This is a genomic window from Burkholderia sp. 22088 (assembly GCF_052045915.1).
Taxonomy (GTDB): domain Bacteria; phylum Pseudomonadota; class Gammaproteobacteria; order Burkholderiales; family Burkholderiaceae; genus Burkholderia; species Burkholderia cepacia.
Map to the genome: position 1 here is coordinate 56270 of NZ_JBQEPY010000002.1, position 226929 is coordinate 283198.

At 66.6% G+C, this 226929-nt stretch carries 216 protein-coding genes, 2 pseudogenes and 2 riboswitches (2 of these 220 only partly in view); of the genes and pseudogenes, 85 read left to right on the forward strand and 133 right to left on the reverse strand.

Going from position 1 to position 226929, the window contains the following annotated elements:
- The 7 genes in view from ACTJLD_RS03310 to ACTJLD_RS03340 are tightly spaced (at most 44 nt apart) and all read right to left on the reverse strand, a layout consistent with a single transcriptional unit that may run on beyond the window.
- Positions 1-88 carry the beginning of an MFS transporter gene (locus ACTJLD_RS03310; RefSeq protein WP_440657975.1) on the reverse strand. It extends 1130 nt beyond the left edge of the window, so only the first 88 of its 1218 coding nucleotides appear in the window; the start codon lies at positions 86-88; its stop codon lies beyond the left edge, outside the window.
- Entirely contained in the window at positions 85-1161 is a 1077-nt protein-coding gene (locus ACTJLD_RS03315) for an ABC transporter substrate-binding protein (protein ID WP_440657976.1), read from the reverse strand. Before ACTJLD_RS03315 ends, ACTJLD_RS03310 begins: the two co-directional genes overlap by 4 nt.
- 34 nt (positions 1162-1195) lie before the next feature.
- A complete protein-coding gene (locus ACTJLD_RS03320; RefSeq protein ID WP_009694203.1) occupies positions 1196-1606 on the reverse strand; it encodes an ExbD/TolR family protein in 411 nt (136 codons plus the stop codon).
- The gene (locus tag ACTJLD_RS03325) at positions 1606-2322 is read right to left on the reverse strand and encodes a MotA/TolQ/ExbB proton channel family protein (RefSeq protein WP_059692912.1); all 717 of its coding nucleotides are present in this window, start codon (positions 2320-2322) and stop codon (positions 1606-1608) included. Before ACTJLD_RS03325 ends, ACTJLD_RS03320 begins: the two co-directional genes overlap by 1 nt.
- A 41-nt stretch (positions 2323-2363) precedes the next feature.
- Entirely contained in the window at positions 2364-3182 is an 819-nt protein-coding gene (locus tag ACTJLD_RS03330) for an energy transducer TonB (RefSeq protein ID WP_440657977.1), read from the reverse strand.
- A gap of 33 nt (positions 3183-3215) precedes the next feature.
- Positions 3216-4262: an ABC transporter substrate-binding protein gene (locus ACTJLD_RS03335; protein ID WP_060197490.1), complete on the reverse strand. Its 1047-nt coding sequence runs from the start codon at positions 4260-4262 to the stop codon at positions 3216-3218.
- A 44-nt stretch (positions 4263-4306) separates the two neighbouring features.
- Complete coding sequence (locus ACTJLD_RS03340) at positions 4307-5479, reverse strand: LLM class flavin-dependent oxidoreductase (protein ID WP_027790747.1); 1173 nt, start codon at positions 5477-5479, stop codon at positions 4307-4309.
- Between the two features lie 465 nt (positions 5480-5944).
- Between ACTJLD_RS03340 and ACTJLD_RS03345 the strand changes: the two genes are divergently transcribed.
- From ACTJLD_RS03345 to ACTJLD_RS03360, 4 genes are read left to right on the forward strand one after another with little or no spacing between them, the layout of a single operon-like run.
- A complete protein-coding gene (locus ACTJLD_RS03345) occupies positions 5945-7021 on the forward strand; it encodes an ABC transporter substrate-binding protein (protein WP_124546776.1) in 1077 nt (358 codons plus the stop codon).
- 40 nt (positions 7022-7061) lie between these two features.
- The gene (locus tag ACTJLD_RS03350) at positions 7062-8159 is read left to right on the forward strand and encodes a PhnD/SsuA/transferrin family substrate-binding protein (RefSeq protein ID WP_230953592.1); all 1098 of its coding nucleotides are present in this window, start codon (positions 7062-7064) and stop codon (positions 8157-8159) included.
- Positions 8159-8974: an ABC transporter permease gene (locus ACTJLD_RS03355; RefSeq protein WP_440657978.1), complete on the forward strand. Its 816-nt coding sequence runs from the start codon at positions 8159-8161 to the stop codon at positions 8972-8974. Before ACTJLD_RS03350 ends, ACTJLD_RS03355 begins: the two co-directional genes overlap by 1 nt.
- A gap of 21 nt (positions 8975-8995) precedes the next feature.
- Positions 8996-9784 carry an ABC transporter permease gene (locus ACTJLD_RS03360; RefSeq protein WP_059653948.1) on the forward strand — a complete coding sequence of 263 codons (789 nt, stop codon included), beginning with the start codon at positions 8996-8998 and terminating at the stop codon, positions 9782-9784.
- On the opposite strand, the gene ACTJLD_RS03365 is transcribed toward ACTJLD_RS03360, so the two are convergent.
- Together ACTJLD_RS03365 and ACTJLD_RS03370 are read right to left on the reverse strand one after the other, a co-directional pair.
- Entirely contained in the window at positions 9775-10902 is a 1128-nt protein-coding gene (locus ACTJLD_RS03365; RefSeq protein ID WP_060208398.1) for a sigma-54 interaction domain-containing protein, read from the reverse strand. The genes ACTJLD_RS03360 and ACTJLD_RS03365 overlap by 10 nt on opposite strands.
- 130 nt (positions 10903-11032) lie before the next feature.
- Positions 11033-11713, reverse strand: coding sequence for a class II aldolase/adducin family protein (locus ACTJLD_RS03370; protein ID WP_060312309.1), 681 nt, complete (start codon positions 11711-11713; stop codon positions 11033-11035).
- Between the two features lie 380 nt (positions 11714-12093).
- Between ACTJLD_RS03370 and ACTJLD_RS03375 the strand changes: the two genes are divergently transcribed.
- The 8 genes from ACTJLD_RS03375 (at position 12094) to ACTJLD_RS03410 (ending at position 19612) form a co-directional block, all read left to right on the forward strand.
- Positions 12094-13377 (forward strand): lipase family protein, encoded by a 1284-nt coding sequence (locus tag ACTJLD_RS03375; RefSeq protein WP_440657980.1) that lies wholly within the window; start codon positions 12094-12096, stop codon positions 13375-13377.
- A gap of 142 nt (positions 13378-13519) precedes the next feature.
- Positions 13520-13810 (forward strand): co-chaperone GroES, encoded by a 291-nt coding sequence (gene groES / locus ACTJLD_RS03380; RefSeq protein WP_027790739.1) that lies wholly within the window; start codon positions 13520-13522, stop codon positions 13808-13810.
- Positions 13811-13822: 12 nt separating this feature from the next.
- Positions 13823-15463, forward strand: coding sequence for a chaperonin GroEL (gene groL, locus ACTJLD_RS03385; RefSeq protein ID WP_021156751.1), 1641 nt, complete (start codon positions 13823-13825; stop codon positions 15461-15463).
- A gap of 184 nt (positions 15464-15647) precedes the next feature.
- Complete coding sequence (locus ACTJLD_RS03390; protein ID WP_440657981.1) at positions 15648-16940, forward strand: hypothetical protein; 1293 nt, start codon at positions 15648-15650, stop codon at positions 16938-16940.
- A gap of 425 nt (positions 16941-17365) precedes the next feature.
- Positions 17366-17737 (forward strand): DUF6697 family protein, encoded by a 372-nt coding sequence (locus tag ACTJLD_RS03395; protein ID WP_440657982.1) that lies wholly within the window; start codon positions 17366-17368, stop codon positions 17735-17737.
- A 47-nt stretch (positions 17738-17784) separates the two neighbouring features.
- Entirely contained in the window at positions 17785-18003 is a 219-nt protein-coding gene (locus tag ACTJLD_RS03400; RefSeq protein ID WP_021156746.1) for a hypothetical protein, read from the forward strand.
- Between the two features lie 137 nt (positions 18004-18140).
- On the forward strand, positions 18141-18662 hold the full coding sequence (locus ACTJLD_RS03405; RefSeq protein ID WP_440657983.1) for a PTS sugar transporter subunit IIA: 522 nt from the start codon (positions 18141-18143) through the stop codon (positions 18660-18662).
- A 59-nt stretch (positions 18663-18721) separates the two neighbouring features.
- Positions 18722-19612: an acetylglutamate kinase gene (locus tag ACTJLD_RS03410; RefSeq protein WP_440657984.1), complete on the forward strand. Its 891-nt coding sequence runs from the start codon at positions 18722-18724 to the stop codon at positions 19610-19612.
- A 41-nt stretch (positions 19613-19653) separates the two neighbouring features.
- Here the strand turns inward: ACTJLD_RS03410 and ACTJLD_RS03415 are convergent, their stop codons facing one another.
- The 8 genes from ACTJLD_RS03415 to ACTJLD_RS03450 form a co-directional block, all read right to left on the reverse strand.
- Positions 19654-20802: a porin gene (locus ACTJLD_RS03415; protein WP_060171452.1), complete on the reverse strand. Its 1149-nt coding sequence runs from the start codon at positions 20800-20802 to the stop codon at positions 19654-19656.
- A gap of 363 nt (positions 20803-21165) precedes the next feature.
- Positions 21166-22725 (reverse strand): methyl-accepting chemotaxis protein, encoded by a 1560-nt coding sequence (locus ACTJLD_RS03420; protein ID WP_440657985.1) that lies wholly within the window; start codon positions 22723-22725, stop codon positions 21166-21168.
- Positions 22726-23010: 285 nt separating this feature from the next.
- Positions 23011-23214: a hypothetical protein gene (locus tag ACTJLD_RS03425; RefSeq protein WP_440657986.1), complete on the reverse strand. Its 204-nt coding sequence runs from the start codon at positions 23212-23214 to the stop codon at positions 23011-23013.
- A 268-nt stretch (positions 23215-23482) separates the two neighbouring features.
- Complete coding sequence (locus ACTJLD_RS03430) at positions 23483-25483, reverse strand: family 2A encapsulin nanocompartment cargo protein cysteine desulfurase (protein WP_060358781.1); 2001 nt, start codon at positions 25481-25483, stop codon at positions 23483-23485.
- Entirely contained in the window at positions 25458-26390 is a 933-nt protein-coding gene (locus ACTJLD_RS03435; RefSeq protein ID WP_027790729.1) for a family 2A encapsulin nanocompartment shell protein, read from the reverse strand. The genes ACTJLD_RS03430 and ACTJLD_RS03435 overlap by 26 nt, the downstream gene beginning before the upstream one ends.
- A 138-nt stretch (positions 26391-26528) precedes the next feature.
- Positions 26529-26750, reverse strand: coding sequence for a helix-turn-helix domain-containing protein (locus ACTJLD_RS03440; RefSeq protein ID WP_021156738.1), 222 nt, complete (start codon positions 26748-26750; stop codon positions 26529-26531).
- A gap of 8 nt (positions 26751-26758) precedes the next feature.
- The gene (gene epsC / locus ACTJLD_RS03445) at positions 26759-27697 is read right to left on the reverse strand and encodes a serine O-acetyltransferase EpsC (protein WP_027790728.1); all 939 of its coding nucleotides are present in this window, start codon (positions 27695-27697) and stop codon (positions 26759-26761) included.
- A 28-nt stretch (positions 27698-27725) separates the two neighbouring features.
- Complete coding sequence (locus ACTJLD_RS03450; protein WP_059692885.1) at positions 27726-28196, reverse strand: rhodanese-like domain-containing protein; 471 nt, start codon at positions 28194-28196, stop codon at positions 27726-27728.
- Positions 28197-28552: 356 nt separating this feature from the next.
- Between ACTJLD_RS03450 and ACTJLD_RS03455 the strand changes: the two genes are divergently transcribed.
- The gene (locus ACTJLD_RS03455) at positions 28553-29704 is read left to right on the forward strand and encodes a hypothetical protein (protein WP_440657988.1); all 1152 of its coding nucleotides are present in this window, start codon (positions 28553-28555) and stop codon (positions 29702-29704) included.
- A gap of 93 nt (positions 29705-29797) precedes the next feature.
- On the opposite strand, the gene ACTJLD_RS03460 is transcribed toward ACTJLD_RS03455, so the two are convergent.
- The 4 genes from ACTJLD_RS03460 to ACTJLD_RS03475 all read right to left on the reverse strand — a co-directional run bounded on the left by ACTJLD_RS03460 (position 29798) and on the right by ACTJLD_RS03475 (position 32889).
- The gene (locus tag ACTJLD_RS03460) at positions 29798-30589 is read right to left on the reverse strand and encodes an alpha/beta fold hydrolase (protein WP_440657989.1); all 792 of its coding nucleotides are present in this window, start codon (positions 30587-30589) and stop codon (positions 29798-29800) included.
- Positions 30590-30672: 83 nt separating this feature from the next.
- Complete coding sequence (locus tag ACTJLD_RS03465; protein ID WP_334034421.1) at positions 30673-30999, reverse strand: DUF4148 domain-containing protein; 327 nt, start codon at positions 30997-30999, stop codon at positions 30673-30675.
- Positions 31000-31300: 301 nt separating this feature from the next.
- Entirely contained in the window at positions 31301-31846 is a 546-nt protein-coding gene (locus ACTJLD_RS03470; protein ID WP_059857417.1) for a cytochrome P460 family protein, read from the reverse strand.
- On the reverse strand, positions 31846-32889 hold the full coding sequence (locus tag ACTJLD_RS03475) for an alpha/beta fold hydrolase (RefSeq protein WP_048021657.1): 1044 nt from the start codon (positions 32887-32889) through the stop codon (positions 31846-31848). Before ACTJLD_RS03475 ends, ACTJLD_RS03470 begins: the two co-directional genes overlap by 1 nt.
- A gap of 340 nt (positions 32890-33229) precedes the next feature.
- Here ACTJLD_RS03475 and ACTJLD_RS03480 point away from each other — a divergent pair, with 340 nt between their 5' ends.
- Positions 33230-33634 carry a hypothetical protein gene (locus ACTJLD_RS03480; protein ID WP_222212231.1) on the forward strand — a complete coding sequence of 135 codons (405 nt, stop codon included), beginning with the start codon at positions 33230-33232 and terminating at the stop codon, positions 33632-33634.
- Positions 33635-33723: 89 nt separating this feature from the next.
- Here ACTJLD_RS03480 and ACTJLD_RS03485 read toward each other — a convergent pair whose 3' ends face one another.
- The 7 genes from ACTJLD_RS03485 to ACTJLD_RS03515 form a co-directional block, all read right to left on the reverse strand.
- Positions 33724-33978, reverse strand: coding sequence for a hypothetical protein (locus tag ACTJLD_RS03485; protein WP_060085645.1), 255 nt, complete (start codon positions 33976-33978; stop codon positions 33724-33726).
- Positions 33979-34002: 24 nt separating this feature from the next.
- Positions 34003-35181: an acetate/propionate family kinase gene (locus ACTJLD_RS03490; RefSeq protein WP_060350290.1), complete on the reverse strand. Its 1179-nt coding sequence runs from the start codon at positions 35179-35181 to the stop codon at positions 34003-34005.
- A 4-nt stretch (positions 35182-35185) separates the two neighbouring features.
- A complete protein-coding gene (locus ACTJLD_RS03495; RefSeq protein WP_027790717.1) occupies positions 35186-36124 on the reverse strand; it encodes a phosphate acetyltransferase in 939 nt (312 codons plus the stop codon).
- Between the two features lie 19 nt (positions 36125-36143).
- Positions 36144-38492, reverse strand: a complete 2349-nt coding sequence (locus tag ACTJLD_RS03500) for a DUF3141 domain-containing protein (protein WP_440657990.1) — start codon at positions 38490-38492, stop codon at positions 36144-36146.
- Positions 38493-38553: 61 nt separating this feature from the next.
- The gene (gene fabI, locus ACTJLD_RS03505) at positions 38554-39363 is read right to left on the reverse strand and encodes an enoyl-ACP reductase FabI (protein ID WP_440657991.1); all 810 of its coding nucleotides are present in this window, start codon (positions 39361-39363) and stop codon (positions 38554-38556) included.
- 411 nt (positions 39364-39774) lie between these two features.
- Complete coding sequence (locus tag ACTJLD_RS03510) at positions 39775-41052, reverse strand: epoxide hydrolase family protein (protein ID WP_021156719.1); 1278 nt, start codon at positions 41050-41052, stop codon at positions 39775-39777.
- 203 nt (positions 41053-41255) lie between these two features.
- On the reverse strand, positions 41256-41960 hold the full coding sequence (locus ACTJLD_RS03515; RefSeq protein WP_027790713.1) for an SDR family oxidoreductase: 705 nt from the start codon (positions 41958-41960) through the stop codon (positions 41256-41258).
- 134 nt (positions 41961-42094) lie between these two features.
- Between ACTJLD_RS03515 and gcvA the strand changes: the two genes are divergently transcribed.
- Positions 42095-43036 (forward strand): transcriptional regulator GcvA, encoded by a 942-nt coding sequence (gcvA, locus tag ACTJLD_RS03520; RefSeq protein WP_440657992.1) that lies wholly within the window; start codon positions 42095-42097, stop codon positions 43034-43036.
- A 71-nt stretch (positions 43037-43107) separates the two neighbouring features.
- Complete coding sequence (locus ACTJLD_RS03525; RefSeq protein ID WP_440657993.1) at positions 43108-43389, forward strand: hypothetical protein; 282 nt, start codon at positions 43108-43110, stop codon at positions 43387-43389.
- A 10-nt stretch (positions 43390-43399) separates the two neighbouring features.
- Here ACTJLD_RS03525 and ACTJLD_RS03530 read toward each other — a convergent pair whose 3' ends face one another.
- From ACTJLD_RS03530 to ACTJLD_RS03555, 6 genes and pseudogenes are all read right to left on the reverse strand, one after another.
- The gene (locus ACTJLD_RS03530; protein WP_060197723.1) at positions 43400-43996 is read right to left on the reverse strand and encodes a pyridoxamine 5'-phosphate oxidase family protein; all 597 of its coding nucleotides are present in this window, start codon (positions 43994-43996) and stop codon (positions 43400-43402) included.
- 95 nt (positions 43997-44091) lie between these two features.
- Positions 44092-44294 (reverse strand): annotated as a pseudogene (locus ACTJLD_RS03535) (hypothetical protein).
- Positions 44295-44306: 12 nt separating this feature from the next.
- Positions 44307-45506 (reverse strand): aminotransferase-like domain-containing protein, encoded by a 1200-nt coding sequence (locus tag ACTJLD_RS03540; protein ID WP_027790708.1) that lies wholly within the window; start codon positions 45504-45506, stop codon positions 44307-44309.
- Positions 45507-45823: 317 nt separating this feature from the next.
- On the reverse strand, positions 45824-46792 hold the full coding sequence (locus ACTJLD_RS03545; protein WP_060197534.1) for a hypothetical protein: 969 nt from the start codon (positions 46790-46792) through the stop codon (positions 45824-45826).
- A 106-nt stretch (positions 46793-46898) separates the two neighbouring features.
- Complete coding sequence (locus ACTJLD_RS03550; RefSeq protein ID WP_060312335.1) at positions 46899-48542, reverse strand: DUF2334 domain-containing protein; 1644 nt, start codon at positions 48540-48542, stop codon at positions 46899-46901.
- Positions 48543-48554: 12 nt separating this feature from the next.
- Entirely contained in the window at positions 48555-48851 is a 297-nt protein-coding gene (locus tag ACTJLD_RS03555; RefSeq protein ID WP_060312435.1) for a hypothetical protein, read from the reverse strand.
- Between the two features lie 973 nt (positions 48852-49824).
- On the opposite strand from ACTJLD_RS03555, the gene ACTJLD_RS03560 reads away from it, so the two are divergent.
- Positions 49825-51783: a glycosyl transferase family protein gene (locus ACTJLD_RS03560; RefSeq protein WP_226113422.1), complete on the forward strand. Its 1959-nt coding sequence runs from the start codon at positions 49825-49827 to the stop codon at positions 51781-51783.
- A complete protein-coding gene (locus tag ACTJLD_RS03565; protein ID WP_440657995.1) occupies positions 51780-53474 on the forward strand; it encodes an NfrA family protein in 1695 nt (564 codons plus the stop codon). Before ACTJLD_RS03560 ends, ACTJLD_RS03565 begins: the two co-directional genes overlap by 4 nt.
- A gap of 40 nt (positions 53475-53514) precedes the next feature.
- Here the strand turns inward: ACTJLD_RS03565 and ACTJLD_RS03570 are convergent, their stop codons facing one another.
- Together ACTJLD_RS03570 and fabF are read right to left on the reverse strand one after the other, a co-directional pair.
- Positions 53515-54417 carry a hypothetical protein gene (locus ACTJLD_RS03570; protein WP_226113421.1) on the reverse strand — a complete coding sequence of 301 codons (903 nt, stop codon included), beginning with the start codon at positions 54415-54417 and terminating at the stop codon, positions 53515-53517.
- 746 nt (positions 54418-55163) lie between these two features.
- Positions 55164-56453 carry a beta-ketoacyl-ACP synthase II gene (gene fabF, locus ACTJLD_RS03575; protein WP_321938222.1) on the reverse strand — a complete coding sequence of 430 codons (1290 nt, stop codon included), beginning with the start codon at positions 56451-56453 and terminating at the stop codon, positions 55164-55166.
- 99 nt (positions 56454-56552) lie between these two features.
- Here fabF and ACTJLD_RS03580 point away from each other — a divergent pair, with 99 nt between their 5' ends.
- Positions 56553-57188: a TetR/AcrR family transcriptional regulator gene (locus ACTJLD_RS03580; protein WP_440658264.1), complete on the forward strand. Its 636-nt coding sequence runs from the start codon at positions 56553-56555 to the stop codon at positions 57186-57188.
- A 74-nt stretch (positions 57189-57262) separates the two neighbouring features.
- Here ACTJLD_RS03580 and ACTJLD_RS03585 read toward each other — a convergent pair whose 3' ends face one another.
- Positions 57263-59563 (reverse strand): NADP-dependent malic enzyme, encoded by a 2301-nt coding sequence (locus ACTJLD_RS03585; protein ID WP_027790699.1) that lies wholly within the window; start codon positions 59561-59563, stop codon positions 57263-57265.
- Between the two features lie 136 nt (positions 59564-59699).
- Between ACTJLD_RS03585 and ACTJLD_RS03590 the strand changes: the two genes are divergently transcribed.
- Positions 59700-60671: a LysR substrate-binding domain-containing protein gene (locus ACTJLD_RS03590; protein ID WP_021156700.1), complete on the forward strand. Its 972-nt coding sequence runs from the start codon at positions 59700-59702 to the stop codon at positions 60669-60671.
- A gap of 86 nt (positions 60672-60757) precedes the next feature.
- Here the strand turns inward: ACTJLD_RS03590 and ACTJLD_RS03595 are convergent, their stop codons facing one another.
- The 8 genes from ACTJLD_RS03595 to ACTJLD_RS03630 form a co-directional block, all read right to left on the reverse strand.
- Complete coding sequence (locus tag ACTJLD_RS03595) at positions 60758-61639, reverse strand: hypothetical protein (protein WP_440657996.1); 882 nt, start codon at positions 61637-61639, stop codon at positions 60758-60760.
- Entirely contained in the window at positions 61540-63432 is a 1893-nt protein-coding gene (locus ACTJLD_RS03600) for an SAM-dependent methyltransferase (RefSeq protein WP_124918324.1), read from the reverse strand. The genes ACTJLD_RS03595 and ACTJLD_RS03600 overlap by 100 nt, the downstream gene beginning before the upstream one ends.
- 44 nt (positions 63433-63476) lie before the next feature.
- Entirely contained in the window at positions 63477-64013 is a 537-nt protein-coding gene (locus ACTJLD_RS03605; RefSeq protein ID WP_440657997.1) for an N-acetyltransferase family protein, read from the reverse strand.
- 108 nt (positions 64014-64121) lie between these two features.
- Entirely contained in the window at positions 64122-64565 is a 444-nt protein-coding gene (locus tag ACTJLD_RS03610; RefSeq protein WP_440657998.1) for a hypothetical protein, read from the reverse strand.
- 151 nt (positions 64566-64716) lie between these two features.
- On the reverse strand, positions 64717-64944 hold the full coding sequence (locus ACTJLD_RS03615) for a hypothetical protein (RefSeq protein ID WP_440657999.1): 228 nt from the start codon (positions 64942-64944) through the stop codon (positions 64717-64719).
- Between the two features lie 127 nt (positions 64945-65071).
- Positions 65072-65446: a VOC family protein gene (locus ACTJLD_RS03620; protein ID WP_027790692.1), complete on the reverse strand. Its 375-nt coding sequence runs from the start codon at positions 65444-65446 to the stop codon at positions 65072-65074.
- Positions 65447-66180: 734 nt separating this feature from the next.
- Positions 66181-67095 (reverse strand): alpha/beta hydrolase, encoded by a 915-nt coding sequence (locus tag ACTJLD_RS03625; protein WP_440658001.1) that lies wholly within the window; start codon positions 67093-67095, stop codon positions 66181-66183.
- Between the two features lie 87 nt (positions 67096-67182).
- Entirely contained in the window at positions 67183-68049 is an 867-nt protein-coding gene (locus ACTJLD_RS03630; protein ID WP_440658002.1) for a helix-turn-helix domain-containing protein, read from the reverse strand.
- A gap of 244 nt (positions 68050-68293) precedes the next feature.
- Here ACTJLD_RS03630 and ACTJLD_RS03635 point away from each other — a divergent pair, with 244 nt between their 5' ends.
- Together ACTJLD_RS03635 and ACTJLD_RS03640 are read left to right on the forward strand one after the other, a co-directional pair.
- The gene (locus ACTJLD_RS03635; protein ID WP_060312344.1) at positions 68294-68752 is read left to right on the forward strand and encodes a GNAT family N-acetyltransferase; all 459 of its coding nucleotides are present in this window, start codon (positions 68294-68296) and stop codon (positions 68750-68752) included.
- Positions 68753-68947: 195 nt separating this feature from the next.
- The gene (locus tag ACTJLD_RS03640; RefSeq protein ID WP_021156690.1) at positions 68948-69859 is read left to right on the forward strand and encodes a LysR family transcriptional regulator; all 912 of its coding nucleotides are present in this window, start codon (positions 68948-68950) and stop codon (positions 69857-69859) included.
- A gap of 129 nt (positions 69860-69988) precedes the next feature.
- On the opposite strand, the gene ACTJLD_RS03645 is transcribed toward ACTJLD_RS03640, so the two are convergent.
- The 11 genes from ACTJLD_RS03645 to ACTJLD_RS03695 form a co-directional block, all read right to left on the reverse strand.
- Positions 69989-71149 (reverse strand): mandelate racemase/muconate lactonizing enzyme family protein, encoded by a 1161-nt coding sequence (locus ACTJLD_RS03645; protein WP_027790687.1) that lies wholly within the window; start codon positions 71147-71149, stop codon positions 69989-69991.
- Positions 71150-71207: 58 nt separating this feature from the next.
- Positions 71208-72398, reverse strand: coding sequence for a benzoate/H(+) symporter BenE family transporter (locus ACTJLD_RS03650; RefSeq protein WP_124672670.1), 1191 nt, complete (start codon positions 72396-72398; stop codon positions 71208-71210).
- 40 nt (positions 72399-72438) lie between these two features.
- Positions 72439-74070, reverse strand: a complete 1632-nt coding sequence (gene gshA, locus ACTJLD_RS03655; RefSeq protein ID WP_440658265.1) for a glutamate--cysteine ligase — start codon at positions 74068-74070, stop codon at positions 72439-72441.
- A gap of 66 nt (positions 74071-74136) precedes the next feature.
- Positions 74137-75453, reverse strand: a complete 1317-nt coding sequence (locus ACTJLD_RS03660; protein WP_021156686.1) for an LLM class flavin-dependent oxidoreductase — start codon at positions 75451-75453, stop codon at positions 74137-74139.
- A 66-nt stretch (positions 75454-75519) separates the two neighbouring features.
- On the reverse strand, positions 75520-76710 hold the full coding sequence (gene metC / locus ACTJLD_RS03665; RefSeq protein ID WP_440658003.1) for a cystathionine beta-lyase: 1191 nt from the start codon (positions 76708-76710) through the stop codon (positions 75520-75522).
- A 2-nt stretch (positions 76711-76712) separates the two neighbouring features.
- Positions 76713-78554: a dihydroxy-acid dehydratase gene (ilvD, locus tag ACTJLD_RS03670; protein WP_060085665.1), complete on the reverse strand. Its 1842-nt coding sequence runs from the start codon at positions 78552-78554 to the stop codon at positions 76713-76715.
- 50 nt (positions 78555-78604) lie between these two features.
- Positions 78605-79675, reverse strand: coding sequence for a DUF6421 family protein (locus tag ACTJLD_RS03675; protein WP_226144601.1), 1071 nt, complete (start codon positions 79673-79675; stop codon positions 78605-78607).
- A 26-nt stretch (positions 79676-79701) separates the two neighbouring features.
- Positions 79702-80226, reverse strand: a complete 525-nt coding sequence (locus ACTJLD_RS03680; RefSeq protein WP_027790681.1) for a flavin reductase — start codon at positions 80224-80226, stop codon at positions 79702-79704.
- A 37-nt stretch (positions 80227-80263) separates the two neighbouring features.
- Positions 80264-81568 (reverse strand): MFS transporter, encoded by a 1305-nt coding sequence (locus ACTJLD_RS03685; RefSeq protein WP_034196018.1) that lies wholly within the window; start codon positions 81566-81568, stop codon positions 80264-80266.
- 466 nt (positions 81569-82034) lie between these two features.
- Entirely contained in the window at positions 82035-82550 is a 516-nt protein-coding gene (locus tag ACTJLD_RS03690; RefSeq protein WP_321966180.1) for a gamma-glutamylcyclotransferase family protein, read from the reverse strand.
- Complete coding sequence (locus tag ACTJLD_RS03695; protein WP_059692833.1) at positions 82547-82855, reverse strand: acyl carrier protein; 309 nt, start codon at positions 82853-82855, stop codon at positions 82547-82549. The genes ACTJLD_RS03690 and ACTJLD_RS03695 overlap by 4 nt, the downstream gene beginning before the upstream one ends.
- 169 nt (positions 82856-83024) lie before the next feature.
- Here ACTJLD_RS03695 and ACTJLD_RS03700 point away from each other — a divergent pair, with 169 nt between their 5' ends.
- Both ACTJLD_RS03700 and ACTJLD_RS03705 read left to right on the forward strand, forming a co-directional pair.
- Positions 83025-83660 (forward strand): glutathione S-transferase family protein, encoded by a 636-nt coding sequence (locus ACTJLD_RS03700; protein ID WP_059692831.1) that lies wholly within the window; start codon positions 83025-83027, stop codon positions 83658-83660.
- A gap of 520 nt (positions 83661-84180) precedes the next feature.
- Entirely contained in the window at positions 84181-84573 is a 393-nt protein-coding gene (locus ACTJLD_RS03705) for a hypothetical protein (protein ID WP_440658006.1), read from the forward strand.
- A 100-nt stretch (positions 84574-84673) separates the two neighbouring features.
- Here ACTJLD_RS03705 and ACTJLD_RS03710 read toward each other — a convergent pair whose 3' ends face one another.
- Together ACTJLD_RS03710 and ACTJLD_RS03715 are read right to left on the reverse strand one after the other, a co-directional pair.
- Entirely contained in the window at positions 84674-85084 is a 411-nt protein-coding gene (locus ACTJLD_RS03710) for a GNAT family N-acetyltransferase (RefSeq protein ID WP_059687532.1), read from the reverse strand.
- A gap of 185 nt (positions 85085-85269) precedes the next feature.
- Positions 85270-86397 (reverse strand): aminotransferase class V-fold PLP-dependent enzyme, encoded by a 1128-nt coding sequence (locus tag ACTJLD_RS03715; protein ID WP_060085672.1) that lies wholly within the window; start codon positions 86395-86397, stop codon positions 85270-85272.
- Positions 86398-86732: 335 nt separating this feature from the next.
- Here ACTJLD_RS03715 and ACTJLD_RS03720 point away from each other — a divergent pair, with 335 nt between their 5' ends.
- Positions 86733-87914: a serine hydrolase domain-containing protein gene (locus ACTJLD_RS03720; protein WP_440658007.1), complete on the forward strand. Its 1182-nt coding sequence runs from the start codon at positions 86733-86735 to the stop codon at positions 87912-87914.
- Positions 87915-88005: 91 nt separating this feature from the next.
- On the opposite strand, the gene ACTJLD_RS03725 is transcribed toward ACTJLD_RS03720, so the two are convergent.
- From ACTJLD_RS03725 to ACTJLD_RS03740, 4 genes are all read right to left on the reverse strand, one after another.
- Positions 88006-89178: an NAD(P)/FAD-dependent oxidoreductase gene (locus ACTJLD_RS03725; protein ID WP_059692821.1), complete on the reverse strand. Its 1173-nt coding sequence runs from the start codon at positions 89176-89178 to the stop codon at positions 88006-88008.
- A gap of 195 nt (positions 89179-89373) precedes the next feature.
- Entirely contained in the window at positions 89374-90525 is a 1152-nt protein-coding gene (locus ACTJLD_RS03730) for a branched-chain amino acid ABC transporter substrate-binding protein (RefSeq protein ID WP_027790672.1), read from the reverse strand.
- A gap of 417 nt (positions 90526-90942) precedes the next feature.
- Complete coding sequence (locus ACTJLD_RS03735) at positions 90943-91134, reverse strand: CsbD family protein (RefSeq protein WP_027790671.1); 192 nt, start codon at positions 91132-91134, stop codon at positions 90943-90945.
- 140 nt (positions 91135-91274) lie between these two features.
- Positions 91275-92807: a helix-turn-helix transcriptional regulator gene (locus tag ACTJLD_RS03740; RefSeq protein ID WP_060350285.1), complete on the reverse strand. Its 1533-nt coding sequence runs from the start codon at positions 92805-92807 to the stop codon at positions 91275-91277.
- Between the two features lie 371 nt (positions 92808-93178).
- Between ACTJLD_RS03740 and ACTJLD_RS03745 the strand changes: the two genes are divergently transcribed.
- From ACTJLD_RS03745 to ACTJLD_RS03755, 3 genes are all read left to right on the forward strand, one after another.
- Complete coding sequence (locus ACTJLD_RS03745; protein ID WP_021162615.1) at positions 93179-93343, forward strand: hypothetical protein; 165 nt, start codon at positions 93179-93181, stop codon at positions 93341-93343.
- A gap of 82 nt (positions 93344-93425) precedes the next feature.
- Positions 93426-93776: a BON domain-containing protein gene (locus ACTJLD_RS03750; protein WP_027789765.1), complete on the forward strand. Its 351-nt coding sequence runs from the start codon at positions 93426-93428 to the stop codon at positions 93774-93776.
- Between the two features lie 56 nt (positions 93777-93832).
- Positions 93833-94030 (forward strand): CsbD family protein, encoded by a 198-nt coding sequence (locus tag ACTJLD_RS03755; RefSeq protein ID WP_021162617.1) that lies wholly within the window; start codon positions 93833-93835, stop codon positions 94028-94030.
- Between the two features lie 360 nt (positions 94031-94390).
- On the opposite strand, the gene ACTJLD_RS03760 is transcribed toward ACTJLD_RS03755, so the two are convergent.
- Positions 94391-95419, reverse strand: a complete 1029-nt coding sequence (locus ACTJLD_RS03760) for a DUF1338 domain-containing protein (protein WP_059687527.1) — start codon at positions 95417-95419, stop codon at positions 94391-94393.
- 226 nt (positions 95420-95645) lie between these two features.
- Between ACTJLD_RS03760 and ACTJLD_RS03765 the strand changes: the two genes are divergently transcribed.
- Positions 95646-96593: a LysR family transcriptional regulator gene (locus tag ACTJLD_RS03765; protein WP_027789767.1), complete on the forward strand. Its 948-nt coding sequence runs from the start codon at positions 95646-95648 to the stop codon at positions 96591-96593.
- 13 nt (positions 96594-96606) lie between these two features.
- On the opposite strand, the gene ACTJLD_RS03770 is transcribed toward ACTJLD_RS03765, so the two are convergent.
- Both ACTJLD_RS03770 and ACTJLD_RS03775 read right to left on the reverse strand, forming a co-directional pair.
- The gene (locus ACTJLD_RS03770) at positions 96607-97101 is read right to left on the reverse strand and encodes a hypothetical protein (RefSeq protein ID WP_440658009.1); all 495 of its coding nucleotides are present in this window, start codon (positions 97099-97101) and stop codon (positions 96607-96609) included.
- A gap of 75 nt (positions 97102-97176) precedes the next feature.
- Positions 97177-99306 carry a TonB-dependent receptor gene (locus tag ACTJLD_RS03775; RefSeq protein ID WP_440658010.1) on the reverse strand — a complete coding sequence of 710 codons (2130 nt, stop codon included), beginning with the start codon at positions 99304-99306 and terminating at the stop codon, positions 97177-97179.
- Between the two features lie 928 nt (positions 99307-100234).
- Here ACTJLD_RS03775 and ACTJLD_RS03780 point away from each other — a divergent pair.
- Positions 100235-101863 (forward strand): NADP-dependent glyceraldehyde-3-phosphate dehydrogenase, encoded by a 1629-nt coding sequence (locus tag ACTJLD_RS03780; RefSeq protein ID WP_059624114.1) that lies wholly within the window; start codon positions 100235-100237, stop codon positions 101861-101863.
- Positions 101864-101942: 79 nt separating this feature from the next.
- Here the strand turns inward: ACTJLD_RS03780 and ACTJLD_RS03785 are convergent, their stop codons facing one another.
- Positions 101943-102575 (reverse strand): LysE family translocator, encoded by a 633-nt coding sequence (locus ACTJLD_RS03785; protein WP_059687693.1) that lies wholly within the window; start codon positions 102573-102575, stop codon positions 101943-101945.
- Between the two features lie 297 nt (positions 102576-102872).
- Positions 102873-103022, reverse strand: a complete 150-nt coding sequence (locus ACTJLD_RS03790; RefSeq protein ID WP_166741951.1) for a hypothetical protein — start codon at positions 103020-103022, stop codon at positions 102873-102875.
- Between the two features lie 148 nt (positions 103023-103170).
- On the opposite strand from ACTJLD_RS03790, the gene ACTJLD_RS03795 reads away from it, so the two are divergent.
- The 8 genes from ACTJLD_RS03795 (at position 103171) to ACTJLD_RS03830 (ending at position 111529) form a co-directional block, all read left to right on the forward strand.
- Positions 103171-103494, forward strand: a complete 324-nt coding sequence (locus ACTJLD_RS03795; RefSeq protein WP_021162626.1) for a hypothetical protein — start codon at positions 103171-103173, stop codon at positions 103492-103494.
- 88 nt (positions 103495-103582) lie between these two features.
- Positions 103583-103816 (forward strand): hypothetical protein, encoded by a 234-nt coding sequence (locus ACTJLD_RS03800; protein WP_059692813.1) that lies wholly within the window; start codon positions 103583-103585, stop codon positions 103814-103816.
- Positions 103813-104358 (forward strand): hypothetical protein, encoded by a 546-nt coding sequence (locus tag ACTJLD_RS03805; RefSeq protein ID WP_059692811.1) that lies wholly within the window; start codon positions 103813-103815, stop codon positions 104356-104358. The genes ACTJLD_RS03800 and ACTJLD_RS03805 overlap by 4 nt, the downstream gene beginning before the upstream one ends.
- A gap of 105 nt (positions 104359-104463) precedes the next feature.
- The gene (locus ACTJLD_RS03810) at positions 104464-104949 is read left to right on the forward strand and encodes a hypothetical protein (RefSeq protein WP_027789774.1); all 486 of its coding nucleotides are present in this window, start codon (positions 104464-104466) and stop codon (positions 104947-104949) included.
- A 242-nt stretch (positions 104950-105191) separates the two neighbouring features.
- Positions 105192-106673, forward strand: coding sequence for a PepSY domain-containing protein (locus tag ACTJLD_RS03815; protein WP_440658011.1), 1482 nt, complete (start codon positions 105192-105194; stop codon positions 106671-106673).
- Positions 106651-107076, forward strand: a complete 426-nt coding sequence (locus tag ACTJLD_RS03820; RefSeq protein WP_440658012.1) for a DUF2946 domain-containing protein — start codon at positions 106651-106653, stop codon at positions 107074-107076. Before ACTJLD_RS03815 ends, ACTJLD_RS03820 begins: the two co-directional genes overlap by 23 nt.
- Positions 107077-107249: 173 nt before the next feature.
- The gene (locus ACTJLD_RS03825) at positions 107250-109361 is read left to right on the forward strand and encodes a TonB-dependent receptor family protein (protein WP_440658013.1); all 2112 of its coding nucleotides are present in this window, start codon (positions 107250-107252) and stop codon (positions 109359-109361) included.
- Between the two features lie 50 nt (positions 109362-109411).
- Positions 109412-111529, forward strand: a complete 2118-nt coding sequence (locus tag ACTJLD_RS03830; RefSeq protein ID WP_440658014.1) for a TonB-dependent receptor — start codon at positions 109412-109414, stop codon at positions 111527-111529.
- Positions 111530-111569: 40 nt separating this feature from the next.
- Here the strand turns inward: ACTJLD_RS03830 and ACTJLD_RS03835 are convergent, their stop codons facing one another.
- Entirely contained in the window at positions 111570-112811 is a 1242-nt protein-coding gene (locus ACTJLD_RS03835) for an NADH:flavin oxidoreductase/NADH oxidase family protein (protein WP_440658015.1), read from the reverse strand.
- A 76-nt stretch (positions 112812-112887) separates the two neighbouring features.
- Between ACTJLD_RS03835 and ACTJLD_RS03840 the strand changes: the two genes are divergently transcribed.
- From ACTJLD_RS03840 to ACTJLD_RS03850, 3 genes are all read left to right on the forward strand, one after another.
- On the forward strand, positions 112888-113352 hold the full coding sequence (locus tag ACTJLD_RS03840) for a MerR family transcriptional regulator (RefSeq protein ID WP_440658016.1): 465 nt from the start codon (positions 112888-112890) through the stop codon (positions 113350-113352).
- A 104-nt stretch (positions 113353-113456) separates the two neighbouring features.
- Positions 113457-114155 (forward strand): hypothetical protein, encoded by a 699-nt coding sequence (locus ACTJLD_RS03845; protein WP_060286016.1) that lies wholly within the window; start codon positions 113457-113459, stop codon positions 114153-114155.
- 212 nt (positions 114156-114367) lie between these two features.
- Positions 114368-114688 (forward strand): DUF1330 domain-containing protein, encoded by a 321-nt coding sequence (locus ACTJLD_RS03850; RefSeq protein ID WP_060286015.1) that lies wholly within the window; start codon positions 114368-114370, stop codon positions 114686-114688.
- A 28-nt stretch (positions 114689-114716) separates the two neighbouring features.
- Here the strand turns inward: ACTJLD_RS03850 and ACTJLD_RS03855 are convergent, their stop codons facing one another.
- Entirely contained in the window at positions 114717-115553 is an 837-nt protein-coding gene (locus ACTJLD_RS03855) for an NAD-dependent epimerase/dehydratase family protein (RefSeq protein ID WP_021160051.1), read from the reverse strand.
- Between the two features lie 82 nt (positions 115554-115635).
- Here ACTJLD_RS03855 and ACTJLD_RS03860 point away from each other — a divergent pair, with 82 nt between their 5' ends.
- Positions 115636-116739 (forward strand): LacI family DNA-binding transcriptional regulator, encoded by a 1104-nt coding sequence (locus ACTJLD_RS03860; protein ID WP_027789782.1) that lies wholly within the window; start codon positions 115636-115638, stop codon positions 116737-116739.
- A gap of 94 nt (positions 116740-116833) precedes the next feature.
- Here the strand turns inward: ACTJLD_RS03860 and ACTJLD_RS03865 are convergent, their stop codons facing one another.
- Positions 116834-118126: an MFS transporter gene (locus tag ACTJLD_RS03865; protein WP_440658017.1), complete on the reverse strand. Its 1293-nt coding sequence runs from the start codon at positions 118124-118126 to the stop codon at positions 116834-116836.
- 578 nt (positions 118127-118704) lie between these two features.
- Here ACTJLD_RS03865 and ACTJLD_RS03870 point away from each other — a divergent pair.
- A complete protein-coding gene (locus ACTJLD_RS03870) occupies positions 118705-119238 on the forward strand; it encodes a methylated-DNA--[protein]-cysteine S-methyltransferase (RefSeq protein ID WP_440658018.1) in 534 nt (177 codons plus the stop codon).
- A 19-nt stretch (positions 119239-119257) separates the two neighbouring features.
- Here the strand turns inward: ACTJLD_RS03870 and ACTJLD_RS03875 are convergent, their stop codons facing one another.
- Complete coding sequence (locus ACTJLD_RS03875) at positions 119258-120076, reverse strand: AraC family transcriptional regulator (RefSeq protein WP_060085686.1); 819 nt, start codon at positions 120074-120076, stop codon at positions 119258-119260.
- Between the two features lie 77 nt (positions 120077-120153).
- On the opposite strand from ACTJLD_RS03875, the gene panB reads away from it, so the two are divergent.
- Complete coding sequence (gene panB / locus ACTJLD_RS03880) at positions 120154-121011, forward strand: 3-methyl-2-oxobutanoate hydroxymethyltransferase (protein WP_060085687.1); 858 nt, start codon at positions 120154-120156, stop codon at positions 121009-121011.
- A 47-nt stretch (positions 121012-121058) separates the two neighbouring features.
- On the opposite strand, the gene ACTJLD_RS03885 is transcribed toward panB, so the two are convergent.
- Positions 121059-121550, reverse strand: a complete 492-nt coding sequence (locus ACTJLD_RS03885) for an Lrp/AsnC family transcriptional regulator (protein ID WP_124816778.1) — start codon at positions 121548-121550, stop codon at positions 121059-121061.
- 156 nt (positions 121551-121706) lie between these two features.
- Between ACTJLD_RS03885 and glmS the strand changes: the two genes are divergently transcribed.
- Entirely contained in the window at positions 121707-123536 is a 1830-nt protein-coding gene (gene glmS / locus ACTJLD_RS03890) for a glutamine--fructose-6-phosphate transaminase (isomerizing) (RefSeq protein ID WP_027789787.1), read from the forward strand.
- Positions 123537-123755: 219 nt separating this feature from the next.
- On the opposite strand, the gene ACTJLD_RS03895 is transcribed toward glmS, so the two are convergent.
- From ACTJLD_RS03895 to ACTJLD_RS03905, 3 genes are read right to left on the reverse strand one after another with little or no spacing between them, the layout of a single operon-like run.
- Positions 123756-124253, reverse strand: a complete 498-nt coding sequence (locus tag ACTJLD_RS03895; protein ID WP_119336261.1) for a TPM domain-containing protein — start codon at positions 124251-124253, stop codon at positions 123756-123758.
- Between the two features lie 2 nt (positions 124254-124255).
- Entirely contained in the window at positions 124256-125110 is an 855-nt protein-coding gene (locus ACTJLD_RS03900) for a TPM domain-containing protein (protein WP_440658022.1), read from the reverse strand.
- Entirely contained in the window at positions 125107-125769 is a 663-nt protein-coding gene (locus ACTJLD_RS03905; protein ID WP_226153794.1) for a LemA family protein, read from the reverse strand. Before ACTJLD_RS03905 ends, ACTJLD_RS03900 begins: the two co-directional genes overlap by 4 nt.
- Positions 125770-126040: 271 nt before the next feature.
- On the opposite strand from ACTJLD_RS03905, the gene ACTJLD_RS03910 reads away from it, so the two are divergent.
- The 5 genes from ACTJLD_RS03910 (at position 126041) to ACTJLD_RS03930 (ending at position 130395) form a co-directional block, all read left to right on the forward strand.
- A complete protein-coding gene (locus tag ACTJLD_RS03910; protein ID WP_230942681.1) occupies positions 126041-126478 on the forward strand; it encodes a hypothetical protein in 438 nt (145 codons plus the stop codon).
- Positions 126479-126500: 22 nt separating this feature from the next.
- Entirely contained in the window at positions 126501-126755 is a 255-nt protein-coding gene (locus ACTJLD_RS03915) for a DUF2933 domain-containing protein (protein ID WP_321909242.1), read from the forward strand.
- A complete protein-coding gene (locus tag ACTJLD_RS03920) occupies positions 126739-127395 on the forward strand; it encodes a methyltransferase family protein (protein ID WP_440658025.1) in 657 nt (218 codons plus the stop codon). The genes ACTJLD_RS03915 and ACTJLD_RS03920 overlap by 17 nt, the downstream gene beginning before the upstream one ends.
- A 71-nt stretch (positions 127396-127466) precedes the next feature.
- Positions 127467-127733 (forward strand): DUF5676 family membrane protein, encoded by a 267-nt coding sequence (locus tag ACTJLD_RS03925; RefSeq protein WP_059692956.1) that lies wholly within the window; start codon positions 127467-127469, stop codon positions 127731-127733.
- A gap of 214 nt (positions 127734-127947) precedes the next feature.
- Positions 127948-130395 carry a heavy metal translocating P-type ATPase gene (locus ACTJLD_RS03930; RefSeq protein WP_440658028.1) on the forward strand — a complete coding sequence of 816 codons (2448 nt, stop codon included), beginning with the start codon at positions 127948-127950 and terminating at the stop codon, positions 130393-130395.
- 350 nt (positions 130396-130745) lie between these two features.
- Here the strand turns inward: ACTJLD_RS03930 and ACTJLD_RS03935 are convergent, their stop codons facing one another.
- From ACTJLD_RS03935 to ACTJLD_RS03960, 6 genes are all read right to left on the reverse strand, one after another.
- Positions 130746-131339, reverse strand: coding sequence for an NTF2 fold immunity protein (locus ACTJLD_RS03935; RefSeq protein ID WP_440658030.1), 594 nt, complete (start codon positions 131337-131339; stop codon positions 130746-130748).
- Between the two features lie 174 nt (positions 131340-131513).
- Positions 131514-131852 carry a hypothetical protein gene (locus ACTJLD_RS03940; RefSeq protein ID WP_148668956.1) on the reverse strand — a complete coding sequence of 113 codons (339 nt, stop codon included), beginning with the start codon at positions 131850-131852 and terminating at the stop codon, positions 131514-131516.
- 42 nt (positions 131853-131894) lie between these two features.
- A riboswitch (SAM-I-IV-variant riboswitch) is annotated at positions 131895-131998 on the reverse strand.
- A 183-nt stretch (positions 131999-132181) separates the two neighbouring features.
- Positions 132182-133672, reverse strand: coding sequence for a phenylacetate--CoA ligase family protein (locus tag ACTJLD_RS03945; protein WP_440658032.1), 1491 nt, complete (start codon positions 133670-133672; stop codon positions 132182-132184).
- Positions 133669-134808 carry a nitroreductase family protein gene (locus tag ACTJLD_RS03950; RefSeq protein ID WP_321917502.1) on the reverse strand — a complete coding sequence of 380 codons (1140 nt, stop codon included), beginning with the start codon at positions 134806-134808 and terminating at the stop codon, positions 133669-133671. The genes ACTJLD_RS03945 and ACTJLD_RS03950 overlap by 4 nt, the downstream gene beginning before the upstream one ends.
- Positions 134809-134967: 159 nt before the next feature.
- Complete coding sequence (locus ACTJLD_RS03955) at positions 134968-135780, reverse strand: hypothetical protein (RefSeq protein ID WP_440658266.1); 813 nt, start codon at positions 135778-135780, stop codon at positions 134968-134970.
- Positions 135781-135985: 205 nt separating this feature from the next.
- Positions 135986-136801 (reverse strand): helix-turn-helix domain-containing protein, encoded by an 816-nt coding sequence (locus ACTJLD_RS03960; RefSeq protein WP_176115088.1) that lies wholly within the window; start codon positions 136799-136801, stop codon positions 135986-135988.
- 123 nt (positions 136802-136924) lie between these two features.
- Here ACTJLD_RS03960 and ACTJLD_RS03965 point away from each other — a divergent pair, with 123 nt between their 5' ends.
- Positions 136925-137584 carry a glutathione S-transferase family protein gene (locus ACTJLD_RS03965; RefSeq protein WP_060208531.1) on the forward strand — a complete coding sequence of 220 codons (660 nt, stop codon included), beginning with the start codon at positions 136925-136927 and terminating at the stop codon, positions 137582-137584.
- Positions 137585-137629: 45 nt separating this feature from the next.
- Here ACTJLD_RS03965 and ACTJLD_RS03970 read toward each other — a convergent pair whose 3' ends face one another.
- From ACTJLD_RS03970 to ACTJLD_RS04015, 10 genes are all read right to left on the reverse strand, one after another.
- Positions 137630-138718, reverse strand: a complete 1089-nt coding sequence (locus ACTJLD_RS03970; protein WP_440658038.1) for a porin — start codon at positions 138716-138718, stop codon at positions 137630-137632.
- Positions 138719-138913: 195 nt separating this feature from the next.
- The gene (locus tag ACTJLD_RS03975) at positions 138914-139249 is read right to left on the reverse strand and encodes a Rieske (2Fe-2S) protein (RefSeq protein WP_321917508.1); all 336 of its coding nucleotides are present in this window, start codon (positions 139247-139249) and stop codon (positions 138914-138916) included.
- A 3-nt stretch (positions 139250-139252) separates the two neighbouring features.
- On the reverse strand, positions 139253-139564 hold the full coding sequence (locus tag ACTJLD_RS03980) for a YciI family protein (RefSeq protein WP_021160030.1): 312 nt from the start codon (positions 139562-139564) through the stop codon (positions 139253-139255).
- A 5-nt stretch (positions 139565-139569) separates the two neighbouring features.
- Positions 139570-139707 carry a hypothetical protein gene (locus ACTJLD_RS03985; protein WP_155637450.1) on the reverse strand — a complete coding sequence of 46 codons (138 nt, stop codon included), beginning with the start codon at positions 139705-139707 and terminating at the stop codon, positions 139570-139572.
- A 27-nt stretch (positions 139708-139734) separates the two neighbouring features.
- On the reverse strand, positions 139735-140802 hold the full coding sequence (locus tag ACTJLD_RS03990) for a maleylacetate reductase (RefSeq protein WP_440658042.1): 1068 nt from the start codon (positions 140800-140802) through the stop codon (positions 139735-139737).
- Positions 140803-140810: 8 nt separating this feature from the next.
- A complete protein-coding gene (locus ACTJLD_RS03995) occupies positions 140811-142277 on the reverse strand; it encodes an aldehyde dehydrogenase family protein (protein WP_440658044.1) in 1467 nt (488 codons plus the stop codon).
- Positions 142278-142321: 44 nt separating this feature from the next.
- Positions 142322-143341: a hypothetical protein gene (locus ACTJLD_RS04000; RefSeq protein ID WP_059692765.1), complete on the reverse strand. Its 1020-nt coding sequence runs from the start codon at positions 143339-143341 to the stop codon at positions 142322-142324.
- A 38-nt stretch (positions 143342-143379) separates the two neighbouring features.
- Positions 143380-143874 (reverse strand): hypothetical protein, encoded by a 495-nt coding sequence (locus tag ACTJLD_RS04005; protein WP_027789806.1) that lies wholly within the window; start codon positions 143872-143874, stop codon positions 143380-143382.
- Between the two features lie 115 nt (positions 143875-143989).
- Positions 143990-144919 (reverse strand): LysR family transcriptional regulator, encoded by a 930-nt coding sequence (locus tag ACTJLD_RS04010; protein ID WP_027789807.1) that lies wholly within the window; start codon positions 144917-144919, stop codon positions 143990-143992.
- 146 nt (positions 144920-145065) lie between these two features.
- Positions 145066-146319, reverse strand: coding sequence for an MFS transporter (locus tag ACTJLD_RS04015; protein ID WP_440658047.1), 1254 nt, complete (start codon positions 146317-146319; stop codon positions 145066-145068).
- Between the two features lie 978 nt (positions 146320-147297).
- Here ACTJLD_RS04015 and ACTJLD_RS04020 point away from each other — a divergent pair.
- The 6 genes from ACTJLD_RS04020 (at position 147298) to ACTJLD_RS04045 (ending at position 156248) form a co-directional block, all read left to right on the forward strand.
- Positions 147298-150066, forward strand: coding sequence for a type VI secretion system Vgr family protein (locus ACTJLD_RS04020; protein WP_440658049.1), 2769 nt, complete (start codon positions 147298-147300; stop codon positions 150064-150066).
- A 142-nt stretch (positions 150067-150208) separates the two neighbouring features.
- Positions 150209-152383 (forward strand): T6SS effector phospholipase Tle3 domain-containing protein, encoded by a 2175-nt coding sequence (locus ACTJLD_RS04025; protein ID WP_440658267.1) that lies wholly within the window; start codon positions 150209-150211, stop codon positions 152381-152383.
- Positions 152380-153861 carry a virulence factor gene (locus ACTJLD_RS04030; protein ID WP_440658051.1) on the forward strand — a complete coding sequence of 494 codons (1482 nt, stop codon included), beginning with the start codon at positions 152380-152382 and terminating at the stop codon, positions 153859-153861. Before ACTJLD_RS04025 ends, ACTJLD_RS04030 begins: the two co-directional genes overlap by 4 nt.
- 70 nt (positions 153862-153931) lie before the next feature.
- On the forward strand, positions 153932-154189 hold the full coding sequence (locus ACTJLD_RS04035) for a PAAR domain-containing protein (protein ID WP_081072723.1): 258 nt from the start codon (positions 153932-153934) through the stop codon (positions 154187-154189).
- Between the two features lie 18 nt (positions 154190-154207).
- Entirely contained in the window at positions 154208-154513 is a 306-nt protein-coding gene (locus tag ACTJLD_RS04040) for a TrfB-related DNA-binding protein (RefSeq protein WP_440658054.1), read from the forward strand.
- A 256-nt stretch (positions 154514-154769) separates the two neighbouring features.
- On the forward strand, positions 154770-156248 hold the full coding sequence (locus ACTJLD_RS04045; RefSeq protein ID WP_440658056.1) for an aminotransferase class V-fold PLP-dependent enzyme: 1479 nt from the start codon (positions 154770-154772) through the stop codon (positions 156246-156248).
- 97 nt (positions 156249-156345) lie between these two features.
- On the opposite strand, the gene ACTJLD_RS04050 is transcribed toward ACTJLD_RS04045, so the two are convergent.
- Positions 156346-157137: a helix-turn-helix transcriptional regulator gene (locus tag ACTJLD_RS04050; RefSeq protein ID WP_440658058.1), complete on the reverse strand. Its 792-nt coding sequence runs from the start codon at positions 157135-157137 to the stop codon at positions 156346-156348.
- Between the two features lie 110 nt (positions 157138-157247).
- On the opposite strand from ACTJLD_RS04050, the gene ACTJLD_RS04055 reads away from it, so the two are divergent.
- The gene (locus ACTJLD_RS04055; protein ID WP_027789815.1) at positions 157248-158327 is read left to right on the forward strand and encodes an alcohol dehydrogenase catalytic domain-containing protein; all 1080 of its coding nucleotides are present in this window, start codon (positions 157248-157250) and stop codon (positions 158325-158327) included.
- 141 nt (positions 158328-158468) lie between these two features.
- Positions 158469-158888 carry a hypothetical protein gene (locus ACTJLD_RS04060; RefSeq protein ID WP_226254418.1) on the forward strand — a complete coding sequence of 140 codons (420 nt, stop codon included), beginning with the start codon at positions 158469-158471 and terminating at the stop codon, positions 158886-158888.
- A gap of 17 nt (positions 158889-158905) precedes the next feature.
- Here the strand turns inward: ACTJLD_RS04060 and ACTJLD_RS04065 are convergent, their stop codons facing one another.
- A complete protein-coding gene (locus ACTJLD_RS04065; protein WP_440658060.1) occupies positions 158906-160006 on the reverse strand; it encodes a DJ-1/PfpI family protein in 1101 nt (366 codons plus the stop codon).
- Between the two features lie 88 nt (positions 160007-160094).
- On the opposite strand from ACTJLD_RS04065, the gene ACTJLD_RS04070 reads away from it, so the two are divergent.
- Together ACTJLD_RS04070 and ACTJLD_RS04075 are read left to right on the forward strand one after the other, a co-directional pair.
- Positions 160095-161105, forward strand: a complete 1011-nt coding sequence (locus tag ACTJLD_RS04070) for a GlxA family transcriptional regulator (protein ID WP_060358737.1) — start codon at positions 160095-160097, stop codon at positions 161103-161105.
- Positions 161102-161341: pseudogene (locus ACTJLD_RS04075) on the forward strand (helix-turn-helix domain-containing protein); the annotation flags it as partial. The gene ACTJLD_RS04070 and the pseudogene ACTJLD_RS04075, both read left to right, overlap by 4 nt.
- A gap of 65 nt (positions 161342-161406) precedes the next feature.
- On the opposite strand, the gene ACTJLD_RS04080 reads toward ACTJLD_RS04075, so the two are convergent.
- From ACTJLD_RS04080 to ACTJLD_RS04125, 10 genes are all read right to left on the reverse strand, one after another.
- Positions 161407-161838 carry a hypothetical protein gene (locus ACTJLD_RS04080; RefSeq protein ID WP_049098427.1) on the reverse strand — a complete coding sequence of 144 codons (432 nt, stop codon included), beginning with the start codon at positions 161836-161838 and terminating at the stop codon, positions 161407-161409.
- Positions 161839-161881: 43 nt separating this feature from the next.
- Positions 161882-163726, reverse strand: a complete 1845-nt coding sequence (locus tag ACTJLD_RS04085) for a S10 family serine carboxypeptidase-like protein (RefSeq protein WP_440658062.1) — start codon at positions 163724-163726, stop codon at positions 161882-161884.
- Between the two features lie 732 nt (positions 163727-164458).
- A complete protein-coding gene (locus ACTJLD_RS04090) occupies positions 164459-166273 on the reverse strand; it encodes an ExeM/NucH family extracellular endonuclease (protein WP_440658064.1) in 1815 nt (604 codons plus the stop codon).
- A gap of 214 nt (positions 166274-166487) precedes the next feature.
- Positions 166488-167429 carry a CopD family protein gene (locus ACTJLD_RS04095; RefSeq protein ID WP_440658066.1) on the reverse strand — a complete coding sequence of 314 codons (942 nt, stop codon included), beginning with the start codon at positions 167427-167429 and terminating at the stop codon, positions 166488-166490.
- Positions 167426-167806, reverse strand: coding sequence for a copper homeostasis periplasmic binding protein CopC (gene copC / locus ACTJLD_RS04100; RefSeq protein ID WP_440658067.1), 381 nt, complete (start codon positions 167804-167806; stop codon positions 167426-167428). The genes ACTJLD_RS04095 and copC overlap by 4 nt, the downstream gene beginning before the upstream one ends.
- A 14-nt stretch (positions 167807-167820) precedes the next feature.
- On the reverse strand, positions 167821-168168 hold the full coding sequence (locus tag ACTJLD_RS04105) for a copper-binding protein (RefSeq protein WP_440658069.1): 348 nt from the start codon (positions 168166-168168) through the stop codon (positions 167821-167823).
- A 68-nt stretch (positions 168169-168236) separates the two neighbouring features.
- Entirely contained in the window at positions 168237-169532 is a 1296-nt protein-coding gene (locus tag ACTJLD_RS04110) for a multicopper oxidase family protein (RefSeq protein WP_440658071.1), read from the reverse strand.
- A 1-nt stretch (position 169533) separates the two neighbouring features.
- Complete coding sequence (locus ACTJLD_RS04115; protein ID WP_440658073.1) at positions 169534-171030, reverse strand: TolC family protein; 1497 nt, start codon at positions 171028-171030, stop codon at positions 169534-169536.
- Positions 171027-171305, reverse strand: coding sequence for a hypothetical protein (locus tag ACTJLD_RS04120; protein WP_124918205.1), 279 nt, complete (start codon positions 171303-171305; stop codon positions 171027-171029). Before ACTJLD_RS04120 ends, ACTJLD_RS04115 begins: the two co-directional genes overlap by 4 nt.
- Before the next feature lie 90 nt (positions 171306-171395).
- Positions 171396-171887: a hypothetical protein gene (locus tag ACTJLD_RS04125; RefSeq protein ID WP_440658075.1), complete on the reverse strand. Its 492-nt coding sequence runs from the start codon at positions 171885-171887 to the stop codon at positions 171396-171398.
- A 131-nt stretch (positions 171888-172018) separates the two neighbouring features.
- Here ACTJLD_RS04125 and ACTJLD_RS04130 point away from each other — a divergent pair, with 131 nt between their 5' ends.
- Together ACTJLD_RS04130 and ACTJLD_RS04135 are read left to right on the forward strand one after the other, a co-directional pair.
- A complete protein-coding gene (locus tag ACTJLD_RS04130; RefSeq protein ID WP_027789830.1) occupies positions 172019-172690 on the forward strand; it encodes a heavy metal response regulator transcription factor in 672 nt (223 codons plus the stop codon).
- Positions 172687-174099 carry a heavy metal sensor histidine kinase gene (locus tag ACTJLD_RS04135; protein WP_060358730.1) on the forward strand — a complete coding sequence of 471 codons (1413 nt, stop codon included), beginning with the start codon at positions 172687-172689 and terminating at the stop codon, positions 174097-174099. The genes ACTJLD_RS04130 and ACTJLD_RS04135 overlap by 4 nt, the downstream gene beginning before the upstream one ends.
- A 70-nt stretch (positions 174100-174169) precedes the next feature.
- Here the strand turns inward: ACTJLD_RS04135 and ACTJLD_RS04140 are convergent, their stop codons facing one another.
- From ACTJLD_RS04140 to ACTJLD_RS04150, 3 genes are read right to left on the reverse strand one after another with little or no spacing between them, the layout of a single operon-like run.
- Positions 174170-174355: a DUF1289 domain-containing protein gene (locus tag ACTJLD_RS04140; RefSeq protein WP_021159996.1), complete on the reverse strand. Its 186-nt coding sequence runs from the start codon at positions 174353-174355 to the stop codon at positions 174170-174172.
- Between the two features lie 2 nt (positions 174356-174357).
- Complete coding sequence (gene dmeF / locus ACTJLD_RS04145) at positions 174358-175359, reverse strand: CDF family Co(II)/Ni(II) efflux transporter DmeF (protein WP_060085724.1); 1002 nt, start codon at positions 175357-175359, stop codon at positions 174358-174360.
- A 12-nt stretch (positions 175360-175371) separates the two neighbouring features.
- Positions 175372-175647, reverse strand: a complete 276-nt coding sequence (locus ACTJLD_RS04150; protein ID WP_021159994.1) for a metal/formaldehyde-sensitive transcriptional repressor — start codon at positions 175645-175647, stop codon at positions 175372-175374.
- 120 nt (positions 175648-175767) lie between these two features.
- Positions 175768-175942: riboswitch (yybP-ykoY riboswitch) on the forward strand.
- A gap of 80 nt (positions 175943-176022) precedes the next feature.
- On the opposite strand from ACTJLD_RS04150, the gene ACTJLD_RS04155 reads away from it, so the two are divergent.
- The gene (locus tag ACTJLD_RS04155; protein WP_027789836.1) at positions 176023-177033 is read left to right on the forward strand and encodes a sodium:calcium antiporter; all 1011 of its coding nucleotides are present in this window, start codon (positions 176023-176025) and stop codon (positions 177031-177033) included.
- A gap of 73 nt (positions 177034-177106) precedes the next feature.
- Here the strand turns inward: ACTJLD_RS04155 and arsH are convergent, their stop codons facing one another.
- The 10 genes from arsH to gstA form a co-directional block, all read right to left on the reverse strand.
- Positions 177107-177844, reverse strand: coding sequence for an arsenical resistance protein ArsH (gene arsH / locus ACTJLD_RS04160; RefSeq protein ID WP_334001819.1), 738 nt, complete (start codon positions 177842-177844; stop codon positions 177107-177109).
- Positions 177822-178244, reverse strand: a complete 423-nt coding sequence (arsC, locus tag ACTJLD_RS04165; protein WP_060318724.1) for an arsenate reductase (glutaredoxin) — start codon at positions 178242-178244, stop codon at positions 177822-177824. The genes arsH and arsC overlap by 23 nt, the downstream gene beginning before the upstream one ends.
- A 20-nt stretch (positions 178245-178264) precedes the next feature.
- On the reverse strand, positions 178265-179335 hold the full coding sequence (gene arsB, locus ACTJLD_RS04170; RefSeq protein WP_321938155.1) for an ACR3 family arsenite efflux transporter: 1071 nt from the start codon (positions 179333-179335) through the stop codon (positions 178265-178267).
- Positions 179332-179664: an ArsR/SmtB family transcription factor gene (locus tag ACTJLD_RS04175; RefSeq protein ID WP_042975389.1), complete on the reverse strand. Its 333-nt coding sequence runs from the start codon at positions 179662-179664 to the stop codon at positions 179332-179334. The genes arsB and ACTJLD_RS04175 overlap by 4 nt, the downstream gene beginning before the upstream one ends.
- A 210-nt stretch (positions 179665-179874) precedes the next feature.
- Positions 179875-180243, reverse strand: a complete 369-nt coding sequence (locus ACTJLD_RS04180; protein ID WP_091920443.1) for a copper-binding protein — start codon at positions 180241-180243, stop codon at positions 179875-179877.
- Positions 180240-183446, reverse strand: a complete 3207-nt coding sequence (locus ACTJLD_RS04185; RefSeq protein ID WP_440658078.1) for an efflux RND transporter permease subunit — start codon at positions 183444-183446, stop codon at positions 180240-180242. The genes ACTJLD_RS04180 and ACTJLD_RS04185 overlap by 4 nt, the downstream gene beginning before the upstream one ends.
- Positions 183443-184981, reverse strand: a complete 1539-nt coding sequence (locus tag ACTJLD_RS04190; RefSeq protein ID WP_440658080.1) for an efflux RND transporter periplasmic adaptor subunit — start codon at positions 184979-184981, stop codon at positions 183443-183445. The genes ACTJLD_RS04185 and ACTJLD_RS04190 overlap by 4 nt, the downstream gene beginning before the upstream one ends.
- A gap of 11 nt (positions 184982-184992) precedes the next feature.
- Positions 184993-186285, reverse strand: a complete 1293-nt coding sequence (locus tag ACTJLD_RS04195) for a TolC family protein (protein WP_440658082.1) — start codon at positions 186283-186285, stop codon at positions 184993-184995.
- A 93-nt stretch (positions 186286-186378) separates the two neighbouring features.
- The gene (locus ACTJLD_RS04200) at positions 186379-186762 is read right to left on the reverse strand and encodes a hypothetical protein (RefSeq protein WP_060171637.1); all 384 of its coding nucleotides are present in this window, start codon (positions 186760-186762) and stop codon (positions 186379-186381) included.
- Between the two features lie 102 nt (positions 186763-186864).
- Positions 186865-187497 (reverse strand): glutathione transferase GstA, encoded by a 633-nt coding sequence (gstA, locus tag ACTJLD_RS04205; RefSeq protein ID WP_440658084.1) that lies wholly within the window; start codon positions 187495-187497, stop codon positions 186865-186867.
- Positions 187498-187633: 136 nt separating this feature from the next.
- Between gstA and ACTJLD_RS04210 the strand changes: the two genes are divergently transcribed.
- The gene (locus ACTJLD_RS04210; protein WP_334001824.1) at positions 187634-188026 is read left to right on the forward strand and encodes a winged helix-turn-helix transcriptional regulator; all 393 of its coding nucleotides are present in this window, start codon (positions 187634-187636) and stop codon (positions 188024-188026) included.
- A 30-nt stretch (positions 188027-188056) separates the two neighbouring features.
- Positions 188057-188425, forward strand: a complete 369-nt coding sequence (locus tag ACTJLD_RS04215; protein WP_059692720.1) for a hypothetical protein — start codon at positions 188057-188059, stop codon at positions 188423-188425.
- On the opposite strand, the gene ACTJLD_RS04220 is transcribed toward ACTJLD_RS04215, so the two are convergent.
- Positions 188422-189168, reverse strand: a complete 747-nt coding sequence (locus ACTJLD_RS04220) for a YbhB/YbcL family Raf kinase inhibitor-like protein (protein WP_260438204.1) — start codon at positions 189166-189168, stop codon at positions 188422-188424. The two genes, ACTJLD_RS04215 and ACTJLD_RS04220, sit on opposite strands and share 4 nt — an antisense overlap.
- Positions 189169-189194: 26 nt before the next feature.
- Between ACTJLD_RS04220 and ACTJLD_RS04225 the strand changes: the two genes are divergently transcribed.
- Together ACTJLD_RS04225 and ACTJLD_RS04230 are read left to right on the forward strand one after the other, a co-directional pair.
- On the forward strand, positions 189195-190055 hold the full coding sequence (locus tag ACTJLD_RS04225; RefSeq protein ID WP_440658087.1) for an XAC2610-related protein: 861 nt from the start codon (positions 189195-189197) through the stop codon (positions 190053-190055).
- Positions 190056-190237: 182 nt separating this feature from the next.
- Complete coding sequence (locus tag ACTJLD_RS04230) at positions 190238-191623, forward strand: MFS transporter (protein WP_440658089.1); 1386 nt, start codon at positions 190238-190240, stop codon at positions 191621-191623.
- Between the two features lie 57 nt (positions 191624-191680).
- On the opposite strand, the gene ACTJLD_RS04235 is transcribed toward ACTJLD_RS04230, so the two are convergent.
- From ACTJLD_RS04235 to ACTJLD_RS04250, 4 genes are all read right to left on the reverse strand, one after another.
- Positions 191681-192757: a C45 family autoproteolytic acyltransferase/hydolase gene (locus ACTJLD_RS04235; RefSeq protein ID WP_440658090.1), complete on the reverse strand. Its 1077-nt coding sequence runs from the start codon at positions 192755-192757 to the stop codon at positions 191681-191683.
- Between the two features lie 116 nt (positions 192758-192873).
- A complete protein-coding gene (locus tag ACTJLD_RS04240) occupies positions 192874-194508 on the reverse strand; it encodes a DUF3138 family protein (RefSeq protein ID WP_440658092.1) in 1635 nt (544 codons plus the stop codon).
- 97 nt (positions 194509-194605) lie between these two features.
- Positions 194606-195721, reverse strand: a complete 1116-nt coding sequence (locus ACTJLD_RS04245) for a polyamine ABC transporter substrate-binding protein (RefSeq protein ID WP_440658094.1) — start codon at positions 195719-195721, stop codon at positions 194606-194608.
- A 213-nt stretch (positions 195722-195934) separates the two neighbouring features.
- The gene (locus ACTJLD_RS04250) at positions 195935-197659 is read right to left on the reverse strand and encodes an amidohydrolase (protein ID WP_119336294.1); all 1725 of its coding nucleotides are present in this window, start codon (positions 197657-197659) and stop codon (positions 195935-195937) included.
- A gap of 238 nt (positions 197660-197897) precedes the next feature.
- On the opposite strand from ACTJLD_RS04250, the gene ACTJLD_RS04255 reads away from it, so the two are divergent.
- Positions 197898-198728, forward strand: a complete 831-nt coding sequence (locus tag ACTJLD_RS04255; protein ID WP_060085742.1) for a helix-turn-helix transcriptional regulator — start codon at positions 197898-197900, stop codon at positions 198726-198728.
- Between the two features lie 15 nt (positions 198729-198743).
- On the opposite strand, the gene ACTJLD_RS04260 is transcribed toward ACTJLD_RS04255, so the two are convergent.
- The 4 genes from ACTJLD_RS04260 to ACTJLD_RS04275 form a co-directional block, all read right to left on the reverse strand.
- Positions 198744-199664 (reverse strand): LysR family transcriptional regulator, encoded by a 921-nt coding sequence (locus tag ACTJLD_RS04260; RefSeq protein ID WP_042975417.1) that lies wholly within the window; start codon positions 199662-199664, stop codon positions 198744-198746.
- Between the two features lie 129 nt (positions 199665-199793).
- Positions 199794-200984: an MFS transporter gene (locus ACTJLD_RS04265; protein ID WP_119336295.1), complete on the reverse strand. Its 1191-nt coding sequence runs from the start codon at positions 200982-200984 to the stop codon at positions 199794-199796.
- An 87-nt stretch (positions 200985-201071) separates the two neighbouring features.
- Entirely contained in the window at positions 201072-202529 is a 1458-nt protein-coding gene (locus ACTJLD_RS04270; RefSeq protein ID WP_081073686.1) for an NAD(P)/FAD-dependent oxidoreductase, read from the reverse strand.
- A gap of 84 nt (positions 202530-202613) precedes the next feature.
- Complete coding sequence (locus tag ACTJLD_RS04275) at positions 202614-202958, reverse strand: cupin domain-containing protein (protein WP_027789860.1); 345 nt, start codon at positions 202956-202958, stop codon at positions 202614-202616.
- Positions 202959-203156: 198 nt separating this feature from the next.
- Between ACTJLD_RS04275 and ACTJLD_RS04280 the strand changes: the two genes are divergently transcribed.
- From ACTJLD_RS04280 to ACTJLD_RS04290, 3 genes are all read left to right on the forward strand, one after another.
- On the forward strand, positions 203157-204056 hold the full coding sequence (locus ACTJLD_RS04280) for a helix-turn-helix transcriptional regulator (RefSeq protein ID WP_321839531.1): 900 nt from the start codon (positions 203157-203159) through the stop codon (positions 204054-204056).
- Positions 204057-204226: 170 nt separating this feature from the next.
- Complete coding sequence (gene speB / locus ACTJLD_RS04285; RefSeq protein WP_048024584.1) at positions 204227-205177, forward strand: agmatinase; 951 nt, start codon at positions 204227-204229, stop codon at positions 205175-205177.
- 28 nt (positions 205178-205205) lie between these two features.
- On the forward strand, positions 205206-206687 hold the full coding sequence (locus ACTJLD_RS04290) for an aldehyde dehydrogenase family protein (RefSeq protein ID WP_440658099.1): 1482 nt from the start codon (positions 205206-205208) through the stop codon (positions 206685-206687).
- 141 nt (positions 206688-206828) lie between these two features.
- On the opposite strand, the gene ACTJLD_RS04295 is transcribed toward ACTJLD_RS04290, so the two are convergent.
- On the reverse strand, positions 206829-207713 hold the full coding sequence (locus tag ACTJLD_RS04295) for a patatin-like phospholipase family protein (RefSeq protein ID WP_060318803.1): 885 nt from the start codon (positions 207711-207713) through the stop codon (positions 206829-206831).
- Between the two features lie 505 nt (positions 207714-208218).
- Here ACTJLD_RS04295 and motA point away from each other — a divergent pair.
- From motA to ACTJLD_RS04315, 4 genes are all read left to right on the forward strand, one after another.
- Positions 208219-209088 carry a flagellar motor stator protein MotA gene (gene motA, locus ACTJLD_RS04300; RefSeq protein ID WP_048024585.1) on the forward strand — a complete coding sequence of 290 codons (870 nt, stop codon included), beginning with the start codon at positions 208219-208221 and terminating at the stop codon, positions 209086-209088.
- A 10-nt stretch (positions 209089-209098) separates the two neighbouring features.
- Complete coding sequence (gene motB / locus ACTJLD_RS04305) at positions 209099-210055, forward strand: flagellar motor protein MotB (RefSeq protein WP_440658102.1); 957 nt, start codon at positions 209099-209101, stop codon at positions 210053-210055.
- A gap of 305 nt (positions 210056-210360) precedes the next feature.
- Positions 210361-210912, forward strand: coding sequence for a hypothetical protein (locus tag ACTJLD_RS04310; RefSeq protein WP_226191182.1), 552 nt, complete (start codon positions 210361-210363; stop codon positions 210910-210912).
- A 121-nt stretch (positions 210913-211033) separates the two neighbouring features.
- Entirely contained in the window at positions 211034-212380 is a 1347-nt protein-coding gene (locus ACTJLD_RS04315; RefSeq protein WP_440658269.1) for a DUF2325 domain-containing protein, read from the forward strand.
- Positions 212381-212461: 81 nt separating this feature from the next.
- Here ACTJLD_RS04315 and ACTJLD_RS04320 read toward each other — a convergent pair whose 3' ends face one another.
- The 4 genes from ACTJLD_RS04320 to ACTJLD_RS04335 all read right to left on the reverse strand — a co-directional run bounded on the left by ACTJLD_RS04320 (position 212462) and on the right by ACTJLD_RS04335 (position 215047).
- On the reverse strand, positions 212462-212785 hold the full coding sequence (locus ACTJLD_RS04320) for a winged helix-turn-helix domain-containing protein (protein ID WP_021159959.1): 324 nt from the start codon (positions 212783-212785) through the stop codon (positions 212462-212464).
- A 120-nt stretch (positions 212786-212905) separates the two neighbouring features.
- Positions 212906-213424, reverse strand: a complete 519-nt coding sequence (locus tag ACTJLD_RS04325; protein ID WP_440658104.1) for a molybdopterin-dependent oxidoreductase — start codon at positions 213422-213424, stop codon at positions 212906-212908.
- A gap of 131 nt (positions 213425-213555) precedes the next feature.
- Positions 213556-214323, reverse strand: a complete 768-nt coding sequence (locus tag ACTJLD_RS04330) for a DeoR/GlpR family DNA-binding transcription regulator (protein ID WP_027789869.1) — start codon at positions 214321-214323, stop codon at positions 213556-213558.
- A gap of 43 nt (positions 214324-214366) precedes the next feature.
- On the reverse strand, positions 214367-215047 hold the full coding sequence (locus ACTJLD_RS04335) for an MgtC/SapB family protein (protein ID WP_027789870.1): 681 nt from the start codon (positions 215045-215047) through the stop codon (positions 214367-214369).
- Positions 215048-215315: 268 nt separating this feature from the next.
- On the opposite strand from ACTJLD_RS04335, the gene ACTJLD_RS04340 reads away from it, so the two are divergent.
- From ACTJLD_RS04340 to ACTJLD_RS04360, 5 genes are read left to right on the forward strand one after another with little or no spacing between them, the layout of a single operon-like run.
- Positions 215316-216260, forward strand: a complete 945-nt coding sequence (locus ACTJLD_RS04340; protein ID WP_440658106.1) for a choline ABC transporter substrate-binding protein — start codon at positions 215316-215318, stop codon at positions 216258-216260.
- Positions 216261-216283: 23 nt separating this feature from the next.
- Positions 216284-216964, forward strand: a complete 681-nt coding sequence (locus ACTJLD_RS04345; RefSeq protein WP_060350272.1) for an HAD family hydrolase — start codon at positions 216284-216286, stop codon at positions 216962-216964.
- A 45-nt stretch (positions 216965-217009) separates the two neighbouring features.
- Positions 217010-217270 carry a hypothetical protein gene (locus tag ACTJLD_RS04350; protein ID WP_440658108.1) on the forward strand — a complete coding sequence of 87 codons (261 nt, stop codon included), beginning with the start codon at positions 217010-217012 and terminating at the stop codon, positions 217268-217270.
- Between the two features lie 44 nt (positions 217271-217314).
- On the forward strand, positions 217315-219765 hold the full coding sequence (locus ACTJLD_RS04355) for a phosphocholine-specific phospholipase C (RefSeq protein WP_440658110.1): 2451 nt from the start codon (positions 217315-217317) through the stop codon (positions 219763-219765).
- Between the two features lie 33 nt (positions 219766-219798).
- On the forward strand, positions 219799-220101 hold the full coding sequence (locus ACTJLD_RS04360) for a hypothetical protein (protein WP_440658112.1): 303 nt from the start codon (positions 219799-219801) through the stop codon (positions 220099-220101).
- On the opposite strand, the gene ACTJLD_RS04365 is transcribed toward ACTJLD_RS04360, so the two are convergent.
- Positions 220089-221252, reverse strand: coding sequence for a porin (locus ACTJLD_RS04365; protein WP_440658113.1), 1164 nt, complete (start codon positions 221250-221252; stop codon positions 220089-220091). The genes ACTJLD_RS04360 and ACTJLD_RS04365 overlap by 13 nt on opposite strands.
- Before the next feature lie 747 nt (positions 221253-221999).
- Here ACTJLD_RS04365 and ACTJLD_RS04370 point away from each other — a divergent pair.
- On the forward strand, positions 222000-222590 hold the full coding sequence (locus tag ACTJLD_RS04370) for a GNAT family N-acetyltransferase (protein WP_060171680.1): 591 nt from the start codon (positions 222000-222002) through the stop codon (positions 222588-222590).
- 51 nt (positions 222591-222641) lie between these two features.
- Here the strand turns inward: ACTJLD_RS04370 and tam are convergent, their stop codons facing one another.
- Positions 222642-223427, reverse strand: coding sequence for a trans-aconitate 2-methyltransferase (gene tam, locus ACTJLD_RS04375; protein WP_119336307.1), 786 nt, complete (start codon positions 223425-223427; stop codon positions 222642-222644).
- 139 nt (positions 223428-223566) lie between these two features.
- Between tam and ACTJLD_RS04380 the strand changes: the two genes are divergently transcribed.
- The 3 genes from ACTJLD_RS04380 (at position 223567) to ACTJLD_RS04390 (ending at position 226593) form a co-directional block, all read left to right on the forward strand.
- Positions 223567-224463, forward strand: a complete 897-nt coding sequence (locus ACTJLD_RS04380) for a LysR family transcriptional regulator (protein ID WP_322072584.1) — start codon at positions 223567-223569, stop codon at positions 224461-224463.
- A gap of 140 nt (positions 224464-224603) precedes the next feature.
- Entirely contained in the window at positions 224604-225887 is a 1284-nt protein-coding gene (locus tag ACTJLD_RS04385; protein WP_440658115.1) for a cystathionine gamma-synthase family protein, read from the forward strand.
- Positions 225888-226017: 130 nt separating this feature from the next.
- Positions 226018-226593, forward strand: a complete 576-nt coding sequence (locus ACTJLD_RS04390) for a hypothetical protein (protein WP_334046349.1) — start codon at positions 226018-226020, stop codon at positions 226591-226593.
- A gap of 28 nt (positions 226594-226621) precedes the next feature.
- On the opposite strand, the gene ACTJLD_RS04395 is transcribed toward ACTJLD_RS04390, so the two are convergent.
- A protein-coding gene (locus tag ACTJLD_RS04395) for a GNAT family N-acetyltransferase (RefSeq protein WP_027789881.1) crosses the window boundary here: on the reverse strand, positions 226622-226929 show its 3' portion. The gene runs 127 nt beyond the window's last position; 308 of the gene's 435 nt are visible here — the last part of the coding sequence; its start codon lies off the right edge, out of view; its stop codon occupies positions 226622-226624.

Here is a 226929-nt window from a genome sequence, read left to right on the forward strand (position 1 = left end):
TCGTGCCGCTCGCGAGCGCCAGCAGCATGAAGCCGCCGGTGAAGCGCTCGCGCCGCCATGCGTCGGCGACGCGTGCCGGCGCGCTCACCGCGCGACGTCGCGAGACAGCGGTGCGATGCCGTCGAGCGCGCGCCGGTCGATCCACGCGCGCACGTCGAAGTCCGCAGGCAGGAACCGCCATTCGACGAGGAAGCGCTTGAAATCGTCGAGCGCGGCGATCGACGCTTCGTCGAGATCCGTGCGCAGCCGCCGGTGCACGTCGGTGCCGTACGCGAGCCGCAGCCAGTCGTGACCCGATCCCGTCTCGCGGCCGAGATAGCCGAGCACTTCCTGCTCGTGCTCGCGCGCCCAGCCTTCGACATCGGTCACGCGCGCGAGGAAGCGGCGAACGATGTCGGGATGGCGTTCGAGCGTCGATGCATTGACGGTCAGCGGCCGAGGCGAGCCGTTGTTGATGCGGATCTGCGGATCGGGATGAAAGCCGATGTCGACGACCGTCTGCGCGCCGATCAGGTGCGCGGTCTCGAGCCCGAGCGAACCCTTCACGTAGATCGCGTCGACCTCGCCGCGCACGAGCGCGGCCGCTTCCGCCGCATAAAGGCGCCGGCTGGACAGGCTCGACGGATGGCTGAATGCCGCGTCGCGCGTCAGCGGCGTCGACACGGGCGCGCGCAGGTTCGACGCGGGCACGTCGACCCATTCGACGTCGGCGGGGCCGAGCCCGTCGAGCGACAGCGCGCTGACGAAGCCGCGCAGCGCCGCCGCGCGGAAGATGTCGATACGTTCGCCGTCGCGGCGCGGCAGCCCGATGCGGCGCCCGCGCAGGTCCCTCGGCCGCTTCAGGCCGGTTTCCGGCAACGCGACGATCGCCTGCGCCTCGTCGACCCAGGTCAGCGCGACCACCCGGGTATCGGCGCCGGAGGCGCGCGCCCACAGCGCGGGAATGCTGCCGCCCTGCCGGAACGTGTTGTCGAGCGAATGATCGACGTGCGCGCGATGCAGCGCCGCATGCTGGTTTTCCTGCAGCGCGCGGACGGTGATGCCGTCGCCGGCGAACTCGCTGTCGAGCCAGCCGAGATGCGCGGCGATGCCGAGCGGTGTCGGCACCGGACAGCGCGTGTACCAGATCGACTGGACGTGATGGGAAGCCGTGATGCTCATGGATGCGTTCGGAAAAGGAGTCGTGAACCGCGCATCAGCCGCGCGGCGCAGTGAGCACCGACAGCCGCGTGATGCCCGCATGCTCGATCGCGGCCATCAGCTTCGCGACGGTGCCGTACGGCACGTGCTCGTCGGCCTGCAGGTCGAGCGCGACGTCGGGCCGCCCGGCCTTCAGCGCGGCGAGCTCGGCCGGCACCGCGGCGAGCGCGACCGCGCGCTTGTCGAGATACACGACGCCCTTGTCGTCGACGCTCACGGTGACGTTCGGCTTGCGGTCGGCCGGCGCCGTGGCGACGGTGTTCGGCAGGTTCACGTGCACCGCGTTGTTGAGCAGCGGCGCCGTGACGATGAACGCGACGAGCAGCACGAGCATTACGTCGACGAGCGGCGTGATGTTGATTTCACTGAGCACGTCGTCGTTGTCGGAAGAGGACGAGAAGGCCATTATGCGAACGCCTCCTGACGGGCGCCGTCGGCACGGCGTGCCGGCGCGGGCGCGGTGGCGGCGGCCGGCACGCGGAAACCAGCCTTCTGTGCGAGCGTGACGAAATCGGTTGCGAACGCATCGAGATCGGCCGACGCGGCCTTCACGCGGCGCACGAAGAAGTTGTACGCGAGCACGGCCGGCACCGCGACCGCGATGCCGATCCCGGTCGCGACCAGCGCCTCGCCGATCGGCCCGGCGACCACATCGATGCTCGCGGACGCACTGTGCGTGATCGCGGTCAGCGCATGGATGATGCCGAACACGGTGCCGAACAGGCCGACGAACGGCGCGGTGCTGCCGATCGACGCGAGCACGGCGAGCCCCGCTTCCGCGCGCCGGCGCGCGTTGTGGATCTGCTGGCGCAGATGGCGTTCGAGCAGGTCGTGGCGGCTCCAGCTGTGTTCGAGATCGTGCGCGCTGCTTTCGTCGGCGCGCCGCAGCGCGTCGAAACCCGTCGCGGCGAGTTCGCCCACGGGGCTGTCGGCGCCGTCGAGCGCGGCCGCCTCGTGGAAACTGTTCGCGGCCCAGAACGCGCGCGTGTAATGCCGGTTGCGTGCGCTCGCACGCAGGCTCTGGATCGCCTTCACGACGATCAGCGTCCACGTGACGACGGAAAAGACGACGAGCAGCCAGAGCGCGCCCTGGACGATGAAGGTGGTCGGGATACCGTTCATGATGTGAGTTCCTTGAAAAATGTGGCGGGCCGCCCGGTCGGTCAGCCCAGCTTGAAATCGATCGGCACGTTGACCCAGCCGTCGACCGCTTCGTCGCCGCGCTTCGCGGGCACGAACGTCCAGCGCTTCACGGCGGCCACCGCCGCGTTGTCGAGCATGCGGCGGCCGCTGCTCGTGCGGACATCGACGGCATCGGGCGTGCCGTTCGCGAGCACGTGCACGCGCAGCACGACGCGCCCTTCCCAGCCCTGGTCCTGCGCAAAGGCCGGGTAGTCGGGCGCCGGGTTGCGCAGGTAGGCCGCGTCGCCGATCGGCGCGGTTTCGCGCACGGGCGCCGCCGGCGCGGCGGGTGCGGGAGACGGTGCGGCCTGTGCGGCCATGGCCGGTGCCGTCGGCGCGGGTGCCGCCTCGCGTGTGACAGGCTGCGCGGCAGCCGGCGCAGGCGCCGGATGCGCGACGGCCGCACGCGGCTTCGGCGGGGTCGGCGCCTGCTTCAGCGGCTGCTGCTTCGGCACCACCGGTGGCGGCGGATGCGCGGCCTGCGGCAACGGTTCGGGCGGCCGCGTCAGTTCGACCGTCATCGGCAGCGGCCGCGGCGGCTGCACGGGCGGCGCGGCGGGGGCGCGCGCGGCCAGCAGCGCGACGCCCGCATGCAGCGCCGCTACGGCAAGTGCAATCGCACCCGTGACGCGCCACCGCCCCGGCTTCGCCGCGCGCGCATCCGGCCGTGCGGCAGGCGAAGCCGACGGCGGCCATGCAGCAGCCACCGCGGCGGCCGCACCCGCGCCCGTGCGCGGTGCCGCACGTGCCGCATGCCGGCGCGCCGGCGGCACGCCGTATTCGATCGTCAGACCTGTCATGCTCGACTCCTTGCAATGACGCGCCGCGGCGCGCTACGCGACCCACGCATGGCGTTGCCGGTCGATGCGCGTGAACGGCGCCGGGTCGATCCATGCGCGCGCATCGAAATCCTGTTCGAGAAAGCCCCACTCGACGAGGAAGTCCTTGAACGCCACCAGCCCGTCGATCGACGTCTGCGCGAGCCCCGTCTCCAGATGGCGGTGCACGTCCGCGCCGTACGCATAGCGCACCCATTCGTCGGACGCGCGCGTTTCGCGGCCGATATAAGCCACCGTCTCCGCCGGATGACGCGCGGCCCAGTCGCCCGCACCCACCACGACCGACAGGAAGCGGCTCACGAGATCGGGGCGCGCGTCGATCAGTGCGCGATCGACGGTCAGCGTACGCGGCGTGCCGTTGCCGATCCGCACCAGCGGATCGGGGTGCGCGCCGAGATCGATGACCACCTGCGCGTCGATCAGGTGCACGGTTTCGAGCCCTTCGACTCCTTTCACGAACACCGCGTCGACCTCGCCGCGCACGAGCGCCGCGATCTCGATCCCGTACTCGTGCGGGCCGCGCGTAAACGATGCCGGCCCGGTGCGGCGTTCGCGTTCGTCGGGCAGGTCGACCCATTCGGCGTCGCCGTGCCCGAGCCCCTCCAGTTCGAGCGCGCTCAGGAAGCCTTTCAGCGCGGCCGCGCGCCAGAAGTCGATGCTGATCGGATGGCGCGGCAACCCGAGCCGCCGGCCGCGCAGATCGCGCACGGTGCGGATGCCGCGATCGGGCAGCGTGACGATCGCCTGGAACTCGTTGGTCCACGACAGACCGATCACGCGCGTATCGGCGCCGCGTGCCCGCGCCCACAGCGCCGGAATGTTGCCGCCCTGCCGGAACGAGGACGGGAGGCTGTGATCGAAGTGCGATTCGCGCTTGCCGGCGTCGGCCGTTTCCTGCAGCGAATGCAGCGCGATGCCGTCCGGCCCGAACTCCTCGTCGAACCAGCCGCGGTGCACGGCGATGCCGAGCGCGGTCGGCACCGGGCAGCGCGTGTACCAGAGTGCGTCGCGGGCCGTGGCCTGCGCAGCGAGTGTCGTCATGGTGAATGTCCTTGTCGTTGGAATGCGGGGGGATGCCGTTGCGCTCATGCGCCGGCCACGCGCAGCGCCGCCTGCGTGCCGCGCGCGTTCAGCGCGCCGTCGACGAGCGGCAGCACTTCCTCGCCCACGCGGTACGCCTCCTCGAGATGCGGGTTGCTCGCGAGGATGAACGTCGACACGCCGATGTCGACGTATTCCGCGAGCCGCTCGGCCACCTGCTCGTGGCTGCCGACGATCACGCAGCCGGGGCCGCCGCGAATCTGCGACATCCCGGCCCACAGGTTCGGGCCGACGATCAGGTCGTCGAAGTGCTGCGTGTTGCCCTGGTGCAGCGCGAACTGGCGTTTGGCACCGACCGATTCCGACGACTCGCCGCGCCCGCCGAAGCCGTTGCGCGTCGCGTCGCCCACCGTCGCGAACATCTGCCGCAACTCGGCCCACGCCTGCTCCTCGGTCTCGCGCGCCAGGATGTCGATGCGCATGCCGAAGCGCAGGTCGCGCTCGGCGTTCTGGCGATCGAGCGCGCGGCGGGCCGCATCGATCACCTCCTTCTGTTTCGCGAGCGGCTCGCCCCAGCTCAGGTGCACGTCCCCATGCTTCGCGGCGACCGCGAGCGCGGCATCGCTCGCGCCGGCCAGGTAGATGCGCGGCGGTTTCTGGCCGCTCAGCGGCGGCAGCAGGCCACCGCCTTCGACGCGGTAGAAGCGTCCGTCGAACGTGAACGGCTCGCCGGCCGCGACGCCCTTCACGACGTCGAGGAATTCGTCCGTACGCGCATAACGGCTGTCGTGGTCGATGAAGTCGCCGTACGCGCGCTGGTCGGGGCCGCCGCCGCCCGTGACGACGTTCCACTCCACGCGGCCACGGCTGATCCGCTGCAGGCTCGCGGCCATCTGCGCCGCGTAGACGGGATGCACGAAATGCGGCTGCAGCGCGATCAGGAGCCGCAGCCGGCGCGTCTCGCGCGCCAGCGCGGCCGCCACGACCCACGGCTCCTCCGTGAAGCGGAAGATCGGGATCAGCGCGCCGTGGAAGCCGGCGATATCGGCCGCGCGCGCGACCTGCGACAGATAGTCGATGTAGCCGAATTCGTCGTCGTCGACTTTCGGCGCGACGCGCGATCCGCGCTGGCGGTTCCATTCGCCGCGTGTATGCAGGTCGTGTGCGCGCCTGCCGTCGCCATGCATCGGCAGGCGCCACAGAAATTCAACAGCCATCGGGGTTCTCCTGGTCGGGCCATTCGGATTGCGTGCGGCATCGGCGTGCCGCCCGTGTGCTGCGCTGTAAAGCACGCGGTGTGCCAACCCGCCCGACGCGACACCTGCGCGGACGCCTGCAAACCTGCGCGGCGCCTTGCACGCCGGGCGTCGACGGCAACCGGATCGCACCCGCCCGGCCGTGGCCGGCGCGGTCGCGACAGGCCCGTGCCGTGCTGCTGCATCGGCCGCACCGCTGCTGCGCGCGCAACAGCGGCCCACGCGACTGTTGCTGGCGCAACAGGCCACGCATCGACACACGCATCGCCCTTTCCGCGCGACGCCCGCACCGCGTGCGGCCGCGCCGTTTCCGTTCACTGGCCCGGAACTTGCAACGCTGACCGGCCCGCGCGTGCGCACCGACACCGGGCGGCACCGCGCGCGACCGCGCTTCGACCATGCTTACGCAGAGAGGGAATCTCACACATGACAGACAGGCCCGATTCGTCATCGGACAAGCAGCAGACGTTCTGGTACGCCCGATCGCCCGTGCCGACCCCGCTCGGTATCGCCGTGCATCTCGGCTGGCTCAACGGCGAGACGTCGGCCGACGGCGTCGCGATCCGCTCGCCGCGCGGCGCCACGCGGCACGACGTGTCGTCGATCAGCGACCACACGCTGACGCAGTCGTTTCGCCAGGGCGGCAGCATCCCCGCGATGTGGGCGCGCTCGAACGGCGCGAACACGCGCGTGATCGGGCTGTCGTGGGTCGACGAATCGCAGTTGATCCTCGCGCGGCCCGAGTCGGGCATCCGCTCCGTGAAGGCGTTGCGCGGGCGCCGCGTCGCGATCCCGAGCCGCCCCGACGACCGCATCGACATCTTTCGCGCGTCGGCGCTGCGCGGCTTCGTGAACGCGCTGAGCCTCGACGGGCTGACCACCGCCGACGTCGAACTCGTCGACGTGCATGCACGCACGCTGCAGGCCGTCGGGCCGGCGCGCGCGGCGGACCTGTTCGCGTCGCCGCACGGCTTCTCGAGCCGTGCGCTGTACGCGGCCGAAGCCGGCGCGCTGCTGCGCGGCGAGGTCGACGCGATCTACGTGAAGGGCTCGACCGGCCTCGAGATCGCGCAGCTGATCGGCGCGCACGTCGTGATCGACATCGGCTTTCATCCGGAGCGCTCGATCCGCAACAACAACGGCACGCCGCGCCCGCTGACCGTCAACGCGGACGTGCTCGCTAACCATCCGGACATCGTCGCCGGCTTCCTGAAGCTCGTGGTCGCGGCCGGCGAATGGGCCGGCACGCATCCCGACGAAACCGCGCACTACGTGGCCGGCGAAACCGCGTCGTCGATCGACTGGGTTCGCGCCGCATACGGCAACCAGCTGCACCGGCACCTCGGCGTCAACCTCGACGACGAATCCGTCGCGGCGCTCGACGAGTTCAAGACGTTCCTGCACGACCGGGGTTTTCTGGAAGCCGACTTCGACGTCGCCGACTGGATCGACCCGCGCCCGCTCGCCGACGTGCTGCGGCCGTCGCGGCAGAAACGCGCGTGAGCCTCTTTTCCGCCCACTGATCCCGACCATCATGAAACACATGCTCTCCCTCGCTTCGCTGCGCCGCCCGCTGCGTGCGCTGTTCGCCGCGCTGCCGCTTGCCGCGGCATCGCTCGCCGCACCGGCCGCGCATGCGGACGATGCGCCCAAGGTGGTGCGAATCGCCGTCGTCGCCTATTCGGGCGGCGGCAAGACGCAGTACGCGGGCGCCTCCGCGCTGATCGACGCCGACAAGTCGCTCGAGAAGGCGCTCGCCGCGCGGCACGTGAAGCTGCAATGGGTACCGGTGTCGACCGCGGCGGTCGGCACACTCGTCAACGAGGCGTTCACGAACGGCAGCATCGACTTCGCGGGCTACGGCGACCTGCCCTCTGTCGTCGTCAACGCATCGGGCACGCATACGCGCCTGATCGTGCCGGGCGGGGTCGGCAGCAATACGTATCTCGTCGTGCCGGCCGGCTCGAGCGCGAAGTCGATCGTCGACCTGAAAGGCAAGCGCATCGCGCTCAATCGCGGCCGGCCGTGGGAAGTCACGTTCAGCAAGCTGCTCGCCGAGAACGGGCTGAAGCTGTCCGACTTCAGGATCTACAACCTCGACCCGCAGGCCGGTGCGGCAGCGGTCGCGGCCGGCCGCGTCGACGGCTTCTTCACGCTGTCCGACGCGTATTCGCTCGTCGACAAGAACGTCGGCAAGATCATCTGGTCGACCAAGACCGCGCCCGACGACTGGAAGATGCGCGCGGAACTGTGGGCATCGGACGATTTCGTGCGGCGCTACCCCGACATCACGCAGCTCGTCGCGACCGCCTACGTGCGTGCCGCGCACTGGATCTCGCAGCCGCAGAACCGCGATGCGTACGTGAAGATCCTGAGCGCGTCCGGCCAGCCGGAAAGCGTCGTGCGCCGCGAATACGCGGACGAATCGACGCCGTGGAAGGAGCAATGGACGCCGCTCTTCACGCCCGCGCTGACCGGTCACTACCGCGATGTCGTCGCGTACAGCCGCCAGGCCGGCCTGACGTCCGCGCCGGTCGACGTGAACGCGCTGCTCGCGCCGACGTTCGTCGCGACCGCGCTCAAGCAGCTCGGGCTCGACGGCTACTGGCGCGCAGACACGGCGCGCGTCGCGAGCCGCTGATGCCGATGCACGCCCTCGCGTCGAACGGCGCACGCGCGATCCGCCTGCCCGGCATCGCGCGGCTCGGCGGGCTCGCGCTGTGGTGGGCCACGCCCGTCGCGTTCGCCACGCTGTGGTGGCTCGCGAGCGCGCAGCGCTGGTTCCCGCCGCAGCTCGTCGTGCCGCCCGGCCGGCTCGCGGCGACGCTGCGCACCCTGTTCGACACCGGCGAACTGCGCGACAACCTGCTGATCACGCTGCATCGCCTCGCGCTCGGGTTCGCGATCGGAGCGACGGGCGGGGCCGCGTTCGGCATCCTGCTGGCGCGCAGCCGGCTGTTCTCCGACTACCTGCGGCCGACGTTCGACCTGCTGCGGCAAGTGCCGACGCTCACGCTGATTCCGCTGCTGATCCTGCTGATCGGCGTCGACGAGCCGCTGAAGCTCGTCGTCGTCGGCAAGGCCGTGTTCTTCCCGGTCGCGCTGGCCGCGTACACGGGCGTGCACGACGCGCCGCGCGACCTCGTCGAGATGGCGCGGCACTACGGGCTCGGCCGCTTCGCGCTGCTGCGCGACGTGCTGCTGCCGGCCGCGCTGCCGCCGCTGCTGACCGGCGTGCGGATCGCGCTTGCACGGGCGTGGCTCGCGCTCGTCGCGGTCGAGCTGCTCAGCGCCGACAGCGGGATCGGCCAGATGATGGAACTCGCGCGGCAGATGCTGCGGCTCGACGTCGTGCTCATCGACGTCGCGGTGATCGGGCTGATCGGCTTCGCGATCGACCGGTCGATCGCGCTCGTGCAACGCTACGCATTGCGCTGGCAAGCGCCCTCGCGCTGACCTGACTGGATACGCTTCGAAATGACGCTCGCCATACGCTCTCTCTCGCTCGCCCCGCTGCGCCGCCGCGCGCGCGGCCTCGTCGTGCCGGCCCTGCTGGTGGCCGCATGGCAGTTCGCGTCGTCCGGCGACGCGGCCCATCAATACGCGTTCGTGCCATTGCAGCAGGTGGGCGCCGCACTCGTTGAACTCGCCCGCAGCGGCGAACTCGCGACCGATCTCGGCGCGAGCCTGCGCCGCACGACGCTCGGGCTGGGGTTCGGCGTCGCGTTCGGGCTTGTATTCGGCGCGGCGATGGCGCGCTCGACGCTCGCGCGCAAGCTCGGCGAGCCGGCGTTCCAGGCACTGCGCTACGTGCCGCTGCTCGGGCTGATTCCGCTGCTGAGCCTGTGGGCCGGCACCGGCGAATTCGCGAAGGTGCTCATCATCGCGCTCGCCGCGTTCTACCCGATGACCACCGCCAGCTTCGACGGGCTGCGCCGCGTCGATCCGCGCTACGTCGAACTCGCGCAGTCGTATCGCCTGACGCGCATCGGCCTGTGGCGCGACGTGCTGATTCCCGGCGCGCTGCCCGACCTGTTCGCGGGCGTGCTGCAAGCCGTGCCGTTCGCGTGGATCACCGCGACCAGCAGCGAGCTGCTGTTCAACGCGGGCGCGGGGGTCGGCAGCCTGATGCAGAACGCGCAGGCCGGCGCGCGCGCCGACGTGCTGCTGGTCTGCGTGCTGGGGGTGACGGCGCTCGCCGTCGGCATGAGTGCGCTATGCGAGCGGATCGCGCAGCGCGCGCTGCGCTGGCGCGATCACGCCTGACGGCGCAACCGCGCGTCGGCGTCGCCTCCGTCACCCGCATCGCGCGGCTTCAGGATGCCGAGCTGCGCGAGCCGCGCACGCACGATGTTGCGCGATTGGTCGAGCAGGCGCGACATGCGCAGCTGGTTGTGCTCGCTGTAGTCGAACACGCTGCGGTAGACGGTGTCCTCGATGTGCTGCCAGAGCGACGGCGTGCCGAGATCCAGCAGCTCGATCACCGCATGGCGCAGCGCATCGGTCGCCTCGGCCACATCGCGCGCACGGCGCGGCGGTGCCGCCGCCGGGGCGCGCGGGTCGTCGGCATCGGGCGCGAGCGACAGCGCGGAGAACTGCAGGTCGCCCACATCGATCGCACCACCCGCGCAGATCAGCACCGCGTGGTGGATCACGTTCTCGAGTTCGCGGATATTGCCCGGCCACGCGTGCGCGTGCAGCCGTGCGCGCGCGGCCTCCGTGAGCGTCGGCGCGGCGACGCGCAGCCGCTTCGCATAGGTGTCGATGAAGTGTTCGATCAGCGGCGCGATGTCGCCGAGGCGCTCGCGCAGCGGCAGCAGGCTCAGCTTCACGACGTTGAGCCGGTAGTAAAGATCCTCGCGGAAATTGCCCGCGCGCACCGCGGCTTCGAGATTCACGTTGGTCGCCGCGACGAGCCGCACGTCGATCTTCACGGTCTTGCGCGAGCCGACCGGCGTCACTTCGCGCTCCTGCAGCACGCGCAGCAGCTTGACCTGCGCGGATAGCGGCAGGTCGCCCACCTCATCCAGAAACAGCGTGCCGCGATTCGCGGATTCGAACCAGCCGGGCTGGCTGTTGATCGCGCCGGTAAACGCGCCGCGTTCGTGGCCGAACAGCTCGCTTTCGATCAGCGTCTCGGAGAAGGCGCCGCAGTTGACCGCCACGAACGGGCCGTCATGGCGCTCGCTCAGCGAGTGCACGAGGCGCGCGATCAGCTCCTTGCCGGTGCCGCTCTCGCCGGTGACGAGCACGGTCGCGTCGCTCGGCGCGACGAGCTGGATGCGCTCGAGCAGCACCCGCGATTTGGGATCGTCGAACGTCAGCGCCTTCGCACGGATCGTGATCGCATGCGAATTCGGGTCCGGCAAACTGAAGATGGCCATGGCACGACCGGCGTGTTGAACGGGGAAGGTTCGACGATAGCAAGGCGCGCGCCGGGGATGAACCAATTCATCGAGCTATCGGTATGACGGCGGCCGGATTGCGCCGGCCGCCGCGCGAGCGCACACGATGTCACGCGAGACCGGTCATCTTCCATTGCTGCTCGAGCGCGCCCGGCCCGAACTCGAGCGAGCCGCCGAGCGGCTCCGCGAGCGCCTGGAAATACGCGGCTTCCTCGAGGATCAGGATGTACTTCGACACGTCGAGGATCGATTTTCCCCAGAAGGTTGCGCCGCCGTTCGCCTCGATGATCGCCGGTACCTCGGGGTCGCGGCGGATCGTGTCGACGATGAAACGCGGCTCCCCGGGACGACGATCGACGTACACCGGAATCTCGCGGGCGCGCGTGTAGCGCGCAGCCGGCGCATAGCGGATCGGCAGCGGGCGATGCGCGCTCGCCCATGCGCCGAGATACGGGCCGTGCACGTGGATCACGACACCGACGTCCGGCGCCTCGCGGAACACGTCCGCATAACGCGGCCCGTTGCCGCCCGCGCGCGCGTCGCCATGCAGCACGTCGCCGTCGAACGTCACGACGACGGGCTGGACTTCCTGCGAGGCGGCCCACGGACTCGGCGCCGACAGCGCGACGACGAGCTCGGTGCCCGGCACGCGCTGGAACGCCTGGAACGTGTTGGTCGCGGACAGCGTGCGCGTGTCCTTCAGCACGCGTGCGGCCTGCGTGAATTCGCGCGCGGCACGCTCGACGAATGCCACGAGTTCGCCGCTGTCGATGGTTGGGGTGACGGACATGAGGATGGTTTCCTTGATCGGGTGGACGGAGGGGATCGCAACGCAACGTCGCGACACACGCCGACCGGATCAGCAGCAATCGTGCCAGCCGGGCGCGCACGCATCGAACGCCCGCGCCGCGGTGCGGGCCGGTCATGCACGACGCCCGCGGCACGATCCGTGCCCCTGCGTTTGTTGCGGGAGCAACAGCCCGCCGGCCCGGACTGCTGCGCGACGCGCAGCCGGCGCATGCGTGCGGCACACGCGGTACGACGCAACGGCCCGTCGCGCCGCGCGCCGCACCCGCAACGGATGCGCTGGTTCGAAACTTGCGTCGTGCTCGGCCCGCGCCATGCACCGTCCGGCGCTTCCGATCCGATCTCATCGACCTCCATCCGACCATGACGCTCCTCCCCCTGCGCGGCTGTGCCGCGCGCGCACTGCTGGCTTCGGCGCTCGCCGTATCGTCCTTCCCCTCGCACGCGGCTTCGCCCGGCCGCGTTCCCGCGCCCGACCCGCTGCAGGGCGACGGCCGCGTGTCGGCGTTCTACACGTGGGACCGCGACATTCCGGCGACGCCCGGCGCGCTGCTGCGCACCGAGCCGCTGCCCGCGACGCTCGGGCTCGCGAGCGCAGCGCGCCAGTTGCGGATCCTCTATGCGTCGACCGACGGTGTCGGCGGTCACACGCCGATCGCCGTGTCGGGTGCGCTGTTCGTGCCGCGCGGCACGCCGCCCGCCGGCGGCTGGCCGATCGTCGCGTGGGCGCACGGCACGTTCGGGATGGCCGACATCTGCGCGCCGTCGTGGTTCGGCCGCTCGTATCGCGACGTGCGCTACCTGAACGCGTGGCTTCAGCAGGGGTTCGCCGTCGTCGCGACCGACTATCAGGGGCTCGGCACGCCGGGCCCGAATCCGCAGCTCAACAACCGCTCGAACAGCTACACGCTGCTCGACAGCGTGCGCGCGGTACTCGGCGGCGTGCCGGGCCTCGCGAACGAAGTCGTGCTCGTCGGCCAGTCGCAAGGCGGATCGGCCGTGTTCGCGGCGGCCGGCTACGCGCCCGCGTATGCGCCCGAACTCGCGATCCGCGCGACCGTCGCCACCGGGACGATCTACAACGCATCGCCCGCCACGCTCGCGTCGCTGCCGAAGTTCGACAGTGCTTACCGACGCGATCTTGAGCGCGTCGATCCGACACTCGCGTACCAGTTCTACTCGGTGCTCTCCGCCCAGCAGATCGACCCGTCTCTGCGCGCCGACGAAGTGCTGACCGACCAGGCGGTGCCGATCCTCGAACAGGCGCGCATCGGTTGCCTCGCGTCGCTCGAGGACGATGCGGCGCTCGCGCACCTCACGCATGCGAACACCGTGAAGCCCGGCGGCGATGCACGGCTGAAAGCGTGGTGGGACGCGTACCTGACGTACCCGACGCTGAAGATCGCGACGCCCGTCTTCATCGGCGCGGGCGCGGACGACGGGCTCGCGCCGCTCGAACTCGCGCTCGCGAAGGACGCGTGCGCGGCGGGCACGACCGTCGAGGCGCACCTGTATGCGGGCCGCGAACACAACGGCACCGTGAACGCGTCGCTCGCCGATTCGATCCCGTTCGTGAAGCGCGTGCTCGCCGGCGAGACGATCCACCCGGTCTGCACGCCCGCCGCGCAGCAGGCCGTGTCGCGATAACGCGCGCCGCGCGCTTTGCACGCCGGCGCGAATGCATTTCCGAATCCGTTATTGGATCGCGCCGCCGCGCATTTTTATACTCGTCAGCACTCTCTTCCAAAGAGTGCCAGCCAATCTCGACAGAACAGCACAGGACGAACCTATGAGCCTACGCCCCTTGCACGACCGCGTGATCGTGAAGCGACTCGACCAGGAAACCACCACCGCGTCGGGCATCGTGATCCCCGACAGCGCCGCGGAAAAACCCGACCAGGGTGAAGTGATCGCCGTTGGCCCCGGCCGCAAGGATGCGGACGGCCAGCGCATCGTGCCCGACCTGCAGGTCGGCGAGCGCGTGCTGTTCGGCAAGTACGCGGGCCAGGCCGTCAAGCTGGACGGCACCGAGTTTCTCGTGCTGCGCGAGGAAGACATCGTCGCAGTCGTCAACCAGTAACGGAGCGCAATCATGGCAGCGAAGGAAATCATTTTCAGCGACGTCGCACGGGCCAGGCTGACCGAAGGCGTGAACATTCTCGCGAACGCGGTGAAGGTCACGCTCGGGCCGAAGGGCCGCAACGTCGTGCTCGAACGCAGCTTCGGCGCGCCGGTCGTCACCAAGGACGGCGTGTCGGTCGCGAAGGAAATCGAACTCGCGGACAAGCTGCAGAACATCGGCGCGCAGCTCGTGAAGGAAGTCGCGTCGCGCACCAGCGATGCGGCCGGCGACGGCACCACGACGGCCACCGTGCTGGCGCAGGCGATCGTCCGCGAAGGCCAGAAGTACGTCGCGGCCGGGCTCAATCCGCTCGACCTGAAGCGCGGCATCGACAAGGCCGTCGCGGCGGCCGTCGACGAGCTGAAGAAGATCAGCCGTCCGACCACCACGAGCAAGGAAATCGCGCAGGTCGCGACGATCTCCGCGAACGGCGAGGAATCGATCGGCCAGCGCATCGCGGAAGCGATCGACCGCGTCGGCAAGGAAGGCGTGATCACCGTCGAGGACGGCAAGTCGCTCGCGGACGAGCTCGACGTTGTCGAGGGGTTGCAGTTCGATCGCGGCTACCTGTCGCCGTATTTCATCAACAATCCCGACAAGCAGATCGCCGAGATCGAAAGCCCGTACATCCTGCTGCACGACAAGAAGATCTCGAACATCCGCGACCTGCTGCCGGTGCTCGAACAGGTCGCGAAATCGGGCCGGCCGCTGCTGATCATCGCGGAAGACGTCGAAGGCGAAGCGCTCGCGACGCTGGTCGTCAACAACATCCGCGGCATCCTGAAGACGGTGGCCGTGAAGGCGCCGGGCTTCGGCGACCGCCGCAAGGCACTGCTCGAAGACATCGCGATCCTGACCGGCGGCCAGGTGATCGCCGAGGAAACGGGCCTGACGCTCGAGAAGGCGACGCTGGCGGAACTCGGCCAGGCGAAACGCATCGAGGTCGGCAAGGAAAACACGACGGTGATCGACGGCGCGGGCGATGCGAAGAACATCGAGGCGCGCGTGAAGCAGATCCGCGTGCAGATCGAGGAAGCGACGTCGGACTACGACCGCGAGAAACTGCAGGAACGCGTCGCGAAGCTCGCGGGCGGCGTTGCAGTGATCAAGGTCGGCGGTGCGACCGAGATCGAGGTGAAGGAGAAGAAGGACCGCGTCGACGATGCGCTGCACGCCACGCGCGCGGCCGTCGAGGAAGGCATCGTGCCGGGCGGCGGCGTCGCGCTGATCCGCGTGCGGCAGGCGATCCGCGAACTGCAGGGCGTGAACGCCGACCAGAACGCGGGCATCAAGATCGTGCTGCGCGCACTCGAGGAACCGCTGCGCCAGATCGTCACGAACGCGGGCGAGGAAGCAAGCGTCGTCGTCGCGAAGGTGGCCGAAGGCTCGGGCAACTTCGGGTACAACGCGCAAACGGGCGAATACGGCGACCTCGTCGAGTCGGGCGTGCTCGATCCGACCAAGGTCACGCGCACGGCGCTGCAGAACGCGGCGTCGGTCGCGGGGCTGCTGCTGACGACCGATGCAACCGTCTTCGAAGCACCGAAGGATGCGGCACCGGCGGCTGCGCCGGGCGGCCCGGGTGCGGGCGGGCCGGGTTTCGATTTCTGATGACCCGACGCGTATGCCGGTTCGCCGGCATGCGCGACCGGCACGCACAGCGAAACGCAGGCAACGCGTGGCGACGAAAGTCGTCACGCGTTTTTTGCATGGGGCTGCGAAAACGGGCGGCGTGCCGGCCCGCTGGCGCGCTCGGGTAAGATGAACGCCCGTCCGCCGCCCCGCCGCCCACGCCATGCCGACCGTACAAACCATTCTCGACGACTACGAACGCCTCGGCTGGACCGGCAACGATCCGATGTCGCAGATGCTGGCGCTGCGACGCGACAATCCGGCGGCACTCGCCGACCTCGTGATCGCTTCGTTCGATCGCGAGCTGTCGCATGCGACCTTCCTCGACGCCGCACTCGACCTGATGGACGACACCGCTTTCGCGAACGTCACCGCCGCAGCGTGGCAACGCGTCCGCGACGGCGCATGGAACACGCGGCTCGCGAGCGTGTTGTCGAGCGCGGCAATACAGGCGCCGCAGGTATTTGCCGGTCACTGGGACGTGTTTCTCGACGTTGTGACCGCGAAGCGGTCGCCGCACCTGTACTACGAGGACAACGCGTGGCGAATGCTCGATCCGGCGACGATCGATGCATGGCGCGGCCGGCTTGCCGAGCCCCCCTCCGGCGACGACGCGATGCGCGAACGCGCCGTCGCGCTGCTTCATTCGCGACACCCCGCGGCCGTTCGCGACGCGGCGGCGCGGCTGTTTTCCGACGATCCGGGCAAGTACGCCAACTGGCTCATGTCTGCCGGCTATGCGCAGGAACATGACACGTTGTGCGCGCTGCATGGCGAGTCGCCGCTACACATCGACTTCGGCCCGACGCTGCGTGCGCCGAGGCTCCGCGAGATGCCGAAGTGGAAACGCGAGATTGACGCGCATCACCCGACCTGGCACGCACGCGATTCGCATCGATCGGGCGCGCGCTTCGGCGGCGTGTCGACGCATCGATGCGGCCTGTGTCACGAGCCGCTGCATCGGTTGCTGACGCTACCGCAACCCGCGGCAGCCGGCATCGACAGCGCGACGCCCGTATCGTTCGACACCTGCCTGTCGTGCGTCGGCTGGGAGAGCGACGGCCCGCTGTTCCACCGGCACGACGACGCAGGCAACGCCTGCGCGCACCCGTCGCAGCAACGCGACATCGCGATCCAGCCCGAGTATCCGGCGGCCGCGTTCGTGGAGGCCGACGTTGCGCTCTTCGCCGCACCGGCACGCTGGACACGGCAGGACTGGGGCGAATCGAACGGCCGGCAGAACCTGAGCCGTGTCGGCGGCGCGCCGTCGTGGGTACAGTCCGCGTGGTATCCCGACTGTCCGGATTGCGGCCGCAAGATGTCGTTCGTCATGCAGCTCGATTCCGGCCTCCCGCAAACGGACGGCGGCGAATGGCTGTGGGGTAGCGGCGGCGCGAACTACACGTTCTGGTGCGCGCCGTGCCGCACCAGCGCGCACCTCTGGCAGTGCACGTAGCACGCACCGGCCACGCAACCTTTACGACCTTTTTACTTGCGGACGCGCGTGCGTTCACTAGAATGTGTTCGCCATCCATCACCGAGTACGCACCATGCGCATCCGAAGTCCTCGCCCTCCGAGTTGCTTTTCTGCCTGACAGGCAGGACGCCTGCGTCTCTCTTTTCCCGAGCCACCGTCCTGCCAGCAGGCGGACGGTGCGCGCCGTAGTCATTCCCGTGCACGCTTGAACACGACGTCGATGCGTTGATCGCGCGTCGTGCGGGCAAGCGTGTTCCCGCGGAACATCCCTTGCAACGTCGCGCCATCGATCCGCCAGCCCGGCAACGATCGCCTGGCATGCCCGCATCCGGCATGTCGATCCGGTCACATTGCTTTGCATCCCTGATTTAACCCACTGAAGTTCCCGATACCGGAGCCCGGTCATGTTCGAGATCGACAAGCAGTACACCCGCGAATTCATCCACACCGCCTGCGGCGGCAGCAAGCAGGCGTTCCTGCCGACGAAGAGCGGCAAGGTCGTGGCCGCCTGCCTGCGCACGGACCTCAACCCGCATGCGCCCGACGTGATCCTCTGCGACGGCAGCGCGTCCGCGCGCGCGGCCGGCAGGACGCTCGCCGCGCAACGCGATGCGATTCCGGTGTTCATCCGCATGGCCACGGACGCGTACCGCTTCGTCGGCCGGTACGTCGTCAGCGAATCGCTCACCACACCGCTCGACTGCGCGCCTTACGTGCGCAACAGCGGCTTCACGCCCGGGCAGATCTCGCGCGTGCTGAAGCTCAAGCGCTGCTGACGCGCGCAGCGCACGCCCTCCCGGTCGCCTTTCATCAAGGAGCAATCATGCTTGGCCTGACGTTCTGGAAACACGTGATCGGCACACGACCCGATGCCGCCCGCGACGATCGCGCAACGGCACTCGGCCGGCACCGCGTGCGCTCGAGGACGCTGGTGCTGACGAGCGCCGCGGTGGCATTTGCGGCGATCGCGTTCGGTGCGCCGGTCGTCGGCATTTCCGTGTTCTTGCTGACGACGTTGCCGTTCGTGCTGTCGGGTACCTGACGATGTCCTTGTCGGGCATGCGGCGGGCGCCATCGCAATCGATACGAAATTTTAATGCGGCGCCCCCGCGTCTCTGACACCGTCTTTACACGCTTTTGTCTAGGATTTCCCTGTCATCCCGACACGGAGAGATCCGCATGCAAACGCAGCAGGCCGCCGCCGGCGGCCAACCCGACCTTCCCTACCGACGCGGCGGCGCAACGTTCGCGAACCGGCTGGCCGACGCCTGCCCGCCGGATAACATCCTGCTCGACGTACCGGTCGAAAGCGCGATCCAGTTGTTCGACCTCGTCGCGCACTATATCGAGCGCAGCAGCGGTGTGTCCGCGGAACGGATCAGGACCGAACTGACGAAGCGCGAGCAACTCGGCTCGACCGGCCTCGGCCAGGGCGTCGCGATTCCGCATGCGCGTGTCGCCGGCCTCCGCTCGGCCATCGCGCTGTTCGTTCGCGCGCAGTATCCGTTCCCCTTCGACGCACCGGATCGCAAGCCCGTGCGCGAATTCATCGTGCTGGTGCTGCCGCAGGAAGACAACCGCGCGCACCTCGAACTGCTCGCCGACGCGGCGCGCTGTTTCAGCGAACGCCCGTTCCGGCAGTCGTCGCGCGACGCGCTGACGCCCGACGAGATTCACCGGCTGATGCAACGCACGTATTGATGCCGTCGTGATGCCGCGTCGTGCGGCAACACGCACTCCCTTCATCCATCCGGATTCCCATGTTCCCAGACCCTGAAAGTCCCACCCCGACGTCGCGCCGCGTAGCCGGCCTGGCGCGCTCGCTGCCGTTCATGCAGGCCCTGCACGGGCAGACCGTCGTCATCGTCGAAGGCGGCGCCGCGAGCGACGCACGCGCCCGCCACGCATTCGCGCAGGATGTCGCGCTGCTCGCACTCACCGGCGTTCGACCGATCGTCGTCCAGGGCTTACCGGCCGCGTCCGGCACGCAATCGGTCGACACCGCGCGCGCCGCGATGACCGAGCGCAACCATGAGCTGGTGCGCCTGATCGGCAGCCACGGCGTGAAGGCGCTCGGCATCGACGGTCACGACGGCGGGCTGCTGATCGCATCCGCCGCATCCGATCGCACGACGAGCGCGGTCGCGCACTTCGACGGCACCGCGTTGGCTGCGTTTCTCGGCAACGGGCTGGTGCCCGTCGTGATGCCGGTCGCCCCGGACGACGCAGGCCATGATCACCTGCTGCGCGCGGAACAGCTCGGCAGCCTCTTCGCGCAGCGCACCGGCGCCGTCACGCTGGTGATGATGGTCGACAGCGCGCTGCTGCGCGAACTCGGCGAGCTCGCCGGGCTCTATGGCATCACGGAACTCGAGCAATGGCTGGCCGAGCATCCGGCCGCAACCGCAGCGCCTTGCGTGCGGGAAGCGCTCGATGCGCTCGCGCACGGCGTGCAGAACGTCCATCTCGCCGATATCGGGCAACCCGAATCGCTGATCGACGAACTGCTGACGGAGGAAGGATCGGGGGTCGTGTTCTGCCGGCGCGGCAACACCGACCTGCTGGCGGAAACCCGCCGCTACTTCGCGGATTCGGCGAGCGTGCTGCGCGACGGCTTCAACGTCGAGCAAAAGCAGGTCGTGCGGTTCTGAATTTTGCAGCAGAACCGCTCGCGGCGCGGTGCGCAGTGCCGTCAGAACATCTGGCGCAGGCCGACGGCAGCCCCGACGTTGTTGGTCCTGCCGATCTGGTCGACCTTGCCGGTGAGCCGGTTGGTGGCACCCGGATAGTCGGCCGCGAACGCACCGTTGCCGCGCGAGAAATCGACCGTGCCGTAGACCTCCGTATGCTTGGACAGCGCATACTCGGCCAGCACGGTCGCCGAGTAGTTGATCCCCGAGCCGAGCGTGCCGTCGAGCCGCTGCGCGTTGCGTGCGTGGCCGTAGTAGCCGGCCACCGTGATCAGCAGCGGCGCGGTGGCCTGCCAGTTGGCGCCGACGTAGAACGTGTCGTCGATGCGGTTCGGGCTCCCGCCGCTCAACGCCGGTGCGCCGGCCTGCTGCATGTTGAAGTCGGTCGTGCCCGTCTTGTCCTGGCCGTGCAGCCAGCCGGCCAGCAGGCGGACGGAGGGCGTAACCTGATACGCGCCGCTCACGTGCAGAAAGTTCACCTTCGCGCCGTTGGTCGCACTGCCGTTCACGGACGATACCGAGGTCTGCTGGAAGCCTGCGTTGATCGACGCGGGCCCTTGCGCGTAGGTGAGCTCGACGCCGTACGTGCTGTCGAGGCCCATCGCACCGGCATGATTGCCGAAGCCGTAGATCGCATCGACGCTGAACCCGTTGTACGTGAATGCGTACTTCACCGAGTTCGGCACCGTCAGGTAGTTGCCAATGCCGTTGTACGCCCAGCTGTCCTGCCAGTAGTCGCCGACGGTCATCGGATCGAATACGTCGCCCATCGTGTCGTACACCGGCGCGTACTGGTTGCCGAACGTCAGCGTGCCATATCGGCTGTTCGACAGGCCCACGTAGGCCTGCCGGCTGAACAGCGTGTTCGCGACGTGCAGCTTGCCGTCGCCCAGCTCGAAACCGTTCTCGAGACGGAAAATCGCCGACAGCCCGCCGCCGAGATCCTCGCTGCCGCGCAAGCCCCAACGGCTGTGCGTTTCCGGGCCGACCGTCATTCCGATCAGGTCCTTGCCGTCAGGGCCGGCATTCGTCTGATAACGGATCGCCGTATCGACGAGGCCATACAACGTAACCGAACTCTGCGCGAACGTGCACGATGCAGACATGGTGAAAGCGGCGCCGATACAACCGGTGACAACGGTGCGTCTCATGAAAGGCCTCCCTGGGCAATTGATTTTGTAAGCAGTCCGATAGCATTCGTGGACGGACGCCATTACTGCGAACGGGAGAATAATCGGCCATATTCGCGGCACCTATTACCGCTTCTGGATTGGACCTTTCCAGCGTCGTCAACAATCGCTGTCGTGCACGATGCAGCGGCCCGGCGCGATCGAGATCCGCCGTCGCGGCCTGCCGGACGGCGGGCAAATCACGTTCCGCCCCAATGATTCACACCGTGTCGAAGCGCGGCACCGATGGTTCGATGCCCGGCTGTCGGAGCATGGCCACGGCGCGCAGAACGGCAACGATCCCGACACGGTGCGTCCTTCGCGACCCGATGCGCCGGCGTCGAATCAGGCTCGGGCGGCATCGATCCGGAATACCGCGATCGTCGCTTCCAGCTGCCCCGCCTGCGCTTTCAGCGCCGCCGCCGCTGCCGATGCCTGCTGCACCAGCGCGGCATTCTGCTGCGTCACCTGATCCATCTGCGCGACGGCCTGATTGACTTGCTCGATGCCCCGCGACTGCTCGTCGGACGCGGCGGTAATCTCGCTCATCAGTACGTCGACCCGTCGCACCGACGCCAGTATTTCCGTCATCGTCCCCGTCGCGCGATCGACCTGCCGTGCGCCGGTGTCGACGCGCCTGAGCGAATCCGTGATCAGTTCCTTGATTTCACGCGATGCCGCGGCACTGCGCTGGGCCAGCGAGCGCACTTCGCCCGCCACGACCGCGAACCCGCGCCCCTGCTCGCCGGCCCGGGCCGCTTCGACCGCGGCGTTCAACGACAGGATGTTGGTCTGGAAGGCGATGCCTTCGATCACCGTGATGATCTCGGCGATCTTGTCTGACGATTCCGACAGCCCCCGCATCGTCCTGACGACCTCTTGCGCGGCCTGATTGCCCTGCTCGGTCAGCAGCGCCGCGTCGCTCACCACCTGGCTGGCCTGCTTCGCGTTCTCGGCGTTCTGGCGAACCGTCGATGTCAGCTGCTCCATGGACGCGGCCGTCTCCTCCAGCGACGCGGCCTGCTCCTCGGTCCGTTGGGACAGATCCATGTTGCCTTCCGCGATCTCCCGAGCGGCGGCGTCGATCGCGTGCGAGCCGTTCTGCACCGCCCGGATCGTCTGGAGCAGTTCGCCCTGCATCGTCTGCAAGCCGGTCAGCAGTTGCCCCATTTCGTCGGTCGAATGAATCTCCACCCGGGTCGTCAGGTCGCCTTCGGCGATGGCGCCGAAATGGCCCAGTGCGTTCGCCAGCGGCGTGCCGATCGCCCGTTGCAGCGACCACCATGTCAGCGTGGCCGCCCCGAGCGCGACCAGGCTCCCGGCGAACGCCATGGCGATGAACCAGTGGAAGCGTGCCTGCGCGGCATCGAACGTCGCCCGCGAAGCCGTGATCTGGAGCTGCCCGAGCGCATCCATGGCGTCGGACGCGTCGATGAACAGCGACGGCGGGATGCGTCGCCAGACTTCCGGAATTTTGGCCGCATCACGGGTGGCTATGACCTCGAACATCGGCTCCAGCCCGTTGTCGACCAGCGCCTTGAACTTGCTGCCGGCGTCGGCCGCGCGGCGGGCCTCTTCGGGGCCGGAGAACGGCAGCGCACGATAGGCCTCCCATGCCTTCCTCGATGCGGCCAGCATGTCGCGGGCCACACCGGTTTCCTGCGGAACTTCGTCGCTGGCCGGATCGAGCGCGATGCGATACAGCCACAGGCGCGTCCTCGACAGCGCGACATTCGCCTGCCCGAGCGCCTCCGACGAAGCGAGCCGTTCGGAATAGAGCGTCTTCACGTCGTTGTTTCCGATTGCCATGCCGACCACGCCGATGATGCCGCCGACGACCAGCAATACTCCGAGAAAACCCATCGCCAGCGCCAGACGGGTGCGAATGCTGAAATTCTTGATCATGGTCAGGAGAGCGTTGAGCACGCCGCCGGTGCATGCGACGCATGCGCGTGAAACCAGTCGGGTACGGCACGTGCAAGGTCGACTTCCCGATAACGACCAAAGTGACGTCGGGATTAACGCAGAATCCGTAACGGACGTTTCCGGAAGCGGCGAGTTGTGATCCGCGCGAGTCCGTGATAGCGAGGTGTGCAACGCTTGCACGCCGAATCGTCCGATGAATATCCAGGTGCCCGGGCGCTGGCGGGCGCACGTGTCGCGTGGTGGCATGCCGATGCGCCCCTGCGCTCACGTCGGGCTGCTTTCGACCGTGCGCGCCGCGTACCGGCTTCCACGCAGATTGATCTGGATAACAAACCATTCAGCCGCGCTGCCCGAAGCGCGCCGATCATGCCTCAGCCGCTCGGCGAGCAATCGACCCGCAGGACCGCTGCTCGCCAGCGTCCTGCTGCGCAGCCCGGCCGGGCCATGCCGGAACTTCGTGATCACCACGTCGACCGCGATCGCGCAGCGCAGCGCAGCGCCGGCGCGATGCCAGGCGCAAGGCACGGCGCAACGGCGCTCCCGTCAATGCGCCGGTTGCCGATCCGGTGCCCGGCCGTGCCCGATACGACGGCCGGGCTGTGGAGGATGGGGCGCGACGGATGGATGCTCACGGAACGTCGAGCGGCGCGCCATGCCCGCATCGCCACGCAAATGAGGCCGCTTGCGACATCCCGTTGCCGGGCGCCACAAGCGGCCTCCTCGCAGACGGCATGCGTCAGCGTCGCGTCGCCAGCCTTCTCACGACGCTCACCAGCGCGTCGACTTCGTCGCACGTGTTGTAGAACGCGAGCGACGGCCGCACCGTTGCCTCGAGCCCGAACCGCCGCAGGATCGGTTGCGCGCAGTGATGCCCCGAGCGCACCGCGATGCCCTCTTCGTTCAGCGCCTGCCCGACTTCCTCGGTCTCGTAGCCCTTCAGCACGAACGACAGCACGCTCGCCTTGTCGCGCGCGGTACCGACGAGGCGCACACCCGGCACCGGTGCGAGCACGCTCGTCGCATACGCGAGCAGGTCGTGCTCGTAGCGCGCGATGTTCTCGATGCCGACGCGGCTCACGTAGTCGAGCGCGGCACCCAGCCCCACCGCATCCGCGATGTTGCCGGTGCCGGCCTCGAACCGGTTCGGCGGCGGCTGGAACACCGTGCGCTCGAACGTCACGTCCGCGATCATGTTGCCGCCGCCCTGCCAGGGCGGCATGTCGTCGAGGATCGCGCGTTTGCCGTACACGACGCCGATCCCGGTCGGCCCGTAGATCTTGTGCCCGGAGAACACGAAGAAATCCGCATCGAGCGCCTGCACGTCCACGCGCATGTGCGAGATCGACTGTGCGCCGTCGACGAGCGCCTTCGCGCCCGCCCGATGCGCAAGCTCGACGATCTCCTTCACCGGCACGACCGTGCCCAGCGCGTTCGACACCTGCGTGACGGACACGATCTTCGTGCGGTCGTTGAGCAGCTTCCGGTATTCGTCGAGCAGCACCTGCCCCGAATCGTCGACCGGAATCACGCGCAGCTTCGCGCCCTTGAGCGCGGCAAGCTGCTGCCACGGCACGATGTTCGCGTGATGCTCGAGGTTCGACACGATGATCTCGTCGCCTTCGCCGACGTTCTGCACGCCCCACGACTTCGCGATCAGGTTGATCGCCTCGGTCGTGCCGCGCACGAACACGATCTCGTCCGGCGACGATGCGCCGATGAAGCGCTGCACCGTTTCCCGCGCATGCTCGTACGCATCCGTCGCGCGGCCGGCCAACGCATGTGCCGCGCGGTGAATGTTGGAGTTCTCGTGTGCGTAGAAGTATGCGAGGCGGTCGATCACGGCCTGCGGCTTGTGCGTCGTCGCCGCATTGTCGAACCACACGAGCTGCTTGCCGTTCACGCGCTCCTGCAGGATCGGGAAATCGCGGCGGATCGCGTTCACGTCGAACGGCGGGTGCGCGCCGCGATACAACTGACCTTGCGGCTCGGCTGCGTGCGTATCGTCGATGAAGTAACGCGGCACCTCGCCGCCCGACGCGCGCGACGCCGGCACGTCGCGATGCACGGCGAGCAGTTCGCGCAGCGCGTCGTCGCCCGGCAGCCCGAACGCTTCCGGCGACGCGAGGCCGTTCGACGGCACGACGATGTCCTGCGGCGTCGCCTGCCAGCCCTGCAGCGAACCGTCGGTGAAGTAGTACGGCGATGCCTTCGCCGCGCCTTCCGGCGCCGGCGCATTCACTTGCGGCACGCCGAGCGCCGCGCCGCCGACGCGCGGTTCGAGCGCGGGCGCGATCGACACGGCGTTGTCGGGCAGCCCGTTCTGCGCGGCCGCATGCGGCGCGAGCGCCGGTGCGCGGTTGCCGAGCGACAGCACGTGGGTCGGTGCGGACGGCGCGAGGTTCGCGCCGGGCACCTTCCCTTGCGGGAGCGCGAGACCGGGCACGCCGGTGCCCGCGCCGCCCGGCCCCGCGAGCGGCGAGCCGCCCGGGACCGGGTTGCTCACCGACGCCAGGATCGGCGCGGCGGCCGGCAACGCCGACGGCACGCCGCCGACCGCACCGCTGCCCGCCGACAACCCGGGCGCGGTGGCCTGCCCGGGCGGCGTCGAGAAGAACTCGGACGCGAGCCGCGCAAGCGTCGCGGGATCGGGCAAGCCGGCCGGCAACGGCGCGTGCGGCAGCGCGTGCGCGTCGCCGCCGGCCAGGCCGGGATTAACGGTAGGTGTCGGGATAGTCATGGAACTTGGCGATTTCGACGTCATCGAGGACAGCCAGCGCATCCGGCGAATGGACCGCGAGCGAGCAATACAGCGAGATCAGGTACGACGCGATCGCCTGGTTGTTGATCCCCATGAAGCGCACCGACAGGCCCGGACCCTGCTCGCCCGCGACACCCGGCTGATAGAGGCCGACCACGCCCTGGCGCTTGTCGCCGACGCGCAGCAGCAGGATCTTGGTCTTGCCGTCCGCGACCGGCACCTTGTCCGACGGGATCAGCGGAATGCCGCGCCACGTCAGGAACTGCGAGCCGAACAGGCTGACCGTCGGCGGCGGCACGCCGCGCCGCGTGCATTCGCGGCCGAACGCGGCGATCGCGAGCGGGTGCGTGAGGAAGAACGCGGGCTCCTTCCACACCTTGGTCAGCAGTTCGTCGAGGTCGTCCGGCGTCGGCGCGCCCGTCAGCGGGAAGATCCGCTGGTCGTCGGTCACGTTCGCGAGCAGCCCGTAGTCGGGGTTGTTGATCAGCTGGCTTTCCTGCAGCTCCTTGATCGTCTCGATCGTCAGGCGCAGCTGTTCCTTGATCTGGTCATGAGGACTGCTGTAAAGATCGGAGATCCGCGTATGCACGTCGAGCACCGTGCTCACCGCGTTGAGGAAATACTCGCGCGGCTGTTCCTCGTACGGCACGAAGGTCTGCGGCAGCACGCTTTCGTCCTCGAGCTGCGTGCATGCGGCACGCACGGCTTCCGGGTTCTTCACCTGGTTCAGGCGATAGATGCCGGCCTCGACCGGTACCCATTGCAGCAGATGGGTCAGCCAGCGCGGCGTGATCGTGGAAAGCTGGGGGACGGTCTTGGTAGCGTTCGCTAGTTGGCGGGCGGCGTGATCGCTCAGCGCAGCCGCGCCGCTTGCAACGGTCGACATGTGTGGCTCCGGGTTCTTAAGATGAAAAACGGGATTGCTTATGACGCTGGGTGATTATCGGAAGCACGCACCTGCCGGCTCAACATGCTATAGCCGTCATGTCGCGTGCGACCGAAAGGGAAAGATGACGAGGCGGCCTCAGGTGACGAACGTGCCCGGCAGCAGCGTCGAGATCGATACGTCGAACGCGCGCGCGATCTTGTCGGCCGTGACGATCGACGCGATCGCCTCGCCGCGCTCGATCTCGCCGACATACGAACGGTTCAGCCCCGCATGCTCGGCCAGCTGTTCCTGCGACCACGTGCGCGCTTCGCGCAGCCTGCGCACGTTGGCGCCGAAGTGATGGATGAGGTCGCTCATCGCGCCTCCTAGGCGACACGCGCCGCCGCGCGCGGCGTGGCGTTCGTTTCGCTGCGCAGCACCGCCTGCGTGATGTTCTCGCCGGCCGGCACGTCCTGCGTGAGCCACACGTTGCCGCCGATCACCGCGCCGCGCCCGATCGTCACGCGGCCGAGGATCGTGGCGCCCGCGTAGATCACCACGTCGTCCTCGACGATCGGATGCCGTGCGAGCCCTTTCTCGAGATGGCCGGCCGCGTCGCGCGGAAAGCGTTTCGCCCCGAGCGTGACGGCCTGGTACACGCGCACGCGCTCGCCGATGATCGCCGTCTCGCCGATCACGACGCCGGTGCCGTGGTCGATGAAGAAGCCCGCGCCGATGCGCGCGCCCGGATGAATGTCGATGCCCGTCTCCGCATGCGCCTGTTCGGCGATGATCCGCGCGAGCAGCGGCAGGCCGAGCCCGTACAGTTCGTGCGCGAGCCGGTGGTGGATCATCGCGAGGATGCCCGGATAGCACAGCAGCACCTCGTCGACGCTGCCGGCCGCCGGATCGCCGTGGAACGCGGCCAGCACGTCGCTGTCGAGCAGCCGGCGGATCTCGGGCAGGCGCGCGGCGAACGCCTGCACGGCCGTCGACGCGACTTCGTCGACATGATCGACCGGCCCGTCGGCATTGCGCTGCCGCGCCGCGTAGCGCAATTCCAGCTTCACCTGCGCGAGCAGCGCGTTCAGCGCCGCGTCGAGCGCATGGGCCACGTGGAAGTTCTCGCTCTCCTGGCGCAGCTCGGGCGGCCCGAGCCGCATCGGGAACAGCACGCCCTTCAGCGCGCCGATGATCTGCGCGAGCGCTTCGCGCGCCGGCAGGTCGCGCCCGCCCGGTTCGAGCGAGCGCCGCTGCTTCTCGCGCCATGCACGGCGTACGGTCTGCAGCGATTGAACGATGTCGTCGATGTCGAATGCGGCCATGCTGCGTTCTCCCTGTCTCGGCCGTGAATCAGTCCTGTGCCCACGGCAGGCCGCGGAAGCGCCAGCCGTTGCTGACGCCGCGATGCTGCCGTTCGTCGAGGTCGCCCTCGAACCCTTCGAGCACGTTGAATACCTGCGTGAAGCCTCCCTTCGTCGCGGCCTCGGCCGCCTGCGCCGAGCGGTTGCCGCTACGGCACAACAGCAGCACGACGGCCGCCTTGCCCGTCTTCGCTTCCAGTTCGCGCACGAAGCGCGGATTGCGCGTCAGGCTCGTGCCGGTCGCCCACGGCACGTGCAGCGACTCCGGCACGTGGCCGACGAATTTCCGTTCCTCGGCGGTGCGCACGTCCACCAGCAGCGCATCGCCGGACGAGAACAGCGCCCACGCGACTTCCGGCGCGACACCGCCCGCATAGGGCGTACCGGCCGCCGCAGCGGCCGCGCGCGCGTCTTCGAGCGCCTGCTGCGCGGCAGTTCGTTCTTCCAGTTCAACCGTCATGACACTTCCTTGTTTTCGCGGATTCGTATGAACAAAAACACCGGGAATTCGGCCGTTGCAGCTTGCGTGCTGTCTATAGCCGTCAGCGCCACTATGCGAGGGCGGCCGGGGAAGCTGAACCAATAAAAATTCATTTCCTAATCAGCGTTGCGGGGAATGCAATTGCGTCGGGAGAGGTCTGGAATGACCGACGCATGACAGTCGGCAAGAATGCGGACCGGCATCGCGGGATGCGTAGCGGGCCGAGCGAACGCCTTGTTCGAACCATGGACAGTCGGAACGCCAATGTGCATGACACCTGGAGGCGCGGGATCACACCGTAGAATTCAGGTTGCAAAACAATACAGAGGGCCAACATGAGCACACCGACATCCGCGATTCCATGGAGCGTTTTCCTGGAACGCTTCAAGACGTTTCTCGATTACGGCAAGGACACCGCCGAGCTGATCGCCAAATTCTCGCTACTGCTGCTCGTCCTTCCGGGACTGACGCTGTGGCTCTACCTCAACCGGATCGGCTGGCACACGTTGTTTCTCGATTCGATCTCGTCGACATCCGGACTGCTCGCACTACTGATCGGCACACTGCTGCTGGTGTCCGCGCTGCTGTTCGCTCTGTGCGCACCATCGATCTTTCTGCTGTTTCTTCTCGTCGTCGACAAAGACGTGCGCGTGCTCTCCCGGAGTACGTCAATCGTCATACTGGCAACGGTGGGGGCCTGGATGGCAATGGTCATCGCGGCATCGATCCTGACCGAGAATTTGCCGATCTGGCTTCTTCTACTGGGAACCTTCGCATTCGGCATCGTAGCGACGCTTGTCGGGTGGCGCCGCGACAAGGTGACGATGGCGAACGGAAAGGGGCGGATCCTGGGTAAAGCCGCGGGACTGGCCCTGTTCATTACCATCGCCGCCATCGCGAGCAGCGGCGGATTCCTGACCATGGAATCGTTCGCCGGCGACATGAGTACGAACGCGAAGGCCTTTTCAGCGCTCGTTGTCCTCCTTCCGCTTACGCTCGCCGGCTTCCTTCCGGGTCTGATGGCGATCGGCATGGCTGCCCGCAACAAGCCGGCGACCATGGCCGTCAAGTATCTCGCCGTCGGCATCTGCTTCGTGTTCTATGTGCTGGTCATGTGGTCCCTGACGTCGTTCTCCACCGGCATCGGCACTCGTGCACTGGAAAAGACCGGCGTTTTCAGCATAGCGCCCCAGGATTTCGAACTGCTCAAGCCGGATGCCCGCTCCAGCCTCGAGCGCGTAGGCATTCCGGTCGCATCGTCTGAACCGAAAATCATCCACGCGTATGTCCGATATGCATTCGGTGATATCCGTCTGCTGTGTGCCGGCGAATTTCGTCCTGGCGTCACCGACGCGCCCGATGACAGGTTCTCAAGCGACCCGAGCGACCTCCAGCGTGCCAGGAACAAGGCCCTCGACGCCGGGCGGAATTGCGTCGTGCTGAAGAAGGACGACGTCCGGCCGGTCCGTCTGAAGCAACCGATCTGACCGAAAATCGCACACGTGGTCGACTCGCTGCGAGTCGACCACGTGCCGTTCGTTGGCCCGCCGAATCAGCGGCTCAATCGTGGCCGATCACGTTCACTGCGCATCCTGCTTCGCGCGTTCCGCCGCCGCGATGATCGCGTCGGCCACGGCCTTCGGCTGGCTCAGCATCGACACATGGCTGCCGTTCACCCGCGCGACCGTCGCGCCGATCCGCTTCGCCATCGCTTCCTGCAGCGTCGGATCGATCATCCTGTCCTGCGTCGCGACGACGAACGTCGACGGCTTCACATGCCACGCAGCCTGCGTGACCTTCTCCGAAATGCACCCGCCGTACCACGGCCCCTGGGTCGCCGCGACGATGCGCTGCTGCGCGGGCGGCAGGTCCGGCGCGAAATCCTGCGCGATCGCCTTGTCCGACAACGTGGCAAAGCCGCCCGCGTCCTTGCGCAGTTCGCCGGCCCATGCGGGTGCCGGCAACCCCTGCGTGACGTCCGCAATCGACTGGCCGTTGTCGGGTGCGAACGCGGCGACGTACACGAGCGACTTCACCTTGTCGTCGTTGCCCGCGTCGCTGATCACGACGCCGGCCCACGAATGGCCGACCAGCACGACCGGCCCCTTCTGTTCGTCGATCGCGCGCTTCGTCGCGGCTGCATCGTCGGCGAGCGAGCTCAGCGGATTCTGCACCGACACCACGTGCAGCCCGCGCGCCTCGAGCAGCGGAATCACGCGGTTCCAGCTCGACCCGTCGGCGAATGCGCCGTGCACGAGCACGACGTTCGTGCCTTTCAGGTCGTCCTTCTGCGCAGCCTGCACCGCGACCGCACCGAACAGTCCGCCGATCACGGCGGCGGACACCAGAACGCGTTTCATCAAACCGGCCATCGTTTTACTCCTTGCTCTGTTGTGTTGTTTGAACGTGCCGCGGTAGCGGCTGCGCCTGCGCACGAGGCAGGCGCGGCACCGGATCACGAATGCGCGTACAGGTCGTCGTATGCGTTGTGCGTGGCGTGCGCTTGCGCCGCGCCGCGATGGCCGGCACGCGTCGATGCGTCGGCCACGTTGTCGCCTTGCGACTTCGACGGGCCGTTCTGGTCGGAACGCGCGACCTGCAGCGCGGCGGCGACGTCTTCCGGGTAATGCGGTTCGCTACGCGCCGGGTTGTAGCCGGCCTGCTCCAGGCGAACGAGTTCGGCGCGCACGTCGGCACGCGTGAGGCCGTGGCCGGTGTCGGCAAACGACAGGGCGGGGATGGCGGCGAGGACGGCAACGGCGAGGATGCGAGCGGCTTTCATGAGGGTTCTCCTTGAAGGAAGTAGGTCGGTCGATCATTCGGCATCCGATCCAGATCGTCTGGCATCGAACGTTTCCTGCATGTCGACAGTAGAACCCGCCCACGTATCCGGCATGTTTCCGGAACCGGGGCTTTCTGCATGCCAGTTTTTCAGGAACGGCCGCAGATACAGTGCGATACAAACCGGGCTACCGCATCGTTCATGGCCCGCTCCGCTGACGTTCTCCACGAAAGCACACCCACCATGAAAAAAGGCGTGCCGCATGGCACGCCTTTCCGTCGAACATATCGAACCGGGTACGTCACGGCGCCAGCCGCGTGAACACGTAGTCGTGATTCTTCACCCGCGCCTGGTGGCACGCAAAGCACGTCTGATGCTGGCCGATATCGGCCGGCACGCCGTTGATGAACCGCCCGAAGCCCCAGCCGCCCGTCGACGCATAGCGGCGCGAGTCCTTCACCATCACCTGCACGGTCGTCGCCTGTCCGGGCACCGTCGCCGGCGCGAACTCGTCGGACTGCTTGCGCTTGTACGCGAGTTTCACCAGGATCGTGCCGTCCGGAAACGGCAGTGTCGCCTGCTCGAGCGCACGGATCGCGACGGGATTGCCGAGCACGACACGCAGTTCATCGAGCGGCGCGGCTTCTTCGGCCGGGGCGACCATTTCCCACTTCCGGTAGCCGGGCGGGATCGTCACGCCGTAAATCGGCGACGCGGCGGCGGCAGCCGGCTTCGGCTGCTCCGCGAACGCGGCCGGGCCGCTCGCCGACCACGCGCCGGCCAGCAGCACGCCCGCGACGAACCCGCGGCGCACGCCGCGGCGCACTCCACCCATGCGCGCCCGCATCACAGGTGCTCCACTTGCAGGATCGCATCCGCGAACGCCTGCGGCGCTTCCTGCGGCAGGTTGTGGCCGATGCCGCCGGTGATCGTGCGGTGCTGGTACTTGCCGGTGAACTTCTTCGCGTACGCGGCCGGTTCCGGATGCGGCGCGCCGTTCGCATCGCCCTCCATCGTGATCGTCGGCACCGTAATCGCAGGGCCGGCCGCAAGGCGCCGCTCGAGGTCGTCGTATTGCGCCTCGCCCTTCGCGAGCCCGAGACGCCAGCGATAGTTGTGGATCACCACCGCCACGTGATCGGGGTTCTGGAACGACGCGGCCGTGCGCGCGTAGGTTTCGTCGGAGAACTGCCATTTCGGCGATGCGAGCTGCCAGATCAGCTTGTTGAACGCGTCGCGGTTCGCCGCGTAGCCCAGCGCGCCGCGCTCGGTCGTGAAGTAGAACTGATACCACCACTGGAATTCGGCCTGCGGCGGCAGCGGCTTGCGGTTCGCCTCCTGGCTGCCGATCAGGTAGCCGCTCACCGACACCAGCGCTTTCACGCGCTGCGGCCACAGCGCCGCGATGATGTCGGCCGTGCGCGCGCCCCAGTCGTAGCCGCCGAACACCGCGCGGTCGATCTTCAGCGCATCCATCAGCGCAACGATGTCGACGGCCGTCACGGCCTGCTGGCCGTTGCGCACCGTGTCGGCCGAGCGGAACGTCGTCGACCCGTAGCCGCGCAGGTAAGGCACGATCACGCGATAGCCGGCTGCGACGAGCAGCGGCGCGACTTCCGCATAGCTGTAGATGTCGTACGGCCAGCCGTGCAGCAGGAACACGACCGGGCCGTTCTTCGGCCCGAGGTCCGCATACCCGACGTTGAGCACGCCCGCGTCGATCTGGTGGATCGTGCCCAGCGACGCGACGCCGGCCGCGCGCTTCGCAGGCGCTGCATCGGGAGCCGACTGCGCGTGCGCCAGGGCGCTGAAGCCGAGGTCGGCGAGGCTGAGGCTCGCCAGCGTCGTACCCAGGATCAGGCGGCGGCGGGTGTTCACGGTTTCGGGCATGACTCGTTCTCCAGTGTCGATCGCTAAGGAAGGTGACCCGCGGCACGTGCGGGTACTCGGGAATCTGCGTTCTCGGCAGCGGCGCATGGCATCGCGCCGCCGTGTGAATCGCTTCACCGGTTTTATACCCGAGCCCCGGCGAGGCTTTGTATCCCAACGTATCTGTCGGCGAACACGACACACGACGATTCAAAAATCGGGCGGGAATCCGGGTTCGCAGGGGGCCATGTGCCACGCGCCGGCCTGCCCCGGCGATGGCGTGGCCACGCACCGCCTCTCGCTTCGGCGCCGAAACGCGGCGATACTACGCCGCTTGCCGTGACAACCCGCCCGATTGCAGGTGACCGAATTGACCAATGCCGACGAACAAGACGCTCCCGTGCGACAGGCGGGCACGAACGGGCCGCCGCTCTGGCTCGCGACCATCCTGACCGCTTTCGGGCTTGCGGCGCTCCTGCTCGCGTGGTTCTCCGGATACGCCACCGCCTACTGCGACACGCTTGGCGGTGCCGTCGTCTGGGTCGTGTTTGTCACGGCGGCTTTCGTTTTTGCCGCCTTCAGGGACAACTGGAACATTTTTCCGGTCGGGCTGGTTGCCTGCATCGCGCTCGCCGCGGTCGTCCGGCGGCTTCCGCGTTTCAAGGTCACGTGGCGTCGATTTTTGATCGTGCTGCCTTGTGTCTATGCCGCGATGACGCTTTTCACGTGGCTGAGGGACGTACACGGCACGTGCCGGATCATCTGAAGGTGACCGCCCCACCCCGCCGATGAACACCGGCCGCATGTCGGCCCGCCCGCATTCACCGCTCGGACCACGCCGCTGCACGCAGCCGTTCAGTCCTTCCGGTCCGGCAGGATATGCGCGCGAATCGAGCGGCCCCGCCACGAGATGTGATCGATCCGGGCGCGCAGCGTGTAAAGCGCCACCGACGACAGCGTGTCGAACCGAAGCAGTGCGATGGGGGTGCCGATCCCGGCCGGCACGCGCTCAATCGCATCGAACAGCGGGAATCCATGCCGCGCCAGGAACGCGCCGACCTCGTCGTCGCGCGCGTGTTCTTCGACATTGACCAGCAGTAGTTCAGCCATGAGGATTCCTTGCTCGTTCGCCCGTCACCCGATCAGCCGGTGCGTATGGCGCGCGATCATCAGCTCTTCGTCGGTCGGGATCACCCACGCCGATACGCGGCTCGATGCCGTCGTGATCAGCGGCCCGTCCGTGCCGTTCGCGTCGACATCGATCTCGACGCCGAGCCACGCCGCGCGGCGCAGCACCCCTTCGCGAACCGCCGCCGCGTGCTCGCCGATCCCCGCCGTGAACACGACGGCGTCGATGCCCTCCATCGCGGCCGCAAGCGAACCGAGTTCGCGCGCGATGCGGTAGACGTACAGCTCGATGGCGAAGCGCGCGTGCGGATCGTCGCTCGCGAGCAGGGTGCGCATGTCGCTCGACAGGCCGGACACGCCGAGCAACCCGGAACGCCGATAGAGCAGATCCTCGACGGCGCGCACGTCCATCCCGAGTGCTTCCATCAGGAAGATCACGACGCCCGGATCGAGGCTGCCGCAACGCGTGCCCATCGGCAGCCCGTCGAGCGCCGTGAACCCCATCGTGCTCGCGACGCTCTTGCCTGCCACGAGCGCGCACATGCTCGCGCCGTTGCCGAGATGGGCGACGACCGTGCGCCCGCGCGCCGCCGCCGGCGCGACGTCGGGCAGCACGCTCGCGATGTACTCGTACGAGAGCCCGTGAAAACCGTAACGGCGCACGCCCCGGCTGGTGATCGACGCGGGCAGCGCGAATGCCTGGGTCACCGCGGGCTGCGTGCAGTGGAACGCCGTGTCGAAGCAGGCCACCTGCTCGACGCCGGGCTGCATCGTTTCGAGGATACGAATCGGCGTCAGGTTGTGCGGCTGATGTAACGGCGCGAGCGGGGTGAGTTTTTCCAGCTCGGCCACGATCTCGGGCGTGACGCGCACCGGGCCGCTGAAGCGTTGTCCGCCGTGCACGACGCGATGGCCCACCGCCGCGAGACGGTGCCCTTCCTGATGCGCGCCCAGGAACGCGGCGATCTGCTCGAGCCCTTCCTGATGGCCGAACGTATCGCCGCCGGCCCATTGCCGTTCGTGACGCTCCGCGTGGCGGTCGACGGCGCTGAAGTGCGCCGTGGCCGTGTACAGGCCCTCGACCTGGCCATGCACGATCAGGCCGAGCGTGTCGCCGTGCACGTCGAATGCGGAAAACTTGATGCTCGACGAGCCGGCATTCAACACCAGAATCACGTCTGCCATGGCGTCACCCCGCGCGCCGGGCCGCTTCGCGCTGCACGTTCGCGACGAGCATCGCGACCGCACAGGAAGCCAGCCGGGTGATCAACGAATCGGCACGACTCGTCAGGATGACCGGCACGCGCGCGCCGAGCACGATGCCCGCCGCATCCGCGCCGGCCAGGAACGACAGGCTCTTGGCGAGCATGTTGCCCGCTTCGAGGTTCGGCACCATCAGCACGTTCGCGTGCCCGGCCACCGGCGAATCGATCTGCTTGATGCGCGCGGCTTCGGGATCGATCGCGTTGTCGAGCGCCAGCGGGCCGTCGACGAGCGCGCCGGTGATCTGCCGCCGATCCACCATCTTGCACAGCGCGGCGGCTTCGAGCGTCGACGGCACTTTCGGGTTGACCGTCTCCATGGCCGAGAGGATCGCCACGCGAACCTGCGGAAAATCCAGCGCATGCGCGAGATCGATCGCGTTCTGCAGGATGTCGACCTTTTCCTCGAGCGTCGGCGCGATATTGATTGCCGCGTCGGTCACGATCAGCGGATCGGCGTGCGCGGGCACGTCCATCACGAAGCAATGGCTGATGCGCCGGCCCGTGCGCAACCCGGAATCGTGCCGCACCACTTCGGCCATGAGTTCGTCGGTGTGAAGGCTGCCCTTCATCAGCGCGGACGCGCGGCCGTCGCGTACGAGCCGCACCGCCGCCGCTGCCGACGCCTCGCTGTACGGCGCATCGACGATCTCGTAGTCGCCGATCGGTAGCTGCAACTCCGCGGCGGTCGCTTCGATACGCGCACGCGGGCCGACCAGGATCGGCTCGATCAGCCCCTTGCGCGCCGCCTCCAGCGCGCCCTCGAGCGAGCTTCGATCGCACGGATGCGCGACGGCCGTCGGCATCGGCGCGAGCGCCTGGCAGTGTTCGATGAGGCGGCGATATTTCTCGTGTCGGGTTTCCATTGCGGTTCCTCGCTGTCCGTCACTGCACGCGTTCGAGTGTCGCCAGCGGCCCCCTGGCCGGTAGCGTGGCAGGCGGCGCACCCAGTACCGCGCGAATGCGTTGCAGCGCCGCCCACTGTTGCTCGCTCACCGACGCGCTTTGCACGCGCGCGTCGCCCAGCAGCTTGTCCAGCAGCGTCAGCAGCCGCTGGCGGTCCTCCGGCCGGGCAAGCAGCACCGGCAGCGCGGCGACGGCCTGTTGGGGCGCGTAAGTCGCGATGATCTCCTGCTCGCCATAGATGCGCCGCCACTGGTCGGGCGGCAGGTTCGGCAGGTATTCGGCGTAGGTTTCGGCAAGCTCGCGCTCGGTCGCAAGCTGCGCCAGCGGAAACGGTTCGCCGCTGCGCTCGAGCAGAAACGCCGCGCGCGCAACCGCTTCGGTGTAGCCGCCACGCTCGATCGAGGCGAGCGCCGCCTTCACGAACGGCAGGTCGCGGGGGTCCGCCGCCGCCGGCGCAGCAGCGTGACGGTCGCGATACTGCTCCCCGAAATGAAGCATGGCCGGCTGGGTGTACAGCGAGAAGAACAGCGACTCGATGCTTGCATCGCGCATCGCGCGGAAACAATCGAGCGACGCGCTGACGATATCCGAGCCACGCCGTTCGAGCTTGCGCCACGGCTCGATATCGTCGGACGGCTGGCGGTGGGCCCTGACCGTGTCGGCGGCGGGCTTCAGCCAGCGAAGCCAGGGATTCAGGTCCGAAAACGCCCAGCGCTGGAAGCGCAGCGGATGAAAGTCGCGCAACAGGTGCGCCGTGGTCTCGTTCGATGCCTGCTGCACGTATGGCTGCATGAACAGTTCATACGCGCGCTGCGTGAATTCGGACAACGCGGCGACGGCCTCGAACGCTTGCTCGTCCTTGCGCCCGAAGCGGTTGAAGTATTGCGCGATCTCTTCCAGACGGTGCTCGGCGAAGGTGACGTCGTACGTGACCTTCCCGTCGGCGCCCTTTACCTCCTCGATCGACATCGCATAGAGGCCGGGCGGCAGCGTTTCGACGGCATCCAGCACGCTGACGATCTGCGCGTGCTCCTTCTTCGCGACCTTGCCGGACACGAAGATGCCGAGATGCCCCACGTCCTCTTCCACCAACCCGATGATGACCTGCCCGCGCGACTTGATCTCCTCCGTGCTGCCGTAGATGTCCGTGACCCAGTTGAACGCCTGCTGCGGCGGCGTGATGTTGTCGCCCATCGACGCGAACAGGATGATCGGCGAGCGGATCTCGCGCAGGTCGAACGCCTTGCCCGATCCGTCTTTCACTTCGCCGGACCAGAGCTTGTTGCCGATGAACAGGTTGCGCGTGATCCATTCGATCTCGTCGCGGTTCATCAGGTAGTAGCCGCCCCACCAGCGCTCGAACTCGAGGAAGCGCGGCGGCTCGGTGTCGATGTGGTCGTACACGTGGTAATACTTGTCCCACAACGTGTTCGCCGGGTTCAGGTTCTCGAAGTTCTGCACGAGATAGGCGCCGTCGAACTTGCCGTTGCCCAGGTCCGACGCGAACGACGCGAGCCACGTGCCGCCGAGTATGCCGCCGGCATAGCGCATCGGATTGTCGCCGGGCCCGTCGCTCCACGCGCCGCTCCAGTACGACATCGGGGCGCCGTTGATGACGATCGGGCCCGTATCGTCCGCCGACGAACTCGCGAGCATCATCGCGGCCCAGCCGCCCTGGCAATTGCCGACGATGGCCGGCTTGAGGCTGTCCGGATGCAGCTCCCGCACTTTCCGCACGAACGCCTGTTCCGCGGCACACACGTCGAGCAACGTCTGGCCGGGCTCGGGCTCCTGGAAGAACACGACGAAATACACGGGATGCCCCGCGCGCAACGCCACGCCGACTTGCGAATCGTCCTTGAAGCCGCCGATACCGGGGCCGTGCCCGGCACGCGGATCGATGATCAGGTAGGGCCGCTTGCCGGCGTCGACGATCACGCCATCCGGCGGCTGGATGTGAACGAGCGCGTAATTGACGGGCCGTGCGAACTGCCGGCCGTCGAGCACGACGTCGTAGTCGAAATGCAGCACCGGCTTGAGCCCCTCGGCCATGCGCTCGACATATTGCGTGCCGCGCTCGCGCAGCGTGTCCCAGAACAGCAGCGCGCGCTGTGCGGCGTCGACCGCGTAATGCCACGCGCCCAGCGGCGAGAACGGCATGGCAAACGGGGCGGCGCCCGGCTCCTGGCCGGGGCCGTCGCTGCCGTCGAGTGCTTCGCCCAACCGTTTCCCGTACTGTTCCAGCGCGTGCTGCGTGCGCTTTTGCAGGACGTGGACAATCTCCGTGGCGATCTCATGACTGCGCGCCAGTTGCGTGGCAGCATCCATAACACTGTTCTCCAGAGGGGCAAGGTGAATCTCGACGCATTCCGGGAGCGGCCGCCTCGCGTCAGCCGAGCACGTGCATCCCCGCGTCGATGTAGTGAATACTGCCGGTCATCGCGCGTGCGGCATCGCTGGCGAGAAAGGTGCACAGCGCACCGACGTCGTCGATGTCGAGCGGCCGGCGCAATGGCGCACGCCGGGCGGTGTCGTCAAGCAAGTGATCGAAGTTCGGCAGCCCGGAGGCCGCCCGCGTGGCCAGTGCGCCGGGCGACACCGCATGCACGCGAATGCCGGCCGGCCCCAGCTCGACAGCGAGGTATCGGACGGTGGCCTCCAGCGCCGCCTTGACCGGGCCCATCACGCCGTACTCCGCGATGACCTGGTCAGCGCCGATATAGGTCATCGCCATCAGGCTTCCACCGGACGTCATCAACGGCTCGGCCAGTTTCGCCATCCTGATGAACGAGTGGCAGGAGGTATCCATCGCGAGAGCGAACCCTTCCGGCGAACTGTCGACGACCCGCCCGTGCAGATCGGCCCTGGGTGCATAGGCAACGGCATGCAACAGAAAATCGAGGCCGCCCCACTGTTCGCCGATCGTGTCGAACACCTTGCGCATCTGGTCGGCCCGGCTCACGTCGAGCGGCATCGCAATCGCCGGCTTCAGCTGGTCGAGCAGCGGCTCGATGTACGGCAACGCCCGGTCGGATTGCCAGGTCACCGCCAGCTCGGCACCCGCTGCATGAAAGGCGCGCGCACATCCCCACGCGATGCTCTGCTCGTTCGCCAGGCCGACGACGATGCCTCTTCGACCTTCAAGCGGGCGCATGCCATCGCAAGCCATGCGTGACTCGCGCACGTCGTTATTCGTCATCGCGAAACCTCGGGTCGTATTTTTTCACCGGGCGAAACCGTGAAAAAGCCGATTCGGCTTTTTGCCGCGTGCCAATAAACAGGATGATCCGTCCGCACTCAGGTGCAGTCGCGAATCATTGTATTGAGGGTTTCAATACATCAGGCAATTCACGCGATATATTTTGATTTTTATCAAAATCGCTTTTTAATCAAATAATTACGATGGAATGTTTCTTCCAGAAGGGGGCTGGTTCATCGATATGTCATTCAATCGTGAACGGAAGCGCCGTGCCGTTTCTGCTGTAAAACGGCCGCTTTGACGGGTAACGCCGGCGGCAATAACGACGCTACGGTGAATTCGGGAACGTGCACGACGGAAGCAAACGCCGGCCGCATCCGCACCGGCCCGCGTTCGCCCGTCCTCCCTCGCTTACACGCGCCGCAACGGCCGGAACCCGGCACGCACTTCACGCGCGAACAACTCCGGCTCCTCCCATGCCGCGAAATGTCCGCCCTTGTCGACTTCGTTGAAGTAGATCAGGTTGTGATAGCTGCGCTCGGCCCAGCTGCGCGGCGCCTGGTAGATCTCGCCCGGAAACACCGTGATCGCGGCCGGCAACGCGATATCCACCGCGTTGAAGTTGTTCGAGTGATCCTCCCAGTAGATCTGCGCGGCGGACGTCGCGGTGTTGGTCAGCCAGTACAGCGAGATGTCGTCGAGAATCTCGTCGCGCGGGATCGAACGCTCGGGCACGCCGCCGCTATAAGTCCACTGCGAAATCTTGTCGTACATCCATGCGGCCTGCCCGGACGGCGAATCGGCGAGTGCATAGCCGACCGTCTGCGGGCGCGTGACCATCATTGCCGAGTAACCGCAGTTGTCGCGATAGAACGTCGCGAGCTTCTCGTACGCGGCCTTCTCCTTCGGCGACAGCGACGCCGGCGCGGGTGCATCGGTCGCGAGCAGCGTCGCGATATCCGGCGGCACCGTCGCCGGCATGTTCACGTGAATCCCGGCCAGCCCCTGCACGCGCTGCATCGCCATCCGGTGCGAGATCACCGAGCCGCAGTCGCCGCCCTGCGACACGAAGCGCGTATAACCGAGCCGTGCCATCAGCTCGCCCCACGCGCGCGCGATGTGGTCGGAACCCCAGCCGGTCTGCGTCGGCCGGCCCGAGAAGCCGAAGCCCGGCAACGACGGCACGACGACATGGAACGCATCGTCGGCGCTCGCGCCGTGCGCGGTCGGGTCGGTCAGCGGGCCGATCGCCTTCAGCAGCTCGAAGATCGAACCCGGCCAGCCGTGCGTCATGATCATCGGCATCGCGTTCTCGTGCCGCGAGCGCACGTGGATGAAATGAATGTCGAGCCCGTCGATTTCCGTGATGAACATCGGGAAACCGTTCAGGCGCGCCTCGCCCTTGCGCCAGTCGTAATCGGTGCCCCAGTAGCGCAGCAGCGCCTGCATGCGCGCCAGCCGCACACCCTGCGATTCGTCGGCGACGGTCTCGCGGCCCGGCCAGCGTGTTGCCGCGATGCGGCGGCGCAGGTCGGCGACGGCTTCGTCGGGAATGTGCGCGGTGAACGGGCGTATGCCGCTCGCGCCGGTCGCGGCATGCAGCGCCGTGGGCAGCATCGCCGAGACCCCTGCGGCCACGGACGTGGCAAGCAGGTGGCGACGCATCGGGGAAAACGGTGTGGAAGACATCGTTCGGCATCTCCTTTCGTGAAGTGGAAAGTGAACATGCCGCGCGCGGGGCCGCGCCTTCGCTTTCAATCCGGCGCGCCCGGCTCACGCGGCGTCGCCCATTTGAAAGGTCTGATGTATCCCGGATTTGTCTGGTTTGTACGCGTTTGTAGCGGCGGCGCGGCGAGCGGCACGGCCGGTGCGGCCGCTCGCCCGCGCGACGCTTACAGCGCCTTGACGATCGCGCCGTCGACGCGAATGTTCTGCCCGGTGATGTAGCCCGCGCCGTCGGACAGCAGGAACGCGACCGTCTTCGCGATCTCGCCGGTCTTGCCGAAGCGGCCGGCCGGGATGCGCGCGACGATCTCCGGCGTTTCCGGCCAGCTGTCGATGAAGCCCGGCAGCACCGCGTTCATCCGGATGTGCTCGGCCGCGTAACGTTCCGCGTAAAGGCGCGTCCATGCGCTCAGCGCCGCGCGCAGTGCCGACGAAACGGGCATCGGCTGCTCGGGCGCGTCCGCCGCGAAGCTCGAGATGTTGACCACCGCGCCGCCGCCCTGCTTCTGGAAGACCGGCGTCACACGGCGCATCACACGCACCACGTTCAGCAGGATCAGGTCGAGCCCCGCATGCCAGTTGTCGTCGGTGATCGCCAGCAGCTCGCCCTTCGGCGGATGCCCGGTGTTGTTCACGACCGCATCGATGCGGCCGTAGCGTGCGAGCGTTTCCTGCACGAGCCGGTCGATGTCGGCTTCTTCCGTCACCGAACCCTGGATGCCGAACCCGCCCAGTTCCTCGCCGAGCGCCACCGCGCTGCCCGACGGCGACATCAGCGCGACGCGATAGCCCGTCGCCGCCAGTTCGCGCGCGATCGCCGCGCCCATGCCCTTGCCCGCCGCCGTGATCAACGCCACTTTTTCTACAGTCACGATCTGCTCCTCATTCGAATCCTGCCGCCGCGCAACCGCCGTTCGGTGCGCCATGGTGGTAATGTAGGCGCATCGATACCCACTGTCGAACCAGTATTTCTGCCTCCAGCCGATAGTTTTTCTACAGTCTGACGATGCCGCCTCGCCCCTCCCGCCTGCCGCCGCTGAATGCGCTCCGCGCGTTCGAAGTGTCCGCGCGGCACCTCAATTTCCGCGCCGCCGCCGACGAGATCGGCGTCACGCAGGGCGCCGTCGCGCAGCAGGTGCGCCACCTCGAGGACGTGCTCGGCCTGAAGCTGTTCGAACGCCTGCCGCGCGGCCTCGCGCTGACGCACGACGGCGCCGCGTATTTCTCCGACGTCCAGCGCGCGCTGCACGCGATCGCCGACGCGACCGACAAGCTCGTGAAGCGGCGCGCCGCGCTGACCATCAGCACGACGCCGTCGTTCGCGTCGAAGTGGCTGATCCCGCGGCTCGCGCAGTTCACCGACGCACATCCCGACTACGACGTGCGCGTGATCGCCGACCCGCAGATCGCGACGTTCCGCCACGACGGCGTCGATCTCGCGATCCGTTACGGCAAGCCGCCGTTCGGCAAGCATCTCGCCACGCATGCGCTGTTCCCGCTCGACGTGTGTGCCGTGTGCAGCCCCGCGCTGCTGGCCGCGCCGGCGTCGCCGCGCGCGCTTGCAAGCCACGTGCTGCTGCACGACGCGCACGACCTGTGGCCCGAGTTCCTCGCCGCGATGCCGGAGCCCGTCGACCTCGATCCGCACAAGGGGCTGCGCTTCAACCAGACGTCGCTCGCGATCGATGCGGCCGTCGCCGGCCAGGGTATCGCGCTCGCCACCGATCCGCTCGTCGAGCGCGACATCGCCGCCGGCCGGCTGTGCAAGCCGTTCGATTTCGCGTTTCCGCTGTCGATGGGGTTCTATCTCGTGTATCCGGCCGAACGGCGCGATGACGACGCCATCGTCGTGATGCGCGAGTGGATGACCGCGCAGGCGGCGTCGGACGGGCGGCCGCCCGATTCACCCGACTCGCCGGGCAGCCGTGGCGCGGGAAGCAGCGCTTAGGCGCCGTGTGCGATCCCGGGCAGCCGGCGGCCAACCCCGCAACGGGCGATATGCCGCGAGGAGATGATCCGATGGGATGGGAAGAAAGATACGGCGGCATCTGGAAGAGCGTGCTGATGCCCGGCGAGCAACCCGTTGCCGAAACGCACCTTGCCGATCGGCATCTGGTCACGCTGATTGCGCAACGGCCCGATGGCCTGTATCGGGCCGTCGTCCTCGGGTATCATCCCGATCCGCAGTGGCGTCTGCCGTTCTGGGGAGAAGTCATCGCGCCCGCGATCGTCGGGTCGATCGATGACGGGGAGCAGCACCTCGCCGCGGCATTGGCCCGTCACGTCGAAAGCGGCGCGTGAGCAGTCCGGCTCAGGGCGCGACCCACCGGCCTTCGTAGCCGCCTTCATGCAGGTCGAACACCGCGCGGCGATGGCCGGCGCGCGCGAGTTCGAGCCAGTCGATGCGCGTCACGCTCACGTGAAGCAGGCAGAAGTTCTCGTAACCGTCGTCGTCGGGATTGGCGCGCGGGCTCGCCGACACATGCGCGGCCTCAGGCGACTCGACCGGCGTACCCGGCGGCAACGGTGCGCGATACAGCAGCAGCGTATGCGGGCGGCTCGATTGCCAGATCGCGCGACGTTGCGCTTCGTCGTCGCAGATCGATGCAACGCCCTCCGCGCGAATCTGCACGAGCGCATCGAGATCGCTGGCGACGAGCGCGATGCGCGGATCGCGGCGCAGCTCCGCGACCTTCTCCGAGCGCGCATCGGTATGAAACGACAGCACATGATCGGCACGGCTCGCCTGACGCAACACGATCGTGCGTACCTTCGGCGCGCCGTCGATACCGAGCGTCGCGGCCTGCAGCATCGTGAACGGCGAACGCTGCGCGCTCACGCCGGATTCGAGGCAGGACCAGAGACGCTCGTACGTTTGCGCGAGCGATTCGGAAGTTGAGTCGGACATGGCGAAGCGGCGATCGTGCGTGTTGCGGTCGCGCAAGCTTAACCGCTTGCGGCGGCGCCGGCACGCGTGCCGCACGCCGGCCGTCGCCGTGCGGCTCAGTTGTAGCCGAGGACGACCGGCGCCGCGTCGCCGATGTCGTCCGCCGGCTGTGCGCCGGCTGTGCGCCGAAGCGGCCGAGCACGTCGGCCACATACTGCGGCCCTGCGCTGATCTGCGACGAGCGGTGCGCCACGGGCCGGTTATCGCCCGCGCGCGGTGCCGCGCCCATCGATACGGTGTCGTTGACGGTGATATTCACGTTGTTGTCTCCTCACGCGGCGAGCGCCGCTCCATACGCGCGCACGAGGCGCGCGACGCCTTCCCGGATCGCATCGACGTCCGGCGCGGCGAACGACAGGCGCAGCGATGCGGCGTCGACGTTGTCCGCGAAGAACGCCTTGCCCGGCACGAACACGATCTTGTTCGCGATCGCCTGTTGCAGCAGCACGTCCGACGACACCGCGCCGATCCGCGCCCACACGAACATCCCGCCTTCGGGACGATGAAATTCGATCGCATCGCCGAGGCCGTCGCGCAATGCGTCGCACATCGCATCGCATTTGCGCTGGTACGCGGCCGTGATGCGCGGCAAATGACGTTCGAGCGCGCCGTCGGCCAGATATTCGGCGGCGGTGGCCTGCGTCCACGGCGTGCTGCACAGATCGACCGTCTGCTTCGCGATCACGCAGCGGCGCGCGATCTCGGCCGGCGCGATCGTCCAGCCCACGCGCAGCCCCGGCGCGACGATCTTCGACAGGCTCGCGAAATGCACGATCCAGTCGCGTGCGCCGTCCACTTCGTCGGCCAGCGCAAGCATCGACGGCACGGCTTCGCCCGCGAAACGCAGGTCGCCGTACGGATCGTCCTCGACGATCAGGAAGCGGTATTGCACCGCGAGACGCAGCAGCTTCAGCCGTCGTTCGCGCGTGAGCGTCGCGCCCGTCGGGTTCGCGAAGGTCGGGACCGTGTAGAGCAGCTTCGGCTGCGCGATCGCGCCGGATGAAAGCTGTTCGCCGAGACGATCGACGTCGAGCCCCGCGCCGTCGACCGGAATCGTCACGATGCGCGCCTGCTGCAGACGCATCGCCTGCAGCGTCGCCGGATAGGCCGGCTGCTCGGTCAGCACGACGTCGCCGGGCGACACCATCACGCGCAGCAACAGGTCGAGCCCCTGCTGCGAACCGGTCGTGACGAGCAGCTCTGCCGCCGTGCACGCCACACCGCGACGCGCCATCAACGCGATCAGCTGCTGCTTCAGTTCGGCGAGGCCATCGGTCGGGCCGTATTGCAGGCAGCGCACCGGCTGCGCATACGCGCGCCCGGCGGCCGCGTTCAGGCCGTCGACGTCGAAGAGGTCGCTGGCCGGATAGCCGCCCGCGAAGGAAATCATGCCCGGTTCGGACAGGTACTTGAACAGTTCGCGGATCGGCGAGCCGGCGGGATTCTGGAATGAAGGGGTGAACGCGTACATGTCGTCGTGAGCTGGATGGTGCGGACGGCCGGGATAGCCGCCAGGTACCGGCCACCGCGGGGCTTCTGGCGCCACGGCGGCGAAATCGAGCCACGATTGTCGATAGTCATTAAGGCCGCGGCAAACGATATCTATGCACTAGGTCTTGCGGTTTGGTCATCAAATGGGGCGCGGGGCGGGAGCAGCAAATCGACGGTCGGCCCCGTACGCCGGCGTGCCGGCACCGGGTGCCGGGCACGCTTTGCCGCCGGAAAGCCAATCCGCCCGATTGTTTCGCCGCCCGCTCCCTTGCCCCGGTTCGCCGGAACCGGGCCGAATCAGTGCGCCGTGCCCACCGGCACGGCCGGCGGCGGCTTCGGCTTCCACGTCGAGAGCGTGCGCGTGAGGTCGTCCGACACATAGTGCGGACCATCGAACAGGTAGACCGGATAACCGCGATACGCCAGCAGTTGCTTGCCCAGCTCGTCGGCGCTGGCCGAACGGAATCCGCCCCGCTCGGCGGGCCTGAACGCCTCGGCGATGACCCGCACGCGCTTTTTTCCCAACTTTGCAACCAGTTCGTCGAGGTAGGCGCGCGCGACATACGGCTCGCGGGCATAGACACCGCAGCCGTCCTGGAAGAACACGCCGACGTCCGCGGGCAGCCACGCCGCGAGCCAGTCCGCGAGCGCCTTTCCGCCGATGTTGGTCTGGTCGTACACGCTCACCCAGAGCGGCCGCGGCAGCCGTTGCAGGACGGCGGCGAGCTTTGGCGCGTCCTGCCAGGTCGGATCGATCTCGACCGGGAAGTAGTAGCCGGCGACATGCAGCGGAACCGGTGCGCGCGCCACTTCCAGCGACTGGTCGGCGAGCGTCGACAGATGGGTGCGCGCCCGTTTTTCGTCCTGGTAGCCGGCCAGCCCCAGGATGACGTTCCTGGCCCACGGCTCACGACCGATGCGCTCCCAGTCGGGAAGGTGCGCGGCAGGCTGGATCGAGGTGCTGGCGATGAACGCGGTATCGTCGACGACGGTCCATTGAATCAGCAGATCGTGAATGCCGAGCATCTGCCAGTTGCCGACCGGATTCGTCGTCGAGTTGTCCACCTGCCAGACGATGCCGTCCGCGTGCACGTCGTGCGCGGTCCAGCTGCAGGCGGCCACGACGAGCGAGGCGCCGATCGCCGCGAGCGTCGCCGCCCGGGGCGAACGCGGCGCGACTGAAAGCGGGCCCGGTCGCGCGGCGAGCCGAAGCCGGCCCATACGCCGTTGAATCCTGCGCCAGGCCGGGATCGCGTATGGGGTCATCGCTGGCTCTCCGGAAGCATGCCTGCGCGTCATCGTAGCCGATCGAACGCAAACGTGCGACCCGCCTTGCCGATGCGGGTCGCACGGGGCTGTCGCTCCGCCTGCGTCACTTGGCCGTCGTGCCGTCCACCCACTTGTAGCCGAGATTCGTAATGCCGGTAATCATGCTCTGGAAGTCCTGGAGCGCCGGCAATCCGAGATCCGGTTCAAGCCAGTACGGATGGAAGAAGAACGACGCGAAACCGTCGCGTACCGCCAGGCCGTACTGGGCATTGGTCACGATTTGCTGCCACGTGTACGTGATGCACGAGAACGGGTCGATATTGCAGATGTTGTACTGCACGCTGCCCAGGTTCTCCGGAACGATCCGCTGCCCGTAGTAATCGGCGTTGATGATGTACGGGAAAAACTGTCCGGCCGAAAAATCCTGGTTGGCGGCACCCGTTCCGAGTTGCGGCTTGGTCGACGTGTAGTACACGGCCCGCTGGAACGTGGTCGGGAACGTGAGGGCTGTCGCCGACGACGCGGCCGGCGACATCTGGTACTGCGGCGCGGCCCAGCCGACGATCTTGTAGCCGTTGAGCGTGAACTCGAGCAGGCCGTCGGCCATCCTGCCTTCCGCCCACGGGATGGAGTCCTCATCAACCGGCCGGTTCTGCACCGCGTACCAGAACTCGTAGTCGCTGCCGCTGACTGCATTCAGCAGGTTCGGCGTCGAATCGTACTGGTGCGTATAACCGTGCATCACGATCGAGCCGCCGCGCGCGAGCGCGTAGTTCAGTGCCCTCTTGAGGCCGGTTGCCTGCGCCAGATGGATCGTCTCCGGCACGCCGCCGTTGTAATAGCCGTTCGGGTCCGTATACAACGGGATGGTTGCCATCGTGAACGGAATGTGCTTCGAGTACATGTAATTCGTCAGCTGCTGCATCGAACTCGTCGTCGTATACGCGTCGAGGTCTTCCAGACGGACGAGCGCACGGTGATTCACCGGTGCATTGGTCTGCAGGATGTCGTGCAGGATGTCGCAGATCACCAGGTAGCGATCCGTCGGGCCGATGTAGGAAAACGGCATGTCCGCGAAGTACCAGAAGTTGCCCGAGCGCATGATGTAGGGCGCGGTTGCCCCGCTCTGGCTGTTCTTGATGGTGACGAGCGCCTGCGCCTTGGTGGAATCGACGACCTGGGTCAATCCGATGTCCGGATCCGCGCTGATGACGCCCGTCGACGCGTTATAGGCGTAGTACTTGACCATCGACAGGTTCTTGTACGTGACCGTATCGTAGAAGCCCGGATTCGGATTGCTCGCCGACGGCGTCGCGTTCATCCCCGCCAGGCCCACGAAGCTGAACCCGAAGGTCTGATTGAACGTGAAGGCCGTGTTCCAGGCCAGTTGCCACAAGTTGTACTTGAACCAGACCACCGTCTTCTTGGTGGTCATCACGTCGCTCATGAACGCCGTCGGAATCGGGTTGTTGTAGTAGTCGCCGATATAGAACGTGACGTCGTGGCTCCCGACCATGCCGGACGTGTAGTTCTGGATCGGAACCAGATCGATCGTCGCATTGAAATGGCCAAGCAGGTTTCTCAGCATGATGCTGTACATCAGGCCGAGCTTCGAATACGGGTTGTTGGCCGGGTTGTCGTACAGCACGAGCGTATGGGCTGTGGTGGCCTGCGCGTGCGCGGTGCCCGGCAATGTCATTTGCGCGAGCCCCGCTAGCAGGGCGATGACGAGCAAGATCTTTTTCATGGCCGTTTCTCCCTAGTCACGTTGCACATTGCCGTTGAGTTTCTTGACGGAATTCTTGCTGAACTTCGGGCGCCCCGTTTCCTTGTATGCCTTCTCCCAATCCTCGTCGGACATCCCTGCTTTCACGTTGACCTGGGCCGAGCCGTTCGGCAGCGGAGGCGGCTTGATGTTCGTGACGGAAGCGTTGCCTGTCGCCTGCGCATTCGCATCCTGAACGCCGACGGCGATGGCGAACGTGGTGATCAATGCGACGAGTGATCCAGCGATGCTCAACCCGTTTCGAAAAGATTCATTGCGATGCGAAGGCATGATTTTCATCCTTTGATATGCAAAATAAGTTCATCTCGCTCGCGAGACGAGCATGGAGAATCACCCTCCGGAATCGGGGCGCCATGTCGTTAATTTTTGCTGCGCAATTGAAACCAGACAAATAAATCCGGGAGGAGATGGCTTTACTTTCAAGCTAGATCCGTACCATCGGTCGCAAATGGGCATGCGCCAAGGGAGTGAAATTCACGCATCGACGCCACTCGAAAATTGGGCCGATAAAACGTTTCAGGCATGCAACGCGGCGGTGTCATGAATTTAATCGGACAAACGCGCGAACCCTGTTCGTACGATTCAGGGAAAACCAGTCAATCGCCGAGCTTCGCGAAGCGCAACGCGATAATTTCCTCCGGTGACATGCATGTGCAATGACGACTGAAGCGCCGGCTTTCCGGTTCGACGCCGGTTTATCCGGCTGGTCACCGCCGGAATCGTGTGGCGATTTCCCGAAAGCGACGATCGGAGCCCGGCAGAGGGTCGGAAAACGATGTGTCATCCGGTCGATCGACGGCGTGTTTCAGCACTGAAACATTTGGCTCGGATTCGGCAGGCCAATCCCGTGCGGCCCCCTGCGATGCACGTAACGTCAAGGGTCGCGCAGCGATGGCGCACGACTTGCTACATGAGCTGTGTGCTGCGGAGTCGGTGCGCGGGGGCACTGCGCAAGCGTCGGGTGGAGAGCGGCGGCAGGCGATCAGGAATGCAGGGACGGAGGCAGGCAAGCAAGCGGGAAACGGGCTGTCAAAAAGTCATCCACTGAACACGTTGCATCGTTCGCGATGCAACGTGACCACATCGAGAAAGCTCGCGTGCTGCCGGCTTTTTCGAGCGGCGGGAATTCGCGCGGCGCAAGCCACGGAGTGGACGTGACGGGGCCGGCGAGGACGGGGAACTTTCGTCTTTCGTCGATACGAGGGGAAATAATCAAATACAAGATAAAAGCGCGAAAAAAATGATGGATAACATGATTTGGAGTGCGTACTTATACGCACTTAACCTTGTCGCCATTGTGACCGCAATTGTCATCCTGGTAAGCACACTGGATGACCTCACGCTGGATGCCTGTTACTGGTCGTTTGAAATCCGGCGCATCCTGCGTCGTGAAAAATCTCAAACGATCGATATCGGCATGCTGCGCGCGCTGGAAGAACGGCATCTGGCGCTGATGGTTCCGGCCTGGAAGGAATACGACGTGATCGCCAAGATGATCGAAAACACCTTGGCGACCCTCGAGTACGAGCGATACGTGATATTCGTCGGCACCTATCACAACGATGCCGAAACCACGGCCGAGGTCGAGCGGATGGTCCGCCGGTACCCGGGCAGGGTCACGCGCGCGACCGTCATGAACGACGGGCCGACCTGCAAGGCGGACTGCCTGAACTGGATCGTCGAGGCGATCCTGCGCTACGAAGCGGTCCACCGAATTCAATTCGCGGGCGTCGTCATGCACGACTGCGAGGACGTCATTCATCCGGTCGAACTCAAGTATCTCAACCACGCGGTCGCGGATAGCGACCTGGTCCAGCTTCCCGTGCTGTCCTTGCCGCGAAAATGGAACGAGTTCGTCGCCGGATGCTACCTGGACGACTTCAGCGAAACGCACCAGAAGGACGTGCCGGTTCGGGCCCGCCTGACCGGCATCGTCCCGGGCGCGGGCGTTGCATCGTGCTATAGCAGGCGCTCGATCGAAGCGGCAATGAAGGAACGCAACGGCGCGCCGTTCAACACCAGTTCGCTGACCGAGGATTACGACTTCAGCTTCCGGTTGAGAGACCTGGGGATGAAGGAAACCTTTGCATGCATTCCATTGACGGGCATCACGCGCGATGCAGCGGAAAGACGCGCAACGGGTAGCGTCGCCGATCGCAACCTGCTGGCCACGCGCGAGTATTTTCCGAAAACATTTCGCACCGCGTACCGTCAGCGCACGCGCTGGATCCTCGGCATCGCCTTTCAGGGCTGGGAGCAACTCGGCTGGAAAGGCAATCTTCTCACCCGATACATGTTCTTCCACGATCGCAAGGGCATCGTGACCTCGCTGTTTTCGGTCATTGCCTATGGCGTGCTGATCAACTTCCTGTTGCTCGGCGCACTTCAGCGATCCATCCATGTCATCCCCGTCGGCGCCCCGCTCGTCATGGCGAGCCACTGGGTCGCGCCGCTGCTGTGGATCAACACCGCCATGCTGTTCGCGCGGGCCGGGCAGCGTTTCCACTTCGTCAGCAAGCTGAACGGCCCGACCCAGGGGCTGCTGTCGATCCCGCGGATGTTCGTCAACAACCTGATCAATTTCTACGCGGTTTGCCGCGCGTGGCGCATCTATATCGGCCACCTGGTGACCGGCAAGCCCATCGCGTGGGACAAGACCAGCCATACCTATCTGTCGAACGAAGCGCTCGGGAAAGCACGCATGAAAGTCGGCGAGATCCTGGTCGGCTGGGGCGTGGTCACGCTGGAGCAATTGCAGGCGAGCCTCGACAAGCAGCTGACCTGCGGCAAACGGCTCGGTGAACTGCTGGTCGAAGGCTGCGCGATATCCGCCGAATCGCTCGCGGATGCGATCGCCGAGCAAGCCGAACTGCCCCGGGTGAGCCTCGGCAACGTCGCGGTAGGCCACTTCGCGGATTCGCTGGCATTCGAGCTCCAGTACGCATACCACGCCGTCCCGTTTTCGACCGCGGAAGACGGCACGTTGAACGTCGCGGTCGGGCGACCGCTCACGCCGGACGAGCAGGATGTCGTGCGGCGCGGCGCCCGATCGAACGTGGCCTACTTCATCGCCTGCGATGCGGAGATTGCCGCCGAACTCTCCCGGCACTCGCGCTTCGTCGAACTCGCCCGCGTACGCGACGGCGACCCGGCGGCGCAGCAAGGCGCCCTCGTGACGAAACCGTCGGGAGAACAGGCATGAAGCATTCGAAACCCCCGATCGCGGCCGGCCTCAAGCGCTGCGCACGGTTGAGCGCACTGGCGATCGCCGTGTCGCTGGCGTGGCAGGCGCCGGCCTTCGCCGCGCAGCCGCTGACGCCCAAAGCCTACCGGCTCGCCGACAGCGCCTACAAGGCGATCAATGCCGGCGACCTGCCGCTCGCGGAAGTGTATGCGTCGCGCGCCATCAGGATTCAGCCCGGTAGCGAACAGCTCGGGCTGCTGCTCGTCGACGTATACAGGCGGGAAGGAAAGGTCGACGAAGCGGACGCCTTGGTGGAATCGCTGACGGTTCGTTTTCCGAAGAGTGCGGCGGTGCGTGCGCAGCATGGCTACCTGGCGCAGCGGCAGATGCACTACGACGTCGCCTGCAGCGATTTCTCGGCCGCCGTCGCAACCGGGAAATGGAGCAAGGAGCAGCAGCGCAACCTGCGTCTCGCCTGGTCGGACAGCGCGCTCGCGGCGAATCGTCCGCATGAAGCCGGCATCGCGCTGGCACCGCTCGCCGATGAAAAATCGGCCGTGGTGCAGTTGCGCGTCGCGCAGTTGAGCCTGCAGGCGGGCGACCGCGATACCGCGATCCGGATGGCGGATCTCGCGGCCGGCGATGCGACGACCGAAGGCGAGCGCAACATGGCCGCGTCGATCGCGGCGCAGGCGCGGCAGGAAGACCAGCCCGCCCAGGCGCCGGTGGACAATACCGCGCAACAGAAGTTGCAGGAAGCCTATGACCTGCTGCGCGACCACAAGGATCGCGAGGCACTCGACGCATTCCAGGAGGGATTCGCCGGCGGCGCCGGCAACGCGATGAACTACGCGGATGCGGGTTATGCCGCCAAGCGGATCGGGTTGAATGACGAGTCCATCGACCTGTTCGAGCACAGCCTCGACGCCGACGAGAACGAACACAAATTCGATGCGCAGCACAAGTTCGGCTATCGACGGGAAGTCGAGCAGCTTCAGCGCACCTGGGGGTTCGTGCTGAGCGCGCCGTACCAGTCGGCCGCATTCGGCCCGCAAGGCACGATCAGCGTGTTGCAGCCGGGTATCGAAGCGTATTGGCAGCCGCCGAAGATCGGCTACCAGAACGGCCGCATCTTCCAGTTCTTCGTGCGTGGATACGGCACGGCCTACGACGGGACGGGCAACGTGACCGGCATGCCGACCGTGCAGGGTTCGGTGGGCGCGCGCTACAAGCCGCTGCCCGACCAGAACGTCGTGCTGACCGCCGAGCGGCTGTTCCACGTCGGCAGCCTGTCGATGACGGACTGGCTGATGCGCGTGGGTTATTCGTCGGAGGCCGGGACCGACCTGAGGGTGACCGAACCGAGCTGGCGCAGCTGGCAGGCGTATGTCGAAGGCGCGTACTTCATCAGCGCGGGTCGATACATCATTTATTCGGAGTTGCGCTACGGGCACACCTGGCGCTTGCCGATGATCAGCGATCGGCTGACCATCTACCCGCACGCCGCGGTGGCCGGCGATCACGACAATCGACAGCCGGAAAAGACGGCGATCGGCGCCGGGCCCGGCATCCAGTTGCGGTACTGGTTTCGCGAAGGGCGGTACAGCGCGCCGGCAAGCTATCTGGATGTCACGGTGCAATACCGGTTCGGATTGACGTCAGCGGCACGCGCACGTGGTCTCGTGGTACGCGCGACATTGTGGTTCTAACCAACGACGCTGACGCTTGCTCCTGGATGGCGCTTTTCGCTTAGTTGGGCGCCTTGAGCGTGATGATCGTCTGACGCAACAGCTGGAAGTACGAGCTCGTCGAATACGGGAGCATTTGCTCGGCGTAGTTCCACCAGAAGAATCCGCCGATGAAACGCGGATCGGTCATGCTGTTGACCATCGGGTAGTAGGTCTTGATCAGGTTCTGCTGCACCGATGCGGGCGCGGAGATATCCGAGGTGCCGATTTCGCCGAAGCCGACCTTCGCGTTCGGGAAGATGCTTTCCAGCGCCGCGAAATCGTTCTTCCACGTCGGGTTCAGCCCCGGGCAATCCTGATACGGGTAGTAGCTGAACAGCGCGTAGTCGGCCTGCTGGCGGACCGTCGAGGACAGGAACGCGGTCGGCCACGTCTTCCAGTAATCCTGCGGCTTCTCCCAGCAGTTGTTGCCCTTGCTGTCGTCGTTGTAGTACAGCGTGATGGCCGTCTTGCCGCCGTTCGATTTGACGATCTGGTTGGCCGCCGCAACCATCTGGCCGATCTGCTGCTCTTGCGAGTTGACCACGGAATTCGTGCCGCTCGGGTTGTTACGCAGCCATTCGCCGTTGATTTCGTTCGCGATCTCCCAGACGTCGACGGTGTTCTTCAGCTGCGACACCAGTTCCTGCGTTCTTGCCTTGTACGTGGTGAGGTCCGTCGGGAAATAGTAGGAATCGTAGACTTCGCCCATCACGTACGCGACTGCGTGCAGGCGCAGCAGAGGCGCGTAGTAGTCGGCGGCCGACGTATCCGGATCGAACACGACACGCACGGTGGGCTTGTACGGCAGGTTCTGCAGCGACGCGACGATGGCGTCCAGTTTGGTCAGGTCGTCGAGGGTCACACCGTAGACGGGATTCTTCAGAGGTTCGACCTGGGCTTCGGCGGGCCGGGATAAAGGCATGAGCCCGGCATAAGCGACGCATGCGGCGATGGCCGTGCGCGAGAGATTTTTCGTCAGTCCTTTCAAAACGCTTTCCGTTATAAAGTAAGAGGAAGCGCGATTTTAGACGAAAATAAAAGATAATTATCGGACGATACGCGAAGTAGCGAGCCCTAAAACTTCGTTAGGATTGGTATCGAAAGCGAGCTATCCGGAGTGTCGCGACGGGTGATTGTTACGAAATACTGATTAAATCGGCGCGGGGTGCGGAGGCGCAACAGATGCGTCCAAGGGTAAAGCCGATGTCCGGGTGGTTGCTTGCAAACGATTGCGGACATCCCGAGCCGGCAGCAACGGATTTCGACTGACAAGCGCGGCAGCGTGAAGGGAGCCGCTCGCCAGCGGTCGCGCTTCGAGGTTGAAATGGCCCGAAGAAATCAGGCCGATCGGAACGTCCGTCGCCAGAGTCAGATCAGGCGAGTAAGTCAAAACCCTGATCTCTCGGCCAGCGTCGGATCAGGCCTGAGATTGCTTCGCCGTCACGCCATCACGGGCCGTGATCGACCCGAAGCCGACGTACGCCGGCACATTCGCCGATGCCGAGAGCAGAAGCTCAATTGAATGTTCCGATCAGACCGTGCACCGAAGGGTTTCGGCGAATGGCCTGGACTCCAGGCGTCCGCCGAGCGTTTGACCGTGAACCGATCGCCGATCGAGGAGCCGACCGGGCCGCTGGCACCCGGCAGGCTTCGCAGACGCGTGCGACATCAAGCTCCCCAACGCTTGAAGACGAGGCTGGCGTTCACGCCGCCGAAGCCGAAACCGTTGGCCATCGCATGAACGATCGGCATGTGCCGCGGCGCATCGTGCACGATGTCCAGGCCCTCGGCGAGTGCGTCCGGCTGTTCGAGGTTCAGCGTCATCGGGACGACCTGATCGCGCAAGGCCAGGGCGGTGAAGATCGCCGCTACGCCACCGGCCGCGCCCAGCAAGTGGCCCGTCGCCGACTTGGTGGAGGTGATGGCGAGCGGGACGTCGACGCCGAACAGGTCGCGCACCGCGGCCAATTCGCCCAGGTCGCCGACCGGCGTCGAGGTCGCGTGAGCGTTGAGATGCTGCAGGTCGGACGCGGTCAGGCCGGCCTGCGTCAGCGCCGCCTGCATCGAGCGTCGCGCGCCACTGCCGTCTTCGGGGCCGGAGGTAATGTGAAACGCATCGGCGCTGGTGCCATACCCAATGAGTTCGACCAGCGGGGCGGCGCCGCGCGCCAGCGCGTGCTCGAGCGATTCGATCACCAGCATGCCGGCGCCTTCGCCCATCACGAAACCGTCGCGAGTCCGGTCGAAGGGCCGCGATGCGCGGGTTGGCGTGTCATTGAAGCCGGTGGACAAGGTCTTCGCTGCGGCGAAGGCGCCCAGGCTGACGCGATCGATTGCGGCCTCGGCGCCACCGCACACCGCGATGTCGGCCTCGCCGCAGCGGATCAGCCGTGCCGCGTCGCCGATGGCCTGGATGCTCGCGGCACAAGCGGTCACCGGGGCGCCCATTGGCCCCTTCAGGCCGTGCCTGATCGACACGTGTCCCGCGGCAAGGTTGACGAGGAACGAGGGAATCGTGAATGGCGACAGACGCTTCGGTCCGCGCATCTCGGTCGTCCGCACCGCGCCCGCGATCGCCGGAAATCCACCGATGCCCGACGCGATGACCGTGGCTGTGCGCTGCTGGGACACTTCGTCGGCCGGAGCCCATTGCGCCTGCGCGAGTGCCTCTTGCGCGGCGGCGAGCGCGAAGGCGATGAAGCGGTCAATCTTGCGCTGGTCCTTGGTCGACACAAAGCGGTCGATGTCGAAGCCGCCGCACGCATCCTCGTGCACATCGGGCACCACACCGCCCACGCGGGCCGCGATGTCCGCCGTCATCGCATCCGGCAGCAGGCGCAAGCCTGACTGGCCGGCCAGCAGCCGCTGCCACACCAGCTCGACTCCGCAACCCAGCGGCGAGACCATTCCCATGCCGGTGACGACGATTCGGCGGTTCGCAGTGGGCGTGATGTGCATGGATTCTGTCCTGGTCTATCTATTGATGATGATCGACATCATACAGTATTGAGTATGATTGTCATCAACACGCAATGCCATGCGCACGAAAGGATCTTCATGAAAGTCTCGAAAACGCAGGTGGCCGAAAACCGCCTGGCCATCCTGCAGGCCGCGGCCCGGCTGTACCGCGAGCGCGGTTTCACCGGCGTGGGGGTGGCCGACATCACACGCGAGGCCGGGCTCACCCACGGCGGGCTGTACCGGCACTTCGAATCGAAGGACGCGCTGGCGGCCGAGGCCGCGGAATACGCGTTCGAGTGGAAACTCTCCGAGCTGGAGACACCGGATGCCGATGCGAACACCGACGCCGACGGGTTCCTTCGAACTGGAGTCGCGAATTACTTGTCGCCGCAGCATCGCGACAGCATCGGCCAGGGCTGCCCGGTGGCCGCGCTCGCGGCAGACGCGGCACGCGAAACGGGTGCGATCGCGGACGCTTTCGCCCAAGGCATCGGGCGCTACATGACGCTATTCGCGCAGCGGAGGCCCGATGGCACCGAGGCTGCGCAGATCGAACCCGAGGACCGGGTTCGCGCAATTTCGATGCTGTCGACAATGGTGGGCGGGTTGATCCTCGCCCGAGCCACCGCGCGGGGATTGCCGGCGCTATCGGACGAGATTCTCTCGACCTTGCGCGATCATCTTGCGGCCACATGGGGCCTCGATGAAGTCAACGTCGACGGACGCGACTAGAAATCAATCGCCGAAGGGGCGAATCCCCCCGAACCACACCCTGTCCGGTGAACTCGCCCCCTTCCGGTTTCCGCTCAAACAGACGCGTTCCGGTTCGCCTCGATCACCGTCAACGCCGTCATGTTCACGATCCGCCGCACCGTCGCACTGGACGTCAGAATATTCACCGGCGCGTTGACGCCCAGCAGGAACGGTCCCACCGCCACATTGCTGCCCGCCTCCGTCTTGAGCAGGTTGTAAGCGATATTCCCCGCATCCACGTTCGGGCACACGAGCAGGTTCGCCGCCCCCTTCAGCGGCGACATCGGCAGCAGCCTCGACCGCAAGCCCTCGTCGAGCGCACAGTCGCCATGCATCTCGCCGTCCGCCTCGATATCGGGCGCCTGCTCCCGGATGATCTCCAGCGCCCGGCGCATCTTCACGCCCGACGCCGCACTCCCCGACCCGAAGTTCGACCGCGACAGCAACGCCGCCTTCGGCGTGAGGTTCAGCCATTCCATCTGACGAGCCGCCGCGATCGTGAATTCCGCGATCTGCTCGGCATCGGGATTGTCGTTGACGTGCGTGTCCACCAGCGCGACCGTCCGCTGATCGAGCAACAGGATGTTCATCGCCGCATACGTGGACGCACCCGGCTTCCTGCCGATCACCTCGTCGACGAACCGCAGGTGGTTGTGATATTCGCCGACCGTGCCGCAGATCATCCCGTCCGCATCGCCGAGCCGCACCATCATCGCGCCGATCAGTGTCAGGCGGCGCCGCATCTCGACCCGCGCCATTTCCTTCGAGATGCCGTCCCGGCAGCGCAGCTCCCAATACGTCGTCCAGTACTGCGGGAACCGCTCGTCGTACTCGGGGTTCGTCACCTCGACATCCTGGCCGAGCCGGATCCGCAAGCCGAACCGCTCGATGCGCGCCAGCAGCACTTCCGGGCGCCCGACCAGGATCGGACGCGCCAGCTTCTCGTCGACGATCACCTGCACCGCGCGGAGCACGCGTTCGTCCTCGCCTTCGGTGAAGACGATCCGTGCCTTGCCGCCGTCACGCACCAGCCGGCGCGCCGTCGCGAACAGCGGCTTCATGAACGCGCCGGAGTGGTAGACGAATTGCTGCAGTTGCTCGACATACGCGTCGAGATCCGTCAGCGGGCGCTTCGCCACGCCGCCTTCCATCGCCGCCTTCGCCACGGCCGGCGCGATACGGACGATCAGGCGCGGGTCGAACGGCTTCGGAATCAGGTATTGCGCGCCGAACGCCACATCGTACGCGCCATAAGCCGCCGCGACGACTTCGTTCTGCTCCTCCTCGGCCAGCCCCGCGATCGCGTGCACCGCGGCGATCTCCATTTCGCGGGTGATCGTCGTCGCGCCCACGTCCAGCGCGCCGCGGAAGATGTACGGGAAACAGAGGACGTTGTTCACCTGGTTCGGGTAGTCCGAGCGGCCCGTCGCGATGACGACGTCGTCGCGCGTCGCATGCGCCAGTTCCGGGAAGATTTCCGGCGTGGGATTGGCCAGCGCGAGAATCAGCGGGCGCGGCGCCATCTCCTTCAGCATCTCGGCACTCAGGATGCCGCCGACCGACAGGCCCAGGAACACGTCCGCGCCGCCGATAACGTCGGCCAGCTTGCGCGCATCGGTTTCCTGCGCAAAGCGCGACTTCGCCGGGTCCATCAGCGCGGTGCGCCCGCGATAGACGACGCCTTCGATATCGGTCACCCAGACGTTTTCGACCGGCAGCCCGAGGTCGACCAGCAGGTCCAGGCAGGCCAGCGCGGCGGCCCCTGCGCCCGACGTCACGACCTTCACTTCCGAAATCGACTTCCCGACGACCTTCAGCCCGTTGATGAACGCCGCGGACACGGTGATGGCGGTGCCGTGCTGATCGTCATGGAAGACCGGAATCTTCATGCGCTCGCGCAGCTTCTGCTCGACCGTGAAGCATTCGGGCGCCTTGATGTCCTCGAGGTTGATGCCGCCGAAGGTGGGCTCGAGGCCCGCGATGATGTCGACCAGCTTGTCCGGATCGGTTTCGTTGATCTCGATGTCGAAGACGTCGATCCCCGCGAACTTCTTGAAGAGCACGGCCTTGCCTTCCATGACCGGCTTGGACGCGAGCGGGCCGATGTTGCCGAGACCCAGCACGGCCGTGCCGTTCGTGATCACGCCGACCAGGTTGCCGCGGCTGGTGAAGCGGTGCGCCTGCAGCGGATCGGCGGCGATGGCCTCGCACACGCCCGCCACGCCCGGCGTGTACGCCAGCGCGAGATCGCGCTGCGTCACGAGCGGCTTGCTGGCGACGACCGAGATCTTTCCCGGGGTCGGAAATTCGTGATAGTCGAACGCTGCCTGCTGCTGTGTCTCAGTCTGTTTCATGTTTTTCGATCCGGGCACGGGCGCCAGGCCAGTCCCGGCGCGATCCATGAAGGTGATTCTAGGGATCCGCCATAAGGTGATGATTCTGTTTTAATATCGCTCCATCACTTTTTCATGATGAATACGTGACCAGTCAATGACTTTTGACGCGAACGACGTGGTCAGGCGGCTGGGCGCGCGCCTGAAGATGCGGCACCTGGTGCTGTTGCTGCAGATCCAGCAGCACGGGTCGCTGACGCGCGTCGCGGAGCACATGGCCAGCAGCCAGCCGGCCGTGACGAACGCGCTGTCCGAGCTGGAGAGCATGTTCGGCACGCCGCTCTTCGAGCGCTCGTCGCGCGGCATGCGGCCTACCGCGCTCGGCGCGGTCGTGCTCGAGCGGGCGAAGGCGATGATCAAGGATCTCGACCACCTCGCCCGAGAAATGGAGGCCGTCGCCGCCGGGCATGCGGCCCACCTGCACATCGGCGTGATTCCGTTCATTTCCGGGCAGATGCTGTCGGCGGCGCTCAAGCGGCTGCAGGCGCGCATGGAACGGCGCCTGACCGTGACGATTCACGAAGGCACCAGCGATCAGCTCCTGCTGCAGCTCAAGGACCACAGCGTCGACATCGTGATCGGGCGGGCGTCATCGGCGATCGACCTGGGGCAGGTTTCCTTCGAAGTGCTGTACCAGCAGCAGCCGCGCATGATCGCGAGCCGGCGTCTTGCCGCGAAACTGGCCCGCACCGCGCTGGACTGGCACAAGCTGCACGCGCTCGACTGGATTCTCGGCGCCCCGCATACGCCGATGCGGGAACAGGTCACCGACCTGTTCCTGTCGGCCGGCATCCCGCCGCCCGTGCCGATCGTCGAAAGCTACTCGTCCAAGCTGATCGGCGAGATGATCGCGTCGAGCGACGAGGCCGTATCGATCGTGCCCGCCGACATCGCGGAAGAACTGGTGCGGATCGCCGGCGTGGCGATCGTGCCGTACTCGCTGGTCTGGACGCTCCCGCCCATCGCGCTCTTTACCCGCGCCGCCGATTCGCGCTCGCCGGCGCGGGATCTGCTTGTCGACGCGTTGCGCGAGGTATGCAGGGAGACTTACGGGGAAGCGCAGCGATGAGGCTGCGGGCGGCCGCCTGAACGGCGGTTCGCCCCCGCCGGCAACCCACGCGGGTGGCGGCGGAGGCTCGCCGCACCGGCAGCGCGCTACTTGCTGGCGGCGAGGTGACGCAGAATGTCCGCACGCTCGGCGCTCAACACATGATCCGAGCCCTCGCCGCGGTCATAGCGCTTCGCGGTGCGGTAGGAAAACCGCTTCCTGTACTGCCCGATGGCGGGATCGAACGTCCACGCGTCGACGACGAAAAAGTGCTTGCCGAAATGATCCTCGTCGTCGGCCCACACGAAGTCCGCCCGAACGAACACCGGATAGGGCGACACGTCCGGCACCTTCCACATCGCGCGATCGGCCGTCTCCGTCTGGGTGACTTCCGGCATCAGGTTCTCGATCTTGCCGTTCGCGCCATAACGCAATATCGCCACGCGCTCCAGCATCCCGCTGCCACCGCCGGAAAACATCCCCGAGAAGAACACCCACGAGCCGCCCGACGCAATCGGCAGCCGCTCGGACCGCGGCATCAGTCCGAACTGGTAAAGCTCCTTCGACGAATGGGGAACCGGCACGGGCGGCATCTCGAAGCACGGCGCACGATCGGGGAGCACGCAGAGTTTCACGCCGGACAGCGGGAGCCCGTCCGAATCCTGCCGGCCCTCCGCCTGGGTGAAACGCGGGAATGCCGGTTCGCCGGAGGCGGCCTGCGCACCCGCGATGCCGGCGACGGAAATGCCCAGGATCACCCCGAGCGACTTGACGACCCTGCGCATGCACCTGCCCTCTCTCTCATGTTTTGATAGCCGCGAATTGTCGATGATCCGGCCGCTTCTGTCGAACGGGCGGTTGCGGCCGGCCTGCGCTTCGCGCCGGTTCGTCAGACCGTCGCCAGAACCAGACGCCCCGGCGATGCGCCGATGTGCAGCCCGTCGGCGCGATTCGCGAGGTAGCGCCGGTTCAACTCGTCCGGCGTCCATGTGTTGCTGTGGCTGAAGCCCAGCGCGGCAAGGCTCGCGGTCAGTGCGTCGGGTTCGAAAAAGCTTTTCCACGGCTCGCCACGCTCGGCGAATCGCGCCGTCATCTGCTCCATCGCGATGCGCATGATCGGCGGCAGGCTCGACAGCGGAACCACATATTCGAGCAGGACCGCGCTACCTTTGGCACACCCGGCGATGAAGCGCAGCGTGTCGATCACCGCGGCCTCGTCGAGATACATCGTCACGCCGAGCCAGCTGAACAGCGCCGGCGCATCGGCATCGAAACCGGCGCGCGCCAGCCCTTGCGCGAGACCGACCCGCTCGAAATCGACCGGCACGAATCGCAGCGACGGCGGCACCGCCATGCCCGCCTCGCACAAACGGGCCTGCTTCCACGCCTGCGTCGCCGGCAGGTCGACCTCGAACACGCGCCCCGGCGCATCGGCTCGCCGGTATGCGCTGGTATCGAGCCCCGCACCCAGCACCACATACTGGCGGATGCCGCGTTCGATCGCGTCGGCCCACACGTCGTCGGCAAGCCGGCTGCGTACCACCACCGTGCTGCGCATGCCCACCGTCATTGGCTGGCGGAACTTGTCGAGGTTGTCGCGCAAGGCTTGCGCCTCAGCCGCACCGAGGACGGTCAGCGCGACCGGATCGTCGAGCACCAGCGGCCGGTCGAGCAGCTGGTGCGCGGCCCGCTGCGTGGCCACCAGCAGCGCGCTCGGCTTGGGCCCGGCGTTCACCGGCGTCGTGTCGTGGCCGACGACATGCGCCCGGTTCAGATAAGCAAGCAACGCATCGTCGAGGCCGATGCCCAGTTGCAGATCCGGTTCGCGCATCATCGCATCGCGCACGCGTGCTTCCAGCGCCGCGTCGTCGCCGCAGAAGCTGTCGAGAAACAGCTGCTGCCAGCGCTTGACGATCGCCTGCACCGGTGCGGCGCCGGCGTCGACGCCCGCATCCATTTGCGCTCTCAGTTCGACCACCAGCGCCGGCCACGCTCGATGCTTCATGGCGGCGAACTGGCGCCGCCGCACCTCGTCGGCCTGAGTCGGGTCGAGGTGCTTCGCAAGCAGCGCGCAGCGCGCGTGCACGAACGCTTCGTCGATCCATGCCAGCATCTCCGCCGTGATGCCGACGATTTGCGGAGCACGCGGTTCGTCGAGCTGAATCGCCATCAGCTTGGTCGCGAGCGTCGGGTCGTTGCGGGTCATCCGGACCACGAGCCGGATCCAGCGCCACGCCAGCGCCTGGGCGGCTTCGCTGCCGGCCGGCAGCGCCTGCTGCCGGGCAACGCGAACTTCTTCGATCAGCGCTGCCCACGACGGATCCGTCGGCGCGATCGTATCCGGCCCGGATGCCAGCAACGCATCGAGTTCGTCGTCTTCAAGGTGTTTTTGGATCATGTTCATCCACTCCAGAGCATTCAGCCAGTCGGTCGCCGTGGTCTCGTCGCCGGTGGCGATCACGTCCACGATGTATTGCAGGTGACGACTCAGGCGCTGCGCGCGCGACGCCTGTGCATCGAGTTCCGCGATCTGGCGCTGCAGAAGCTGGAGCGGTGAACCGGCCAGTTGGCCGTCGAGGCTCGCCTTGATGTCCGGCAGCGAATACCCGAAGCGTTTCAGCGCCTCGATCCGATGCAGCCGGATGAGGTCGTCCCGCCCATACAGGCGCGCGCCGCCGTCCGTGCGCCGCGCCGGCGACAACAGCCCGATTGCATCGTAGTGGTGCAAGGCCCGGACGCTCAGTCCCGCCTTCTTCGCCAGATCGCCGATCTTCAGTCGCATTTTTTCCCCGGTCGTCGGTGTCGACCATAAAAGCTGACGTAGCGTCAGGTGCAAGGGAAATCGAAGGGGGCGTATCCAGTTGAACGCCAAGCAGCGGGTTTCTCGTACAGCGACCAGACAATCCCGTCCGATTTCAACCCCACGCGAATGAAGCCAAGCGACTCGTAGTAAGCGCAGAGCGTCACGTTTTCGACGGCGCAATCGAGCCGGACAAAACGCCGGTTCAAGCTGCTCACCTTGCGAGCGCACCAGTCGAGCATGAAACCGCCGAGCCCGAGCCCGTTGAAGCCTCGCCGTACGCAAAGCCCGTGCACGTAACCGGCGATCGGCGCCTGCGGCCCCCAATGCCGGTCTTCGCCGAAGCCGAGCGAGAACGTTCCGGCCAACGCGCCGTCCAGCTCGACGACATACACGTCCTTTTCAGAAACGTTGCTCCGTACCCACCGCTCGGAAAATCCGTCACCTTCCTTGCCCCACGCATGGTCGCCGTACGCGAGCTTCTTCGCGTGCGCGTCGTTCCGGATCCGGGTCAGCGCCGGTACGTCGTCTGCCGTTGCCCTGCGGATTTTTTTCGAAGTCATCGTCCGTTTCTCCGTGGCGTCTTCACGTCGCGGCTCGACAGCCGTCATCTCGCCAAGCCGTATTTTCGACCGCGGGCACTCGCCCGGTCAGCCGAAGGCGCGACGCTCTCATGAAGCTGCCGCCTGGAACCAGCGCGTACACGGGCCCGTGTAAATGAGCACGGTCGCGATCGCATTGGCGAGAAAGCCCACTTCGATCAGGCTCAGCCTGAAAGGGAGGCCCATCACGAGAAGGGCCATCGTCGTGACGACCGTGAGCGTCAGTTCCAGCACACGCGCCAGCTTTTGTCGCTGGCACAGGCCCACGATCAGGCTCGCGTTCAGCAAAAGCCAGAAGGCCTGGATGATCCCGATCATCGCAGCGCCTTTGCGCATGAGCACGGCTTTCGCCGCGGGGACTTCGCCAGCCTGATCGAAACCCAGCATCGTGAGCCAGACGGCGAATCCGGCCTCGATGAGCCAGACGATCGTGAAAAGCGCGATGGCGTGACGGATCTGCAGCGGTGCGTCGGCGCGAAACGCCGGCATGGCCTTCAACTTGCCGATTGGCATCGTCTCTTTCAGGAAGCTTGCGCTCCCCGCCCCGGATTGTGTTCGTATCGTATTTGCCGCTTGTCGATTTCACGACGCAGCGAGTTTCGGCCGAGTGTAGTCCATCCGCAATCGCCACAGACGCGTACGCGCACGCACGCCGAACACGCCTCTAGTGCGAAGCATTCAAGCCCTGCCGGAGAGCCTCATAGATCCCCGCGCCGGCATCAACGATGAACAGGAGTGCAATGGCGACGCACGCAACGCGCACGATACCGCGCAGGCGCGTCACGCCGACATACAGCCCGACAGCGCCGACGCAAAGCGTCACGGGCCAGTAGATGGCCCCCATGAGAATCACGATGACGGGAAAAGGCAGGTCAATGGCGATGTCACTCATCCCGGAAAGCTCCGTTGCTCGCATGAAGCAAGCATTCGCTCATCGATTCGACGGCATCGGTCGACCGCCGTCCCTCCGCACATGACCTTGCAAGCCGCCTCGCCGCCCCATGCTGCCCGACAGGGCATCACCCCTGCGCCTGATGACACACCACCTCGATATTGTGCCCATCCGGCCCGATGACAAACGCCGCGTAGTAGTTCGCGTGATAATGCGGCCGCAGCCCCGGCGCGCCATTGTCCTTCCCGCCCGCCTCCAGCGCCGCGCGATAGAACGCATCGACCTGCTGCCGGTCGTCGGCCACGAACGCGATGTGAAGATGCGCCGGCTTCTCCGACGTCTGGAACAGGCACAACGATGGTTTGCCAGGCGGGGACATCTCGATGCCGTACGACGGATCGCCCTCACCCACCACCACGACGCCAAGCGGTTCAAGTGCGCTGAGGAAAAACGTCTTGCTGGCTGCAAAGTCGCTCACGCCGAATTTGACATGGTCAAACATGACTCCCCCTTCGGATGGATGGGTCTGCCGGCACCCGGATCGGATGTGCAAATCACCGCGATGTTGCCACATGCAGCGATCGGTGGCACACCTGCCCGACCTCGAACAAAGAAAGCCCGACACGGTCGGGCCAACGAGCGAGATACAAGGAGAATCCCGCTCACCCCTCATCGAGCGGTCACACCGAGCTGCCTGACGTCATCATGACCGGGCAATAGCGGACGATCGCATACGACATTGCGACCGATTGTCGATCGCCAGGCTTCCATGAAAGGGTTCGGAAAGAATGGCTACTGCGAAACGGGGGTGCCCGATGACGCATCCGCCGGCAGGGTCGGGAGCGGAACGGCCGGGGGCGCCCGCCCGAAAAAATTGGCCCGCACCTGAAAGCGCGGGCCAAGCCGAGAACACACAACACCTTGGGGGGGTATCAAGGCGAGACCAGTCTAGCCCGAGTCGCCGGAAAGAAAATTTCAGGCCACATTACAGCTATTACTCCATATAACGAAGCATCGGCCGCCGCCGTGTGCGGGCCAAGAGGCGACACTTCATCCGCGAGCGCGTGCGGCATTACGGCGTGCCGTTCGCCGGTGTTGCTTCGGACGGGCGACGGATGTAGTCGCGCCTCGGAATGCCTTGCCGCCTTCCCCTCAAACGCCGGCACCACCGAAGCTGGCGGTATCGCCATTCGCGCAAGCCGTGGACACCGCACGCACGCGCCGCAACCGGTCAGGTCAGCGCGCGCCGGACAGATGCAGCGTGAACCACTCCACCGCTGCCTGGCTCGTTTCGTCGAAATGCTCGATATACGGCGTGAAATGCCCGCCCTTGATCTGCAGCAGGCGCTTCGGCTCCAGCGCGTTTTCCCACGCCTTGAGGCACAGGTCGGTCGGCGTCAGCAGGTCCTCGTTGGCCACGATCATCAGCAACGGGGTTGGCGAGATGCGGTCGACATACTGGCCCGGTTCGTTCTCGCGCGACATCTCGGCGCTGCGCAGCGTCACTTCGTTTTTCCAGTTCGGCGCACACCGCGCCGCCGACTCGGTGAAGAACCGGTACGCATCCGCGCCCGCCATCGCGCAGGCTGTCGCGGGGTCCGCACTGACTGCCGGCAACATCGCCGGCACGCCGCCGGCGAATCGCTGCCTGCGATCTTCATCGAAGCGAGCCAGCGCCGCGGGCACCAGATCGGAACGCGTGCGGCGCAACGCCGACTGATATCCGCTGATCGTCGGCACCTGCGAAACCACGCATTTGACGCGCCGGTCGATGGCCGCGACTTCGAGCACGTGGCCGCCGCTGTAGCTGGTGCCCCAGATGCCGATGCGTGCGGCATCGACGTCCGGGCGCGTCAGCAGATAGCTGATCGCATCGCGATAGCCGCGCTTCTGCTGCACGGGGTCGATCTCCTGACGCGGATACCCGTCGCTCGCGCCGAAATTCCGGTGATCGTAGAGCAGCACGCCGAAACCGCCGGCGGCAAACACCTCGGCGTAGCGGTCCAGATATTGTTCCTTCACGCCGGAGAAGCCGTGCGCCATCACGATGGCCGGATACGCTTGCGTACCGGCGATGCGCTGCGCCGGTTCGTAGTACCAGCCTCGCAGCGTGGCGGCTTCGGACAGGAATTCGATGTCGTGTCGCGTCATGTCGGCTTGCCTCGTTCGGTCGGTGGATTCGATGACCGACACGATAAGCGTGCGCGCCGCACTCCGCGTTTTCCGGAAGGACGTTTGCTACGCGGAATCGGACAGTTTCGCGTACGCGCTGGGCGTCATGCCTGCAAACCGGCGAAACACGGTCGAGAAGGCGCTCGTGGTTTCGTAGCCGAGTTCGGCCGCGACGGCGATCACGGAGCGCCCCGAGGCCAGCAGCGGGCGCGCGGCCGAAATCCTGGCCTGCTGGCGCCACTGGCTGAACGACAGCCCGGTTTCGGCGGTGAACAGCCGGGCCAGTGTCCGGCTCGACGCACCGACTTCGTCGGCCCATTCCGTCAGCGTTCGCTGATCGGCCGGATTCGCGAGCATCGCGTCGCAGACCCGGGCAAGACGCCGGTCCCGGCCGGACGGCAGCCGCAACGGTTGCTCGGGAGACCACTCGATTTCGGCGAGCATGAGCTGGATGACGAGCGCGTCGCGTCCGTCGGGATCGACCTCGACCGGGAACGACGACGCACGCACGATCAACTCGCGCAGCAGCGGCGAAACGTTGACCAGGCCCGGCTGATTCGGGTACGCGGATCGGCAGGCTCGCGGGTCGACGTAGGCGGTGCGCATTTCGAGTTGCCCGTGTGCGCGCATCGCGTGCGGCAGGTCGGGCGGAATCCAGAGTGCGCGATGCGGCGGGATCATCCACAGCGACCGGCAGGCGATGACTTCGGCGATGCCTGTCGTGGTGTAGACAAGTTGCGCGCGCGTGTGCCGATGCTCCGCGACGACGAAGCCGTCGGGAAATGCTTTCGGCATGACGGCCGCGATGGCCGGTGCATGCTGGTAGTCGCGCGGGTCGGTACTCTTTGTGACGGGTGCGATGCCGGCCCGCTTCGGATCCGCCGCCTCGCCGTGCCCGATCGCTTTACCGTGGCCGCGCCTTTCGACCTTCATCGCTCGTCCTTTCATGTGTGCGGAATCGCCGGCGCGTGGGACCCGGCGAACCGGACGGATGATACGGGAATGTCGGAATGAAGCAGCAAATCGGCACCCCGATCTCACCGCTGTAGCGCAAACTCGACAAGCAGCGCCGGACTTCCGATGTCGGCAGTTTCAGCAGCATGCTGCACGACCTTGGAAGTTCGATTCCGTGCTGCTATCGTTGTGCACGCAATTAATTTTCCGGAGCAGCCGATCCATGCCCTTGATCTTGCGCCGAGCCGTGGCGGCTGATGCCGCTGAGGTGGCTGACGTGTATCTGCGGTCGCGCAACGCGCTCGCATCCTACGCGCCGCTCGCGCACTCCGAAGCGGCCGTCCGCGACTGGATTGCCAACGTACTTGTCCCGTCGGGCAACGTGACCGTTGCCATGTACGAGGATCGCATCATCGGCATGGCCGCACACGTCATCACTGACGGTACGGCATGGCTCGACCAGTTGTACGTGTGCCCCGAATTCAAACGGCAAGGGATCGGTTCCTCCCTCCTGGAATCGGTGAAGTCTCAAACGGTTGGCAAGCTCCAGCTCTATACGTTCCAGATGAATCGCGATGCGGCCGCGTTTTATGAGCGGCATGGTTTCGTTGCCATTGCATATAACGACGGAAGCAGGAACGAGGAAGGTTGTCCCGATGTGTTGTATTGCCTGACGCGGTAGCTTCCGTCCGCATGCTCCACGTCGCCGGTCCATCAATTGCCGGCTGGCTTTCCTGGCGTTTGCGTCGCATACAGCGGCGCCCTGGCCATCGGCTCATGCGTCCCGCACACACAAGAACGAACCGGCTCCCGATGCGCCACAGGCCGCTGGTCCAATATATGATTCATCACCATTCAGCCGCTTCAGGTCGAACGAATGCCCAACTTCCCCCCGGATCTTCGCCAGTGGTATTACTTCGCGGCCGTTGCCGAGGAGCGGCACTTCGGCCGTGCGGCCGCACGCCTCTCGATGACCCAGCCGCCGCTGTCGCAGGCAATACGCTCCCTGGAACGCGAACTCGGCGTCGAGCTCTTCGCACGCACGAAGCGTGCGGTCGCGCTCACGGCAGTCGGCGAGGCGTTGCTTCCGACGGTGCTGAAACTGCTTGCCGCAGCCGAGGAGCTTCCCGCGCTGGCAAAGAGCCTCGCCCTCGGCGAGACCGGAAGATTGTCGCTCGCGTTCGTCTCGATTGCCGATTACGGGCTGCTGCCCTCGCTGCTGCGCGAATTCGGCATGCGCTATCCGCTGGTGCGATTGCAACTGACTGAAGCGACGAGCGACGTGCAAATCGAAGAGCTGGTCGCGGGCCACATCGACGCGGGCCTGATCATTCCGCCGTTGCCGCCACGCTACGTGGCCGAGCTGTCGTATCTGCCGCTCCTGAGCGAGCCGCTCGTGCTCGCGATGCCGAGCGCCGCGTCGACGGCACCCGACGACGTGCCGATTCACCTGAAGGAAGTGGCAGACCTTCCGCTCGTGATATTTCCGCGTCGTCTCGCCCCGAGGTTTTACGACGCGATCATGGAGTGCTACAGCGACGTCGGTGTCGTCCCGCACATCGGCCAGGAAGCAATCCAGATGCAGACGATCGTCAGCCTTGTGTCCGCCGGCATGGGCGTCGCCCTGGTGCCGCAATCGTTGCGCAATCTGCGGCGTACGGGTGTCGTCTATCGCCCGCTCGCACACGGCTCGTTCGTCGTCGAAACCGGCCTCGTCTGGCGCAAAGGCGATATCGGGCACGTCCTTGCCAGCTTCATCAATATCGTGCGGACACTGGCCTCGGCATGATGCCGGCCGCAGGCAGATCCGCTTTGGCATGCCCGGGCGGATTGGCAGGCCACTTGCCGTGCGACGACGCGCGGGAAGCCGTCGACGCACGGCCGGCGCGTCCTCGCCGGCGGACGCGCCGGCCGACACTCACGCCTTGCCGTGCCCCTGCGATCCCGGGCCCGACGAGAATTCGCGGACACCATCGCGATTGATGCCGAAGCCGAGGCCCGGCGTGTCGGGTAGTGCCAGCGTCCCGTTCTGCTCGGCCGGCAGGCCGGTAAACAGGTTCCGGCAGATCTCGACCGCGACGACGTGCCACTCGACCGAGCCGCCATTCGCGAGCCCGCCGTGCAGATGCATGTTGTGGAACGGGAACGTGCCGCCATTGTCGATCGGCACGCCGAACGCCTGCGCGAGCGCGGCCGCGCGCGCCGCCATGGAGAACCCGCCGCACACGCACACGTTTGGCTGCAGGATATCGACGGCGTCGTTCACGAGGAAATCCCTGAACCGGAACAACTGCCCCTCGCTTTGCCCGGTGGCGACCGGAATGCCGCCGCGCTTTCTCAGGTCGGCGAGCTTCGCGGGGTCGTTCTCGGCGATCGGCTCCTCGAAGAAACCGATGTCGCAATCGGCCACGCGCTCGGCAAGCCGCAGCGCGTGATAGTGGTCGAGCCCGCAGTTCGCGTCGATGTAAATCTCGGCGGCGTCGCCCACCGCATCGCGCACCGCGCGCACGCGCGCGACGTCGTCCGCGACGACCTGATCGAGCGAGCGCCCTTCGTCGCGGCGCGCAAGCGCGTGATAGCCGACGATCATCTTGATGCGGCGATGTCCGGCGCCGACGAGCGCACGCGCGGCATGTATCAGCTCCGGGCGCTCGAGCGACGCGAAGCCGAACGTCGTATACAGCGGCACGACCGGACGCGCGCCGCCGAGCATTTTCCATACCGGCAGCCCGGCGATCTTGCCGATCGCATCCCAGACCGCGATGTCGATCGCGGAAATCACGTGCCCCGCATAGCCGGTCTGCCCGCGCGGGCATAGCAGCCAGTACAGCTTGTCGAGAATCCGCTCGCGCTCGACGACGTTCATCCCGACCAGGTTGGGTGCGGCGACGTGATCGATCGCCGCGGCCACGACCGCCTCGTCGGTGATCGCCGTGAAGCCGTGGCCGACCACGCCCTGCGACGTCTCGATTTCGACGATGACGCCCGACAGCTTGCCGGACAACCGCACGCCGGCGATCTCCGCGTCGCCGCGCGCGAACACCGGCGTCGCGGTCACTTTCACGATGTTGTGCTGCATCTCTTCTCCGTTTTTTGAGGGAATAGCAGAACTGCGGGGGCCGTGTCGTCGCGCGGCATCACCGGCCCTTCTCGCGACGCAGCACGAACGTCAGCCCGATGCCGGTCAGCAGGCCCCAGAACGCGCCGCCGATGCCGAGAAACGCATGGCCCGCCATCGTCACGAGGAAGGTCAGGATCGCGGCCTCGCGCGCGTCCTTGTCGGTGAATGCGTTGAGCAGCGCGCCGCCGAGGGCGTTCATCAGCGCGAGGCCGGCAACCGCTTCGATGATGACCGGCGGCGCGACCGCGATGAACAGCGTCGCGGCGCTCGCCGCGAACCCGTACACGATGTACGCGGCACCGCAGACGATGCCGGCCCAGTAGCGCCGCGATTCGTCGGGGCCGGCCTCCTCGCCGGCGCACAGTGCGGCGGTGATCGCGGCCAGCCCGATCGGCGGCGCGCCGAAAGGCGCCGCGAGCAGGCTGCACAGCCCCGTGGCCGTGAACAGCCGCGACGCTTCGGGCCGGTAGCCGTTGACGTTGAGCACCGCGACGCCCGGGATGTTCTGCGACGCCATCGTCACGATGAAGAGCGGCACCGCGACGCTCACCATCGTCGATGCCGAGAACACGGGCCCGACGAGCGCGAGGTGCGGCAACATCCCGGTCGCGCCGACGCCCCCCGTCTTGGCGATGAACGCGATCACGATCAGCGTCGCGACCGCGGCGCAAGGCACGGCGAGAATCTTGCGAACCCGCATCATCACGACCCAGACGAGCAGGATCGGCGCGACGTACAGCGGATACTGCTCGAGTGCGTGCACCGGGGCGACGCAGAGGTTCAGGATGATCCCGGCGAGCATCGCGTTGGCGATCGGCAGCGGAATCTTCGAGATCGCGCGGCCGAGCGGCTTCCACAGCCCGGCCAGCGTGAGCAGCACGCCGGTCAGCACGAGCGCGCCGACCGCGGCCGGATAGCCGCCCTTCACGGCGCCCAGGCCGAGCAGCAGCGCGGCGCCGGGCGTCGACCACGCAGCGCTGACGGGCATCCGGGTCCGGTAGCTGAGCACGATGCCGGCCAGCCCCATCACGATCGAGACGGCCATCAGGCCGGACGCGGCCTGCGCGCGCGTTGCACCGACGTTCGTCAGCGCATTCACGATCAGCGTGAACGTCGATGCAAAGCCGACGAACGACGCCAACGCGCCCGCGCCGGCCGCCCGCGCCGAGAACCCGCGATCGGTCTTCATTTCCGCGATACTGCTCATCTGTCCTCCGTGAGATGGATTCGATACGGCGGCGACCGTATCAGTGCGCGCCATGTGTCGGCTCGCCGCACTCCTGGTTCAGCGTTCCCGCGTGATACGCGGCGAGAAACGCGTCGAAGTTGCCGATCTGCGTGCGCTCCAGGTCGGCCTGCCGGCTCAGCGATTCGGCCGCGATCGCGTCGAAGCGCGCCTGCACGTCGGCCGGCAGCGGACGCGCGCGGAACGCCCCGGTATGCGCGAGCGTCTGCCGCATCCCGAACGCGAAGCACGCGCCGCCCGGATCGTCGCGCAGCGTGTGCAGTGCATCGAGTACGCGCGCCGACGGCGTCGCCTGCGGATCGTCGAGCTTCGCGTATTGCGCGTCGAGCGCGGCGGTCGTGCGCGTGTCGCCGCGCTGCAGATCCAGCACGCCGGCCGCCTCGTTGATTCGCGCGAGCAACTCGCGCGCCCACGTGCGCAGCGCGACGCGCTCGCCGCCACGCTGCAACTCCAGCCCCGGGCGCCGCCCCTCCCGCGCGACCGCCGCGAAGTTGCGCCGGCACACGGCCTGCTCGGCACCTGCGAGGCAGGGGCTGTCGTCGAGCGCGCAGAACAGCAGGAACGCGTCGACAAAGCGCAGCGTCGTCTCGGCGACGCCGTGCGGCGCGAACGGATCGATGTCGAGACAGCGCACCTCGACGTATTCGACGCCGCGGCTGCGCAGTGCATCGATCGGCCGCTCGCCGCTGCGCACCGTGCGCTTCGGGCGGATCGACGAGTAGAACTCGTTCTCCATCTGCAGCAAGTGCGTGCTGAGCTGCAGCCATTCTCCGTCGCGCTTCGCGCCGATCGCCTGGTACTCGGGGCACGGCTGCGCGACGGCTCGCGCGAGGCCGTCCAGGTACGCGGGCAGGTTGTCGAGGCACGGCGCGAACGCGCCCTGCACCCGGTTCTGGTAGCCGAGGTCGCTCATCCGCAAGCTCGTCGCGTACGGCAGGTACAACGTCTGCGCATCGAACGCGTCGAGCCCGTGCCGGTCGCCGGCGACGAAACCCGCGCACAGCGCCGGCGACGCGCCGAACAAATACAGCAGCAGCCAGCCGTAGCGATGGAAATTGCGGATCAGGGCGAGATAGCCTGCCGAGCGCATGTCGCGCGCGTCGCGGCCGGCCGGCTCGCATCCGTCGCGCACGTCGCGCAGCAGCGGCCACACGGCATCGGCGAGCGAATAGTTGTAGTGGATCCCGGCGATGCACTGCATCGCCTTGCCGTAGCGGAACGCCAGCCCGCGCCGGTACACGTGCTTCAGGATGCCGATGTTCGACGTGCCGTACCACGCGATCGGAATGCGGCGGTCGTCGTCGAGCGGGCACGGCATCGACTGGCTCCACAGCAGCTCGTCGCCGATCGCGCGGCACGCGAAGCGGTGCAGCTCGTCGAGCCGCTCGATCACGTCGGCCGCGTCGTGCTGCGGCGGCGTGACGAATTCGAGCAGCGGCTCCGCGTAGTCGGTCGTGATCGACGGGTGCGTGAGCGCCGCGCCGAGCGCGTGCGGGTGTTGCGTCAGCGCGAGCCGGCCGGCGGCATCGACGCGCAGCGTCTCGCGCTCGACGCCGCATAACCCGTCGCCCAGCAGCGGCAGGTGTGCGGCGTCGCTCAGCACGCCGAGCCGGCGGCGGTACGGCGTCGTCATCCATGTGGATCGGGGTGAATCGTGGGTCATTGCGGTCTCCCGGAACGAAATCTGGCGACGCGCCGCTCAGTCGAGCGGGCTCTTCGGCCGCGGCAGGCCGATGTGTTCGCGCAGCGTCGTGCCTTCGTAGCGGGTGCGAAACAGCCCGCGCCGCTGCAGCTCCGGCACCACCATCGTCACGAAGTCGTCGTAGCCGTCAGGCACCGTATAGAACACGACGATGAAACCGTCGCACGCCTCCGTCATCAGCCACTCCTCCATCTGGTCGGCGATCTCGGACGCGGTGCCGACCATCTCGCCGGTGCCGGATTCGGCCGCCCGCTTCGCCAGCTCGCGCACCGTCAATCCCTCGCGGCGCGCGAGCGCCGCCCATTCGCGCTGGTTGCCCTGCCCCTGTTCCGTGTGCGGCAGCTCGGGCAACGGCTTGTCGGGATCGAACTTCGAGCAGTCGACGCCGAGCCGGATCGACAGGTTCGGGATGTTGCTGTCCACGTGAACGAGATCGTCCATGTAGCGCTTCTTCGCCAGCGCCTCCGCGCGCGTGCGGCCGACATACACCTGGTTGGCGGGCAGGATCTTCACGTGATCGGGGTTGCGCCCGGCCGCGACCGCGCGCGACTTCACGTCGCGATAGAACGCACGGCCCGTCTCGATGCTGCGCGCGTTGCCGAACACCAGATCGGCCGAACGCGCGGCCATGTCGCGCGCTTCCTCCGACGCACCGGCGAGCGCGATCACCGGCCAGCCCTGTACGGGCCGCGCGATGTTCAGCGGCCCCTTGACCGAGAAGAACTTGCCCTTGTGGTTGAGCGGCCGGATCTTGTCGAGATCGGAGAACACCCCCGCCTCCTTGTCCATCACGAGCGCGTGATCGGACCAGCCGTCCCACAGCCCCGTCACGACGTCGAAGAACTCCTCGGCGCGCTCGTAGCGTTCGGCGTGGCGCAGCGCGGTCTCGAGACCGAAGTTGAGCGCAGCCTCCGGGTTCACCGTCGTGACGATGTTCCAGCCCGCGCGGCCGCCGCTCAGGTGGTCGAGCGACGCGAAGCGGCGCGCAAGCAGGTACGGATCCTCGTAGCTCGTCGTGCCGGTCGCGATCAGGCCGATGCGGTCGGTGCATGCGGCGATCGCCGACAGCATCACGAGCGGGTCGTACGACGTGATCGTGCCGCTGCGCTTGAGCGCATTCGGCGGCATCGGCATCACCGCGAGGTGGTCGGCGGTGAAGACCGCGTCGAAGCACGCGTGCTCGAGCTTCTGCGCGAGCGACCGGATCACCGGCCAGTTGAAGTTCGCGAGCGTCGGCGCGCTCGGGTGCCGCCACCACGCCGTGTGCAGGCAGATGGGGCGCATGAATCCACCCAGGCAGAGTTGCTTCGTCATACGGGGCTCCTCGTCATTGGAATGCGGCGCGAAACGTGCGGGCCGCGCGTGCTGCTCGTGTCGGCGTCAGCGCGCGGCGTTGAAGCGGGCGAAGCCGGCCTCGAGGTCGCCGATCAGGTCGTCGGCGTTTTCGAGCCCGATGTGAAAGCGCACGCACGGGCCGCCCGGGTCCCAGTGCGACGCGGTGCGGTACGCACTGCAGTCGAACGGCATCGCGAGGCTTTCATAGCCGCCCCATGAATAGCCGAGCCCGAAATACGCGAGCCCCTCGAGCAGCGCGGCGACGGCCTGCGCGGGCGCCGGGCGCAGCGCGACGGAGAACAGCCCCGTCGCGCCGCCGAAGTCGCGCACCCACAGCGCATGGCCGGGATCGTCCTCGAGCGCCGGATAGCACACGCGCCGCACTTCCGGACGCGCGGCGAGCCAGCGCGCGACGCGCAGCGCGTTCGCCTGGTGCTGGCGAAGCCGCACGCCGAGTGTCCGGATGCCGCGCAGCGTGAGAAACGCGTCGTCCGAGCCGACGCACTGCCCCGTGTCGCGCTGATACTGTTCGAGCGCCGGCAGCGCGCGCGCGGACGCCGACACCATGCCGATCATCACGTCCGCATGACCGGCGAGGTACTTGGTGCCGGCCTGGATCACGAGATCGGCGCCGTGCGCGAACGCGTCGAAGAACAGCGGCGTCGCCCACGTGTTGTCGAACAGCACCACGAGCCCGCGGTCGCGCGCGAGCGCGGCGAACGCCGGCACGTCGCACAGCTCCATGCTCTGCGACGCGGGCGCTTCGAGATACAGCGCACGCGTGTTCGGCCGGATCAGCGCGGCGAGCGCGTCAACCGACGCGAGCGGATCGAAGTAGGTCGTCTCGATGCCCGCGCGCCGCAGCACGCCGTCGCACAGCTGGCGCGCGGGCTTGTACACCGCATCCGTCATCAGCAGATGGTCGCCGGCCGACAGGCACGACGACAGCGCGGTCGTGATCGCGGCAAGCCCCGACGGGCACAGCACGACACCCGCGCCGTGATCGAGCGCGCGCACCGCGTCCTGCAGCGCGGCCGTGGTCGGCGTGCCGCGCCGGCCGTACACATACGGCTGCGTGTAGCCGAGCAGGTCGGCCACGCTCGGCGCGAGCACCGTCGAGCCGCGATACACCGGCGGGTTGACGAAGCCGTGATGCGTAGCCGGCGCGCGGCCGCCCGTGACGAGCACGGTGTCGACCTGCGCATCGGCCGCCGGATGGTTCGGGGCGGGCCGCACGGTCAGCCCTTCACGATCCGCACGGCGCCGCGCGCCGCGCTCGTCGTCATCGCCGCGTATGCGCGCAGCGCGCCCGACACGCGGCGTTGCCGCTTCTCGGGCTGCCACGCGCGCGCGCCGCGCTCCTCCATCGCCGCGCGGCGGCGCCGCAGTTCGTCGTCGGATACGAGGACGTTGATCGAGCGGTTCGGGATGTCGATCTCGATCGCGTCGCCGTTCTCGAGCAGCCCGATCTCGCCGCCCTCCGCCGCCTCGGGCGATACGTGCCCGATCGACAGCCCCGACGAGCCGCCGGAGAAGCGACCGTCGGTGATCAGCGCGCACTGCTTCGCGAGCCCCTTCGATTTCAGGTAGCTGGTCGGATAGAGCATCTCCTGCATGCCCGGGCCGCCCCGCGGCCCCTCGTAGCGGACGATCACGATGTCGCCCGGGCCGACCGCACCGCCGAGGATGCCTTCGACCGCCTCCTCCTGCCCTTCGAACACGCGCGCGGTGCCGGTGAACTTCAGCATCCCGCCGTCGACGCCCGCGGTCTTCACGATGCAGCCGTCGCGCGCGATGTTGCCGAACAGCACCGCGAGCCCGCCGTCGCGCGAGAACGCGTGCTCGGCATCGCGGATGCAGCCGTTCGCGCGGTCGAGATCGAGTTCGTCGTAGCGGTTGTCCTGGCTGAACGCGACGTGCGTGCGCACGCCGCCGGGCGCCGCGCGATAGAAGCGCGACACCGAATCGACGCGATTGCGCATCACGTCCCAGCGCGCGAGCACGTGCGCGACGCTCGGCGCATGGACGGTCGGCAGCGTCGTGTTCAGCAGCCCCGCGCGATCGAGTTCGCCCATGATCCCGATCACGCCGCCGGCCCGGTGCACGTCCTCCATGTGGACGTCCTGCACCGACGGCGCGACCTTGCACAGCACCGGCACGCGGCGCGACAGCCGGTCGATGTCGGCCATCGTGAAGTGCACCTCGCCTTCGTGCGCGGCGGCGAGCAGGTGCAATACCGTATTGGTCGAGCCGCCCATCGCGATGTCGAGCGTCATCGCATTCTCGAACGCATCGCGCGTCGCGATCGAGCGCGGCAGCACGCTCGCGTCGTCCTGCTCGTAGTAGCGGCGCGCGAGATCGACGATCGTGCGCCCGGCTTCGATGAACAGGCGCTTGCGCTCGGCATGCGTCGCAAGCACCGAGCCGTTGCCGGGCAGCGCGAGCCCGAGCGCCTCGGCGAGGCAGTTCATCGAGTTCGCGGTAAACATCCCGGAACACGAGCCGCAGGTCGGGCACGCGACGTTCTCGACCGCGCGCACCTCGTCGTCCGTCACCTGGGAGTCAGCCGCCACCACCATTGCGTCGATCAGGTCGAACGCGCGGCGCTTGCCGCGGAACGTCAGCTTGCCGGATTCCATCGGGCCGCCCGACACGAAGATCACCGGGATGTTCAGGCGCATCGCGGCCATCAGCATCCCCGGCGTGATCTTGTCGCAGTTCGAGATGCAGACCATCGCGTCCGCGCAGTGCGCGTTGACCATGTACTCGACGCTGTCGGCGATCAGCTCGCGCGACGGCAGGCTGTACAGCATGCCGTCGTGGCCCATCGCGATGCCGTCGTCGATCGCGATCGTGTTGAACTCCTTCGCGACCGCGCCGGCCGCTTCGATCTCGCGCGCGACCAGCTGGCCGAGATCCTTCAGGTGCACGTGACCGGGCACGAACTGCGTGAACGAATTGACAACCGCGATGATCGGCTTGTCGAAATCGGCGTCGGTCATCCCGGTGGCGCGCCACAGGCTGCGCGCGCCCGCCATGTTGCGGCCGTGCGTGGAAGTGCGTGAACGATAGGTGGGCATCGTGATCCTCGGTTGATTCGTTGCGAAATGGGGCGGGCGGCGGGCTTCCGTCAATGCGGCCTGCCGGCCGCGCCCCAGTTGTTGTCGTTCTTCGCGAGCGTCGGCAGCACGAACGACAGGATCTTTCTCCGGTCGAGATCGGACGACACGCTGAGCTTGTATTCGAGCGCCGTCAGCTTGATCACGATGGACCTGAGCGCCTGGGTCAGGCGTTCGTAGCCCCCTTCGAAATAGAGTGAGCCGCCACGCTGCGCGATCACGCCGTGACGGGACAGGTAATGAAACAGCGCGACCGACGAGCGCGCGTCGTAGTTGTCGAGCGGCGGCGCCTGAAGCGGGTAGCGGATCAGGCGCTCGGCCAGGATGTACTGGATCGAAGCGCGCAGCACGCGGTCGTCCGAGCGCAGCCGGAACAGCGCGAGGATCGACAGGATGTCGACCCGCAACTCCTCCGCGCCCGCACCGTTGCGCGTGCTCTTCGCATCGAGGTACTCCGGGATCGGCAGGAAGCCCGTGCGATGGTGGTACTCGTGCAGGTGGACCCAGATCGCGCTCGCCTGCGTCAGCAGCTCGTCGTCCGCCGCGAGCAGATCCGGGAACGCGGTGGGCGACCAGTTCGCTTCGATTGCCGGGCGCGTATGGCGCTTGAAGCGCTCGACGAACTTGTCGATGAAGTAGTACGCCTTGTGATACGCGCGCAGGTCGGCGTCGATGAAGTTCTCGCCGAATACCGCGACCGCGAGCGGATTGAGAAAGCCGTCCGTGCACATGCGGATCTGCACCGGCAGCGCGTTGCCGTCCGGCGCGATCGCGAGCACGCTCGGCGGAATCGGCACGGGCGCAATCGCGGCCGCCTCGAGGAACGCGTCGGCGTTGTAGGGCACGTCGAAGAACCCGAGGATGAAGCTCGGGTCCACCGAGTACGTGAGATCGAGCAGGCGCCCCGATGCGAGGCAGCGGTTCTCCAGCGCCACGAGCAGCGCGCGCACATGCGGGTTGTCGGCGTAGTCGCCGAGATGCGTGCGTGCGCACTGCGCGATGCGCGCGACGTCGGTGCGAAAACCGCCGGCGAGGATCTCGCCGCGGCAGCGATTGGTGGCTAGTACGATTTCGCGTTTCATGTCGGTCATCCTGTCGGCACGCGTCGTCACACGACGCGGAACTCCCGCTGCAGATAGACGAGCGTGTCGTCGTCGGGCGCCGCACAATGCAGCGCCACCACTTCGCCGACCAGCAGCTCATGCGTCGCCGCGCTCATCGACGCGACGAGCCGGCAGTCGAGCGCGATGCGCGCGCTCGCCAGCACCGGCGCGCGTGTCGCAAGCTCGCCCCACTCGCCCACCGTGAAGCGCGCGTCGCGCTCGTGCGCGGTCCGGCCCGCGAACACGTCGGCGAGAAACCGGTCGGCGGCGCCGAGCGTGTTCACGCAGAACACCTCGTTCGCGATCAGCCGCTGCGCCGATACGCTGCCGCGATTGACGGACACGAGCACCGTCGGCGGTGCATCGGACACCGACAGCACGGCGGTCGCCGTCATGCCGCAGCGCCCGGCAGGCCCGTCGCTCGTGAGTACGTGAACGGCCGACGCCACGCGGCACATCGCGTCGCGAAAGCGCTGCGGCGAGGCGCCCATCGACTGGTCGGGGAACAGTGCGGGTTCGTTGTGGATCATGTCCTGTCTCCGTGCATGGGGGAAAAGCCGCGCATCGCTACCGGTTCACCAGCGCTTTCGGCAGCGACAGCGCGAGCAGTCCGCCCAGCGCCATGCAGCCGGCCATCATGTAGAGGCCCGCGTCGTTCGATGCGGTCAGTTGCTTGAGCAGCCCCATCAGGTAAGGGCCGAGGAAGCCTGCGAGATTGCCGACGGAATTGATCATCGCGATCCCGGCGGCGGCCGCGGTGCCGCCGAGGAACGCGGTCGGCAGGCTCCAGAACAGCGGGATCGCGGTGAGGATGCCCATCGTCGCGAGCGTCAGCGCCGCGATCGCAAGCCCCGTCTGATGCGCCCAGCCGACCGCGAGCACGAGCCCCACCGTGCCCATCGCACCGGGCACCGCGAGGTGCCAGCGGCGCTCGCGAAGGCGATCCGAGCTGCGTGCGATCGCGATCATCGCGACCACCGCAAGCGCATACGGCACCGTCGACAGCAACCCGATCGTCAGCGGATCGGCCACGCCCGTCGCATGGATGAGCGTCGGCAGCCAGAAGCCGACGCCGTACAGGCCAATCACGAACGAGAAGTAGATCGCGCACATCAGCCACACGCGCGGATTCGCGAGCACCGCCCCGAGCGACAGGTGAGACTTGACCGCGTCCTCGGCATTCACGTTGCGTTCGAGCAGCGCGCGCTCCTCGTCGTTCAGCCACTTCGCCTGCGCGATCCGGTCGTCGAGCAGCGCGTAGACGAGCAATCCCGCGACGATCGACGGCAGCCCTTCGAGCAGATACAGCCACTGCCAGCCGTGCCACCCGTTGATGCCGTCGAACGCCTTCAGGATGTAGCCGGAAATCGGGCCGCCGACGACGCCCGACAGCGCGACGGCCGTCATGAACACCGTCGTGATCCGCCCCCGCCGATGGGCCGGATACCAGTAGGTCAGGTACAGGATCACGCCCGGGAAGAAGCCGGCCTCGGCGGCGCCGAGCAGGAACCGCATCGCGTAGAACGCCGTCGGCGTCGTGACGAACATCGTCAGCGCGGACACCGCGCCCCACGTCACCATGATTCGCGCGATCCAGACGCGTGCGCCGATGCGGTGGAGGATCAGGTTGCTCGGCACCTCGAAGATGAAATAGCCGAAGAAGAAGATGCCGGCGCCGAGCCCGTAGGCCGCGTCGGACAGCCCGAGATCGCCCGCCATCTGCAGCTTCGCGAAGCCCACGTTCACGCGGTCGAGATACGACACCAGGTAACAGAACAGCAGCAACGGCATCAGCCGCCACGCGACCTTGCGATAGGCGGCGTCTTCCGACACCCGCGCTGCGGGCAATACGGTCGATACGAGCGTCTCCATGATTTTTTCCTTGTTTGCGATCGATTGTCATTCGTTGCGCACGGCGTCCTGCACGCGTCGCCCGACGGCGGCACCCGCGATCCGGCGCACAAGGCGGCGAGCCGTCCTCCTCCGGTCGGCTCGTTCTCGCATGCGGGGTGCCGCGTGCCGCACGCATGTGTGCGGCACGCCGGGCGGGTGTCGATCCGGCTCGCGGGCGCGGATCAGGTGCGCATCGGCCTCGCGAGGTCCGTTCGTGGCGTTGCCGCGGTTCCGGGGGCTCGTTGTACGTCGTTGTGCCCGGGCGCTGCGTCGCAGGCAACGCGCAAGATGCGCAAAACGCGCGGATGGTCGAAAGCCTTGTTCATGTTCAACCTTTTGCTCACATGCCCGCTTAGGGCGCCTTTAAAACGCTCGTCGACGTTCGAAGTCGCGAACGCACCGCTGGATCGGGCGCTCTTGTGGAGCGCACGATGCCTTGATTCCGTCATGCCGCACGCGGCGGCCGATCGCGCAGCCCCGCCATGTAGGCGACCGTGCGGTCGCGATACGCCGCCGACACGCCCGCGTCGGCCAGCCCGCGAACCAGCAGGTCGCGGTAGCGCGCGCTCGGCGCGGCGTCGCAATCGAGCGTGACCGCACCGCGATATGTCAGCGCATGTACGCGCCGCCCGCCGGGCGCCAGCACCTCGACCGCGTAGCGGACGTAGCGGCCGAGATGCACGCCTTCGCGACGCTCGAGCGCGTCGAGCACGCGCATCGGCAGCCGGTACAGCGCGCCCTCGACGATCGCACCGGCAGCCGGCTCGATGTTCGCGCAGCAGACCGGCTCGTTGAGCGACGCGTAATTGAACGCGAGGCGATGGCCGTCGAGGCGCGCCGCGCCCGCGAAGTACGTCGCCGCGTCGCAGCCGAGCGACGTCGACAGGCTCGCGAGGTTCATGCACGAGCCGTATGCGAAATACGCGAACGGCTCGTCACGAAGCAGGTCGTCCGGCGTCATCGCGACGCGCTCGCGGCATGCGACGTGCCCAGCACGTAGTGGTCGTAGATCGCCGCGACCGACGCGATCGAGTCGAGCACGAAGTCACCGATCGGGATGTCGATCCTGAGCGTCTGCTCGATGAACAGCACGAAGTGCACAAGCGACAGCGAATCGAGCAGGTTGGCGTCGAGCAGGTTCGTCTGCGCGGTCACGCGCGCCGGCGCGCCCGGGTCGATCCCGGCCAGAAACGTCTTCACGCTGTCGATCAATTCGTCGAGGCTCATCATCCGCATCACGATCACGCTCCAGAAACGCACGTTCATCCCGGCCCGCGCGCATCGCACTGGCCGGCTTCGTCTTCACCGAACCGCAAGATCCTTCACATCGCCCTTCGCTTTTGACTTTCGATCGGGCGTCATGCACCATGCGACGCGTCGACACGACAAACCCGGTCAGCATCTCCACCAGAGATAAATAGGAGACTTAATCAATATGACAACTCATACGCTGTTCTACTGCCCCGGCCATCTTTCGTTTGCACCGCACGTCATCTTGCGCGAGCTGGGCGAACCATTCGAACTCGCACTCGTCTCGATCAAGGACGGTGCGACGCAGAGCGCCGAATTCCGGCAGCTCAACCCGAAAGGCAAGGTGCCCGTACTGCACACCGGCGACGAAGTGCTGACGGAGTCGTCGGCGATCCTGCTCTATCTCGCGCTGCGCTTTCCGCAGGCGCGGCTCGTGCCCGATACCGCGATGGGCCTCGCACGTGCCGTCGAGTGGATGAACTGGCTGGCGTCAGTGTTGCCCGGAACGGTCGCGCTCAACTTCCATCCGTCGCGTTTCAGCGAAGACCCGGCTGCGCACGACGGCATTCGCGCGAAAGGCCGCGCGGGCATCCTCGCCGCGTATGCGCAGATTGACGAACGGCTCGCGGCGCGCGACTGGGCGCTCGGCGAGCACTACTCGATCGTCGATCCGATGCTGCTGATATTTTTCAAATGGGGGAACATGCTGAAGCTCGACATGCGCGGGTTCGAACATTGGGCCGCGCATACGGAGCGCATGCTCCGCCGCCCTGCCGTCGCGACCGCGTTGTCGGTCGAACAGATCTCGATCTGGGCGTAGCGGCGAAGCCGGGTCGGGTTTGCGCCCGATCCGGAATGCCGCCCGCGTCCGTCGCGTCTCCTTCATCTTCTCAGGTCCTTTTCGCCGCTTTTCTTTGTCTGTTGCGCCGATCCTGCACACGCGCGCGCACATGCGTCGCGCACGCCGCGGATCGTCCAGGCCACGACTCCGGGAACAGGAGCCACGACCGCAATCGCATATGACGTTCTCTGCTCGTGCGGCGCTACACCGCTCAGCTCATTTTCTGCGATCGCATCGAATGCGTGAACAATGCAACATCCATTTCGTGACGTCCAATATATTTTTCGTCTTCCACTAAGTCGCCACGCATATTAATCAGCGATTGGCCGACGAGTCCGATATTGCCAATCCTGGCGAATTGATTGCGGCGAATGGAGCGGGATTGGCGTGCATTGCCAGGGCAAAATTGGCTTCAACTGGCGACCAACCCCGAGCGGTTTCGATGCTGCACGCCAGCAACGCAATCCAACTTCCGGATTTCGTTGATTGCGGTCACTGAATGCTTCTGCTGCCGGCGTCGTGCCGGCTTGTTCCGCCGAGGTCGTTGTCAGCGCAACGAAAGCCACGGTGGCCGTGCGGGACAGCGGCCTGCCGCTCGCGAACGACAAAGTCGAGCCCGGCTGCGCATTGCTGCGTATCGCTGGGTATTGCCGAACGCACGGCGCCAGCCGGCCGGTGGTTCATTCGGATCGTCGATGCCGACGCGGCGGCGCAGGTGCGCCGTGCCGCCGAACAAAATGAAATTGACCGGCCCGCCATCGGCGGCAAACGCGTCGCCGCCTGGGGCCGTGAGCATGACAACGAGAAGCAGGCGCGCTCAGTGCAAAAGCGTGTCGACAAACTCAAGGAAGACCGGACCGTCGCCACGATGAGCGACGATGAGCGACGATGAGCGGCGGTGAGCGGCGGTGAGCGGCGGTGAGCGCGCACGTCTGCCGCTTCCGGCACGGTCGACGGCCAGCGATCACCCGCGATGATCGGCCGCCCGCACGCTACGCAATCCGCAGGAACATCCCCGCCTTCTCCGGCAGCGACGACGGCTGAAAACCATAGCGTTCGTAGAACTTCGGTGTGCCGTGATCGGCCATCAGGCTGACATACGCGGTCGGCGGCGCATTCTCGTGAACGTAGCCCATCAGCGCCCGCATGATCAGGTCACCTACGCCTTTCTTCTGGTGAGCGGGCAACACCGCGATGTCCACGATCTCGAAGAAGCAGCCGCCGTCGCCGATGACCCTGCCGATTCCGACCGGCACACCGTCGCAGTAAGCCACGACGCTGAAGAGCCCGTTCTTCAACCCGATCGTCGCGGCCTGCTCCGACTTCCTGCTCAACCCTGCGGCAAGACGAATGTCGATGTAGACGGATACCGGCGGAACTTCGTGTCGAACGATGTATGCCATGCGAGCCTTTCAGGTAAGCCGTACAGGCGGATGGATCGGCCCCGCTGCGGATGAGTCCGTCGAACCCGGAGCCCGAGCGCGCGCATCAAACGAGACCATGACGACGAATCGGGCGAGGCAGCAGGCCGCGGGGACAACCACTCACCACCCACCGCCCACGGCCTCGCCCAGGTCCGCCAAGCGGCTTAGAGAATCCGCTCCAGCGCGTCGGCAAACCGCGCAACCGCACCGTCGACATCATGCAGTTTGTCCAAACCGAACAACCCCAGACGGAAGGTCTTGAAATCCTCCGGCTCGTCGCATTGCAGCGGCACGCCGGCCGCGATCTGCAAGCCCACGTCGGCGAACTTCTTCCCCGATCGAATCCCGTCGTCGTCCGTGTAGCTGACCACGACGCCCGGCGCCTCGAAGCCCTCAGCCGCCACGCTCCGGAAACCCTTGTCGGCCAGCAGCGCGCGAATGCGCTTGCCGAGCTCGAGCTGCTCCGCCTTCACCTTGTCGAACCCGTATGCCTCGGTTTCCTTCATCACGTCGCGCAGCGTCGTGAGGCTGTCCGTGGGCATCGTCGCGTGGTACGCGAACCCGCCGCCCTCGTAGGCTTCCATGATCTGCAGCCACTTGCGGAGATCGCACGCGAAGCTGGTGCTGGTCGTGCCATCGATGCGCTCGCGTGCGAGCGGGCTCAGCATGACCATCGCGCAGCACGGCGACGCGCTCCAGCCCTTCTGCGGCGCGCTGATCAGGATGTCCACGCCGCTCGCCTGCATGTCGACCCACACCGTGCCGGACGCGATGCAATCCAGCACGAACATGCCGCCGACCGCATGCACGGCGTCGGCCACCGCGCGCAGATACGCATCGGGCAGCATCATCCCGGACGCGGTTTCGACATGCGGCGCAAAGACCAGATCCGGCTTGTGTTCCCTGATCGCGGCGACCACTTCGTCGAGCGGGGCCGGCGCATACGCGGCCTGCCGCCCCGCTTCGACCGGGCGCGCCTTCAGCACCGTCGTTTCGGACGGAATGCTGCCCATGTCGAAAATCTGCGACCAGCGGAAACTGAACCAGCCGTTGCGGATGACCAGGCACTTCTTGTTCGTTGCAAACTGCCGCGCGACGGCTTCCATGCCGAACGTCCCGCTGCCCGGGACGATCACGACCGACTTCGCGTTGTAGACTTTTTTCAGTGTGCCGGAGATGTCGCGCATGACGCCCTGAAAGCGTTGCGACATATGGTTGACCGAGCGATCGGTGTACACCACCGAATATTCGAGGAGCCCCTCGCGGTCAACATCGGGAAGTAAACCTGGCATGCTCGCCTCCGGTGAAAAATGAACGATCGATTCCGGGCAGGCAGTGTCCGTGACGCGATACCGCCCTGCCCCAATGCAATTGCGCTGTTTCCTCGACGAAAGCAGATTCTAACGAACGCCGCCCGCCGCTTGGGGCATATTTTGGCGGCTGCCCGGCGCAGGTCCGGCATGACGCACCGCAACGCGGCTGCCGTGGCGCCCGGTCGAATCCCCCGCCCCGTGGCCGCCCGCGTCGGCCGGTGCGGCGCACGAAGCCCTGTTCGACGTATGGATAAACGCCACTTCCCTGGCATGCCGCCTACCATGTCGGCTCACCTTTCACGACAGAGTCTTCGATGATCCCCAACCGCGCATCATCCCGGCAGCCGTCGACCGATCCCGCACTCGCCGAGCGCGTCGATGCGGTACTGTCCCGTCAACTCGAAACACATCGCCTCGTTGGTGCGGTCGTCCTGATCGCACGCGACGGCGAACTCGTCTATCGCCGCGCGGCCGGGTTCGCCGATCGCGAAGCGCGCACGCCGATGCGCGAGGACACGCTGTTCAGGCTCGCATCGGTGACGAAGCCGATCGTCTCGACGGCCGCGATGGCGCTCGTCGCGCAACACAAGCTGTCGCTCGACGACGACGTCACGCGCTGGCTGCCCGGGTTCCGCCCGGCGCTGCACGACGGCAGCGTGCCGGTGATCAGGGTGCGCCACCTGCTCACGCATACGGCCGGCCTCGGCTATCGCTTCACGGAAGCCGACGCGACCGGCCCCTATGCGCGCGCGGGCGCCTCCGACGGGCTCGATGCCGCATCGATCACGCTCGCCGAAAACCTGCGCAGGATCGCGAGCGTGCCGCTGCAGTTCGCGCCGGGAACCGGCTGGAACTATTCGCTTTCCATCGACGTGGTCGGCGCGCTGATCGAGGCCGTCAGCGGGCTGCCGCTCGCCGACGCCATCGATACGCTCGTGCTCCGCCCGCTCGGCGCCCGCGACACGGGATTCGTCGCACGCGATCCCGCGCGACTCGCGACGCCCTACGTCAACGACACGCCGCAACCGCACCGGCTCGCCGAAAACGAAACCGTGCCGATCTTCGACGGAACCGTCGGCGTGACGTATTCGCCGTCGCGCGCGCTCGACGCGGATGCCTTCCCGTCGGGCGGCGCCGGGATGGTCGGCACCGCCGGCGACGTGCTGAACCTGCTGGACACGCTGCGTGCGGGTGGCGGCTCGCTGCTGCCGGCCGACCTGGTCGACGAGATGGGCCGCGCCCACACCGGCAACCTCGAATTGCCCGACCTGCCCGGCGCGGGGTTCGGCATCGGGTTCTCCGTATTGCGCGACCCGCTCGCGGCGGCATCGCCGGAGTCCGTGGGCACGTGGCGCTGGGGCGGGGTCTACGGGCATTCGTGGTTCGTCGACCGCGCCCGCGGGCTCACCGTCGTGTCGCTGTCGAACACGCTTTACGAAGGGATGAACGGCCAGTACACGATCGATCTGCGCGACGCGATCTACGACGCCGGCTGACGCGCGCAACAAAAAAGGCCCGACACGGTCGGGCCAATGAGTCGAGACACAAGGAGAATCCCGCCCACCACACCGGGCGGGGCACGCCGCGCTACACGACGTTCTTTTCGACGATCGGCCGGTTTTCCAGCACCCGCGCCCAACCGAGCGACGACAGGTCGAGCGTGTCGTAACGCCCGCCCAGAATGAGTTCGCTGACCCCGCGCCCCGTCGCCGGCCCTTGCTGCAACCCGTGGCCGCTGTAGCCGTTCGCGAACACGACGTTGTCGAGGTCCGGGTGATAGCCGATGATCGCGTTGTGGTCGAACACGTTGTACTCGTAGTACCCGGACCAGCAGTTTTCCACGCGCAGCGCCTCGAACTCCGGCACGCGGTTCGCGAGCGTCGGCCAGATCACCTCGTCGAACAGGTCGTGGTCGACTTCGTCGAGCGGCAGGTCGTCCGGATCGCGATCCGGGCTCGGCGACGTCCCGCAGATGTACGTGCGCCCTTCCGGCCGGAAATACACGCCGGTCGGGTCGATCAGCAGCGGGCAATCCGTGAGCCTGGCAGGCGACGACACGTTGAAGATGCTGCGGCGCCGCGCATGGACGGGGATGTCGATGCCCATCATCGACGACAGCGTGCGGGCCCACGCACCGGCCGCGTTGACGAGCGTGTCGCACGCGTAACGTTCGCCGTCGGCCGTGACCACATGCGTCACCTTGCGGCCGTCGCGCACCACCGCGGTCACGTCGGACGGCACGTAGCGCGCGCCCAGCGCCTGCGCCTTCTTGCGCAATGCCTGCACGAGCCCGTAGCCGTCGAACCAGCCTTCGCCGCTCACGCCATATGAGCCCGAGACGAGATCGTCGACGTTCAGCCACGGAAACTTCGCGCGCAGCGCATCGCGGTCCATCAGCCGGATATCCGCGCCGAGGCTCGTCTGCAGCGCATGGTTCTCGCGCAGCGTCGCGTCGCCGGCCGGCGTCGCGAGGAACAGGTAGCCGCCTTCGTGCAGGTCGATCGACGGCTGGTGGCCGTCCACTTCGAGCCGTTCGCCGATCGTGCGCAGGAAGTCGATGCCGAACAGCGACATCTGGATCGACAGCGGCGTCGAGAACTGCTGGCGAATCGACGCGGCCGACAACGCCGACGACGATCTCGCATAGGTGGGGTCGCGCTCGATGACGGTTACGGATACCGTGGGATCGGTGGCGCGCAGGAAATAGGCGATCGAGCTGCCGATCACACCACCGCCGACGATGACGACTTGAGAACTCACGACTGACTCCAGTTGCACATGAAGGGCGCGGCCACCCGGCCGCGCCCGTGGGTTGTTCGTGCCGCGTCGCACGCGGCGTCGCGCGGGCGGACTCGTGCGGCTGCCGCACCGGCGTGCGCCGCGATCGCAACCGATCGCCGATGGCATTTCAGCACGTCCGGCAGCGCCGCGAAAGTCCGCGCGCGCCTGTTGCGTTCAATCCGCCGATTTCGTCGTGACGGGCTGCCACGCGGCGTTCTTCACCTCGTACAGCGTCGAGCTCGGGCTCTTCAGGTCGCCCGTGTTCGTGAACGCGATCGTGCCCGTGATGCCGTCGTAGCGCGTGCCCTTCAGCGCGCCGTTGAAATCGGCCGGCTTCGTCGAGTTCGCCTTCTGCATCGCGTTGATCGCGATCCACGTCGCGTCGTAGGCGAACGGCGCGTACGCGAGCATGTCGACACCGTACTTCTGCCGGAATTTCGTTTCGAACGCCTTGCCCTTCGCGAGACGCGACAGCGGCTGCCCGTATTCCCACACGGCCGCGCCTTCCGCCGCATTGCCGGCCAGCTTGATGAAGTTCGCGTTCATCACACCGCCGCCCGCGAGAAACTGTGCGCGGATGCCGAGCTGGCGCATGCGTTTCACGAGCATCGCAGCCTGCGCGTCGAGGCCGCCGAAGAACACGAGATCGGCGTTGGTGCTCTTGATCTTCGTGAGCTGCGCGCTGAAATCCACCGCCTTGTCGTTCGTGAATTCGCGCGCGACGATCGTGCCGCCGTTCGCCTTCACGGCCTTCTCGAATTCGTCGGCTTCGCCCTGGCCGAACGCGGTGCGGTCGTCGATGATCGCGATGCGCTTCGCCTTGGTCACGCTCGCCGCATAGGCGCCCGCGTTCCCGGCGTTCTGCGTATCGGTCGCGATCACGCGATACACGGTGCCGAGCCCGGCACGCGTGATGTCGGGATTGGTCGCCGACGGCGTGATCATCGGAATGCCGGCCTTCGCGTAGATCTTCGACGCGGGCAGCGTCGTGCCCGAATTGAAGTGGCCGATCACGACGGCCACCTGCGCGTCGGCGAGCTGCTGCGCGGCCTGCACGCCGGTGCGCGGATCGCTCTGGTCGTCCTGCGACGCGACGACGAACTTCACGGGCTTGCCGCCCACCGTCGGATGCGCGGCATTCGCTTCGTCGACGGCCATGCGCACGCCGTTCTCGATGTCCTTGCCGTAGGCGGCGCCGCCCCCCGTCAGCGGGCCAGCGACGCCGACCTTGACGACCGTCTCCTGCGCGTGGGCCGCGCCCGTCTGGAGCGCGAGAATCGCGGCGGTCAATGCGACGCCGGAAAGCGAACGAATGCGGAACGTCATGACAATCCTTGTTCTGGGGGCCGGGATGCAACGCGCGACCACCGCGCGTCGACACCCTCTCGCGTGCCGGTCGTCTCGTCCGCTACCGGGGCGTCGTGCAACGCACCTGGCCGGTCGATCGCCGCGGCTCCGTCTCCGAAGAGCCTTTCATCGCGAAAGAGGTGAATGGATTGTGGGTAGCCAATACCCGTGCAGCAAACGAAATATCGGAACTATGTAGTGAGGATTTGTCATCAAGTTCCGCATGCGCGGCCGGCCCGCGGCCCGCGCAGCCGTGAACCGCGGGCAGGCAGTTTTCATGGGAAGCTGCGCCGGCGCCCGTCCATCAAGGCCGGCCGTGGTCATGCCGGCAGCGCATCATCGTTGCGATGACGGCCCGGGGCGGCCACCGCGACGCCCGCGGCGCCGCGTTATCGGTCAGTGCCGATCGGCGCCCGTCTGCTTGCGCGCCGCATCCGCCGCCTCGCCGGCCTGCTCCTGAAGCTTGCCGGCCTGCTGTTCGGCGACGCCTTCCGCTTCCGTCTTGCGGTCGCCCGTGACCTTGCCGAGCGCTTCCTTGACCGAACCCTTGACCTGCTTGAGCTTGCCTTCGATCCGATTCCTGTCCATGGTCGTCTCCTGCGATGGTTGGGGAGAACCGGCGGCATGACGGCCAGCGCCGCGCCGCCGAGTGGACAGGATCGCAAGCGGGCGCCGCGCGCGGCAGATGCGGATGCACCAGCGCGCATGGTGCATTCGTACCGACGGCGTCAGTCCTTGCCGTTCTCGCCCGCCTTCGCGCCGCGCGTGCCGTTCGCGTCGGCCGCGCCGACGATTCCGCGTTCGCGCGCCCATACGATCGCCTCGCCGCGGCTGTGCACGTCGAGCTTCGCGTAGATCGTCGCGACGTGATTGCGCACGGTGTTCGGCGCGAGCCCGAGGCGGCCGGCGATTTCCTTGTCGGCGAGACCGTGGCACAGCAGGTCGAACACGTCGCGCTCGCGCGCGGTCAGGTCCGACAGTTGCGCGCCCGCATCCGGCGCGTTCGCACGCCGCACGTTCGCCAGCTTCTCGATCAGCGTGCGGCTGAACCACGACGCATCCTGCATCGCCGTTTCGATCGCGTACACGAGTTCCATCTCCGTGCGCTTGCGATCGCTGATGTCGAGCAGCGCGACGAGCAGGCAGTCGCGCCCGTGTATCGCGACGGGGTCGGCCGACACGACGCAATCGCGCACGTCACCATCGCGCGTGCGAATCTGCACGTCGGCGTTGCGCACGCTGCCGTCGCGCGCGAGCCGGCCTTCGATGCGCTGCCATGCGCCGCGTTCGGCCCACAACCCGATTTCCTCCGCGGATTTGCCGAGCAGGTCGTCCTGCGCATGGCCCGTCATCGCGGCGAACGCGCCGTTCACGTCGAGCAATTCGAAGCGGTCGGCCGTGACGATCGCGGTGGCGACCGGCGCCATCCGGAACGCCGTCGCGAAGCGTTCCTCGCTCTGCCGCAGCGCGCGCTCGGCCTGCTTGCGCGGCTCGAGATCCATGAACGTAAACAGCATGCATGCCTCGTCGTTCATGTCGATGGGCTGCCCGGCGACGACCACGGCCTTCGTGCTGCCGTCCGCGAGTTTCAGCACGGCCTCCATCTGCGGAATCGTTGCGCCTTCGCCGAGCCGCTCGATCGCGAGCTCGCGCCGTTCGGCCTGTTCGAGCACGTCGAGCTCGTACACCGAACGGCCGAGCACGTCGTCGCGCGCGTGGCCGGTCATGTCCAGAAAACCCTGGTTGACCTTCACGTAGCGCAGGTCGTCGAGCCGGCAGATCACGGCCGGCGCCGGGTTCGCGTTGAAGGTGCGCTCGAAGCGCTCCTCGGCGCTCGCCCATTCGGTCGCGTCGTGCAGCACCAGCGCGAGGCAGTCGGGTTCGCCTGCCGCGTTCGTCAGCACGAGGCTGCGGATGCGGTGGACCCAGCTCACGGATTCGTCGGCGGCCGATTCCACTTCGACCGTCACGTCGCTGAACTCCTCGCCCGCGATCACGCGATCCATCGGATAGTGGCCGTCGCGCACCGGATGGTTGTTCCGGTAGCGCAGCCGGAAGCGCTCGCGGTAATCGGTGACGGTCTCGCCGAGCGCCTTCAGCTCGGTCACGCCGTGCATCGCGAGCGCGGCCTCGTTCGCCCAGACGATCCGCTGGTCGGGTTCGACCAGGATCACGCCCTCGGTGAGCCCCGCGATGATCTGGTGCAGCTGGCGCCGGTCGGTATGCGACTTCAGCACCTGTTCGTTTACCTGTTCGTTCATCGAATGCTTGTCCATGTCGTCAGCATGACCGCCGGCCCGGTTGCCGCTTCGTCGACACGCGCCGGCCGGCGCGTGTGGCGATGATCGCGCGCCGCATCCGTGCGCGACAGGCGCGGATGCACTAATCGCCATAGTACATTCGCACCGCGTGCCGCCACCGTGCGGCATCCCGCCGATCCCGGAAGCATTCTCCGCGCCTGCTTTGCGCGCGCCGCCCCCCGCGAGCGCACCACCTCCCCTTCACGACACCCCCGTGCAAACGCACTAGCCGATCAGGTGAATTTGCGCGATGCCCGTGCACGTTCGACCCGGTACGCTGGTTCTGCATCGGCGCTCATGCGCTGCCATCCGAACCGCAGAGGAGAAGCACGATGAAGCTGCATCAGACACCCGATCCGACGCGGCCCGAACCGCCGCCGGACAACCCGCCCGAACCGCCGCCCGGTACCGATCCGCCGGTTCCGCTGCCGCCCGACGTGCCGCGCCCGGACATGCCGCCGCGCGAGCCCGGCTACGACACGCCGATCGCCGGGTAATGGAGTAACGCGGGAGTAACGCGCGGCACGATCCGTGCTCGACGATCGGTCCACTCACCCCATCAATCGAAGGAGAACATCAATGAACAAAATCTCGCACCTTTCGACACTGCTCGCCGTCAGCGCGGCTTTCCTGCTCGGCGCCGCGCCGCTCACGAACGCAGTTGCGCAGGACGCATCCACCGACAACGGCATGAAGACCGAATCGAACCAGCCCGTCACCGACACATGGATCACGACCAAGGTGAAGGGCGAGCTGGCCGCCACCGACGGCCTGAAGAGCGTCGACATCAGCGTGAAGACCGTCGACGGCGTCGTCACGCTGACCGGCGTGCTGCCGACGAAGATCGCCGTGAAGAAGGCGATCGCCGTGTCGCGCGCGGTCAAGGGCGTGAAGCACGTCGACGCATCCGGCCTGAAGGCGAAGGCCTGACCTCCCGGCGCGGCACGCCGCCGCGCTTTTTATCCCTGCACGACAAGGAGCACACGATGAACGAGGACAAGATCAAGGGCCAGTGGAAGCAGCTCACCGGCAAGCTGAAGGCCAAGTGGGGCAAGCTGACCGACGACGATCTGGCCGTCGCCGACGGCAATCGCGAGTATCTCGCCGGGAAGATCCAGGAACGGTACGGGATCGCCCGCGACGCGGCCGAGAAGCAGTTGAAGGAATTCGACCGCGAGCTGTGACGCGACAGCACATTCATGCAACCGCCGCGGCGCCGACGGCGTCGCGGCCACCAGGACCTACGACATGGGCAAATACCTGATCGCCTGGCTGCTCGGCGTGCCGGTCGGGCTGCTGGTGCTGTTCTTTCTGATCACGCACGTGTTCTGACGGCACGGGGCGCGGCATGGGCCGGCCGCTTTGCCGCTTTCCACTTTCCCCAACCACATCGATGACCGTGACGCCGCGATCCGGCATTCGCCCGATCGCGCGTATTGCGTTGCATCGCGGGCCGCCGCCCAACGCAAATCGGGCAGGACGCCCTTGCGCCCTGCCCGATCGGCTCATTGCTTCCGAAAGCGGCGTACCCCGCTTTCGCTTCGTTACTTCGCCGCGTTCGCCGTCATCTTGAAGATGCCCTGCGCGTTGCCCGCATCGAAACGCAGGTCGGTCACCCAGCGGCGCGCCGCCTGGTCGAACGTGCGCTTGCGCGTGATGAACTCGTAGAACGAGCCCGGCACGTTGCGCTTCACCGTGCCGCCGTCGCGCGTGCGGAACTCGCGCTCGACGGTGTCGGCACGATACGCGGTCTGGAACACGCGGCCCGAGCGCGAGCGCTCGACTTCCGGCTTCATCGGCCGGCCCTTCGCCTTCTCGTCGTCGGACAGCTTGAACACGTCGGCCACACGATCGGTCGCATGGTTGAACGCGTTGCCTTCGGTCGCGATCCACGCCATTTCCGCCGATTCCAGCAGCAGCGTTTCGTAATCGAGTTCGTTCGGCACATCGTGCTGGCGCGCGAACGCACCGACGATCTCCGGCAGCAGTGCGTGCGCGGCGTCGAGCGACAGCCAGCCTTCGCGCTCGACTTCCCACAGCAGCGCGACGGCCGCCGGCGACAGCGGATCGCGCGACGAGCTGACGACGTTCGTCACGGCCTGCTGGAATTCCTTCGAGAAACGTTCCGGATGCAGTTCGCTGACGAAGAACTGCGCGATTTCGTCCGGCGCGTCTTCATGCGCATACGCGCGGCCCGTCATGCCGAGCTTGTCGAGCGGGTAACGACCGTTCAGGCGGAAGCCGAGCGGACGCAGGATGCGCGTGAACGCGGCCTCGCCCGGCGGCAGCGCGCCCGTGTGCGGCCAGCGCACCGTGCGCAGCGCACCGTGGTCGAAATAGACCGAGCCGCCGCTTTCGATCGCGTCGGCCGTGTACGCGCGGCCGTTCGCCGAACGCTCGAGCAGCCCTTCGAACAGCGCCATGTTCATCGCCTGCGCGATTTCCGCGCGCGTCACGACGCCGTCCTCCCATTCTTCGAGGATGGCCGGCATGTTCAGGGTCGAGAACAGGGCGTCGGTCTTCGCCTGTCCCAGCAGCTTCGTCAGCAAGCTCTCGATATTCGGATTGCGCATCAGGATTCTCGTCTCGGGGGACCGCCGGCAAACGTGCCGGCAACTCGTCGGCCGGCTGCCCAGCGGGCGCCTGACCTTGCGTGGGGAGCATTATTCAAAGGGTTGCAGCCGGGCGTAAAGCGAGATTAAATTGATACGTGATGAGTTTTTGGAATTATCAGCCGTTCCTCGGCCCCGCCTTCCGCCCGACGCCGCGCGGGCCTGACCGTCAGACGAATCGAACATCATGCGCAAATTCAAGATCCCCAACATGGGCGCGCTCGTGGCTTTCGAAGCCGCCGCCCGCCACGAGAGCTTCACGCACGCGGCCAAGGAGCTGTTCCTGACGGAAAGCGCGGTCTCGCGCCAGATCGCGACGCTGGAAGCCAGCCTCGGCGTGCGGCTGTTCGCACGCGTGAAGCAGCGCGTCGTGCTGACGCGCGCCGGCAAGCTCTACGGCACGCAGGTGCGCCGCGCGCTGGAGGCGCTCGACCGCGACACGCTGTCGATCATCGCGCACGGCAGCGGCGGCGGCTACCTGGAGCTGGCGGTGCTGCCGACCTTCGCGTCGCACTGGCTGATCCCGCGCATCAAGAGCTTCTACGACCGCACGCCCGACGTGCGCGTGAACATGGGCAGCCGCACCGACCTGTTCTCGTTCGAGGACACGCACTTCGAGGCCGCGATCCACTACGGCAAGCCGACCTGGCCCGGTACGTCGTCCGACTACCTGTTCGGCGAGGAAGTCGTGCCGATCTGCTCGCCCGCGCTGCTCGACCGGCCCGTCGAGCGCGTCGAGGATCTGCTCGCCTACCCGCTGCTGCACTCGACGACGCGCCCCGGCGCGTGGGCGCAGTGGTTCGAGACACACGGCGTCGAGGACATCCGCACGATGCAGGGCGTGCGCTACGAGCTGCACACGATGCTGATCAGCGCAGCGGCGGCCGGGCTCGGCGTCGCGCTCGTGCCGAAATTCTTCGTCGAGGAACAGTTGCAGCAGCTCGGCCTGGTCGTGCCGTGCGACGCGGCGACGGTCGGCGATTCCGCGTACTACCTCGTGTATCCGACGGAGTTCAGCCACAGCAAGCCGCTGGAGCTGTTTCGCGGCTGGCTGCTCGAGCAGGCGAGCGCGTATGCGGCGCCGGAGCGCGTGGAGGAGGATGCCGATCTGGAGGATGACGAGGACGTCGAGTAGCAGCGCGATTGCGTCAGCGTGCGGTGGCGTTGCAGGCATGCCGCGCCGGCACGCTGGCCTTGACGACTTTCACCAGCCGCGCGCTATCGGGCGTTTCCAGCCCCGGGCACGCGGTATACAGATTGCGGATCACGAGCGTCGCGCGCCCGTCGAGCAGGCAAACGCCGTGCGGCTGCGCGGCGGGCAGCCGCAGCCCGCGCCGCGCAACGTCCTGGTTCGTGAAAACGATCATGCCCGCACGTTGCGAGCGGTCGGGCAAGCGCATCGCCGACGCATCGTCGTCCTCGAACCACACGTCCGGCCCGATCGCTTCATCGTCGTAATCGACCGCGTAACGCCCCGACAGCGTGATCGTCCGGTCGACATGCACGGCATGGCATTCCGGCTCGGCATCGGCCAGGATCGGCTGCTCGCCCGCCGCGGCCGGGCCGCACGCCAGCAACAATACGGCGCACAACGTGCGGGCGCGGCCGGTCAGGTTCGATACATCAAGCGCTTGGCGGATCATGGGGAGCGAAAGGCGGGCCATCGTGACGATGACCCGCATTGTCGCGCAACGCCCGCGTGATGCGCGTGACGAGCGTCACATATGCCACTTCACCGTCGCGGTGAGCGTGCGCGGGTCGCCGGGCATGTTGTACAGGTCGGCATTGCCGTGCGCGGCAATGAAGTAGCGACGATCGAACAGGTTGTCGAGCGTGAGCGTCACGTCGACCTTCTTGCTGCGATAGCCGGCACCGAGATTGAACGTGGTGAACGACGGCAGCGTGACGAGATCGCTCGCCGACGTATAACGCGCCGACTGGAACTGCATGCCGGCCGCCGCATAGAAGCCGTACGGCAGCTCGCGCTTGATCCACAGGTTCGCGCTGTGGCGCGGCATCAGCCCGGGCGTGTTGCTCGCCACCGTGACGCCCGCTGCCGTCGATTGCGCCGAGCCGTCGACCGTCCCGTTCAGGTACGCGTAACCCGCATATACCGACCACTTCGGCGCGATCTCGCCGGTGAAGCCCAGCTCCATCCCGTGCACGTGCTGCGTACCGATCGGCAGCGCGTAGCCGGGATTGTTCGGGTCGCCGATCTGCTGGTCGGTCTGGCGCATGTCGAACAGCGTGACGCTCGCCGTCGCCTTGCCGCCGAGGTCGAAGCGCGAGCCGACTTCATACGCGGTGGTCTTCTGCGGCGCCAGCGCGGCGCCGTTCGCGAACGCGCCGGCACTGATCAGCGTATCGGCGAGCGGCGAGAACGACTGGCTGAACGACCCGTACAGCGTCAGCCAGTCGAGCGGTTCGTAGATCAGGCCGACGCGCGGGCTCCACGCGTGATCGGTACGGTCGAGGTTGACGTTCGACGACGTGTAGTCGTGGCGGATCTGGTTCAGGTAGTCGAAACGCAGCCCCGCGAGCACCTTCCAGTGCTCGGTCAGCGAGATCAGGTCCTGCGCATAGACGCCCGCGAGCCCGATGACGGTCGACGCGTTCGTCTTCGCCCGCGCGCCGGTCGGCACGCCGGGCAGGATCACCTGCTGCGGATTGAACAGATCGTAGGTCGCGACCTTCGACACGCTGTAGATCGTGTCGAACTTCTGCTGCTGCGACAGCTCGAGCCCGTACAGCAGCTCGTGGCGCATGCCGAACAGCGAGGTCTTCTGCGTGAGCTCGAACAGGCCGTCGATGCCGTGGTCGGTGCGCTGGCGCGTCGACTGGTCGAGCGTCACGACCGGGTGCGCGGCGGTCTTGATCGGCTCGTACGTCACGTAGTTCTTGCGTTCGAGCGAGAAGTCGTACGCGCGGATCGCGCCGTGAAACGACAGCGAATCGCTGAAGCGGTGATCGAGCGACACCGTCGCGCTCTTCGCGGAGATGTCGTTGTACGAGCTGTTCGCCGCGTCGGCCGAGCCGTAATACGTGTTGATCGGCACATCGACCGGCCGGCCGCGATACGCGGGCAAGCCCTGGTCGGACGTGCGGCGGTCGTGCAGGTAGTCGAATTCGACGTTCAGCACCGTGTCGCGGTCGAGCTTGAACTGCGCGGACGGCGCGATCGCCTGGCGGTTGAGCTGGAACTGGTCGCGGAAACTGTTCGAGTTCTCGGCCGCGCCGGTCATGCGAAAACGCGCCGCATCGTTCGCGTTCCAGCCGAGGTCGAATTCGCCGCGCCGCTCGCCGCGCGTGCCGAGCGTCACGCCCACGTCGCGCACCGGGTTCGCTTCCGGCCGCTTCAGCACGCGATTCACGATGCCGCCCGCCGAGCCGCGCCCGTACAGCACGGCCGCCGGCCCCTTCAGCACCTCGACGCGATCGACGTTCGACAGGTCGCGGTAGTACAGCGCGTCGTCGCGGATGCCGTCGACGTACTGGTCCGTGATGCTGTTGAAGCCGCGGATCGTGATCTGGTCGCGCTGGCCGTCGCCGACCGAAAAACCGATGCCCGGCACGTTGCGCAGCGCATCCTGCATCGACGTCGCGTTCTGGTCCTCGATCACTGCGTGCGGAACGACGTTCACCGTCTGCGGCACGTCCATCAGCGACATGTCGGTCTTGGTCGCCGCGCGCGAGTGGCCGCCGTCGTACGACGCATGCTCGGCAGCCGCATTGACGGAGATCGCGGGCAGCGTCGCCGCGGTGTCGCTCGCCTGCGCGAACGAGGTGCGTGCGCCGGCCAGCGACGTGGCGATCAGAAGCGCATGGCAGGCGCTCTTGTTGAGTTTCATCGTGAACGTAGGGGCTGAAGGAAAAACGGCGAACGAAAACGCATCCGGCCGACGCGCGCATCACGCGGCGAATCGACCGACGAAGCGTTCCGTGAAGGAGACGATGCGCGGGGGATCTCCCCGTCGCATCCGCCGGCCGACGCACAGCCGGCGCGGGTGGCTGCCGGCCGGCGGAACCGGCTCGAAACGAGCCGCGACGTTCTGTCGCGACTTGTAACGGAGCGAAATATTAAACGAGAATGATTCGTGTTTTTAGTAATTTTTCGACGTGTCGCCTGCCCGCAACGTGCATGCGCCCGGCGCTCCGTATTCCTGACGAACACCTTTCCGTTTCGAGCTTTTGTGCGGCCAGAACGTAATTGAAACGAAAGAATTCCATCTCCCCCATCGGGCGATGAAGGGCCGGGTGCCAGGCGGGATTCGGGATTTGACGACGAATAGACTGGAGAGGATCACGAAGCATCCGTCGAAGCAGACGGCATGCATTCGAAGTCCGGTGCGCGCCGGACCGGGCAACCCCGACCCGGCGCTCCGGGCAGCCGACCTCGCATCGGCAGTGCGGCGGATTTTCTTCTGTTCTTCACTCCGTGTGCTCTCAGGTTCACTTCATTTTTTTCTTCGCCGCGCCGAGCCATTATCCGCGCAATCCGGCCACAGGGAAACGTTTGCGGGTGCCTGTGGCGTGTTATACCAAGCATTCGGCAACAGTCTTTCCGGATGCTTTCAATGCATGCGGCACGATTCGGCAAATCTTGCATTCATGCCGGCGTTCCTTTTTAATGGAACTGGTTCCATTCGCTGATTCGGCCATGTTTCCCCGTGACGCTTCGTCGTGCGCGCGTCATCATGCCGATTCAGGATCGAGGATCGCTCAGCTCAGGATTCGCATCGCCCGTCCTTCCCGGACACCCCGTCAAACGAGACCGTCATGCCCGATTCCGCTTCCCTGCAACAGCTGTTTCCCGCCTTTCAGGACATTCCCGCCGAGTACCGGCTCGCTTCGCCGATCCACCAGCGCGTGTCGCTCGTCGACGGCGAATTGCGCCCGTGGGACGGCGCGACCAAGACCGTGCTGTCGCCCGTGTGTGTGCGACAGGCGGACGGCAGCGTCGAGCAGGTCGAGATCGGCAGCTATCCCGTGATGGGCGAGCCGGAAAGCGACGCGGCGCTCGACGCCGCGGTGCGCGCATACGACTCGGGCCGCGGCGAGTGGCCGACGATGAAGGTCGAGCAGCGCATCGCGTGCATGCAGGACTTCATCAAGCGGATGGTCGCGCAGCGCGAGCTGGTGGTGAACCTGATCATGTGGGAGATCGGCAAGAGCCTCGCCGATTCGCAGAAGGAGTTCGACCGCACCGTCACGTACATGACGCAGACGATCGACGCGCTGAAGGAGCTCGACAACGCGAACTCGCGCTTCGTGATCGCGGAAGGCACGATCGGCCAGATCCGCCGCACGCCGCTCGGCGTCGTGCTGTGCATGGGCCCGTACAACTATCCGCTGAACGAGACGTTCGCGACGCTGATCCCCGCGCTGCTGATGGGCAACACCGTGGTGTTCAAGCCGCCGCAATACGGCACGCTGCTGTTCGAGCCGCTGCTCGAGGCGTTCCGCGACGCGTTCCCGAAGGGCGTGATCAACACGATCTACGCGCCCGGCGCGGTGGTCGTGCCGCACATGCTCGCGTCGGGCAAGATCAACGTGCTCGCGCTGATCGGCTCGAGCAAGGTGGCCGACCACCTGAAGAAGCAGCACCCGAAGTCGCACCGCCTGCGCGCGATCCTCGGCCTCGACGCGAAAAACGCGGCGATCGTGCTGCCCGACGCCGATCTCGACCTCACCGTGAAGGAGTGCCTGCTCGGCGCGCTGTCGTTCAACGGGCAGCGCTGCACCGCGCTGAAGATGCTGCTCGTGCACCGCTCGATCGTCGACGAATTCCTGAAGCGCTTCACCGCCGCGCTCGAGCAGCTGAAGATCGGCATGCCGTGGGAGAAGGGTGTCAGCATCACGCCGCTGCCCGGGATGCATCGCACGGCCTACATGACGGACGCGATCGACGACGCGAAGGCCAGGGGCGCGCAGGTCGTCAACCATTCGGGCGGCGAGTTCAGCAAGACGCTGTTCTATCCGGCCGTCGTGTACCCGGTGTCGGAAGGGATGAAACTGTACCGCGAGGAACAGTTCGGGCCGATCATTCCGGTCGCGCCGTTCGACGACGTCGAGACGGCGCTCGACTACGTGACGACGTCGGATCACGGCCAGCAGGTCAGCATCTTCGGCTCCGATCCGGTGCAGATCGGCGCGCTCGTCGATCCGCTCGTGAACCAGGTGTGCCGCGTGAACCTCAACTGCCAGTGCCAGCGCGGGCCGGACGTGTTCCCGTTCGCGGGCCGCAAGGATTCGGCGGAAGGCACGCTGTCGGTGAGCGACGCGCTGCGCGCGTTCTCGATCCGCTCGATGGTCGCGGCGAAGCAGACCGACAGCAGCAAGCAGCTGCTCGATTCGATCGTGTCGGATCACACGTCGAAGTTCATCAACACGGGCTTCATTTTCTGAGTACGGCGGCCGCGCGGCACGGCTCGCTCACCCGCGAGCCGCTTGCGCCGGCCGTGCGCCCGCATGGCCGTCGCATGCCCTACACGTTCGACACCAGCAGCCGAATCCCCGCCACGCCGAACACGACGGCGAGACACGCTTCCATCGCGCGCCGGCCGCGCACGTACAGCCGGCGCGCGCCGTTCATCGAGAACACGAGCGCATAGCCGCCGAACACCAGGCACCCGATCACGAGGCAGCCCGGCACGACAGCGCCGTGCGACGCGCCCGCACCATTCGACGACAGCGCGACGATCGACACCCACACGAGGATCGCCTTCGGATTGGTCAGGTGCAGCATTGCGCCGCGTACGTAGAAACGCGACAGCCGTTGCTCGCCCGCTGCGTTCAGCGACGTCGCCGCTTTGCCCGACCATGCCGTGCGCCCCGACTTGAATGCCAGCCACATCAGGTACAACCCGCCGAAGATCTTGATCGCGACCAGCAGCTTCGACCACGCCAGCAGCGCGGCCGACACGCCGAGCGCCGCCACCGTCGCCCAGACCATCGACCCTGAAATCACGCCGAGCGCAAACGCGAGCGCCGCCTTGCGGCCCTGGTTCGCGGCGACCGACATGATCGCGAGATTGCTCGGCCCGGGGCTGGCCGTCCCGATGAAATAGGCCGTGTAGGCCAACAGCAGGTTGGCCGAGAAAAATGCGTGGACGCTCATGTCGAACCTCGCAGGGATGATCAGCGCATTGTTGGCAAACGCGCGCCGTCTGCCCATGGACAATTGGCCGGCAATTCGCTGGGCCAGTTGGACAGGTCGTGCAGCCGGCTCGCCGTGGGCGAATCCGTCTCGGTTTTGAAACACCCGTCACATTCGCCCCCGGTTTTCGCCGGCCGCGGCGGCCATCCCGCAGCGCCGCCTCCGGCCGGCCGAACGCCTGACAGGCGCAGGCGGCAGGCGCGCGGCGGCCCGTTTCGTCGGCCCGCCATGGAACGCGCGACGCAATTTATCCCCGCGTTACGTTACATCCGTGAAGCATTTCGCTTCGCCGGACCGCCCCGCGCACCCGACATGCATCGCGCCGCGCAGGTAGATGGCCTCCTCGATCGCCGCCACGATCCAGTACCGGCGGGACTCGCCGCCCTGCATCGCCCCGTCGCTCGACATTGCTCGACAATCGCGCCGCCGAGCTGGTACGGAACCTGCGTTCCATTCGGGCGAGACAGCCGCGCCGGTCATCGCGCGGACACAAACCCACCCTCGGGCGCGTCCAGCGGATACGCCCGAACGATTCGCGCAAGCAACGAGGCCCTTCATGGATGCGCTGCCCAATTCGTCCGACACGTCGTTCCAGCTCTTTCTCGCGAAACTGCTCGAACAGCCGTTGCCCGACTGGACCGAAAAACAGCAGATGGAACTCGAGATGGCGCGCTCGCTGTCGACCGAAATGGTCCACCTCGCCGAGGACATGCGCGGCCGCACGCCCGATCTCGCGCGCTGCCTCGTGCTGCTCCGCTACGCGAAGGTGCTCGACTTCATGCTGACGTCGCTCGCCGCGCATCGCGACATTCATCCGCAGACGCTGCGCACGCTGTTCCGCCTCGCGAACCTGAAAGTCGACGATGCGTATCCGGCCTGAGCCGGCACGACGCAGCGGCTGCCGCCGGCGGCAAGCACGGCCACGGCGGCCATTCCCGATTCGCGCGCATGCCCGATAATCTCGCCGCATGAGCATCAGGAACCGGACATCCCGGCTGGCCGGCGCGCTCGGCGTGTTCGTGAAACGCTACGGGCGCAAGGCTCAAAAGCATCTCGACCCGAACGATCGCCGCTACGATCGCGACGTCGAGCGGGCGATGCGGCGCATGTCGCCCGCCGACCTGTCCGATCTGCTCGCCGGCGATGACGACACCGCGAACGACACCCGGGCCGGTTTCGCCGACGCGAGACGCACGCCGTGAACGCCGCCGACTTCGACCGGATCTGGCCGGCCATCTGCGACACCCCGGCCTGGTCGGTGACGAAAGGCCAGGGCAGCTTTCTCACGTTCGAATTCGGGCAGCCCGCGCTGCATGTCAGGGAGCCGCTCGCCGGCTCGCCCGGCCTGTCCGCGGCATCCCGGGACAGGCTCGCGTCGCGGCACGTGACGGTCGCCGGCAGCGGGCATCTGTGGATCTGCTACTGCCACTGGTCGATCGCGCTCGACGGTCTCGAACTCGCGCACAGCGAATCCCGCTCCGGCGACATCGCCGCCGCCGCGCAACGTCTCGACGGACAGATCCTGCAATCGATCGCGCCGCGCGCCCAGCCGGGCTCGTGGGCGTTCGACTTCGACCTCGGCGGCAAGCTGACGACCTGGCCGTACGGCGACGACCCGGCCGACGAACAGTGGCATCTCTACGACCGGCGCTCGGGCAACGTGCTCACCGCCCGCGCGGACGGCACCTGGTCGTACGGCCCGGCGAACGCGCCGCCGGAAAGCGGATCGCCCGGTTCCGGATAGCCGCCGCGCGCGCGCCGCATCCGCTTCCGGCAGCACGCCGGGCTGATGCCGTGCATCAGCGTGACGAGCGGCCCCGCACCGCAAACGGAGGTACAATCGCGCGCCATGAACGCACTTCGCCGCTTCCTGCTCCGGCCAGGCGTCGCGCGACAGCTTCTGTGGGGATTCCTCCTCGTGACGCTGCTGTCCCGCGCGCTGATGTCGGGCGCCGTGATGCTCGATCCGGACGGTCCGGATGCGGGCTCGGTGGTGCTGTGTTCGGGCCGCGGCCCGCTGATCGTCGACGTGGCCGCGCTGGCTGCCCGTTTCGATGCCGGCGCGCCGATCACGCCGGCCAACGATGCGCTCGCGCTCGCCGATGCGCTCAAGCATGACGCGCACGCCGACAACCCGGCTTCTGCCGGAGGCGGCGACAGCCTGTGCGCATTCGGCGCCGCGCTGTTCACGGCGCTCGCGTCGTTCGTGCTGCTGGTGCTGCTGTTTCCGGCCGCCGTACCGCGGCGCTTCCGGATTCACGTCGCCTCTCTTCCGTTCGTGCGATCGATCTTCGACGATCGCCCGCCTTCCCGCGCGCCTCCCCTGTTCTGCTGACGGTTCCGCCTAGCGGCCCGCGCACATCGATATGCACGGGCCTGCACGCCGTTCGTCTCATACGACCTGATTCAAGCGTTCATCCGCCTGCCCGCACCGCGCGGGCGACGCCGTCATGCGCACCGTCCGCGCATGGCGCCACGCCGCCCGCTCCGTCGCTGCGTGCCGGCGGGCGCTACGCACGTTGACGTCCGCCGGCACGCGCCGGCGTGGCCGCTCAACGAACACGAGGAGCTGACACCATGTCGACCACCGTCGAGCGGGCCCTCTCGCCCGCCCATTCCGCCCACGCGGGTTACCGGACGCTCTGGCGCTGGCACTTCTATGCCGGCCTGTTCGTCATGCCTTTCCTGGTGATCCTCGCGATCACGGGCACGCTGTATTGCTTCCAGCCGCAGATCGAGCCGCTGCTGTATCCGCACCGGCTCGTCGTCGAGCCGCGTGCCACGCCGCGCCTCGATCCCGACGCGCTGCTCGCGAGTGCGCGCACCGCGATGCCGGCCGGCGCGACGCCGGTTTCCGTCCAGGTCTCGACCGCGCCGGACCGCAGCGCCGAGTACGTATTCCGGCTGCGCGACGGCAGCCGCGAGAGCGTGTACGTGAACCCGTACGACGGCAACGTGCTCGGCACGCTGAGCGTCGAGAACCGCTTCATGCAGATCGACCGGATGCTGCATCGCAAGCTGCTGCTCGGCAAGACGGGCGAACTGCTGATGGAGCTCGCCGCGTGCTGGACCTTCGTGATGATCGGCACCGGCATCGCACTGTGGTGGCCGCGCGGCACGGCGCGCGTCGGGCGCGCATTGCGGCCCGACCTGTCGCTGCGCGGCCGGCCGCTGTGGAAAAACCTCCACGCGACGGCCGGCATCTGGCTCGCGGCCGGCACGGTGGCGTTCATCCTGACGGGGCTGCCGTGGTCGGGTTCGTGGGGCAAGAACTTCAAGGCGCTGGCCGCGACCGTGAACCTCGGCGCGCCGGAAGGCGCATGGGGCGGCGCGTCGGTTCGCTCGACGCGCCCGGGTGCCGCTGCCTCGCTCGAGCGTGCGCCCGAGCATGCGCCTGCGCAGGCCGCCGCGCCGTCCGGCCATCACCACGAATCCGGCGAGTCGATGCCGGGGATGGTGATGGACGACCTGCCGTTGCCGCAAACGCCCTGGGCGGTCGGCAACGTGCCCGTCCCGCATTCGCCGTCGACGCCGACCCCGGCCCCGCTGCCGCTGGCCCGCGCGATCGCGATCGTCGCGGGCCTCGGCGTGACGAGCGGCTACACGCTCGCGCTGCCGTCCGGCGCGGACGGCGTGTTCACCGCGTCGTACTTCCCCGACGATCCGCAGGCCGAGCGGACGATCTACCTCGACCAATACAGCGGCGCAGTGTTGAAAGACATCCGCTACGACGACTACGGCGCGGTCTCGCGCGCCGTGTCGTATGGCACGTCGCTGCACATGGGCCGCTACTTCGGGCTCGCGAACCAGATCGTCTGCGCGGTGTTGTCGCTCGGACTGGCCGCGATGGCCGTTACCGGCACCGTGATGTGGTGGAAACGGCGCCCGGCCGGCAAGCTGGGCGCGCCGTCGCGCGAACGCGGCACGCCGCCGATGCGCGGCTGGATCGCGGGGCTCGTGCTGCTCGGCATCGTCTTTCCGCTGATGGGCGCGACGATCGTCGCGGTCTGGTTGATCGACCGTCTGCTGTTCGGCCGTGCGGCACGCGCGGCAGCCTGATTCGTCGCGCGCCGGCGCATGCCGAGCGCCGACACGGCAAGCCCGGGCCACGGCGTGGCTCGGGCTGTTCGCGCTCGTGCTCGCGCTCGTCGCGCCGCTGATCTCGCAACTGCGCGCGAGCGCATCCGAATCCGTTGGCGGCCTGCCGGCCGCGCCGATCTGCTCGGCAACCGGCAACACGCTCGTGGCGCACGCGGAGCCACATGCACCCGCCGATACGCACTTCGACCGCTGCGGCTATTGCGGCCTGCTTGCCGGCCATCCGCCGCTGCAGTACGCGGTGTTCCTGTCCGCCGCCCCGGCCGTGCGGCATGCGCCGCCCGCGCCGCCGATCCCCGCCGGCCGCGCCCCGTCGAAGCGCTACGCGCTCGCCGCCCGCGGGCCGCCCTCCTCCCGCGCCTGACGCACCTCGCGACCGCGTCGCCGCACATCGCGCGGCGCCGTCCGCTTCGCCTGCCCGCCCTGCCGGTGTCCGATGCCGAGCCCGCGCGCGTGACCACGCGCGGCGGCCGGCGCCGCGCATGGCGCGCATCGTGTCCGTTTCATCATCGTCACCCCAACCATACGTACAACGACATGTTTCCCTCGACCCGTATTGCCGTCGCGCTGTCCGGCGCGATCTCCGTGCTCTCCGCGTCAGCCGCATGCGCACAAGGCGCCGCGCCGACCGACGCGCCGACCGCGTCTACACTGCCCGCGATCAACGTCAACGCGACCCGCGCGGCGGACTCGCTGACGTCGAAACCAACCGTCGACCTGAAGCGCACGCTCGACCAGACGGTCGGCTCGGTGGGCTTCGTCGATGCGGACAGCTACCAGAACACGTACGCCTTCACGCTGCGCGACGTGCTGAAGGACGTGCCCGGCGTGTTCGTCGAGAACCGCTACGGCCAGGAGTTGCGCCTGTCGATCCGCGGCTCGGGGATTGCCCGCTCGTATCACACGCGCGGCCTCGAGATCCTGCAGGACGGCATCCCGACCAACCTCGCGGACGGCAGCGGCGACTACTACCAGATCGATCCGCTCGCGCTGCAGGCGGTGCAGGTCTACAAGGGCGGCAACGGCCTCGCGTACGGCGCGTCGACCCTCGGCGGCGCGATCGACTTCGTCACGCCGACCGCCCACACCGCCGACGCGCCGAACATCGTGCGCGTGGAAGGCGGCAGCTACGGCACGGTGCGCACGAGCGCGCAGATCTCGCGCGTGATCGGCCCGCTCGACTTCCTCGCGAACTTCAGCGTCAATCATTCGGACGGTTATCGCGATCACGCGAAGGGGCAATACGAGCAGTTCAATGCGAACGTCGGCTACCGGTTCAGCCCGGCCGTCGAAACGCGCTTCTACGTCGGCGTGTACGTCGTCGACCAGCTGCTGCCGGGCACGCTGTCGCTGTCCGACGCGCTGAACAATCCGACCAGGGCGGCGCCGAACGCGATATCGGGCGATCAGGCGCGCAACACGCGCACCGAGCGGATCGCCAACCGCACGACGGTGAAGCTCGATTCGGGCGAACTGCAATTCGACACGTGGGCGATTCACAAGAGCCTCTATCACCCGATCTTCCAGGCGCTCGACCAGGACGGCTGGACCTACGGTTTCGCGCCGCGCTACACCGGCCGCCTGACGCTCGGCGGGATGCGCAACGACCTGATCGTCGGCGCGCGCTTCTTCGGCGGCCGCACGCAGGCGAACCAGTACGTGAACGTCAACGGCAACAAGGGCGCGCAGACGCTCGACTCGACGCAGACGGCGTTCAACTATGAAGCGTACGTCGAGAACCGGCTGTTCTTCATGCCGACCGTCGCGCTGATGACGGGCGTGAAGGCGCTGCATTCGGTACGCGAGTACATCGACAACGGCGGGCTGCCGCGCGACCCGAACTACCGCTCGACGAACGCGAGCTACAGCGGCGTCAATCCGAAGCTCGGGCTGCTGTGGCAGCCGGACGCGAACACCCAGGCCTACGTCGACATCACGCGCAGCCAGGACGTGCCCGACTTCACCGACCTCACGCAGACCTTCTCGAACACGACGCGCTTCACGCCGCTCGCGGCGCAGCACGCATGGACGATCGAGTTCGGCACGCGCGGCTCGCGCGAGCGTGTGAGCTGGGACGTGACCGCCTATCGCTCGCTCGTGCGCGACCAGTTGCTGCAGTACACGACGAACCCGGACGTGCCGGCGGCGACGTTCAATGCGAACAAGACGGTGCTGCAGGGGATCGAGGCCGGTGCGTCGGTCGAACTGTTGCGCAACGTCACCGGCCGCGGCGCGGGCGACAAGATCACGCTGTCCGGCATCTGGACCCTGAACGACTTCCGCTTCAAGAACGACCCGCAGTACGGCAACAACCGGATCGCGGGCGTGCCGCTGAACGTGCTGCGCGCGACGCTGGGGTACGCGCGCCCGAGCGGTTTCCACATCGCGGCCACGCTCGACTGGGTGCCGTCGGGCGCGTGGGCCGACGACGCGAACACGTTGCGCGTGCCGAGCTACGCGCTGCTCGGGCTGCAGGCCGGCTACGACTTCCGCAACGGACTGTCGCTGTTCGTCGACGCGCGCAACCTGACCAACAAGCGCTACGTCAGCGACATCAGCACCGTCGCGGATGCGCGCACCGCGAACACCGCGATCTTCTATCCGGGCGAAGGACGCAGCGTGTTCGCCGGCATGCGGTACGCGTTCTGATGCGCCGCCTGCGGCATGGCTCGTTACACAGATTCAAAGGAAACCGAAACATGAAGTTCAGCTCGATGCTGCCCGCCGCCTTGCTCGCGGCCTTCGCACCGGCCGGGCAGGCCCAGGAAAGCGACGCCGCGAACATCGGCGCCACGCTTGCACCGATTCGCGTCAACGCACAGAAGGCAACGCCGCTCACGCAACCGCTCGACACCGGCAGCCGTCTCGGCCTGTCGTCGCTCGAAACGCCCGCGAGCGTCGAACAGATCGATCGCAAGACGCTCGACACGCGCGGCGACAGTTCGATCGTCGACGCGGTGAGCCGCGCCGCCGGCATCAGCGCATCGCCGCATCCCGGCAACGGCGGCTCGGAGCTCGGCGCGCGCGGCTTCGTCGGCGCGTCGTCGGTCACGCAGCTCTATGACGGCGTGCGCCCGTACGGCGCGATCGGCGTCACCTTTCCGTTCGATACGTGGTCGGTCGACCATATCGACGTGCTGCGCGGCCCGGCTTCGGTGATCTACGGCGAAGGGGCGATCGGCGGTGTCGTCAACATCGTCCCGAAGAAGCCGACGCGCGGCCCGATCCGCAACGAGCTGCAGGCGGGCGGCGGCACCGAGGGCACGGCGCGGGTCGCGTTCGGCAGCGGCGGCGCGATCAACGACAAGCTGTCGTACCGCTTCGACATCAGCGGCAACCGCTCGTCGAACTGGGTGGACCGCGGCAACTCCCGCAACCTGTCGATCTCCGGTGCGCTGCGCTACGACGTGACGTCCGACCTGTACGTGACGGCGTCGTATGCGCAGGGCTTCCAGCATCCGATGCAGTATTTCGGCGTGCCGCTCGTCAACGGCGCGCGCGATCGCGCGCTCGACAAGAAGAACTACAACGTCGGCGACAGCGACATCGCGTTCCGCGACAGCTGGGCGACGGTATCGGCGAACTGGCAGCCGAGCGACAGCCTGAACGTGACGAGCACGCTGTACCGGATGAAGAGCAACCGTCACTGGAAGGACGCGGAGTACTACACGTACCTGCCGTCGACCGCGCAGGTCCGGCGCAGCAGCTACACGGAAATCTTCCACGACCAGGAGCAGTACGGGAACGTGACGGCGGCCACCGTGACCACCGCGCTGCTCGGCATGCGCAACACGTTCTCGACGGGTGTCGAGTTCAATCACACGACGTTCCAGCACGACAACAACGCGCCCTATTCGGGCACGTCGACGGTCGACCCGTTCAGCTTCGATCCGGGCAGCTTCATCAACACGGCCGGCACCTATCCGAAGTACCGCAGCCAGGCGAACCAGTACGCGCTGTTCGCCGAGAACCGGCTGGCAATCACGCCGCGCTGGTCGGTGATCGGCGGGCTGCGCTACGACCACGCGAGCGTGAATCGCGACGATCTCGTGAACGGCGGCGCGTTCACGAAGGTGTTCGCGAACACGGGCTGGCGCATCGGCACCGTGTACGACGTGCAGCCCGGCCTCGCCGTGTACGGCCAGTATTCGGTCGCGGCCGACCCGATCAGCTCGCTGCTGTCGCTGAATGCGTCGAAGGCCAACTTCACGCTCGCGACCGGCCGGCAGATCGAAATCGGCGTGAAGCAGTCGCTCCTGGACGGCAAGGCGGAATGGACGCTCGCGGCATACCGGATCGTCAAGAGCAATCTGCTGACGGCCGATCCGCTGAACCCGAACCAGTCGATCCAGGTCGGCCGGCAGTCGTCGCGCGGGCTCGAGGCGACGGTCGGCGCGGAGATCGCGAAGGACTGGCGCGTCGACGCGAACGTGTCGATCCTGCGCGCGAAATACGACGACTTCCAGCAGACGTCCGGCGGCACGACGGTCTCGCGCGCGGGCAACGTGCCGGTGTCGGTGCCGCAGCGGCTCGCGAACCTGTGGGTGAGCTGGCGCTTCGCGCCGGACTGGACGGGCATCGCGGGCGTCAAGTACGTCGGCAAGCGCTTCGCCGATACCGCGAACCAGCTCGTGATGCCGTCGTACACCACCGTCGACCTCGGACTCGCGTGGAAGCCGCGCAAGGACACGACGATCACGGCGCGCGCGTACAACGTGTTCAATCGCCGCTTCGTGCAGTCCGCGTACTACAACGAGACGCAGTACCTGCTCGGCAACGACCGGCGGCTCGAAGTGCTCGCGAACTACCGGTTCTGACGCGGCGCGCGTGCCGCCGGCACAGGCACGGCGGCGCACATCACCGCGTGCCTGCCGCGCGCCCCGCCATCCACTTGCGGTAGCGCCGCGTCTGGCACTGCGCGGCCAGTTGCTGCCTGACCAGCGCACGCAGCGGCGACACCTGCGGATGCGTGCGCCGGCCTTCGCTGAGCCGTGTCAGCTGGAACTTGACGACGGCCATGTTGGCCAGCGCACCCAGTGCCTTGTTCTTCCACCGGATCGGCTGCAGCACCGGCGCGCTGTCCTTGCCGGCCCGCCAGTCGCGCGGCAGGTTCGGGTCGATCGACAAAGCGGTCGCGATGCCGACCATCGCCACGCCGCTGTCCACCACCTGCTCGGCCACCGCGCGGCGCCGGATGCCGCCCGTGACCATCAGCGGCATCTGCGCGACCGCCGTGATGTCGCGCGCGAATTCGAGGAAATACGCTTCGCGGGCCAGCGTGCGCCCGTCGCGCGCCTCGCCCTGCATCGCCGGCACTTCATAGCTGCCGCCCGACAGTTCGACGAGATCGACGCCCAGCGGATTCAGCAGTTCGACCACGCGCTTCGCATCGTCGGCGCTGAAGCCGCCGCGCTGGAAATCGGCCGAGTTCAGCTTGACCGCGACCGCAAATTCCGGCGACACCGTCGCACGCACGTCCCGCACGATATCGAGCAGCAGGCGTGCGCGATTCTCGATGCTGCCGCCCCACCGGTCCTGCCGGCGATTCGTCAGCGGCGACAGGAACTGGCTCAGCAGATAGCCGTGCGCCGCGTGAATCTCCACGCCGGTGAAGCCGCTCTGCTGCGCAAGCTGCGCGGCGCGCACGAAGCGCCGCTGCACATCGGCGATATCGGCTTGCGTCATTTCCTTCGGCACCAGGAACTGCTTCGACAGCGCACCGAGCTCGAGCGGCACGGCCGACGGTGCGAGCGTCGTCTGGCCGAGCGCCGCCTGCATCTGGCGCCCCGGGTGATTGATCTGCATCCACACGTGCGCGCCGCCCGAGCGCGCCACCTCCGCCCAGCGACGGAAGCGGCCGAGATGCGCGTCGCTCTCGAGCACGACCCCGTTCGGTCCCGTCATCGCGCGGCCGTCCACCATCACGTTGCCGGTCAGGATCAGGGCGACCCCGCCGTCGGCCCACGCCTGGTACAGGCGCAGCAATGCGTCGGATGGCGCGTGGTTCGCATCGGCCATGTTCTCTTCCATCGCGGCCTTGGCCAGACGGTTCGGAATCACCGCCCCGTTGGGCAGTGTCAGCGGCGTAAACAGGTTCATGGAGGGCACCCTCGATTGACGATGCCCAACGATAACTTTAAAGTCAACTTCAAGGTCAAGCCCCCTGGAGCACCGCATGAAAATCGGCGAACTGGCACGCGCCAGCGGCATCGCGGCGTCGCGCATCCGCTTCTACGAAGCGAGCGGCCTGCTCGAGCCGGCCCGACGCCAGGCAAACGGTTATCGGGAATACGGGTCGGAAGCGTTGATGCGGCTCGCGATCATCGACCGCGCGCAGCGCGCGGGTTTTGCGCTCGACGAAATCCGCGCGCTGCTGCCGCCCGATCTCGGCGCGTGGCCGCGCGACGAACTGCTCGTCGCGCTGCGCCACAAGGTCGACGAAATCGTGCTGCTCGAACAGCGTCTCGCGCAGAACCGGCAACATCTCGAAACGCTGATCGACGAGATCGAGAACAAGCCGGCGGGCGAGGATTGCGCGGGTACCGCGCAACGGATGCTCGACCGGCTGTGCGCGCAGGCCGACGCACCGCCGGCGCCCGCGCCCGCGCCGGTCCCGAGGCCGACGCGCAAGCGCGCATGACCGGTTACACTGCGCCCCCCGACGAACAATCAACCCGCGCTGCGGCGAGACGAGTCGGCGCGTGTGCGCCGGCTTTCGCGGCGCGACCTCCAGACCCGATCCGCATGACGATCTCCCGCATCACAGGATTCCTCGTCGCCGCGCTGCTGACGTTCGGCATCGGCGGCACCTACGCCGCGACGTGCGGCGACACGCCTTCTTCGATCCGTTGCCCGGATACACCCGACCTTCCGGACGACATCGTCGCGCAGCTTCCCGCCGGCTACGAAGCGCTGGATGCCGCGTCGGGGCGCCTGACCGACAGCCCCCGCATCGGCTATGTCGTCGTCGCGCACCAGCCCGACGATTCGATGCGCAACGCATCGCCGCGTCCGCTGATGATCTTCCTGCCGGGCACGGACGGGCACTACCGGCTCGCGGCGCGCAACGACACCGTGATCATGAAAGCCGACGAAGGCGGGATGGGCGACCCGTATCTCGATGGCGTCGCCGAGAACGCGCTCACGATCGAACCCCGCACCTTCACGGTCGAACAGGGCGTATTCGCGGGGCCGAGCCACTGGCGCGACCGCGTAACGTTTCGCTACGACGCCGCGCACCGCACGTGGGTGTTCCATCGCGAAGTCATGCGGAACTGGCGGCTCAACGACGACCCGAACGGCGATGCGCTGAAAGCCGACCCGGTGCGCGTCACGCGCGCCGATGCGGCGAAAGCCGTCACGTTCGAAGCGTGGCGGCCGGGTTACTGGTGCGATTCGGCCGAGCGGCGCGGAACCGATCCAGCTTGCAGCAAGCAGCATTGACGAATGCGTAGCTGTACGAATGACGCTGCGTGCGGGCGTGCTTGCGGGCAAGCGATATGCGTGGATGCTGCCGCACCACACGGGCGGCGTGTCTGCCGGCACGCGCCATCGTTAGCGGCCGTGCGGATTTCCTTACGTCGCAGGTAATCGACGCGCGTCACCTGCGCCGCGATCATGGCTCCATCGATTCACCTCACGCCCCGGAGCCCGCCATGACCGCCTACGCCATCGCCCACCTGCACGACGTCGAGATGTGCGACGACATCGTCGAGTACCTCGAGCGCATCGACGGCACGCTCGCGCCGTATGACGGCCATTTCGTGATTCACGGCGCACGGCCGGAAGTGCGCGAAGGCGTGTGGCGCGGCGACCTGGTCGCGATCGCGTTCCCCGATCTCGCCACCGCGCGTGCATGGTACGAATCGGATGCGTACCGCCAGATCCAGCCGCTGCGCGCACGTCACGCGAGCGGCCCGCTGATCCTGATCGACGGCGTCGACGCGCGGCACCGTGCGACCGACATCCTGCGCTGAACAGCGGCAGCAGCGACGCCGGCGGCGCTTACGACGCGTTGCGCTCCATCGGCTCGCCGACGACGAACCCGCCGCCCTGGAACCGCTGCGCGGGATCGTCGTAGTCGGCGGTCGGCGCCGCCACCGGGAACAACCCGGCGAACTGCTCCGAACTGTCGCGCGGGCGGAAGCCGAGGAAGCCGGCCTTCGTGTTGTCCCACCACTTCACCGGGTTGTCCGACGCGCCGTACACGATCGCATGCCCGACGCGGTTCGTCAGCAGCGAGCAGCGCACGAGCTCGATGAAGTCGCGATAGCTGAGGAACGTCACCAGCATGCGCGGATTCTTCGGTACTTCGAACGACGAGCCGATCCGCAGGCATACCGTCTCGATCCCGAAGCGGTCGAAGTAATAGCGCGACAGCGATTCGCCGAAGCACTTCGTCACGCCATACAGGCTGTCGGGGCGCAGCGGCGAATCGGCATCGAGCACTTCCGTGACCGGATGGAAACCGATCGCATGGTTCGAGCTCGCGAACACGACGCGCTTCACGCCATGCTTGCGCGCGGCTTCGTACAGGTTGTACGTGCCGGTGATGTTCGCACCGACGAGATCGTCGAACGGTGCATCGACCGAAATGCCGCCGAGATGGACGATCGCGTCCACGCCGTCGACGAGCTGCATCACGGCCGGGCGATCGGCCAGATCGACGACGCGGGTTTCTTCATGCGCGGCCGCGTCGCCGAGCGTCGCGATGTCGCTGACGCGCACGACGTCGGCCCAGTCGGCGAGCGCGCCGCGCAACTGGCGGCCGAGGTTGCCGGCCGCGCCCGTCAGCAGCAGGCGCCCGAACGGTTTGCGCGCGCCGGTGGATGAGGCGTTCATCGAATCTCCTTGAATCTGACCTGAAATCTGACTGGATCGGAAAACGTTTTCCAACTATACGCGGGAGCGCATCCGAACGTCAATGGCCGAACCCGCTCGCAGCCATCCGCACTTTCCCGATATCGGCGCGTGGCCGCACGGCCCCGTTTTCTGCCACAATCCGGCGTTATCGAACGAAAACGTTACCCTCCGCATGAAAAAAGTTTCCCCGACGATCCGCGACGTGGCGGCGGAAGCCGGCGTGTCGGTCGCGACGGTATCGAAGTACGTGAACGGCACGCAGCGCTTTTCGCCGACCGTCGAAGCCCGGCTCAAGGAGGCGATCGACCGGCTCGGCTACCGTTCGAACCCGCTCGCGCGCTCGATGATCACCGGCCGCACGCGCACCATCGGCCTCGTGATCCTCGACATCAGCAACCCGCACTTCACGAACGTGGTGAAGGGAGCGAACCGCGTCGCGCTGCAGCACGACTACACGCTGCTGCTCGTCGATACCGAGGAGAGCCAGGCACGCGAGCGCTCGCTGATCGAGGCGCTCGCGCAGCGCGTCGACGGGCTGATCGTCAGCACGCGGATGCCCGACGACGAAGCCGGCTGGATGCTCGACCTCAACAAGCCGCTCGTGCTGCTGCGCCGCAGCCCCGGCCTGCCGATTCCGAGCGTCGGCATCGACAACCGGCTGTCGACCTACATGCTCGCGCGCCATCTGCTCAATCTCGGCCACACGCGCATCGCGTATCTCGGCTTCGGCACCGCGCGCGTGAACGACGAGCGGATCCAGGGCGCGCGCGACTGCCTCGCCGAAGCCGGGCTCACGCTCGACGTGCACGATGCGCATGCGCCGACCGCCGAGGCCGGCGAGCGCGCGTGTTCGCGCGTGATGCTCGGGCCGCAGCGTCCGCAAGCCGTGATCTGCTACAACGACCTGATCGCGCTCGGCTTCATGAAGGAAGCCGCGTCGCTCGGCTTCCGGCTGCCGCAGGACGTGTCGGTCGCTGGCATCGACAACGTGCCGTACGGCGAATACGCGGCGCCCGCGCTGACGACCGTCGACATCCAGAGCGAGAACATGGGCGAACTCGCGATGCAGAAGCTGATCGATGCGCTCGCGGGGCGCACCGATGCGAGTTATTCGACGTTCGAGCCGCGGCTGATCATGCGCGCGTCGACGGCTGCGGCCGGTTGAGTGCCCTGCCCCGCGCCTCCAAAAGAAAACGCGCCGCCCAAGGGCGGCGCGTTCGTTTGCGGACATGCAATGAAGTGACTACGCGATCACCCCGTCACGCGTCGAGTTGTGCCGGCTTCATCTTCGGCGTAAGCATGTGCATCACGGCCAGCGCGAGCAGGTAGGCCAACGCACCGATCGCGAACAGCACCCAGTAGTGGCCCGTGCGCTGCAGCACCTGGCCGATCACTTCCGAGAACAGCACGCCGCCGATCGAACCGGCCATCCCGCCGATCCCGACCACCGATGCAACCGCGCGGCGCGGAAACAGGTCGGACGCCGTCGTGAACAGGTTCGCCGACCAGCCCTGGTGCGCGGCGGCGGCGAGGCCGACGATCAGCACCGCGACCCACAGGCTCTGCACCTGCGACACGAACGCGATCGGCAGCACGCAGCACGCGCAGATCAGCATCGCCGTCTTGCGCGCGCGGTTCACGCTCCAGCCCGCGCGCAGCAGCATCGACGACAGCCAGCCGCCGCCGATGCTGCCGACCGTCGTCAACGCATAGATGCAGACGAGCGGCAGGCCGATGTGCTGCATGTCCATCCCGCGCGATTCGTTGAGCCACTTCGGCAGCCAGAACAGGTAGAACCACCACACCGGGTCGGTCAGGAACTTGCCGATCAGGAACGCCCACGTTTCGCGCTTGCGGATCAGTTCGCCCCAGCGCGGCGCGCCGGCGTTCGCGTTCGCCGCGTCGAGCGCTTCCGCTTCGTCGCGCGGCTCGTCGTATTCCGCGGCGAGCGCGCGCGTATCGGCCTGGCGATAGAGCACGAGCCACACCGCGAGCCACACGATGCCGATTGCGCCGATGATCACGAACGCCGCACGCCAGCCGTAGGCCACCGCGATGGCCGGGATGATCGCCGGCGCGAACACCGCGCCGATGTTCGCGCCCGAGTTGAAGATGCCGGTGGCGAGCGCACGTTCGCGGCGCGGAAACCATTCGGCCGTCGTCTTGATCGCGGCCGGGAAGTTGCCGCCCTCGCCGATCCCGAGCAACGCACGCACGAACGCGAAGCCCATGACCGAGCCGACCGCCGCGTGCAGCATCGCGGCGATGCTCCACACCAGCATCGCGACCGCGTACGAGACGCGTGTGCCGAGCCAGTCGACGATCCGACCGAAGCCGAGCAGGCCGAGGGCATAGAACGCGGAAAACGCCATCACGATGCGACCGTACTGCACCTGGGTCCAGCCGATGTCGTGCTGGAGCATCGGTGCGAGCAGGCCGAGGATCTGCCGGTCCATGTAGTTGATCACGGTCGCGAAAAACAGCAGCGCACAGACGGTCCAGCGGTAGCGGCTGGCGGCCGCGCGCACGGCGCCGACGACGGCAGATTGCATGAATGTCTCCGATGCGCGGCCGCGCCCGTCGCGCCGCACAGTATTCGTTGACCGGCGACCGGCGCCGGGGCGGACGGCGGCACGCTGTCGCGCACGGCCGAATCCGCCGATCAATCTGGAAAACGTTTTTCAAAGGATAGGTCGTCAGCCGGCGCCCTGTCAGTCGGGGATTTCGATGAGTCATCTCAAATTGGTCGCGGCAAAAGAGACGACTGTTTTGCAATGTGGCATTAACCGTTTTTCCGGGATTTTCCCGCGATCAGGGTGAGCGCACGGTCACGGATGCACATGTCCGAATCCGGCCAGGATCGGGGCCGGGATGGTTTACAGTCGCCCCATGCGCGTCGATTCCCCTCGCCTGCCGCGACGCCGCGCAGCACAACCCCACCCATGACCCACATGAAACGCCCTGCCATCGCTTTTGCTCTCGTTGCCGGACGCCTGGCGGGACGCGCGACGCACGATCTCGCCCCCGCGTCGGGCGAAGCAAGTGCCGAACCGCCGCGCCGCATGCGGCGCGCCGGGCGCAGTGGCGCGCGTATGCCGCTCGTGCGGCCCCTTAACGGAGAGATGTTGCGATGACTCCCGCTCACCTGATTCCGAGCCCGCTGGGCGACATCGCGGTACGTATCGAGGACGATGCGCTGACGGGCCTCTACTTCGTCGGCCAGAAATACTTCCCGCCGGTTGCGATCGTGACCGAAGCGGACACGCTCGCGACGCCACCGATCGCGCGCAAGGTCGCGGAAGAAATCGCCGAGTATTTCACCGGCACGCGCGAAACGTTCTCGGTGCCGATTCAACTGCGCGGCACCGCGTTTCAGCGGCGTGTATGGAAGGAACTGCTCGCGATTCCGTTCGGCGAACTCGTGACGTATGGCGACATCACCGAGCGCGTCGGGTTGCCGATGAGCGGCGCGCGCGCCGTGGGCGGCGCGGTCGGGCGGAACCCGGTGTCGATCATGGTGCCGTGCCATCGCGTGGTCGGCGCATCGGGCAGCCTGACCGGTTATGCGGGCGGGATCGACCGCAAGCGTGCGCTGCTGTCGCTCGAAGGCGCGGGGTTCGAGCGCGGCGCCCGCCATCCGGCGCAGCAGGCGCTCGCGTTCTGAGTAAGGGCGGGCCGCCGCGTCACGCGCTCAGCACGGGCCGGCGCGCTTCACGCTTCGCATACGCGCCGGGCGTCACGCGGAATTTCGCCTGGAACAGCGCGATAAACGACGACGTCGAGTCGTAGCCCAGTTGCGCGGCCACCGCGCCGATCGGCTCGCCCGCATCGAGCAGCGGCAGCGACGCCAACAGCCGCACCGCCTGCCGCCATTCGGTGAACGACAGCCCCGTGTCCTGCCGGAACAGCCGCGATAGCGTCCGTCGCGTCGCACCGACCTGATGCCCCCATTCGTCGAGATTGCGCGTATCGCCCGGATACGCATGCAACGCACGCGCGATTTTCAGCAGACGCGGATCGCGCGGCAGCGGCACCGTCAGCGGCGCCGCCCGCATCCGTGCGATCCGGTCGGCGATCAGGCAGACGAGCGCGCCGTCCGGCCCCGCTTCGTCGTAATTCACCGGCAATTCGGCCGTGGCGATCACCAGCTCGCGCAGCAGCGGCGTCATGCAGAGGATCGCGCAATCGTCGTGCACGTCGTCGCGCGCGATCGCCGCATCGAGATACAGGCTGTGGAACGCGACACAATCGCGCGTCGACACCGCATGCGGCACGTGCGGCGGTATCCACATCGCATAGTGCGGCGGCAACAGCTGCCGGCCCGACGGCGTCGACACCTCGAGCACGCCGCTCGTCGCATACATCAGCTGCGCCCACGGATGACTGTGCGCGTCGACGCTCGCGTTGCCGGGAATCTCGAACGCACGCACATACAGCGGCCTCGGCAGGCGTGCCATCGGCGGCACCGCGTAAGGGTCACCCGATTGTCCCGCCAGCAACATAAGACGTCCTCCGAAGGTCATTGCACGAACGAGCGCGATGCTAACGTGGCGGCTCTTCTTTCACACGGCTTCAGCCCATGAGCGCTCATACCCGCACCACCCGCAAGACCGTCACCGCGATCCGTTCGACCAAGGGCGTCGGCAGCCTCGTCTCGCTGACCGCCTACTCCGCACCGATGGCGAAACTCGTCGACGAAGTGGCCGACGTGATCATCGTCGGCGACTCCGTCGGCATGGTGCTGTACGGGATGCCCGATACGCTGCGCGTCACGCTCGACATGATGATTGCACATGGCGCGGCCGTCGTACGCGGCGCCGCGCAGGCGTGCGTCGTCGTCGACCTGCCGTTCTCGACTTATCAGGAATCGCCTGCGCAAGCGTATCGCTCCGCCGCGCGCCTGCTCGCCGAAACCGGTGCGCAGGCCGTGAAGCTCGAGGGCGGCAGCGAGATGGCCGACACGATCCGCTTCCTGACCGAGCGCGGCATCCCGGTGATGGCGCACGTCGGCCTCATGCCGCAGCAGGCCAACGCGACGGGCGGCTTCCGCGCGCAGGGGATGGACCCGCGCTCGGCCGCGCAGGTGTTCGACGCCGCGTGCTCGGCCGAACGGGCCGGCGCGTTCGGCGTCGTCATCGAAGGCACCGCCGAAGCGCTCGCACGCCACCTGACCGAAACGCTGACGATCCCGACGATCGGCATCGGCGCATCGCCGGCGTGCGACGGGCAAGTGCTCGTAACCGAGGACATGATCGGCGCTTTCGATGCGTACACGCCGCGCTTCGTGAAGCGTTACGCCGATGCGAACGCCGTGATGCGCGACGCGATCCGCCAGTACGCGCACGACGTGCGGCAGCATGTGTTCCCGGAGCCCGCGCATTGCTTCGGGTATGGCAAGCCGCTGCAGCTGATCGAAGCCGCCGACGCGGCCGCGTAATCGCATCGCCGGCGCATCGCGGACGCAAGGCGAACCGTGCGATCGCTTCACGCGCGCTTGCGCATCGCATGCGTGACCCGCGCGTTCGCCTCGAATTTCGCGCGATGCGTCGAGAAGAACGTCCGCACGTTGCGGACGTTCGATGCGCCGGTGAACAGCCGGCGCGCGAATTCGTCGTATTCGGCGACGTCGGCCAGATCGGCCACCACGACGAAATCAGGCCCCGGCGACACGCGGTAGCACTGCGTGACGGCCGGCTCCGCGCATACGTACGCTTCGAACGCGTCGTAGTCTTCCGCCGTCTGCCGGTCGAGACTGATCTCGATCAGCGCGGTGACGGCCGTGCCGATCGCCACCGGGTCGAGCACCGCGACCTGCCGGCGGATCACGCCCGCCTCCGTCAGCCGCCGCACGCGGCGCATGCAGGTGGGCGGCGACGACAGCGCGCGCTCGGCGAGTTGCAGGTTCGACACCGACGCGTCGTTCTGCAGGATCGCGAGAATGCGCAGGTCGAGATCGTCGAGGGTGATGCCGGCCATCGGCAGCTCCTTCCGGTCAGGGTGTGAAATTTAATTTCAACATGATAGACGATCAACCATCCATTTCATTTGTTCTTGTATTTTGAAATTTAATTCCATCATACGACCTCTACCATCGCTCTCACTGATCCAGACAGGACATTTACGGAGCGCGATATGTGTGGAATTGTCGGGGCGGTCGCCCAGCGGGACATCCTGCCGAACCTGGTCGACGGCCTGAAGCGGCTCGAATACCGCGGTTACGATTCATGCGGCGTGGTGGTCTACCGCGACCGGGCGCTGGCGCGCGCCCGCAGCGTCGACCGCGTCGCGAACCTGCAGCGCGAGATCGCCGGGCAAGCGCTGTCGGGCTACACCGGCATCGCGCACACGCGCTGGGCCACGCATGGCGCGCCCGTCACGCTCAACGCGCATCCTCACTTTTCGCCGAGCGACGCGAACGCGCGCATCGCGCTGTCGCATAACGGGATCATCGAGAACTGCGATCAACTGCGCGCCGAACTGCAGGCGCAAGGCTACGTGTTCGCGAGCCAGACCGACAGCGAGGCGATCGCGCACCTGGTCGACCACCTGTACGACGGCGATCTGTTCGATGCGGTACGGCGCGCGGTCGCGCGACTGCGCGGCAGCTATGCGATCGCGGTGATGTGCCGCGACGAGCCGCACCGGATCGTCGGCGCGCGCGACGGGATGCCGCTCGTCGTCGGCGTCGGTGAGGGCGAGAATTTTCTGGCGTCCGACGCGATTGCGCTGTCGGGGATCACCGATCGGATCGCGTACCTCGAGAACGGCGACGTTGCCGATATCCAGCTGCATCGCTACTGGATCGTCGATGCCGCCGGCCAGCGCGTCGAGCGCGCGGTGCAGCGGGTCGCCGCGCATAGCGGCGCGGCCGATCTCGGGTCGTATCGTTACTACATGCAGAAGGAGATCTTCGAGCAGCCGCAGGCGGTGGCCGATACGCTGCTCGATGTGTCTTCGATCATGCCGGAGCTGTTCGGCGACGGTGCGTGGCGGGTTTTCAACGACGTCGATTCGGTGTTGTTGCTCGCATGTGGCGGGAGTTATCACGCGGCGCTCACGGCGAAGTACTGGATCGAGAGCATCGCGAAGCTGCCGGCCAGCGTGGAAATTGCGAGCGAGTTTCGTTATCGCGACAATGTGCCGAACCCGCGCACGCTCGTCGTCGCGGTGTCGCAAAGCGGCGAGACGGCCGACGTGCTCGGCGCCGTGCATGTCGCGAAGCAAAGCGGAATGATGCATACGCTCGCGATCTGCAACGTTGCGACGAGTGCGTTGATGCGGGAATGTGCGCTGCAGTTCGTCACGCGCGCGGGGGTCGAGATCGGGGTGGCTTCGACGAAGGCATTTACGACGCAGCTCGTCGCGCTGTTTCTGCTCACGCTATCGCTTGCGCAAATGCGTGGGCGGTTGAGCGACGACGCGGAGAAGGAACATCTGCGGGCGCTGCGGCATCTGCCCGATGCAATGTCGAAAGTGCTCGCGCTGGAACCGCAGATCATGGCGTGGTCGGAACTGCTCGCGAGGCGCGACAACATGCTGTTTCTCGGGCGCGGGATGCATTATCCGATCGCGCTCGAGGGCGCGCTGAAGATGAAGGAGATTTCTTATATTCATGCGGAGGCTTATCCGGCCGGGGAGCTGAAGCATGGGCCGCTGGCGCTCGTCAGCAACGAGATGCCGGTGATTGCAGTGGCGCCGAACGACATGCTGCTCGAGAAACTCCGGTCGAACATGCATGAGGTCAGTGCGCGAAATGGCCGGCTTTTTGTGTTCGCGGATGTGGACTGCGGGTTGGTGCCGGGCGACGGGATCGAGGTCATTCGGCTCAACGAATACTACGGGCCGCTTTCGCCGATTCTGCATACGGTGCCGATGCAACTGCTGGCGTATCACGCGGCGCTGGCGCGGGGGACGGATATCGACAAGCCGCGGAATCTGGCGAAGTCGGTGACGGTGGAGTGAGGTGGGCCGGGTGTGCTGAGGTGGATTAATTTCAGTTACAGACACCCGATTCAGGTTTGGTTACGAGGGTCTTTTGTGCCGCCGCGCCAAGCCGTTGTCGACACGCGAGCGTGCTTGCCGGCGCTCGCTTCTACCGACGAAATAACCGCCCACGGTCTCATCCGGACGACGGCAATGTGCCTGCTCAGGCACTGCCCACTTAATGTCGAGCTTCGGAACTCATATCACGGCGGGGGCACTCGAGAGGTCATCGCGTCGCGGGTCTTGAAGCGGAAAGTGCTTTTGCAGCAGTACTGTGACTTGCTCGATACCGTGCAGCACACCGGACCGATAATCGCCTTGCTGGAAATGAGCTTCCATGGCCTGGCAAATCGCCTCCCATTCGCGGCTGTCCACCCTGGCGTGTATGCCCCGGTCGACGACAATTTCGACGTCCCGGTCCGCAAGAAGCAGATAGATGAGAATGCCGTTGTTGTGCTCGGTGTCCCAGACCCGCAGGTCCGAGAAAACCTCGATGGCACGGTCCCTCGCAGAGATGCCTCTCAGCAAGGCTCCGATGTGCAGCGCCCCCTCTACAGCAAACCTGACTTGACCGACATGCGCGCGATGACTTGCACGGACAGCCTCTTCGATCGAAATTAGCGTCTGACGAGGAAATGCCTTGTCGACCCGCCAGTGGGTCGCGAAAAGATGCCGGAACAGACGTTTCAGGTCCATGCTCACCACCGTCCCGATGCGCCGCCGCCGCCGAAGCCCCCACCGCCTCCGCGAAAGATGTCGCGATTCGAATCACGACCGAAACGCCCACCGCTGCCGCCGATGAAGCGCCCGCCAGCGGCTCTCGTACCGCCACCCCGCAGCGTGAAGAGCAGCGCCATCAAGCCCGCCGCGATGGCGACAAGAAGCGCCTGCGACAAAATCCATGCGAGTACGCCAACGACGCCGCCTGTCACGACGGCGCCTGGCAGTCGGCCAAACATGGCGCGCAGCAGCCCGCCTGCCATGACCGTCAGGAGGAAGAGGACGGGAAGCAACCGCCCGGCGCCGTCGCCTGACAGAGGTCGCGGCTGTGGCGGAGATAACGGTTCGCCGCTGGTTACGCGCATGATGGCGTCGAGGCCAGCCGTGATGCCACCGTAGAAGTCCCCGTTTCGGAAACGCGGAACTATCGCCTCGTTGATGATGCGACTGCTCGTCGCATCGGTGAGCACGCCTTCGAGGCCGTATCCGACCTCGATTCGAAGCGCTCGGTCGTTCTTGGCGACAATCAGCAGCACACCGTCGTCGATGTTCTTGCGCCCAAGCTTCCATTGCTCGACGACTCGCATCGAATACTGCTCGATGGTTTCGGGCTCCGTGGTCGAAACGACGAGAACAGAAATCTGCGTTCCCCGTTTCGCCTCGAACGCTCTCAACATCGTCTCGAGGTTGACCAACTGGTCACCGGTCAGCGTTCCAGTCACATCGGTGACTCTCGATGTGAGCGGCGGGATAACGGCGTCCGCGCGGGCGCACGATCCTCCCAAGACTAAGAGGGCCAAGGCGAAGGCCATCGCCAGTCGGAACATGTTCAATTGGAGGCCTTGCCCGCAGATGCTGGCGTCGAGCCGAAGTCGACCCGAGGCGGTTTCGAAATCTCGGCTTCGTTGCTCACCGAGAAGTTGGGGCGCTCCAGATAGCCAAATGCCTTCGCAGTCAAATTTTCCGGGAACGATCGTATCGTCGTGTTGTACGCCTGGACGGACCGAATGTATCGGTTTCGGGCTACGGCAATGCGATTTTCCGTACCCTCGAGCTGCGCCTGCAGATCCCGGAAGTTCGCGTCCGACTTCAATTGCGGATAGTTCTCCGATACCACGAGCAGACGCGACAGAGACGACGTGAGCTGCCCCTGCGCCGCTTCAAACTTTGCAAACGCCTGCGGGTCGGCAATGATTTCCGGCGTGGCGCGAATCGAGCCGACTTGGGCCCGGGCCTCCGTCACGCTTACGAGCACTTCCTTTTCCTGATTCGCATAGCCCTTCACCGTGCTGACGAGATTGGGAACCAGATCAGCGCGCCGTTGATATTGATTTAGAACTTCCGACCAACTGGCCTTCACCTGCTCGTCTTCGCTCTGGATGGCGTTATAGCCACACCCTGGAAGCGACAGCACGCTCAGCGCCAACGCGCCCGTCAGAAGTGCACGGGCCAGACGGCGCCGTGCGGAGATTGCTGCTGAGTTTGTCAACATGCACGCGCCTCTGTCCGATATTCCCCGGCATTGCGCCGCTCACCGGTGCACTGCCTATCGTAAGTAGCCGGACGGTCGCAGGGTTGACGCACGTCAACGCTGCACTGTCGAGCGCGCCGGGAACGATGGACCACCTCGGTCGCGTGTCGGCTCCGGGGGCTTGCTACGTATGAACAATTCGGCACGTGGTTCGTTGAGCCACATCAAGCCATCGAAGGGGCGTCAGCATAGAGTGGTTTCAGGGCTCGACCGGCTCTCGAGAACCATGCTCATGGAGAACAAGATGGCATTCCCGCGAAAACTCGCAATCGCAATTACGGCGCTCGGCATGGCCAGTGCCGTTGCAATCGCCGGTACGCCGGCGGCCGGCGACAGTGCAGCTCACGACGCCCATCATCCGAATAAGGCGGCAGCAAAAGCGCCGGGCAAGTCAAACCGCGAGGCGAACGACCAAATGCAGGCCATGCGCGCCATGCACGAAAAGATGATGAATGCGAAGACGCCTGAAGAGCGCGCTGCCCTGATGGACGAGCAAATGAAAGTCATGCAAAACGGCATGGGCATGATGGAAATGATGGGCGCTCACTCGTCCGGTATGCCGATGTCGTCGCGGCAGGGCAGTATGGAAATGCGCATGGACATGATGCAAATGATGATGCAGGCAATGATGGACCGTCAGGCTGCTCGGGAGCATCCGGCGGAGAAGTGACGATACGAAACAGGAGGCAGCCATGGATGACAGCCCGCATGCTGGTCGGTCGTTCTGGAAATCGCGGTCGGCCATTGCGCTCGCAGGCTTCGCTGCAATCGCACTCTTCCTGTTACTCACGGAACATCGCGCCCATTTCCTTGGCGTGTTGCCCTATCTGCTGTTGCTCTCGTGCCCGCTGATGCATCTGTTTATGCACCACGGGCACGGGCATCATGGGACAAAATCGACCGATGGGCGCCCCGATTCGGGAGACAGTCATGACCGGCATCGGTGACGGTTACGGGCTGTGGAGCCTCGTTGCTATCAATTCTCTGTTCTTCATCATCTTCGCGTTCAGCTTCTTCAAGCCGGCAACAAAGCGGGACTGGAGAACGTTCGGTGGATTCTCCGCTTTCATCGTCGCGCTATTCGCGGAGATGTACGGGTTTCCGCTCACCATCTATTTGCTGTCGGGTTGGTTGCAGACGCGCTTTCCACAGGCCAATTTGCTGTCGCACGACGCTGGACACCTCTGGTGGACCCTGACCGGCAGACACGGCGACCCGCATGGCGGACTTCCGCATCTCCTCAGTTTCTTCCTGATATTGGGCGGCTTCTACTTGTTGTCCACCGCATGGCACGTACTGTATGAAGCTCAGCGTAACAACGAGTTGGCCACCACCGGGCCCTACTCGAAGATCCGACATCCCCAGTACGTCGGATTCGTCGTCATCATGCTGGGCTTCCTGCTCCAATGGCCCACGCTCGTGACCTTGGCCATGTTTCCTGTTCTGGTTTTCATGTACGTTCGACTAGCCAGACAAGAGGAGCGCGATTCGGAGGCACGGTTCGGCGCTGCGTGGCGTGAATACGCGGCACACACGCCGCGCTTCGTGCCGAACTTGTTCGGAAAACGCCCGGCTCAAGTACATTGATTTCAGACGGCTCCCCGCAGCTGGCGCTGCCGCCGAACTCAATCGCACTCTTCCGGGATGAGGAGGCTGGCATGAAGCCCTTCAAGACTGGCGTGACGCTCTCGGTCACGGTTGTGCTCTTCTATGTCCTATGCACGCTCGTATGGATGGCACTTCCCGAACCGTTCATGAACTTCATGAACGCACTTTTTCACGGACTCGATTTCCGGCGTCTCCAGACGGGCGAGCCATTGTCCTGGTGGTTTGTGGTCTACCCGGCCTTTGTGTTCGCGGTCTGGTTCTTTGCAGCCGGCGTCTTCTTCGCGTGGTTACACAACCGCTTGAGTGAACCCAATTGACGCAATTCCGTACGCCTGCCCATCTCCCTGCAACGGAAAAGCATGGAATGAACGTTGCTCTGCGCTATCGCTCAACACATCGAAGCGTCGTCGCCGGCGTGCCCCGATTTGACAATAGGGACTCACCGTTCGCGGCACCGCCGTTACGCCAATATCGAACGCGCAGGGCAACGGCCCCCAATGGAAGTGGAACGGGTACTCAAAGGAGCGTCAAATGAGCGGCCAATCCGGCGAAGACAAGCTGTATCACCCACGGATTTCCGAGCACGGGGCATCGGACGAATCTCACGCTCGTGAGACGGACAAGCATGCCCATTCCACCGAGCATAGGCGCGACGCGCATACTCATCACCATCAGGTTCAGGAAGAACACGGTCATTGCGCAGATTCACTTCGCGACCCGGTCTGTGGAATGACGGTGACCGATGCGTCACGCTTCCGCTGCGAACACCATGCCAAGTGGTACACGTTCTGCAGCGAGGCTTGCCTGGAGAAATTCCAGGCTGCGCCGTCCAAGTATGTCGAGCCCTCGACCATTGAGCAACCGCAAGCAGTTCCCGGGGGCACCCTCTACACGTGCCCGATGCACCCGGAAATTCGCCAGGACCATCCCGGGCAATGTCCGAAGTGCGGCATGACACTGGAACCGATTCTGCCCAGCGTTGACGAAGGCGAAAATCCCGAATTGGTCGATTTCCGACGTCGATTCTGGTGGACGCTGCCACTGACCATCGTAGTGTTCGTCCTGGCGATGTTCGGCCATCGTTTCGAATTGATGGATGTTCGCAGCGAGAGCTGGGTCGAATTCATTCTGTCGACACCGGTCGTCTTGTGGGCAGGCCTGCCGTTTTTCGCGCGATGCGCGCGTTCGTTCATGAACCGCAGCCCCAACATGTGGACCCTCATCGGGCTCGGAACAGGTGCGGCGTATATCTACAGTGTCATCGCCACCATCTTCCCCGGCGTGTTTCCTGAAACGTACAGCATGCACGGCCGAGTCAGCGTGTATTTTGAAGCTGCAGCAGTCATCATTTCGCTGACGCTACTCGGACAATTGCTCGAACTTAAGGCTCGCTCGCAAACGTCCGCAGCCATCAAGGCGCTGCTCGGGCTCGCACCCAAGACGGCGCGCCGCATTAACCCGAACGGCTCAGAGGAAGACATTCCGTTGTCCCACGTGCATGTAGGCGACCAGCTTCGGGTGCGGCCAGGCGAGAAAGTCCCTGTGGATGGTGTCGTGACTGACGGCACGAGTTCGTTGGACGAGTCCATGATTACAGGCGAGCCCATTCCGGTCACGAAGCGTGTCGGCGACCACGTCATTGGCGCGACGATGAACGCAACGGGCAGTCTGGTCATCCGCTCGGAGAAGGTCGGCTCGCAGACTGTGCTCTCGCAAATCGTGCAGATGGTCGCGCAGGCTCAGCGGTCCCGCGCGCCCATGCAGCGGATGGCAGATAAGGTTGCGGGAGTATTCGTCGTCGGGGTCGTCAGCGTCGCGTTTCTGACATTCCTCCTGTGGGGCATATTCGGGCCGGAGCCCAGCTGGGTGTTTGGCCTTATCAACGCTGTCGCAGTGCTCATCATCGCGTGTCCATGCGCGTTGGGGCTCGCGACGCCGATGTCCATCATGGTGGCGAGCGGCAAAGGTGCTACCACGGGGGTTCTCTTTCGGGACGCCGCTGCCATCGAGAATTTTCGAAAGGTCGATGTCCTGATTGTGGACAAGACCGGGACGCTGACCGAAGGGCGTCCTGCGTTCGAGCGGGCTGTCGGAACGAACGGACACTCGGCCGATGAAGTGCTTCACCTGGCCGCCAGTCTCGACCAAGGCAGCGAACATCCGCTCGCGGCTGCAATCGTCGCCGCGGCACGCGAGAAAGGGGTGCAGCTGGACCGAGCGGAAAAATTCGAATCCGTGACGGGCATCGGCGTGCGCGGGCTGGTCGCCGGTCGACGGCTGGCGTTGGGCAATACCGCGCTCATGCAGACTGACCAGGTGTCCGTCGAGTCGCTAGCGAAGGAAGCAGACCGTATGCGAGCGCAAGGTGCGAGCGTCATGTACCTGTCAGTCGATGGCCGTTTGGCCGGTTTGCTTGCGGTCGCCGACCCAATCAAGACCACCACGCCGGAGGCGCTTGCGACGTTGAAGGAGAACGGCATCCGAGTCGTTATGGCGACCGGCGATGGGGTGGTAACGGCCAAGGCCGTTGCCGAGAGACTCGGTATCGACGAATATCACGGCGAGGTCAAGCCGGCCGACAAGCTCGACTTGGTGACGAAGCTCCAGCAGGCCCGGCATGTTGTGGCGATGGCTGGCGACGGCATCAACGACGCCCCGGCGCTCGCGAAAGCCGATGTCGGCGTTGCCATGGGAACAGGCACGGACGTGGCGATGAGCAGCGCGCAAGTGACGCTCGTCAAAGGCGACTTGCGCGGCATCGCACGAGCGCGAGAGCTGTCCAAGGCAACTGTCGCGAACATGAAGCAAAACCTCGGCTTCGCGTTCGTGTACAACGCGCTAGGGGTTCCGTTGGCGGCCGGGGTACTTTACCCGTTCACAGGATTGCTGCTCTCGCCGATGATTGCGGCGCTTGCGATGAGTTTGAGTTCCGCGTCTGTCATCTCGAACGCGCTGAGGTTGCGTAACGTCAAAGTTTGAGCGGCGATACCGCATGCGAGCCTTTCGGACTGTTTCCTCGATGAAACCTTGCCACCGCTCGCTTTGTGAATCTCGTACGGACTGAAGATAGATGTCAGGGGTGTTGGAATTAAACAGCGTCTCTATGGCCTCGACCAGGCGAATCGCCAGCAGTCTCTCCAGAGAATCCGCAGCCGGACCCTAAAGCAAACCTCCTCTACACGACGGTCGATTCCACGATGGCGCATCACCATACGCGATTGAAGCACCACCGGCCCTTGCAAGCAGTTTCTCATCCGGTTCTCCCGCACCTCGGGAGGCGCGCCGGTTTGAACGACACCGAACCGGAACAGCAGGTCGGGTAGCGCTCGCTACAGCACTGACCGCTGCCACTTGTCCTTAAAATTGACGAATTCCTTTTTTCTCACCCTCCACTCGCCCGCGTCGTTCTTCATGGTGATTCGGAATATCGCCAACATCCCGACGGTTTGACGAATGATGAAAACCACCTCTCCACCGGTGGATTCCACGCCATCTTCAACGTCAGTTTCAGGGTCGTATGTCGGGGGATCCGAGCAACCCAAGTCAATCAGACGACCTTGGTTTGTCTTATCCCGCAATGTCCATCTCTCGAAAATATCCGAAAGCGCCTTCCGAGCACAATCATCTACTTCCGATACGTCGAGCCCACTCTCCAGGGCACCGCGCTTCTGCTTATAAAAACCCTTTTCCCAATGATTCATTTCCAACATGAATGATCTCAATGCCGTTCGCGCCCGCACAAAATCATCATCCGTCATCTTCAATCTCTCATGATTGAGAATATCGCCCACAATCAGCCAAGGAGCCGGCAGCAGGCCCGTCGATATCTTACCGTCCTGGGTCAGCGTGCCTTTGAGTCGGTCGCATGCATGTGGAGTGGGACGCGCGCAACGAGCAGCAGGCGGCTCGACTTCGCTCCGCACAAGTCTCTCGGAAATGTTCAATGAATTGGCACTGGCCGCGCGGCGATCAAAGGGCGGCCGTGGGAAAAATACCGGTGACGTCCAATGTGCACGCGACACAGAGCGCTTTCACTTGGCACCAACATCAGCCGAACGGCGACAACGACCATGCATCGCCTGACGGCCACCCTCCGGTCAATTCCCGGAGGCAGCCGAACCAGCCCGAACGAAATGATGCTCCATCCTCGTGCGCAACACGCCATCGAGCGCGGCAAGTCGATCGCGCAGCCGAACCGCTTGCCCTTCCGTCATTTCCCCGAGAACGATCTTTTGCTCGAGAACGTCGCCACAGCGGGCGATGGCCCACCGGTCGACCGTGGCGGTTTCGCCTTCGAGTACGGCAGCCGCTGTCGACACGATGCCCGGATTCAATCCCGAAACGAGATGAACCGTATGCGTGAGCGTGAAACCGGGAAGGAGGTGCGACCAGTCTTCACAGACGGTCTGGCGGGAAGCAGCGGTATCCTGGCGCATGATTGCTCCGGTTGAGTGGTTATCGAACCGGTGCCAGCCATGCTGCTCCCGTTTCGTTGCCGTAAATCGGCCGCATCGCCTCAAGGGCGTCCACCTTGCCCGGGAGGGCAGGTTGGCGTCGGATAACCCGACTCTGGATGCTTGATTTCTCTCGTTCGACATTCCGAACGATGGTTCATTATATCGAAAAGCACGCGTAGCGCAAGAAGTGTCGGGAGAGTGGCACTTTAGCCGGATGAGCTCACCGATCCAGCCCTTGTAAGCGACGCGACAGGAAGAGCTGTGTCAGCCCTCCTCACCGCCCTCCAACCACCCCGAAACCTACGCCCTCACGCGATATACCTGTTCTTGATCCGGATATCCCGCCCCTGGAACGGCCCCGTATCGTGCTCATGCAGATGCACGACCACCTGCTTCGGATCGAACAGCCTCGACACCTCGCGGAAATCCTGATTCACGCGCTTCATGCCTTCGATCATCTCGCCATGCAGCGCCGCATCGTCGAGCGGCATCGGTGCACTGCCCAACGCACGTTCGAGATGGAGGTGCAGGAAACTCGTCAACTGCGCATCCTCGGTCGTCGCGAGCTGGAACGTGCTGATCGCGTCATGCAGCACCGGCGAAGCGGACAGAACCTGCTCGATGTCGGACGGGAACACTTTCGCGCCATAGAACGGCACGCTCGAATCGTTGCGGCCGTACACGAACAGGAACGGGAAATGGCTGGTCCGCGCGGCAAAATCCTGCAGGCGCATGCCATGCGCCGACAGACGCCTGTTCAGCTCGCGGAATCGGTACGTCCCACCCGAATCGCGAATGTTGTACCGAATCTTCGGCGCGGCGCCCGACTGCCGCCCGATGGTCACCAGCAGTTCGCCATCGTCATTCGTTTCGATCACGTAATCGAGCGCGTTGTACTGGAAGATCATCGGCGGCGTATCGCGGCCGAACAGCTCGCGGCACAGCTCGGGCCGCGTGAGCAACGCACGCCGCAGGCCAATCGTCGTCGGCGTCTCGACGCCGATGTTGATCTCGAGGTCCGACGCGCCATACGACGAGATCACCGTGCTCGCCTTGCGCAGCAGATGGTCGCGCAACGCTTCCGACAACCCTTCCCCGCCGACGATGAAATCGATGTGGTACGCGCTCAGGTCGAGATCGCATTCGTCGACCACCGAACGGATGAACGGCGGGTAGCCGAATATCAGGTACTGGTATTTCGGCCCGAACAGCTTCAGCGTGTTGATCAGCTTGGCCTTGTCGGGGCCGATCGACTTCATGATGCCGACGTCGACGAGCGACATCGACACGTTCATGCCGGTCGCCCACGGCCCGAGCGCAAAGCAGTTCAGCAGCATCTTGCCGGAGTCGCGGAACACCAGCTGATAGTTCAGTTGCAGGATGCGCTTGACGTCGCTGCGTTCGGCCGCGCTGCGCACCCAGTTGTTCGGCTGCCCCGTCGACCCCGACGATTCGTCGATGACGACACCCGACTTCGGAATGGCGCCACCGTAGCAGCGCTGCTCGATCGAATAGCGCTTGATGTAATTCTCCTTGGTCATGGCGGGCAGGTCCGCCAGCCGCCATTTGCCGCCGGCCTTGTAGCCTTCGGCCTTCAGGAACTCGATGTAGGCCGGGCACGACGTGCTCGCCTTGAGGAATGCGACGCGGGCGCGCATGCGGCCGACATAAGCCAGATAGGGCTGAAAAATCGGCGCGTTGAGGAACACATAGAGACGTCCGTCGACGCTGATCACGCGGCGAAGGAACCAGAGCGTCCAGAGAACGGCTTCGAGAAAGAGGCGAATGAGCGTGTTCATGCGGATTGCGGCGAATGGGATGGAACCGGCGCATCGAGGAGGATGTCGGCAAGCGCCCTGCGCTGGCTTTGCGGCGGCGTACGCGAGTAGCCGACCTTGAACACGAGCCATGCGCGATCGACCCCGGCATGCGTGCTGAACCACGCGGCGGCGTCGGGGTTCGTGACCAGGTTGCCGTACGGATGCAGGTACAGACCGAGGCTCGTCAGCGCCAGCCAGAAGCGCAGCAGGAAGCGGCCCGACTCGATCGCCTTCTCCGGATTGAAGAAATCGCCGCTCAACACGCCGATCGCCGGCACATGGCCGAGCTGCGACCGGTACCGGCGCTTGAAATAGAAGCGCGTCGGCTTGAACATCAGGATCTTCGACAGACGCGCGGACATCCAGAACTCGGCGCGCGACAGGTTCATGCAGCGCCAGTCGAGACCGTCGCGATGTCGGGCAGTCGAACGTTCCGTGAACCGGAACCAGGCCGTGATTTCATCGTGGTAGTCCGCGACGTTCATGTCATGAAACACGGCGTCGATGTTTGCCGCGATGATCGGCTCGATCAGTTCCGCCCCCGACAGATGCGTATATCGATGCCCCCATTCGTCGGCCAGCGCCGCCAGTTGCGTGACGGCGGCATCCGGCACCGGTGTCGGGTCCATCGAAATGCGCGACGTGCGGCGCGCCAGCATCAGCGCGGACGGATCGTCGCGCGGCGCATCCGCATTGGTGTTGGCGACGAGCCGCAGCGCAGCGAACGGAATCAGCCCCGGCGGCGTCGGCCGGGACAGGATGGCCGCGAATTCCTGCACCGGGCGATGCAGTTGCCATTCGACACGCAAGCCATGCGGTGCCGCGAGCAGATCGATCGCGTCGATGAACATGCCCATCGCGGACAACAGGAACGCGCCGGTCGTGTCTTCTTTCGGCAGCGTGCGCGTGCCGTCGATGAACAGCTCGGCGCGATCATCCGAGATCAGTTGCACCCGCCACGGCTGAACGTTGTGCGGCGACGGTGCGTGTCGGGCCACGGACAGGATCGTGCGCCAGACAGTAAAGGTTTCAGCGGGAATCCCCGGCATTTCTCGTGGCTTCCTTGTTGTTGTGCGGCTGATTGCCGTTGTGGCGCGAGAACCGGCCCCTCTCAAGACCGGGTGAAGCTGTGCGCATCTTACATGAGGGCCGAGGCAGCCTCACGGATGCCCGGACGGCAGATCGGCTGCGACGCAACCGTCCGCGCCCCGAAGCATCGTCCGTCGTCACATGCGGAGCTTCGTGGCCGGTCGAAGCCCCGTTCGAGAACCCCGCTACTTCGACAAATGCAGCTTCTTCGACACGACGATGCCGCTCGACTCACTCACCAGCGAGATGTCATGGATATCCATGTGCAGCGTGGAGATCCTCGTCGTGATGTCGGTCGGCTCGTCGATACTCGGATCGACATGCTCGGTTTGTTCCGTCAGGTAAGGCCGAACCAGCCGCCCGGAGAAAACGAGTGCGAATTCGCCGCTCGCTCGTGCGTGCTCGGCGGGCGATAGCCGCATGCGGCTACGAATCGCGGTCTTTTTGCCTTGGCCGGAATCGAGTTCGATGATGTCGACGTGCTGGATGTACCCTTTCGCCTTCGCTTCGGGTGCAATCACGAGCCCGCGCCCTCGCGGCCCCGTCGTGACTTTTCTGAGCAGGATGCCCGTCCGGTCGTTGCGCTCTGCGTCGAACAGGTCGACGTCCAGCGTCAACAGGTGCCGGCGTGACGAGTACCTCAGCCCGTACCGCACCGGTACCACGAACGTCACGTCACGATCCAGATCGACGGACGCCAGGTCGGGATTCGGGCCACGCCGGTCGACCGCGCTGGAGACCAGGCCGCGAACCCGGTCGCGCAACGAAGGGGAGAGGGTAGTGATGTGCAGCTTCTTCAGTGCGTCCCGGATTGCAACCGGGTCGTCGCCGGCAATCGGTCGTGCCGGCGACGTGTCGGGATGGACAGCCGACGCGACGCGCGCCGTGCCGTCCGCAGCCTCCGCCGCTGCATGCGCCGCGACCGGCGCCAGCATCATCGCCAGGGCGACGATGCACGCGTAGTTCGAGTGACCCAATGTGGATTTCCGGTAAAACACGACGAACTCCTGATTTTCAACGACGTGCACTATAGGGTGGAATGATCGGCAACGCACCCGCCGTTTGATATTCACGGACGGCCGGCGCGCCCATCATAGGTTCGTCGTCGGCACGGCGGCAGGCCAACGGACACACTACCGTGTTGCCCGGGCGACAACAACCGGCGGGAAACGCGCAGCGCCCCCGCGTCAGGAATCCGCACACTCATCCCCGCCCGTCCTCGCGCCGATACTCCGCCGGCGCCTTTCCCACCAGCTTCCGGAAGTCGCGCGTGAAGTGCGCCTGATCGAAATACCCCAACGCCTGGGCCAGTTCCGCGAGATCGACCGCCTCGCCGCCCGCGAGCTTGTCCGCGGCTTCGTGCAGGCGATAACGACAGATCACCCATTTGGGCGTCACCCCGACATGGCTGGAAAAGAGCTGCTGCAACGTGCGTTCGCTCAACCCCGCACGCTCGGCCAGGTCGCGCACCTGCGTGAGCCCGATGTCCTGCTGCAGCATCTGCAAGATGGCATGAATACGCTCGACCTGCGGATCGGGCGGCGGCAGCACCCGCAACAGCAGCGCCTCGGCCGCCGCCACCATCCCGGCATCGTCCCCGGCGCCGAGCACGGCCGCTTCGGCTTCCGCATCGCCGCAGTCGAACAGCGTCGACACCGGCAGCACCTTGTCGGTCGTCAAATGCACCGGTTTGCCGAAAAACGCCCGGAACGCGCCCGGCCGGAACCGCAAGCCGATCACCCTGCCGGCGCCCGCGAGCGTCGTCTCGAACGCCCCCGACACCACACCGAAGATCCCCGTCTGCCGCCTGTCGAACACCACATTCACGCACGGATACGGCAGTGTGCGCTGCACGTAAGGCGGCTGGCCGCGCAGATCCCATTCGACGATCCAGTGGTGATCCAGCACGCCGGCCAGTTCGGCTCGCGGGTGATAACGATTGAGACGGAAGCGCTGATTGATCGCCTTCGGGCCGACCACGCCCTTGGGCGTGTCGGTCACGTTACGCAGGTCGGCCATGGTCGGGAACCGGTGAGGTGAAGGCGCAATGATGCACCGCCACAGCGGGTTTTTCCAAGACGAGGGGGCGCAACCGTCCTACATTCGAATCCCTGCCGACGAACGCACCCACCGGAGCCCGCCATGCCGCAAGACCGTCACCTGACCCTGTTCCACTCTCCGCGCAGCCGCTCGGCCGGCGTGCGGATGCTGCTCGAGGAACTGAGCGCCGACCATGAACTGCACGCGTTCGATCTCTCCACCGGAAAACACCGCGACGCCGAATACCTGCGCATCAATCCGCTAGGCAAGGTTCCCGCGCTGCGTCACGGCGACGTGATCGTCACCGAGCAGGCGGCCGTCTACCTGTATGCGGCGGAACTGTATCCGGAAGCCGGCCTGTCGCCGGCGCCGGGCGATTCGCTGCGCGGCCCCTATCTGCGCTGGATGACGTTCTATGGTTCGTGCTTCGAGCCGGCCCTCGTCGACCGATCGATGAATCGCCCGCCCGCGGCCTACTCGACGTCGCCCTACGGCGACTTCGATACCGTCGTCGACACGATCGATGCGCAACTGGCGAAGGGACCTTACCTGCTGGGCGAGCGCTTTACCGCGGTCGACGTGCTGTGGGGCTCGGCGCTGAACTGGACCACGATGTTCAAGCTGGTGCCCGAGACGCCGCGCATTCGCGCCTACATCGATCGCGTGCTTGCGCGCCCGGCCATCCAGCGCGCGCAGGCGGCAGATGCCGCGCTGGCGGCGGAACAGGACAAGGCCAAAGAGGCGGCCGCCGCAGCGGAGTAGTTCATTGGCGGGCCGACCTTGGCACCGGATCCGCCCGCCGCCCCGTCAAAACACCGTATGCAGCCCCACCCGCGCCACTGTCTGGTTCGCAGAACCTGAAGCCCCGTTCGGATCCAGCACGCCATTGACCTGCGCATTCGCGCCGCTGTTCGCGCGTTGGTAGTCGGCCGATACATAAACCATCGTCCGCTTCGAAAACAGGTACTGAAGCGCCACACTGACCTGATGCGCGTGGTTGTCGTTCACCGCTTCGTTGCCCTTCATGTACATGTACTTCGCGCCCAGCACGACATCCGGCCTGATGTGCCACAGCCCGCCGGTCTCCGCCATCCACACGCCGGCATCGTTGAACGCGTTGTGCACGGTGGTCACCAGCGCACTCGCGGTCACGGCACCGAAGTCGTAATGCATCCCGACACCCCAGTTGCGCACGCTGGTGGACGGCACGCCAAGCGCGGGACCGTACTTCTCGTTCGTGTAGGCCGCACCGACCCCGAACGCCCCCATCTCGTAGCTCACCCCGGCGCTGACCGCATTGTCCGCGCCGACCGAGCCGGCCACCCCGCCGAACGCGTACATCACGCCGCCGGAAAAACCCGCGACCGTCGGCGAGCTGTACTTGACGGAATTCGCGATCGGCTTGCTGCCTGCCGTGCGATCCCAATCGAACGCACCGGTCGGATTGCCCGGCAGCGCGAGACGCTGGAACGGGCCATTGCGAAAGCCGTACAGCCCCGAGATATCCCGAGCGATCGCATTGCCCTTCGAAAAGAGCGAATCCACCATGAAGTCGTACTGGTTGCCCAGCGTGATGCGGCCGAACCGGTTGCTTTCGAGGCCCACATACGCGTTGCGGCCGAAAATCCCCGTCCCGACGATGCTGCCGTTCGCCATCGAGAACTGGTTCACGAGCGCGAACGTCGCGCGATACCCGCCACCGAGGTCTTCAGTCCCGCGAAAGCCGAAGAGATTGGGCGCGAATATGCCGTCGTCGAACTTGACGTTCTTTCCGCCGCCCTCGTTGCTGACATAAGAAATGCCTGCGTCGATCAGACCGAACATCGTCACGCTGCTCTGTGCCCATGCGCCGTGCGTCACGGCAAGCATCACCACTGCTCCAAACCTGAGTTTCATGTCGTCTCCGTCTTTTTTATGAAAATGCGAGGCCGCCACCCGCTACGTGGCGGGTGCTCGCTCGGTGCTTCAAAGGAAATTGCGTTCATTCAGGCGGAATCGAACAACGCCTGAACCATGATTAGCTCGACTGATTGATCAATTCGATGACCGCCGCATCGACCCGCCCCGCTCGTACTCGTCGAAGCGCCCGAATCAAGCGCCCCGATGGACGATCCACGCGGTGGAATCCACCTCGACCGTCACGACCTCCAGCGCCGAACCCGAGCAAGGCCCGTCGATACACACACCATCGTCGAACCGGAACAGCGCGCTGTGATGCGCACACATCAACACCTGCGACCGGTAACAGGAAACGCTGCCCGGGACGAAATCGAGCGGCACGGAGAAGTGCGGGCAGCGATTCACATACGCCCACACCTGCCCGCCGCGTCTCACGACGATCACGGGACGTCCGATGCAGGCCTCGTCGACGACCCGCGCGCCGCCGTCGGGCACATCGGAAAAACGGCAGAGTTGTCGGGCTTCCATGTCTCACACCCTCTGCTCGGGATTGCCGAGGCTCCAGTCCCACGGCCGCACTTCGACGTGCGAAAACAGCCCTTCCTTCACGTACGGATCGTTGCCGACGAACTGCATCACCGCGTGAATGTCGTCCGCCTCCACGACGAGCAGCGTGCCGTTCATCGCGTCGCCGTGCGGGTCCAGCGTCGGGCCGCCGAGCCGCACGACCACGCCGTGCTGGTCAGCCGAGCGCAGGTAGGTTCGATGAATCGGCCGCATGCGATCACGCACGTCGCGCATGCCCGGCTGGTCCGTCGCAAACACCGCAAAAAATCGCGCCATGTCGATCAACTCCGGTCGAGGACGAACGCGCGAAGAGGCCGTACGAGGCACCGCACGCGCAGGCGCGCGCCTGGCGTGCCGTCGAAGCCGGCGGCGACCTGCCCGGTCAACCCGGCATCGCCGTCATGGTGGTCATCGCTCATGTCTGTCTCCATTGACGCGCGAGCCGCTCACCGCGGCGCGCGTCCTTCCCATGCGTGCTGAAGCAGCGCGCGAATCGCCGCGCGTTCGATCGGCCGCGGGTTCGCGTACGGGTTGCGACAGGCGAGGTCGGCCGCTTCGTCGAGACCGCTCTCCGGCATCCCGAGGTCGGCGAGCGCCGGTGCGATGCCGAGCCGCACGTTCAGCGCGAACAGCAGCGGGCCGGCTTCGGCTGCGTCGTTCCCGCCCAAGGCGCGCGCCACGCAGCGCAGCGCATCGGGCGCGGCGGCATGGTTGTAGTGCGCGGTATGCGGCAGCATCGCCGCGTGCGTCTGTGCGTGCGGCAGGTTGAAGGTGCCGCCGAGCGTGTGGCACAGCTTGTGGTGCAGCGCCATGCCGACCGCGCCCAGGCAGGTTCCGGCGAGCCACGCGCCGTACAACGCGCGGCTGCGCATCGCGCGGTGTTCCGGATCGCGCACGATCACGGGCAGCGCGTCACCGAGCGCGCGGATCGACTCTTCCGCCATCAGGCTGATCACCGGGTTCGCGTCTTCCGCATAGAGCGCCTCGACGGCGTGCGCCATCGCATTGATACCCGATGCCGCGGAAATGTCCGGCGGCAGCGTCACCGTCAGCGACGGGTCGTAGAGCACCGTACGCGGCAGCACGCGCGCGTCGCGCCCGGTGCGCTTCAGCCGGCCTTCCGTGAGCCCGAAGATCGGCGTCATTTCCGAACCGGCGTACGTCGTCGGCACGGCGAGGATCGGCAACACCGACTCGAGCGCAATGGCCTTGCCGAGCCCGATCGTCGAGCCGCCGCCGATCGCGACGCAGCAGTCCGCGTCCAGCTCGCCGGCCATCTCGCGGGCGGCATGCGCGACCTCGACCGGCACGTGCATGACCGCCTGCGCACAGATGCCGGCCGCACGCTCGCCCAGGATCGCCTCCACGCGCTCGGCGAGCGGCCGCTGCTCGGGCGTGGACAAGACAAGCGCGCGGCGGGCGCCGAGCGTCGACAGCTCGTCCGGCAGCCTCGCGAGTGCGCCCCATTCGAACACCACGCGGGAAGGCGTGCCCTGATAGACGAAGCGATCCATGGAAAACCTCAGCGCTTGAAGTGCGGCGGCACGTTGCCGTCGACGTTGACCCACACCGATCGCGCTTCCGTGTAGTCGTGCATGGCCTCGAAGCCCATCTCGCGGCCATAACCCGACTTGCCGACGCCGCCGAACGGGCTGCCCGGGTTGACGCGCTTGTAGCAGTTGATCCAGCACATGCCTGCGTTGATCCGCGATGCCATCCGGTGTGCGCGCGAGAGGTCCTTCGTCCAGAGGCCGCTGCCCAGCCCGTATTCCGTCGCGTTGGCGATGGCCAGCGCTTCGTCGTCGCTGCCGAAGCGCAGCACCGTGACGAACGGGCCGAACACTTCCTCCTGCGCGACGCGATCGGCCGCGCTCCTCGCTTCGATGACCGTCGGGCGCACGTAGTAGCCGCCGGCGAGCGCCGGGTCCTGCGGCGCGCTGCCGCCCGTGAGCACGCGGCCGCCCTGCTCGCGCGCGACGTCGACGTACGACAGCACGCGATCGAGGTGCTGCTTCGAGGTCAGCGGCCCCATCTCGGTATCGGCGTCGAGCGGGTTGCCGATGCGGATCGACGACGCGAGCGCGACGAATCGCTCGAGGAATTCATCCGCGATGCGTTCGTGCAGCACGAGACGCGAACCGGCGATGCACGCCTGCCCCTGGTTGTGGAAGATCGCCCATGCGGCGCCGTTGATGGCCGCGTCGAGGTCGGCATCGTCGAAGACGAGGTTGGCGCCCTTGCCGCCCAGTTCGAGCTGCACGCGCTTCAGGTTGCCCTGCGACGCTTCGACGATCCGGCGGCCGGTGGCCGTCGACCCCGTGAACGCGATCTTGCCGACCCCCGGATGTTCGGCGAGCCGCTGGCCGGCCGTATGCCCGTAGCCGGGGACGATATTGACGGCACCGGCGGGAAACCCGACTTCGGCCATCAGCTCGACAATGCGCAACGTCGACAGCGGCGTGATCTCCGACGGCTTGAGCACGACGGTGTTGCCGGCGGCGAGTGCCGGGCCCATCTTCCAGCTCGTGAACATCAGCGGAAAATTCCACGGCACGATCTGGCCGACCACGCCGATCGGCGCGCGCTGCACGTAGTTCAGGAAGCCGGTTTCGACCGGAATCACCGAGCCTTGCAGCTTGTCGGCCATGCCGCCGAAGTAGCGGAAGCAGGCCGCCGTGCGCGGCACGTCGAGCGCACGCGAATCGCGGATCGGGTGGCCGGTGTCCAGCGACTCGAGCCGCGCCAGTTCGTCGGCGTTGGCCTCGATTGCGTCGGCGAGGCGCAGCAGCAACCGGCCGCGTTCGGCGGCCGGCAGGGCCGACCATTTGGGAAACGCGCGCGCGGCGGCTTCGACGGCGAGATCGACATCCGCCGCGTCGGCTGCCGCGATCTTCGTGATGACGGAGCCGTCGTGCGGGTTCAGCACGTCGATCGTGCCGCGGTCGACGGCGTCAACGAAACGCCCGTCGATGAAGAGTTGGGTTTGCATGAATCGTCCTCGGTACAGGGCTGAAGCGGAAGCGTCTGCGTTGCTCAGAACGCGATCGGATACGGCGCGAGCTCGCCGCTCTCGTAGCGTTGCGGCAGGTCCGGCGTCGCGTTTTCCCAGACGAGCAGCATCGACCGCTTCGTCGAATAACCCTGATGCCGGATGTCGGCGGGCATCGCGCAGATGTCGCCGGCGCGCATCGTGACGCGTGCGCGCGGTGCGCCGGTGTTCTTGTCGCCGATGTCCCACACGATTTCGTCGGACAGTTGCAGGAACCATTCGACGCGGTCGTTGCCATGGAACACCGGCAGGATGAATTCCTCGGTGGTCGGACAGAACAGGCTGCGCCCGCAGACCGACGTGACCGACGGATTCCACGTGACGTCCGAGCGCGACAGGTACTTGAACAGGTTGAACGCGTGCAGTTCGCCTTCGAAGCCCGGCTCGACATGCACTTCCGGTTCGTCCTGCGCGACGTCGAGGAACGCACGGTTGACCGGCAGGTCGTCGCGCAGCGGCGAGTCGCCTTCGAGGCCCGGCATGCGGCGCGTCGCGATGCGCGTGCGCTCGATCGCTGCGCCGTTGTCGCCGTGCTTGCGCCCGAACGCCGTGCCCGTTTCCTCGGGCGCCGCGAACGGATCGAAGCCTTCGTTCGTCCAGTCGTGCAGCATCGCCTTGAAGGTCGCCATGATCGTGGGCGTTTCGAAGGTCTCGGTGTAGTCGACGCCGGCGTCCTTCAGGATGCCGTTGAACGTGCCCGCATACACGTCCACCTTGCCGTAGTGATTGCGCGTGCCGAACACGTGGTCGAAATTCACCCAGCCGTAAAAGAAGCCCCACGCCACGTCGCGCATCATCGCGCGCAGGAACGCGTCCGCCGGCATCGCATGCGTGCGGGTCCGGCCTTTCGCGGGCCAGCTGATCTTCACGAAGTATTCGTCGCGCTGGAACGCGAATTCGCCGAGCTGGAAGCGGCGGTAGCCGGTGACGGCATCGGCTTCGGTCGATCGCACCAGATCGGCGGCAAAGCCCGTGGAAAGGTCGAGGGTGTCGAGGGTGGCCATAACGTGTCTCCTGGGAATGTCGAATGAGGTCGGACGAATCAGTGCAGGCAGATTTCGGCCCACTTCTCCACGGACAGCTCGCCAAGGACGGTCTGCACCAGCGCGACGCCCGGCCGGCTCGCGGTGAAGCGGTATGCACAACCGGCCGGCAGCAGCGCCTGATGGCCCTTGCGCAGCACGACATACCCCATCTTGCGGCCGGCCGGCTGGGCGCCGGCGCTCACGGTGCCGCGCCCCGATTTCGGCGGCGAATCGAGCTTGATGAAGTCGATCCGGACCTCGCCGTCCATCTGGATCACGAACTCGTCGTGCGGGCACGCGAACCACGGCGACTGGCCGTCGGTCCGCAGCACTTCGATCACGTATTCGAGGTTCTTGCCGGCGACGACCTTTTCATACGGAGCCGATTTCGATGCGACCTCGAACACGTTCGAGAACGCGTAGTGGCGGGCGCTGCCGCTGGTGATTTCGATCTCGCCCTTCCGGTAATGGTCGAGCGAGCCAAAGACGGTGTGGAATGCCGTGTCGGTCATTGCTGTCTCCTGAGTTGAACTGCTTGTTGGATTCAACTCTAGGGGCAACGCACAGCAGCAACAAGGCAACGGACAGCGATTACGGCATTTGCGTTTCGCGAATAATCCGCGCGGTTCAACGCACCCAGCCGCGCTCCAGGAGGGGACGATCCCACGGGGATTCGTCGCCGATATGGTCCGCGAGGAATTCGACCAGCGCCTTCACCTTCAGCGCCTGTCGCTGCGTCGCGGGATAAACGGCGGCAAAGCTCAGCGGCGCGAGCTGATAGTCGGTCAGGATCGGTACCAGGCGGCCCGCGACGAGCGCATCGCTCGCCACGAGCGTGGGCAGGCAGACGACGCCGCCGCCGGTCAGCGCGTACTCGCGCAGCAGGTGCACGGAGTTCGAGCGGATCATGCCCGGCAGCTCCATTTCGACGACCTCGTCGCCGCGCGTCATCGTCCAGCGGTTGCGCGACGGGTAGCCGGAATACAGCGCGGTCGTGTGCTGCAGCAGGTCGCGCGGATGTTGTGGCGCACCATGCGCGGCGAGGTAGGCGGGCGACGCGCAAAAGAGGCGCCTGACGGTGAACAGCCGTCGTTCGATCAGCGACTCTGAGATCGGCGGAAAGATCTGGAACGCGATGTCGAACCCTTCTTCGACGGGGTCCACCACACGGTCGTTGACGATGACGTCGATCTGGATGCCCGGGTAGCGCCGATTGAATTCCATCAGCGGCGCGCCGAAGTGATCGAGGGCGAAACCGGGCAGCATCTGGATGCGCAGCCGCCCGGTGGGCGTGGCGCGCAGCTCGCGCATCTGGTCCGTCAGCTCGTTGACGCGCCCCACGACCTCCGCGCACTCGCGATAAAACGCCTCGCCCACTTCCGACAGGCGCACGTGGCGGGTGCTGCGATGGAACAGCGGCGCGTTGACGAACTTCTCGAGCTGCTGGATGCGGTTCGTCACGACCGAGCTGGTCACGCCGAGCTGCCGCGCCGCCTCGGCGAAGCTGCTCGCCTCCGCCACCCTGACGAATGCCTCGATGCTCAGAAACCGGTCCATGCCGCGCCCTTTTTCGACAGCGAAACCGGCAGTCTACCCGTGCGGATATCGGGCTGTGTCATGCGGGAGGCGTCACTGTGTCACCCAATCGATGTCAATCGCCGACGGCGCCGCCCGCCGCATGCACCGCCCTGCCCGCGCGGGCCTTACCGCGACTGCTCGCCGGCCGCCAGTTCCGGCTGCACGGCTACGCGGCGCTGCAGCACGGCCGGCGCGGTTTCCTTCAGCAGCAGGCTGACCACGATGCCCAGCACGACCGCACACATCGGCAGCCACAGAATGTTCTGGATGCCAAAGTGTGCGGCGACATAGCCGCCCAGCGCCGGCGCGATGCCGCCGCCGAAGATCTCGCCGACGCCCACCACCACGCCGATCGACGTCGACACGAGCCCGACGGGCGCGGCCTCCGTCGCCACCGGGCCGGACAACAGCGACACCAGGCCGAGCGTGAAGAACGACGCGACGAACAGCACCCCGAACAATGCGAACGGCTCCGGGCCGAGGCCGCGGAACAGATAGAGCATCACGGCCGTCCCCGCGAAACCGACGATGCTCGCGAGACGGCGGCCGACCAGGTCGGACAGGCCCGGCAGCCCGAACTGCCCCAGAAAGCCGCCGAAGCCGATCGCCGACACGACGAGGCCCATCTTCTGCGTGCCAAGCGCCAGGTAGTCGGTCAGGTAAAGCGGCAGCAGCGCACCGAGCACGAATACGCCCGTCATCGCGCAGCACAGCGCGGTCATCGCCACGAGAATGTTGCGGCTCCTGAGCACATGGCCGAGCGATGCCGGTGCATGCTCCGACGCGACGGCCGGCGTGACCTTCGGCTCGCGGATGACGAAGAACATGATCGCGCCGAGGATCAGGCCGGGAACGGCCACGAGCGCAAACACCCAGCGCCACGACACGAAACCGAGCAGCTGCGTCGCGATGATCGGCGACAACGCGAGCCCGAACAGCGCGAAGCCGCTTTGCTGCAGGCCGAGGTTCAGCCCGCGCCGCCGCGGATGCGACGCGTCGGCGGTCGCGGCAAAGCTCGTCGGGCAGAACGAGCCCTCCGCGACACCCATCAGGCCGCGAATCGCCATCAGCCCGAGCAGCCCGCCCGCGAGCCCCGAGAAGCCCGACAGCAACGAGAACGCGATGATGGCCGGAATCAGCACCTTCCTGCGGCCGACCTTGTCGGAGATGCCGCCCATCAGCGCCGCGAAGATGCCCCACGACAGGCCGAGCACGCCGATGCAGTTGCCGACGTCCTGCGCGTTCAGGTTGAGGTCCTTCATGATCGAAGGGAACAGCGGCGCGATCAGCCAGCGGTCGAGGCCGACCAGCCCGAAGCCGAGCGCCAGCAGCGTGACCGCCTTCCACTCATAGGCGGTATCCCACTCGTTTGCTTTCATTTCCGTCTCCGTGGACACAGGTTCGCCTGCGCGCGACGGAGCGCCTGCGCATCAGCCAGGTCCGATGGTTTTTGTGTGCGATGTGAATCGCCGGGAAGCGCCGGCTTCCGCTCCGGTTCGACGTATCGAATCCGGCGAGCCGACGGCACAACGATAGGTGCAACGCCAGGGATCGGGTATCGAACGCGCGGCGAACGCGCCATTCGCGATATGCAAATAATCGGCGGCGGTGGGCGGGAAGTGTCGGTGGGACGGCGGGGAGAGAACGGTCGTGGGGTTGAAGTGACGCGCGATTGTGCGTCTCGGGGGAAATCCCTCATGGACATCCGGGCGACCGGGGACTGGCCCGTTCACGCCCGGCATGCACCCGATCCGGCGAGGCCGGACGATACGTGCGGGTAACGCATTTCGTATGACAAAAGATGCATTTTCGATCTTCGATCGCGGTGGACTTGGACTCGCGTTCCGGAATCTTCGCGCTTATGCAGTTGACCATGGCGAGCCGTGACGGAAACCGCCTTCCACACTATCAAACTGAAAACGGCAAAACTGCTGTCAAGCGGACACGCATACCGAGTGCACGAGCGCGACCGCACGCACATCGATTTTTATATTTCAATTCCGCCTTATCCATATCCGAATTAAGACAAGTCGAATTTTCAATTACCGACATCCAATCCGGTTCAGCATAGTTGCCCGCAACCTCCACCTCTCAACCACCCAGAAAGGGATAGCGACAAATACCAACCCTGACTACCCGATATAGGATTTTTCCAATTAATACAAAACACCCCGCCAAATCAGAAAAATGTCGAACACCGTTTCAGAGCGAATTGATTTTCATCTCAAAATACCAACAAACCTTTAAAACCCCCATTGTTTGATATTCTGCGCACCGAAATCACGATCACCACTGCTTTACCGCACTGAAAGTCCGACTCAAAGAATACAAGCCAGAAAAGCAACGAGATTGCCGTTATGTCGATAGCAACAGCATTACGAAACTTTGCGTCCGGTCTGGTCGACTGGAACACCCGGCCCGTCGCCCTGCATTTCGGGCAGGCGCAACATGCGGTCGGCCATCTGCTGGCGCTTCATCACGCCGATATTCGCGAAGGACTGATGTCGGGAATCGACGGGCAGCTGACCTGCATATCCACCCACGCCCATCTGGCGCCCACGCTGTTTCTCGGCCTGCCGGTGTCGGTCCGGCTGACGACCGACCGGGGCGACGTGCGGGCGATCAATGCGATCGTGCACGACGTGCAGGCCGGTCAATCCGACGGCGAGTTGACCGTGTATCAGCTGCGCATCTGCGATGCGCTGTCGTTGATGGACCGCCGCATCAATTCCCGCGTCTTCCGGTCGCGGAACATCATCGACATCCTCGGCACGCTGCTGAACGAATGGCGGCAACGCAGCCCCGCCCTCGCGCGCGCGTTCGATTTCGACTTGTCGGGATTGCGAGCCGAACGTTATCCGGCACGCGAACTGACGCGGCAGGTCAACGAGTCGGACGCCCGTTTCGTGCGCCGGCTGTTGCGACGCGAAGGCATCACCGTCTTTGCAAAGGCGTGGGCGGTCGGCAACGCGCGCGGCACGGCCGACGAGCGGCCGATCCACACGCTCGTGTTCTGCGACGACCCGCTGCGATTGCCGGAATCGCCTGCCGGCACCGTGCGCCTTCATCCGCGCGATTCGGGAACCGCGCAACGCGATACGGTGACGTTGTTTGCGCATCATCAGCGCCTGTCTCCCGGCAAAGCCGGCCGTCCGTCGTGGGACTACAAGAAGGCGCGCATGGACGATTCCGCGATCGCGACGAGCATCGATCAGGGCGACGCCGGCAACGACCTGGCCCGGCTGCTGACCGATGTCGCGATCGACATTCCGCACGTCGGCGACTCGTGGAACGATCACGACCGCATCACGCATGACCGGATACTCGCCCACCAGTTCGCGGCGGAGCGCTATGACGGTATCGGCCACGTTCGCGACATGCCGGTCGGCTGCTGGTTCACGCTGACGGGCGCCCCCGAACTCGACATGAAGCCGGCCGAGCAGCGGCAGTTTGTCGTGACGTCGGTACGGCACGACATCCGGAACAACCTTCCCGAAGACCTGGCCGGCCGCGTGATCGCGCTGTACGCAGCCAGCCGGAACCTCCCGCAAGCCGCTCCACCTGCGCCGGCCGATGCGTCGGAACAGGCAGATACGCGCTACGAGAACCATTTCACGTGCGTGCGTCGCGGCGTGCCGCTCACGCCGTCCTACGATCCGACAATCGACCTTCCACCGGCTCACCTGCTGACCGGCACGATCGTCGGCACGCAGGGCGAGGAAGTATTCTGCGACGCGGCCGGCCGCGTGCGCGTACGGATTCATGGCTTCGATCCCGCCGATCACGAACACGCGCAAGGCGCCGGAACGAACGGGTCGGCCGGCGACAGCGCACCGATACGCGTCGGCGCGAGTCTGGCGGGCGCAAACTTCGGCACGCTCTTTCTGCCCCGCGTCGGGATGGAAGTCTTGCTGGGCTGCCTGTCGGGCGATCCGGACCGCCTGGTCATCATCGGCGTGCTGAGCAACGGCGCGAACCCGCCCGCGACGTTCACGCATACCGGTGCGCTACCCGGCAACCGTTACGTGTCCGGGATCAAGACGAAGGAAATCAAGGGCGCTCGGTACAACCAGCTTCGCCTGGACGATACGCCGTCGCAGATATCCGCGCAGTTGGCGAGCGAGCATGCGCATACCCAGTTGAACCTGGGTTATCTGACGCAGCCCCGCAAGGATGGACACGGTGCCGATCGGGGCGAAGGCGCGGAGTTGCGCACCGATGCCGCGGCGGCCTTGCGCGCGGCCCAGGGCATCCTGTTCTCGACCTATGCGCGCACATGCGCGACCGGTGGTCAGCTCGATCGTGACGAACTGATTCAGTTGCTCGACCAGTGCATGATGCTGTTCAACTCGCTCGGCGACTATGCCGGCCAGCACGGCGGACGGGCCGCGGATACCGCCGGGCAGGAGAAGATCGTCGATGCGTTCCGTCACTGGAAGCCCGATCTTGCGGATGCCGGTTCCGCCGGCGACACGTCCGCCTTGATGGCGTTCGGCGCACAGGCAGGATCGCTGCACGTCACGCCCAGGACGCATGTCATGTATGCGGGCGAGAACATCGACCAGATTGCCCAGCGGCACGTGCAGGTCGCGAGCGGTGAGCGCATCAACCTGCACGGCGGCCATGGCGTCGCGATGTTCGCGCACAGCGGCGGCGTGTCGGCCATCGCGAATCGCGGGAAGGTGACGATCCAGTCGCAGGACGACGACACGCAGGTGGATTCCGCGAAGAACATCCAGTTGACCGCGGCCGGCGGCAAGCTCGCCGGCATGGCGAACGACCAGGTCGTGTTCGTCACGTCGGGCGGTGCGTACCTGAAGCTGAACGGCGGCGACATCGAACTCGGGTGCCCCGGCACGTTCACCGTGAAGTCGGCAGGCCATGCGTGGGGCGGCCCGGCCAGCATGAGCACCGATATGCCGACGTTCGACCACGCCCCGCTCGGCCGTGTGCCGAAACTCGTTCGCGCGACCGACGGCGATGCGGTGGCGGGGTTCGACGGGCACATGCAGCGGGCATCCGAAGCGCTGTCGAACCTGACCACCGACGCGGCCGGCGAGCTGCCCGCAGTGCATGGCGACCAGTTCGAAACGCTGTCGGTGCAGTTCATCAAGAAGAACGGCTAAGACCATGACCGATTCGATTCTCGACCATCGGCCAGTAGCGGGCGCGCGCGCCGACGCGCCCGACACGACGACCGACGCACCCGCCACCGCTGCATCGCACTCCGAATTGCCTCCTGTCGTCGTCGGCAGAGCCGAGGGGCCGATGCTGTTCGACAACGACAAGCGGCTCATCTGCGTCAAGCAACTGCCGTTGCCCGGCGTCGTCATCTTCGTCCACGGCGTCAACTCCGAGGGCGAATGGTACAAGGCGTCCGAAGAGGGATTGTGCAAGGGCCTGAATCGTCGGCTGGGACGCCTGGACGACCAGATGACGTATCACGGGGTCGACGCCGGGCAGTTGACGCCTGCGAAGTACACCGAGAGCGTGACGCCGGAGGGGTTTCTGAATCCGAAACTGCTGCCAAACAACTACGTCAAGCCCGATCCGTCGTTTTCTCCGGTCATCCATTTTCGGTGGGGCTACCGCGCGACACTGGAAGAACTGAAGGAATACGGCGACAAGATCTTTCTCAACGAGAAGGATTATTGGGGAGGCGGCCCGTTCACCAATGGCTGTTCGAGCTTGCCCGATCTCTGGCACGGTGGCCTCGACGACCGAGCCGTGGGGTGGATAACCGTGCAGGGCATCAACCCGACCAACCGGCCGCTGTATCGCGCGCCGCCGCGCGCGTATGGCGTGCTGGCCGCGCTGCGGCTTGCCAAACTGATCGAGTCGATTAGGAAGATGCGCGCCGACGTGCCGATCACCGTCGTGTGTCACAGCCAGGGGAATATCGTCGGCCTCACAGGCGCGTTCTTCGGTGACGCGTTACCGGAAGTGGAAGACCCGTGGGGCCGCAAGGGACGCTGCGTCGCGGATGCCTACGTGCTGGCGAATGCCCCGTACAGCCTGGCGAACAGCGAAGGCCCGCACAAATCCGACACGTTCATGGATACCTGGTCGCAACGTGCGACGAAGGATGCCGAGGGCAAGCGCGGCCGGCAGACCTACGCGGCGCGCACTCAGACGCTCCGCACTTTCTTGTCGATGATTGGCGATCGCGCTGCCCATGAACCGTCGCCAGACACGGTCGACGCCGACATGGCGAACAACCGGGTATCGCCGACGAGCAACAAGTCGTACACCGCACTGGCCGACCGTGCACGCCACGGCCTGAACGGATCGACGTACGGGCGCGTCACCGCGTATTGCTGTCCGCACGATCAGGTGATTTCGGCGATCACCGTGCAGGGTATCGGCTGGCGCGGCATCGACAGGCACGAACTGACGGATATCGGCGTACACGGGGTCCTGACGCAGCGCGTGTTCGCGTCCGGCTTCGATGTCGGTGTGCAGAAGCGCTATCGCTATTGGGAAGACGACTGGCGGTACGGCAAGAAAGGCACGAAGAGGGGCTTCTGGTATCCGCCCTCGCCGCCGGCGAAGTTCAATCTGATCGGCGCGCTCAAGGGAAATGAGTCGGTGTGGGGAATGGCGGCAACGCTGTTCTCGGCGCCGATCATGTTCGTCGCGACCGCGGTCAGTTCGGCAATGAACATGTTTCGCGTGAATGCCGATCCGCCGAAGGGTTGGGAGGTATTGGCGGACGCACCGGCCCTGGACGAGACGTTTCCGCCGCAGGCGTTGAGGTTCGACAAGCCGATTCTGACCGAGGACGGCGAAGCAACAAGTACCTTCAACGAAGGCAACGATCCGCCCTCCGCGTGGCGCGATGCGAGCAAGGCCGATGCGGACAAACGGGCCGACGATCCTTACGACCGCTACAAGGCGAAGAACACCGACGGTGACGCTCATGGCACGGCCGAAAGTGAAGCCGGGCAGCGTTACGAAGACCGCGCCCTGATGCGGATGGAAGCGCGCCGCACGTTGAACACGGAGTGGATCGACAGCGATGGTCACGTCATCGGTGAAGACGGCAAAAGCGCGCTACCTGAAGGCTACAAGGAATGGCGAGACAAACAGATCGTGGATTGGCTTGATCGCGGTACGACGAACAGCCCGACGAACCACTCGACGACGATGACCAACCCGGAGCATGCGGAAAAGGCGCTTGCGTATGACGTGGCGATCGGTCCGTGTTACCTGACGCCTGATCAGATCTACGACCTGCGAATTGAAGCAGATTGGCGGATGGGTGAAGGTATTCCTGAAGAAAATCCGAACCGGAAATACTACGACTACTTTATGTCCGGGATGCTCGATCGAATGACGATGCATGAATGGGTACATACGGACGATTGCGAAGGCAATATTCCCGTCAAGATCGAAGACGAGCGCGAGGGCCAGCTCTATCTGAAGGTTGGAGGGCCGCTATGAAGGCTCTGATCGCTACTCGATCCCGACGCATCGCCATCGCCCTTACAGGCTGGCTAATCGCAATCCCGCTGATGGCCACGCTAATGGCACATGTCGAACAACCAGACCCGGCACACTTGGAAATAGGAGATTGGATGAAACGATTCGTAGCTGTGCCCGGCTTGCTGGCGCTCATGACCTTCCTATTCACCACGGCCATGGCACGGCCGGCCCAAGCAGAGACGCCTCCCGATCTAGTCACTCGCTCAGCCACCCATACGGAAGAACCTGCCAAGCCGTTCGTCGCACAGGTCGTCGGCATGATTTGGTTGAATCCATTGCAACGGATGGATTACCCGACAGAATGGCAACTGTTGTGGGCGCAAGGCCTTGTTACGCCGAACAAGAACGACGACATGGTGCGCACTGATCCTGATTCGTTCACGACGCTCAAAGCGATCGGTTCCCTGGTGTATGGCAATCGTGGGACAGAGACGTTCAAGGGGTTCTATGCCAAGTACATTGATAAATCCATACTGCTGCTTCGAACGCGCTACGGGACTAATTCAAAGTATTTCTACACGGTGAAACCAGAGGATCAGAAATACTGGCGCGAACTCGCCGGCATACGCGTCGAAATTGCTATTCCTACTCGTCTCGACGCAACGTTTGCTCGATCGCGCCTGGTCGATCGAATGATGACATTCTATGAAATCGGCCCGCCGTCTCCCAAAACTCTGTGGAGCCGCGACACGCCCCCTGACGTGCAGATCACACAAGGCGGTGCAAACGCCGGCTTCACGTCGTTGAACAACGCGCTGGACTACCTGCAAGCGAACCCCGACAAGAGCGTGTGGGTGATGAATTGGGACGCGCCGAATTTCCCGCCCACCGACGCCCAGATCAACGAGAACCTCGTCGTGCTGTTCCTCGCCGGTCCGACCTTCAACACCGAGCGCGAACCACTCGCGTGGATCGGCAAGGCCGCGACCGGCAACACCGCCGAGTTTTCGCAGAAGGCCGGCACGACACGAACGGTGCAAGCGTGGAAGGCAACCATCGATCAGGCAGCACGCAACGCCGGGATTGCCGTTCCGGATATCAAGTACATCGTTCACGATGCCGGTGCCGGTAGCGACGCCGCATCGGCGCGACTTGTCGGCTTATCGCAGACACTCACCGAAATCCTGCCGGAGTACGACCACAAGAATCAGGCGTTCAACACCGCGGCCTTGCTCGGCGACATGGGAACCGGCAGCACTTTGACCGACGTTGCGCTGGCGATCGGCCGGATCAATCACTACGGCGGCAACGCGCTCGTCGCAGGCACGACCGACCCGAGACACCCCGCGGCCGTCGTGGTCATGCCGCCGGCCAATCTCACGCCGATCGATCCGAACGAGGACTGGTTCCGTGCGCGTGGCGGGAACAACGCTTACCTGCCGTGGTGGGGGCGCCGTCACGACACCAACTACGGGATGCAGGGCTATTCATGGTGATGCATGCCGACGCGCGGCGCGTTGAGCACGAACGCGCCCGCCACACCAAATCACACTGGGAATGGGTTATATGCGAGGAATCATTCGAACAGGCGACCTGCACACTCACGGCGGCCGGGTCGAATCCGGGGCGGCGACGAGCAAGGTGATGGGACGCGCGGTCGCCCGCGTCGGCGATGCATGTTCGTGCCCGCTTCACGGCGCCTGCGTGATTGCTGAAGGAGACATGGCATTCGATGTCGAAGGCCGCCCCGCCGCATTCCACAATCACAAGACGTCCTGCGGAGCGGCATTGATTTCTACCCTGCAAACTTCCGGGCGCATCTGAATGGCACAGATTCGACGCATGACAGCCGAACAGTTTCAGTTGTTGAGGCTGCACGATACCCGGATCAAGCCGGTGAACCGGTGGGCCTTGTTTGAAATCTTCGTCAGGGGCAGGTCGCAGCGCAAGCTCGCCGCCGAACTCGGCATCACCAATTCCGCCATGTCGCAGCTGGTCCGGAGAGCGTGGCAGCGATATCTGGCATTGCCGGGCAACGACACGCGCCTGACCACCCTGACGATCACGATCCCTGCCAGGTACGAAAGCGCCTTGCATGCGTGGGTGCGTGACACTCACCGACAGGCCACGCCAATCGATCCGCTGTGACCACCCGGTCGAGCCGGGGGAAACGCCGCGCCCCCTTCCCCGTTTCGCAGACGTCGCGGGACATCGTTTCCCCCGCAACCCAGAGACGGGGCCATCTCGCGCGGCGCCATTGATCAAGAAACAAATTCCCCCAATCGCCACAAAAACAAAACCACATTCCACGTTAGACCCAAACACCGACCCATTTTGGATCCTTTTTCCCTTCTGTCCCCCGTATCATTTCTCCCATTCTGAAAGAACAGAGCAAGAGACGGACATGAGCGAACCCACCACGCTGCACTACCTAGACTACGCAGCCACGACGCCCGCCGATCCCCGCGTGATCGAAGCGATGACGGCCTGCCTCGGCTTCGACGGCATCTTCGGCAATCCCGCATCGAGCTCGCACGCCGCCGGCCGGCTGGCGAAAGACAAGGTCGAGCAGGCCCGCGCGCAAGTTGCCGCGTTGATCGGCGCGGATGCCGACGAGATCGTCTGGACGTCGGGCGCCACCGAATCGAACAACCTCGCGCTGAAGGGTTACGCGGAAAACGCGACCGACAAGCGCCACCTGATCACGAGCCGCATCGAGCACAAGGCGATCCTCGACACGATGGCGAACCTGTCGAAGCACGGCATGTCGGTCACATTCGTCGCGCCCACGCACGACGGCGAGATCACCGCCGACGCGGTCGCTGCCGCCATCGGCCCCGATACGGGCCTCGTGTCGCTGATGCTGGTGAACAACGAGCTCGGCACGCTGACCGATATCGCCGCCATCTCCCGCATCGTGCACGCCGCCGGCGCGCTGCTCCACGTCGACGCCGCACAGGCGCTCGGCAAGACGCCGATCGACGTGCGCGCGCTCGGCATCGACATGCTGTCGATGTCCGCGCACAAGGTCTACGGCCCGAAGGGTATCGGCGCGCTGTTCGTGCGCCGCGACATCGCCAACCGGATCGCCCCGCAAATCCACGGCGGCGGCCACGAGCGCGGCCTGCGCTCAGGGACGCTCGCGACGCATCAGATCGTCGGCATGGGCGTTGCATGCGAACTGGCCGCTGAAAAGCTCGACGGCGAAGCCGCGCGGATCGCGGCGCTCGGCGCGCGCCTGACGAACGCGCTGGCCGCGCTCGGCGACGTCACGCAGAACGCGGCCACGGCACGCCGCATCCCGCACACGCTGAGCCTGACGGTGAATGCGCCCGGCTTCTTCCCGTTCATGCTCGACGAAGCGCTCGCCGTGTCGTCGACCTCCGCGTGCAACTCGGCCAGCGGCGCACCGTCGCACGTGCTGACCGCGATCGGCCTCGACGCGGAGACGGCGGGCCGCACCGTGCGCGTGAGCTTCGGCCGCTTTACGACGGAGCAGGACGTCGATTTCGCGATCGCCTGTTTCCGCCGCGCGATCGAGCAGTGTCGTGCGACGGCCGCGAACGGGTTTTCCGCTTCGCGGCAGATCACGCCGGCCGACCTGAAGGCGATCCGCAACGCCGGCTTCCGCTCGGTGATCTGCAACCGTCCCGACGGCGAAGGCGTCGACCAGCCGGCATTCGACGAGATCGCCGCGGCGGCTCGCGAACTGGGCCTCGACGCGCGCTACCTGCCGGTCGAGCGCGACCGCATCGGCGAGGCGGACATCGACGCATTCGGCGCGCTGGTCGATACGCTGCCGAAACCGGTGCTCGCATACTGCGGAAGCGGCAACCGGGCCGGCATGCTGTGGAATCGCCTGTCGGCACGACGCACGGCCTGAGGCGGCACACTTCCGTCGTTACACCGCAACGTCCGCGTTCACGCACGAAGCCGACGCTTCGCTGCCTGAACGCGCGGTGACGCCGGCCTACTCGGCCTCACTTCCCTTCATCGCCGCCCATCGGCGTATAGATCGCCAGCTTCAGCGCGGGATCGTCGTTCGCCTGGAACGTCGCGTACTCGTAGCGCTGCGCGCCGCGTTGCGCGTGGACGAGCACCTTCTCGCCCGACACGCCGCTGCGCACGTCGTGCTCATCCCACCATTGCGCGAACTCGACGCTGCCGGCGCGCAAGCGTTCCACCAGTGCGACGAATGCCGGCTCGCTCGCGTAGAGATCGTGGTTCGCGCGAAACAGCGCGATCATCCGGCGCGCCTCGTCGGCCCAGCTCGCGGCGAAGAGCGCACGCGCGTGCGGCTCGACGAACATGTAGACAAGGATGTTGCGATCGGCTTCCGCCAGCCGGTCGAAGCCGAGCAGCTCGGCCGCTGCGGCATTCCACGCGAGGATGTCCCAGCGCCGCCCGGTCACGTAGGCCGGCTGTCGAAGATGTGCAACGAGCCGCGCGATCGCGGGCGGCACGCGCTCCGGCACGAACGCACGCGCCTCGTCGCGCCGTGCGAGCGTGCGCAGATGGGCAGCTTCGGCCTTGTCCAGCCGCAATGCGCGTGCCAGCGCGTCGAGCGTCGCATCCGACGGGCTGACGTCACGCCCCTGCTCGAGCCGCACGTACCAGTCGACGCCGATGCCGGCCAGTTCCGCCACTTCCTCGCGCCGCAGGCCGGGCGTGCGCCGGCGCGGGCCACCGTGCAGGCCGACGGCATCCGGCCGCAGCTTCTTGCGCCGCGAGCGCAGGAAATCGCCGAACGGGGTTCGCGTGGTGACGGTCATCGGGTTCGCTCCGTGCAGGGTGGTATTGGCCGATCCTGGGCTCGCGCCGGGCCTTGTTGCGGATTCTAAGCCTGCCAGAATCGGCGCGTCCCCCACCCTCGGGAACCCTCATGAAAGCTGCGATCCTGAAGTCACTCGGCCTGCCGCTCGCCGTCGAGACGATGCCCGATCCCGTGCTCGGCACCGGCGAGGTCATCGTGGATGTCGTCGCGACACCGGTTCTGCCCTACGCGCGGGAAGTGTTCAGCGGCGAGCGCCGCTATCCGATCGCGCTGCCGATCGTCCCCGGCTGCGGCGCGATCGGCCGGGTCCGGCAAACCGGCCCCGATGCGACGCAGTTGCAACCGGGCGACTGGGTGTTCTGCGATCCGACCGTGCGCTCGCGCGACGATGCGCGGATGCCCGACATCGTTTTGCAGGGCTGGAGCGCGCGCGGCGAAGGCGGCAAGCAGTTGCAGCGGTATTTTCACGACGGCCCGTTCGCCGAGCGGCTGCGCGTGCCGACCGAGAACGCGGTACGCATCGGCGATATCGCCTCGGCCGACGCCGCGCGCTGGTGCGCGCTCAATACGCTGCTCGTGCCGTACGGCGGGCTGCTCGCGTCCGACCTGCGCGCGGGCGAGATCCTGCTCGTCAGCGGCGCGACCGGCCACTTCGGCAGCGCAAGCATCGCGGTGGCGCTGGCCATGGGCGCGCGGTGCGTGGTCGCGCCCGGCCGCAATGCGCGCGTACTGGCCGACCTCGAGCGCCGCTTCGGCGATCGCGTGCGCACGGTCGAGCTGACCGGCGACGAAGCCGCGGATCGCGCCCGCATGCAGCAGGCGGCACCGGGGCCGATCGACTGCGTGATCGACCTGATGCCGCCTGCGGTGCCGGCGACGACGGTGCGTGCCGCCGTGATGGCCGTGCGCCCCTACGGGCGCGTGGTGCTGATGGGCGGCGTCGGCATGCTCGGCGGGGCGGGGCTCGAGCTGCCGTATCCGTGGATCATGCGCAACGACATCACGCTGCGCGGCAAGTGGATGTACCCGACAGAAGCGGTGACGCTGATGGCGGGGCTCGTCCACGGCGGGCTGCTCGACCTCGGGCATTTCGACGTGACGACGTTCGCGCTCGACGACGCGAACGATGCGGTCGCACATGCTGCCGCGAACGGCGGGCCGTTCAGGGTGACGGTGATCGCGCCCTAGCCTCCGCATCGCGATCGTGGCGGCGTGCGATGCGACGCGATGAAAGGCGCGCGCGAAGCACTGCGCGAGTTTCCGCTGGCAAAGCCCGGGCGCCAGTGAATTCCGGCACAATGCCCGTCGTGTCCGTCACCCGAAACCCGCATGCCCTGCCCGTCAAATTCCCGCGCGCGGAAGCGCGCTGGCGCCGACGCCCTTTCCCCCGACAGCCCCTGCAACCGGCAGCATGCCGGCCGGGCCGCCGCGCTGCTGCTTGCCGTGAGCCTCGCCGCGTGCGACGCGACGCCCGTCCCTGACCGGCTCTCGGACTTCGATGCGACCTACGCGATGCAGGAGCGGTTCGGCCTCGGCGACGTGTTGGTATTTCTCGGGTCCTGCATCGGCGCCAAAAACCCGACTTATCCGGGCCAGGCCGCCTGCACCGCTGTCATCTACTCGAACGGCCACGGATCGGAAACGCAGGCCGACTTCCACTGGAACGGGAAGAAATGGGTGGCCGAGCCCACCGCGTCGCAGGATCTCCTGCCTTACCCCGATCCCAAGCTCGCAGAGTGGGTGAAGTAAGCGCGCGCGACGCGCCGCTACTTCGGATACTCCAGTTGCAGTGCGACCCAGCCCGATGTCGCGTCACCGTAGCGTGCCGCGATGTCTCCGAGCACACCCGGAAGCACCGATTCGCCACGCCGTCCGGCTGGCATCGCCACGCGCGCGTGCCCGGCAGTCGCCGGCTGCGCCAGCAACCGCAGCCCGTGCCTCGACTCGATCACGCGCGCGCCCGCCGTCGCGACGACGTCGCTGCGCCAGGTCCGCGCCCACGCATCGGCCGTCAGCGCAACCGGAAGCTCGTCGAACCCGTCTTCGACCGGAAGATCGAACGTCTCGTGCCGCCAGAACGCGAGGCGGTTCGTCAATGCGACAGCCACCGCCCGCGCGGTCAACACGAACCGGCTGCCGTCATGAACGTCGCTCCATGCCTGCGCACCGACGCGCCGCGCAGTCTCGCGCGCCGCGGCCGGCCCCGCCAGCGCACTCACCAATGCCAGCGAAGCGGGAATCGACGCCGACACGCCGGTCGTCGTCATGACGTCGCCGTCCATCACATAGCGGCGATCGTCGACCCACGTCGTCCCGGTAAAGCGGCGACGCAGGCGGTCGCGCGAATACCAGTGCGACGTCGCCGTGCGATGCTGGAGCAGGCCCGCGTTAGCGAGGACTTCCGCGCCATCGCAGATCGCCACCATCGTCGCGCCGCCGACGGCCTGCTTGCGCAACCACGCCAGCACCGCCGGCCGGTCGGCACCGTGCAGCGCGGGGACGATCACGACATCCGCCCCGGCCGGAACGGTCGCGTCGAACCGGTCGAACGTGGTGTCGGCCAGCATGCGCAACGCGGGCATCAGTTCGACCTCGCCTTCGTCGGCCGATACGGCGACGACATCGGCCGCACCGGACGTCTTCAGAATCGCGTACGGAACGATGAAATCGGTCGTCTCCGTTCCTGCATTGTCCGCGACGATCGCCACGAGCGGCCGCACGCGGCCCGCCTTCGGCGCGCCGACCGTGAGCGCTCGCGCGACCGGCGGTGCGTCCTCCGCCCTCACCGGTGCCGGCCACCCCGCCGCACACGCGCCCAGCACCGCGCACACGAGCAGCACTGCCCCGCCTGTCTTCCCTGACCGCATCGTCCACCCGTATCCGTCGATTGCACGTCCGGAAAATTACAAGGATCATGCTCGCGGTCACAAGGACAACTCCACCGCACTTTCCGCCATGTCCCAGTCAACCTGTTCGGCACGCGACATCGTTGTCGTCGGCTTCGAAGGCGTCCAGTCGCTCGACATCACGGGCCCGATGGAAGTGTTCGCGGTCGCGAACCGTCATCTTCCCGACCATGCGCTGCCGTACCGGCTCACGCTCGCGTCGCAACACGGCGACGACATCGTCACGCACGCGGGCCTGCGCCTCGCCGGTACGGCCCCGCTGGCGGCACTGCCGGGACAGATCGACACGATCGTCGTCGCCGGCGGCAATGAAGCGGCACTGCGACACGCCGCGTCGGAAGCCGGCGTGCTGCCTTGGCTGCGCACGCGAATCGCGGACACGCGGCGAATCGCGAGCATCTGCACGGGTGCGTTCGTGCTCGCCGCGGGCGGATGGCTGGACGGCAAGCGCGCGACCACGCACTGGAACCAGTGTGCGACGCTGCAGGCGCTGTGCCCCGACGCGCGAATCGAACCGGACGCGATCTACGTGAGCGATCCGCCGTTTCATACGTCGGCCGGCGTGACGGCCGGCATCGATCTGTGTCTTGCACTCGTCGAGGCGGACTGCGGCGCGCCGACCGCGCTAGCGGTCGCGCGCGAACTCGTGCTGTTCGTGCACCGTCCCGGCGGGCAGGCGCAGTTCAGCGTCGGGCTCGATATCCAGGCCAACGCGACGCCGCGCATGCGGACGCTGCTCACCGGGATCGCCGACGATCCGACCGGCGATCTCGGCGTCGCCGCGCTGGCCGCACGGATGCACATGAGCGAACGCTCGTTTGCGCGCAACTTCCTCAAGGAAACCGGACAATCGCCCGCGCAGTTCGTCCTTGCGGCACGCGTCGAGCGTGCGAAGGCGCTGCTGGAGCGGGCCGACTGGCCGCTCGAGCGGATCGCCGAGCGGTCGGGATTCGGCAGCGTCGACGCGTTGCAGCGCGCATTCGCGAAGCAGGTCGGCGTCTCGCCGCGCGACTATCGCGCACGCTTCGGCGTGAGGCGCGACCGGCAGCGGATCGCGTAGGCCGGCGCACCGCGCAATACGCGTTCCAGCGTACGTTGAACCTGAACCCCGACGCGTACCTGCGGGCCGTGCGCCTGAATCACGCACGCCGCGAGCTTCGGCTCGGCGATTCCGTGACGTCCGCGGCCACCAAATGGGGCTTCCGGCACCTGAGCAGTTTCGCGCAGGACTATCGCGCGATGTCCGGCGAGTTGCCGTCGGCCACCGCGAGGCGCTACGCGCGCCACGCAACCTGAACGCTTGTCACCTTCCGGCGGCCGGTGCGAACGATTCCGCACCGGCCGCCGCCCTGCCTGCTACGTCACTCGTCCTGCTGATCCTGCTGTGCCTGCACCTGCCGCTGCCGGATGAACTGCCGTACATCGCTCATCGTCACGCGGCCGGTGTGCTTCGCATCGATCTCGTCGAAGTGCTTCGACACGAAGCCCAGGCCGCTGCTCTGCGCCTGCGCCTTCGTCACGGCCGCGCCGTTGCTCAGCACCGTATTGGCGCCGAGCCGCGCATCGACACGCTGCTGCGCCTGCTGCTGCAACGTCGCGCCGGTCGACGGCAGCACCGGCGCCGCCCGCGTGGCAGGAAAGAACGGACCGTCGACACCGTGCCCGCCGTGCGGCAGCTTCACCGGCGCCACCGACTGCGGCGGCAACGCGTGGGCACTGCTCATCACGGCACCGAGGACGATCAACGGGGACATACGCCGCATCAAATTGATTAGGGACATGATCACTCGCATTCAATGGATGAATAGAGGGTTCCTTTGACAAGGAGTCCGTCGCTCAAGGGGCCGCCGCCAGCGTCGTCGCGGCCGTCGCGCCCGGGACGCTGCCGGTCGGCACGCCCGGCGGGTTTTCATCCGGCCACGGCGGCGGCAGCGTGTGCAGCGTCAGTGCCGTCGGAATCCGCGCGCCCTTGTAGAACGTCTTCAGGTCCCGCTTCATCTGCGGACGGGCAACGTCGTCCAGGTAGATCATGTGGCCGCCCTGGAAGAAGTTCACCTGCAGCTTCGGATTCAGGCCCTTCACCGTCTGCAGCCGCGCGAGCTGCTTCTCGGTGTTGAAGAACGGCGTCGCGAGATCGTGGAAACCGTTCTCCGCGAGCACGCGCAGCTTCGGGTTGAGCTGCAGCGCACCGAGCAGATCGGGGATCGTGTCGGGCATCGGCTGGCCGTCGTGCGAGAAGTCCCAGACGCCGATGATGTTGTCGTTCAGCGGCAGGTACGTCGCGTTCGGCGCGGTATAGCCGAGGTAATCCGGCATCTGCGTCGCAAGCGCGTTCGTGAACGGCTGCGAAATCAGGATGTCGGACGGGTCGCCGTCGTTCTGCAGCCGCGGATCGGAGTTCGGCAACGACACGCGTCCGTCATACCGGCCGATCGTCGTCCCGGGCAGCAGGCTCGTGCCGAACGGATTCGCGTTGAAGTAGCCGCGCAGCGCCTGTTGCGTGAGGCTCGACGGGATCGACCACAGCTTGAGCGTCGCGTCGCTCGGGAACACCGGCGTGCCGAGCGCATCCGGAATGCCGAGCTGGCTCAACACCCACGACTGCGAATACTTCTGCAGCTGGTTGTAGATCAGCGTCGTGAACAGTTCCGTCTGCAGTGCGTACAGATCCTGGTTCACCGGTGCCGGCGAAACCTGGTTGAAGTACGCCGCGACCGCCGCATAACCGGGCAGGTAACCGGCCACAGTATCGGTTTCGAGCAGCAGCCCCTCCGTCGACTGCGTGATCGCCACGGCTTCCACCGCATCCGCGAAGTAGTTCAGGATCGCCGACTGCAGCACGATGCCCGTCAGGTGCACGCCGGCCGATTCGAGCGCCAGCGCGAGCATGTCGGTACGCGGCGTGCCGTACGATTCGCCGTACAGGTAGATCGGCGACGTGCTGCGGCTGTTGACGTTCAGGTAGCGCTGGATGAAGTCGCGCATGATGTTCACGTCCGCGTCGGAACTCCAGTATTTCTGGTTGGTGTTCGGCAACACGGCTTCCGACAGCCCGGTGCCGGGCGGGTCGATGAACACGAGGTCGGTGGTGTCGATCAGGCTGTCGGCGTTGTCGACGAGCGGATAGTTCGGCCAGTTGCTGCCGAACCCCGGATCGGGCGTGGCCACGCGGGTCGGCGCGAACGAGCCGAGACGCAGCCAGATCGACGACGAGCCGGGGCCGCCGTTATAGACGAACGTGACGGCGCGCGGCTTGCCGTTCGTGCTCGGTGCGGTGTACGCGACATACGACATCGACGCCTCCGCATTGCCGTTCGCGTCCTGCGCGGTCAGGTGGCCGGTGGTCGTCGTGTAGTTGACGGTCGTGCCGCCGTTTTTCCACTGGTAATGCATGACGGCCGCTTTCTCGGACACCTGGGCGGGCGCGAGGCCATCGCTCGCGTTCAACGAATAGGCGACCTGGTCGATGTAAGGCTGGTTGGCCGCCGGTGTCTGGCTGCTGGCCGCTTGCGCGCTGGCCTGCTGACTGGCCGTTGTCTGCGCGAGACTCGATGCGCCGACGGACGACGAATCGTCGCCGCCGCACGCCGAGAGCGCGAGTGTCATCGCGGTCAATGCGCCTAGCCCGGCCATCCGGCCGCGATGGCCATGGCTGCCGGTACTGCTCCTGTCTGGTTTCATCTCGTTCCTTGTGGCTGGTTCGGATACCGCTTCACAAAGGCCGCCCTCACTGGCGAGACGCGCAGCAACACCCGCCACTCGCGCAAAGGCGGTTGGGATCGGACTGCTTCAAGAGACTGAACGTGATACAGACACAGCAAACTGCTGGCGAGAATCGTGCTTGAACCGCCCCCTGCAGTTTGGACTTCTTTTCTGATTACCGAAATTTACGACATCGACAAAATAGGCGGTGCTGCGCCGCGTTGTCAAAGATCATTCCGATATTAAAAATCCCGCAATGATGCGAAGGACCGCCAGTGTCTGGCATTTGAAAGAAAACGGGATTATTCGTGCAAGGTGCGTCTTGTCGGCAATGCCGCGCCGAATATTTTACTTTTCGCGCACAGCGACGAAGCCTTTACTGCATTGATGCAGCACGCTCAATACCTTCAGATCGACAGGATTTTTCTTTCATTTTTATTATCGCCAATCGATTAATGCATTGCGGCGAAATGCGGGCTTGATTAGAAGATTCGATTCACTTCAATCATTCTTCAATCCTGGGCTTATGCATCCCCGCCATCCATAAAATACCGATTTCGCGGAATTGCCTCGGTTCCAGTGGAATTATTTACCCGATATCCGGCCGGGTTTGTCGATGCGCGAGCGGCGTGCGATTCATCCGCCGCCGCCCGCGCGACGACGTGCGCACGTGCCGCACGTCGTCCATCGCGAAGCCGGTTCAACCCGCGCTCAATGGCCGCCGCCCGGCAGCGCGATATCGATCAGCACCGGGTCGTGATCCGACGAACGATACGCATCCGGCGCGTAGAACGTCTTCTGCTGCTCCGCCGATTTGTAGGCGAGCGTGTACTGCAGCGCGAGCGGTTCGTCCGCGTTGATGTGCCATTCGTGCACGGCCTTCACGTGCGACGCGAGCGGCAGTGTCGCGAGCGCGTGATCGAGATAACCGGCTTCGCCGTTGTACACGTAGCTGTACGCATTCGCGCCGATCCAGCGCGCGACGAGATTGCGGTAGCCGCGCGATTCGAGCGTGCGGATCGGGTCTTCATACGTGTAGCTGTTGAAATCGCCGATCAGCAGCACGCCCTGGCCCGCGACGCCCGTCGGGTTGCCGGCGAGCCAGTCGGCCACCTTCGCCGCCGCGCGCGTGCGCGTCGGGTTCCAGCAACCCTGGCCGTCACCCTGGTCGAGATCGTCGTTCGTGGCGTCCGGGCAGTTCTTCGACTTCAGGTGGTTGACCGCGACCGTCAGCGACTGCTTGTTGCCGCCGACCAGCCGGAACGACTGCGCGAGCGGCTGGCGGTTCTTGTCGTCGATCGCGAGCGTGGCCGCGCGGCCGACCGGCTCGACCTTGCGGCTGTCGTAGATCAGCGCGACCGCGATCGCATCGCCGCCGAGGCGCGACACGCCCGGATCGACCACGCGCCAGTGGTTGCCGAGCTTCGCCGCGAGCTGGCGCACCGCGCTCAGCTCGCCGTAGCCGTTGTTCTGGATTTCCATCAGGCCGATCACGTCGGCGTCGATCGCCTTCAGCGCGCTGACGATCTTCGCTTCTTGGCGCTGGAATTCCTGGAAGTTCTTCGCGCCGCGGTTGTTCGGATCGTCGAAGCCGCCGCCGAGACCGTTGCCGTTGAAGTAGTTGAGGACGTTGAACGACGCGACGCGCAGGTTCGATTTCGGATCGCGCGCGGGTGCATTGGTGCGCGGGTTCGTGCGCGCGTCGAATGCCGGCACGGCCGCGCCGGGCAGCGGCTGCACGCGCCATGCGCCGTAACGCACTTCGAGCACGCCTTCGACGTCGCGCACCGTGTAGCCCGCACGCAGCGTGTTCGCGGCCGACAGGCCCGGCGCCGGATACGGCACGGTCGCGGGGTTCTGCTTGTTCGAGCCGTCGTCGAGGACGAGACGGTTGCGTGCGTTCGCATCGATCTGCGCCTGTGCCTGCGCGGGCGGCACGACACTCGTCGGCGTGCGCAGGCGACCGTTGCTGAGCATCACGCTGCCGTAACGGCCGAGTTCGTAGTTGTCGGTGACGTTCAGCGTCTGCGGCAGGCGCACCAGCATCCCTTCATACGCGGCGAACGCGTTCGGGCTGTCGACCGGCAGCGTGAGCGTCGCGGGCGTGACGGCCTGGCCGTTCGCGCACACCGCGATCGCGCCCGACTGCGTGAGCTGCGTCTGCCCGTACTTCTCCTCGACCTTGCCCGTCACGTGCACGAGGTCGCCGGCCTTCGCGCGCACTTTCGGCGCATAGACGAACAAGCCCTCGGACACGCCCGGCTGGTTGCGGCGCTGCGCATCGGCCTGCTGGACGAAGAAGCCGCCGAAGCCGTCCGTGCCGCCGAAATCGGCGGTGACGACGGCTTCGATCGACACGTTCTGGCCGGCGAGCGGCGACGGCGCGCCCGGGCCCTGGATATCGGCGATCGGCGTCGTGCTGCCGCCGCAGTTCGGGCTGACGGGCGCGGCGGTGGCGGCGAAAACCGGCGCGGCGAGCGTCGGGAGCAGCAATAGCGGGGTGAAGAGGCGGATTGTCGAGCGCATGACGGGGAATCCCGGTTGTGAGGGTGGCGAAAGCTTAGCGGCGCTCAATGACAGTTTTTGGTAATCGAAAGACAGGTCGATGTAATCGTCGTCATCACGCTGCGATCGCCACCGATCGCATGTTCTGGCCTGAAAATGCGGGGAAATCGTCCGGCAATAAATTCGTCGTGCTCCCGACGACTCCCCCGCGTGCCTTCGCGCATGGCCCGCCGCGCTAAACCGTCCCCGGCAATGCGCTCGACACGAGCACGGCCGCCACCATCAGCACGCCGCCGAGCACGACCGCCTCGATCCGCAGCACCGCACCGAATTGCCGCAGCGGGCCGGCCGGCATCGCAGCGGCCGGATCCTTCAGCGCGGCCAACAGCTTCGGCATCCCGAAGAAGCGGTTGTGCCCGCCGAGCGCCGCGGCGATCAGCACCAGCGCGAGCTTCAGCAGCAGGATCTGCCCGTACGTCGACGCGAGCAGGTTGGCGGGCGTATCGACGCCGCGCCAGCCGTTGTACGCGCCGGTCGCGAACAGCACGATCAGCGCATATGTCGATGCATCGGACAGCGACTGCACGAACGATGCGCCCGTCGTGCGTTCGCTCACGGGCATGCCGATGAGCCGCGACATCACGCCGAACGCCGTCACGAGCACGAGCCCGACCCATGCGCTGATCGCCAGCAGATGCAGCCAGTCGACCCATACCGGCACGCTGAACAGCCCTGCGTCGACCGGATGCCCGCCGTTGCTTCGCGCGAGCGCGACACAGGCGAGCGCGGCCCAGATCGCGAACGGAAAGCGCGAATCGTGCGCTCGCCTGACGAACGACAGCAGCACGACGACGAGCATGAATACGGCGCCGGCCAGCCACGCATGACCGAACCCCGTGCCCGCGAGCATCGCGCGGACGGACGGTCCGGCGTCGAGCATCGACACGTCGCTCATCAGCGCGCAGTGCGCCCAGAACGCGGTGATGCTGGCAAGCAGCGACACGACGGACGCGATGCGCAGCGTCGCGACGAGCCGCCGCCCGATGCCGTGCTGCCACGCCGACGCGCCGCGCGCGAGCCAGTGGCTGCCGAGCAACGCGCCGACGACGACGGCGAACCCGGCATTCTGGATCGCCACCGACACGAGCCGCAGGAGACCGACGAAGCCGTCGTTCACCCTTTCACCTTGAACGTATAGGTGCCCTTGGTGCGATGCGCATCGGCCGTCATCGCGACCCACTGCACCGTGTACGCGCCCGGCGCGAGCTTCGGCATCACAATGGTCATCACGCGCGGGTTCGACGCATCGACCTTCGCCTTTTCCTGCGAGACGGCATTGCCGTTCGCGTCCGACACCTTCACCGAACTGAACGTCGGTTCGAGGTCTTCGTTGAATGCAAGCCGCAACGTGTCGGGCGCCGTGTCGACCGTGCTGCCCGCAGCCGGTGCGGCGCTTTCCAGCTTGCCGTGCGCCGATGCGGCGACCGGCGCGGCCGCGACGATCGTGCCGGCCGCGGCGAAGGCGGCCAGCCGCCTGAGAGTCGTGATCTTCATGTTCATGCCTCGCGTCACGGCTTCTTCAGCTCGACGACGGTCAGCGCGCCGCCCACGTCCTCGGCGACGAAGTCGATCTTGTCGCCCACCTTCACCTGCGACAGCATCGCCGGGTCCTTCACCTTGAACACCATCGTCATCGCGTCCATCCCGAGGTTCTCGAGCGGGCCGTGCTTGATCGTCAGCTTGGCCGCAGCCGTATCGACCTTGCGGATTTCGCCGTGCGACATGCTCCGCTTTGCCGCGGCTTCCTGCTTCGCGCCACCGCTCATGTCCATGCCGGCCATGTCGCCGGCCGCGTACGACGCGGCGGAAAACGCCAGCGTCCAACCCGTTGCCATCAAAACCAGTCCCTGCTTCATCGTGTCGACTCCCGTGTGAGTGAATGGAAACCGGCGGCCGTATCGGTACGGCCGCCGCATGCTGCTGCTCAACCGTCCGGCAGTTCGCCGGTGTACTCGTACGCGACGGTGCCCTTCGGATGCCTGAACCAGCCCGGATCGCGATAGTCGTTGCGGCCGAGGCCCTGCCGCACCTTGCAGACCGTGAACATGCCGCCCATCTCCAGCGGCCCGAACGGGCCCGTGCCCGTCATCATCGGCAGCGTGTTGTCGGGCAGCGGCATCTCCATGCCGCCCATCGCGCCGCCCGTGCTGCCCATCGCCATGTAGTCGGGCACAAGCTTGCCGATGCGCTGCGCGAGATCCTTCTGCGGCACGCCGATCAAATTCGGCACCTGGTGGCCCATCGCGTTCATCGTGTGATGCGACTTGTGGCAGTGGAATGCCCAGTCGCCCGGGCGATCGGCGGTGAACTCGATCGCGCGCATCTGGCCCACCGCGACATCGGCCGTCACTTCCGGCCAGCGCGCCGCCGGCGGAATCCAGCCGCCGTCGGTGCCCGCGACTTCGAAGCTGTAGCCGTGCAGGTGGACCGGATGGTTCGTCATCGTCAGGTTGCCGAAACGAATCCGCACGCGGTCGCCCGCGCGCACCGGCAGCGGATCGATGCCCGGGAACACGCGCGAATTGAACGTCCACATGTTGAAGTCCGTCATCTCGTTCACGCGCGGCGTATAGCTGCCCGGGTCGATGTCGTACGCGGCGAGCAGGAACACGAAGTCGCGATCGACCGGCATCGTGCCGCGATCCTTCGGGTGCACGATGAACATGCCCATCATCCCCATCGCCATCTGCACCATCTCGTCGGCGTGCGGGTGATACATGAACGTGCCGTGCGCCTCGAGCTGGAACTCGTAGACGAAGGTCTTGCCGGGCGGGATATGCGGCTGCGTGAGGCCGCCGACGCCGTCCATCCCGTTCGGCAGCCGCAGCCCGTGCCAGTGAATCGTCGTGTGCTCGGGCAGCCGGTTGGTCACGAAGATGCGCACCTTGTCGCCTTCGACGGCCTCGATCGTCGGCCCGGGCGACTGGCCGTTGTAGCCCCACAGGTTCGCGTTCATGCCGGGCGCCATCTCGCGCACGACGGGCTCGGCCGTCAGGTGGAACTCCTTCCAGCCGTTCTTCATCCGCCACGGCAGCGTCCAGCCGTTCAGCGTCGCGACGGGCGTGTACGGCCGGCCGTTCGGCGGCACGAGCGGCGGCTGCGTGCCGGTTTTCGTCATCGTGGGCGCTTCGGGCAACGACGCGGCGCCGGCCTTGCTGACCATCGCCGCGCCGAGCAGCGCGGCGCCCGAGTGGCTGAGAAATTGTCGACGGGACACCATGTCAATGACCTTCAGGATGCGTTTGCGTCGCGGGCGCCGGTGGCGCCGCGGGAGTGGAAGCCGGCTGCGGCGCAGCGTCGGCATTGGAAGCGGATTCCGGCCGGGCAGATGGCGTCGCATGCGGCACGTCGCCCGGCGTCGGGAGCCGGCCCCCGACGGCCATCTGCAGATCGGTTTCGGCGAGCCAGTAGTCCTTCAGCGCATCGATGTAGCCGTTCACCGCGCCGACCTGCTCGCGTGCATCGGCCAGCAACTCGAACACGCTCGCGAGCATCCCGTTGTAGCGCAGCAGCAGCTCGTCCGAGATCGTCTTGCGCAGCGGCACGACTTCGTCGCGATAGTGGGTGGCGACGTCGTAGCTCGTCATGTAGGCCGCATACGACTCGCGCACTTCGGAACGCGCGTCGATGGCCGTTTTCGCGAGCCGGTTCGCCGACTGCATGTAGACGGCCTCCGCCCGCGCGACCTTCGCGCCGCCCCAGTCGAACAGCGGAATCTCGACGCTGATCTCGAAGCCGTGCTCGTGACCCTTGCCGGTCTCGTAGTCGTTCACGTAGCCGAGATCCACCGCATTGACGAGGCGCGTGGCCTTGCTCAGGCCGAGCGACGACGCGACACCCTGCGTCTGCAGCTTCGCGGCCTGGATGTCGAGGCGGTTGCCCATCGCGAAGCGTTCGAGATCGGGCAGGTTCGGCCGCGCTTTCGGCAGGTCGGGCAAGCGCTCGGGCAGCGTGTATTGCGTGCGTTCGCCCCACTGCCCCATCGCGCGCGTGAGCTTCTCGCGCGCGGCCACGGCCTGCTGGCGCGCCTTCGCGTGCTGCGCGACCGCATCGGCGTGGAACGCCTGCTCCCGCGCGTAATCGAGGCGGCTGAAGTTGCCGGCCTGCCGCATGCGCTGCGCCAGTTCGGCGGCCGCACTCGCGGCATCGCGCACCTGCCCTGCATAGTTCGCGGCCTGTTCGGCCGCGACGGCCTCGACATACGCGCGGCGCGCGTCGGCGGCCACCTTCAGCATCGCGTCGGCGGTTTCGAGCTTGGTCTGCTCGAAGCGGCGGCGTTCGATGTTCGTCGCAAGCGGCAGGGTCAGCAGCGCGAACACGTTCGCCGAGAACGTGCGGCCGAGGGTCAGCTCGCCGTCGCCCGCGCGTGTGCGGCTGAACGCGAAACGCGGGTTCGGCAGCCGGCCGGCCTGGACGAGATCGGCCTCCGACAGCCCCAGTTCCGCGTACGACGCCTGCAGGCCGCGGTTGTTCAGCAGCGCGACCTGCACCGCATCGTCGATCGACAGCGGCTTGGCGAGCAATTCCTTCGTGCGCGTGTCGACGGCTTCACGGTCGGCGTCGGTCCTGACCACGACCGCGTCCTTGCCGATGCGCTCCGACGCGACGGACGACACCGCGTCGAAACCGCCGTCCTTCGAAAACGTCGTGCAGCCGGCGAGGAAGGCCAGCACGGCCGCGGCCGCGCCGATCCTCGGCGAGATCGACAGCATCGTCATCGCGCGGCCTCCTCGTGCATCGAACGGGCAGCGCCGCCAGCCGCACGACCGGTCGTGCGCCCCTTCGCGGGCCGTTCCGTCACGTCGCGGTTCAGCTGTTTCCAGCCCGGGCCTTCGTCGTCCCGATACGGCCGGTAGCCGTCGAATGCGGACGTCACGGTGACGTCCGGCACCGCCGCGGCGGCGTCCGCCGGATCGGGCAGCGGGGTTTGCGCAGGCGCGAGCGACGGCACGATGGCCGCCGCGCCAAGCAGCGCCGCAGTAATCAATCGCATGAATGGGTCTCGTCGTGAGTCGTCCGGCGGGCGGGATGCCGCCGCCGGAGCGGATTGCGGAGCACGGCCGGTCGGGGCCGCGGGCGGGGTCTAGACGAGAAGCCGGCGCGGCGGCCTGTCGATGCCGCCGGTCAGGAACGACACGACCCCGGCCGCGGGCGGTGGCGAGACGATCGCCGCGCGAACGCCGGCCGCGGCGGGAACGGCGGGCGCGCCCGACATGCCGGCGCCGACGCAGCAGGACACGCACGCGGAACACGCCGGCGCATGCCGGGCGTGGCTGTCGGCGTCGTGATGGCCGTCCTGCGCGGCCGGCATTGTGTGCGACGCCGCTTCCATCGGCGCGACGGCAGCGCGTTCGCACTGCATCGAAACAGTCGCGAACGACTGAATCGGCAGGCTCAGCGCCAGCAGCACGACGAGGAGGAATTTGCGCCAGTACGACATGGATGCGGAATCAGGCAGGCAACGACCGGATGGGCCGGCGCGGCGCCGTGACAGCGCGTGCCGGGGAACAAGACGGCCGCAGCTTATCGCCGTCGCGGTGACGACGACATGGCCGAAACATGACCGGATTTTCATGAAACGCGGGCGACGCGCTGCAAGCGCTTCATGACAATTCCGTCATCCGGCGGTCATTCTCCGCGCACGCTCGGCGCCCTATGCTCACGCGTTACACTGACCGGCTGGAATCACGGACAGCCTGCCTCACCATGCGGATACTGATAGTCGAAGACGAACCCAAGATGGCGTCGTACCTCCGGAAAGGGCTGATGGAGGCGAGTTACACGGTCGACATCGCGGAAACCGGCAAGGACGGGCTGTTCCTTGCGCTGCACGAGGATTTCGATCTCGTCGTGCTCGACGTGATGCTGCCGGAAATGGATGGCTTCGAGGTGCTCCGGCGCCTGCGCGCGCAGAAGCAGACGCCGGTGCTGCTGCTCACGGCGCGCGAGGCGATCGAGGACAAAGTCGCCGGGCTCGAGCTGGGTGCCGACGACTACCTGCTCAAGCCGTTCGCGTATGCCGAGTTTCTCGCGCGCATCCGCTCGCTGCTGCGACGCGCGCCGCGCAACGTACGCGACATCCTGCATGTCGCCGATCTCGAAGTCGACCTGATCCGCCGCCGCGTGCGGCGCGCCGACACCCGCATCGACCTGACCGCGCAGGAATTCGCGCTGCTGCAGTTGCTCGCCGAACGCGAAGGCGAAGTGCTGACACGCACCTTCATCACGTCGCAGATCTGGGACATGAATTTCGACAGCGACACGAACGTCGTCGATGCCGCGATCAAGCGCCTGCGCGCGAAGATCGACAACGCCCATGAGAAGAAGCTGATCCACACGATCCGCGGGATGGGCTACGTGCTCGAGGATCGTTCGTGACGCGCAGCAGCCCGGCCTCGTATTCGCTGCTGCGGCGCCTGACGCTGGCGTTCGCCGTCGTCGCCGCGCTCGTGTTCGCGCTGACCGGCGCGTACCTGTATCGCTCGCTGTCCGCCGAGCTGACGCGGCGCGACGACATCGAGATTTCCGGCAAGCTCAACCAGTTCCTGCAGCTTGCGCACGCGAGCGGCTCGGCTGCCGCGCTGCGCGCCGATCCGGCCGTGTTTCATGAAGTGCTGCTGTCGCATCCGGGCGTCTATCTCGGCATCTACGACGCGCGGAACCGCGCGCTCGTCGAGCATTCCGACGAAGCCGGCCACACGCTGGCGTCGGTGATCGCCGCGCCCCATCCGGCCAGCGCAGCGGGCACCCCGTTCACGTGCGCGCCGCCCGGCATCGGCACGTCGCGCTGCGTGTATGCGCGCGCCACGCTGCCGTCCGGCGATGCGATCCAGGTTGCGCTTGCGCGCACGGCGACCGATCGCCAGTCGTTGCTCGAAAGCTATCGCGTCGACATCTGGCTCGCGGCGGCCGCGGGCGCGCTGCTGGTCGGCGCGCTCGGTTACGCGGTCGCGTCGCGCGGCCTGCGCCCGGTCGAGAGCCTCGGCCGGCAGACGTCACGCATCGAGGCGCACAACCTGAACGCGCGGCTCGACGCGCGGGGCGGCCCGGTCGAGCTGCGTGAGCTCGCGACGTCGGTCAACCGGATGCTCGACCGCCTCGAACGCGCGTTCGTGCGGCTCTCCCAGTTCTCGTCCGATCTCGCGCACGACATGCGCACGCCGCTCGCCAACGTGATCAGTTCGTCGCAGGTCACGCTGTCGCGCGCGCGCACGACCGAGGAATACGAAGCGCTGATCGATTCGAACATCGAGGAATGCGAACGGCTGCAGCGGATGATCGAGAACATGCTGTTTCTCGCGCGCACCGACAATGCGCGTCAGCACCTGAAAACCAGCGAACTTGACGCGGGCGGCGAGTTGCGCCGGCTCGCGTCGTATTTCCAGGCGCTTGCCGATGAAGCCGGCGTAAGCATCGACGTGCAAGGCGAAGCGACCGTCGCCGCCGATGCGACGCTGTTCCGGCGCGCCGTCAGCAATCTCGCGTCGAACGCGCTCGAACACGCGCAAGCCGGGTCGACGATCGAGCTGGCGGTGTCCACGCAAGGCGGGTATGCGGTCGTCGAAGTCACCAATCGCGGCGCCGCGATTCCGCCCGAACAGGTCGAACGGATCTTCGAGCGCTTCTACCGCATCGATTCGTCGCGGCACGGCGCGGCGCGCAACGCGGGCCTCGGGCTCGCGATCGTGAAATCGATCATGGAGCTGCATCGCGGCAAGGTCGAGGTCGCAAGCCGTGACGGGCGCACGACGTTTGCGCTGCATTTTCCGCGCGGCGTCGAGGGGTAAGCCGTTTCCCGCGCGTGTCGCGTCGGCATGACGGCCGGCGCGACACCAGGCGAAGCACGACGACGCCCCTTCACTCCCCCGGTTCGCGCCGGATTTTCGCCTGGCGGCGATTGCGATCGTTCAGTATCTGGTGCCGGCGATGGTCGGTCAGCTTCTTCCAGTCACGCGCCTCGTCGCGCGTGCGCAGGCAGCCGACACAAAAGCCCGTCCGGCCGTCGAACGCGCACAGTTCGATACAGGGTGATTTCACGGCCACGGTCAGGCCGCCTTCGCAGGCGTCATCACTTCGACGGTCACGTGCGACACGCCGTCGAAACCCTCGATCAGCGCGTGGTAGAAACGCGCGTCGCGCACCGTCTCGACGGTCTCGACCGACACGATCGCACTCATGTGGCCCGGGCCGACACGCCACACGTGAAGATCGTTGACCTTGTCGCCCAGCGCCTCGATCGCATCACGTATGCGCGCCGCCAGTTTGCGATCCACGTTGACGTCGAGCAGGATGCCGCCGGTATCGCGCATCAGCCCGTACGACCAGTTCGTGATCACGAGCGCGCCGACAATGCCCGCGACGGGGTCCATCCAGACCCAGCCAAATGCACGTGCAAGCAGCAGGCCGACGATGGCCAGCACCGACACGGCCGCGTCGGCAATCACGTGAACGTAGGCCGACCGGATGTTGTGGTCGCGATGGGCTGCCGTGTGCGAACCGTGACCGTGATGCGCATGATGGTCATCGTCGTGATCATGGTCGTGGTCGTGCCCATGATGATGACCATGCCCATGCCCGTGGTGATGGCCGCCGCTCAGCAGCCACACGCTGGCGAGGTTCACCGCGAGCCCCAGCACGGCAATCGGAATCGCTTCGCCGAAATGAATGGGCACGGGCGCCAGCAGACGCGCAACGGCCTCGTAGCCGATCAGGATCGCGATCATCGCGAGCACGATCGCGCTCGTGAAGCCGGCCAGGTCGCCCAGCTTGCCGGTGCCGAACACGAAGCGCGGATCGTCGGCATGCTTGCGCGCATAGGTATAGGCCAGCGCGGCGATCAGCATCGCGCCCGCGTGCGTCGACATGTGCAACCCGTCGGCGACGAGCGCGAGCGACCCGAACAGCGTGCCGCCGACGATCTCGGCCACCATCATTGCCGAGCACAGGCCGATGACCATCCACGTCCTGCGTTCGTTCTGCTCGTGCGCCGCACCGAGGAAGATATGGTCGTGCCCCGCGCCGAACGCGTCATCCCGGAAAGCGTTCATGTCCTGCCTCGATTATTTGAAATAGCTGTGCACCACGTCGATCAGCTGCTCGGTCGCGCTGCCTTCGTGTGCGTCAGGTTCGTGCGCATCGACCAGATGCTCGCGAATGTGGTCTTCCAGCACGACGGCCAGTAGCCCGTTCATCGCGCCGCGACAACTCGTGATCAATTGCAGAACCTCGTTGCAGCCGCGCTCCTCCCCGAGCGCGCGCTCGATGGCCTCGACCTGGCCCTTGATCCGGCGCACGCGGTTCAGCAGCTTCTGTTTTTCACGAACGGTATGGCTCATCGACGACGGGCTCCTGAATAGGGAGGGGGAGTATATATCCGGAAGGGTTCCCGTATAGGAGAGAGGGGTATATTTTTTCGAGTTGAAGGCTTGTCGAAAGCAACCCGCTCGGCTAGACTGCCTTTCGTCTTTGGGGAGTAGTCTGCTTTCCGTCTCCGGAAAGCGAACGCGTCAACACACTCGGCCTGCGGCCGTGGCGCGTTCAGCCTGATCGGCCTGGCGAGACCATCGGCACATCGCGTCGTTCCTGGTCGGACGTCGGCGGATGTGCCATGGTTCGTCAACGTCCGACCACGGAGTCCCCATGTTCCCCGCCGCCCTCTCCCCGCGTTTCGCCGCCGTCCCCGTCCGCACGCATGCCTGCGGAGGTGCCGCATGACGTTCATGTTCGTCGAACTGGCGGTCATGCTGATCGTCATCCTCGTCGCCGCCGAGGTCTTCACCAATGCGCTCGAACATCTCGGCGAACGCCTGAAGATTTCCGAAGGCGTCACCGGTTCGCTGTTCGCCGCCGTCGGCACCGCGCTGCCCGAAACGATGGTGCCGCTGCTCGCGCTCGCCGGCGGCACGGCGAACCCGGCCGTGAACGAGGAGATCGGTGTCGGCGCGATTCTCGGCGCGCCGCTGATGCTCGCCACGCTCACCACGTTCCTGATGACGCTCGCGGTGATCCGCTCGCGCGGGCCGCGCGGCACGATCGCGCCCGAACGGACGGGTTTCGTGCGCGACCTGAACTACTTCCTCGCCGCGTTCTCGCTGGCCACCGCCGCGATGTTCGTCCCGCATCACAACAGCGCCGTGCGTGCGCTGCTCGCCGCGATGCTGGTCGGGATCTACGTGATGTATGTCGTGATGACGTTCCGTGCGTCGAACCAGCTCGTCGATGCCGGGCATGGCACCGAGGCGCCGCACAAGATGTTCCTGTCGCGCCTGGGCGTGCCGACCAATCTTGCGACCATCGCGCTGCAGCTGCTCATCGGCGTCGCGCTGCTGGTCGGCGGGGCGAAGGGTTTCATTCACGGCGTGGAAGGCGTATCGCACGTGCTCGGCGTATCGGCCCTGCTGCTGTCGCTGATCATCGTGCCGATCGCGACGGAGCTGCCAGAGAAGGTCAACAGCGTGCTGTGGATCCGCCGCGGGAAGGACACGCTCGCGTTCGGCAACATCACCGGCGCGATGGTGTTCCAGGGGACGCTGCTGCCGGCGATCGGCATCATGCTGACGCCGTGGGAGCCGCGCCTCGAAGTGCTGACCGGCGTGATCGTCACGCTCGCGGCGGCGGCATGGCTGCGCGTCAATGCGCGCACGCGCGGGCTCGCGATCTGGGCGTTGCTGGCGAACGGCGCGGGTTACGCAGCCTATCTGTTCCTGACACTGGCCCGGTGACCCGGCTCGCCCGGTACGGGCACGCTGCTCCGGTGCGAACGATGCACCATCGCGCCGCGTGCCCGCGAGCGGTTCAGATGCGCGCCTGGTTCACACGCTGCGACAGCTGTTCGGCGCTTTCCTTGCGCTCGCTGTACCGGTCCGTCAGGTACGCGCCGACGTCGCGCGTGAGCAGCGTGAACTTGACCAGTTCCTCCATGACGTCGACGACCCGGTCGAAATACGCGGACGGCTTCATCCTGTCGTCGTCGCCGAACTCCATGAACGCCTTCGCGACGGACGACTGGTTCGGAATGGTCAGCATGCGCATCCAGCGCCCGAGCACCCGCATCTGGTTGACCGCGTTGAACGATTGCGATCCGCCGCTGACCTGCATGACCGCCAGCGTCTTGCCCTGCGTCGGCCGTACCGCGCCGACCGACAGCGGAATCCAGTCGATCTGCGCTTTCATCACGCCGGTCATCGCGCCGTGCCGCTCGGGGGAGCACCACACCATGCCCTCCGACCATTGCACGAGCTCGCGCAACTCCGCCACCTTCGGGTGATGCTCGGGTGCATCGTCGGGCAACGGCAAGCCGGACGGATTGAAGATCCTGACATCGGCGCCCATAGCCGTCAGCAGCCGCGCCGCCTCCTCGACCAGCAGCCGGCTGAACGAACGCGCGCGCAACGACCCGTAGAGCAGCACGATGCGTGGCGGATGCGTCGACGGGCGCGCGGGTTGCAGCTGGCTCGCATCCGGCACGCGAAAGAGCGCGGCGTCGAGTTGCGGGAGATCGTTCAGGCAGTCAGACACGCTTGCCCTCCGCATCGATCACGATTTCGCCGTCTTCCTTCGCAAACGGCCCGTTCTGCGGATCGGGCAGGATATCGAGCACCCGTTCGGACGGGCGACACAGCCGCGTGCCGAGCGGGGTGACGACGATCGGGCGATTGATCAGGAGCGGATGCGCGACCATGAAGCCGATCAGATCGTCGTCGCTCCATTTCGGATTGTCGAGATCGAGCGCGTCATACGGTGTGCCCTTGCGACGCAGCACGTCGCGAACGGGGATGCCCATCGCCGCGATCAGCGCGCGCAATTCATCTTCCCCGGGCGGCGTGTCGAGGTACAGCACGACGCGCGGTTCGACGCCGCTGTTGCGTATCATCGCCAGCGTATTGCGCGACGTGCCGCAATCGGGGTTGTGATAGATCGTGATGTCGGTCATTTCCGGAATCCTGAATGGTTTCACGCGCGCTCGTACCAGCCCTTCGAACGGTTGACGACGCGCACGACGAGCAGCATGACCGGCACCTCGATGAGCACACCGACGACGGTCGCGAGCGCCGCGCCCGAGTGGAAGCCGAACAGGCTGATGGCAGCCGCCACGGCCAGCTCGAAAAAGTTGGACGCGCCGATCAGCGCCGACGGGCACGCGATGCTGTGTTTCTCGCCGACGACGCGATTGAGCCCATAGGCGAGCGCCGCGTTGAAGAACACCTGGATCAGGATCGGCACCGCGAGCAGCGCGATCACCAGCGGCTGCTTCAGGATCGCCTCGCCCTGGAACGCGAACAGCAGCACCAGCGTGGCCAGCAGCGCGGCGATGGACCAGGGGCCGATCTTCGCCATCGCGCGGTCGAACGCCGCCTGCCCCCTGGCGAGCAACAGCCTGCGCCACGCTTGCGCGAGGATCACCGGGATGACGATATAGAGCACGACCGACGTGAGCAGCGTCGCCCATGGCACCGTGATGGCGGACATCCCCAGCAGCAGGCCGACGAGCGGCGCGAAAGCGATCACCATGATGCTGTCGTTCAGCGCGACCTGCGACAGCGTGAACAACGGATCGCCGCCGGTCAGCCGGCTCCACACGAACACCATCGCCGTGCACGGCGCGGCGGCCAGCAGGATCAGGCCGGCGATATAACTGTCGATCTGGTCGGCCGGCAGCATCGGCGCGAACAACTGCCGGATGAACAGCCAGCCGAGCAGGGCCATCGAAAACGGCTTGACGAGCCAGTTCACGACGAGCGTGACGCCGATCCCCCGCATGTGCTGGCGAACCTCATGCAACGCGCCGAAGTCGACCTTGACGAGCATCGGCACGATCATCACCCAGATCAACAACCCGACGGGCAGGTTGACCTGAGCGTATTCCAGGCGGCCGATGCGCTGAAAGAGCCCCGGCAGTGCCAGCCCCAGCGCGATGCCGAGCACGATGCACAGCGCCACCCAGACGGTCAGGTAGCGCTCGAATGATCCGATGGCGGGCCTGGCCGCCGCGGCTTGCGACGGGGCCGCGTTCGAGCCGCTCATGTGCGGTCCCCGCAGCAGGCCGGCGCCGCCGGCACGCCGCACGCAGCGCCGGCGCAGCAGTTTTCGGTCAGGAACCCGATGAGGCCGCTCATCGATTCGAAGTTCGCCGCGTAATAGATGAACCGGCCGTCCTGACGCGCGGTGACCAGCTCCGCATGCGACAAATCCTTCAGATGGAACGACAGGCTCGATGGCGACAGCCCGATCTGCTGGGCGATCGCACCGGCCGGCAGCCCTTGCGGCCCGGCGACGACCAGCGCGCGAAAGATGGCTAGGCGCGCTTCATGAGCAAGCGCGCCCAGGGCGCGCACGACGAGATTGGAGTCCATGGCGCGAAGGATAGCGTCTTCATTTCCATATTTCAAGAATTGTTGAAATAAAGGCGCCGAGCCCCTGTCGAACGGCATAACCGGGCTGCACCCGACCCGCCGCCCATCGCCGAACGCCGCCGCGCGAGCCGCATCCGGCCCGACATGCGCGGCGCCGGTGCGGCCGCCGCCCCGGTTCACGGATAGGCGAGGCACCGGCGCGCCGTCAGGTCAGGACGCCTTCACGAGCTTGACGATCGTCAGCGTGCCGTCGACCTTCTCGATCCGCACCTTGACCTTGTCGCCCGCATGCGCGTGCTCGAGCATCGCCGCGTCCTTCGCCTTGAACGCCATCGTCATCGGCGGCATCCCGACGTTGTCGAGCGCGCCGTGCTTCAGCGTGATCCTGCCGCTCGCGGCATCGACCTTCTTCACTTCGGCATCGGTCAGCGCGGCGTTCGACTCGGCCGCACTGCCCGACGACATCTTCATGCCCGGCATGTCCATGCCGGGCATGTCGCCGGCGGCGAAGGCCGGCGCGGTGAAAGCGCCGGTCGCGAGAACGGCTGCGGTGGTGGTGACAGTGATCCACTTCTTCATCGTGATTCTCCGGTTGGGATGGATGGCACGTTCGTGCCGTGAGGTACTGCATCGGAATGCCGCACGCGGCCCGTGCTTCGCGCATGACGGCGCTGAAGCAGGAGCCAGGCGGCGGGAATGACGAACATCGACAGCAGCGGCGCCGTGACCATGCCGCCGACCATCGGCGCGGCGATGCGCTGCATCACTTCGGAGCCGGCGCCGTGGCCGACCATGATCGGCACGAGGCCGGCGAGCACGACGGCGACCGTCATCGCCTTCGGCCGCACGCGCAGCACCGCGCCTTCGCGAATCGCGTCGAGCAGCAGCGCATCGGTCAGCGGTTCGCCGGCATCGAGCCGGCGCTGCAGCGCGCCCTTCAGGTACAGCAGCATGACGACGCCGAATTCGGCGGCCACGCCTGCGAGCGCGATGAAACCCACCGACGTCGCGACGGACACCGCATGGCCGAGCGCCCACACGAGCCAGAAGCCGCCGACCAGCGCGAACGGCACCGTCGACATCAGCAGCAGCGCATCGGCCGCCGAGCCGAACGTGAGAAACAGCAGCACGAAGATCACCACGAGCGTGACCGGCACGACGGTGCGCAGCCTGGCCGCCGCGCGTTCGAGATACTCGAACTGCCCCGACCACGCGATCGAATAGCCGGGCGGCAACGCGATCTGTTGCGCGACGGCCTGCTGCATCGCGCGCACGGCGCTCTGCAGATCGGTGCCGCGAATGTCGACGTACACGTAGCCGGACAGTCGCGCGTTCTCGCTGCGGATCATCGGCGGCCCGTCGGCGATCGCGATGCGCGCGACGTCGCCGAGGCGGATCTGCGCGCCGCGCGCGGTGACGACCGGCAGCTGCCGCAGGTTCTCGACCGAATCGCGGACCTCGCGCGGGTAGCGGAGGTTGATCGGAAAGCGCTCGCGCCCCGCGATCACTTCGCCGACGTCGTCGCCGCCGACTGCCGACGACACGACCGACTGGATGTCGGCCACCGACAATCCGTAGCGCGCGGCGGCAAGCCGGTCGATATCGACGTCGATATAGCGGCCGCCGTTCAGCCGTTCCGCAAGCGCGGACGTCACGCCCGGCACGCGCTTCACCGCGGCCTCGACCTGCTTCGCGATTGCGTCGATCCCGGCCAGGTCCGGCCCGGAAATCTTCACGCCGACCGGCGTCTTGATGCCGGTGGACAGCATGTCGAGCCGGTTGCGGATCGGCGGCACCCACACGTTCGACAGGCCCGGCACCTTCACCGTCCGGTCGAGTTCGTCGACGAGCTTCTCCGGCGTCATGCCGGGCCGCCATGCGCTGCGCGGCTTGAACCGGATCGTCGTTTCGAACATCTCGAGCGGCGCGGGATCGGTCGCGGTATCGGCGCGGCCCGACTTGCCGAACACCGTGTCGACCTCGGGCACGGTCTTGATCAGCCGGTCGGTCTGCTGCAGCAGCTCGCTCGCCTTGTCGGCGGAGAGGCCCGGCAGCGCGGTCGGCATGTACAGCAGGTCGCCTTCGTCGAGCGGCGGCATGAATTCGCCGCCGAGCCGCGACAACGGTACGGCCGTCAGTCCGAGCGCGACGACCGCGACGCCGATCGCGGCCCACGGCCGCCGGAGCGTCGCTTCGAGCAGCGGCCGGTACACGCGGATCAGCACGCGGTTGATCGGGTTCGCGTGCTCGTGCGGAATGCGGCCGCGCACGAGATAACCCATCAGCACCGGCACCAGCGTCACCGACAGCCCGGCAGCGGCGGCGATCGTGTAGGTCTTCGTGAACGCCAGCGGCGCGAACAGCTTGCCTTCCTGCCCTTCCAGCGAAAACACCGGGATGAACGACAACGTGATGATCAGCAGCGAGAAGAACAGCGCGGGCCCGACCTCGGCGGCCGACGTCGCGACGAGTTCCCATCGTCGCGCGGCCGTGACCGGTTCGCCGGGATGCGCGTGGTCGTACGCCTCGAGATGCTTGTGCGCGTTCTCGATCATCACGATCGCCGCGTCGATCATCGCGCCGATCGCGATCGCGATCCCGCCGAGCGACATCAGGTTCGCGTTGACGCCCTGGTAGCGCATCACGATGAACGCGGCCAGCACGCCGAGCGGCAGCGACAGGATCGCGACGAACGCGCTGCGCAGATGGAACAGGAACACCGCGCAGACGATGCCGACGATGATGAATTCCTCGATCAGCTTGTCCTTCAGGTTGCCCACCGCGCGCTCGATCAGTTGCGAGCGATCGTAGGTCGTGACGATCTCGACGCCGGGCGGCAGCGAACGCTTCAGGTCGGCCAGCTTCGCCTTCACCGCGTCGATCGTCGTGAGCGCGTTCTTGCCCGAGCGCATCACGACGACCCCGCCCGTCACCTCGCCCTGCCCGTTCAGCTCGGCGATCCCGCGCCGCATCGCGGGGCCGACCTGGATGCGCGCGACGTCGCCGAGCAGCACCGGCGTGCCGGCGTCGTTCGTGCGCAGCACCACGTTCCGGAAATCGTCGAGCGTGCGCAGGTAGCCGGTCGAGCGCACCATGTACTCCGACTCGGCCAGCTCGACGACCGAGCCGCCGGACGCCTGGTTCGCGTTGCCGAGCGCAGTCGCGATTTCCGCCTGCGTGATGCCGTACGCGCGCAGCCTGTCCGGATCGAGCACGACCTGGTACTGCCGCACCATGCCGCCGATGCTCGCGACTTCCGAGACGTCCGGCACGGCCTTCAGCTCGAACTTCAGGAACCAGTCGTTGAGCGCGCGCAATTGCCCGGGATCGTGACGGCCGGTGCGATCGACGAGCGCGTACTCGTACACCCAGCCGACGCCGGTCGCATCCGGCCCGAGCGACACGGTCGCGCCGGCCGGCAGCCGGCTCTGCACCTGGCTCAGGTATTCGAGCACGCGCGAGCGCGCCCAGTACGGATCGGTGCGGTCGTCGAACAGCACGTAGACGAACGCGTCGCCGAACGACGAGTACGCGCGGACGGTTTTCGCACCGGGCACGCCGAGCAGCGTGGTCGTCAACGGATAGGTCACCTGGTCCTCGACGATCTGCGGCGCCTTGCCCGGATACGACGCCTTGACGATCACCTGCGTGTCCGACAGATCGGGCAACGCGTCGAGCGGCGTCTGCCCGACGGAGTGGACGCCCCATGCGGCGATCAGCACGGTGGCCAGCAGCACGAGGAAACGGTTGTGGACCGACCAGCGAATGATGCGCGCGATCATCGTTCGCCTCCCTGCGGCTCGACCTTCGTCAGGCGATAACCGTCGTCGGTCTGCGTGAACGCGAAACGCACCGTCTGCCCCGGCTTCACGCCAGGGAACGCGGCGGCCGACGGCTTGCCGAACGTCATCGTCATCGCGCCCCAGCCGAGCGCCGGCACGGGTTGATGCGAGAACGTGATGTCGTCGGCCGTGACCTGTTCGACCTTGCCTGTGGTTTCGTAGATCGGGGCCGCTGCTTTCGGCGCCGGCTCGGCAGTCACCGCCCCGCTTGCGCCGGGGTCGCTCCGCAGCCGCGGCAGCACGCTCTTCAGGCTCGCCTCCGAATCGATCAGGAACTGCCCCGATGCAACGACCGTATCGCCTTCGTTCAACCCGTCGAGCACTTCCGTGTCGCCGCCGATGTCGTTGCCGGTCGTCACCTGCACCGGCTGGAGCCGGCCGTCGCCGTTCTTCACGATGACGATCGTGCGCTTGCCGGTCGCGATCACCGCTTCGGACGGCACGAGCAGGCGCGACACGCTCGCCTTCCCGGCGACCCGCACGCGCATCAGCATGCCGGGCGTGAGCTTCAGCGCGGCGTTGTCGATCTCCACGCGCGCCTGCAGCGTGCGGCTGCTCGTGCTGATGCCGGGCAGCACTTCGCGGATGCGCCCGGTGAAACGCTGCGCCGGGTCGCCCGCGAACGTCGCATCGACCGGCATCCCCGGCTGCACGTTCAGCGCGAGCGCTTCCGGCACCTCGACGATGAGCCACAGCGTCGACAGCCCCGCAATCTTCGCCAGCGTCTGTCCGGGCGCGACCATCGCGCCGTCCCGCACGTTCAGCTCGCTGACGACGCCGGTTTCCGGCGCGGTCAGCACGACGTGCGTCTGCGCGCGGCCGGTGCGGTCGAGGCTCGCGATCATTCCGTCGGGAATCGACAGCGCCCGCATCCGCGCGCGCGATGCATCGAGCAGGCTGCCGTCCATCCCGCCGCGCTTGAGCGCGAGGTATTCCTCCTGCGGCGCGAGCCAGTCAGGCACGAACAGCGACGCCACCGGCGCGCCCTTCGCGATGCGCTGCATCGGTGCGCGTGCATAGAGGCGATCGATGTAGCCGGTGACGCGCGACTGGACGACCTCCGCGCGCGATTCGTCGAACTGCGTGGTGCCCACCGCGTCGAATCCGGCCGCCGTCTGCTGACGGCGCACGGTCGCATAACGGATGCCGAGATTCTGCTGCAGGCCCGGATCGATCCGGATACCGGACGCGCCGCCGCCCTCGTCCGCATAGACGGGCTGCAATTGCATGTCCATGAATGGCGACTTGCCCGGTTTGTCGAAGTGCTGGTTCGGCACCATCGGGTCGTGCCAGTACAGCACCTTGCGGCCCGTGTTCGGGTCGGTCTTGCCGGCAGGTGCGGCGCCGGGCGCTACGGACGATGCGGCCGATACGCCGCCCGCCGCATGGCGCATGCCTGCGACGTAACCGGCGCCGAGCAGCGCCGCGGCGGCGAACGTCAACAGCACCGCGCGCGCCAGGGATGGCTTCTTCATGAGGTTCTCCTTCACTGCGCGGCGGCCATCGTCGACGGCACGACCTGATATTCGAGCTGCGCCCAGGTCTGCGACACGTCGCGCCTGAGATCGAGCACCTGCAACTGCGCGTCGAGTTGCGCGCGCCGCGCGGCGAACGTATCGGCGAGTGAACCCGTGCCCGCCCGGTAGGCGGCATCGGCCAGCTGCACGCGCTGATCGGCGGCGGGCAACAGCGACATACTCAGGTTCGCGATGCGTTCGCGGCCGCTCGCGAGCGTTTCGGACTGCGTGCGGATATCGGCCTGCACCTGGCGCAGCGTGTCCTCGTACATCAGGCGCGCTTTCGTCGCCAGTTCGGCCTTCTCGGCGACATCACGGTTCTGGCGGTTCTTGCGATTGAGCGGCAACGGAATCGTGACGCCGACGGACACCATGTTCGAATACGCGCCGCCGCGCTGCTGGTACGCGACTTCCCACGTCCAGTTCGGGCGGCGTTCGCTGTTCGCGACGGCGGTATCGGCTTCGGCGACGGCGATATCGTCGGCGGCCGTGATCAGCACCGGCTGCGCTACGCGCAGTTCGTCCGGCGGCAACGACGACACGAACGATTCCGGCGCAGGCGGCGTGCCCGTGACGTCCGACGCCGGCACGGCGGTCCAGCGCGACAACGCGATGAGCGCGGTCTGGTAGACCTGCCGCGCTTTCAGCCATTGATCCTGCGTCTGCGCGAGCATGGCCCGCGCCTGGACGACATCGGCCGCACTCGCCTTCGCGCCGCGATACGACGCCTTCGTCGCGTCGAGTTCATGGTTCATGTGATCGAGCAATGCCTGCTGCAATGCAAGCGCCTGCTTCGCGTAGACGGCATTCAGCCACGCCGTTGCGGTTTGCTGGCGTACGCTCGCGAGCTGCGCGAGATAGCCGGCGCGCTCGCGTCCGACCTGCTCGTTGGCCAGTGCCGAGCGCAGGCGCCGCTTGTCGCCGGACACCCACTCCTGCTCGATGCCGATGCGGCGCATCGTCATGAAGTCCTGGCCGACGGTGAAGCGCTGGCCGCCATTGACCGGCAGGTTGTCGATGCCGGCCTTGAGCATCGGGTCGGGCAGCTGGCCGGCCTTCACGGCCGCCTCCGAGCTGGCGCGCACCGACGCCTGGGCGGCCTGCATCGACGCGGAATGATCGGTGGCGGACTGCAGCGCGGCGTCCAGCGTAAAAGGCGGTTGCTGCGCGTGAGCCGCGCCCGCAACCAGCAGCGCCGCCCAAAACATGGGCGCGCGCCGGCGCGCACGCCGCGCAAGCGGCGTGCCGGGATGGAATGACATGGTTTAACCCCAACGGCGGAACCCCACGGGGATTCCACGTCCTGCGCACAGGACGAACCTCACCGCGAATGCGGCGAACCTATCGGATCGGGATCAGCTGATGCGTGGAGGGCGCCACAACCCGTTCGGGTCGCGGACCGGGAGAATTTGCGCGTAATGGAAGGCAACGATGCTGGCGAATGCAGCGGGACGACTGACTTCGGCGCGAGCGGCCGGATGATAGAGACTGCCGAACTGGCATTGCGCCGTCAGCTTGCAGGACAGGCCCTTCGCTTTCGCGTGGGCCTTGCCGGTGGACGACGACTGCATCGAATCGCAACCCGGCATGTCGGCGGACATGCCGGCGTCCATGTCCATGTCCATCGACATGCCCTGCTGCATCATCGGGCATTCCCCGGCCAGGCCGCTGGCTGCCAGCCCGCTGATGGGCAGCACCGCGCAGAGCAGCAGCAGGATGACGGTCCGGAGGAATTTCATGCGGGCGATTATAGCGCGGGGTTTGGCTGTGTGGCGGCGCATCGATACGGCGGAACGACGCGCCGCAGCCGCGCCCATCGCGCCCATCGCCCCCATCGCGCGCTACCGCGCCAGCGCGTCGGCCTCCAGCACGGCGCGCACCGCCGGCCGCGCACGCACCCGCTCGTACCACGCACGCAGATGCGCGTACCGGGTCAGGTCGATATCCGCGTTGTACACCGACCGCATCCATTCGGCCTTGCCCCAGCCGGTCAGCGCGAACAGGTAGGCATCGGCAACGGTGAACGTGTCGCCGGTCAGGAATGCCTTGCCGTCGAGCTGGCGGTCGATCCATGCAAAGCGGCTGTCGAGCTTCGTTCTCGCCGGATCGACGTATTTCCCCGCCTGCACCGCGTACAGCATCGGAATGAACCCCTTGTGGATCTCGGTGCCGAGAAAATTAAGCCATTCCATCAGCCGGTAGCGCGCGAGCGTGCCGTACGCAGGCGCGAGCGCGGCGTCCGGGCGCAGATCCGCGAGATACTGCGCGATCACCGGGCCTTCGCGCAGCAGCGTGCCGTCGTCGAGTTCGAGCAGCGGCACGTAGCCGAGTTCGGTCACATCGTAGTAATTGCGCCCGTCTTCAATGACGTGCTTGCGTGCGTCGACCTTGATGACCTCCGCGTCGATGCCGCCTTCGCGCAGCACGATGCAGATGGCCTGCGAACAGCTTCCGGGAGCGTGATAGAGCTTCATGCGTTTCCTTCGTGGGTTGTCCATGTATCGATTCGCCGCGACGCGGGCGCTAATATCTCGCATCGGCGCATCGCCGGGAAGACGGCAGTCGTTTGTGCCGTAGTCACAAAAAATTTACCGACCAGGATTCAGCACGATGAAAACGAGTGCGACCGGATGTTCCGTTGAAGAAGCGATGCGCCTGCTCGGCGGCCGCTGGCGGCTGCTGCTGGTGTCGTATCTGCTCGACGGGCCGCGACGCTTCAGCGACCTGCGCCGCGACATGCCCGGCATCTCGCAGCGCATGCTGACGCTCGACCTGCGCGCACTCGAAGACGCCGGGCTCGTGCGGCGCACCGTCTATCCGGAAGTGCCGGTGCGGGTCGAGTACGACCTGACCGCCGACGGCGACCGGCTGCGGCCCGTCGTCGAGGTCATGCGCGAATTCGGGCTGTGGCTGAAGGCGCGCGATGCCGCTGCGTCGTGCGACACCGGCGCGACGCCCGGCGCGGCGGCAGCGATCGAAACGGCCCTTCATTCGAACCGATAACCCCTACCCCCCTTACGCAGGAACCCGTTCATGGAACTTCACGCTACCGTCGGCGCGGCGACGTCCGATCTCGACGACGACGAAAGCTTCGCCAACATCTACTGTCACGACGCCGAGCAGGACTATTGCTTCGCGTTGTCGCGCTTTCCGGACGACACGCTGATCGAAGTGATGGTGCGCGACCAGATCACCTGGCGCGTCAAGGATCTGTCGGTGAGGCTGACGGACGACACGATCGACATCGAGATCGAACCCGGCATCGCCGCGCGACTCGACGGCCAGACGCGCTACGTGATCCATCTCGCGCCCGGCCAGTACGATCCGGTCACGCTGCGCGCCGCGCTGAAGGAGATCTTCGCGGGGAAAAGCGGGTTTCAGGACGACAGCACGCGCGGTTAACGGCTCAACCGCACCGTCATCGTCGCCTTCGCGAGGGCCTGGTAGTGAGCGGTATAGCCGACGACCGCAGGCGTCGCGTCACGTTCGACCGGCAGCTTCGCCACCTTGAGCGCGGTCAGCGTAATGACGTAGCGATGGGTGTCGCCCTGCGGCGGGCACGGACCCAGATAGCCGACATGGCCGGTGTCGTTCTTCATCGGGACGGCACCCGCCGGCAGTCCGGCAACGTCATTGCCCGAACCGGGCGCGATGCCATGCGCCGACGCCGGTATGTCGGCGACGACCCAGTGCCAGAAGCCGGAGCCCGTCGGCGCGTCGGCATCGAACATCGTCAGCAGGTAGCTTTGCGTGCCTTCCGGAACACCGCTCCACCGTATGGATGGCGAAATGTTCTGACCGTGGCAGCCGAAGCTGTCGGATACCTGCGCGCGACCAAACGCGCCGCCGGCAAGCTCCGCGCTTTCGATCGAGAAATCGCCCGCCCGTGCCGTACCGGCAGCGAGCATCGCAACGCAAAGGGCGAAACCGGGCTTGAATATCGTCATCGTCATCGTCACCTCACCAGCAAGCAGGAATGGAACGGACATTCTTGCAATCGCGCCGGCCCCGAACAAGGCAAGCAAACGTACCGGTATGGCGACTACCCGGCAACGTCCCGCCATGCCGGCCCCGCTCGCGGAAAGCGCCGGATGCCGGTACATTGGCGGCAAACGGAAGTCGGGGCCAGCCGCTTCCATCCTCATTCACGCCCTTCATGCCTGATCCGACCATGACGCGCCCTTCACGATTCCGTTCGCTGCTCCACGGCTCCATGCTGTTCGTTGCCTGCGCATCGATCGCGCCCGCCGCGCAGGCGGCCAAACCGCTGCTCACGTTCAAGGTCGACGACACCGTCACGGCCCGCGTCGAACGGGCGGACAGCGAGCACATTACCGTGCGCTTCCTGCCGAGCGGCAAGACGCAGACGCTCGACGTGACTGCCGCCGACGAGGAAGGCCGCTATCACCTCGCGTCGGACGACTACAACTTCGACGGCCACCGCGATCTCGCGATGCACGCGACGCTCGGCATGGTGAACGATGGCTACGGCATCTACCTGTACGACGCCGCGCGCCAGCAGTTCGAGCCATTGCGGATGCCCGCGAGTGACATGCCGCACGGCAATTGCGACGGGCTGGTCAACGTGCAGGCGAAGCCGAAGGAGCGCACGCTGTACAGCTCGTGCCGCGGCGGCCCGATCTGGTACACCGATGCGTATCGCTTCGACGGCAGCGGCAGGATGTACCTGTACCAGTCGAGCGAAGCGATACCGGATGACCTGCGCGACCTGCTCGACACCGACAACGGCCCGTCGTCGATGCTGTTGACCTACGACGCGCAAGGCAAGCGCGTCGCGCGCCGCCCCGACGCCTATGGCGGCGGCACCGTCACGTTCAAGGTGCGCCCGGCTCGCCTGCCGCTGCACGATGCGATGACCGATGCGCCCACGCGTCGCTATGTCGTCGCGGGCGACACGGTGGAGGTGATCGACGCGAGCGCCGATTTCCAGTGGCTGAAGGTGCGGTATCGCAACCCGCATGCAGGGGCGGTGCAGGGCTGGGTCAGTGCGAAGGAGGCGGTGGGCAACTGATTCAAGCGGCGGACTATTCGGCACGCCTTCCCACATATTGAACGCAGAACATCCCATTAATAGGGATACCTGCCCAAATGTTGACGCGCTTCCCGCCGCGGCTCTAACGTTCGCCCCAACGCCATTCGATTCGGTCGCCCCGCTCGCGGGCGACGGCCGGGCACAGAACACAGGAGACAACCGTGGCCCAATCCGCGTCACGCACCCACTCGAACCCGCCGGATCAATTGCCCGCCCACGCCGGCATCGCATCCGGTTCAACCGCCCGCGCGGCCGCCGCGCAGGCGGCGCCGCCCAGCCGCAAGCGCCTGCTGATCCTCGCGCTGCTGTTCATCACGGTCGTGATCAACTATCTCGACCGCAGCAACCTGTCGATCGCCGCGCCCGCGCTGTTCAAGGAACTGAACATCGATCCCGTGCGCGCGGGCCTCGTGTTTTCCGCGTTCGGCTGGACCTATGCGCTGATGCAAGTGCCTGGCGGCTGGCTCGTCGACAAGGTGTCGCCGCGCGTACTGTATGCCGGCGCGCTCGCGCTGTGGTCGGCCGCGACGTTGCTGCTCGGCTTCGCCGGTTCGTTCGTCGGGCTGGTCGTGCTGCGTCTCGCGGTGGGCGCGCTCGAAGCGCCGGCCTACCCGATCAACAACCGCGTGGTGACGACGTGGTTCCCGACCCGCGAGCGCGCGAGCGCGATCGGCGGCTACACGTCGGGCCAGTTCGTCGGCCTCGCGTTCCTCACGCCGGTGCTCGCGTGGCTGCAGGTGCATCTGGGCTGGCACATGGTGTTCGTCGCGACCGGCCTCGCCGGTATCGCATGGGCCGCGATCTGGTATGCGGTGTATCGCGAGCCGCGCGCGTTTCGCGGCGTCAACGCGGCCGAGATCGCGCTGATCCGCGACGGCGGCGGCCTCGTCGATCTCGAAGACCGCATCGCGGCGCGCACCGGGCGCGCACCGTCGACGTGGCGCGACCTCGGCGTCGTGCTCGGCCGGCGCAAGCTGTGGGGCATCTATCTCGGCCAGTTCGCGCTGAACTCGACGCTGTGGTTCTTCCTCACGTGGTTCCCGACCTACCTCGTCAAGTATCGCGGAATGGACTTCATCAAGTCGGGCTTTCTCGCGTCGCTGCCGTTCCTCGCCGCGTTCGTCGGCGTGCTGTGTTCGGGCGTGCTGTCGGACTGGCTGATGCGTCGCGGCGCGTCACAGGGCTTCGCGCGCAAGCTGCCGATCATCTCGGGGCTGCTGATCTCGACCTGCATCATCGGCGCGAACTACGTCACGTCGACCGGCTGGGTGATCGCGTTCATGACGATCGCGTTCTTCGGCAACGGCTTCGCGTCGATCACGTGGTCGCTCGTGTCGGGGCTCGCGCCCGCGCGGCTGATCGGCCTCACGGGCGGCGTGTTCAACCTGATCGGCAACCTGTCCGCGATCGCGACGCCGATCGTGATCGGGCTGCTCGTGAACGGCGCGGACTTCTCGCGCGCGATCACCTATATCGCCGCGATGGCACTCGCGGGCAGCCTGTCATACGGGTTGCTCGTCGGCAAGGTCGAACGCATCGACGCATGAGCCTCGCGAGGGCGGCACACGCGTGCCGCCCTGCCTTGCCGCCGCCCGCGTGCCGCGTCAGAACCGCTGAAACCCGTCGCGCGCGAGATCGTGCGGATTGCCCGCCGCGTAGTCAAGTGCGCACGCGTCGGTATCGATGCCGACGGTCAGCAGCGTCTCCCAGCGCTCGGTGTCGAGCATCGACGGATCGGCGTGGAAACACACGACGGCCTGATCGCCGGCCGCACCGCACATGGCCGCCGCGCGCTCGCGCACATCGGCGCTCGTCATCCCGTTCACGACTTCGTTCAGGTGCGCGAAGCGTTCGCGCGTAGTCGAGCTGTCGGACATGCACTCGCCGCCGCTCAGCGCGCGATCGAGGAAGTGGTTCGTATGCAGCAGCCAGCCGTCCGGACGCGGCACCACCACGCCGATTCCCGACGGGCTCAGCTCGATGCTCGCCGCGCGCGGGTTCGCGTCATGCCGCGTGAACACGGTCAGCACCGTGGACGCGCTCACGCGTGCGGACCGGGCGAGCTCGATCGCCTCCTGCACCGTCGTCGCATCCTCGAGCAGGCGCCGCGCGATCGCGTGCACGGGCACACCGGCGCTGTCGTTGTCGCTCGCGTGATGCAGGATGTTGAAGTGCAGCCCGAGCCCCGCGCTGTTCACGCCGAGCTTCGCGAGCATCCCGAACTCGGAGAACAGCTTGACGGTGCGGCCGTGCGGCGTCGCAAACCGCATCAGCAGCCCCTGCGGCGCGAGGCTGTCGTGCCAGTCCCACGTCTGCAGCGTGCGCGGCGCGTGCGGGCCGGCCGGGGCGTAGACGGTCGTCGAGCACTCGCCTTCGGCCGACGCGGGCGCGGTCGCGAGAATCTCGGTGCGTGCGTTCAGGCACGCGAGCTGCCAGCGCGGCAGGTCGACGCCGTCGGCGATCGCCTCGACTTCGGCGGCCAGGCGCGGGCACCACGCACCGAGCGCGGCCAGGCTCGCTTCGCCGATCTCCCGCGCGCGCTGCGGCTCGATGCCGAGCTTCGGGAAGAACGCGAGGTAAAGCGCGACCGTCTCGCGAATCTCGGCGGCGAAACGCGCGCCGATCAGGCGGCCGCGCTCGTGCGGATCGGTGATGTCGGTCACGAAGGTGTGCAGCTTCAAGGTCAAATCTCCTGGGTTGAATGCGTGCCGGGCCCGCACGGCCCGGAACGTGATGCATGGCGCAGCCGGTCGGCCGGCATTTGCACCGGCCGGAACAGCGAGACCAGTCGGAACGGTCAGAACGAATAGATGAACTGCATCCCGGCCAGGTCGTTGCTGCGCGCGTACGTGCCGTTGCTCTTCAGGAACACCGGATGGTTCGCCGCGTCGTGGCGATACTCGAGCTTCACGGTGATCTGCTGCGTCGGATAGAACAGCAGGTCGGCCGTGATCGCGTAACGCTGCGCGCCCTTGCACTCGGTGCCGTTCGTCGACGAACCCTGGAAGCACGCCGGATCGATGCCGAAGCCGCTCGACCCGTTCACCGACGGATTGCCGCCCGCGAGCCCGTACTGGATGTTCGTGCCGCCGCCGCCGTTCGACGTGTTGTTCAGGTAGTCGAAGCGCAGCGTCGCGCCCATGCGGCCGACCCATGCCTGCGTCCACTTCGTATGGCCGAGCAGCGACATCCCGTACCAGCGTGCGGTGCCGCCGTTCCACGCGCCCTTCTGCAGCTCGCCGTAGTCGACCTGCGCGTTGACCTGCGTCTTGTCGTGCGTATAGGTCACGTCGGCTTCCACGTACTTGTAGAGGCCGGTCGGCGACGAGCCGTTGCACTGGTAGCCGTAACCGCCCGCCGTCGCGCACGGCGAGAACAGCGACTGCCGGCCCAGCATCCCGGAAATGCCGAAGTCGAAGGCGGTCGACGTCGCGTTGTCGAAGCGCGCGGTGATCGTCGGCGTCCAGTTGGTCTTCGTCGTGTTGTTCGCCGCGTTCGCGATCGCGCCGGCGGTGCGCAGCACCTCGTTGCCGATCACGACCTGCCAGAAGCGCGTCATCGCCGCGTTGGAGCCCTTCAGGCCGACGCCGATCAGGTTGCCCGGTTCGCTGAAGTCGTACAGCAGCCCGTGCGTGAGCGTCAGCATCTGGGTCGACGGCTGCACCTCGTAGCCGGCGAGGCTCGGCATCATCCCGATCTCGAAAGTGCGCGTCGTGCTGAGGGGCACGGTCACCACGGCCTGCGTGACGATGTTGTTGCCGACGCCGCCGTGCGAATTGCTGAACACGTTGCCGAAGCCGCGGTTCGGCTGGATCACGACCTCCGCCGACGGCGCCATCGGGCCGACGCCGAAGGTCTTCTTGATGTCGAGGTAGACGTCGCCGATCGTGCTGTTGAAGTAGTCGTACGCGCCCGGATCGTGGTTCAGGAACTGGAACCCGGACGTGCGCTGTGCGCGGTTGAACAGGTACACGGGATCGACGTAGCCGGTGATGCTCAGGCCCGCGAGCGGGCCGGTCGTCGCGGCTTCCTGCAGCGAGTCGACCTTCAGCGATGCGTTCGCGATCTGCTCGCGCATCTGCTGCAGGTCGTCGTTCGTGAACGCCGGTGCGGAATCCGCGGCCGGCGCGGCGGCGGCGGCCGTGTTGATCGAACCGATCCTTGCGCCGCTCGATGTTGCGGTGGCTGCGGTGGCTGCGGTGGCTGCGGTGGCTGCGGTGGCTGCGGTGGCTGCGGTGGCGGCCGTCGCCGCGCCGGGCGCCTGCGCGGCCAGCATGCTCGCGCGCAGCGCGTTCACCTGCTGCTGCAGCGCGGTGACCTGCGCCTGCAGCGCCTTCATCCTGCTCGCATCGGTCGCCTGCGGCGTGTGCGCGAATGCCGTGGCCGCGTCGAACGCGAGCAGGCACAGCGCCGTCATGTGTTTGAGTTTCATGTTCTGGGTGGTCGTCGGGACGAGCGCGCCCCCGCCCGCCGCGATCAGCGGCGGGGCGCGCGAAAGGTGTGCGGGAAGCGGGGAAGCGGCGGCCGGCTTACTCGGTCTTCAGCTTCGTCCAGAGACGGTTCTGCAGACGCATCAGCTCAGGCGGAACCGGCTTGCTGAGGCTCAGCTTGCGGATCACGTCGGCGGGCGGGAACACGGCCGGATCGCTCGTCACTTCGGCGCGCACGAGGCGCTTCGACGACGGCACGGCCGACGGGTACGACGTGTCGTTGGTCAGGTTCGCGCTCTCCTTCTCCGACAGCACGAAGTTGACGAACTTCAGCGCGGCGTCCGGGTGCGGTGCATCCTTCGGCACGGCCATCATGTCGAACCACATCGCGCTGCCCTCGGTCGGGATCACGTACTTGATGTGATACGGCTTCTTCGCGGAAGCGGCCGCGATCCGCGCGGAGTTCACGTCGCCCGACCAGCCGAGCGCGAGGCAGATGTCGCCGCCCGCGAGATCGTTGATGTAGCTGCTCGAATTGAACTGCGTGATGTACGGGCGCACCGACTTCAGCAGTTCGTACGCGGCCTGGTAGTCGGCCGGGTTCGTCGTGTTCGGGTCTTTCTTCAGGTAGACGAACGCCATCCCGAACGCATCGACCGGCGAATCGAGCACCGACACGCCGCAGTGCTTCAGCTTCTGCGCGTACTTCGGGTCGAACAGCAGCGCCCAGCTGTCGAGCGGCGCGTCGTTGCCGAGCGCCGCCTTCACCTTCTCGACGTTCATCCCGAGCCCGTCGGTGCCCCAGGTCCACGGAATGCCGTACTGGTTGCCCGGATCGTCCTTCGCGAGCGCCTTCAGGATTTCCGGATCGAGCAGCCCGTAGTTCGGCACCTGGCTCTTGTCGATCTTGCGGAAGATGCCGGCCTGCAGCTGCCGCGCCCAGAAGATGTCGGACGGCACGACGACGTCGTAACCCGACGTGCCCGACAGCAGCTTCGCCTGCAACGTCTCGTTCGAATCGAACTCCTGGTAGACGACCTTGATGCCGGTCGCCTTCTCGAAGTTCGCGATCGTCGCCTTGCCGATCGAGTTGCCCCAGTTGTACACGTTGACGACGTCCGCCGCGCGCGCAACCGGCGCGCCGGCCCACAGCACGCCGCCCAGCGCGAGCGCCGCGCATGCCGTTCCCAGATGCCTGCTCCAATCCCCTGCCATGGTTTCCTCCGTCGATATCATGATCCGCTCGCAATGAACGGTGTGTGCTTCGGTCCGGAAAAATGTAGCCAGAGGAAATTGGCCGGTCTGCCCTGCCAATAGGGGGACACGCCGCACAATCGGCGCATCCGCTTCCGGCCGGATGCGCCGAGCCGCGAAAAACGAAAGCATTCCGAAAGATTCCGTCGCCGCTTCGTCAGCCGGGATGCCCCTTCAGGACGCCTGCATACCCGTGCGCGCGCCGAAATCGTCGCCCACGTGCGTGATGCGGCCGCCCATCATCGTCAGCCCGACGTCGATGCGGCCGATGTCGTACTGGCCGACCTCGAACAGGTCGTTCTCGAGCACGACGAGATCCGCGCGCTTGCCGGGCGTCAGCGAGCCGACCTCGTGCTCCATCCCGAGCTGGTACGCGCCGTGGATCGTGTACGCGGCGATCAGTTGCGGAATGCTCAGGCGCTCGGCGATGTCCGGGAACACCGGCGCATCGGGCTCGCCCGCGAGCTGGCGCGTATGGCCCGACTCGATGTGTTCGAGCGGCTTGTGCTGGCAGCGGCACTGGCATGCGAGGCCGTCCATGCCGATCGACACCGTCACGCCTTCGTCGAGGAACGTGCGGAACTTGTACATGCTGCTCCAGCGCTCGTGGCCGTAGTGGTCGCGCAACTGCTCGGTGTACGCGTCGACCACGCCCCATTGCAGCTGCGTGTTCGCCATCACGCCCGCGCGGCGAAAGCGCGGGATGTCGTCCGGATGCGTGAGGAACGCGTGCGTGATCACGTGGCGGCGGTCGCGCGGCGGGTTCGTGCGGTTGACCGCGTCGAAGCCGTCGAGCGCCATCCGCACGGCCGCGTCGCCGACGCAATGGACCATCACGTTCGCGTTCGCGCGATCGGCCTCGACCAGGTAGCGGTTGAACGTGTCGGCCGGCATCGTCGGCGCACCGCAGGTGTCCGGGCGGTCCGCGTACGGTTCGAGCAGGTACGCGGTGTGGTTCGCCTCGGTGCCGTCGAGGAACAGCTTCAATGCGCGCGCCTTCACGAGCGGCGAATCGTACTGCTCACGATACCGGACAAGCGTGCCGACCGGATCGTCGATCTCGCCGATCACCGCGACGCTGCCGACCACCCGCAGCTTCAGGTCGCCCGCGCGCTCCATCGTCTGCAGCGTCTCGTACAGCAGCGACTGGTCGCCGCTCGCGTCGAAGAAGCCCGCGTCGAACACGGTCGTCACGCCGGCCGCGCACAGCTTCTTCTGCCACGGCGGGATCGATTTCAGGTACAGGTCGATGCCGATCGGCAGCAGGCCGGCCGCGCTGATCCGCTGCATCAGCAACGAATACGCGGCGCCGTCGACGATCAGGCCGGTCGGCTCGCCGGTCGCCGCGTCCTTCTCGAACCAGCTCGCGCCCTCCTGCACGGGCGGCGTCGACGCGTCGATGCCGGCGATCTCCAGCGCCTTCGAGTTCACCCACATCGTATGGAAATCGGTCGACAGCAGGCACACGGGGCGATCCGCGCAGATCGCGTCGAGCGTCTCCTTGCGCAGCAGCGCGGGCGGAATCGTCGCCTGCACCCAGCCCATCCCGGTGATCGCCGGCTCGTCCGGATGCGATTCGACATACGCGCGCAGCGCGCCGAGCACCTTCTGCGGATCCTCGTCGTTCACGAACGCCTGGAACGCGAACGCGGTCGTCTCGAAGTGCCAGTGCGATTCGACGAAGCCCGGCAGCACGAGCCGGCCGGCCGCGTCGACGACCTTCGTCCGCGCGCCGACGTACGCCTGCACGGCCGCCGTGTCGCCGACATGGACGATCCGGCCGTCGCGCACGGCGACGGCCTGCGCCCAGGGCTTGTGCGGATCGACGGTATAGACCTTCGCGTTGGTCAGAACGAAATCCGCCGGCGTCGTGGCGGCGTGCGTCGGTTGCATCTGCATGGCCTGTCCTTTCTGGTCATCAGGTTTTCGAAGTGCTTTCACTATAGGCAGACGATTCGCGCCGGTATGCCCCCCCGCCGCCGGGGCTTCCGCGAATTCCGGCCGCCGCGCGTTCGGTCTTGTCGTCGTTTTGGGGACAACGCACGAAATCCGTGGGGGTGATCCGGTGAATTCCCGGCTGACGCGTGCACGGCGTTCGCGTAACGTCGCGCTGTCCCCCGACCGCCTTCGTCCGACCATGCGACTTCTCCAGCCCGACCCTGCCGCCCGCGGCCACTACCTGATCGGCGTGCGTCCCGACTCACTCGGCGCGACGCTGCGCGCGGTCGGCACGCCGGATTTCGTCGGCGCGGTCACGGAGTTCGTCAACGACAGCATCGACGCCGACGCCGTGCACCTCGAGCGCTGGCGCGCCGATACGGGCAGCACGTCGGGTTTCGTCGTCGAATGGCTCGGCAGCGGCAGCCTGCGCTTCGCGGCCGATACGCTGCGCGTGATGGATATCTACTACCAGGACTATTGCCAGGCCGATCCGCTGGTCGCGCCGCTGCGCGGCAAACCCGGCACGCTGCTCGTGCAGCGCCATGTCGACGGCATCGCGCAGGGCGAGTTCCGCCGCCGGATCTTCGACGAGCCCGGCATCGGGCAGGAATGCCTGCTCGTGCACGGCAACGCGCACCTGCAATACGCGCTCGGGCTCGCGCGCACGGTCGGGCGCGCCGCGTTCACCACGGACGAGCTGTTTCACTTCCGGCAGATGGTCGACCTGCTGTTCCCGATGTTCGAGCTGCATGCGCGCACCTGTGCGGCGCGGCGCGTGGCGGCAGTGTCGGTGAATGCCGCGTCGCAGGCGAGCTTCGATGCGCGCCTCGAACGGCAGGACGTGCAGCTGTCGCGCCGCGAGCACGAGATCTGCCGGCTGATGCTGTGCGGGCGCTCGGTGCCCGAGGCCGCGCAGCAGCTCGACGTGAAGCTGTCGACGGCCGAGTCGTACGTGAAGCGCGCGTTCGCGAAGCTCGGCGTGCGCACGCGCCGCGAGCTGTTCGACTGGGTACTCGTCGACTGCTGAACGCGCGGCCTGGATTTACGCGGCCAGCGCGGCCGCCTTGATGTTGAAGGCGCGCAGCAGGTCCTCGCAGAACGCGTCGACGATCGGCTTGTCGCTCGTGCTGCGCTTCATCGCGAGATGCAGCGGCACGTCGAAGCTGAACGTTGCGCGGCCGACGGCCTTCACGAGCCCGCGCTGCTCGAACGGCTCCGCGTAGTGCGCAGGCAGGTAGCCGAGATGGCCGCCCGACAGGATCAGGATCGTCGCGGCCTCGATGCTGTCCGCGCTCGCGGTCACGCGCCGCTCGGGCAGCGGATACTGCTCCTCCGGCACCGGATAGGTGCGCCACACCCAGTCGTGCAGTTGCAGGTCGTCCGCCGTCACGGGCCGCGACGCATGGAACAGCGGATGCCCGCGCCCGCAGTAGATCACCTGCTGCTCGGTGAACAGCGGCGTGTAGAGCAGCCCGGGCACGCGATGCCAGAAATACCCGATCGCGAGATCGAGCTGGTTGTTGACGAGGCTTTCCTCGAGTTCCTGCGGCGACGCGACCTTCATCGCGAACGTGACGGCCTGGTCGCGCTTGCGGAATGCGCCGATCGCATCGGCCACGCGCGCGTTCTCGACGAGCGGCGCCTGGCCGATCAGGCCGATCGACAACGTGCCGACCAGCTTGCGGTCGATGTCGCGCACGCGCGCGACGAATTCGGAGGTCGCCGCGACGAGCGTGCGCGCGGTGGCCGCGAAGCGTTCGCCCTTCGACGTCAGGCGAAAGCCGCCGCGCCCGCGATCGCAGAGCTTGAAGCCGACGCGCGCTTCGAGCGCCGACAGTTGCGTGCTGATGGTCGACTGCCGCACGCCGAGCGACGCCTCGGCGGCCGTGATGCCGCGTGCGTCGACGACGGCCAGAAAGACCCGGATGAGCCGGAGATCGAGATCGGAAGTATTCGAGAACATGCTTGAAGCCGCTGCGCGTGTGCGCGTTGCCCGGCCGGCACGACGCGCATCGCGCGCCACGCCCGCCGCCTTCGCCGATGAACCGGACCGGACGCGCGCCGCCATCGGCAACGGCGCGCGTCGAAACCGTCATTCAGGTGCCACCGCGAGCGCGCGTTCCATGCCGAACACGGCCGGCCGCAGCCGCCGGTAGCACAGGAACGCCACCGCGCACAGCACGATCGCCGCGATCAGCGCCGACTGCGTGCCTGCGCGCTCGATCAGCGAGCCGCCCGCGACCGAGCCGACGCCGTAGCCGAGCGCGACGCAGCCCGGCGACAGCGCGGCCGACTTGCCGACCAGGTCGTACTGCGGAATCGTCGCGTAGATCAGCAGCGCGCCGCCGGTCCAGCAGCCGATGAACACGACCGCGCCGAGCGTGAACGTCATGGCCGATGCCGGCATCGCGAGCAGCACGGCCGCGACCGCGCAGCCGCCGAGGTTGACGAGCGCCCAGCGGCGCAGGCCCGCGCCCGCGCCGAGCTTCGGCATCGCCGCGCAGATCACGAGGCTCGCGATGTTCGCGATGCCGAGCACGAGCGACACCGACCTGCCGCTCAGGCCCGCCGCGGTGCCGATCTTCTCGAGGAAGGTCCACACGACGCCGACACCGCCGTACAGCGCGAGCTGCGCGCACAGCACGAGCATCGCGCCCCGGCGGTCGATGCGGCCGGCGACGCCGGCCGGTGCCGGGGCGGCCAGCGTCTCGCCCCGGCGAAACAGCGGCGTCGCGAGCACGAATACGCCGAGCACGCATGCGACGAAACCGAACACGCCGTGCGCGCCCCATGCGTCGCTCAGCATCGGGAAGATGTAGGCCAGCAGCACCATGCTCCACGTCACCTGCCCCATCAGCATGATCCCGAGATTGCGTTCCGGCGCGCGCGAGTACGACAGGTAGCGCAGCGCGATCCCGTTCAGCCCGCCCGAGCCGACGCCCGCGATGAACTGCAACGCGGAATACGCGACGAGCCCGTGCGTCGCGAGCGTGCCGAGGTTCGCGCCGGCCGCGAGCGTCACCGCGCCCGCGAGCACCCACCGCACCGGCTGGCGGCCGAGCACGAACGCGACGAGCAGCGTGCCCGTCGATTCGCCGAGCACCTCGATGAAGCTCGACAGCCCGAGCGCCGCTTCGCCGAAGCCCCAATGGCGTTCGACCTGCCCGACGATCGCGGGCAGGCCGAGGAAGACCGTCGGCCCGAGGATGCCGAGCAGCAGCATCACGACGACGAACCGCGCGCTTTCCTGTCGCGCTTCGTCCTGCAGGTTCACTACGTTCATTCGGTGTCTCTCTCCGTGTCCGCGGCGCGGACCGTCTCCTCGAGGGAGTCGGGTATGGCGGCGGCCCGGCCCGGGCCGCCGTGTCGCTTACATCGGGAAGCCCATCGCCTTGATGCCGCTGATCCACGCGCGTTTCCAGCCGCCTTCCGCATCCGCGCCGTCGAATGCATGGAACGTGATCTTCGCGGCGACCCAGCGCATCGGCTCGGGCGGGATGTAGCTCGGGCTCTGGTTCGCGATGTCGAGCTTGCGCTCGGGGCTGTCGCGATCGAACAGGATGTTCAGCCCCATGAACGCGCCGAACCGGCTCGCCGCGACGCCGAAACCCGTATAGCCGGCGACGAACACGGCCTTGTCGCCGAGATAGCGCTTCGCGAACACCGAGCCGCGCGAGCAATAGTCGATCGGGCCGCCCCACGCATGCGAGAAGCGCACGTCGCTCAATTGCGGGAAGGTGCGGTAGAACGCTTCCGCGAGCCGGTAATACGTCTCGCGCTGGCCGTCCTGATGCGGTTCCGGATCGCCGTCGAAGTGATAGCTCACCAGGCCGCCGAAGATGATGTTGTTGTTCTTCGTCAGGCGGAAATAGTTGAGCTGCGTGCGCGTGTCGTACACGCCCTGGCGATTCTTCCAGCCGATCCGCGCGAGCTGTTCGTCGGTGAGCGGCTCGGTGGCGAGCACGTGGTCGCGCACCTGCATCACGCGGCGGTTGATGTCGGGAATCCCGACCTTCGCGGTGCCGCTGCCGAACACGACGCGCGGCGCGCGCACGCTGCCCTTCGGCGTCTTCACGAACACGGTACTGCCCTCATCGGTCACGGTCACGAGCGGCGTGTGCTCGTACAGCTTCACGCCGAGCGACAGCGCCGCGCGCTTCAGCCCCCACGCGAGCTTCGCCGGATGCACGATGCCGCTGCGGTTACGCGACCACAGCGCGCCCGCGAACAGCGGTGAATTCAGTTGTTCGAGCGTTTCGTCGCGGTTCAGCAGCACGACGTTGTGGCCGTACTCGCGATGCAGGTCGTAATCGCCCTTCAGGTGCGCGATGTGCTCGGGATCGACCGCGACCGTCATCTCGCCGTTCCACTCGATATCGGCGTCGATGTCGTAGCGCTTCAGCGTTTCCTCGAAGCCGTCGAGGTTGTGATGGCCGAACGCCTCGAGCTGCGCGATGTCGTTCGGGAACACGCGCACTGCATTCGGCAGCCCGTGCATCACCGACGTCGAGATGATCCCGCCCGCGCGGCCCGATGCGCCGTGCGCGACCTTGCCGGCCTCGATCAGCACCACGTTCAGGTGCGGCATCTGTTCCTTCGCCTGCACGGCCGACCACAGCCCGGTGAAGCCGCCGCCGACGATCAGCAGGTCGGCGCTCACGTCGCCGACGAGTTCCGGCTCGGTGGCCGGCGCGGCCGGGTTGTCGAGCCAGTACGGGAACAGCTTCGTATTCGCGAGCGCCGCCTCGACGCCCAATGCGACCGGCGCGCCACGCAATGCGTGCGCCTGCGCCGGTGCAGTCTCTCTTGCCTTGACTTCCATTTCCATGATCCCTGCCATCACACGCGGAAACGAAACCGCCGCCGGGCGCGCGTCACACGGACGACGACACCACGGCGGCGGCTTCGGCCATCACGACTTCTCGAGCAGCACGTAGAACTTCTTCGCGTCCTCGATCGTCTCCCAGCGGCCCGCGAAGCCGGCCGGCAGCAGGTAGCCCTGGCCCGGCGTGAATTCCTTGCGGTTGCCTTCGACGTCGGTCAGCGCGATCCGGCCCTCGACGAGCCACACCGCTTCGTCGGCCGCGGTTTCCGGAAACTCCACCGAGCCGACCTTGCCTTCCCACCAGCCGATGAGGTAGTTGCCGCTCTTGCCTTCCGCCGCGCGCCAGTCGCTTTCGTCCATCCCGAAGTCGAGCTTCGTGAATTCGCCGATGCCTGCGCCGAGCGGCAGGATGTCCTTGATCAGTTTGGTCATCAGAATCTTTCGTCTCTTGATTGAAAAAAGCAGAGACAAAGTTACTCATTTACACTGCCCCGGTATGCCCCCCTCCGGGGGGGACAAGCGGTGTTTTCCGGGGCCGGGCAGGTCGCCAGGACACCTGCCGGGATTTCCCCCTAATGACGTTTTGCGTGGCCGACGCTACAATCCGCCGGCTTTTCACCGGGGAACCGCATGCTGCTCAACGTGAACCCCTTCCACCGCGACAACGACCGCTTCAACGTGTCGTTCAAGGCGCTGGGCGAGCTGATCGAGACGGTCGGCACGCCGCACTTCGTGCCGCGCCTCACGCAACTGCTCAATGAAGTGGTGCCGCTCGACGTCGCGCACGTCGAACGCTCGCGCGTCGACGGCTCGATGCCCACCGGCTACCGATGCGAATGGATCGGCAGCAGCGGCATCGGCGCGGCGAGCGCCGACGTCTCCGACGTGATGACGCTCTACTACGAGCGTTTTCTCGACAGCGACCCGCTGTTCGCGGGGCTGCGCGGCAAGACGGGCACGATGCTCGTCGTGCGCGACATCGCGGCGATCCCGCCCGGCGAATTCCGCCAGCGGCTGTTCGACGACGTGCAGATCGGCCACGAATGCGTGCTCGCACGCGGCACGCGTTATTCGCAGCATTCGATCGCGCTGGAGCGCGGCCGCGACCGGCCGCCGTTCACGCTCGCCGAAATGAACCGCTTTCGCAGCATCAGCGACGTGCTGTTCCCGCTGCTCGAACTGCACGCGTCGACCACGGCCGCGCGGCGCATTGCGCACCCGACGCCCGAAGTCCACCCGCTCGCGCAGTTCGACGCGCGCCTCGCGGCCGACGGCGTGAAGCTGTCGAAGCGCGAATACGAAACCTGCAAGCACCTGCTTTCCGGCAAGACCGTGCCGGAAACGGCGGAGATCCTCGGCGTGCGCGTTGCGTCGGCCGAGTCGTACGTGAAGCGCGCGTTCGCGAAGCTCGGCGTGCGCACGAAGCGCGAACTCGCCGCATGGGGTTCGGCGACCACCGCGTTCCCTTCCGCCGGCCCGCACGACGGCGCCGCGCCGCCGGCCCTCTCGCGCCGACCTGATCCGACCTGATCCGGCCTGACCTGGCCCCGCGCGGCCGCGTTCGGTTGCGCCGCGTCGATGCGGCGGCGCCACTTGCATCGAGCCCCGTCGATGTAAACGTTGCGACTTCAAAATCTTCGCGCGGGCGTTCTCCTCTACCATCGGCCGATCGCTTTACCTCAGATAAAGGAGACGGCCCCATGCCCCGCGAACTCAATCAACCGATGGGCGGCAACGAGATGCCGCGCTTCGGCGGCATCGCCACGATGATGCGCCTGCCGCAAGCCGAGACGACCGACGGCCTCGACGTGTGCTTCGTCGGCGTGCCGCTCGACCTCGGCACGTCGAACCGCTCGGGCTCGCGCTTCGGCCCGCGCCAGATCCGCACCGAATCCGTGCTGCTGCGCCCGTACAACATGGCCACCCGCGCCGCACCGTTCGATTCGCTGCAGGTGGCCGACATCGGCGACGTCGCGACCAACCCGTACGACCTGAAGGACTCGGTGCGCCGCATCGAAGAGGCATACGACGAGATCGTCGCGAACGGCTGCCGGCCGATCACGCTCGGCGGCGATCACACGATCGCGTGGCCGATCCTGCGCGCGCTGCACAAGAAGTACGGCAAGGTCGCCGTCGTCCACGTCGACGCGCACGCGGACGTGAACGACACGATGTTCGGCGAGAAGATCGCGCACGGCACGCCGTTCCGCCGCGCGGTGGAGGACGGGCTGCTGCAATGCGACAAGGTCACGCAGATCGGCCTGCGCGGTACCGGCTACCACGCGGACGATTTCGACTGGTGCCGCCAGCAGGGCTTCACCGTCGTGCAGGCGGAGGAATGCTGGAACAAGTCGCTCGCGCCGCTGATGGCGCAGGTGCGCGAACGCGTCGGCGACACGCCGGTGTATCTCAGCTTCGACATCGACGGCCTCGACCCGTCGTTCGCGCCCGGCACCGGCACGCCGGAAATCGGCGGCCTCACCGTGCAGCAGGGCCTGGAAATCATCCGCGGCATGAAGGGCCTGAACATCGTCGGCGCGGATCTCGTCGAAGTCGCGCCGCCGTACGATCCGACCGGCACCACCGCGCTCACCGGCGCGAACCTCGCGTTCGAGATGCTCTGCGTGATGCCGGGCGTCGCCTACCGCTAACCCGACCGACCTCGACAGGATGAACCTCATGTCTACCGCCGAGCTTTCCCCTTCCGCCGCGACGTTCGTGCTGCCCGCCGCGCGCATCGCCGGGCAGTCCGTGCACACGCATTCCGACAAGGCGGGCGCGCCGATCTTCAACGCGTCGACCGGCGACGCGATCGGCTGGCAGGAATTCGCGACGGTCGCGCACGTCGACGCCGCGGTGCGTGCCGCGCGCGACGCATTCGCCGGCTGGCGCGACACGCCGCCGGCCGAACGCGGCCGGATGCTCGCGACGATCGCCGAGCGCGTCGAGGCATCGCGCGACCGCCTGGCGGCGCTGCAGATGCAGGTGAGCGGCAAGCCGCCGTTCGAGGCCGAGGCCGATGTCGGCGACGTCGCCGCCACGTTCGCGTACTACGCGACGCTGTGCGAAGACCCGGCGCTGTTCGCGGCCGAACCGGTCGCGCTGCCGAGCGACGCCGTCACGGCCGAACGCTTTTACGACGCGGTCGGCGTCGCGGCGCTCGTCATGCCATGGAACTTCCCGATGGTCACGACCGCGTGGAAGCTCGCGCCCGCGCTCGCGGCGGGCTGCGCGGTCGTGCTGAAGCCGTCCGAACTCACGTCGCCGACCGAGCACGCGCTGCTTGAGATCGTCGAGCAGGCGGGGCTGCCGGCCGGCGTCGTCAACGTCGTGAACGGCGGCGCCGAGGTCGGCGCGGCGCTGACCGCGCATCCGCTGATCGACAAGATTTCGTTTACCGGCAGCACGGCGGCCGGCCGCAAGGTCATGCAGGCCGCGGCCGTCGACATGAAGCGCGTGACGCTCGAACTCGGCGGCAAGTCGTCGCTGATCGTGCGCGACGACGCCGATCTCGACGTCGCGGTGTCGCTCGCGGTTGCGGGCGCGTTCACGAACGCGGGCCAGATGTGCTCGGCCACCGCGCGCATCCTCGTGCACGACAGCGTGTACCGCAGCTTCATGGCCGCGTTCGAGACGGCCGTGCGTGCGCTCGTCGTCGCGCCGCCCGCCGCGGAACAGGTCGCGATGGGGCCGCTGATCTCGGCCGCGCAGCGCTCGCGCGTCGAAGCGATGCTCCAGCACGGCATCGAGGCGGGCGCACGCGTCGCCTTCAGCGGCCGGGTGACGGATGCCGGCGGTGCGGGCTTCTTCATGGCGCCCGTCGTGATCGCCGAGCCCGCCGCCGACAACCCGCTGTGGACCGACGAAGTGTTCGGCCCCGTCGCGTGCGTGAAATCGTTCCGCACCGACGACGAAGCGATTGCGCTCGCGAACGACACGCGCTACGGGCTCGTCGCGACCGTCGTGACGCGCGATGCCGGTATCGCGAAGCAGTTCCAGCAGCGTGTGCGCGCGGGGCTCGTGTGGATCAACGCACCGCAGCTGATCTATCCGCACGTGTGCTGGGGCGGGTTCGGGCTCAGCGGAATCGGCCGCGAACTCGGCGTCGCGGGGCTGCGCAGCTATCAGGAACTGCGCCACGCGATGCGCGCGATCGACTGACCAGTGCGGCCGTTCAGGCCGTTGGCGGCACCGTGTCTCTGCGCGGTGCCGCTTTTTTTGGGTTCTTCGGGGATTTTCGGGGAGAGCGCCAGGGTGTTCGGCGTGCGCCGGTCATGAGTTTTCACGGCGCGTGAGCAACCCTCAGTGCGACAGCACGGCGGCATGGTCGTGCTCGCGAAGCTGGCCGGGAATCGCGCACTGCGCGAGCCCGCCCGCGTCGATCCACGCACGCGTGCGTTCCGCGGCCTTGTCGATCAGCTGCGCACACTGCGAGTAATCGTATGACGACACGTCGAGCGGACAGAGCGGCGGCACGACGTGGATTTGCGCGCGTGCCCCGTACAACTCCAGATCGCGCACCAGTTGCCGCGCGATCACGAGCGTCAGCGCGTGCGTCGCATGCGCGATCGCGCTGCGCGGCGGTACGCGCAACGCGCACGCGAACCCGGCTGGCAGCACGACGATCCGCTTGACGCCGAGCGCGACCGCGACGGAGATCGGCGTATTGTTCGCGACGCCGCCGTCGACGAGTTCCACGCCGCCGATGCTGACCGACGGAAACACGCCGGGAATCGCCGCACTGGCCTGCACGGCATCCACGACCGGGCCGGCGGACAGCACGACTTCCTGGCCGTTCAGCACGTCGGTCGCGACGATGTGGAGCGGCAACGCGGCCTGCTCGATCCGCCGGTACGGCAGGTTCCTTTCCAGCAGCAGGCGCAGCGCATCGGCCTCGACCAGATGCGGCCGGTTGCGCAGCAGCATCGCGACGAGGCTGCGCATCGAGAACGGCATGATGTCCTGGCGGCGGATCCGGCACCACAGCGCGGCGAGCATCGCGACGCCGTCCGCATCGGGCCGGCCGGCGAAATAGGCGGCGTTGATCGCGCCCGCCGACGCGCCGACGACGCAATCGGGCCGTTCGCCGCTCGCGACCAGCTCGCGGAGCATGCCGACCTCGATCGCGCCGAGACTGCCGCCGCCGGCGAACACGAAGGCGGTCGAGGAAGTGGGATCGGACGTCACGGTGCGCCCTCCTGCGGTTGGCTGCGACGGTGCTTTCTCCATGATGGATCGTGCGGCGCCCCGGATGTCCTGATGAAAACCCTGCCGGCGTGCGAACCCGGCCGGCGATGCGCCGCGTTCCCCGGCATTCCGCGCGAAGCCTTCCATGGCGATGGGTGTGTCATTCGCCGCCGTGTTTCCCGGCCGCATCCATACGGAAATTCACGCGAAGGCGCGCAATTTTTGACTTCGATCAAGCAAATCGCGCATACCGCCGCTCGCAAACGTGTGCCACGCGTGAATCGTGCGCGCTACGTGGAATCACGGGTTCAGTCGCCCCGGCGACCGCCGTTATTGCATCAACACCCGCCGACCGGCATCGCGTTGCGATACATCGGGACGGCCGCCGGAATCGCATTCGACACGCAACGATCCGGCGCCGTCGCGGGCATGGAGCGGGATGGCCGGACGTCCCGCCCGCTTTTCGACAACAGATGCGGCAGCGCGAGTCGCGCAAGAGGTAATCATGTTTGTAGCCATCGGGTGGATCGTCGTGATCGGATCGGTGATCGGCAGTTTTGTCGGCGTGGGCGGCCATTTGCCGGCCTTGCTGCAACCGTTCGAACTGCTGTGCATTTTCGGCGCCGCGCTGGGTGCGTTCGTCGTCAGCAATCCGGTCGCGACGCTGAAGAAGACGATCAAGAGCCTGCCGACCTGTTTCAAGGGCGGCGGCTATACGAAACAGCAGTACGTCGAACTGATCGCGCTGCTGTACGAGCTGCTGCAGAAGGCGCGCAAGGACGGCATGATGGCGCTCGAAGCCGACGTCGACGCACCCGAACAAAGCCCGCTGTTCCAGAAGTATTCGCACGTGCTCGAAGACCATCACCTGCTCGACTTCATCGTCGATTATCTGCGGATGATGTCGGGCGGCAACGTGAACGCGCTGGAGATGCAGGACCTGATGGACGAAGAACTGCATACGCACCATGCGGAGGCGTCCGTCGCGGCCAATGCGATCCAGAAGATGGCGGACGGCCTGCCGGCGTTCGGCATCGTCGCGGCGGTGATGGGTGTCGTGCATACGATGGGCTCGGTCGGCGCGCCGCCCGCCGTGCTCGGCAAGATGATCGCCGGCGCGCTCGTCGGCACGTTCCTCGGCATCCTGCTCGCGTACGGCTTCGTCGGCCCGCTCGCGGATCTGCTCAATGCGAAGGGCCGCGCCGCGGCCAAGCCGTTCCAGTGCGTGAAGGCCGTGCTGCTCGCGTCGATGAGCGGCTACGCGCCGGCGGTGGCGGTGGAATTCGGCCGCAAGGTGCTGTTCACGGCCGATCGCCCGAGCTTCAAGGAGCTCGACGAGGCCGTCCGCGCGACGAAGTCGCCCAGGCCCGCATAACGGAGGCGCCATGGCCGACCATCGCTCCAACCCGTCGAAACAGTCCGCATCGGCACCGCTCGTCGTCGTGCGCCGCAAGAAAGGCGAGGACCACGACGCCCACCACGGCGGCGCCTGGAAAATCGCCTACGCCGATTTCGTCACGGCGATGATGGCGTTCTTCCTGCTGATGTGGCTGCTCGGCTCGGTGTCCAAGTACGACAAGCAGGGGATCGAGGATTACTTCAACACGCCGCTGTCGACGCTCCTGTCCGGCGGGAAAGACGCACAGGCGCCGCGCCCGAGCGTCGTGCAGGGTGGCGGCCGCGACCTGTCGGACCCGGCGCCGGCCATCGACGCGAAAGCGCAACCGGTGCCGGCCAGCTCGCCCGCGGCCGCTGCCGACATCGTCGATACGCAAAAGCTCGAGCGCCTGAAGGCGAAGCTGACCGCGGCGATTGCACAAAGCCCGTCATTGCGCGCGTACCAGGACCGGATCCGGATCGCGATCACTCACGAGGGCTTGCGCATCGAGATCGTCGATTCGCTCAAGCGCCCGATGTTCGCGTCGGGCAGTTCGCAACCCGAAGGGTATGCCACCGCCATCCTCACCCAGATCGGTACGGCACTCGACGATGTCGACAACCGCGTGTCGATTGCGGGCCATACCGATTCGACGCCGTATCGCGACGGCCCCACGGGCTATTCGAACTGGGAGCTCTCCAGCGATCGCGCGAACGCCGCGCGGCGCGCGCTGGTCGCGGGCGGATTGCGGGAAGAAAAGCTGCTCCAGGTGCGCGGGCTCGCGGATGTCCTGCCGCTCGACCGGAACGTCGCGGACGAGCCGACCAATCGCCGCATCAGCATCCTCGTGATGAACAATGCCGCCGAGCAGGCGTTCTTTCGGGACGGCGGCAGGACGACCGTGGACGAATCGGCCGGCACCCGGGCCGCCGTGCTGCCGGCGGCGCTCACGCGGCCGCATTAGGCGCGGGCGTGTTCACGAACGCGGGGCGGATGTGCCCGATGGGGCCGGGGGCCGCGTGCAGCCCTTGTGCGACAGCGTGGTCCTCGGCGTCGCGGTCGCGTTCGGAACGGTCGGGCGCGACTTCGACTGACTCGGGCGGTTGTTGGGGCGGTTGTTGGGGCTGTTGTTGCGGCTGTTGCTCGGGCCGTTGCGAGGGCCGTTACCAGGGCCGCTGACGGCACCATGTCTCGTGCACGGTGCCGTTTTTTCTCGCACTCGATATGTTCCGTAGAATATATCGCAACCAGCACTTCTGGAGATTCGCCATGCCCCGCACGCCGACGGATCGCGCCCCGCAGCGCACCGCACGGGAACAGCCGCTCGCGCACAAGATCAGCGCGCTCAGGCCGCTGTCGAGCGACGCGCGCGCGCAGCAGGTCACGGATGTCGTCGACGCGTTCCGGCGCCTGCGCGGCAGCGTCGTGCGCTTCATCCGGATGTTCTCGGCTGCGCACGCTGAAAACGCGCAGGACGATGCGCTGTCCGCGATGGGCTTTCGTGAACTGCTGTCCACGCTCGAAGACGACGCACGCACCGCCCGCTTCACGCGCCTGCCCGAACTCGAACGGGCGATCGGCCACGCGCGCCGCCTCGAACGCACACGCGACGACGTGTTCTCCGATTCGTTCAGCAACGACCCGGCAGCGATGCGCGACGCGGTCGCCGCGCTGGAGCGCGTCGACGTGCTGTTCGTCGGGCTGTGCGTCGAGTACGTGATGGAGCGGCACGCGCCGGCATCGCGTCCCGTTTCACCATCAACCCCGGCATCGCCCTCCGCCGCCCTGCTGCTCACCGACCGACCGCGCGCACTCTGCTGACCGCACCACGCCGCATTACCCGGTGATTTCCCCCCAAATTTCGTTCGTTATATCCCGTGGTATATTTCGCGAATCTTTCGCGCATCCGTCTCCGGCCCGACCGTGCCGGACAGAGGTCAACATGCACGTTCCGCCCTTTCGCCTTGCCCGCACGGCCGATCTCTCGTCGCCCGTCGGTAATCTGCCCGCGGCAACCGGCACGCGGGTCGACGCATGCTGCGCGCCGTCGCGCGCGCAACTGACCGAGCTGAAGCGCCGCACGCGCCTGTCCGAGCTCGATGCGAACCTGCACTGTTCGATCATCGGCACCTGCCTGACCACGCACGAGCTGCGCAGGCTCGTGCCGAAATACACCGACCTCGACCGCCAGCACGCGACCGACCTCGACATCCATCACGCCGCCGTCGAGCTCGCGATCGACGGCACGGCCGGCGCCAAGGCATTGCACAAGGCGCTCGACGAGCGTTACGCCGGCGCAATCCGCGCATTCGACAGCGCACAGGATGCGGATGACCTCCTTGCGCGCTGGAAGGATGCGCTGAAGAGCGGCGACATCCCGCCCGCCTACTGGGCGCTGATGACGCATCCGCGCACGACGACGGCCGTGCGCCAGGCCGCGTTCGGCGACCTGCACATGCTGTCGCACCTGGTCGGCGCGGCCAATCGCGCCGATATCCGGCGGCTGGTCGCGCTTGAGGAGGAGAATGCGGCGCTGCACGCGAAGATCGACCGGCAGCAGGCGCGCCTGCAAGAAATGAGCGCGCAGCGCGACGCGGCGGTGCAGGAACGGGATGCCCTCGTTGCGCGCCGGAACGCACAGCCGCCGGCGGCTGAAAGCGCATTGCGCGACGAAGTCCACGAACTGCGCGAGGCACTGGCCGCGCGCGATGAGCGACTCGCACTGCACACGAGCCGCCGCGAGGCGGCCGAACAGCGGATCGCCGCGGAACAGGCGAGCGCACGCGCGATGCGCGCGCGGCTCGACGACCTGATGGCGATGGTGAAGACGCTGCGTGCCGAAGCGAGCGCGATCGAACAGGCGGTGCAGGCGTCGGCGGACGATCCCGCCGAACACGCGGCCGATCCGCTATCGATCCTGCGGGGCACGCGTCTGGTCTACGTCGGCGGGCGCCCGGGCTCGAACCGTGCGATCAGGCGGATCGTCGAAGCGGCGGGCGGTGACGTGACGCTGCATGACGGCGGTATCGAGGATCGCAAGGGCCTGCTGGCCGCCGCGCTACCGGGCGCGCACATGGTCGTGTTCCCGGTCGATTGCGTCGACCACGATTCGATGAACCTGCTCAAGCGCATCTGCGAACGCCACCACGTCGCGTACTACCCGCTGCGGACAGCCAGCGTCGCCAGCTTCGTCGAACTGATCGGGCGGCTCGATGCACAGGCGCGCGACGTCATGGCGCCGGATGCCGCCGCCGGCGGCACGCCGCGCTTCTGCCTGCGGCACGGCTAGACCTGATTCGCTTCGACGCGCTCCTTCTGCCCTTCAGCGGGTCGGTGCAAGCGCGTCGTCGGCGTCAACAGGCCCCGCGCTTCAGCGCCGCACCATTTTCGTGAGCGCGGCGATTTCGTCGGCACACGCCGCGTAGGCGCGCGCCTCGATCCCGCGATAGAGGCGGATGATCTCCTCGCCGACCGGCGTGAGCACGCTGCCGCCGCCGCTCTGCCCGCCATGCTCGGACACCGTCGCCGGCGATTTCAGCGAGCGGTTCAGCTCGTCCATCAGCAGCCACGCACGCCGGTACGACATCTTCAGGCTGCGCGCCGCCGCCGAAATCGAACCGTGTTCGTGCACGGCTTCGAGCAGCGCGACCTTGCCCGGGCCGAGCGCGATCGTGTCGGCCTGCTGGATACGCATCCTGAATCGCACTTCAGGCTTGGGGTGTGCCGGTGTCTTCATGTTGTGCTGCCCTTTGAACGATGCGGGCAAGCATACACGATGGCCGATGCGACGCATGCCGGCCGCCCGCGCGCCGGTTCAGACCTCGAGCACGCGGGCGACGATGCCGGCCAGCCGCTTCACGTGGCGCGGCGCAGGCAGGAGGTCGGCGCCCGAGAACAGCAGCGGCGCGCCGTCGTCGATCGACAGCGACGCGTCGCCGCATTCGAACGCGACGATCACATGTTCGCCGACCGGTGTGTTGAACAGTTCATGCCAGGAAAACGTGACCGCGTAGCCGTCGTGCGCATGCGCGATGAACACCATGCGCTTGAAGTCGCCCGGCGTGTCGTTGCGCAGCCCGGCCGCGTCGAGCAGGTCCTTCAGCCGTGCGCCGCGATACGGCGCGACCGAGCGGATGAAGCGATTCGTCGTGAAGCAGCGCAGGTCGAACGGCTCGGCCGTCGCACTCGCGTGCCGGCGCAGATCGTCGAGCGTCACCGTCATCGGCCGCACGAATGCGCCCGTCAGCACGATCGAGCCTGCCGCCGCCGGCTGCACGTGTTGCGCCTGTTGCACCTGCTGCGCCGAAAGCGCCGCCGTCCCTGCCCTCTCCATCGCCCGCCTCCATGACGGCCTGCCGGTGGGCAGGCCTGCGTCGTATCGGCGGATATATTACGCCGGGAAAAAACCGGCCGGCGGAATACGCGCCGCATGGGCGGCATAACGCCGGCCGATCGTGCCCGGCGCTACGACAGCACGATGTTCTTGATGACCTTCTTCAGGCTCTTGAAGCTGTCGACCGATTCCGCCTTCGCGTCCGTCACCAGTGCGCCGATCCGCGCCGGCTCGCAGAAGCTGATCCGGCTGTTCGTGCCGAGCTTGCTGAAATCGGCCAGGATCGCGACGTCCGCCGCGTTGCTCACCATCGCGCGCGCCACTTCGGTTTCCATCCGGTCGTAGTTGGTCGCGCCACGGACGGCATCGACCCCGACCGGCGACAGCAGCGCGAGGTCGGCGCGATAGCGGAAGATCTCGGCGACCGTGCCGTCGCCGACGGTCGCGGCCGCGCGGGTGCCGATCATCCCGCCGAGCAGGATCGTCTCGTTCCTTGCCTGCCCCGGGTCGCTCGACCGCATCTTCAGCGCGACGTCGATCGAGTTCGTGACGATCGTGAGGCCCGACAGCTTCGCCAGTTCCTCGGCCAGCAGTGTCGTGGTCGTGCCCGCGTCGATGAACAGCGTCTGCGAGCCCGTGACCAGCCTGGCCGCCGCGCGGGCGATCGCCAGCTTCGCCTTCACGTGGGTCTGCGCGCGTTCGGCGATCGGCGCTTCGTCGCCCACCTGCACCGCGCCGCCGTGCACGCGCTTCAGCTCACCGAGCGCTTCGAGATCGACGAGATCGCGACGCACGGTTTCCCGCGACACGTTCAGGTCGGCCATGATCCGGTCGGTCGAAACCCGCTGCATCTTCGATAACAGAAGCCGGATCCTCTGGTATCGCTCTTCTTGCCACATGGAATGTCCTCGGAATGAACGTCAATGTTATTCGAACGGCGAACTACGCAGCGCTCTCCTCCAGTTTTTTGATGCCGACGAGGGTCTGCAGGGATTGACGCACCGCCTGGCACTCGCTGCTCGTCATCTTTGAAAACACCACGTGGATGCGGTCGTCGTCCGGCGCGGCGTCGTCCTGCTCGATGATGAACCGGACGATGCGCGCCTGGTCGATGCCGGGCATCGCCTGCAGCGACGTCAGCTTCACGGCGCCGCGGCTCGCGAGGATACGCACGCCCCAGCGCTGCCGCGTCGCGAACAAGCGTTTCTCGATCGGCTTCAGGCCGGCCAGGATCGCGAGCACGATCGCCGTCGCGGCAATCGCGGCCACATACATGCCGCCGCCCACGGCCAGCCCGACCGCCGCCACGACCCACAGGCTCGCCGCGGTCGTCAGGCCGCGGATGATCTCGCCGCGCAGCATGATCGAACCGGCGCCGAGGAAGCCGATGCCCGACACCACCTGCGCGGCGACGCGCGACGGGTCCAGCGACACGTTTTTCGCGTTCTGGACATCCGCGAAGCCGAACGCCGACACGACCATCACGAGCGCGGCGCCCACCGCCACCAGCATGTGGGTGCGCAATCCGGCCGCCCACGACAGGCGCTCGCGCTCGATGCCGACGAGGCTGCCGAGCAATGCCGCCAGCAACAGGCGGGACACGATTTCCAGCTGACTGATCATTCGAGATCTCCTTGCTTTGCCTGGTCCATCCGATGAAGCGCGGCCCGCATGGGGCCGCCGTCCGGTTCTTCCTGCCTGCCCCGCCCGTTGCCACACCCGGCACCCGGCGAGTTGTATTTTTGTGCGTTCTTGCGATTTTGTGCGTTCTAATATACGGTACGAAAAACTGCAAAGCCAGACCCAAGTTCGTTTGTTTCATCCGATCGGTACGATCAATCGTCAGACCATTCAGGCAACACGATCCGGAACACTTGCTTAGGAGACCAACATGATGAAGAAGGCATGGATGCTGGCCGCAACCCTGCTGGCGGCGCTGGCGACGGCCCCCGCTCACGCATCGGAAGGCGACGTCTGTAAAAAGGTGACGCTCGGCGACGTCGGCTGGAGCGACATCGCGGCCACCACAGGCGTCGCGATGATGCTGCTCGACGGACTCGGCTACGAGGCGACCAAGACGATCGCGTCGCCGCCGATCGTGCTGGCCGGCGTGAAGAAGGCGCAGATCGACGCGTTCCTCGGCTACTGGGATCCGAGCATGACGCCGACGGTGAAGCCGTTCGTGGACGCCGGCTCCGTCCACCAGTTGCCGGAGCCCAACCTGGTCGGCGCGCGCTATACGCTGGCCGTGCCGCAATACGCATCCGACAAGGGGCTCAAGCGCTTCGCCGATATCGCCAGGTTCCGCGACCAGCTGGACGGCAAGATCTACGGGATCGGCGCCGGCAACAACGGCAACGCGCTGATCCAGCGAATGATCGACAGGAACGAGTTCGGGCTCGGCGGCTTCAAGCTGGTCGAATCGAGCGAGGCCGGCATGCTCGTGCAGGTAACGCGCGCCGTGCAGGAGCACCGGATGATCGTGTTCCTCGGCTGGGAGCCGCATCCGATGAACATCGACTACCGGATCACCTATCTCGACGGCGGCGACACCGTGTTCGGCCCGAACTACGGCTCGGCGAAGGTCTACACGCTCGTCACGCCCGGCTATCTCGAACGCTGCCCGAACGTCGGCCGGCTGCTGACCAACCTGAAGTTCACGACCGACGAAGAAAACCAGCTGATGGTGCCGATCATGAATCACGCGGACCCGGTCGCGGTGGCCAGGGAATGGGCGAAGAAGCATCCGGGCGTGCTGTCGAAGTGGCTCGACGGCGTGACGACCATCGACGGAAAGAATGCGAAGGATGCGATCGAGAAGCTGATCGGCGCATGAGCCCGCAAGACAAGGAACCCGGCATGTACAAGAATCTCGCGCTGTTCGATCTCGACCACACGCTGCTGCCGCTCGACAGCGACCAGGCCTGGGCCCGCTTCATCTCGCGGGTCGGCTGGCGCGAGGACGACGCGCACGCCGCGCTGATCGACGAGCACTACGGTCATTACGCGGCCGGCACGCTCGACATGAACGCGTATCTCGCCGTGACGCTCGCGCCGCTCACCCGCTATCCGCGCAAGGTGCTCGAGCGCTGGCACGCGCGGTTCATGGACGAAGTGATCCGTCCGGCGATCACGCCGCAGGCGCGCGAGCTGGTCGGGCGGCATCGCGAAAACGGCGATCTCTGCTGCATCGTGACGGCGACCAACGTCTTCGTCACGCGGCCGATCGCGGCCGAATTCGGCATCGAGCACCTGCTCGGCATCGAACTCGACACCGACGACGGCACGCCGGACGGCGCGTTTACCGGGCGCAGCACCGGCGTGCCGAGCTTCCGCGAAGGAAAGATCGTGCGCACGACCGCGTGGCTGGAATCGCTCGGCTACGCGCCGACGGATTTCGAGCGCACCTACTTCTACAGCGACTCGATCAACGACGTGCCGCTGCTGGATTACGTCACGCATCCGGTCGCCACCAATCCCGATTCGAGGCTTTTGCAGGTGGCAGGCACGCGCGGGTGGCCTGTCATGAAGTTGTTCTGATTCGGGCGATATTCTCTGCTGTCCATTTTCATGTCGGGAGGGGTAATGAAATACGGAACACGCAGCAACGGCCTCTATCATTCAGGAATCCGATTCGAGTCTAGTCGAAAGCATGTCGTCAGGTCGCGCCGTTCGGAAAGCCGCTTTCCGCACTGGCGCGGCGTTTTCATGATCGCGCTGCTGTGCACGCTGGTCGCTTGCGGCGATGGCGACTCGGGCACCGCGGCCAACGTGGCGGCCGCGCGCGCGGCCGCACCGGGTTCGGCATCCACGCCCGTCCTGCACTGCGCGAACGCGTGCCACTGACCGACGCTGGCCCCGGGGCCAGCCATCCACGACAGAGAGCGATCATGCAAAACAAACCCACGACACGACGTCAGTTCCTCGCCGACGCGTTGAAGCTCGCCGGCGCGACCGCGATCACGGGCATGCTGCCCGAAAGCATCGCGCGCGCCCAGGCCATTCCGGCGGCCACCGTCACCGGCACGATCCAGGACGTGAAGCACGTCGTGATCCTGATGCAGGAAAACCGTTCGTTCGACCACTACCTCGGCACGCTGGGCGGTGCGCGCGGCTTCGGCGATCCTCGGCCGGTCGTGATTTCGAGCGGGTATCCGGTGTGGCGCCAGCCCTGGCTGACGTCCTACGTGTTTCCGTTCAACCCGTCCCCGCCCTCCGGCACGGCGAACGGCGACACCTACTACGGCGACCTGGACCACAGCTGGAGCGGCACGCACAGTGCCTGGAACAACGGCCGCTACGACAACTGGGCCGACGCGAAAACCAGCGGCACGATGTACTACTTCACGCAGAAGGACATCCCGTTCTACTACGCGCTGGCGAGCGCGTTCACGGTGTGCGACGCGTACCACTGCTCGATGCTCGGCCCGACGGACCCGAACCGCCTGTATCTGTGGACCGGGTGCTGCGGCAACGTCGCCGGTTACTCGCCGTACACGACGAACACGATGACGGGCACCGGCTGGACCACGATGCCGGAGCGCCTGAACACGGCCGGCGTCACATGGAAGTTCTACCAGGACAAGGGCAACGGCCTGGATGCCGCACATGGCTACGGCGAATACAACGGCTCAAAAAGCGATCTCTGGTGGAACGGCAATTACGGCGACAACGTCATCCTGAACTTCAGGCAATACCAGAACCTCGGTGCAGGCGATCCGCTCGCGCCGGCGCTCAACGGCACGCAGATCGACCCGTCGGGCGGCGGCAAGGAATACGACACGAACCTCTTCAGCCAGCTGCGGGCCGACGTCGCCAACGGCACGCTGCCGCAGGTATCGTGGATCGCTGCGCCCTATGCATACTGCGAGCACCCGTCGTGGGCCGCGAGCGGCGGCGAATGGTACGTCAGCAGCGTCCTCGATGCGCTGACGTCGAATCCGGCGGTATGGGCCAGCACGGTGCTGCTCGTCATGTACGACGAGAACGACGGGCTGTTCGATCACATGCCGCCGGCCGTCCCGGCCAGTTCCGCTGCCGGCACCGGCCGCTCCACGGTCTCGACGGCCGCCGAATTCGTCTCCGGCAGCGGCGCCGCATCGGACGGCTCGGCGAGCGGCGACGTGCCGATCGGGCTCGGCCCGCGCGTGCCGATGTTCGTGATCTCGCCATGGTCGAAGGGCGGCAAGGTCAATTCGCAGGTCTTCGATCACACATCGGTGATCCGCTTTCTGGAAGCGCGCTTCGGGCTACAGGAAACCAACATCACGCCATGGCGACGCACGGTCTGCGGCGACCTGACGTCGGCCTTCGATTTCTCGAACGCCGACCGGACGGTTCCCGCGATCCAGCCGCCGGCAAGCAACATGAACCCGAACGGCCCGGCCGTCCCGATCCCCTACCCGACCACCACCGCGGTGCCGGCGCAGACGGCCGGCCGCAGCACCGCCTGCCGCCTGCCCTACGAGTTTTTCGTGCAAGGCAAGGTCAATCGCGCCGGCAACACGCTGTCGCTGACGATGACCAACACCGGCACCGCCGGCGTCCACCTGCAGGCGTGGGTCGACGGCACGAGCACGATCCCCCGGCACTACACGATCGCGGCCGGCGCGGGCCAGTGCGCGAACCTGTCGGATTCGCTCGCGCTGAATGCCGGCGGCAGCTACGACTATTCCGTCTACGGACCGAACGGCTTCCTGCAGACGTTCCGCGGCAGCATCGGTTCGTCCGGCAACGCGGGATCGACCGCCGAAGTCAGCCTGTGCTACGACGTGGCCAACGGCAACGTGCAGATCACGCTCGACAACTCCGCCGGCTCGGCCGCGACGACGTTCCAGCTCACCGACAACGCGTACGGCATGAACACGCGGCAGTCGGTCACCGTCGCCGCCGGCGCGACGCAAGCCGTCACGTGGTACGGCGACGGCGGCTGGTACGACGCCAGCATCCGCGACGCGAGCGATCCGAACTTCCTGCGCCGGGTAGCCGGCTGCGTGCAGGCGCAATCCGGCACCCTGCTCACGGATTCGGCGATCGGCAATACCGGCAAGAAGTTCGTCGCGTCGCTCGCGTCGCAGGGCTCGACGTTCGGGACGCTGCGGTTCGACTACGTCGCGCCGCCGTGGAGCCACAGCCCGAAGAACTGGGTGGGCATCTTCGCGCATGGCGCGCAGCCGACCAAGGGCAGCTACAAGTCGTGGGCGTACCTGCCGAAGAGCACCGGCTCGCTGTTGTTCTCGTCCACGGCCAACAGCACGCTGGCGTCGGGGCAGTATGACGCGTGGTATCTGTTCGACGACGGCTACACGCCGCTCGCGGGGCCCGTCACGATCAACATCTGACGGTGGCTTGACCGTGCCGTGCCGGCCCCCTGCATGGGGCCGGCACGCATTCGGACGCGACGTGCCGCGCTGTGCCCGAATGCGTTTCCCTTCGCCCTGCCCGCGCGACAGGCGCTACACGAGCAGATCCTCTTAGAACGCGCCGAACGGCCGCGTCAGGCGCGCGATCCGGATATCGAGGATCCACAGCCCGGCCGCCGGCGCGGCATCGAAATCGCCGAGGTTGCCGGCCTGGCAGATCAACCGGTGCAGGGTCGCGCTTCGTCGCGCCCGACAGCAAAAACGGGCGCTCCGATGGAGCGCCCGCTCGCGGGTGAGGTCGATCAGAACTTGTGACGCAGGCCGATCCGCGTGACGAACTGCGTGTTCGCGCCTGCGTTGCCGATGAAGGAACCCGACGAGCCGATCTCCGCCTGCACCGGCACCGCGCGGCCATTGATCGTATTGCTGCCCGACGCCTTCTGGTAGGCCGCGCTGACGTACACGTCCGTGCGCTTCGACAGCGCATAGTCGACCGCGGCATTGACCTGATGCCACTTGCCGTCGAAGCGGCCGTCGAGCTTCGAGAACGTATAGCCGAGGCCGCCGCTCAGGGCCGGCGTGAACGCATAGCGGCCGCCGATTTCGTAGTTGTTCAGCTTCGACGATTCGCCCGACAGCGGCACGAACTTCGTATGCGTCCAGTTCGTCCACACGAGGGCCGCCGCGATCGCATAACGCGCGCCGACGCCGACCGTCTCGAGATCGCGCAGCCCCTGCGTGTTGACGTTCGCGATGCCGACGCCGAACGCGGGCGTCGCGCCGTTCGGGAAGCGGATGTTCGTGTACGCGGCGCCGATGCCGAACGGCCCCTGCGCATAGTTCGCGCCGAAGCTGTATACGCTCGACGAACCCTGCGAACCGTTCGCGCCGGTCGTGGTCGGCGTGCCCGCGAACTGCGTCGAGTTCGAGAAGCCGTACATCGCGCCGAACGTGAGGCCCGCAAAGTTCGCGCTCTGGAACTTCACGGCGTTGTTGATGCGGCTCGACGTCAGCTGGTCGAGATCGTTGATGTGATACGCGTAGTTGCCGGCCGGCGTCTGGCTGCCCATCGCGTAGTTCGCGCCGATGTAATCGGTCGAGAACGAGTACTGGCGGCCGAACGTCAGCGAGCCGATCCCGTTCTTCGACAGCCCGACGAACGCCTGCCGGCCGAACAGCGCACCGCCCTGGCCGATCGAGCCGTCACCGCTGCTGAAGCCGTTCTCCAGCACGAACAACGCCTTCAGCCCGCCGCCGAGATCCTCGGTCCCGCGAATGCCCCAGCGGCTGCCCGACGCGACGCCGTCACCGTACTTGACGAGCTTGCCGTGTCCGCCCGACGTCGCGACCTTGTTCGAATACGTGATACCCGCATCGATCAGCCCGTAGAGCGCGACGCTGCTTTGCGCGTGCGCGGCGGTGCCGAACATCCCGAGTGCGGCTGCGGCCGCGATGGTCTTTTTCATGTTCACTTCCTGTTGTTGTCGACGCGCGTCTGCGTCGCAGCGTGACGCGCGGCGTGTTGACGAATCACCGACTGATTGACGAACGCGAGCCACCGGATCGCCGCGCGCACATACACCTCATGCACATGCACGATGCTTCGTTTCGGTACCGGTATGGGCTTGCTGATGTGGCATGCCGCGGGGCGGCCGCCTGTGTTACAGCGCCTGCGCGCGTGCGCACCGAGTGCGCATGCCGCGACGACGCGTTGCTCCGGCGATGCAGGTCAGAATCTCTTCCGGCTTTCGTGGAGCGGGTGGACGACGTGGCGCCTGACGACGCCACGACCTTCGATATATTTTGCTGAATATATCGAGTTGTCACGAAACGGTAAACAATTATTCGGGTTCCTGTCGTCTTTCCTCCACAGGCGGCCGACGGTCACCCGGATCGAAGTCGCGACGCACGACGGCCCGCATCGCGTCGATGCCGGCGACGGCCTCATGCCGAAATCCAGCATAATCAGGCGGTTGAAAGAGCGCCCTCGCCGGCGCATGCACCCCGCACACGTTTGCGTCGCCATCCGGTTCACGGTTTGCCCGCGTTTCGCCGTCACGGGAGGAGCCAGTCTGTGCCGGTCTCGCGCACGGCGAACTGTGCGGGCGCAAAAATCCGCGGCACGCACACACTCGATGCGGCGCACCTCACGATGCCGGCGATCGCATCACCGACGACACCACGCCATCCCGCAGAAGACAGGACACCGACACATGGACCGAGCCGAACACATCAGCATCGAACAGACGAGCGCGCTTCCCGCCGACGAACTGGATCGATGCGACTTCTCGTTCGACATCGCGTGGGAATTGAACGCGCCGTATCAGGACTTGCTCGATCTGCGCGCGCTGCCGGCGCGCCGCAAGCACTACGGCTTCGATCCGGCCGGCTGGGCGGACGAGGCGACCGGCAAGACGGCGCTCTTTCGCGCGACGGCCGGCGGCCGGCTCGCCGGGTTCGTGGCGATCAGCCAGAGCTGGAACGGGATGGCCGAGATCGCGGAGCTGGCCGTCGACCGCCTCAGCCGACGGCAAGGCATCGGACAGTTGCTGCTCGCGGCCGCCGAATCCTGGGCGCGCAGCCACGGGTTCGGCTTCATGCGGCTGGAAACGCAGTCGAACAACATCGCCGCGTGCAGCACCTATGCCCGCTCGGGCTTCGTGCTGGGCGGGCACGATCGCCTGCTGTACGCGGACGACGAGAACGACGGTGAAGTCGCGCTGTTCTGGTACAAGGACCTGCGCGACGGGCAGACCGCACGGATCCGCACGGTCGACCCGGAATCGATGCGGCCGGCGCGCTGACGCACCGCCGAACGCGCGTCATTGCCGCCTCTCACGCGCATCACATCCGGATCATGCCCGCGTCGCCACGATGAACAGACGCGGGAACGGCAGCAGCACGGTGCCGTCGGCAAGCGCCGGATAGCCGCCCGGGCCCGCGATCGCGTCGCGATACCGCGCGAGAAACGCCGCGCGCTCGCCGTCGTCGAGCGCCGCGAGGAACGGCCGCAGCGCACTCCCCTTGAACCATTCGACGACCGCATCGGCACCGCCGCGCAGCGGGTGGTAGTAGGTCGTGCGCCACACGTCCACGCGCGAGCACAGCGGCGACAGCAGCGCGTGGTAATGACGCGCATCGAACCGCTCGGTGCGCGCCGCGCCTTTCAGCTTGTCCGCCCACGGCCCGGCCGCGGCGACCTCGCGCATCAGCCGATGCGCGGGTTCGTCGAGGTTGTCGGGCATCTGCACCGCCAGATGGCCGCCCGGCGCGAGCCGGCCGACGAGTGCCGGAAACAGCGTGTCGTGCGCGGGCACCCATTGCAGCACCGCATTCGCGAGAATCAGGTCGTAGCCGCCGGGATCGTCCCACGTGGAAATATCCACGACGTCGAAACGCAGGTCCGGCAGGCGCTTGCGCGCGGCGTCGATCATGTCCGTCGACGCATCGATTCCGTGGACCGTTGCGTCCGGCGCACGCGCGATCAGCGCCTCCGTCGAATTGCCGGGCCCGCAGCCGATGTCGATCGCGGTACGGATCGGCGTGTTCGGCACAGCGGCGAGCAGATCGCGGATCGGCCGCGTGCGTTCGTCCTCGAATTGCACGTACTGGGCCGCGTATCGATCGAGTGGGGTCGTCATGTCGTTCTCCTCGTGGTCGGCGTGGACGGCCGTGCCGCTGCCAGCGTGCGCGGTGCGGGGGCCGTCGATGCGAAGCATTCTGCGGTCGTCGTGAAGTTCAGTAAAATGAATTTAATATCGTGATTGATTCAAAATTCTGATGAAGATCGATACGCTCGGTGTTCAGGCTTTCGTCGCGATCGCCGACGGCGGCAGCTTCCGGCAGGCGGCCGATACGCTGCACGTCACGCAGACGGCCATCACGCAGCGGCTGCGCAAGCTCGAAACCTTTCTCGGCGTCGCGCTCGTCGAGCGCACCACGCGCCGCACCACCCTCACCGAAATCGGCCGGCGCTTCCTGCCGCAAGCGCGCCGGCTGCTGAACGAGCTGTCCGACGCGCTCACCGAAATTCGCGAAACCGGCCTGAGCCAGCGCGGCGACGTCACGATCGCGTGCGTGCCGACGGTCGGCGTGCAATACCTGCCCCGCATCCTGCGCGCATTCTCCGCGCACCGCCCGCACGATCGCGTGAAGATCCTCGATCACGCGTCGGCGTCGGTGGTGCAGGCCGTGCTGCATCGCGAGGCCGAGTTCGGCATCGGCATCGCCGGCGACCAGCATCCCGAACTGGTCAACGTCCCGCTGACGAGCGACCCGTATGTACTCGTGTGCCGCGACGATCATCCGCTCGCGAAGCGGCGGCGCATTCGCTGGGCCGCCCTGCAACCGCATCCGCTGATCTTCGCCGGCGAAGTGAGCGGCAATCGCGGGCTGCTCGACGGCGCGCTGAAGACGAGCGGCGTGTCGCTGCATTCGTTCTACGAAGTACAACGCAGCTCGACGGCGCTCGGGCTCGTCGCGGAGGGGCTCGGCGCGGCGGTGGTGCCGAAGCTCGCGATCCAGAAGAACGCGTACCCGATGATCCGCACGATCGAACTCGTCGAGCCCGCGGTGTCGCGCACGCTCGTGCTCGTCACGCGCCGGAGCGCGCAACTGTCGCCGGCCGCCCGTGCGCTGTACGACATGATCGTCGAACAGGCGACACCCTCTCGATAGTGACAGTCGCGCGTCACGAAGGCCATGCCTTCGGGTAGTATCGCGTCACGCGGTCGCGACGAACGGTGCCTACCCGGCGCCGCACGCGTCGTGCCGCCGCTGCAACGGCCGTTCCTCACCACCCCTGCACGGAGCACCGCATGGCCTATCGCAACTACCACAAGCGCAAGATTGCAGACCGGGAACTCCATCCCGAAACCCAGATGATGTCGTACGGCTACGATCCGTTCCTGTCGGAAGGATCGGTGAAGCCGCCTGTGTTCCTCACGTCGACGTTCGCGTTCCGCACGGCCGAGGACGGCGCCGAATTCTTCGACGTCGTGGCCGGGCGCAAGCCTTCGCCCGAAGGCGAAAGCGCGGGCCTCGTCTACAGCCGTTTCAATCACCCGAACCTGGAGATCGTCGAGGATCGCCTCGCGCTGCTCGACGATTCCGAAGCCGCCGTCGTGACGTCGAGCGGCATGTCGGCAATCGCCGCGATCCTGCTGACGTTCCTGCGGCCGGGCGACTGCGTCGTCCAGTCCGTGCCGCTGTACGGCGGCACCGAAACGCTGATCTCGAAGTTCCTGCCCGAGTGGGGCATCCGCTCCGAAGTGATCGCCGACGGGCTGTCCACCAGCGCGATCCGCGCCGCACTCGAAGCGGCCGCGCAAAAGGGCAACGTGCGGATGTGCTACATCGAGACGCCCGCCAACCCGACCAACGCGCTGTTCGACCTCGACGGGCTGCGCAGCGAGATCGATGCGTTCGAGGCGCGGCACGGCTACCGCCCGCTGTCGGTCTGCGACAACACGCTGCTCGGGCCGCTGTATCAGAAGCCGTCGCGGCAGGGCATCGACCTGAGCGTGTACTCGCTGACGAAATACATCGGCGGACATAGCGACCTCGTCGCCGGCGGCGTGACGGGCACCCGCGACCTGATCACGAAGATCCGCTCGGTCCGCAGCACGCTCGGTTCGCAGCTCGACCCGCATTCGTCATGGATGATCACGCGCTCGATGGAAACGCTCGTGCTGCGCATGCAGCAGGCCGCGCGCAGCGGCAGCGCCGTCGCCCGCTGGCTCGCCGGCAATCCGCATCGGCCGGTGCGCGTGCTGCATCCCGAGCTCATCGACGATCCGGCCTACCAGGCCGTCTACCGGCGCCAGTGCAGCGGGCCCGGCTCGACGTTCGCGTTCATCCTCGACGGTGGCCGCGAGCAGGCGTTCAGGTTCATCAACCACCTGACGCTCTTCAAGTCCGCAGTCAGTCTCGGCGGCACGGAGTCGCTGATCTGCCATCCGGCATCGACGACGCATTCGGGCGTGCCGGCCGCAGCGCGCGCAGCGGCCGGTGTGTCGGAAGGGTTGATTCGCGTGTCGGTCGGGCTCGAACATCCGGACGACCTGATCGCCGACCTGTCGTACGCGCTGGAGCATTGCTGACGCGGGTGGCGTGTGCCCCGTGCCGCCGGCATGGGGCACGCTGCCGACGCCCGGACGCCGACGCCCGGATGCCGACGCCCGGACGCCGACGTTCGAGCTCCGTCGTCGTGCTTGCTCGAGGATCAACACGATGAACACCACGCGGCATTCGTACCGGATCGCCGATCTGCAAGGCGTGCCGATCGCGACCATGACGATCGTGCAGGAAATCGACAAGCTGGACGCGTTGCCCGATCGCTGCTGCACGGGCCGCGTGTCCGTCGAATTCGAATACCAGGAGTCGCCATTCGGATCGCCCACCCGGGTCAGGAAATTCCCGTTCAGCGAACGGTGGCTTCCGCTCGACGACTCGTCGTTCAAGATGCACATCGGCGACTTCATGCTTCCGCCGGAATTGTGCTGCCGGGGCATCGGCACGCTGTGCTGGTCGGAGATCCATCGAACGCTTCCCCTTCCGCCGGGCTTCCCGCTCCTGCTCGCCGGCAGTCTCAGCGACAAGGACGCAACGATGACCGGCCACATTCTCGGGAAGACGCAAACGATCGACAACATCGAACGCCGGAATGCATTCTGGCGCCGCATGCTGGATCCGGCCCATCAGACGTTCGTATCCGACGCGAACGGCGACGGATATTTCAGAGGCCGGTTCGTCGATCCGGCCACTCACGCCAGCTATACGCCCAAGGCGATCGCCACGAGAATCTGAGCGCGCGACGCACGCCGGCCGAACCGGTTCAAAGCACCTTCACCATGAACACGCGCGACGTGCCTTCCGGTTCGCACGGCACTTCGCCGAATGCTTCGTAACCCTGCTTCCGGTAGAAATCCGGCGCCTGGAACGAGATCGTGTAGAGCACCGCCCGCGCGCATCCGCGTCGTTTCGCTTCCGCTTCGGCCTCGCGCAGCAGCCGGCTGCCGAACCCGCCGCCGCGCAGCGATTCGGGCAGGTAGAACAAATCGATGAAGAAGAGACCGAGCGACGTGCGCCCCGTCAGGCCGCCGACGATCTCGCCCGTCGCGGGATCGGTCACGTACACGTCGA

Coding starts and splice junctions, on each gene's coding strand:
- ACTJLD_RS03970 (WP_440658038.1), bottom strand. CDS start 138,718: ATGAAACTCAGGTTTGGAGCAGTGGTGATGCTTGCCGTGACGCACGGC.
- ACTJLD_RS04280 (WP_321839531.1), top strand. CDS start 203,157: ATGCTGCTCAACGTGAACCCCTTCCACCGCGACAACGACCGCTTCAAC.
- ACTJLD_RS03450 (WP_059692885.1), bottom strand. CDS start 28,196: ATGACGGTTGAACTGGAAGAACGAACTGCCGCGCAGCAGGCGCTCGAA.
- ACTJLD_RS03650 (WP_124672670.1), bottom strand. CDS start 72,398: ATGAGCAGTATCGCGGAAATGAAGACCGATCGCGGGTTCTCGGCGCGG.
- ACTJLD_RS04125 (WP_440658075.1), bottom strand. CDS start 171,887: ATGAAAATCCGGTCATGTTTCGGCCATGTCGTCGTCACCGCGACGGCG.
- copC (WP_440658067.1), bottom strand. CDS start 167,806: ATGAAGATCACGACTCTCAGGCGGCTGGCCGCCTTCGCCGCGGCCGGC.
- ACTJLD_RS03975 (WP_321917508.1), bottom strand. CDS start 139,249: ATGGAAGCCCGACAACTCTGCCGTTTTTCCGATGTGCCCGACGGCGGC.
- ACTJLD_RS03905 (WP_226153794.1), bottom strand. CDS start 125,769: ATGTTGACAAACTCAGCAGCAATCTCCGCACGGCGCCGTCTGGCCCGT.
- ACTJLD_RS04290 (WP_440658099.1), top strand. CDS start 205,206: ATGTCTACCGCCGAGCTTTCCCCTTCCGCCGCGACGTTCGTGCTGCCC.
- ACTJLD_RS04260 (WP_042975417.1), bottom strand. CDS start 199,664: ATGTTCTCGAATACTTCCGATCTCGATCTCCGGCTCATCCGGGTCTTT.
- groES (WP_027790739.1), top strand. CDS start 13,520: ATGAGCCTACGCCCCTTGCACGACCGCGTGATCGTGAAGCGACTCGAC.
- ACTJLD_RS03365 (WP_060208398.1), bottom strand. CDS start 10,902: ATGGCCATCTTCAGTTTGCCGGACCCGAATTCGCATGCGATCACGATC.
- arsC (WP_060318724.1), bottom strand. CDS start 178,244: ATGACCGACATCACGATCTATCACAACCCCGATTGCGGCACGTCGCGC.
- motB (WP_440658102.1), top strand. CDS start 209,099: ATGGCCGACCATCGCTCCAACCCGTCGAAACAGTCCGCATCGGCACCG.
- ACTJLD_RS03815 (WP_440658011.1), top strand. CDS start 105,192: ATGTCGACCACCGTCGAGCGGGCCCTCTCGCCCGCCCATTCCGCCCAC.
- ACTJLD_RS03825 (WP_440658013.1), top strand. CDS start 107,250: ATGTTTCCCTCGACCCGTATTGCCGTCGCGCTGTCCGGCGCGATCTCC.
- ACTJLD_RS03850 (WP_060286015.1), top strand. CDS start 114,368: ATGACCGCCTACGCCATCGCCCACCTGCACGACGTCGAGATGTGCGAC.
- ACTJLD_RS03430 (WP_060358781.1), bottom strand. CDS start 25,483: ATGACTATCCCGACACCTACCGTTAATCCCGGCCTGGCCGGCGGCGAC.
- ACTJLD_RS03640 (WP_021156690.1), top strand. CDS start 68,948: ATGCCCAACTTCCCCCCGGATCTTCGCCAGTGGTATTACTTCGCGGCC.
- ACTJLD_RS03435 (WP_027790729.1), bottom strand. CDS start 26,390: ATGTCGACCGTTGCAAGCGGCGCGGCTGCGCTGAGCGATCACGCCGCC.
- ACTJLD_RS03685 (WP_034196018.1), bottom strand. CDS start 81,568: ATGGAGACGCTCGTATCGACCGTATTGCCCGCAGCGCGGGTGTCGGAA.
- ACTJLD_RS04275 (WP_027789860.1), bottom strand. CDS start 202,958: ATGACCAAACTGATCAAGGACATCCTGCCGCTCGGCGCAGGCATCGGC.
- ACTJLD_RS04355 (WP_440658110.1), top strand. CDS start 217,315: ATGCAAAACAAACCCACGACACGACGTCAGTTCCTCGCCGACGCGTTG.
- ACTJLD_RS04180 (WP_091920443.1), bottom strand. CDS start 180,243: ATGAAGAAGTGGATCACTGTCACCACCACCGCAGCCGTTCTCGCGACC.
- ACTJLD_RS03930 (WP_440658028.1), top strand. CDS start 127,948: ATGAGCGGCCAATCCGGCGAAGACAAGCTGTATCACCCACGGATTTCC.
- ACTJLD_RS03985 (WP_155637450.1), bottom strand. CDS start 139,707: ATGAGCGATGACCACCATGACGGCGATGCCGGGTTGACCGGGCAGGTC.
- speB (WP_048024584.1), top strand. CDS start 204,227: ATGCCCCGCGAACTCAATCAACCGATGGGCGGCAACGAGATGCCGCGC.
- ACTJLD_RS03400 (WP_021156746.1), top strand. CDS start 17,785: ATGCTTGGCCTGACGTTCTGGAAACACGTGATCGGCACACGACCCGAT.
- ACTJLD_RS03495 (WP_027790717.1), bottom strand. CDS start 36,124: ATGGAAACCCGACACGAGAAATATCGCCGCCTCATCGAACACTGCCAG.
- ACTJLD_RS03375 (WP_440657980.1), top strand. CDS start 12,094: ATGACGCTCCTCCCCCTGCGCGGCTGTGCCGCGCGCGCACTGCTGGCT.
- ACTJLD_RS04120 (WP_124918205.1), bottom strand. CDS start 171,305: ATGCGATTGATTACTGCGGCGCTGCTTGGCGCGGCGGCCATCGTGCCG.
- gshA (WP_440658265.1), bottom strand. CDS start 74,070: ATGACGACGCCGTACCGCCGCCGGCTCGGCGTGCTGAGCGACGCCGCA.
- panB (WP_060085687.1), top strand. CDS start 120,154: ATGAGCGCTCATACCCGCACCACCCGCAAGACCGTCACCGCGATCCGT.
- ACTJLD_RS04175 (WP_042975389.1), bottom strand. CDS start 179,664: ATGGACTCCAATCTCGTCGTGCGCGCCCTGGGCGCGCTTGCTCATGAA.
- ACTJLD_RS03875 (WP_060085686.1), bottom strand. CDS start 120,076: ATGTTGCTGGCGGGACAATCGGGTGACCCTTACGCGGTGCCGCCGATG.
- ACTJLD_RS03565 (WP_440657995.1), top strand. CDS start 51,780: ATGAAGCATTCGAAACCCCCGATCGCGGCCGGCCTCAAGCGCTGCGCA.
- motA (WP_048024585.1), top strand. CDS start 208,219: ATGTTTGTAGCCATCGGGTGGATCGTCGTGATCGGATCGGTGATCGGC.
- ACTJLD_RS03980 (WP_021160030.1), bottom strand. CDS start 139,564: ATGGCGCGATTTTTTGCGGTGTTTGCGACGGACCAGCCGGGCATGCGC.
- ACTJLD_RS04150 (WP_021159994.1), bottom strand. CDS start 175,647: ATGAGCCATACCGTTCGTGAAAAACAGAAGCTGCTGAACCGCGTGCGC.
- ACTJLD_RS03695 (WP_059692833.1), bottom strand. CDS start 82,855: ATGAACGTGCGTTTCTGGAGCGTGATCGTGATGCGGATGATGAGCCTC.
- ACTJLD_RS03915 (WP_321909242.1), top strand. CDS start 126,501: ATGGATGACAGCCCGCATGCTGGTCGGTCGTTCTGGAAATCGCGGTCG.
- ACTJLD_RS04155 (WP_027789836.1), top strand. CDS start 176,023: ATGACGTTCATGTTCGTCGAACTGGCGGTCATGCTGATCGTCATCCTC.
- ACTJLD_RS03320 (WP_009694203.1), bottom strand. CDS start 1,606: ATGGCCTTCTCGTCCTCTTCCGACAACGACGACGTGCTCAGTGAAATC.
- ACTJLD_RS03545 (WP_060197534.1), bottom strand. CDS start 46,792: ATGACCCCATACGCGATCCCGGCCTGGCGCAGGATTCAACGGCGTATG.
- ACTJLD_RS03855 (WP_021160051.1), bottom strand. CDS start 115,553: ATGAACGCCTCATCCACCGGCGCGCGCAAACCGTTCGGGCGCCTGCTG.
- ACTJLD_RS04210 (WP_334001824.1), top strand. CDS start 187,634: ATGAAAACGAGTGCGACCGGATGTTCCGTTGAAGAAGCGATGCGCCTG.
- fabI (WP_440657991.1), bottom strand. CDS start 39,363: ATGACGAATAACGACGTGCGCGAGTCACGCATGGCTTGCGATGGCATG.
- gcvA (WP_440657992.1), top strand. CDS start 42,095: ATGCCGCCTCGCCCCTCCCGCCTGCCGCCGCTGAATGCGCTCCGCGCG.
- ACTJLD_RS03690 (WP_321966180.1), bottom strand. CDS start 82,550: ATGACGCCGGACGACCTGCTTCGTGACGAGCCGTTCGCGTATTTCGCA.
- ACTJLD_RS04370 (WP_060171680.1), top strand. CDS start 222,000: ATGGACCGAGCCGAACACATCAGCATCGAACAGACGAGCGCGCTTCCC.
- ACTJLD_RS03945 (WP_440658032.1), bottom strand. CDS start 133,672: ATGAACACGCTCATTCGCCTCTTTCTCGAAGCCGTTCTCTGGACGCTC.
- ACTJLD_RS04005 (WP_027789806.1), bottom strand. CDS start 143,874: ATGACCGACACGGCATTCCACACCGTCTTTGGCTCGCTCGACCATTAC.
- ACTJLD_RS03580 (WP_440658264.1), top strand. CDS start 56,553: ATGAAAGTCTCGAAAACGCAGGTGGCCGAAAACCGCCTGGCCATCCTG.
- ACTJLD_RS04315 (WP_440658269.1), top strand. CDS start 211,034: ATGCACGTTCCGCCCTTTCGCCTTGCCCGCACGGCCGATCTCTCGTCG.
- ACTJLD_RS03800 (WP_059692813.1), top strand. CDS start 103,583: ATGAGCATCAGGAACCGGACATCCCGGCTGGCCGGCGCGCTCGGCGTG.
- ACTJLD_RS04040 (WP_440658054.1), top strand. CDS start 154,208: ATGACAGCCGAACAGTTTCAGTTGTTGAGGCTGCACGATACCCGGATC.
- ACTJLD_RS03330 (WP_440657977.1), bottom strand. CDS start 3,182: ATGACAGGTCTGACGATCGAATACGGCGTGCCGCCGGCGCGCCGGCAT.
- ACTJLD_RS03910 (WP_230942681.1), top strand. CDS start 126,041: ATGGAGAACAAGATGGCATTCCCGCGAAAACTCGCAATCGCAATTACG.
- ACTJLD_RS04360 (WP_440658112.1), top strand. CDS start 219,799: ATGGGGCCGGCACGCATTCGGACGCGACGTGCCGCGCTGTGCCCGAAT.
- ACTJLD_RS03635 (WP_060312344.1), top strand. CDS start 68,294: ATGCCCTTGATCTTGCGCCGAGCCGTGGCGGCTGATGCCGCTGAGGTG.
- ACTJLD_RS03390 (WP_440657981.1), top strand. CDS start 15,648: ATGCCGACCGTACAAACCATTCTCGACGACTACGAACGCCTCGGCTGG.
- ACTJLD_RS04060 (WP_226254418.1), top strand. CDS start 158,469: ATGCCCTGCCCGTCAAATTCCCGCGCGCGGAAGCGCGCTGGCGCCGAC.
- ACTJLD_RS03675 (WP_226144601.1), bottom strand. CDS start 79,675: ATGAAACGCGAAATCGTACTAGCCACCAATCGCTGCCGCGGCGAGATC.
- ACTJLD_RS04185 (WP_440658078.1), bottom strand. CDS start 183,446: ATGATCGCGCGCATCATTCGCTGGTCGGTCCACAACCGTTTCCTCGTG.
- ACTJLD_RS03465 (WP_334034421.1), bottom strand. CDS start 30,999: ATGAAAGCCGCTCGCATCCTCGCCGTTGCCGTCCTCGCCGCCATCCCC.
- ACTJLD_RS03860 (WP_027789782.1), top strand. CDS start 115,636: ATGGCCGAACCCGCTCGCAGCCATCCGCACTTTCCCGATATCGGCGCG.
- ACTJLD_RS04345 (WP_060350272.1), top strand. CDS start 216,284: ATGTACAAGAATCTCGCGCTGTTCGATCTCGACCACACGCTGCTGCCG.
- ACTJLD_RS03360 (WP_059653948.1), top strand. CDS start 8,996: ATGACGCTCGCCATACGCTCTCTCTCGCTCGCCCCGCTGCGCCGCCGC.
- ACTJLD_RS03925 (WP_059692956.1), top strand. CDS start 127,467: ATGAAGCCCTTCAAGACTGGCGTGACGCTCTCGGTCACGGTTGTGCTC.
- ACTJLD_RS03630 (WP_440658002.1), bottom strand. CDS start 68,049: ATGAAGGTCGAAAGGCGCGGCCACGGTAAAGCGATCGGGCACGGCGAG.
- ACTJLD_RS03745 (WP_021162615.1), top strand. CDS start 93,179: ATGAAGCTGCATCAGACACCCGATCCGACGCGGCCCGAACCGCCGCCG.
- ACTJLD_RS03540 (WP_027790708.1), bottom strand. CDS start 45,506: ATGTACGCGTTCACCCCTTCATTCCAGAATCCCGCCGGCTCGCCGATC.
- ACTJLD_RS03470 (WP_059857417.1), bottom strand. CDS start 31,846: ATGCGGGCGCGCATGGGTGGAGTGCGCCGCGGCGTGCGCCGCGGGTTC.
- ACTJLD_RS04090 (WP_440658064.1), bottom strand. CDS start 166,273: ATGCGCTCGACAATCCGCCTCTTCACCCCGCTATTGCTGCTCCCGACG.
- ACTJLD_RS03940 (WP_148668956.1), bottom strand. CDS start 131,852: ATGCGCCAGGATACCGCTGCTTCCCGCCAGACCGTCTGTGAAGACTGG.
- ACTJLD_RS03525 (WP_440657993.1), top strand. CDS start 43,108: ATGGGATGGGAAGAAAGATACGGCGGCATCTGGAAGAGCGTGCTGATG.
- ACTJLD_RS03785 (WP_059687693.1), bottom strand. CDS start 102,575: ATGAGCGTCCACGCATTTTTCTCGGCCAACCTGCTGTTGGCCTACACG.
- ACTJLD_RS03645 (WP_027790687.1), bottom strand. CDS start 71,149: ATGCAGCACAACATCGTGAAAGTGACCGCGACGCCGGTGTTCGCGCGC.
- ACTJLD_RS03990 (WP_440658042.1), bottom strand. CDS start 140,802: ATGGATCGCTTCGTCTATCAGGGCACGCCTTCCCGCGTGGTGTTCGAA.
- ACTJLD_RS04310 (WP_226191182.1), top strand. CDS start 210,361: ATGCCCCGCACGCCGACGGATCGCGCCCCGCAGCGCACCGCACGGGAA.
- ACTJLD_RS03415 (WP_060171452.1), bottom strand. CDS start 20,802: ATGAGACGCACCGTTGTCACCGGTTGTATCGGCGCCGCTTTCACCATG.
- ACTJLD_RS04240 (WP_440658092.1), bottom strand. CDS start 194,508: ATGAAACTCAAACACATGACGGCGCTGTGCCTGCTCGCGTTCGACGCG.
- ACTJLD_RS04215 (WP_059692720.1), top strand. CDS start 188,057: ATGGAACTTCACGCTACCGTCGGCGCGGCGACGTCCGATCTCGACGAC.
- ACTJLD_RS03350 (WP_230953592.1), top strand. CDS start 7,062: ATGCTCTCCCTCGCTTCGCTGCGCCGCCCGCTGCGTGCGCTGTTCGCC.
- ACTJLD_RS03895 (WP_119336261.1), bottom strand. CDS start 124,253: ATGGACCTGAAACGTCTGTTCCGGCATCTTTTCGCGACCCACTGGCGG.
- ACTJLD_RS03960 (WP_176115088.1), bottom strand. CDS start 136,801: ATGGCCGACCTGCGTAACGTGACCGACACGCCCAAGGGCGTGGTCGGC.
- ACTJLD_RS03870 (WP_440658018.1), top strand. CDS start 118,705: ATGACTCCCGCTCACCTGATTCCGAGCCCGCTGGGCGACATCGCGGTA.
- ilvD (WP_060085665.1), bottom strand. CDS start 78,554: ATGCCCACCTATCGTTCACGCACTTCCACGCACGGCCGCAACATGGCG.
- ACTJLD_RS03595 (WP_440657996.1), bottom strand. CDS start 61,639: ATGGACGCCGGACGAGTTGAACCGGCGCTACCTCGCGAATCGCGCCGA.
- ACTJLD_RS04115 (WP_440658073.1), bottom strand. CDS start 171,030: ATGACGATGCTGTCGATCTCGCCGAGGATCGGCGCGGCCGCGGCCGTG.
- ACTJLD_RS03475 (WP_048021657.1), bottom strand. CDS start 32,889: ATGCCCGAAACCGTGAACACCCGCCGCCGCCTGATCCTGGGTACGACG.
- ACTJLD_RS03715 (WP_060085672.1), bottom strand. CDS start 86,397: ATGCCAGGTTTACTTCCCGATGTTGACCGCGAGGGGCTCCTCGAATAT.
- ACTJLD_RS03765 (WP_027789767.1), top strand. CDS start 95,646: ATGCGCAAATTCAAGATCCCCAACATGGGCGCGCTCGTGGCTTTCGAA.
- ACTJLD_RS03605 (WP_440657997.1), bottom strand. CDS start 64,013: ATGACTTCGAAAAAAATCCGCAGGGCAACGGCAGACGACGTACCGGCG.
- groL (WP_021156751.1), top strand. CDS start 13,823: ATGGCAGCGAAGGAAATCATTTTCAGCGACGTCGCACGGGCCAGGCTG.
- ACTJLD_RS03865 (WP_440658017.1), bottom strand. CDS start 118,126: ATGCAATCTGCCGTCGTCGGCGCCGTGCGCGCGGCCGCCAGCCGCTAC.
- ACTJLD_RS04020 (WP_440658049.1), top strand. CDS start 147,298: ATGTCGATAGCAACAGCATTACGAAACTTTGCGTCCGGTCTGGTCGAC.
- ACTJLD_RS03845 (WP_060286016.1), top strand. CDS start 113,457: ATGACGATCTCCCGCATCACAGGATTCCTCGTCGCCGCGCTGCTGACG.
- ACTJLD_RS03345 (WP_124546776.1), top strand. CDS start 5,945: ATGACAGACAGGCCCGATTCGTCATCGGACAAGCAGCAGACGTTCTGG.
- ACTJLD_RS04270 (WP_081073686.1), bottom strand. CDS start 202,529: ATGGAAATGGAAGTCAAGGCAAGAGAGACTGCACCGGCGCAGGCGCAC.
- ACTJLD_RS03760 (WP_059687527.1), bottom strand. CDS start 95,419: ATGCGCAATCCGAATATCGAGAGCTTGCTGACGAAGCTGCTGGGACAG.
- ACTJLD_RS04220 (WP_260438204.1), bottom strand. CDS start 189,168: ATGAGGATGGAAGCGGCTGGCCCCGACTTCCGTTTGCCGCCAATGTAC.
- ACTJLD_RS03790 (WP_166741951.1), bottom strand. CDS start 103,022: ATGTCGAGCGACGGGGCGATGCAGGGCGGCGAGTCCCGCCGGTACTGG.
- epsC (WP_027790728.1), bottom strand. CDS start 27,697: ATGGCCGCATTCGACATCGACGACATCGTTCAATCGCTGCAGACCGTA.
- ACTJLD_RS04335 (WP_027789870.1), bottom strand. CDS start 215,047: ATGATCAGTCAGCTGGAAATCGTGTCCCGCCTGTTGCTGGCGGCATTG.
- gstA (WP_440658084.1), bottom strand. CDS start 187,497: ATGAAGCTCTATCACGCTCCCGGAAGCTGTTCGCAGGCCATCTGCATC.
- ACTJLD_RS03460 (WP_440657989.1), bottom strand. CDS start 30,589: ATGGCCGGTTTGATGAAACGCGTTCTGGTGTCCGCCGCCGTGATCGGC.
- ACTJLD_RS03610 (WP_440657998.1), bottom strand. CDS start 64,565: ATGCCAATCGGCAAGTTGAAGGCCATGCCGGCGTTTCGCGCCGACGCA.
- ACTJLD_RS03410 (WP_440657984.1), top strand. CDS start 18,722: ATGTTCCCAGACCCTGAAAGTCCCACCCCGACGTCGCGCCGCGTAGCC.
- ACTJLD_RS03550 (WP_060312335.1), bottom strand. CDS start 48,542: ATGAAAAAGATCTTGCTCGTCATCGCCCTGCTAGCGGGGCTCGCGCAA.
- ACTJLD_RS03340 (WP_027790747.1), bottom strand. CDS start 5,479: ATGGCTGTTGAATTTCTGTGGCGCCTGCCGATGCATGGCGACGGCAGG.
- ACTJLD_RS04080 (WP_049098427.1), bottom strand. CDS start 161,838: ATGCGAGTGATCATGTCCCTAATCAATTTGATGCGGCGTATGTCCCCG.
- ACTJLD_RS03810 (WP_027789774.1), top strand. CDS start 104,464: ATGAACGCACTTCGCCGCTTCCTGCTCCGGCCAGGCGTCGCGCGACAG.
- ACTJLD_RS04245 (WP_440658094.1), bottom strand. CDS start 195,721: ATGGCAGGGGATTGGAGCAGGCATCTGGGAACGGCATGCGCGGCGCTC.
- ACTJLD_RS04320 (WP_021159959.1), bottom strand. CDS start 212,785: ATGCGTATCCAGCAGGCCGACACGATCGCGCTCGGCCCGGGCAAGGTC.
- ACTJLD_RS03455 (WP_440657988.1), top strand. CDS start 28,553: ATGAGCACACCGACATCCGCGATTCCATGGAGCGTTTTCCTGGAACGC.
- ACTJLD_RS04250 (WP_119336294.1), bottom strand. CDS start 197,659: ATGCAGATGCAACCGACGCACGCCGCCACGACGCCGGCGGATTTCGTT.
- ACTJLD_RS04225 (WP_440658087.1), top strand. CDS start 189,195: ATGACGCGCCCTTCACGATTCCGTTCGCTGCTCCACGGCTCCATGCTG.
- ACTJLD_RS03615 (WP_440657999.1), bottom strand. CDS start 64,944: ATGAGTGACATCGCCATTGACCTGCCTTTTCCCGTCATCGTGATTCTC.
- ACTJLD_RS03625 (WP_440658001.1), bottom strand. CDS start 67,095: ATGACGCGACACGACATCGAATTCCTGTCCGAAGCCGCCACGCTGCGA.
- dmeF (WP_060085724.1), bottom strand. CDS start 175,359: ATGAACGCTTTCCGGGATGACGCGTTCGGCGCGGGGCACGACCATATC.
- ACTJLD_RS03835 (WP_440658015.1), bottom strand. CDS start 112,811: ATGAACCTGTTTACGCCGCTGACACTGCCCAACGGGGCGGTGATTCCG.
- arsH (WP_334001819.1), bottom strand. CDS start 177,844: ATGCGGAGGGCAAGCGTGTCTGACTGCCTGAACGATCTCCCGCAACTC.
- ACTJLD_RS03735 (WP_027790671.1), bottom strand. CDS start 91,134: ATGGACAGGAATCGGATCGAAGGCAAGCTCAAGCAGGTCAAGGGTTCG.
- ACTJLD_RS04325 (WP_440658104.1), bottom strand. CDS start 213,424: ATGGAGAGGGCAGGGACGGCGGCGCTTTCGGCGCAGCAGGTGCAACAG.
- glmS (WP_027789787.1), top strand. CDS start 121,707: ATGTGTGGAATTGTCGGGGCGGTCGCCCAGCGGGACATCCTGCCGAAC.
- ACTJLD_RS03710 (WP_059687532.1), bottom strand. CDS start 85,084: ATGGCATACATCGTTCGACACGAAGTTCCGCCGGTATCCGTCTACATC.
- ACTJLD_RS03395 (WP_440657982.1), top strand. CDS start 17,366: ATGTTCGAGATCGACAAGCAGTACACCCGCGAATTCATCCACACCGCC.
- ACTJLD_RS03485 (WP_060085645.1), bottom strand. CDS start 33,978: ATGGCTGAACTACTGCTGGTCAATGTCGAAGAACACGCGCGCGACGAC.
- ACTJLD_RS03560 (WP_226113422.1), top strand. CDS start 49,825: ATGGATAACATGATTTGGAGTGCGTACTTATACGCACTTAACCTTGTC.
- ACTJLD_RS04045 (WP_440658056.1), top strand. CDS start 154,770: ATGAGCGAACCCACCACGCTGCACTACCTAGACTACGCAGCCACGACG.
- arsB (WP_321938155.1), bottom strand. CDS start 179,335: ATGAGCGGCTCGAACGCGGCCCCGTCGCAAGCCGCGGCGGCCAGGCCC.
- ACTJLD_RS04330 (WP_027789869.1), bottom strand. CDS start 214,323: ATGTGGCAAGAAGAGCGATACCAGAGGATCCGGCTTCTGTTATCGAAG.
- ACTJLD_RS04390 (WP_334046349.1), top strand. CDS start 226,018: ATGAACACCACGCGGCATTCGTACCGGATCGCCGATCTGCAAGGCGTG.
- ACTJLD_RS03755 (WP_021162617.1), top strand. CDS start 93,833: ATGAACGAGGACAAGATCAAGGGCCAGTGGAAGCAGCTCACCGGCAAG.
- ACTJLD_RS04110 (WP_440658071.1), bottom strand. CDS start 169,532: ATGGTGTCCCGTCGACAATTTCTCAGCCACTCGGGCGCCGCGCTGCTC.
- ACTJLD_RS04380 (WP_322072584.1), top strand. CDS start 223,567: ATGAAGATCGATACGCTCGGTGTTCAGGCTTTCGTCGCGATCGCCGAC.
- ACTJLD_RS04130 (WP_027789830.1), top strand. CDS start 172,019: ATGCGGATACTGATAGTCGAAGACGAACCCAAGATGGCGTCGTACCTC.
- ACTJLD_RS03355 (WP_440657978.1), top strand. CDS start 8,159: ATGCCGATGCACGCCCTCGCGTCGAACGGCGCACGCGCGATCCGCCTG.
- ACTJLD_RS03600 (WP_124918324.1), bottom strand. CDS start 63,432: ATGCGACTGAAGATCGGCGATCTGGCGAAGAAGGCGGGACTGAGCGTC.
- ACTJLD_RS03370 (WP_060312309.1), bottom strand. CDS start 11,713: ATGTCCGTCACCCCAACCATCGACAGCGGCGAACTCGTGGCATTCGTC.
- ACTJLD_RS03750 (WP_027789765.1), top strand. CDS start 93,426: ATGAACAAAATCTCGCACCTTTCGACACTGCTCGCCGTCAGCGCGGCT.
- ACTJLD_RS03315 (WP_440657976.1), bottom strand. CDS start 1,161: ATGAGCATCACGGCTTCCCATCACGTCCAGTCGATCTGGTACACGCGC.
- ACTJLD_RS04025 (WP_440658267.1), top strand. CDS start 150,209: ATGCTGTTCGACAACGACAAGCGGCTCATCTGCGTCAAGCAACTGCCG.
- ACTJLD_RS03775 (WP_440658010.1), bottom strand. CDS start 99,306: ATGAAACTCAACAAGAGCGCCTGCCATGCGCTTCTGATCGCCACGTCG.
- ACTJLD_RS03620 (WP_027790692.1), bottom strand. CDS start 65,446: ATGTTTGACCATGTCAAATTCGGCGTGAGCGACTTTGCAGCCAGCAAG.
- ACTJLD_RS03440 (WP_021156738.1), bottom strand. CDS start 26,750: ATGAGCGACCTCATCCATCACTTCGGCGCCAACGTGCGCAGGCTGCGC.
- ACTJLD_RS04030 (WP_440658051.1), top strand. CDS start 152,380: ATGAAGGCTCTGATCGCTACTCGATCCCGACGCATCGCCATCGCCCTT.
- ACTJLD_RS03770 (WP_440658009.1), bottom strand. CDS start 97,101: ATGATCCGCCAAGCGCTTGATGTATCGAACCTGACCGGCCGCGCCCGC.
- ACTJLD_RS03585 (WP_027790699.1), bottom strand. CDS start 59,563: ATGAAACAGACTGAGACACAGCAGCAGGCAGCGTTCGACTATCACGAA.
- fabF (WP_321938222.1), bottom strand. CDS start 56,453: ATGCACATCACGCCCACTGCGAACCGCCGAATCGTCGTCACCGGCATG.
- ACTJLD_RS03590 (WP_021156700.1), top strand. CDS start 59,700: ATGACTTTTGACGCGAACGACGTGGTCAGGCGGCTGGGCGCGCGCCTG.
- ACTJLD_RS03720 (WP_440658007.1), top strand. CDS start 86,733: ATGATCCCCAACCGCGCATCATCCCGGCAGCCGTCGACCGATCCCGCA.
- ACTJLD_RS03795 (WP_021162626.1), top strand. CDS start 103,171: ATGGATGCGCTGCCCAATTCGTCCGACACGTCGTTCCAGCTCTTTCTC.
- ACTJLD_RS04350 (WP_440658108.1), top strand. CDS start 217,010: ATGAAATACGGAACACGCAGCAACGGCCTCTATCATTCAGGAATCCGA.
- ACTJLD_RS04015 (WP_440658047.1), bottom strand. CDS start 146,319: ATGAAAGCAAACGAGTGGGATACCGCCTATGAGTGGAAGGCGGTCACG.
- ACTJLD_RS03680 (WP_027790681.1), bottom strand. CDS start 80,226: ATGATCCACAACGAACCCGCACTGTTCCCCGACCAGTCGATGGGCGCC.
- ACTJLD_RS03840 (WP_440658016.1), top strand. CDS start 112,888: ATGAAAATCGGCGAACTGGCACGCGCCAGCGGCATCGCGGCGTCGCGC.
- ACTJLD_RS04050 (WP_440658058.1), bottom strand. CDS start 157,137: ATGACCGTCACCACGCGAACCCCGTTCGGCGATTTCCTGCGCTCGCGG.
- ACTJLD_RS04190 (WP_440658080.1), bottom strand. CDS start 184,981: ATGAAGAAGCCATCCCTGGCGCGCGCGGTGCTGTTGACGTTCGCCGCC.
- ACTJLD_RS04085 (WP_440658062.1), bottom strand. CDS start 163,726: ATGAAACCAGACAGGAGCAGTACCGGCAGCCATGGCCATCGCGGCCGG.
- ACTJLD_RS03885 (WP_124816778.1), bottom strand. CDS start 121,550: ATGGCCGGCATCACCCTCGACGATCTCGACCTGCGCATTCTCGCGATC.
- ACTJLD_RS04195 (WP_440658082.1), bottom strand. CDS start 186,285: ATGTCATTCCATCCCGGCACGCCGCTTGCGCGGCGTGCGCGCCGGCGC.
- ACTJLD_RS03995 (WP_440658044.1), bottom strand. CDS start 142,277: ATGCAAACCCAACTCTTCATCGACGGGCGTTTCGTTGACGCCGTCGAC.
- ACTJLD_RS04000 (WP_059692765.1), bottom strand. CDS start 143,341: ATGGCCACCCTCGACACCCTCGACCTTTCCACGGGCTTTGCCGCCGAT.
- ACTJLD_RS04200 (WP_060171637.1), bottom strand. CDS start 186,762: ATGAAATTCCTCCGGACCGTCATCCTGCTGCTGCTCTGCGCGGTGCTG.
- ACTJLD_RS03730 (WP_027790672.1), bottom strand. CDS start 90,525: ATGACGTTCCGCATTCGTTCGCTTTCCGGCGTCGCATTGACCGCCGCG.
- ACTJLD_RS03405 (WP_440657983.1), top strand. CDS start 18,141: ATGCAAACGCAGCAGGCCGCCGCCGGCGGCCAACCCGACCTTCCCTAC.
- ACTJLD_RS04265 (WP_119336295.1), bottom strand. CDS start 200,984: ATGAACGTAGTGAACCTGCAGGACGAAGCGCGACAGGAAAGCGCGCGG.
- ACTJLD_RS04065 (WP_440658060.1), bottom strand. CDS start 160,006: ATGCGGTCAGGGAAGACAGGCGGGGCAGTGCTGCTCGTGTGCGCGGTG.
- ACTJLD_RS03965 (WP_060208531.1), top strand. CDS start 136,925: ATGCCGCAAGACCGTCACCTGACCCTGTTCCACTCTCCGCGCAGCCGC.
- ACTJLD_RS04035 (WP_081072723.1), top strand. CDS start 153,932: ATGCGAGGAATCATTCGAACAGGCGACCTGCACACTCACGGCGGCCGG.
- ACTJLD_RS03530 (WP_060197723.1), bottom strand. CDS start 43,996: ATGTCCGACTCAACTTCCGAATCGCTCGCGCAAACGTACGAGCGTCTC.
- ACTJLD_RS04255 (WP_060085742.1), top strand. CDS start 197,898: ATGCGACTTCTCCAGCCCGACCCTGCCGCCCGCGGCCACTACCTGATC.
- ACTJLD_RS03335 (WP_060197490.1), bottom strand. CDS start 4,262: ATGACGACACTCGCTGCGCAGGCCACGGCCCGCGACGCACTCTGGTAC.
- ACTJLD_RS03705 (WP_440658006.1), top strand. CDS start 84,181: ATGCTTCTGCTGCCGGCGTCGTGCCGGCTTGTTCCGCCGAGGTCGTTG.
- tam (WP_119336307.1), bottom strand. CDS start 223,427: ATGACGACCCCACTCGATCGATACGCGGCCCAGTACGTGCAATTCGAG.
- ACTJLD_RS04385 (WP_440658115.1), top strand. CDS start 224,604: ATGGCCTATCGCAACTACCACAAGCGCAAGATTGCAGACCGGGAACTC.
- ACTJLD_RS03490 (WP_060350290.1), bottom strand. CDS start 35,181: ATGGCAGACGTGATTCTGGTGTTGAATGCCGGCTCGTCGAGCATCAAG.
- ACTJLD_RS04340 (WP_440658106.1), top strand. CDS start 215,316: ATGATGAAGAAGGCATGGATGCTGGCCGCAACCCTGCTGGCGGCGCTG.
- ACTJLD_RS03510 (WP_021156719.1), bottom strand. CDS start 41,052: ATGTCTTCCACACCGTTTTCCCCGATGCGTCGCCACCTGCTTGCCACG.
- ACTJLD_RS03780 (WP_059624114.1), top strand. CDS start 100,235: ATGCCCGATTCCGCTTCCCTGCAACAGCTGTTTCCCGCCTTTCAGGAC.
- ACTJLD_RS04105 (WP_440658069.1), bottom strand. CDS start 168,168: ATGAAGCAGGGACTGGTTTTGATGGCAACGGGTTGGACGCTGGCGTTT.
- ACTJLD_RS03830 (WP_440658014.1), top strand. CDS start 109,412: ATGAAGTTCAGCTCGATGCTGCCCGCCGCCTTGCTCGCGGCCTTCGCA.
- ACTJLD_RS04070 (WP_060358737.1), top strand. CDS start 160,095: ATGTCCCAGTCAACCTGTTCGGCACGCGACATCGTTGTCGTCGGCTTC.
- ACTJLD_RS03420 (WP_440657985.1), bottom strand. CDS start 22,725: ATGATCAAGAATTTCAGCATTCGCACCCGTCTGGCGCTGGCGATGGGT.
- ACTJLD_RS04010 (WP_027789807.1), bottom strand. CDS start 144,919: ATGGACCGGTTTCTGAGCATCGAGGCATTCGTCAGGGTGGCGGAGGCG.
- ACTJLD_RS03555 (WP_060312435.1), bottom strand. CDS start 48,851: ATGCCTTCGCATCGCAATGAATCTTTTCGAAACGGGTTGAGCATCGCT.
- ACTJLD_RS03740 (WP_060350285.1), bottom strand. CDS start 92,807: ATGAACGAACAGGTAAACGAACAGGTGCTGAAGTCGCATACCGACCGG.
- ACTJLD_RS03325 (WP_059692912.1), bottom strand. CDS start 2,322: ATGAACGGTATCCCGACCACCTTCATCGTCCAGGGCGCGCTCTGGCTG.
- ACTJLD_RS04055 (WP_027789815.1), top strand. CDS start 157,248: ATGAAAGCTGCGATCCTGAAGTCACTCGGCCTGCCGCTCGCCGTCGAG.
- ACTJLD_RS03920 (WP_440658025.1), top strand. CDS start 126,739: ATGACCGGCATCGGTGACGGTTACGGGCTGTGGAGCCTCGTTGCTATC.
- ACTJLD_RS03660 (WP_021156686.1), bottom strand. CDS start 75,453: ATGACGAAGCAACTCTGCCTGGGTGGATTCATGCGCCCCATCTGCCTG.
- ACTJLD_RS03500 (WP_440657990.1), bottom strand. CDS start 38,492: ATGGATGCTGCCACGCAACTGGCGCGCAGTCATGAGATCGCCACGGAG.
- ACTJLD_RS03700 (WP_059692831.1), top strand. CDS start 83,025: ATGACAACTCATACGCTGTTCTACTGCCCCGGCCATCTTTCGTTTGCA.
- ACTJLD_RS04365 (WP_440658113.1), bottom strand. CDS start 221,252: ATGAAAAAGACCATCGCGGCCGCAGCCGCACTCGGGATGTTCGGCACC.
- ACTJLD_RS03570 (WP_226113421.1), bottom strand. CDS start 54,417: ATGCCTTTATCCCGGCCCGCCGAAGCCCAGGTCGAACCTCTGAAGAAT.